The organism is Caldovatus sediminis, from assembly GCF_014644455.1.
Taxonomy (GTDB): Bacteria; Pseudomonadota; Alphaproteobacteria; order Acetobacterales; family Acetobacteraceae; genus Caldovatus; species Caldovatus sediminis.
On sequence record NZ_BMKS01000002.1, the window covers coordinates 1 to 225,939 of the forward strand.

Annotated in this window: 195 protein-coding genes and 3 tRNA genes (1 of these 198 only partly in view); 109 read left to right on the forward strand and 89 right to left on the reverse strand. The window is 75.2% G+C overall.

The annotated features are described in order from the left end of the window. The first annotated feature begins 247 nt into the window (after nt 1-247). Nucleotides 248-712 carry a GAF domain-containing protein gene (locus tag IEX99_RS22780; protein WP_188898304.1) on the forward strand — a complete coding sequence of 155 codons (465 nt, stop codon included), beginning with the start codon at nt 248-250 and terminating at the stop codon, nt 710-712. A 20-nt stretch (nt 713-732) separates the two neighbouring features. Here IEX99_RS22780 and IEX99_RS02860 read toward each other — a convergent pair whose 3' ends face one another. From IEX99_RS02860 to IEX99_RS02870, 3 genes are all read right to left on the reverse strand, one after another. Beyond that, nucleotides 733-2,187, reverse strand: coding sequence for an oligosaccharide flippase family protein (locus IEX99_RS02860; RefSeq protein ID WP_188898306.1), 1,455 nt, complete (start codon nt 2,185-2,187; stop codon nt 733-735). A 169-nt stretch (nt 2,188-2,356) separates the two neighbouring features. Next, on the reverse strand, nt 2,357-3,364 hold the full coding sequence (locus IEX99_RS02865) for a glycosyltransferase family 2 protein (RefSeq protein ID WP_188898308.1): 1,008 nt from the start codon (nt 3,362-3,364) through the stop codon (nt 2,357-2,359). After that, nucleotides 3,361-4,158 carry a PIG-L deacetylase family protein gene (locus tag IEX99_RS02870; RefSeq protein WP_229677767.1) on the reverse strand — a complete coding sequence of 266 codons (798 nt, stop codon included), beginning with the start codon at nt 4,156-4,158 and terminating at the stop codon, nt 3,361-3,363. The genes IEX99_RS02865 and IEX99_RS02870 overlap by 4 nt, the downstream gene beginning before the upstream one ends. A gap of 391 nt (nt 4,159-4,549) precedes the next feature. Between IEX99_RS02870 and IEX99_RS02875 the strand changes: the two genes are divergently transcribed. From IEX99_RS02875 to IEX99_RS02885, 3 genes are all read left to right on the forward strand, one after another. Continuing rightward, nucleotides 4,550-5,623 (forward strand): GNAT family N-acetyltransferase, encoded by a 1,074-nt coding sequence (locus IEX99_RS02875; protein WP_188898310.1) that lies wholly within the window; start codon nt 4,550-4,552, stop codon nt 5,621-5,623. 184 nt (nt 5,624-5,807) lie between these two features. Then, complete coding sequence (locus tag IEX99_RS02880) at nt 5,808-7,037, forward strand: carboxylate--amine ligase (protein WP_188898312.1); 1,230 nt, start codon at nt 5,808-5,810, stop codon at nt 7,035-7,037. Nucleotides 7,038-7,040: 3 nt separating this feature from the next. Then, nucleotides 7,041-7,892, forward strand: coding sequence for a metallophosphoesterase family protein (locus IEX99_RS02885; protein WP_188898314.1), 852 nt, complete (start codon nt 7,041-7,043; stop codon nt 7,890-7,892). Nucleotides 7,893-8,503: 611 nt separating this feature from the next. Here the strand turns inward: IEX99_RS02885 and IEX99_RS02890 are convergent. Together IEX99_RS02890 and IEX99_RS02895 are read right to left on the reverse strand one after the other, a co-directional pair. Next, nucleotides 8,504-8,926 carry a transposase gene (locus IEX99_RS02890; RefSeq protein WP_188898316.1) on the reverse strand — a complete coding sequence of 141 codons (423 nt, stop codon included), beginning with the start codon at nt 8,924-8,926 and terminating at the stop codon, nt 8,504-8,506. A gap of 99 nt (nt 8,927-9,025) precedes the next feature. Then, entirely contained in the window at nt 9,026-9,715 is a 690-nt protein-coding gene (locus IEX99_RS02895; protein ID WP_188898318.1) for an SRPBCC family protein, read from the reverse strand. A gap of 249 nt (nt 9,716-9,964) precedes the next feature. Between IEX99_RS02895 and IEX99_RS22295 the strand changes: the two genes are divergently transcribed. Together IEX99_RS22295 and IEX99_RS22300 are read left to right on the forward strand one after the other, a co-directional pair. Then, nucleotides 9,965-10,711: an SDR family NAD(P)-dependent oxidoreductase gene (locus IEX99_RS22295; protein ID WP_229677768.1), complete on the forward strand. Its 747-nt coding sequence runs from the start codon at nt 9,965-9,967 to the stop codon at nt 10,709-10,711. Next, nucleotides 10,708-11,451, forward strand: a complete 744-nt coding sequence (locus tag IEX99_RS22300; protein ID WP_229677769.1) for an SDR family NAD(P)-dependent oxidoreductase — start codon at nt 10,708-10,710, stop codon at nt 11,449-11,451. The genes IEX99_RS22295 and IEX99_RS22300 overlap by 4 nt, the downstream gene beginning before the upstream one ends. Before the next feature lie 430 nt (nt 11,452-11,881). On the opposite strand, the gene rsfS is transcribed toward IEX99_RS22300, so the two are convergent. The 11 genes from rsfS to atpH all read right to left on the reverse strand — a co-directional run bounded on the left by rsfS (nt 11,882) and on the right by atpH (nt 23,200). Then, nucleotides 11,882-12,292 carry a ribosome silencing factor gene (gene rsfS, locus IEX99_RS22305; protein ID WP_229677770.1) on the reverse strand — a complete coding sequence of 137 codons (411 nt, stop codon included), beginning with the start codon at nt 12,290-12,292 and terminating at the stop codon, nt 11,882-11,884. 840 nt (nt 12,293-13,132) lie between these two features. Next, complete coding sequence (locus IEX99_RS02910; protein ID WP_188898947.1) at nt 13,133-13,879, reverse strand: nicotinate-nucleotide adenylyltransferase; 747 nt, start codon at nt 13,877-13,879, stop codon at nt 13,133-13,135. 28 nt (nt 13,880-13,907) lie between these two features. After that, entirely contained in the window at nt 13,908-14,843 is a 936-nt protein-coding gene (locus tag IEX99_RS02915; protein WP_188898322.1) for a 2-keto-4-pentenoate hydratase, read from the reverse strand. A gap of 110 nt (nt 14,844-14,953) precedes the next feature. Then, nucleotides 14,954-16,222, reverse strand: a complete 1,269-nt coding sequence (locus IEX99_RS02920; protein WP_373285147.1) for a glutamate-5-semialdehyde dehydrogenase — start codon at nt 16,220-16,222, stop codon at nt 14,954-14,956. Nucleotides 16,223-16,394: 172 nt separating this feature from the next. Continuing rightward, nucleotides 16,395-17,162 (reverse strand): hypothetical protein, encoded by a 768-nt coding sequence (locus IEX99_RS02925; protein WP_188898326.1) that lies wholly within the window; start codon nt 17,160-17,162, stop codon nt 16,395-16,397. Between the two features lie 75 nt (nt 17,163-17,237). Continuing rightward, nucleotides 17,238-18,110 (reverse strand): ferritin-like domain-containing protein, encoded by an 873-nt coding sequence (locus IEX99_RS02930; RefSeq protein WP_188898328.1) that lies wholly within the window; start codon nt 18,108-18,110, stop codon nt 17,238-17,240. 166 nt (nt 18,111-18,276) lie between these two features. Next, nucleotides 18,277-18,696 carry an ATP synthase F1 subunit epsilon gene (gene atpC, locus IEX99_RS02935; RefSeq protein WP_188898329.1) on the reverse strand — a complete coding sequence of 140 codons (420 nt, stop codon included), beginning with the start codon at nt 18,694-18,696 and terminating at the stop codon, nt 18,277-18,279. Between the two features lies 1 nt (nt 18,697). Continuing rightward, complete coding sequence (gene atpD / locus IEX99_RS02940; protein ID WP_188898331.1) at nt 18,698-20,128, reverse strand: F0F1 ATP synthase subunit beta; 1,431 nt, start codon at nt 20,126-20,128, stop codon at nt 18,698-18,700. A 13-nt stretch (nt 20,129-20,141) separates the two neighbouring features. Next, a complete protein-coding gene (locus IEX99_RS02945) occupies nt 20,142-21,032 on the reverse strand; it encodes a F0F1 ATP synthase subunit gamma (RefSeq protein ID WP_188898333.1) in 891 nt (296 codons plus the stop codon). A 25-nt stretch (nt 21,033-21,057) separates the two neighbouring features. Beyond that, entirely contained in the window at nt 21,058-22,593 is a 1,536-nt protein-coding gene (gene atpA / locus IEX99_RS02950; protein WP_188898335.1) for a F0F1 ATP synthase subunit alpha, read from the reverse strand. A 1-nt stretch (nt 22,594) separates the two neighbouring features. Then, nucleotides 22,595-23,200, reverse strand: a complete 606-nt coding sequence (atpH, locus tag IEX99_RS02955) for an ATP synthase F1 subunit delta (RefSeq protein ID WP_229677771.1) — start codon at nt 23,198-23,200, stop codon at nt 22,595-22,597. A gap of 240 nt (nt 23,201-23,440) precedes the next feature. On the opposite strand from atpH, the gene IEX99_RS02960 reads away from it, so the two are divergent. Then, nucleotides 23,441-24,658 carry an MFS transporter gene (locus IEX99_RS02960; RefSeq protein ID WP_229677772.1) on the forward strand — a complete coding sequence of 406 codons (1,218 nt, stop codon included), beginning with the start codon at nt 23,441-23,443 and terminating at the stop codon, nt 24,656-24,658. Between the two features lie 42 nt (nt 24,659-24,700). Here the strand turns inward: IEX99_RS02960 and IEX99_RS02965 are convergent, their stop codons facing one another. From IEX99_RS02965 to IEX99_RS02980, 4 genes are all read right to left on the reverse strand, one after another. Further along, a complete protein-coding gene (locus IEX99_RS02965) occupies nt 24,701-25,192 on the reverse strand; it encodes a DUF29 family protein (protein ID WP_188898337.1) in 492 nt (163 codons plus the stop codon). Nucleotides 25,193-25,256: 64 nt separating this feature from the next. Next, on the reverse strand, nt 25,257-25,940 hold the full coding sequence (locus IEX99_RS02970) for a hypothetical protein (RefSeq protein ID WP_229677773.1): 684 nt from the start codon (nt 25,938-25,940) through the stop codon (nt 25,257-25,259). Between the two features lie 13 nt (nt 25,941-25,953). Continuing rightward, nucleotides 25,954-26,586 (reverse strand): hypothetical protein, encoded by a 633-nt coding sequence (locus tag IEX99_RS02975; RefSeq protein ID WP_188898341.1) that lies wholly within the window; start codon nt 26,584-26,586, stop codon nt 25,954-25,956. Between the two features lie 140 nt (nt 26,587-26,726). Then, nucleotides 26,727-28,967 carry a primosomal protein N' gene (locus IEX99_RS02980; protein ID WP_188898343.1) on the reverse strand — a complete coding sequence of 747 codons (2,241 nt, stop codon included), beginning with the start codon at nt 28,965-28,967 and terminating at the stop codon, nt 26,727-26,729. An 82-nt stretch (nt 28,968-29,049) separates the two neighbouring features. Here IEX99_RS02980 and fsa point away from each other — a divergent pair, with 82 nt between their 5' ends. The 3 genes from fsa to IEX99_RS02995 all read left to right on the forward strand — a co-directional run bounded on the left by fsa (nt 29,050) and on the right by IEX99_RS02995 (nt 31,448). After that, a complete protein-coding gene (gene fsa / locus IEX99_RS02985) occupies nt 29,050-29,706 on the forward strand; it encodes a fructose-6-phosphate aldolase (protein WP_188898345.1) in 657 nt (218 codons plus the stop codon). 2 nt (nt 29,707-29,708) lie between these two features. Then, a complete protein-coding gene (locus IEX99_RS02990) occupies nt 29,709-30,461 on the forward strand; it encodes a DUF484 family protein (protein WP_188898347.1) in 753 nt (250 codons plus the stop codon). A gap of 66 nt (nt 30,462-30,527) precedes the next feature. After that, nucleotides 30,528-31,448 carry a tyrosine recombinase XerC gene (locus IEX99_RS02995; protein ID WP_188898349.1) on the forward strand — a complete coding sequence of 307 codons (921 nt, stop codon included), beginning with the start codon at nt 30,528-30,530 and terminating at the stop codon, nt 31,446-31,448. Between the two features lie 64 nt (nt 31,449-31,512). Here the strand turns inward: IEX99_RS02995 and hpf are convergent, their stop codons facing one another. The 9 genes from hpf to hemN form a co-directional block, all read right to left on the reverse strand. After that, entirely contained in the window at nt 31,513-31,899 is a 387-nt protein-coding gene (gene hpf / locus IEX99_RS03000) for a ribosome hibernation-promoting factor, HPF/YfiA family (RefSeq protein WP_188898351.1), read from the reverse strand. Nucleotides 31,900-31,990: 91 nt separating this feature from the next. Continuing rightward, the gene (gene rpoN, locus IEX99_RS03005; protein ID WP_188898354.1) at nt 31,991-33,481 is read right to left on the reverse strand and encodes an RNA polymerase factor sigma-54; all 1,491 of its coding nucleotides are present in this window, start codon (nt 33,479-33,481) and stop codon (nt 31,991-31,993) included. A gap of 11 nt (nt 33,482-33,492) precedes the next feature. Further along, nucleotides 33,493-34,206, reverse strand: coding sequence for an LPS export ABC transporter ATP-binding protein (lptB, locus tag IEX99_RS03010; RefSeq protein WP_188898950.1), 714 nt, complete (start codon nt 34,204-34,206; stop codon nt 33,493-33,495). Nucleotides 34,207-34,286: 80 nt separating this feature from the next. Beyond that, nucleotides 34,287-35,267 (reverse strand): LptA/OstA family protein, encoded by a 981-nt coding sequence (locus IEX99_RS03015; protein WP_188898356.1) that lies wholly within the window; start codon nt 35,265-35,267, stop codon nt 34,287-34,289. After that, nucleotides 35,264-35,848, reverse strand: a complete 585-nt coding sequence (gene lptC, locus IEX99_RS03020) for an LPS export ABC transporter periplasmic protein LptC (protein WP_229677775.1) — start codon at nt 35,846-35,848, stop codon at nt 35,264-35,266. The genes IEX99_RS03015 and lptC overlap by 4 nt, the downstream gene beginning before the upstream one ends. A 143-nt stretch (nt 35,849-35,991) precedes the next feature. Beyond that, nucleotides 35,992-36,978 (reverse strand): KpsF/GutQ family sugar-phosphate isomerase, encoded by a 987-nt coding sequence (locus IEX99_RS03025; RefSeq protein WP_188898358.1) that lies wholly within the window; start codon nt 36,976-36,978, stop codon nt 35,992-35,994. Between the two features lie 117 nt (nt 36,979-37,095). Continuing rightward, nucleotides 37,096-37,749: a ribonuclease D gene (locus IEX99_RS03030; RefSeq protein WP_188898360.1), complete on the reverse strand. Its 654-nt coding sequence runs from the start codon at nt 37,747-37,749 to the stop codon at nt 37,096-37,098. Nucleotides 37,750-37,819: 70 nt separating this feature from the next. Continuing rightward, a tRNA-Leu gene (locus tag IEX99_RS03035) sits at nt 37,820-37,906 on the reverse strand. Nucleotides 37,907-38,016: 110 nt separating this feature from the next. Next, a complete protein-coding gene (gene hemN / locus IEX99_RS03040) occupies nt 38,017-39,399 on the reverse strand; it encodes an oxygen-independent coproporphyrinogen III oxidase (RefSeq protein ID WP_188898363.1) in 1,383 nt (460 codons plus the stop codon). 169 nt (nt 39,400-39,568) lie between these two features. On the opposite strand from hemN, the gene IEX99_RS03045 reads away from it, so the two are divergent. The 9 genes from IEX99_RS03045 to IEX99_RS03085 all read left to right on the forward strand — a co-directional run bounded on the left by IEX99_RS03045 (nt 39,569) and on the right by IEX99_RS03085 (nt 51,881). Continuing rightward, entirely contained in the window at nt 39,569-41,533 is a 1,965-nt protein-coding gene (locus IEX99_RS03045; RefSeq protein ID WP_188898365.1) for a type VI secretion system Vgr family protein, read from the forward strand. 9 nt (nt 41,534-41,542) lie between these two features. Beyond that, nucleotides 41,543-42,130, forward strand: a complete 588-nt coding sequence (locus IEX99_RS03050; protein WP_188898367.1) for a DUF6931 family protein — start codon at nt 41,543-41,545, stop codon at nt 42,128-42,130. A gap of 1 nt (nt 42,131) precedes the next feature. Then, nucleotides 42,132-42,422 carry a PAAR domain-containing protein gene (locus tag IEX99_RS03055; RefSeq protein WP_188898369.1) on the forward strand — a complete coding sequence of 97 codons (291 nt, stop codon included), beginning with the start codon at nt 42,132-42,134 and terminating at the stop codon, nt 42,420-42,422. Between the two features lie 4 nt (nt 42,423-42,426). Then, nucleotides 42,427-44,076 carry a type VI secretion system-associated FHA domain protein TagH gene (gene tagH / locus IEX99_RS03060; protein WP_188898371.1) on the forward strand — a complete coding sequence of 550 codons (1,650 nt, stop codon included), beginning with the start codon at nt 42,427-42,429 and terminating at the stop codon, nt 44,074-44,076. A gap of 22 nt (nt 44,077-44,098) precedes the next feature. Then, nucleotides 44,099-45,436: a type VI secretion system baseplate subunit TssK gene (gene tssK, locus IEX99_RS03065; RefSeq protein ID WP_188898373.1), complete on the forward strand. Its 1,338-nt coding sequence runs from the start codon at nt 44,099-44,101 to the stop codon at nt 45,434-45,436. After that, a complete protein-coding gene (gene tssL / locus IEX99_RS03070) occupies nt 45,433-46,920 on the forward strand; it encodes a type VI secretion system protein TssL, long form (protein ID WP_188898376.1) in 1,488 nt (495 codons plus the stop codon). The genes tssK and tssL overlap by 4 nt, the downstream gene beginning before the upstream one ends. Before the next feature lies 1 nt (nt 46,921). Beyond that, on the forward strand, nt 46,922-50,383 hold the full coding sequence (gene tssM, locus IEX99_RS03075) for a type VI secretion system membrane subunit TssM (protein WP_188898378.1): 3,462 nt from the start codon (nt 46,922-46,924) through the stop codon (nt 50,381-50,383). Further along, nucleotides 50,362-51,027, forward strand: coding sequence for a type VI secretion system-associated protein TagF (gene tagF, locus IEX99_RS03080; protein WP_229677776.1), 666 nt, complete (start codon nt 50,362-50,364; stop codon nt 51,025-51,027). The genes tssM and tagF overlap by 22 nt, the downstream gene beginning before the upstream one ends. A gap of 131 nt (nt 51,028-51,158) precedes the next feature. Then, the gene (locus IEX99_RS03085) at nt 51,159-51,881 is read left to right on the forward strand and encodes a PP2C family protein-serine/threonine phosphatase (protein ID WP_229677777.1); all 723 of its coding nucleotides are present in this window, start codon (nt 51,159-51,161) and stop codon (nt 51,879-51,881) included. A gap of 139 nt (nt 51,882-52,020) precedes the next feature. Here the strand turns inward: IEX99_RS03085 and IEX99_RS03090 are convergent, their stop codons facing one another. Next, the gene (locus IEX99_RS03090) at nt 52,021-52,506 is read right to left on the reverse strand and encodes an Hcp family type VI secretion system effector (RefSeq protein WP_188898380.1); all 486 of its coding nucleotides are present in this window, start codon (nt 52,504-52,506) and stop codon (nt 52,021-52,023) included. A gap of 50 nt (nt 52,507-52,556) precedes the next feature. Beyond that, on the reverse strand, nt 52,557-55,277 hold the full coding sequence (tssH, locus tag IEX99_RS03095) for a type VI secretion system ATPase TssH (protein WP_188898382.1): 2,721 nt from the start codon (nt 55,275-55,277) through the stop codon (nt 52,557-52,559). Between the two features lie 179 nt (nt 55,278-55,456). Between tssH and tssA the strand changes: the two genes are divergently transcribed. The 9 genes from tssA (at nt 55,457) to IEX99_RS03140 (ending at nt 66,406) form a co-directional block, all read left to right on the forward strand. Then, nucleotides 55,457-56,584, forward strand: coding sequence for a type VI secretion system protein TssA (gene tssA, locus IEX99_RS03100; protein WP_188898384.1), 1,128 nt, complete (start codon nt 55,457-55,459; stop codon nt 56,582-56,584). A gap of 182 nt (nt 56,585-56,766) precedes the next feature. Further along, the gene (gene tssB, locus IEX99_RS03105) at nt 56,767-57,279 is read left to right on the forward strand and encodes a type VI secretion system contractile sheath small subunit (protein WP_188898386.1); all 513 of its coding nucleotides are present in this window, start codon (nt 56,767-56,769) and stop codon (nt 57,277-57,279) included. A gap of 4 nt (nt 57,280-57,283) precedes the next feature. Beyond that, nucleotides 57,284-58,783, forward strand: a complete 1,500-nt coding sequence (gene tssC / locus IEX99_RS03110) for a type VI secretion system contractile sheath large subunit (RefSeq protein ID WP_188898388.1) — start codon at nt 57,284-57,286, stop codon at nt 58,781-58,783. Nucleotides 58,784-58,886: 103 nt separating this feature from the next. Then, on the forward strand, nt 58,887-60,425 hold the full coding sequence (gene tssC / locus IEX99_RS03115; protein ID WP_188898390.1) for a type VI secretion system contractile sheath large subunit: 1,539 nt from the start codon (nt 58,887-58,889) through the stop codon (nt 60,423-60,425). Beyond that, on the forward strand, nt 60,422-61,234 hold the full coding sequence (locus IEX99_RS03120) for a type VI secretion system accessory protein TagJ (RefSeq protein WP_188898391.1): 813 nt from the start codon (nt 60,422-60,424) through the stop codon (nt 61,232-61,234). The genes tssC (IEX99_RS03115) and IEX99_RS03120 overlap by 4 nt, the downstream gene beginning before the upstream one ends. A 28-nt stretch (nt 61,235-61,262) precedes the next feature. Beyond that, nucleotides 61,263-61,778, forward strand: a complete 516-nt coding sequence (gene tssE, locus IEX99_RS03125) for a type VI secretion system baseplate subunit TssE (RefSeq protein ID WP_188898393.1) — start codon at nt 61,263-61,265, stop codon at nt 61,776-61,778. A 14-nt stretch (nt 61,779-61,792) separates the two neighbouring features. Beyond that, the gene (gene tssF / locus IEX99_RS03130; RefSeq protein ID WP_188898395.1) at nt 61,793-63,628 is read left to right on the forward strand and encodes a type VI secretion system baseplate subunit TssF; all 1,836 of its coding nucleotides are present in this window, start codon (nt 61,793-61,795) and stop codon (nt 63,626-63,628) included. Continuing rightward, nucleotides 63,625-64,863 (forward strand): type VI secretion system baseplate subunit TssG, encoded by a 1,239-nt coding sequence (gene tssG, locus IEX99_RS03135; protein WP_188898397.1) that lies wholly within the window; start codon nt 63,625-63,627, stop codon nt 64,861-64,863. The genes tssF and tssG overlap by 4 nt, the downstream gene beginning before the upstream one ends. A gap of 28 nt (nt 64,864-64,891) precedes the next feature. Further along, nucleotides 64,892-66,406: a class I SAM-dependent methyltransferase gene (locus IEX99_RS03140; RefSeq protein WP_188898399.1), complete on the forward strand. Its 1,515-nt coding sequence runs from the start codon at nt 64,892-64,894 to the stop codon at nt 66,404-66,406. A gap of 35 nt (nt 66,407-66,441) precedes the next feature. Here the strand turns inward: IEX99_RS03140 and IEX99_RS03145 are convergent, their stop codons facing one another. Beyond that, nucleotides 66,442-67,206, reverse strand: a complete 765-nt coding sequence (locus tag IEX99_RS03145; protein ID WP_188898401.1) for an SDR family oxidoreductase — start codon at nt 67,204-67,206, stop codon at nt 66,442-66,444. A 198-nt stretch (nt 67,207-67,404) separates the two neighbouring features. Here IEX99_RS03145 and IEX99_RS03150 point away from each other — a divergent pair, with 198 nt between their 5' ends. Next, the gene (locus IEX99_RS03150) at nt 67,405-68,082 is read left to right on the forward strand and encodes a sulfite oxidase-like oxidoreductase (protein WP_188898403.1); all 678 of its coding nucleotides are present in this window, start codon (nt 67,405-67,407) and stop codon (nt 68,080-68,082) included. 48 nt (nt 68,083-68,130) lie between these two features. Here the strand turns inward: IEX99_RS03150 and IEX99_RS03155 are convergent, their stop codons facing one another. The 4 genes from IEX99_RS03155 to IEX99_RS03170 all read right to left on the reverse strand — a co-directional run bounded on the left by IEX99_RS03155 (nt 68,131) and on the right by IEX99_RS03170 (nt 72,550). Then, nucleotides 68,131-69,183 (reverse strand): glycosyltransferase family 2 protein, encoded by a 1,053-nt coding sequence (locus tag IEX99_RS03155; RefSeq protein ID WP_188898405.1) that lies wholly within the window; start codon nt 69,181-69,183, stop codon nt 68,131-68,133. Further along, nucleotides 69,180-70,103 carry a glycosyltransferase family 2 protein gene (locus IEX99_RS03160; RefSeq protein ID WP_188898407.1) on the reverse strand — a complete coding sequence of 308 codons (924 nt, stop codon included), beginning with the start codon at nt 70,101-70,103 and terminating at the stop codon, nt 69,180-69,182. The genes IEX99_RS03155 and IEX99_RS03160 overlap by 4 nt, the downstream gene beginning before the upstream one ends. Nucleotides 70,104-70,175: 72 nt before the next feature. Next, nucleotides 70,176-71,888 carry an exopolysaccharide biosynthesis polyprenyl glycosylphosphotransferase gene (locus IEX99_RS03165; RefSeq protein ID WP_188898409.1) on the reverse strand — a complete coding sequence of 571 codons (1,713 nt, stop codon included), beginning with the start codon at nt 71,886-71,888 and terminating at the stop codon, nt 70,176-70,178. A 212-nt stretch (nt 71,889-72,100) separates the two neighbouring features. Continuing rightward, nucleotides 72,101-72,550: a GtrA family protein gene (locus IEX99_RS03170; RefSeq protein ID WP_229677778.1), complete on the reverse strand. Its 450-nt coding sequence runs from the start codon at nt 72,548-72,550 to the stop codon at nt 72,101-72,103. Nucleotides 72,551-72,835: 285 nt separating this feature from the next. Between IEX99_RS03170 and IEX99_RS03175 the strand changes: the two genes are divergently transcribed. The 12 genes from IEX99_RS03175 (at nt 72,836) to IEX99_RS03230 (ending at nt 89,080) form a co-directional block, all read left to right on the forward strand. Beyond that, the gene (locus tag IEX99_RS03175; RefSeq protein WP_188898411.1) at nt 72,836-74,458 is read left to right on the forward strand and encodes an ABC transporter substrate-binding protein; all 1,623 of its coding nucleotides are present in this window, start codon (nt 72,836-72,838) and stop codon (nt 74,456-74,458) included. 134 nt (nt 74,459-74,592) lie between these two features. Next, the gene (locus IEX99_RS03180) at nt 74,593-76,185 is read left to right on the forward strand and encodes an ABC transporter substrate-binding protein (protein WP_188898413.1); all 1,593 of its coding nucleotides are present in this window, start codon (nt 74,593-74,595) and stop codon (nt 76,183-76,185) included. Continuing rightward, nucleotides 76,182-77,786, forward strand: coding sequence for an ABC transporter substrate-binding protein (locus IEX99_RS03185; RefSeq protein WP_188898415.1), 1,605 nt, complete (start codon nt 76,182-76,184; stop codon nt 77,784-77,786). Before IEX99_RS03180 ends, IEX99_RS03185 begins: the two co-directional genes overlap by 4 nt. A gap of 9 nt (nt 77,787-77,795) precedes the next feature. Beyond that, entirely contained in the window at nt 77,796-79,385 is a 1,590-nt protein-coding gene (locus IEX99_RS03190; protein ID WP_188898417.1) for an ABC transporter substrate-binding protein, read from the forward strand. A 204-nt stretch (nt 79,386-79,589) separates the two neighbouring features. Continuing rightward, on the forward strand, nt 79,590-81,194 hold the full coding sequence (locus tag IEX99_RS03195; RefSeq protein ID WP_188898419.1) for an ABC transporter substrate-binding protein: 1,605 nt from the start codon (nt 79,590-79,592) through the stop codon (nt 81,192-81,194). Nucleotides 81,195-81,216: 22 nt separating this feature from the next. Next, on the forward strand, nt 81,217-82,158 hold the full coding sequence (locus tag IEX99_RS03200) for an ABC transporter permease (RefSeq protein ID WP_188898421.1): 942 nt from the start codon (nt 81,217-81,219) through the stop codon (nt 82,156-82,158). Then, on the forward strand, nt 82,158-83,090 hold the full coding sequence (locus IEX99_RS03205) for an ABC transporter permease (RefSeq protein WP_229677779.1): 933 nt from the start codon (nt 82,158-82,160) through the stop codon (nt 83,088-83,090). The genes IEX99_RS03200 and IEX99_RS03205 overlap by 1 nt, the downstream gene beginning before the upstream one ends. Then, nucleotides 83,090-84,082: an ABC transporter ATP-binding protein gene (locus IEX99_RS03210; RefSeq protein WP_188898423.1), complete on the forward strand. Its 993-nt coding sequence runs from the start codon at nt 83,090-83,092 to the stop codon at nt 84,080-84,082. Before IEX99_RS03205 ends, IEX99_RS03210 begins: the two co-directional genes overlap by 1 nt. A gap of 8 nt (nt 84,083-84,090) precedes the next feature. Beyond that, on the forward strand, nt 84,091-85,128 hold the full coding sequence (locus IEX99_RS03215; RefSeq protein ID WP_188898426.1) for an ABC transporter ATP-binding protein: 1,038 nt from the start codon (nt 84,091-84,093) through the stop codon (nt 85,126-85,128). A gap of 176 nt (nt 85,129-85,304) precedes the next feature. Next, entirely contained in the window at nt 85,305-85,808 is a 504-nt protein-coding gene (locus IEX99_RS03220) for a (2Fe-2S)-binding protein (protein ID WP_188898428.1), read from the forward strand. A 58-nt stretch (nt 85,809-85,866) separates the two neighbouring features. Continuing rightward, nucleotides 85,867-88,260, forward strand: a complete 2,394-nt coding sequence (locus IEX99_RS03225) for a xanthine dehydrogenase family protein molybdopterin-binding subunit (protein WP_188898430.1) — start codon at nt 85,867-85,869, stop codon at nt 88,258-88,260. 25 nt (nt 88,261-88,285) lie between these two features. After that, entirely contained in the window at nt 88,286-89,080 is a 795-nt protein-coding gene (locus IEX99_RS03230) for an FAD binding domain-containing protein (protein WP_188898432.1), read from the forward strand. 17 nt (nt 89,081-89,097) lie between these two features. Here the strand turns inward: IEX99_RS03230 and IEX99_RS03235 are convergent, their stop codons facing one another. Further along, nucleotides 89,098-89,601 carry a hypothetical protein gene (locus tag IEX99_RS03235; RefSeq protein ID WP_188898434.1) on the reverse strand — a complete coding sequence of 168 codons (504 nt, stop codon included), beginning with the start codon at nt 89,599-89,601 and terminating at the stop codon, nt 89,098-89,100. Between the two features lie 889 nt (nt 89,602-90,490). On the opposite strand from IEX99_RS03235, the gene IEX99_RS22310 reads away from it, so the two are divergent. Both IEX99_RS22310 and IEX99_RS03245 read left to right on the forward strand, forming a co-directional pair. Continuing rightward, entirely contained in the window at nt 90,491-91,480 is a 990-nt protein-coding gene (locus tag IEX99_RS22310; RefSeq protein WP_229677780.1) for an OmpA family protein, read from the forward strand. Nucleotides 91,481-91,606: 126 nt separating this feature from the next. Next, nucleotides 91,607-92,647, forward strand: a complete 1,041-nt coding sequence (locus tag IEX99_RS03245; RefSeq protein WP_188898436.1) for a hypothetical protein — start codon at nt 91,607-91,609, stop codon at nt 92,645-92,647. Between the two features lie 411 nt (nt 92,648-93,058). Here IEX99_RS03245 and IEX99_RS03250 read toward each other — a convergent pair whose 3' ends face one another. The 5 genes from IEX99_RS03250 to IEX99_RS03270 form a co-directional block, all read right to left on the reverse strand. Beyond that, nucleotides 93,059-93,982: a fumarylacetoacetate hydrolase family protein gene (locus tag IEX99_RS03250; protein WP_188898438.1), complete on the reverse strand. Its 924-nt coding sequence runs from the start codon at nt 93,980-93,982 to the stop codon at nt 93,059-93,061. A 99-nt stretch (nt 93,983-94,081) separates the two neighbouring features. Beyond that, nucleotides 94,082-94,984: an esterase-like activity of phytase family protein gene (locus tag IEX99_RS03255; protein ID WP_188898439.1), complete on the reverse strand. Its 903-nt coding sequence runs from the start codon at nt 94,982-94,984 to the stop codon at nt 94,082-94,084. A gap of 128 nt (nt 94,985-95,112) precedes the next feature. After that, the gene (gene cobT, locus IEX99_RS03260) at nt 95,113-96,990 is read right to left on the reverse strand and encodes a cobaltochelatase subunit CobT (RefSeq protein ID WP_188898441.1); all 1,878 of its coding nucleotides are present in this window, start codon (nt 96,988-96,990) and stop codon (nt 95,113-95,115) included. 7 nt (nt 96,991-96,997) lie between these two features. Further along, on the reverse strand, nt 96,998-98,008 hold the full coding sequence (cobS, locus tag IEX99_RS03265; RefSeq protein ID WP_188898443.1) for a cobaltochelatase subunit CobS: 1,011 nt from the start codon (nt 98,006-98,008) through the stop codon (nt 96,998-97,000). A 92-nt stretch (nt 98,009-98,100) separates the two neighbouring features. Then, the gene (locus tag IEX99_RS03270) at nt 98,101-98,766 is read right to left on the reverse strand and encodes a J domain-containing protein (protein WP_188898445.1); all 666 of its coding nucleotides are present in this window, start codon (nt 98,764-98,766) and stop codon (nt 98,101-98,103) included. An 86-nt stretch (nt 98,767-98,852) separates the two neighbouring features. Here IEX99_RS03270 and IEX99_RS03275 point away from each other — a divergent pair, with 86 nt between their 5' ends. Then, complete coding sequence (locus IEX99_RS03275; protein ID WP_188898447.1) at nt 98,853-99,170, forward strand: BolA family protein; 318 nt, start codon at nt 98,853-98,855, stop codon at nt 99,168-99,170. Between the two features lie 47 nt (nt 99,171-99,217). Here the strand turns inward: IEX99_RS03275 and IEX99_RS03280 are convergent, their stop codons facing one another. After that, the gene (locus IEX99_RS03280; RefSeq protein ID WP_188898450.1) at nt 99,218-100,756 is read right to left on the reverse strand and encodes a polysaccharide pyruvyl transferase family protein; all 1,539 of its coding nucleotides are present in this window, start codon (nt 100,754-100,756) and stop codon (nt 99,218-99,220) included. A gap of 113 nt (nt 100,757-100,869) precedes the next feature. On the opposite strand from IEX99_RS03280, the gene IEX99_RS03285 reads away from it, so the two are divergent. The 4 genes from IEX99_RS03285 to IEX99_RS03300 are packed head-to-tail and all read left to right on the forward strand — an operon-like array spanning nt 100,870 to nt 104,520. Next, entirely contained in the window at nt 100,870-101,478 is a 609-nt protein-coding gene (locus tag IEX99_RS03285) for a TetR/AcrR family transcriptional regulator (protein WP_188898452.1), read from the forward strand. Then, complete coding sequence (locus IEX99_RS03290; protein WP_188898454.1) at nt 101,475-102,530, forward strand: efflux RND transporter periplasmic adaptor subunit; 1,056 nt, start codon at nt 101,475-101,477, stop codon at nt 102,528-102,530. The genes IEX99_RS03285 and IEX99_RS03290 overlap by 4 nt, the downstream gene beginning before the upstream one ends. Then, nucleotides 102,527-103,816: an ABC transporter permease DevC gene (devC, locus tag IEX99_RS03295; RefSeq protein WP_229677781.1), complete on the forward strand. Its 1,290-nt coding sequence runs from the start codon at nt 102,527-102,529 to the stop codon at nt 103,814-103,816. Before IEX99_RS03290 ends, devC begins: the two co-directional genes overlap by 4 nt. Beyond that, on the forward strand, nt 103,816-104,520 hold the full coding sequence (locus IEX99_RS03300; protein WP_188898456.1) for an ATP-binding cassette domain-containing protein: 705 nt from the start codon (nt 103,816-103,818) through the stop codon (nt 104,518-104,520). The genes devC and IEX99_RS03300 overlap by 1 nt, the downstream gene beginning before the upstream one ends. Nucleotides 104,521-104,619: 99 nt before the next feature. Here IEX99_RS03300 and IEX99_RS03305 read toward each other — a convergent pair whose 3' ends face one another. The 3 genes from IEX99_RS03305 to xseA all read right to left on the reverse strand — a co-directional run bounded on the left by IEX99_RS03305 (nt 104,620) and on the right by xseA (nt 107,772). Further along, nucleotides 104,620-105,390 (reverse strand): SDR family NAD(P)-dependent oxidoreductase, encoded by a 771-nt coding sequence (locus IEX99_RS03305; protein ID WP_188898458.1) that lies wholly within the window; start codon nt 105,388-105,390, stop codon nt 104,620-104,622. 73 nt (nt 105,391-105,463) lie between these two features. Continuing rightward, a complete protein-coding gene (locus IEX99_RS03310) occupies nt 105,464-106,288 on the reverse strand; it encodes a M23 family metallopeptidase (protein WP_188898460.1) in 825 nt (274 codons plus the stop codon). After that, nucleotides 106,285-107,772, reverse strand: a complete 1,488-nt coding sequence (xseA, locus tag IEX99_RS03315) for an exodeoxyribonuclease VII large subunit (protein WP_188898462.1) — start codon at nt 107,770-107,772, stop codon at nt 106,285-106,287. Before xseA ends, IEX99_RS03310 begins: the two co-directional genes overlap by 4 nt. 80 nt (nt 107,773-107,852) lie before the next feature. On the opposite strand from xseA, the gene purD reads away from it, so the two are divergent. The 5 genes from purD to IEX99_RS03340 all read left to right on the forward strand — a co-directional run bounded on the left by purD (nt 107,853) and on the right by IEX99_RS03340 (nt 113,338). Continuing rightward, nucleotides 107,853-109,121, forward strand: a complete 1,269-nt coding sequence (purD, locus tag IEX99_RS03320; protein WP_188898464.1) for a phosphoribosylamine--glycine ligase — start codon at nt 107,853-107,855, stop codon at nt 109,119-109,121. Between the two features lie 142 nt (nt 109,122-109,263). Beyond that, nucleotides 109,264-110,238 (forward strand): tripartite tricarboxylate transporter substrate binding protein, encoded by a 975-nt coding sequence (locus tag IEX99_RS03325; RefSeq protein WP_188898467.1) that lies wholly within the window; start codon nt 109,264-109,266, stop codon nt 110,236-110,238. 130 nt (nt 110,239-110,368) lie between these two features. Then, nucleotides 110,369-111,349 carry a tripartite tricarboxylate transporter substrate binding protein gene (locus IEX99_RS03330; protein ID WP_229677782.1) on the forward strand — a complete coding sequence of 327 codons (981 nt, stop codon included), beginning with the start codon at nt 110,369-110,371 and terminating at the stop codon, nt 111,347-111,349. Between the two features lie 197 nt (nt 111,350-111,546). Further along, complete coding sequence (locus tag IEX99_RS03335; protein WP_188898469.1) at nt 111,547-112,416, forward strand: alpha/beta fold hydrolase; 870 nt, start codon at nt 111,547-111,549, stop codon at nt 112,414-112,416. A 40-nt stretch (nt 112,417-112,456) separates the two neighbouring features. After that, the gene (locus IEX99_RS03340; protein ID WP_188898471.1) at nt 112,457-113,338 is read left to right on the forward strand and encodes an MBL fold metallo-hydrolase; all 882 of its coding nucleotides are present in this window, start codon (nt 112,457-112,459) and stop codon (nt 113,336-113,338) included. 15 nt (nt 113,339-113,353) lie between these two features. Here the strand turns inward: IEX99_RS03340 and IEX99_RS03345 are convergent, their stop codons facing one another. Next, entirely contained in the window at nt 113,354-114,412 is a 1,059-nt protein-coding gene (locus IEX99_RS03345; protein WP_188898473.1) for an amidohydrolase family protein, read from the reverse strand. Between the two features lie 142 nt (nt 114,413-114,554). Here IEX99_RS03345 and IEX99_RS03350 point away from each other — a divergent pair, with 142 nt between their 5' ends. Both IEX99_RS03350 and IEX99_RS03355 read left to right on the forward strand, forming a co-directional pair. After that, entirely contained in the window at nt 114,555-114,881 is a 327-nt protein-coding gene (locus IEX99_RS03350; protein ID WP_188898475.1) for an NIPSNAP family protein, read from the forward strand. Nucleotides 114,882-114,900: 19 nt separating this feature from the next. Continuing rightward, nucleotides 114,901-115,671: a tyrosine-protein phosphatase gene (locus IEX99_RS03355; RefSeq protein WP_188898477.1), complete on the forward strand. Its 771-nt coding sequence runs from the start codon at nt 114,901-114,903 to the stop codon at nt 115,669-115,671. 146 nt (nt 115,672-115,817) lie between these two features. Here IEX99_RS03355 and IEX99_RS03360 read toward each other — a convergent pair whose 3' ends face one another. From IEX99_RS03360 to IEX99_RS03370, 3 genes are all read right to left on the reverse strand, one after another. After that, complete coding sequence (locus tag IEX99_RS03360) at nt 115,818-116,936, reverse strand: NADH:flavin oxidoreductase/NADH oxidase (protein ID WP_188898479.1); 1,119 nt, start codon at nt 116,934-116,936, stop codon at nt 115,818-115,820. Beyond that, nucleotides 116,933-117,763, reverse strand: coding sequence for a DUF2272 domain-containing protein (locus IEX99_RS22320; protein ID WP_229677783.1), 831 nt, complete (start codon nt 117,761-117,763; stop codon nt 116,933-116,935). Before IEX99_RS22320 ends, IEX99_RS03360 begins: the two co-directional genes overlap by 4 nt. Nucleotides 117,764-118,308: 545 nt before the next feature. Further along, nucleotides 118,309-120,432: a hypothetical protein gene (locus IEX99_RS03370; RefSeq protein ID WP_188898483.1), complete on the reverse strand. Its 2,124-nt coding sequence runs from the start codon at nt 120,430-120,432 to the stop codon at nt 118,309-118,311. Between the two features lie 266 nt (nt 120,433-120,698). Here IEX99_RS03370 and IEX99_RS03375 point away from each other — a divergent pair, with 266 nt between their 5' ends. Then, nucleotides 120,699-121,223 (forward strand): hypothetical protein, encoded by a 525-nt coding sequence (locus IEX99_RS03375; RefSeq protein ID WP_188898485.1) that lies wholly within the window; start codon nt 120,699-120,701, stop codon nt 121,221-121,223. Between the two features lie 571 nt (nt 121,224-121,794). Here the strand turns inward: IEX99_RS03375 and IEX99_RS03380 are convergent. Then, complete coding sequence (locus IEX99_RS03380; protein WP_188898488.1) at nt 121,795-121,956, reverse strand: hypothetical protein; 162 nt, start codon at nt 121,954-121,956, stop codon at nt 121,795-121,797. A gap of 180 nt (nt 121,957-122,136) precedes the next feature. Here IEX99_RS03380 and IEX99_RS03385 point away from each other — a divergent pair, with 180 nt between their 5' ends. The 3 genes from IEX99_RS03385 to rimI all read left to right on the forward strand — a co-directional run bounded on the left by IEX99_RS03385 (nt 122,137) and on the right by rimI (nt 124,895). Continuing rightward, nucleotides 122,137-123,612, forward strand: a complete 1,476-nt coding sequence (locus tag IEX99_RS03385; RefSeq protein WP_188898490.1) for an FAD-dependent oxidoreductase — start codon at nt 122,137-122,139, stop codon at nt 123,610-123,612. Between the two features lie 108 nt (nt 123,613-123,720). After that, the gene (tsaB, locus tag IEX99_RS03390) at nt 123,721-124,407 is read left to right on the forward strand and encodes a tRNA (adenosine(37)-N6)-threonylcarbamoyltransferase complex dimerization subunit type 1 TsaB (protein WP_188898492.1); all 687 of its coding nucleotides are present in this window, start codon (nt 123,721-123,723) and stop codon (nt 124,405-124,407) included. Continuing rightward, entirely contained in the window at nt 124,404-124,895 is a 492-nt protein-coding gene (rimI, locus tag IEX99_RS03395) for a ribosomal protein S18-alanine N-acetyltransferase (protein ID WP_308421466.1), read from the forward strand. Before tsaB ends, rimI begins: the two co-directional genes overlap by 4 nt. Here the strand turns inward: rimI and IEX99_RS03400 are convergent. Further along, entirely contained in the window at nt 124,861-125,052 is a 192-nt protein-coding gene (locus IEX99_RS03400) for a sulfurtransferase TusA family protein (protein WP_456304518.1), read from the reverse strand. The two genes, rimI and IEX99_RS03400, sit on opposite strands and share 35 nt — an antisense overlap. Nucleotides 125,053-125,211: 159 nt before the next feature. Between IEX99_RS03400 and IEX99_RS03405 the strand changes: the two genes are divergently transcribed. From IEX99_RS03405 to IEX99_RS03430, 6 genes are all read left to right on the forward strand, one after another. Next, on the forward strand, nt 125,212-125,685 hold the full coding sequence (locus IEX99_RS03405) for a MucR family transcriptional regulator (protein WP_188898496.1): 474 nt from the start codon (nt 125,212-125,214) through the stop codon (nt 125,683-125,685). Nucleotides 125,686-125,947: 262 nt separating this feature from the next. Beyond that, on the forward strand, nt 125,948-126,562 hold the full coding sequence (locus IEX99_RS03410; RefSeq protein WP_188898498.1) for a Fur family transcriptional regulator: 615 nt from the start codon (nt 125,948-125,950) through the stop codon (nt 126,560-126,562). After that, nucleotides 126,559-127,413, forward strand: a complete 855-nt coding sequence (locus tag IEX99_RS03415) for a GNAT family N-acetyltransferase (protein ID WP_188898500.1) — start codon at nt 126,559-126,561, stop codon at nt 127,411-127,413. Before IEX99_RS03410 ends, IEX99_RS03415 begins: the two co-directional genes overlap by 4 nt. 77 nt (nt 127,414-127,490) lie before the next feature. Further along, entirely contained in the window at nt 127,491-128,660 is a 1,170-nt protein-coding gene (locus IEX99_RS03420) for an iron-containing alcohol dehydrogenase (protein ID WP_188898502.1), read from the forward strand. 17 nt (nt 128,661-128,677) lie between these two features. Further along, entirely contained in the window at nt 128,678-130,846 is a 2,169-nt protein-coding gene (locus IEX99_RS03425; RefSeq protein WP_188898504.1) for an acetate--CoA ligase family protein, read from the forward strand. Beyond that, complete coding sequence (locus tag IEX99_RS03430) at nt 130,843-131,844, forward strand: Bug family tripartite tricarboxylate transporter substrate binding protein (protein ID WP_188898506.1); 1,002 nt, start codon at nt 130,843-130,845, stop codon at nt 131,842-131,844. Before IEX99_RS03425 ends, IEX99_RS03430 begins: the two co-directional genes overlap by 4 nt. A 607-nt stretch (nt 131,845-132,451) precedes the next feature. Here IEX99_RS03430 and IEX99_RS03435 read toward each other — a convergent pair. The 5 genes from IEX99_RS03435 to IEX99_RS03455 form a co-directional block, all read right to left on the reverse strand. After that, nucleotides 132,452-133,204, reverse strand: coding sequence for a hypothetical protein (locus IEX99_RS03435; RefSeq protein ID WP_188898508.1), 753 nt, complete (start codon nt 133,202-133,204; stop codon nt 132,452-132,454). Nucleotides 133,205-133,224: 20 nt separating this feature from the next. Further along, the gene (locus IEX99_RS03440) at nt 133,225-134,640 is read right to left on the reverse strand and encodes a TRAP transporter large permease (RefSeq protein WP_188898510.1); all 1,416 of its coding nucleotides are present in this window, start codon (nt 134,638-134,640) and stop codon (nt 133,225-133,227) included. Beyond that, complete coding sequence (locus IEX99_RS03445; RefSeq protein ID WP_229677784.1) at nt 134,637-135,233, reverse strand: TRAP transporter small permease subunit; 597 nt, start codon at nt 135,231-135,233, stop codon at nt 134,637-134,639. Before IEX99_RS03445 ends, IEX99_RS03440 begins: the two co-directional genes overlap by 4 nt. 82 nt (nt 135,234-135,315) lie before the next feature. Further along, complete coding sequence (locus IEX99_RS03450; protein WP_188898512.1) at nt 135,316-136,437, reverse strand: TRAP transporter substrate-binding protein; 1,122 nt, start codon at nt 136,435-136,437, stop codon at nt 135,316-135,318. Between the two features lie 173 nt (nt 136,438-136,610). Beyond that, nucleotides 136,611-137,447, reverse strand: a complete 837-nt coding sequence (locus IEX99_RS03455) for a ferredoxin--NADP reductase (protein WP_188898514.1) — start codon at nt 137,445-137,447, stop codon at nt 136,611-136,613. 202 nt (nt 137,448-137,649) lie between these two features. Between IEX99_RS03455 and IEX99_RS03460 the strand changes: the two genes are divergently transcribed. The 3 genes from IEX99_RS03460 (at nt 137,650) to IEX99_RS03470 (ending at nt 140,634) form a co-directional block, all read left to right on the forward strand. Beyond that, the gene (locus IEX99_RS03460; RefSeq protein WP_188898516.1) at nt 137,650-138,333 is read left to right on the forward strand and encodes a GNAT family N-acetyltransferase; all 684 of its coding nucleotides are present in this window, start codon (nt 137,650-137,652) and stop codon (nt 138,331-138,333) included. Between the two features lie 505 nt (nt 138,334-138,838). Further along, nucleotides 138,839-140,026, forward strand: a complete 1,188-nt coding sequence (locus IEX99_RS03465; protein ID WP_188898518.1) for an amidase — start codon at nt 138,839-138,841, stop codon at nt 140,024-140,026. Between the two features lie 74 nt (nt 140,027-140,100). Continuing rightward, nucleotides 140,101-140,634 (forward strand): GNAT family N-acetyltransferase, encoded by a 534-nt coding sequence (locus tag IEX99_RS03470; protein WP_188898520.1) that lies wholly within the window; start codon nt 140,101-140,103, stop codon nt 140,632-140,634. Between the two features lie 217 nt (nt 140,635-140,851). Here the strand turns inward: IEX99_RS03470 and IEX99_RS03475 are convergent, their stop codons facing one another. Both IEX99_RS03475 and IEX99_RS03480 read right to left on the reverse strand, forming a co-directional pair. Next, nucleotides 140,852-141,310, reverse strand: coding sequence for a gamma-glutamylcyclotransferase family protein (locus IEX99_RS03475; protein ID WP_188898522.1), 459 nt, complete (start codon nt 141,308-141,310; stop codon nt 140,852-140,854). Between the two features lie 178 nt (nt 141,311-141,488). Next, nucleotides 141,489-141,851 carry a hypothetical protein gene (locus IEX99_RS03480; RefSeq protein ID WP_229677785.1) on the reverse strand — a complete coding sequence of 121 codons (363 nt, stop codon included), beginning with the start codon at nt 141,849-141,851 and terminating at the stop codon, nt 141,489-141,491. Between the two features lie 44 nt (nt 141,852-141,895). Between IEX99_RS03480 and IEX99_RS03485 the strand changes: the two genes are divergently transcribed. From IEX99_RS03485 to IEX99_RS03495, 3 genes are all read left to right on the forward strand, one after another. Continuing rightward, the gene (locus IEX99_RS03485; RefSeq protein ID WP_188898526.1) at nt 141,896-142,837 is read left to right on the forward strand and encodes an ArsR/SmtB family transcription factor; all 942 of its coding nucleotides are present in this window, start codon (nt 141,896-141,898) and stop codon (nt 142,835-142,837) included. 14 nt (nt 142,838-142,851) lie between these two features. Further along, nucleotides 142,852-146,343 carry a methionine synthase gene (gene metH / locus IEX99_RS03490; protein ID WP_188898528.1) on the forward strand — a complete coding sequence of 1,164 codons (3,492 nt, stop codon included), beginning with the start codon at nt 142,852-142,854 and terminating at the stop codon, nt 146,341-146,343. 120 nt (nt 146,344-146,463) lie between these two features. Further along, the gene (locus tag IEX99_RS03495; protein ID WP_188898530.1) at nt 146,464-146,844 is read left to right on the forward strand and encodes a hypothetical protein; all 381 of its coding nucleotides are present in this window, start codon (nt 146,464-146,466) and stop codon (nt 146,842-146,844) included. A 381-nt stretch (nt 146,845-147,225) separates the two neighbouring features. On the opposite strand, the gene IEX99_RS03500 is transcribed toward IEX99_RS03495, so the two are convergent. From IEX99_RS03500 to IEX99_RS03520, 5 genes are all read right to left on the reverse strand, one after another. Next, nucleotides 147,226-149,556 carry a PAS domain S-box protein gene (locus tag IEX99_RS03500; RefSeq protein ID WP_188898532.1) on the reverse strand — a complete coding sequence of 777 codons (2,331 nt, stop codon included), beginning with the start codon at nt 149,554-149,556 and terminating at the stop codon, nt 147,226-147,228. Nucleotides 149,557-149,837: 281 nt separating this feature from the next. Then, complete coding sequence (locus IEX99_RS03505) at nt 149,838-150,254, reverse strand: (R)-mandelonitrile lyase (protein ID WP_188898534.1); 417 nt, start codon at nt 150,252-150,254, stop codon at nt 149,838-149,840. Continuing rightward, nucleotides 150,251-152,617: a xanthine dehydrogenase family protein molybdopterin-binding subunit gene (locus IEX99_RS03510; RefSeq protein ID WP_188898536.1), complete on the reverse strand. Its 2,367-nt coding sequence runs from the start codon at nt 152,615-152,617 to the stop codon at nt 150,251-150,253. Before IEX99_RS03510 ends, IEX99_RS03505 begins: the two co-directional genes overlap by 4 nt. Next, on the reverse strand, nt 152,614-154,338 hold the full coding sequence (locus tag IEX99_RS03515; protein ID WP_188898538.1) for an N-acyl-D-amino-acid deacylase family protein: 1,725 nt from the start codon (nt 154,336-154,338) through the stop codon (nt 152,614-152,616). The genes IEX99_RS03510 and IEX99_RS03515 overlap by 4 nt, the downstream gene beginning before the upstream one ends. A gap of 117 nt (nt 154,339-154,455) precedes the next feature. Then, complete coding sequence (locus IEX99_RS03520) at nt 154,456-155,478, reverse strand: AI-2E family transporter (RefSeq protein ID WP_188898540.1); 1,023 nt, start codon at nt 155,476-155,478, stop codon at nt 154,456-154,458. 237 nt (nt 155,479-155,715) lie between these two features. Between IEX99_RS03520 and IEX99_RS03525 the strand changes: the two genes are divergently transcribed. After that, nucleotides 155,716-156,027: a hypothetical protein gene (locus IEX99_RS03525; protein WP_188898541.1), complete on the forward strand. Its 312-nt coding sequence runs from the start codon at nt 155,716-155,718 to the stop codon at nt 156,025-156,027. A gap of 165 nt (nt 156,028-156,192) precedes the next feature. Here the strand turns inward: IEX99_RS03525 and IEX99_RS03530 are convergent, their stop codons facing one another. The 3 genes from IEX99_RS03530 to IEX99_RS03540 all read right to left on the reverse strand — a co-directional run bounded on the left by IEX99_RS03530 (nt 156,193) and on the right by IEX99_RS03540 (nt 158,838). After that, nucleotides 156,193-156,561 (reverse strand): hypothetical protein, encoded by a 369-nt coding sequence (locus tag IEX99_RS03530; protein ID WP_188898543.1) that lies wholly within the window; start codon nt 156,559-156,561, stop codon nt 156,193-156,195. 1,210 nt (nt 156,562-157,771) lie between these two features. After that, on the reverse strand, nt 157,772-158,077 hold the full coding sequence (locus IEX99_RS03535; protein WP_188898545.1) for a DUF6295 family protein: 306 nt from the start codon (nt 158,075-158,077) through the stop codon (nt 157,772-157,774). 11 nt (nt 158,078-158,088) lie between these two features. Beyond that, nucleotides 158,089-158,838, reverse strand: coding sequence for a dienelactone hydrolase family protein (locus tag IEX99_RS03540; RefSeq protein ID WP_188898547.1), 750 nt, complete (start codon nt 158,836-158,838; stop codon nt 158,089-158,091). Nucleotides 158,839-159,158: 320 nt separating this feature from the next. Here IEX99_RS03540 and IEX99_RS03545 point away from each other — a divergent pair, with 320 nt between their 5' ends. After that, complete coding sequence (locus IEX99_RS03545; protein ID WP_188898549.1) at nt 159,159-159,980, forward strand: CheR family methyltransferase; 822 nt, start codon at nt 159,159-159,161, stop codon at nt 159,978-159,980. Between the two features lie 148 nt (nt 159,981-160,128). Here the strand turns inward: IEX99_RS03545 and IEX99_RS03550 are convergent. Then, nucleotides 160,129-160,204, reverse strand: a tRNA-Thr gene (locus tag IEX99_RS03550). 305 nt (nt 160,205-160,509) lie between these two features. Between IEX99_RS03550 and IEX99_RS03555 the strand changes: the two genes are divergently transcribed. From IEX99_RS03555 to IEX99_RS03570, 4 genes are all read left to right on the forward strand, one after another. Next, complete coding sequence (locus IEX99_RS03555; protein WP_188898551.1) at nt 160,510-161,505, forward strand: efflux RND transporter periplasmic adaptor subunit; 996 nt, start codon at nt 160,510-160,512, stop codon at nt 161,503-161,505. Beyond that, nucleotides 161,502-162,746, forward strand: coding sequence for an ABC transporter permease (locus IEX99_RS03560; RefSeq protein ID WP_229677786.1), 1,245 nt, complete (start codon nt 161,502-161,504; stop codon nt 162,744-162,746). The genes IEX99_RS03555 and IEX99_RS03560 overlap by 4 nt, the downstream gene beginning before the upstream one ends. Further along, nucleotides 162,743-163,447, forward strand: coding sequence for an ABC transporter ATP-binding protein (locus IEX99_RS03565; RefSeq protein WP_188898553.1), 705 nt, complete (start codon nt 162,743-162,745; stop codon nt 163,445-163,447). The genes IEX99_RS03560 and IEX99_RS03565 overlap by 4 nt, the downstream gene beginning before the upstream one ends. Before the next feature lie 87 nt (nt 163,448-163,534). Further along, nucleotides 163,535-164,614 carry an AMP-binding enzyme gene (locus IEX99_RS03570; protein ID WP_188898555.1) on the forward strand — a complete coding sequence of 360 codons (1,080 nt, stop codon included), beginning with the start codon at nt 163,535-163,537 and terminating at the stop codon, nt 164,612-164,614. A 43-nt stretch (nt 164,615-164,657) separates the two neighbouring features. Here IEX99_RS03570 and IEX99_RS03575 read toward each other — a convergent pair whose 3' ends face one another. After that, nucleotides 164,658-166,313, reverse strand: a complete 1,656-nt coding sequence (locus IEX99_RS03575) for a S10 family peptidase (protein WP_188898558.1) — start codon at nt 166,311-166,313, stop codon at nt 164,658-164,660. Between the two features lie 573 nt (nt 166,314-166,886). Between IEX99_RS03575 and IEX99_RS03580 the strand changes: the two genes are divergently transcribed. Genes IEX99_RS03580 through IEX99_RS03620 form a run of 9 tightly spaced genes read left to right on the forward strand, consistent with a single transcriptional unit; the run spans nt 166,887 to nt 175,247 of the window. Then, entirely contained in the window at nt 166,887-168,263 is a 1,377-nt protein-coding gene (locus IEX99_RS03580) for an oxidoreductase (protein ID WP_229677787.1), read from the forward strand. Then, nucleotides 168,247-169,455: an ABC transporter substrate-binding protein gene (locus IEX99_RS03585; RefSeq protein ID WP_188898562.1), complete on the forward strand. Its 1,209-nt coding sequence runs from the start codon at nt 168,247-168,249 to the stop codon at nt 169,453-169,455. The genes IEX99_RS03580 and IEX99_RS03585 overlap by 17 nt, the downstream gene beginning before the upstream one ends. A 7-nt stretch (nt 169,456-169,462) precedes the next feature. After that, the gene (locus tag IEX99_RS03590; RefSeq protein WP_188898564.1) at nt 169,463-169,927 is read left to right on the forward strand and encodes a MaoC family dehydratase; all 465 of its coding nucleotides are present in this window, start codon (nt 169,463-169,465) and stop codon (nt 169,925-169,927) included. Continuing rightward, on the forward strand, nt 169,924-171,567 hold the full coding sequence (locus IEX99_RS03595; protein WP_188898566.1) for an acyl-CoA synthetase: 1,644 nt from the start codon (nt 169,924-169,926) through the stop codon (nt 171,565-171,567). Before IEX99_RS03590 ends, IEX99_RS03595 begins: the two co-directional genes overlap by 4 nt. Further along, nucleotides 171,564-171,962, forward strand: a complete 399-nt coding sequence (locus IEX99_RS03600) for a RidA family protein (RefSeq protein ID WP_188898568.1) — start codon at nt 171,564-171,566, stop codon at nt 171,960-171,962. Before IEX99_RS03595 ends, IEX99_RS03600 begins: the two co-directional genes overlap by 4 nt. A gap of 9 nt (nt 171,963-171,971) precedes the next feature. After that, nucleotides 171,972-172,838 carry a branched-chain amino acid ABC transporter permease gene (locus IEX99_RS03605; RefSeq protein ID WP_188898570.1) on the forward strand — a complete coding sequence of 289 codons (867 nt, stop codon included), beginning with the start codon at nt 171,972-171,974 and terminating at the stop codon, nt 172,836-172,838. A 3-nt stretch (nt 172,839-172,841) separates the two neighbouring features. Next, nucleotides 172,842-173,780: a branched-chain amino acid ABC transporter permease gene (locus IEX99_RS03610; protein ID WP_188898572.1), complete on the forward strand. Its 939-nt coding sequence runs from the start codon at nt 172,842-172,844 to the stop codon at nt 173,778-173,780. After that, nucleotides 173,777-174,553, forward strand: coding sequence for an ABC transporter ATP-binding protein (locus tag IEX99_RS03615; RefSeq protein WP_188898573.1), 777 nt, complete (start codon nt 173,777-173,779; stop codon nt 174,551-174,553). The genes IEX99_RS03610 and IEX99_RS03615 overlap by 4 nt, the downstream gene beginning before the upstream one ends. Further along, nucleotides 174,543-175,247, forward strand: a complete 705-nt coding sequence (locus tag IEX99_RS03620) for an ABC transporter ATP-binding protein (RefSeq protein WP_188898575.1) — start codon at nt 174,543-174,545, stop codon at nt 175,245-175,247. Before IEX99_RS03615 ends, IEX99_RS03620 begins: the two co-directional genes overlap by 11 nt. A gap of 33 nt (nt 175,248-175,280) precedes the next feature. On the opposite strand, the gene IEX99_RS03625 is transcribed toward IEX99_RS03620, so the two are convergent. After that, on the reverse strand, nt 175,281-176,132 hold the full coding sequence (locus IEX99_RS03625) for a creatininase family protein (RefSeq protein WP_188898577.1): 852 nt from the start codon (nt 176,130-176,132) through the stop codon (nt 175,281-175,283). A 304-nt stretch (nt 176,133-176,436) separates the two neighbouring features. Between IEX99_RS03625 and IEX99_RS03630 the strand changes: the two genes are divergently transcribed. Continuing rightward, entirely contained in the window at nt 176,437-177,600 is a 1,164-nt protein-coding gene (locus IEX99_RS03630; RefSeq protein ID WP_188898579.1) for an LLM class flavin-dependent oxidoreductase, read from the forward strand. Nucleotides 177,601-177,882: 282 nt separating this feature from the next. Here the strand turns inward: IEX99_RS03630 and IEX99_RS03635 are convergent, their stop codons facing one another. Then, nucleotides 177,883-178,515: a YcbK family protein gene (locus tag IEX99_RS03635; protein ID WP_188898581.1), complete on the reverse strand. Its 633-nt coding sequence runs from the start codon at nt 178,513-178,515 to the stop codon at nt 177,883-177,885. A 585-nt stretch (nt 178,516-179,100) separates the two neighbouring features. On the opposite strand from IEX99_RS03635, the gene IEX99_RS03640 reads away from it, so the two are divergent. From IEX99_RS03640 to IEX99_RS03655, 4 genes are all read left to right on the forward strand, one after another. Then, entirely contained in the window at nt 179,101-179,808 is a 708-nt protein-coding gene (locus tag IEX99_RS03640) for an FHA domain-containing protein (protein WP_188898583.1), read from the forward strand. 179 nt (nt 179,809-179,987) lie between these two features. Further along, nucleotides 179,988-180,296, forward strand: a complete 309-nt coding sequence (locus IEX99_RS03645; protein ID WP_188898585.1) for a hypothetical protein — start codon at nt 179,988-179,990, stop codon at nt 180,294-180,296. A gap of 125 nt (nt 180,297-180,421) precedes the next feature. Next, on the forward strand, nt 180,422-182,386 hold the full coding sequence (locus tag IEX99_RS03650) for a molybdopterin-containing oxidoreductase family protein (protein ID WP_188898587.1): 1,965 nt from the start codon (nt 180,422-180,424) through the stop codon (nt 182,384-182,386). Nucleotides 182,387-182,676: 290 nt separating this feature from the next. Beyond that, a complete protein-coding gene (locus tag IEX99_RS03655; RefSeq protein WP_188898589.1) occupies nt 182,677-184,290 on the forward strand; it encodes an MFS transporter in 1,614 nt (537 codons plus the stop codon). A 164-nt stretch (nt 184,291-184,454) separates the two neighbouring features. Here IEX99_RS03655 and IEX99_RS03660 read toward each other — a convergent pair whose 3' ends face one another. Further along, a complete protein-coding gene (locus IEX99_RS03660; protein ID WP_188898591.1) occupies nt 184,455-185,444 on the reverse strand; it encodes an L-threonylcarbamoyladenylate synthase in 990 nt (329 codons plus the stop codon). Beyond that, the gene (gene cysQ, locus IEX99_RS03665; protein ID WP_188898593.1) at nt 185,441-186,247 is read right to left on the reverse strand and encodes a 3'(2'),5'-bisphosphate nucleotidase CysQ; all 807 of its coding nucleotides are present in this window, start codon (nt 186,245-186,247) and stop codon (nt 185,441-185,443) included. Before cysQ ends, IEX99_RS03660 begins: the two co-directional genes overlap by 4 nt. Before the next feature lie 173 nt (nt 186,248-186,420). Between cysQ and IEX99_RS03670 the strand changes: the two genes are divergently transcribed. The 6 genes from IEX99_RS03670 to IEX99_RS03695 all read left to right on the forward strand — a co-directional run bounded on the left by IEX99_RS03670 (nt 186,421) and on the right by IEX99_RS03695 (nt 193,174). Beyond that, entirely contained in the window at nt 186,421-187,950 is a 1,530-nt protein-coding gene (locus tag IEX99_RS03670) for a leucyl aminopeptidase (RefSeq protein WP_188898595.1), read from the forward strand. A gap of 71 nt (nt 187,951-188,021) precedes the next feature. Further along, the gene (locus IEX99_RS03675) at nt 188,022-189,467 is read left to right on the forward strand and encodes a leucyl aminopeptidase (RefSeq protein WP_188898597.1); all 1,446 of its coding nucleotides are present in this window, start codon (nt 188,022-188,024) and stop codon (nt 189,465-189,467) included. Nucleotides 189,468-189,669: 202 nt separating this feature from the next. Further along, nucleotides 189,670-190,119, forward strand: coding sequence for a DNA polymerase III subunit chi (locus IEX99_RS03680; protein ID WP_188898599.1), 450 nt, complete (start codon nt 189,670-189,672; stop codon nt 190,117-190,119). Nucleotides 190,120-190,612: 493 nt separating this feature from the next. Next, nucleotides 190,613-191,509 carry a cation diffusion facilitator family transporter gene (locus IEX99_RS03685; protein WP_188898601.1) on the forward strand — a complete coding sequence of 299 codons (897 nt, stop codon included), beginning with the start codon at nt 190,613-190,615 and terminating at the stop codon, nt 191,507-191,509. Nucleotides 191,510-192,246: 737 nt separating this feature from the next. Then, nucleotides 192,247-192,558 carry an energy transducer TonB gene (locus IEX99_RS03690; RefSeq protein ID WP_188898603.1) on the forward strand — a complete coding sequence of 104 codons (312 nt, stop codon included), beginning with the start codon at nt 192,247-192,249 and terminating at the stop codon, nt 192,556-192,558. Between the two features lie 19 nt (nt 192,559-192,577). Then, nucleotides 192,578-193,174: a cob(I)yrinic acid a,c-diamide adenosyltransferase gene (locus IEX99_RS03695; protein ID WP_188898605.1), complete on the forward strand. Its 597-nt coding sequence runs from the start codon at nt 192,578-192,580 to the stop codon at nt 193,172-193,174. A 22-nt stretch (nt 193,175-193,196) separates the two neighbouring features. On the opposite strand, the gene IEX99_RS03700 is transcribed toward IEX99_RS03695, so the two are convergent. The 7 genes from IEX99_RS03700 to IEX99_RS03730 all read right to left on the reverse strand — a co-directional run bounded on the left by IEX99_RS03700 (nt 193,197) and on the right by IEX99_RS03730 (nt 201,586). Then, nucleotides 193,197-195,146 carry a TonB-dependent receptor plug domain-containing protein gene (locus IEX99_RS03700; RefSeq protein WP_188898608.1) on the reverse strand — a complete coding sequence of 650 codons (1,950 nt, stop codon included), beginning with the start codon at nt 195,144-195,146 and terminating at the stop codon, nt 193,197-193,199. Between the two features lie 534 nt (nt 195,147-195,680). After that, a complete protein-coding gene (locus IEX99_RS03705; protein WP_188898609.1) occupies nt 195,681-196,157 on the reverse strand; it encodes a MaoC family dehydratase in 477 nt (158 codons plus the stop codon). A 22-nt stretch (nt 196,158-196,179) separates the two neighbouring features. Further along, complete coding sequence (locus IEX99_RS03710) at nt 196,180-196,845, reverse strand: exopolysaccharide biosynthesis protein (RefSeq protein ID WP_188898611.1); 666 nt, start codon at nt 196,843-196,845, stop codon at nt 196,180-196,182. Nucleotides 196,846-197,004: 159 nt separating this feature from the next. Beyond that, nucleotides 197,005-197,811 carry an enoyl-CoA hydratase gene (locus IEX99_RS03715; RefSeq protein ID WP_229677788.1) on the reverse strand — a complete coding sequence of 269 codons (807 nt, stop codon included), beginning with the start codon at nt 197,809-197,811 and terminating at the stop codon, nt 197,005-197,007. 2 nt (nt 197,812-197,813) lie between these two features. Beyond that, nucleotides 197,814-199,046, reverse strand: a complete 1,233-nt coding sequence (locus IEX99_RS03720; protein ID WP_188898615.1) for a CaiB/BaiF CoA transferase family protein — start codon at nt 199,044-199,046, stop codon at nt 197,814-197,816. Nucleotides 199,047-199,147: 101 nt separating this feature from the next. Further along, nucleotides 199,148-199,573, reverse strand: a complete 426-nt coding sequence (locus IEX99_RS03725) for a CBS domain-containing protein (protein ID WP_188898617.1) — start codon at nt 199,571-199,573, stop codon at nt 199,148-199,150. A gap of 102 nt (nt 199,574-199,675) precedes the next feature. Continuing rightward, nucleotides 199,676-201,586 (reverse strand): PHA/PHB synthase family protein, encoded by a 1,911-nt coding sequence (locus tag IEX99_RS03730; protein WP_188898619.1) that lies wholly within the window; start codon nt 201,584-201,586, stop codon nt 199,676-199,678. 205 nt (nt 201,587-201,791) lie between these two features. Here IEX99_RS03730 and IEX99_RS03735 point away from each other — a divergent pair, with 205 nt between their 5' ends. The 4 genes from IEX99_RS03735 (at nt 201,792) to ligD (ending at nt 204,858) form a co-directional block, all read left to right on the forward strand. Beyond that, the gene (locus IEX99_RS03735; RefSeq protein ID WP_229677789.1) at nt 201,792-202,406 is read left to right on the forward strand and encodes a DUF1194 domain-containing protein; all 615 of its coding nucleotides are present in this window, start codon (nt 201,792-201,794) and stop codon (nt 202,404-202,406) included. 54 nt (nt 202,407-202,460) lie between these two features. After that, a complete protein-coding gene (locus IEX99_RS03740) occupies nt 202,461-203,576 on the forward strand; it encodes a 2-aminoethylphosphonate--pyruvate transaminase (protein ID WP_188898620.1) in 1,116 nt (371 codons plus the stop codon). Between the two features lie 103 nt (nt 203,577-203,679). Beyond that, a complete protein-coding gene (locus IEX99_RS03745; protein ID WP_188898622.1) occupies nt 203,680-203,886 on the forward strand; it encodes a dodecin family protein in 207 nt (68 codons plus the stop codon). Between the two features lie 114 nt (nt 203,887-204,000). Continuing rightward, nucleotides 204,001-204,858 (forward strand): non-homologous end-joining DNA ligase, encoded by an 858-nt coding sequence (gene ligD, locus IEX99_RS03750; protein WP_188898963.1) that lies wholly within the window; start codon nt 204,001-204,003, stop codon nt 204,856-204,858. Between the two features lie 139 nt (nt 204,859-204,997). Here ligD and IEX99_RS03755 read toward each other — a convergent pair whose 3' ends face one another. The 6 genes from IEX99_RS03755 to IEX99_RS03780 form a co-directional block, all read right to left on the reverse strand. Further along, on the reverse strand, nt 204,998-206,488 hold the full coding sequence (locus IEX99_RS03755; protein ID WP_188898624.1) for an ATP-binding protein: 1,491 nt from the start codon (nt 206,486-206,488) through the stop codon (nt 204,998-205,000). A gap of 211 nt (nt 206,489-206,699) precedes the next feature. Further along, a complete protein-coding gene (locus tag IEX99_RS03760; RefSeq protein WP_188898626.1) occupies nt 206,700-207,404 on the reverse strand; it encodes an EthD domain-containing protein in 705 nt (234 codons plus the stop codon). A 182-nt stretch (nt 207,405-207,586) separates the two neighbouring features. Beyond that, nucleotides 207,587-209,746: a TRAP transporter permease gene (locus tag IEX99_RS03765; RefSeq protein WP_188898628.1), complete on the reverse strand. Its 2,160-nt coding sequence runs from the start codon at nt 209,744-209,746 to the stop codon at nt 207,587-207,589. 171 nt (nt 209,747-209,917) lie between these two features. After that, complete coding sequence (locus tag IEX99_RS03770) at nt 209,918-210,931, reverse strand: TAXI family TRAP transporter solute-binding subunit (protein WP_188898629.1); 1,014 nt, start codon at nt 210,929-210,931, stop codon at nt 209,918-209,920. 550 nt (nt 210,932-211,481) lie between these two features. Continuing rightward, nucleotides 211,482-211,571: transfer RNA gene (locus tag IEX99_RS03775), tRNA-Ser, on the reverse strand. Between the two features lie 20 nt (nt 211,572-211,591). Then, complete coding sequence (locus IEX99_RS03780) at nt 211,592-212,998, reverse strand: MmgE/PrpD family protein (RefSeq protein ID WP_188898632.1); 1,407 nt, start codon at nt 212,996-212,998, stop codon at nt 211,592-211,594. 196 nt (nt 212,999-213,194) lie between these two features. Between IEX99_RS03780 and IEX99_RS03785 the strand changes: the two genes are divergently transcribed. The 8 genes from IEX99_RS03785 to IEX99_RS03820 all read left to right on the forward strand — a co-directional run bounded on the left by IEX99_RS03785 (nt 213,195) and on the right by IEX99_RS03820 (nt 221,451). Next, complete coding sequence (locus IEX99_RS03785) at nt 213,195-214,241, forward strand: lytic murein transglycosylase (protein ID WP_188898634.1); 1,047 nt, start codon at nt 213,195-213,197, stop codon at nt 214,239-214,241. Beyond that, the gene (locus tag IEX99_RS03790) at nt 214,238-215,218 is read left to right on the forward strand and encodes an RlpA-like double-psi beta-barrel domain-containing protein (RefSeq protein WP_188898636.1); all 981 of its coding nucleotides are present in this window, start codon (nt 214,238-214,240) and stop codon (nt 215,216-215,218) included. The genes IEX99_RS03785 and IEX99_RS03790 overlap by 4 nt, the downstream gene beginning before the upstream one ends. 69 nt (nt 215,219-215,287) lie before the next feature. Then, a complete protein-coding gene (locus IEX99_RS03795; RefSeq protein WP_188898638.1) occupies nt 215,288-216,514 on the forward strand; it encodes a D-alanyl-D-alanine carboxypeptidase family protein in 1,227 nt (408 codons plus the stop codon). A 58-nt stretch (nt 216,515-216,572) separates the two neighbouring features. Further along, nucleotides 216,573-217,238, forward strand: a complete 666-nt coding sequence (gene tmk / locus IEX99_RS03800; protein WP_188898640.1) for a dTMP kinase — start codon at nt 216,573-216,575, stop codon at nt 217,236-217,238. Then, entirely contained in the window at nt 217,235-218,272 is a 1,038-nt protein-coding gene (locus tag IEX99_RS03805; protein ID WP_188898642.1) for a DNA polymerase III subunit delta', read from the forward strand. The genes tmk and IEX99_RS03805 overlap by 4 nt, the downstream gene beginning before the upstream one ends. A gap of 32 nt (nt 218,273-218,304) precedes the next feature. Then, the gene (gene metG / locus IEX99_RS03810; protein ID WP_188898644.1) at nt 218,305-219,849 is read left to right on the forward strand and encodes a methionine--tRNA ligase; all 1,545 of its coding nucleotides are present in this window, start codon (nt 218,305-218,307) and stop codon (nt 219,847-219,849) included. Nucleotides 219,850-219,857: 8 nt separating this feature from the next. After that, nucleotides 219,858-220,634 (forward strand): TatD family hydrolase, encoded by a 777-nt coding sequence (locus IEX99_RS03815; protein ID WP_188898646.1) that lies wholly within the window; start codon nt 219,858-219,860, stop codon nt 220,632-220,634. A 16-nt stretch (nt 220,635-220,650) separates the two neighbouring features. Next, the gene (locus IEX99_RS03820; protein WP_188898964.1) at nt 220,651-221,451 is read left to right on the forward strand and encodes an MBL fold metallo-hydrolase; all 801 of its coding nucleotides are present in this window, start codon (nt 220,651-220,653) and stop codon (nt 221,449-221,451) included. Here the strand turns inward: IEX99_RS03820 and IEX99_RS03825 are convergent. The 3 genes from IEX99_RS03825 to IEX99_RS03835 form a co-directional block, all read right to left on the reverse strand. Next, the gene (locus IEX99_RS03825) at nt 221,448-223,424 is read right to left on the reverse strand and encodes a PhoX family protein (RefSeq protein ID WP_188898647.1); all 1,977 of its coding nucleotides are present in this window, start codon (nt 223,422-223,424) and stop codon (nt 221,448-221,450) included. The two genes, IEX99_RS03820 and IEX99_RS03825, sit on opposite strands and share 4 nt — an antisense overlap. Nucleotides 223,425-223,639: 215 nt before the next feature. Beyond that, nucleotides 223,640-225,214, reverse strand: coding sequence for a PhoX family protein (locus IEX99_RS03830; protein ID WP_188898649.1), 1,575 nt, complete (start codon nt 225,212-225,214; stop codon nt 223,640-223,642). Further along, a protein-coding gene (locus IEX99_RS03835) for a molybdopterin-dependent oxidoreductase (protein ID WP_188898651.1) crosses the window boundary here: on the reverse strand, nt 225,211-225,939 show its 3' portion. Its footprint extends 1,590 nt past the window's final position; only the last 729 of its 2,319 coding nucleotides appear in the window; its start codon lies beyond the right edge, outside the window — the gene reads right to left on this strand; its stop codon occupies nt 225,211-225,213. The genes IEX99_RS03830 and IEX99_RS03835 overlap by 4 nt, the downstream gene beginning before the upstream one ends.

Consider the following 225,939-nt stretch of genomic DNA (forward strand, 5'->3'; position numbering starts at 1 on the left):
TCCTCAGCGAAGACAGCGAATCACCATCACAGCCAAGCCGGAATCCCCCACGAGCCAGACTCAGGTGCCGTGCGTATCAGCCCCGGAGGGACAACCTCCATAGCAGCGACAGCTAGAGCCGTTTCCGCTCGGCTGTGGCCGCAGCAACGGCTTCAGCTCGTTGTCTGCCGGGCCGATTCGCGCTTCCGGCCGTGCCCGGCCGTCCGCGATCTGCTCTACCCGTGCAACCCGCTCCGCACGATCCCCGATGTCGGCTACACGCCGGCCGCGCCCGAGCCAGGGCTCTGCCCCGCCACGGGCCGGCCGCCGGACATGGGCGATTGCCCCTGCGCGGCGTGTCGCGGTGCATGTCCGGTACCTGAAGACCATGGGCGTCGCCGTGTCCCTGTCGGCCTCCATCGTCCGCGACGGCGCGCTCTGGGGCCTCGTCGCCTGCCACCACCGGGTTCCCCGCGCCGTCCCTACGAGCTGCGCGAAGCCCGCAAGCACCTCGGCCAGATCCTGTCGCAGCGGATTGCGGCGCGGGACGAGGCCGAGGCGCACGCCGAGGCGCGCCGGCCCGCGCGGGCGTGGGATGGGCTCCTCGCCGCCCTGGCGCACGGCGGGGGACGGCGAGGCGCTGGCGGAGCGCGTGTCCGAGCCGCGCGCGGTCGTGTCGGCGGACGGCGCGGCGGAAGGGGAACCGGACGGGGCGCCGGGCCGGTCCCGGTGACGGTGCCCGCGCGGCGGCGCTCATTCGGCGGGCACCGGCCCCGCAGTGCCGCGCCGCAGCGCATGCGGCCAGCGGCGGCCGAGGGCGAGGAAGGCGAGCGGGAGGAAGACCGCCGCGCCGGCCGCCGCTGCGGCGAGCAGGCGCGGCAGCGGCAGCATGTCGGCCATCAGCCCCTGCTGCACCAGAAGCACGGCGACCGCCATCGCCCCGGTCGCCGCGGCGGCCGGCGCGACGCGCCTGGCGAGCCAGAGCGGGGACCGCCGCAGCTCGCGCAGCACCAGCCAGGCGAGGACCGGAGGCAGCACCAGGGACTGGATCGCCCAGGCCAGCGCCACCCCGGCGGGCGTGGCGGGGCGGACCACGAGGAGCGCCAGCAGCGGCACGCCGAGCGCCGCGAGCGAGGTGTAGAAGTTCCGCCGCGCCTTCCCCACCGCGACGAACAGGCTGGAGTGGTCGCCGTGGAGGAAGCCGAGCGCGGCGGCCAGCCCCGCGATGCGCGCCGCATCCGCCGTCTCCGCCCACTCCGGCCCGAGCAGCGCGTGCACCAGGTCGGGCGCGGTCAGCGCGACGCCGACGGCGAGCGGCAGGCCCATCAGCGCCTGCAGCTCCGCGAGCTCGCCATAGGCCTCGGCCAGCGCCGGCCGGTCGTGCTGCAGCCGACAGAGACGCGGCAGCGAGAGCCGCGAGACCGACTGCCAGACGGTGGCGAGGACCGCGTCGAGCATGCGGAAGGCGAAATGCGACAGCGCCACCGTCGCCTCCGTCACCACCAGGCCGAGGGCAAGCAGGAAGATCCGGTACTTCCCCACCATCACCACGACCGCCGCGATCTGCGGCCCGGCCACGGGCCAGAGCTCGCGCAGCGCGCCGAGGTCGAGCGCGGGGCGCAGCCGCAGCCGGCCGAAGGCGAGGACAAGGAGGAAGGTCGTTCCCGTGGCGACGACCTGCGCCGCCACCATCGCCCAGGGACCATGGCCCTCGCGCGCGACGAGCAGGCCGGCGACGAGCGCGAGCGGCAGGCCGACCAGCACGCGAAGCGCCAGCAGGCGGAAGCGCAGCTCGCGGAGCAGCAGCCCGGACGCGGCGCCGGAGAAGGCCGAGAGGGGCAGCAGCGGTCCGAGTGCCAGCGCGAGCCAGGCGACCTGCGGCATGCCCGTCCCGGCGGCGAGCAGCGGCCCGATCAGGGCGAGCGCGAGGCCCGTCCCGAGGCCCGCGAGCACCGCCGCGGTGGTCGCGCTGCGCGCGTGGCGGGCGGCGAGCGCCGGGTGCTGCACCAGGGCGTCGCTGAACAGCGATCCGGTGAGCACGTCGAGCAGCAGGAAGGCGGCGATCGCGACGGTGCCGACGCCGGCGGCCTCCGGTCCGATCGCGCGCCCGATGAGCAGCATCGAGAACAGCGAGAAGACCGCCGAGCCCAGGTTCTCGGCGAGAACCCAGGATGCCGAGCGGGGCCCGGGAAGGCGGAAGCTGCGCAATCGGGTCTCCCTCAGGGCGAGCTGCGGCGCGGCGGCGGCCCCGCCGGTGGGAACGGGGAAAGGGCGGCGCCTCGCGGCGGGAGCGGGGCGCCGTGCGGTGCCAGCCCGGTGGGGAGGGACGACCATGGCGGCACGGCGATCCGCTCCGGCCCCGCGACGGCGGCGGCGCTCAACCCCGGGCCGCGGTGGACACGCCCGGGGCGCCGCGCGACGCCCGGGCGCCCAGGCGGCGCCGCGCCGCACCGAGGGCGACGCGGGCATGGCGCAGCAGGCTGGCCGGGCCGGTGCAGTGGAGGTAGCGCAGCGCCGCGCCGAAATATCCCCGCTCCGCCAGCAGCGCGAAGCTGTCGAAGTCGATCAGCCGCTGCCGCCGCCGCAGCAGGGCGAGCAGCTCGCCGTCGCCGAGCGCGGCCGCGATGCGCAGCATGCGCCGGTTGGCGGCGCTGAGGCAGAGCGTCGCCGAGCGGCGGGTCGAGACGGAACCGGCGCGCAGCCGGTAGACATAGTGGGCCTCCGGCGTCAGGTGGAAACGGCCGCCGTGCGCCAGGCACTCGAAGTAGAGAAGGAAGTCCTCGCCCGCCTGCAGGTCCTCGGCGTAGCGGAGGCCGTGCCGGCGCAGGAAGTCGCGGCGGATGATCGGCTGGAGGAAGCCGAACCGGCCGCGGCACGCCGTGCCCGGCATGTCGCGCCGCACCGCCTCGATCAGGGGGACCGGCCCGTCGTGGCGCATTTCGGCGTCGGTGAAGCGCCGCCCGAGCGGCTTGCCGGTGACGAAGTCGGTCTCCAGCAGGTTGTCGGCGAGCAGGTCCGCCCCTCGCGCCTCGGCCTCGGCGATCATTCGCTCGAGCCGCTCCGGCAGGAAAAGGTCGTCGGCGTCGAGCACGGCGAGCCAGCGCCCGCGGGCGTGCCGGATCGCCAGGTTCCGCGCCGCCGAGGGGCCGGCGCGGCGCGGCTGGCGGAGCGGGAGGACGCGCGCGTCCCCACGCGCGCAGTCGAGGATCGCCCCCCAGGTGCCGTCGGTGGAGCCGTCGTCCACCGCCACCACCTCGATGTCCCGGCGGGTCTGCCCGAGGGCCGAGCGGATGGCGTCCTGCACGAAGGCGGCGGCCTCGTGGGCCGCGATGACGACCGACGCGGCCGGCGCCTGGCCGCGTCCGGGGGCGGCGGCATGGGTCATCGCGCGAACAGGAACGATTCGAAGGGACGGTCGAGCAGGGCGAGCAGCGTCTCCGGCAGGCGGAAGCCCGCCGGGCCGCCGGGGGCCACCCCCGTGGTCTGCGAGGCGTGCGCCGCGATCGCCCGGCGCTTCGCGGGCAGGTGGCGGGCGATGTCGAGGCGCGCGCCCGTCACCGTGCCGACCGGCAGGCGATGGCGCGGCGGCAGCATCCAGCCCCAGACGGGGTAGGAGACGAGGCGCGCATCGGCGAGGCGCGCCGCTTCCCGCGCGATGGCGTGCGCCGCCGCGTGGTCCGGGTGCGGGTCGTGCTCCCAGGTGGCGAGGATGGCGCTCGCGGCATGGTCCCGCGCGAGCCGCGCCAGCCGCTCCGCCGCCGCGCGCATGGCCAGTCCGTCGCGCGGCGCCTGCCCGTCGGGGAGGCCGAGGAAGTGGAGGCGGTCGGTGCCGAGGCCGAGGGCCGCCGCCGCCGCGCGCGTCTCCGTCTCCCGCAGCGCCTTCAGGCGGGACGGCGGGAAGTCGCGGGAGGTGGGGTGGGACAAGGTTCCGTCGGTCAGCACCGCGACGACGGGCGGGCGGCCCCGGGCGCAGGCCTCGGCGATCAGGCCGCCGCAGCCGAGACTCTCGTCGTCGGGGTGCGGCGCGAGCACGAGCGCGGTGCCGTCCCCGACGATCGCCTCGAGGCCGGCGAAGGGCAGGGCCTCCATCTCGCTCAGGACCCGACCGGCCCGAGCCGGACGCCACCGCTCGACCCGCCCGAGGCGGGGCAGGGCGCGAACCAACGGGCTGATGAACACGCCGGGCTGCTCCTCCGCGATCGTGAAAGGATAGGACTGATATCGCTTCTCGAACGCTCAGTTCGGCGCCATCGCCGATGGAATTCCTGCGATTGCGAATTCGGAACGATCGCGCCCGGCGGCCCGCGCGCGTCCCGGCCGTGATCCGGAAGCGTTGATCGCGCCGCGCCCGCGATCAACGGAATGGGACTCGTCCGCGCCCGTCGCGGCTGCGAAGGGATGGCGACGAAGCGCATCGCGCCGCCGGCACGGCGCCGCACGGGGGCTGTCCCGCACGCATGTTCCCGCAGGTCCCGCGAACACGAGCGCGCAAGGCGGAGGCCGGCGTGCGCCGCCGGCCGGTCTCCGGCCGTCCGCCCGGCCGGGGGGCCGCCGTTCCGGGAGCCGGCCCGTGCGGGTGAGCATCGTCGCGCCGCGGGAGCTCGGCGAGGCGGAGTTCGCGACCTGGCGACGTTTCCTGGCGGACGACCCGTCGCTCGCGAGCCCGTATCTGCGGCCGGAGTTCACGCGCCTCGTCGCGGAGGTGAGGAAGGACGTGCGCGTCGCCGTCGTCGAGGATGGCGGGGCGGTGCGCGCCTTCCTCCCCTTCCAGCGCCGCGGCCGCGTCGGCAGGCCCGTCGCCGGCGGCCTCTCCGACTGCCAGGCGCTGATTGCGGCGCCCGGGTGGGAGTGCGACGCGCGCGCCCTGGTGCGCGCCTCGGGCCTGGCGGTGTTCGACTTCACCCACATGCGGGCGGGGCAGCGCGCCTTCGCGCCCTTCCACCGCAGGGTCGCGGACTCGCACGTGATCGCGCTCGGGGCGGGCGGGTTCGAGGGCTATGCGCGCGAGCGGAAGGGCGCCGGGCACGCCGTCGTCGCCCAGACCCTGTCGCACGCGCGGCGCCTCGAGCGCCGGCTCGGGCCGCTGCGCTTCGTCCTGCACGACCCGGATCCGCGCACGCTGCACCGGCTGATCGCGTGGAAGCGGCGGCAGTACCGCGCAACGGGCGCGCTCGACGTGTTCGCCCATCCCTGGACGGTGGCGCTGCTCGAGCGCCTCCAGGCGACGCGGGCGGAGGGCTTCGCCGGCGTGCTCTCCACGCTGACGGCGGGGGACCGGCTGGTGGCGGCGCACATCGGCATGCGCTCGCCCACCGTCCTGCACTACTGGTTCCCGGCCTATGACGGCGAGCACGCGAAGTCCGCGCCGGGGCGGATCCTGCTGCTCGAGCTGATCCGCGCCTCGGCCGCGGCAGGCATCGGCGCGATCGAGCTCGGGGCGGGCGACGAGGACTACAAGCGCCGCTTCGCCAACGGCGCGGTGCCGGTGGCAGCGGGGTATGTGGGGTCGGCCTCGCTGCCGCTCTGGCTCCGGCGGCTGCGCCATCTGGCCGAGGCCGCGGCCCGTCGGCTGCCCGTCGGCCGCGCCGCGCGGTGGCCGGCCGCGCTGTTCTTCCGCCTCGAGTGGCAGCGGAACCATCGCTAGGGCGCGATCGCCCTCGGTGTGCACGCCGATCCCGCAGTCTTGAAGTGATCGCACATCCGATACGTTCGTTGGATGGCTCGAGTGTCCCAACATGCGCGGGCCCGACCTCAAGCCCGGCCCGTTCCGGACGAATGACGCAGTACCACCCGAGGACGGCGACGGACGCGCGCCGCGACAGCCCCGAATGAGCGAACGACGGCGCGACGCGGTGCCGCTGGCCTGCGTCCTCGGCGACATGGAGCTGGTGCGGCCGCTCGGCCTCGCCGGCATCCGCTGCGCGGTGGCGGCCGGGCCCGCCGGCGGTCCGGCCCTGCATTCGCGCTTCGCCAGGCCGGCGCTGCGCTGGGACGGGGCCGGGGGCGACGAGGAAGGCCTGCTCGGGGCCCTGATCGGCTTCGCGACGGCGCAGGCCGAGCCGCCCGTGCTGTTCTACCAGGAGGACTCGCATCTCCTGCTCGTCTCGCGCCATCGGGAGCGGCTGGCGGAGGCCTTCCGGTTCGTGGTGCCGGCCGCGGCGCTGGTCGAGGACCTGGTGGACAAGGGGCGCTTCCAGGCGCTGGCCGAGCGGCTCGGCCTGCCGGTCCCGGCGACGCGCCGCATCCGCCCCGGGGCGGGCACGCTGCCCGACGACCTCGGCCTGCGCTTCCCCGTGATCGTCAAGCCGCTGCGACGCGACGACGGCTGGTTTGCGGTCGGCGGCGCCGGCAAGGCGCTGCGGGCCGACGACCCGGCGGCGTTGCGCGCGCTGTGGCCGCGCCTGGCCGGGGCGGAGACCGACCTGCTGGTTCAGGAGATGGTCCCCGGCCCCGAGACGCGGATCGAGAGCTACCACGTCTATGTGGACGCGCAGGGCGGCATCGCCGCCGAGTTCACGGGACGGAAGATCCGCACCCTCCCGATCGAGCTCGGCCACAGCACGGCGCTGACGATCACGGCGGCGGACGACGTGGCCGGGCTCGGCCGCGACATCGTCCGGACGCTAGGCCTGCGGGGCGTCGCGAAGCTCGACTTCAAGCGCGCGCCGGACGGCGGTCTGCATCTGCTCGAGGTCAATCCGCGCTTCAATCTCTGGCATCACCTGGGGGCGGTGGCGGGGGTGAACCTGCCCGCGCTCGTCCACGCGGACCTCACGGGGCTGCCCCGGCCGGCGGTGCCGCCGCGCGCCCGGGCCGGCGTATCGTGGTGCCGCCCGGCGCAGGACTGGCGCGCGGCGAAGGCGTGCGGCCTGTCGCGCCTCGCCTGGCTGTCCTGGGCGCTCCGCTGCGAGGCGAAGGCGACGATGAGCTGGGACGACCCAATGCCCTGGCTGCGCGGCGTGGCGTGGCCGTATCTGCGCGGCCGGCTGGCGCAGCGGTTCCGCCGGCCCCGGGCGCGGGAGGAGCCGCCGCCGCACCGGGCGGAGGCGAAGGCCTGAGCCGTGCGGATCGCGCTCCTTTCCGACGTCCACGCGAACCTCGAGGCGCTGCGCGCGACGCTGCGGCGGATCGCGGCGCAGGGCGTGGACGGCGTCGTCTGCCTCGGCGACGTCGTCGGCTACAACGCCGACCCGGTGGCGTGCATCGCGCTCCTGCGCGAGGTCGGCGCGCTCTGCGTCGCCGGGAACCACGACAGGGCGGTGGCCGGACGGATCACGACCGCGGGCTTCAGCGCCGCCGCCGCCCGGGGCGTCCTCTGGACCCGCCGCCGGCTGCCCGACGGCGAGCGCGCGTTCCTGGCCGGGCTGCCGCTGCAGGCGTGCGTCGCGGACCGGCTCGTCGCAGTGCACGGGGCGCTGCTTCCCGGCGGAGTGGGGTGCGACATGACGCGGCTCGACAGCGACGAGCGGCGGCGCGCGTGCTTCGAGGCGCTGCGCGCGCATCCCTCGGGCGCGCGGATCTGCGCCTTCGGGCACACGCACCACCTCGGGATCTACGAGCTGCGCGGCGACGGAGCGGTACGCGCGTGCGCCGGGGACCGGGTCGTCCTCCGCGAGGATGCCTACTACCTCGTCAATCCCGGCACGGTCGGCCAGCCGCGGTCGGCCGACCGCCGCGCGAGCTTCCTCGTGCTCGACACGGAACGTGGGACGATCGCGGTGCATCGCACGCCGTACGACCACGGGACGGCCCTGGCGAAGGCGCGGCGGGCCGGGCTCGCGCCGGCACCCTCCGCACTGCCCGCGCCGGTCCGTGCGGCGCTGGAACGGGGACTGCGCAGCGTCGGGCTGTTCGCGCCCGCGCGGCGGGTAGTGCGCGCGCTGCGGACGAGGCGCGACCGCGTGGCCGGCTAGCAGCCTGTCGGATTTGCGTCTGCGGCCTGTGCATGGGGGCGTGGCCGAGGTCAGGCGGGGCGGAAGTCGTGGGGCCGGCGCGGCCGGGTGCGGCCGATGGCGACCGGGGCTCGATCGGCCGCGCCTCAAGGGCGACGCCGGCCCCGGCGGGAGCGAAGCGGGTGTCGGCGAGCGCCGTGCCCGCAGTCCAATGCCCTGTTCCATGCCGAGGTTGGTGGCGGCGAAGCCCGGCGCATCGGCCGCGTGGCGACGCCGCCTGCGGTGCCTGGGTCGCCGGATGCAAGCCCGTGCGGCGAGCGCCGCGGTTGGCAGCGGCTCGTTCCCGACCGCGGCGGGTGGTCCGAATCCGTGCCGTTCGATCCGCCGGGTGGTGCGGGTCTTGCGGAACGCGAGCGGCGCCGAGCGCGGCTCCTCGACGGTGTCGAAGGTCCGCAGCCGGGGCCGGTCCCCCGCAGGGAGCGGGGGCAGCGCTCGGCGCAGCCGTTGCCCTCCGGCGCCCGGACCAAGGCGGGCGGCCCCGCGATGCCGAGGGCGGCGATCGCCTTCCGGAAGGCATCCGCCATGTACCGGCTTCCGCGGTCGTGGCGGGCGGCGGGGCCCGCTGCGACGCCTCAGGCGAAGCCGCCGAAGTGGCGGCGCACGCCCTGGCGGATCGGCGCCAGCCCCCCGCCGCACAGCCGCCGCAGCACGGCTGCAACTTCCGCTGCCGCGACGTCCGCCCGCCGCGGCCCGCGGCTGCGCCGTCTCGTCCGTTGCCGTCGTCCATCCCTCCCGCGGATAACGCCCGCTTGCGAAGCGTCCCGATCGACCGTGGTGCAGGGGACCGTCCGCCATGGGCCGAAGTGCACCGGCAGCACCCGCCAGCCGCCCGCGCTCGGGGCCAGACAGCGGATCGCGTTCAACACTTCCCGCAGGCCAGCCGACGGCTTGCGGCCGCGCCGCGCAGGCTTCGCCATCAGCGGCTCGATCGGTACCCAATCCTCGTCTGTCAGGTCCGACGGATGGCGCCGCGTCTTCGGGCCAGGCTCGGCCATCCGGCCGCAGGTCTCTCGGGGCCACATCCCGGGCTCGGATCGCCCTGGACCGGGTCGCCACAAGCCTCTCCAAACGGTCAGCCGGGCTCATAACCGACCCTATGGCCGGCCGTCCTGCGGTTCCGGGCCGCCTTCCCCCGTGCCGCGGCCGGGGTCCGGCGGTCGGGGCTGCTCCGGAGCCAGGTCGTCCGGACGGGTCTCCGACGCCGCCTTCGCGTCGGCGATCCGCGCGAGGCCGCGGGGGTTCGCTTCGCGCCCGGCCTCCGTCCCCTCGCAGAGGCTGCGGATGGAGGCCAGGGTCTGGGCGATCGCCTCCTCGACGGTACGGCCGGCCTGGCCGCGCCCTTGCGCACGCATCCCGCTGGCGGCCGCCGCGGAGGCGGTCGGGCGCTGGCCGAGCCGCAGGCGAAGCTCCAGCCGGGACCGCACCGCGGCGCCGGCGGCCGCGTCGGTGCCGCCCAGCGGCACGACGCGCAGCGTTCCGGCGCAGCTCGGCTCGCTGCCTGGCGGCGTGCTCCACTCCATCGTCAGCGCCTCTCGGTCCACCCGCATCCATCCCTCGGCCCGGTAGCGCCGGCCGCCCTGCGCCCCTTCCACCGCCACCCGGCCGCCGTCCAGCGGCACCGCGCTCCGCATGCCCGACAGGAAGGCGGGGAGGTTGCGGACATCGGAGACGAAGGCGAACACCTCCTCGGCGTTGCGCGCGATCTCCACCTGGCCGGTCCGCTCGGGCGCCAACTCCCTGGCGTCGCTCTCCGGCACCTTGGCGCCGCCCTCGTCCTGATCCATCACCGCTTGCTCCTTCGCGGCTGTCGCGGGCACGCCCTTGCCGCCCGGCGTCTCGCGGGTTTCTCGAATTCCAACGCCTTGGAACGCGCCGCGTTCGGATCGGCACGGGCGCCGGGCATCCCCTCGCGCCCGCGTGTTGTCCGCGGCGCCGCCGGTTGCGCGTCCGAGCCATGGCGCGGAATCTGGTCACGGCGCGGAACGCCGGGGAGGCGCGGACGAGCGGACATGGCCGGGCAGGAAGGGAACGACGTGAGCGCGGGTCTCCCGCGGATCGCCGGGCTCGCCGGCAAGCGGGCGCTGGTCACCGGCCATCGCGGCGGCATCGGGCGCGCCATCGCGGCGGTGCTGGAGGCCTCGGGCGCCCGCGTCGCCGGGCTCGACCTGCCGGAGGTGGATCTCGCCGACCTCGCCGCGGTGCCGGCGGCGGTGGCCGGCGCCGTGGCCTCGCTCGGCGGCGGGCTCGAGATCGTGGTCAACAACGCCGGCGCCACCGCCCTCGGCTCGCTGCTCGACACGCCGATCGCCGAGGCGGAGCGGATCGTCCGCGTCAACCTCCTCGCCCCCTTCGCCGTGCTGCAGGCGGCGCTGCCGGCGATGATCGCGGGCGGGCGCGGCGGCGCGGTGGTGAACATCGCCTCCGACCAGGCGCTGATCGGCAAGCCGGTCTCCGCCGCCTACGGGGCGAGCAAGGCGGCGCTGGCGCAGCTGACGCGATCCGCCGCGCTCGACTTCGCGCACCACGGCATCCGCTTCAACTGCATCGCGCCGGGCAGCACGGACACGCCGATGCTGCGCCGGGTGATCGCCGAGCTCGCCGCACGCTATCCGGACCGCTACCGCGCCGGCAGCGAGGCGGCCTACGCCGCGGCCGTGCCGCTCGGGCGCTTCGCCCGGCCGGAGGAGATCGCGGCGGTCGTCGCCTTCCTCGCCTCGGACCATGCGAGCTTCGTCACCGGCATCGTCATGCCGGTGGACGGCGGGACGACGGCGGCGTGAGCGCGGGCGGCGGGCCGGGCGGGGCGGCGAGGCTCGCCGTCGTCACCGGCGGCACGCGCGGCATCGGCCGCGCCTGCGCCGCGCGCCTCGCGCGCGAGGGCTACGCCGTGATCGCCGCGGCCCGGCGCGAGCCGCGCGAGGCGCTGCCGCCGGGCGTCGCCTTCGCCGCCCTCGACGTCGCCGACCCCGCCGCGGTGCGGCGGCTGTTCGACGACCTCGCCGCGCGCTTCGGCGCGGTCCACGCCCTCGTCGCCGCCGCCGGCACCGCCGGCGCCGACCCGCCGGAGGAGGACCGGGCGGAGGCGCACTGGCGCGCCGTGCTCGGCTCCAACCTCGACGGCGCCTGGCGCTGCGCCCTGGCGGCCGCGCCGGCCATGCCGGACGGCGAGGGGCGGATCGTGACGATCGCCTCCGTGCTCGGGCTGCGCGCGGTGCCGGACCAGATCGCCTACACCGCCGCCAAGCACGGCGTCATCGGCCTGACCCGCGCGCTGGCGCTCCGGCTCGCGCCGCGGCGGATCACGGTGAACGCGCTCTGCCCCGGCTGGGTCGCGACGGAGATGGCGGCGGCGCGCTGGCGCGAGCTCGGCATGGACGCCGCGGCCGCCGCCGCCGCGACGCCGACCGGGCGCATCACCACCGCGGAGGAGGTCGCGGCGGCGCTGGCCTGGCTCGTCTCGCCCGCGGCGGGCAACGTCACCGGCCAGGCGATCGCGCTCGACGGCGGGGCTTCGCTGTGAGGGCCGAGGTCCGCGGTCCGGCGCACGGCCGCGGCGGCGCGATCGCCCCCGTTCCCGGTCCGCAGCCCTCGGGCGCCGCTGCCGGCGGTGCGGCGCGAGCGCGATGGCGGCCGGCCGGAGCCGGCCGGGAGTGTTGATCCGCTCGGCGGGCAAGGAGCGAGGGCCGCCGCGGCGGGATCGGCCGGAGCCGCCCGAGGCGCCTCGCCGAGCCGACGGACGGCCGCCCGTCGTCGCGGGGCCGATGGCTCGCTCCCGGGGGTCCTCGCCGCATCCGCATCGCCCGTTCGGGCGCTCGTCGCGCCTCCCGCCGGATCGGAAGGCGCACGGCCTGCGGCCGGCACGGCCGGCCGAACCCCGAACGGGCGCCGCCGCCGGTGCGGCGGGCCGCATTCGCGACCTCGGCGCCGGTCGGTGGCGGATTTCGCCCGCATCAAGCCTCGTCTGCGCCGGCGACCCCTCCGCCCGGCCGCGGCGGCGGGGCGGGCGCTTCCGCCGCCGGGCTGCCGGGGCCCCACATCCTCTCGAGCGCGTAGAGCGCCCGCGCCTCGGGACGGAACAGGTGCACCACCAGGTCGCCGGCGTCGATCAGCACCCAGTCCGGCGAGGACTGGATGCGGTCCCGCGTCAGGGGCAGCCCCGACTCCGCGAACCTCTCCTCCAGATGCTCGGCCATCGCGCGCAGTTGCCGCTCCGCCAGGCCGGTGGCGATGATCAGGCGATCCGCGTAGTCGGCGCGGCCGGTCACGTCGAGCACGACGATGTCCTCTGCCTTGTCCTCCTCGAGGCTCCGCCGTGCTGCCTCGACCAGCCGGTCGAGCTGCGCCGGAGCGACCTTCGGCACGCGCGCCGCGGCCGCGCGCGCGGGACGCGGCGGGGCGGGGCGGCTGACGGCCCGTGGCGGCGGTGTGCCGCTGGGCTCGCGAGATGGCGTCGCGGCGACCGGCGCAGGGCCGGGTCGCCGCCGGGCCGGCCCCGCCACCGTTGCACGCGGCGGGCGCGCATCCGGCGCAACGCCACGCCGTGCCCCGGCCGCCCGATCGGCGGCCGCGGGACGCGGGGATCGCGCGCCGGCCCCTGCGGCGACGCGCTGCGGCGAGGGCGCGACCCTCCGCCCGGCCGCTCGCATGCCCGCGGCGGCATTGCCGGTCTTGCGGGACGCGGTCGCGCCGGACGGCTTGCCCGCGGGCGATACTGTGGCCCGCGGCCGCCGTGCCGATGCCGGCGCCGTCGTCGCGCTCCGCCCCGTGGCCGTCTTCGCCTTCCGCTCGACGCCCTCGCGCGCCGCTGCCGGGCGCGCCGGTCCGGCGCCCGCCGCGGCCTTGCCGGCGCGGGGCTGCCGCGCGCCCAGCGCGCCTCGTCCCGGCGCCGCGGCCGGCGCGGGGGCGGGACCGGACGGCGCCTTGGCCGCCCTGCCTCGGCCCGCCGCGGCGCCAACGGGGGACCTCGCCGGGGCGGCACCTTTGCCGCCGGCCTTCCCGGTCGCATCAGCGGCCCGCGGGTGTCGCTTCGGCCGTTCTTGCGGGTTCTTGGGGGTGCGGGCGATGGCCGCCTCCTCTGTCCTTGGCGCGGTCGCGGGCCGGCTCGGGCGCCGCCCCCCGATGTTCCGCGCGCCGCCGCCGATGTCGAGCCCCGGCGCCGATCGGGGCGCGCTGCGGCAGCGGCCGCTGCGGCATGGATCGGCTCATGCGAAGCCGCGCCCCTCGGCCGCCGCCGCGCGGCGGATCGCGGTGGCCGATTCGCGGTTCTCCGCGGCCGGGACGAAGGCCCAGGGCGCATGGCGCCCGCCGGCGCCGCCATTCCGCGCCGCGCGTTCCGCCAGCACCAGCAACGCTCCGGGGCGCCGCCGGTGGCGTGCCAGCCGCCGCGCCGCCTGCCCGGCCAGCGCCCGGCGGGTCCAGCCAGGCCGGGGCAGCACCGCGATCGGCGTCCGTCGCGCCAGCTCCGTCCAGCGCCGCCAGCGGGGCAGCTGCACCAGGTTGTCGGCGCCCAGCAGCAGCACGAACCGGGCGCGCGGGAACCGCCGGTGCAGGACGGCCAGCGTGTCCACGGTGTAGCGCGTGCCGTTCCGCGCCTCCCAGTCGGTCGCGACGATCCGCCGGCCGTCGGCGATGCGCCGCGCGCTGGCGAGCCGATGCGCGAAGGGCGCCATGCCGGCCTGCGGCTTCAGCGGATTGCCCGGGGAGACGAGCAGCCACACCTCGTCGAGCCGGAGTGCCCGGAGCGCCGCTTCGGCCACGTGCCGGTGGCCGCCATGCGCCGGATTGAAGCTCCCACCGAGCAGTCCGATGCGCCGCCGCCGCCGGTCCCCCCAGCGTCCGGGCGGCGACCTGCCGGACGGACGCGCCGCGGCGCATCCGCATCGCGCCGCGCGTGGCGCCTCCCCGCCGGAGGCCGGGGGGGGGGGCTGGCGCGCCGAGGCCCGGCGCATCAGGGCGGGCATGTGGAGTGACGTGGCGTCACGGCGCCGGCGCGATCCGCACGCTCACGCTCACCGGCCGGTCGAGCAGGCCCTCGTAGCGCACGGTGTAGGTGCGGCCCGGCTCCGGCGTGACCAGCGGCGAGAACCCGGCGATGGAGAGGAGCTGCCCCGCCTCCAGCCGCCGCCCCTCCCGCCCGAGGTCCTCGATCAGGAAGGCCACGGCGTTGAGCGGGTGGCCGAGCACGGCGCTGCCCGGCAGCCGCGCGTGCTCGCGGCCGGTGTCGTCGGTCATGGTCACGATCATGGTCCCGAGGCGGCGGGCGAAGTCCTCGCTCGCCTCCACCGGGATCGGCTCGCCCAGCACGCCGAGCCGCGTGCCGGCGTTGACCGCGAGCAGGTTCGCCGCGTCCGGGGGGCCGCTGAGCGGCACGTCGGGCAGCTCGATGTAGGGAATCACTTGGTCGAGATGGCGCAGGATGGCGAGGTGGTCGCGGCCCGCGTTGTTGATGCCGTCGTCGCGCACCCGGACCAGGAAGTCGGATTCGACGATCGGCGCGGCGCCGAAGCGCGCCGGCACCTCGGCGCCGCTGCGCAGGCGCACCGTGTGCTCGAAGATCACGCCGCGGATCGGATGGCTGATGCCGAAGCGCTGCTGCACCGGCGCGCTGGTCAGCGCGACCTTGTAGCCGACCGGCCGCCCCCAGTGACGCTGCAGGACCCGGACGAGCTTGTGCTGCGCACAGAGCCCGTCCGCGAGCGAGGTCATGCCGGCGAAGGGCGGGGAGAGACGGTTGGCCAGCATCGCCTCCGCGAAGGCCGCCACGGCCTCGTCGGAGGGGCAGTTCGCCGTGGCGCGGGGCGCCGTCGCCTGCGGCCCGGCGGTCGGCTGGGCCGCCGCCGCGACCGGGATGGCGGCGGCGAGCAGCGCGGCGCAGGCGACGAGGGTCGGCGGCGGGGGGCGACGGCGCGTCATGGCGCGAATCCTGTCCGGTCCGGTGGCCGCGCCAGTCTAGCGCCGTCCGGCGCGGATCGGGGAGCCCGCCGCGCGCCGCGCGGCGGCCATCCGCGGCGCGGCCGGCGCGGTCAGGCCCGGACCTGTCCCGTCCCGATCACCTGGTAGCGATAGGTGCAGAGCTGCTCGAGCCCGACCGGCCCGCGGGCGTGCAGGCGGCCGGTGGCGATGCCGATCTCGGCGCCGAAGCCGAACTCGCCGCCGTCGCAGAACTGGGTCGAGGCGTTCCACATCCCCACCGCCGAATCGAGCCCGTCGAGGAATTCCCGCGCCGCCGCGGCGTCCTCGGTGACGATCGCCTCGGTGTGCTCGCTGCCGAAGCGGCGGATGTGGGCGAGGGCGTCGGCGACGCCGTCCACCACCTTCACCGACAGGATCGCGTCCAGCCACTCGGTGGCGAAGTCCTGCTCGGTGGCCGGCTTGAGGTCCGGCACGATGGCGCGCGCGCGCGGGCAGGCGCGGAAGTCGCAGCCGAGCGCGCGCAGGTCGGCGACCAGCAGCGGCAGCAGCGCCGGCGCGACCGCGACGTCGATCAGCAGCGTCTCCGTCGCGCCGCAGATGCCGGGGCGGCGCATCTTGGCGTTGGCGAGGATGCGCCGGGCCATGCCGGGATCGGCCGCGGCGTGGACATAGGTGTGGCAGAGCCCCTCGGCGTGGGCGAGGACCGGCACCCGCGCCTCCCGCATCACGCGCGTGACCAGCCCCTTGCCGCCGCGCGGCACGATCAGGTCGATCAGGCCCGCCGCGGCCAGCATGGCGCCGACGAAGGCGCGGTCGGCGGTCGGGGCGACCTGCACCGCGGCCTCCGGCAGGCCGGCGGCGCGCAGGCCCTCGGCGAGGCAGGCGTGGATCGCGCCGGCGCTGCGCAGGCTCTCCGACCCGCCGCGCAGGATCACCGCGTTGCCGGACTTCAGGCAGAGCGCGGCCGCGTCGGCGGTGACGTTGGGCCGGCTCTCGTAGATCATGCCGATCACCCCGATCGGCTGGGCGACGCGGCGGATGAGGAGGCCGTTCGGCCGCGTCCACTCGGCCAGCACGCGCCCGACCGGATCGGGGAGGGCGGCGACCTCCTCGAGGCCCTTGGCCATCGCCTCGACGCGCGCGGGGGTGAGGGTGAGGCGGTCGCGGAAGGCGGGCGTCAGGCTGCCCTCGGCCGCGGCGAGGTCGGCCTCGTTGGCGGCGAGGATCTCCGGCGCGCGGGCGCGCAGCGCCGCCGCGGCCGCGGCGAGGGCACGGTCCTTCGCCGGTCGCGGCGCCCGCGCCAGCGCGCCGGCCGCGGCCCTGGCGGCGCGCGCGGCGGTCTCGAGCTGCCGGGTCGTCTCGTCGGCGATGGCGTTCACGGCGGCGGATCCTCCTCCGGGCGCCATGCGTAGCGCGAGCGGGGCGACGGGAGAAGCACCCGGAAACGGGTCGCTGGCCGCCGCGCCATGCCGGACAGGCTGCGGGGCCGGCTGCGATGGGCCCGGGTCCCGACCGGTGCGCGCCCGCGCGGGCCGGCCGCGTCGCTGCCGGTCACCGACCGACGGCCGGCGGCCCGGTCCGTGCCTCCGTCTCGCCCCTGCGTCGCCAGAGCGGCGGGACGGGCGGGGACGGCGGAGCGGCCGCCGGCGCCCCGTGCCTGCGGCGCGGCATGGCGAAGGACAATAGCGCCACGCCGATGGCCAGCAGCAGCGCGAGCCAGACCGCGAGCGCCGCCCCCGGCTCTCCCGCCACCCGGTCGAGCGCCACCACCGCCAGGGTGGTGAGGGTGTTGAAGCCCATGTGGATCACGATCGCGAGCAGCAGGGCCAGCCCGCCGCGCCCGCCGCGGTCGGTCGCCGCCACGGCGACGAGCCCTCCCAGCGCGCCGTGCAGGAGCAGTGAGGTCAGCGCGCCGGCGATCCGGGCATGGAACGCGCCGCCGCCCGGCAGCGACAGCGTCGGCCCGCCGTCGGGCGCGCCGAGCAGCAGCGGCGCGAGCTTGAGCAACGCCTCCAGCGCGCCGAAGGTCAGGCCGAGCGCCCAGTAGGCGCGCCAGCCGCGGAGTGCGGGCCGCGCCGTCAGGCGGAAGGCGCCGTACTTGCATGCCTCCTCGACCACCGGGCCGACGATGCAGATCAGCACCGGCAGGACGACGACGAGCGGCAGCAGCGCCGCCAGCCCGGGCAGCGCGGCGAGGTTGATCAGCGCGAGCGCCGTCACGGCGGCGAGCAGGCCGGCGGCGACGCCGCGCCCCCAGCCGGCCGCGGCCGCCGGCCCCCGATCCGGCCCGTCGCCGGCAGCGCTCGCCTCGGTTCGCATGCGGCGCCACCCTGCCGGGGCGGACCGGGGAGGGCAAGGCCGCGCCCGTCCGCCGCGCGGCCCCGGGCGGACCGGTCAGGCCGCGGCGCGGAGCGCCTCGCGCGGCCTCGTCCGGCCCGCCTCAGCCGCCCGGGCCACCATCCGGCGGTAGCGGCCGGTGCGCCATTGCAGCAGGCGCCAAGCGCCCCGCGCGGCGAGGTCGGAGAGCCGGCCGCGCGGCGGCAGGCCGACGGCCTTGAAGATCATGCCCATGCCGCGCTCGACATGGCGGTAGCGGTAGCAGCCCATCGCGCGCGCCATGTAGGAGGCGATGCAGCGGTCGTGGTCGTAGCCGGCGCTCTCGGGCTCGTTGCCGCAGTGGTAGGCGTAGGCGAGCTCGTCGTCCTCCGACTCGCCGATGCGGCCGGCGGCGACGCGCAGGCGGCCGAGGAACGAGAGCCGCTCGCGCGCCAGGTAGCGCCGCATGTGGTCGTAGAAGAGCTTGAAGTGCCGGAACTCGTCGGCCGCGATCAGGCGGCAGATCTCCTTCAGCACCGGCTCCTCCGTCGCCTCGCCGAGGGCGGTGTAGTAGGAGGAGGTGCCGGTCTCGACCATGCAGCGCGCGATCAGCTCGCCGGTGCGGCTGCCGCGGATCGAGGCGTCGGCGTGGATGTCGATCTTGAATCCGTCGCGGTAGCGGCGGAAGGCGGCGTCGAAGTCCCAGGACGGATCGGCGAGCGTCGCCCAGCGGCCGAGCGCGTCGCCGTGCTGGATCTCCTCCCTCGCCCAGTGGTCGGCGGCCTGGCGGAAGTCCGGGTCGTCGTGGAACACGCCGTTCAGGTAGAGCGCGTAGTCGCCGCCGTTCTTCTCGACCATGGCGGCGGCCTTCACCAGCGGGACGATCTCGGGATCGACCTTGGAGGGGTCGAACCGGTCCCAGGCCACCTGTTCGATGCGCCAGTGCTTCATGACCGAGCCTGCCCTCGCTGCCGTCGCGGACGCGCGCGGACGGATGGCCGGAACGACGACGCCGCCCGCAGCGGCGACAATGTTCTGCGGACGGCGTTGCGTTTCAAGCCGCTCGGGAGGGCGAGCGCGCAACGGCGTTGCGCGCGTGCCACGCCCCGCGGGCGCGTCAGGCGGCCTCGGCCGACTCCAGCATGGCGCGGGCGGAGAGCAGGCGCGCCATCGCCGCCTCGCGCCGCTCCGGCGGCGAGTCGGCGGGAAGCTCGGCGAGCGCCGCCTCGGCCTCGCGCAGCCGCTCCTCGGCGGCGGAGCGCGAGAGGGTGGCGACCGGCGTCGCCTCGTCGGCGAGGACGGTGCAGCGCGTCGGCGTCACCTCGGCGAAGCCGCCGGCGACGAAGAGGCGCTCCGTCTCCTGCCCGTTCTCGCGCACGCGGATGACGCCGCCGCGCAGCGCGACGATCATCGGCGCGTGGCCGGGCAGCACGCCCATCTCGCCCTCGGCCGAGGGGATCACCGCCATCTCGACGGCGCGGCTGAGCAGCAGCCGCGCCGGCGAGACGAGCTCGAGCTGGAAGGTGCCCTCGGCCATCTCAGGCGGCCGCCTTCAGCGTCTCGCCCTTCTTCACGGCGTCCTCGATGGTGCCGACCATGTAGAAGGCGGCCTCCGGGAGGTGGTCGTACTCGCCGGCGACGATGCCCGCGAAGGAGCGGATCGTGTCCTCGAGCTTGACGAACACGCCGGGCGTGCCGGTGAAGACCTCGGCGACGTGGAAGGGCTGGGAGAGGAAGCGCTGGATCTTGCGCGCGCGCGCCACGATCAGCTTGTCCTCCTCCGACAGCTCGTCCATGCCGAGGATGGCGATGATGTCCTGCAGCGACTTGTAGGTCTGCAGGATGCGCTGCACCTCGCGCGCCACGCGGTAGTGCTCCTCGCCGACGATCCGCGGGTCGAGGGCGCGGGAGGTGGAGTCGAGCGGGTCCACCGCCGGGTAGATGCCGAGCTCGGCGATCTGGCGCGAGAGCACCGTGGTGGCGTCGAGGTGGGCGAAGGAGGTGGCCGGCGCCGGGTCGGTCAGGTCGTCGGCGGGGACGTAGATCGCCTGCACCGAGGTGATCGAGCCCTTCTTGGTCGAGGTGATCCGCTCCTGCAGCGCGCCCATGTCGGTCGCCAGCGTCGGCTGGTAGCCGACCGCCGAGGGGATACGGCCGAGCAGCGCCGACACCTCCGCGCCCGCCTGGGTGAAGCGGAAGATGTTGTCCACGAAGAACAGCACGTCCTGGCCCTGCTCGTCGCGGAAGTACTCGGCGAGCGAGAGGCCGGTGAGGCCGACGCGGGCGCGCGCGCCCGGCGGCTCGTTCATCTGGCCGTAGACGAGCGCCACCTTGGAGCCGTCGGTCGAGCCGTCGCCGTTGAGCTTGATGACGCCGGCGTCGATCATCTCGTGGTAGAGGTCGTTGCCCTCGCGCGTGCGCTCGCCGACGCCGGCGAAGACCGAGACGCCGCCGTGCGCCTTGGCGATGTTGTTGATCAGCTCCTGGATCAGCACCGTCTTGCCGACGCCGGCGCCGCCGAACAGGCCGATCTTGCCGCCCTTGAGGTAGGGGGCGAGCAGGTCCACGACCTTGATGCCGGTGACCAGGATCTCGGCGCTGGTCGCCTGCTCCTCGAAGGGCGGGGCCTCGCGGTGGATGGTATAGCGCTTGGCCGCGTTCACCGGCCCGCGCTCGTCGATCGGCTCGCCGATGACGTTGAGGATGCGCCCGAGCGTCTCGGGGCCGACCGGCACGGTGATGCCGGCGCCGGTGTCCACCACCTCCTGGCCCCGCACCAGGCCGTCGGTGGTGTCCATCGCGACGCAGCGCACCGTGCGCTCGCCGAGGTGCTGCGCCACCTCGAGCACGAGCGTGCGGTCGTCGATCCTGGTGTGCAGCGCGTTCAGGATGGACGGCAGCTCCGCGGGGAACTGCACGTCCACGACCGCGCCGAGCACCTGGGTGATCTTGCCGACGTTGTTCTTCATCTCCGCTGTCCCCTCAGACCGCCTCGGCCCCGGAGATGATCTCGATCAGCTCCTTGGTGATGTTGGCCTGGCGCGTGCGGTTGTAGTTGAGCGTGAGCCGGTCGATCATCTCGCCGGCGTTGCGCGTGGCGTTGTCCATCGCCGTCATCTGGCTGCCGTAGAAGCCCGCGGCGGACTCGAGCAGCGCGCGGTAGACCTGGATCGCCAGGTTGCGCGGCAGGAGCTGGTTGAGGATCTCCTCCTCGGCCGGCTCGTACTCGTACATCGCCTGCGGGCCGGCCGCGTCGAGACTCCGCCCGCCCGCCTCCTCGACCGTCGCCGGGATCAGCCGCTGCTCGGTCGGCACCTGGCTGATGACGCTGCGGAAGCGGTTGTAGATCAGCGCGCAGGAGTCGAAGCCGCCCTCGTCGAGCATCGCGGTGATGCGCGCGGCGATCTCCTCGGCGTCCGCGAACCCCACCGTCTTCTTGCCGAGCATGGTGATCTCGCCGACGAAGCGGCCGGCGAACTCGCGCCGGAGGAAGGCCGCGCCCTTGCGGCCGACCGTGAGCAGCTTCACCTGCTTGCCCTCCGCCTCGAGCGCGCGGACGCGCGCGCGGGCGAAGCGGGAGACGTTGCTGTTGAACGGGCCGGCGAGGCCGCGGTCGGCGGTGACGACGACGAGCAGGTGCACCTGGTCGCGCCCCGTCCCCACCAGCAGGCGCGGCGCGTTCGGGCTGCTCGCGACCGCCGCGCCGAGAGAGGACAGCATGCGCTGCATCCGCTCGGCGTAGGGGCGCGCGGCCTCGGCCTGCGCCTGGGCGCGGCGGAGCTTGGCCGCCGCGACCATCTTCATGGCCTGCGTGATCTTGCGCGTCGACTTCACGGAGTTGATGCGCGAGCGCAGGTCCTTCAGGCTGGGCATCGGTCGGCTTCCCCGGCTCCGCCGCTCAGGCCACGAAGGACTTGGCGAAGTCGTCGAGGAAGGAGACCAGCCTCGCCTCGGTCTCCTTGGAGATCTCCTTCTCGGTGCGGATCGCCTCCAGGATCTCCGGCGCGCGCGAGCGCATCTCGGAGAGCATGCGCCGCTCGAACTCGCCGACCTTCGTCGTCTCGATCCGGTCGAGGTAGCCGCGGGTGCCGGCGAAGATCGCCACCACCTGCTCCTCCACCGGCACCGGCCGGTACTGCGGCTGCTTCAGCAGCTCGGTCAGCCGCGCGCCGCGCGCGAGGAGGGCCTGGGTCGAGGCGTCGAGGTCGGAGGCGAACTGCGCGAAGGCCGCCATCTCGCGGTACTGCGCGAGCTCGAGCTTGATGCGCCCGGCGACCTGCTTCATCGCCTTGATCTGCGCCGCCGAGCCGACGCGGCTGACCGAGATGCCGACGTTCACCGCCGGGCGGATGCCGCGGTAGAACAGCTCCGTCTCGAGGAAGATCTGCCCGTCGGTGATCGAGATGACGTTGGTCGGGATGTAGGCCGAGACGTCGCCCGCCTGCGTCTCGATCACCGGCAGCGCGGTGAGCGAGCCGGCGCCGTTGTCGTCGTTCATCTTCGCCGCCCGCTCGAGCAGGCGCGAGTGCAGGTAGAACACGTCGCCGGGATAGGCCTCGCGCCCCGGCGGGCGGCGCAGCAGCAGCGACATCTGGCGGTAGGCGACGGCCTGCTTGGAGAGGTCGTCGTAGAAGATCACCGCGTGCATGCCGTTGTCGCGGAAGAACTCGCCCATCGTGCAGCCGGCGTAGGGGGCGAGGAACTGCATCGGCGCCGGGTCGGAGGCGGTGGCGGCGACGACGATGGAATAGTCCATCGCGCCGTTCTCCTCGAGCGTCTTGACGAGCTGCGCCACCGTCGAGCGCTTCTGCCCGACCGCGACGTAGATGCAGTAGAGCTTGGCCTTCTCGTCGCCCGAGGCGTTGACGCCCTTCTGGTTGATGATCGTGTCCACGATCACCGCGGTCTTGCCGGTCTGGCGGTCGCCGATGATCAGCTCGCGCTGGCCGCGGCCGATCGGGATCAGGGCGTCAATGGCCTTGATGCCGGTCTGCACCGGCTCGTGCACCGAGCGGCGGGGGATGATGCCCGGCGCCTTGACCTCGACGCGGCGGCGCTCGGTCGCCTGGATCGGGCCCTTGCCGTCGATCGGGTTGCCGAGCGCGTCCACGACGCGCCCGAGCAGCCCCTTGCCGACCGGGACGTCCACGATCGTCCCGGTGCGCTGCACCGTGTCGCCCTCGCGGATCGCCTTGTCGTCGCCGAAGATGACGACGCCGACGTTGTCCACCTCGAGGTTGAGCGCCATGCCGCGCAGCCCGGCGGCGGGGAACTCCACCATCTCGCCGGCCATGACGTTCTGCAGGCCGTAGCAGCGCGCGATGCCGTCGCCCACGGTCAGCACGGTGCCGACCTCCGCGACGTTCGCCTCGGTGTCGAAGCCGGCGATCTGCTGCTTCAGGATCTCCGAGATCTCGGCGGGACGGATCTCCATCTCAGGCGGCCCCCTTCATCGCGTACTGCAGGCGCTGCAGCTTGGACTTGATCGAGTTGTCGTAGAGGCGGGAGCCGATCCGCACGATCAGCCCGCCGAGGATGGACGGGTCCACGTGCTCCACCAGCTTCACCCCGGGGAAGCCCGCCTCGGTCAGCCGCGCGACGATCTGCGCGCGCTGGGTGTCCGAGAGCGGATGGGCGGAGGTGACCTCCGCGGTCTGCTGGCCGCGCCGCTCCGCGAGCAGCGCGCCGAAGGCCTGCGCCACCTGCGGCAGCGCCGCGAGGCGGCGGTTGTTGATCAGCACGCCGACCAGGTTCCGCACCTCGGTCCCGATGCCGGCGCGCTCGAGGATCGCGAAGGCGCCCCTGCGCTGCGCCGCGGCGTCGAGCCGCGGGTCCGCCACGAAGGCGCGGAAGGTCGGATCGTCGCGCCAGAGGGCGAACAGCCGCTCGAGGTCCTCGGCGATGCGGTCGGCGATGCCGGGCTCCTCGGCCCGCCGCTCGTCGGCGAGCGCGAGCAGCGCCAGCGCGTAGCGCGCGGCGAGGCCGGTCGGGTTGGGCAAGCGGGGCGAGGCGGAGGCGATGCTCTCTGCGGCGGAGGCCACGACGGGCGGTCCCGGTCCTGTTCGTTTCGGCGGCGCTCGAGGAAACGGTCGGGCCGCGCGAGGGCTGCGCGCGAGGGTCCCCCGGACGGCGGCGGCGCCTTACCATAGCGTTAGGTGCATCGCAACCGATGCTCCCCCTGCCGCCGGGTGCTTCGCGGATCGCCGAAGCACGCCTCCCCGCCGCTCGCTAGGTTGCCGGGGAGACTGGCGGGCGGGCGGTGGGGCGGCGGGGGGCAGGTCGTGCGCGTCTTCTTCGGCTGGAAGGTGGTCGCGGCGGCCTTCGTTCTCGCCGCGTTCGGCTGGGGCATCGGCTTCTACGGCCCCTCGGTCTTCCTGCACGCGCTGCACGCGGAGCGCGGCTGGCCGGTGGCGGTCGTCTCGGCCGCGATCACCTTGCACTACGTCTGCGGCGCGGCGGCGATCGCCCGGCTGCCGGCGGCCTATGCGCGCTTCGGCACGGCGACGGTGACGCGGGCCGGGGCGCTGGCCTGCGCGCTCGGCCTGCTCGGCTGGGCGCTCGCCGCCGCGCCCTGGCAGCTCTTCCTCGCCGCGCCGGTGACGGGAGCGGGATGGGCGGCGACCGGCGGGGTCGCGCTCAACGCCGTGGTCGCGCCCTGGTTCGACCGGCGCCGCCCGGCGGCGCTCGCGCTCGCCTACAACGGCGCGAGCGTGGGCGGCGTGCTGTTCACCCCCCTCTGGGCGGCGCTCATCGCGGGGTACGGCTTCCCTGCCGCGGCCGCCACGGTGGGCGTGCTGACGGTGCTGGTGCTGTGGCCCCTCGCCGGCCGGTTCTTCCGGCCGCAACCGGACGCGCTCGGCCTGCATCCGGACGGGGCCGAGGCCCCGCCTCCGCCGCGCCCGACCCTGGCCCCGCCGCGGGGCGGGGCGCTGGCGCGCGATGTGCGCTTCGTCACGCTGAGCCTGGCCTTCGCGGTCGCGCTCTTCGCCCAGGTCGGGCTGGTGGCGCAGATCTTCTCGCTGCTCGCGCCGGCGCTGGGCGAGACGGGGGCCGGCGGAGCGGTCAGCCTGCTGACGGTCTGCGGCGTGCTCGGGCGGACTGCCCTCGGCGCGGTGCTGCGGCCGGACGCGGCGCGGCTGGCCGCGGCGCTGAACCTGATGGTGCAGATCGGCGGGATGGCCGCCCTGCTGGCCGCCCTGCCGAGCGGATCGGTGCCGCTCCTGCTCCTGGGCTGCGCGCTGTTCGGGCTGGGCCTCGGCAACATCACCTCGCTCCCGCCGGTGATCGCGCAGGCGGAGTTCCCGCCGGCCCTCGTCGGCCGCGTGGTGGCGCTGGTGGTGGCGTCGAACCAGGCCTTCTACGCCTTCGCCCCGGGCGTGTTCGGGGCGCTGCGCGAGGCCTGGGGCGACGGCGCCGTGCCGGTGGCCGCCGCGGCGTGCCAGGCGGCGGCGGCGCTGGTCGTGCTGGCGGGGCGAGGAACGGGGAGGGGGTGGCGGTGAAAGGGGGGCGGCGGGGCGGTCGCTGCGTCGGCGAGGGCTGCCTCACACCCCGGGCACAGACGGTATCGCCGCGCGGATGCGGTCGAGCAGGTCGGCGGCGCCGAAATCCTCGTTCGCCAGGTCCTCGATGGACAAGTCGATCGTCTCGGGGAGCGGCAGAGGCGCCCGGCCGCTCATCGGGAGGCGCCGCACCTCCTTCAGCGCCCGCGCGTAGATCGCCGCGGTGTCGATGTGCTGCGCCATGCCGGGCTGAAAGCGGTCGCGTGCATTGCCGAGGAAGGTGGCGATCTCACCGCTCCAATGGTTGACCGCCTGATCGTCGGGCCAGGCGAGGACCTTGAAGGCGTGGAGCAGCGCATTGCGGAGATGCGAGCGGACCGAGTTCAGCTCCGAGTTCCCCACCTCCTCGATCTCCTCGATCACATGCTCCCAGTCCACGTCGTTAACCCGCTCGCCGGCCGCGACGCGGCGCAGCCGGTCGGCCTGGGCACGGGACCAGGCGAGGATGTCACGGTGGTAGAGGTCGTCGGGCATGGGGTGGCGATGCTCCGACGCGGAAGATAGGTGGCGTCGCTGTTGGGCGCCACCGGGAAGGGCGTCAGCGGATCGGCTGAGGTGGCCCCTCGGTGGGGTTCCAGGTGAAGCGCGTGACCTCGGGCGCCTCCATGAACGCGTCCGAGATATCGGCACCGGTATCCATCGAAAGCAGGGCCCAGACCGGGTCGAGCAGCAGCCGCTTCGCAGCGTCGAGGTGCTTCAGGTCGAGGAGCGGAACCACGTAGAACCACTCGGCCTCAACCGGTGGCTCCTTGAGCCATTCCTTTTCCTCTTCAGGATCGCCGATCCACACAAACACCCGTTCGGCAATCAGCGCGATCTCGTCGCGGCTCGGCGGCCACTTCCAGTTGCCATTCGTGTGGAAGTCCCAGCCCATGCCTTTTCCAGGCAGGCCCCAGGCCACGACCGCGCAAGGATAACCGAGGCTTTCCGCCAAGCTTTCCGGACGTCCGAAATCGAGCAGGATCGAAAGCTTCCCGACACGCCGCCTCGACCCCCTTCCGGCCCGGTTCTCGTATGCTGGGAACGTGATCCAGGTGCTATCGCAAACGTAGTCGCCGCTGTCGTACGTTCCGTCCCGCTCGCTCTCGCCGAAGGCAACCCGTCGGTCACCCGGCTTCCCGCCCAGCTCCTTCTCCAACGCTTCGAACAACGCGTTCGCCTCAACGCCGACTTCGCGGACGATCCGCACGGCTTCGAGCAGCACGAATTCCTCGCTGGACATGAACATCCCCCTCTCATCCCTGCCAGAAGATCGGCGCCCTGAACCGGGGACCCTTGCGCGGCCAGCGGAACTGCCGGCGTTGATCGAAGAACAGGTAGTCCTTGCAGATCGTCGCCAGCCGCCGACGCCACAGGACACTGAAGCCGTCGAATGGCACGTGCCCGACCCGGCGCAGCGCCGTGGCTACGTGCCGGCACCAACGCTCCGCCGGAGTCTGCCCGGCTGCTGCGTGCCGTGCGGCGCGCGCGGCCAGCTCCGACCACAGCAGCACCGAACGTCGCTCCGCCCATCCGGCAAGGTCGGGGTCGCCGGCGCGAGTCTCGTCGTCCTGATCCAGCGCCCGCTTCTGCCGTAGGTAATGGTCGGCGAGGATGACGTGCATCGTCTCCCACCCCGGACCGACGCGGCGGAAGTTCCGCCACTGCTCCGCCGCCTGACCGGAGCGCAGTGCGCCGCCGCCGCGCTTCACCTCGAGGATCAGCCGGAAGCGCGCGCCGTTCCTGCGGCCGTCGGCGATTAGGTCAGGGATGTTTCCCGCCTCCTCGTCGCGCGGCCAGAGCTGAAGGCGCTCCAGTTCGATCGCCGCATCCGCCTCGCGCTCAGGCAGAAGGAGCGCAAGGCAGCGTCCCGCCTCCTCGGGCGGCATGTAATCGAGTGGTTCGAACAGCAGGCCCGTCAGGACATCTTCATGCAGCTTGTTGGGCTTGCCGATGCGATGGACTCGCCGTGCCAGCGTCTGTGCTATTGACGAATCGTAACGGGGATCGGAAAATCAAGCAAGCGCCACTACAGGAACCCCACCGGGTCCACGTCCACCTGCACCCGCACGCCGCCCGGCACGTCCACGCGGGAGAGCCACTCGCGCAGGATCGGCTGCACCGCCACGTCGCGCCGCGTCCGGAGCAGCAGCCGCCGCCGGTGCCGGCCGCGCAGCAGCGCGAGCGGCGCCGGCGCCGGCCCCAGCACCTGCACCCCCTCGCCGCGCGGCGCCGCGAGGCCGAGGTCGCGCGCCGCGCGGTCCGCCTCGCGCTCGTCCTCGGCGCTCACGATCAGCGCCGCGAGGCGGCCGAAGGGCGGCCAGCCGCCGGGGCGCCGCGCCGCCGCCTCGGCGCGCATGAAGGCGTCGAGGTCGCCGCTCACCAGCGCCCGCATCACCGGATGCTCGGGCGAGAAGGTCTGCAGCAGCACGCGCCCTGGCCGCTCCTCCCGCCCGGCGCGGCCGGCGACCTGGTGCAGGAGCTGCACGGTGCGCTCGGCGGCGCGCAGGTCGCCGCCGGCGAGGCCGAGATCGGCGTCCACCACCCCGACCAGCGTCAGGTGCGGGAAGTGCCAGCCCTTGGCGACGATCTGCGTGCCGATGATCAGGTCCACCTCGCGGTCCCGGATCGCCTGCGCCGCCGCCGCGGCCGCCGCGGGGCCGGGGAGGGTGTCGCTCGCCATCACCAGCCGCCGCGCCTCGGGCCAGAGCGCGCTCGCCTCCTCGAGCACCCGTTCCACGCCCGGACCGATCGGCACCAGGGAGCCCGCCGTGCCGCATTCCGGGCAGGCGAGGGGCGGCGGCTCCGCGTGGCCGCAATGGTGGCACTGCAGCCGCCGCTGCGCCCGGTGCTCGACCAGCCAGGCGGAGCAGTTCGGGCAGCGCAGCCGGTGCCCGCAGGTGCGGCAGAGCGTCAGCGGCGCGTAGCCGCGGCGGTTGAGGAACAGCATCGCCTGCTCGCCGCGCGCCAGCGTCTCCGTCACCGCCGCGATCAGCGGCGGCGAGAGGAAGCGGCCGCGCTCCGGCGGATGCTTGCGCAGGTCCACCGCCTCGACCGCGGGCATCGAGGCCCCGCCATGCCGGTGGTCGAGATGCAGGCGCGCATAGCGCCCCTGCTCGGCGTTGGTCAGGGTCTCCAGCGACGGCGTGGCGGAGACCAGGACGCAGGCCGCCTCGGCCAGCCGCGCCCGCACCACCGCCATGTCGCGGGCGTGGTAGACGACGCCCTCCTCCTGCTTGAACGCGGTCTCGTGCTCCTCGTCCACCACGATCAGGCCGAGGTCGGGGAAGGGGAGGAACAGGGCGGAGCGCGCCCCGACCAGCACCGGCGCCTTGCCCTCCGCCACCGCGCGCCAGGTCTCGCGCCGCGTCTTCGCGGTCAGCTCGGAGTGCCACAGCGCCGGCGCCACGCCGAAGCGGCGGCGGAACCGCTCCAGCCACTGGGCGGAGAGGGCGATCTCCGGCAGCAGCACCAGGGCCTGGCGCCCCTGGCGCAGGCACTCCGCGACGGCATCGAGATAGACCTCGGTCTTGCCCGAGCCGGTGACGCCGGTGAGCAGCGTCACGCCGAACCGCCGCCGCGCCACCGCCTCGCGCAGCGCCCGCGCCGCCTCGGCCTGCCCGCCCTCGGCGAGCGGCTGGCCGGGATGCTCCGGGTCGGGCCGGGCGAAGGGCGAGGCGGCCTCCGGCAGCAGCGCCGGCACCAGGAAGCCGGCGTCCGCCAGGCCGCGCACCACGCCGGGCGAGACCGCGGCCGCCTCCGCCAGCGCCGCGCCCGCCCGCACCTCCCCCGGCGCGAGCAGGGCGAGCACCCGCCGGCGCTCCGCGGTCAGCCGCACCGCGCCCTCGGCCGGCGGCCGGGGGGCCAGGGTCCAGCCGACCTGCCGCGCCGGCGGGTCGAGCGCGGCGGGGACGCTCATCGCCATGCGCAGCACCGCGCCGGGCGGGCTCAGCGTGTAGCCGGCGACCCATTCGACGAAGCGCCGCAGGCTCGCCGTCATCGGCGGGACCTCGAGCGCCTCGATCACGTCCTTGAGCCGCGCCGCGGGCAGGTCGGGGTCGGGCGGGCCGTCCCAGACCACCCCGATCATCTCCCTGCGGTTGAGCGGGACGACGACGAACGTGCCCGGAGCGAGAGACATTCCGCGCGGGATACGGTAATCATAGGTGCCGGGTTCCAGTGGCAGCGGGAGAAGGACACGAACCCGTGGCGCGGCGGCAACACCTGGCGTGGCTTCCATGTCCCTGTGCTTTCGCCGGCCATCGCCCATGGGGTATGCTCGATCTAGAACAAAACCGCAACGATATTCGCTTCGCGGTTGAGGCCCCCAACGCCGAGGACTCCGCGCCGCCATGAAATTCTTCGTCGATACCGCCGATGTGGGCGAGATCCGCTCGCTCGCCGAGGCCGGGCTGGTGGATGGCGTCACCACCAACCCCAGCCTGGTGGCCAGGACCGGCCGCAGGATGGCCGAGGTGATCGCCGAGATCTGCTCGATCACCCCGGGTCCGGTCTCGGCCGAGGTCACGGCGACCGACCTCGAGGGCATGCTCGCCGAGGGGCGGCATCTGCGCGGCATCGCCCCCAATGTCGCGGTCAAGGTGCCGCTCACCGAGGCCGGGCTGCGCGCCTGCCGCACCCTGGCGGGGGAGGGCGCGCAGGTCAACGTCACCCTCTGCTTCTCCCCCGCCCAGGCGCTGCTCGCGGCGAAGGCCGGGGCGGCCTTCGTCTCGCCCTTCGTCGGCCGGCTCGACGATGTCGCCACCGACGGGATGCGGCTGATCGCCGACATCGTGACGATCTTCCGCAACTACCCCCATCTGCGGACCGAGGTGCTGGTCGCCTCGGTCCGGCATCCGATGCACCTGGTCGAGGCGGCCAGGCTCGGCGCCCATGTCGCCACCCTGCCGCCGGCGGTGATCCGCCAGCTCCTCAAGCACCCGCTGACCGACCGCGGGCTCGACGCCTTCCTGGCAGACTGGAAGAAGACGGGGCAGAGCATCCTGTGAAAGTGCGAAGCAGCACCACCGTCGCCGCCGCGAGCGCGGCGACCGCCTCCGCCTCCTCCGCCGGCCCGGCGAGGGGGCCGATCGCCGACCCCGAGCCGGAGGCGGTCGCCGCATACCTGCGCGCCCATCCGGAGTTCCTCGCCGAGCGTCCGGACCTCTACCGCGTCCTGCTGCCGCCGCGGCGCGTCCATGGCGAAGTGTTCGCCGACCACATGGCGGCGATGCTCGCCGCCGAGCGCAACCGGCTGCGCGCCATCGAGGCGGAGATGGGGGCGCTGCTCGCCGACGGGCGCGCCGGCACCGGCCTCGCCGTCCGCGTCCGCCTCGCCGTGCTGGCGCTGATCCGCTCCACCGACGTCGTCGAGACCGTCACCCAGGAGCTGCCCGCCCTGCTCGGCATCGAGACCTGCACCCTGGCGGCGGAGCCCGCCCCGTCGCCGTACCGCCACCGCCCGCCCGCCGCCCATGGCTGGCCGCGCTGGGGCGTGCTTCCGCTGCCGCGGGGCGCCGTCGCGCGCCTGATCGGGCCGGGGCGCGACGCCGTGGTGCGGTCCCAGCCGACCGACCGCGAGATGCTGCACGCCGAGGCGGCGCCCCTGGTCAGCCGCGACGCCCTGGCCCGCGTGCCGGTGTTCGGGGGCGGGCCCATGCTGCTGGCCCTCGGCGCCCGCGACGCCGCGGCCCTGCCGGCGCGCCAGGCGACCGCCACCATCGCCTTCCTCGGCCGCGCCGTCGCGGCGGCGCTGGCGCGCTAGGCGGGAGGGGCCCGCGTTGGGCGCCGCGGCGAGGGGCACGGCACCTCCCTCCCGCCGCGCCGCGCCATGACCGCGGCGGCGGACCTGCGGCTCTCCTATCTCGACTGGCTCGCGCGCGAGCGGCGCGCCAGCCCGCGCACGGTCGAGGCCTATGGGCGGGACCTCGCCGACCTGCTCGGCTTCCTCGCCCGCCACCGGGGCGGGGAGGAGCCGGATCTCGCCGCGCTGGCGGCGCTGCGTCCGGCCGACCTCAGGGGCTTCCTCGCCCATCGCGCGGCGGAGGGGGACGGGGTCTCGACGCGCGCGCGCAAGCTCGCCGCGGTGCGCGGGTTCCTGCGCTTCCTCGCCCGCCGGCACGGGATCGCGCCGGTCGCGCTCGCCGGCCTGCGCGGGCCGCGGCCGAAGCCCCCCGTCCCGCGCGCGCTCGGCGAGGCCGAGGCGCGCGCCGTGGCGCGCGAGATCGGCGAGGGCGCGCGCAGCGCCGCGCTCGCCGCGCGCGACCGGGCGCTGTTCACCCTGCTCTACGGCTGCGGGCTGCGCATCGGCGAGGCGCTGGCGCTCGACCTGCGCGACGCGCCGCGCGCCGGGACGGACGCGGCGCTGCGCGTGCGCGGCAAGGGCGGCAGGGAGCGGGTCGTCCCGGTGCTGCCGGCGGTGCGCGAGGCCGTCGAGGCCTGGCTCCGCCAGCATCCCGATCCGCGGCCCGACCGGCCGCTGTTCGTCGGCGCGCGCGGCGGGCGGCTCGACCCGGCGGTGGCGCAGCGGACGCTGCGCGCGTTCCGCCGGCTGAACGGCCTGCCGGAGCACGCGACGCCGCACGCGCTGCGCCACTCCTTCGCGACGCATCTCCTGGGCGGGGGCGCCGATCTGCGCGCGATCCAGGAGCTGCTCGGCCACGCCAGCCTCTCGACGACGCAGCGCTACACGGCGGTGGACGCCGCCGCGCTGCTCGCGACCTGGCGGAAGGCGCACCCGCGGGCGGATTGACGCGCCCCGGCGCGGCCTCGGCGGCGCGCCGGCCGGGCGCCCGCCCCGCCGCTCCTCGCGCCCGCTACGGGGCGGGGCGCGCCGGGGTTTCGGGCGTCGGCTCGAAGGCGGGCGGCGGCTGGCGCGCCTCGGCGAGGCTGCGGGCGTGCTCGTTGACCCGCCGGCGGTGGCGGCGCAGGCGCTTGGCGAGGTGCTCGGCCGCCTCGTCGAAGGCGCGGTGCGCGTCGGGGCCCTCCCCCTCGACGCGGATGAACAGGTTGCGGCCGGCCTTGAGGTTGATGTCGCAGGCGACGAAGGCGCCGACCCGTCCCTTGTGGTCGCGGCTGAAGGTGACGTTCGCCTCGAGCGCGTGGTCGTGGTACTTGCGCGCGATCTGCGCGAGGCTCTCCCGCACGCGGGTCTTCAGCGCCTCGCCGGTGTCCATCTGCTTGCCGGTCACGGTGACATGCATCAGCCGGTGTCCTCCTTCCGCGGGAAGGAGGGGCCGTCCGTGCCGGCACCGACCCCGGGGCCGCCGCGCGGCGGCCCGGGAAGGGTTCGGATCAGGCCGGGACGGCCTTCTCCTTCCGGCGCTGCAGCGACGAGGGGATGCGCAGCGCCTCGCGGTATTTCGCCACGGTCCGCCGGGCGATGTCCACGCCTTCCTGGCGCAATTTCTCGACAATCGCGTCGTCGGACAGCACGTCGTGCGGTTTCTCACTCGCGATGAGCGCGCGGATCCGCTGGCGCACCGCCTCCGCGCTGTGCGCCGCGCCGCCGGCGACGCCGGCGATCGCGTTGGTGAAGAAGAACTTCAGCTCGATGATGCCGCGCGGCGTGGCGATGCGCTTGTTCGCGGTGACGCGGCTGACGGTGCTCTCGTGCAGCCCGACCGCCTCGGCCACGTCGCGCAGGATCAGCGGGCGCAGGTGCTCGACGCCGTGGCGGAGGAAGCCGTCCTGGCGGCGCACGATCTCGGCGGCGACCTTGAGGATGGTGGTCGCGCGCTGCTCCAGGCTGCGCACCAGCCAGGTGGCGCTGGCGAAGCGCTCGGCGAGGAAGGTCCGCTCCTCCCGCGTCCGGGCGGCGACCAGCGCGCGGGCGTGGAAGCCGCGGTTGACCAGGACGCGGGGCAGCGTCTCGGGGTTCAGCTCCACCACCCACTCGCCGTCCGGCGCGCGGCGCAGCAGCAGGTCGGGGGCGACGGCGGGGGCGGGGACGAAGTCGAAGCGCGTGCCGGGCTTGGGGTCGAGCCGGCGCAGCTCGGCGATCATCTCCGCCAGGTCCTCGGCGTCCACGCCGCAGAGCCGCATCAGCGCCGCGTGCTCGCGCCGCGCCAGCAGGTCGAGGTGGTCGAGCAGCGTCGCCATCGCCGGGTCGAGCCGGTCGCGCTCGGCGAGCTGGACGGCGAGGCACTCGCGCAGGTCGCGGCAGAACAGCCCGACCGGGTCGAAGCGCTGCATGCGCCGCCGCACCGCCTCGATGCGCGTCGCGTCGCAGCCGAGCGCCGCGGCGAGCGCGGCCGGATCGGCGTCCAGCCGCCCGGCGGGATCGAGCAGCGCGATCAGCGCCGTCGCAATCAGCCGGTCCCGCGGATCGGCGAAGGCGAGCCGCGCCTGTCCGGCGAGGTGCTCGTGCAGCGGGCGCGGCCCGGCCGGCATCGCCTCGACGCCGGAGAGGTCGTCGTCGAGGTCCGCGGCGCCGCCGCGCCCCGCGACCGGCGCCGTCTCGGCGTCGTAGACGTTGTCCCACTCGGCGATGTCGAGCGGCGCCGCGCCCTCCGCCGGCAGCGCCTCGGACAGCGCGGCGGCGTGGGCGTCGGGCGGCGCCTCCGCCGCGGCGGGCGGCAGCGGATCGAGCCCGCGCCCCGCCTCCGGATCGGGCAGGTCGGGCCGCTCGTCGCGCTCGAGCAGCGGGTTGCGCTCGAGCTCCTCCTCGACGAAGGCGGCGACCTCGAGGTTGGAGGACTGCAGCAGCTTGATCGCCTGACGCAGCTGCGGCGTCATCACCAGCGACTGGGCCTGCCGGAGTTCGAGCCTCGGACCGAGCGCCATGGCGGGGCAGCCTAGAGGCTGAACCGTTCCCCGAGGTAAACGCGCCGCACCCCCTCGTGCGCGACGATGTCGCGCGGCGCACCCTCCATCAGCACCTGGCCGTCGTGCAGGATGTAGGCGCGGTCGATGATCTCCAGCGTCTCGCGCACGTTGTGGTCGGTGATCAGCACGCCGATGCCGCGGTCCTTGAGGTGCCGCACCAGGTCGCGGATCTCGCCGACCGCGATCGGGTCTATGCCGGCGAGCGGCTCGTCGAGCAGGATGTAGGAGGGGTGGGTGGCGAGGGCGCGGGCGATCTCGCAGCGCCGCCGCTCGCCGCCCGAGAGGGCGAGCGCCGGGGCGCGGCGCAGGTGGGCGATGCCGAACTCGGCGAGCAGCGCGTCCAGCATCTGCTCGCGCCGCTCGCGGATCGGCTCCACCACCTCGAGCGCGGCGCGGATGTTGTCCTCGACGTTGAGGCCGCGGAAGATCGAGGCCTCCTGCGGCAGGTAGCCGAGGCCGAGCCGGGCGCGGCGGTACATCGGCAGCAGCGTCACGTCGTGGCCGTCGAGGATCACCTCGCCCTCGTCGGGCTGGACGAGGCCGGTGATCATGTAGAAGGTCGTCGTCTTGCCGGCGCCGTTCGGCCCGAGCAGGCCGACCGCCTCGCCGCGGCGCAGGTGGATCGAGACGTTCCGCACCACCGGGCGCTTGTGGTAGCGCTTGCCGAGGCCGCGCGCGAACAGGCCCGAGGCGGCCGGCGCCGTCGCGGCGCCGCCGGGGACGAGGCGGAGCGAGGGCGCGGCGTGCCCCGGCTGGCGCTCGTTCACCGCACGCATCCGGCGCCCCCCTGCGCGGTCGGCGCGGCCCCGGCCCGCGCGCCGCCCTGCGGCGGCGGGTCCTGCTGCGGCACGATCAGCCCGCGCACCCGCTCGCCGAGGAGCCGCGCCGTGCCGGCGCGCAGGTCCACCAGCGCCTCCTGGCCCTCGACGTGGTTCTCGCCGCGGGTGATGCGCACGCGCCCGACCAGCCGGGCGCGGCCGTCCACCGGGCTGTAGACGCCGCGGTCGCCGCGCACGACCTCGGTCTCGGTGCGGATCTCGACGTTGCCGAAGGCCTCGACCTTCTCGAGCGTGCTGCCCTCCCCCGGCACCGCGGCCGCGCCGCCTGCCGCCCGGGACGCGGCGGCCGGGCGCGCGCCGCCGGGGGGCCGGTCCTCGACGAAATAGCCGACCAGCGTGTCGGCGGTGACGCAGCGCCCGTCGCTGCTCTCCACCCGCGCGCCGCCGCGGGCCACGGCCATGCGCCGCTGCGACCAGTATTCCAGCGAGTCGCGCGCGGTGATGGTCTGCTGCGGCGTGACGAGCCGCAGGCCGCGCCCCGAGAGCACCATCACCGCCTGGTCCATGTCGTAGACGGCGCGCTCGCCGGTGGCGCGGTCGGTGGCGGTGGTGATGCGAACGTTGCCCTCCGCCTCCAGCCGCCAGATCTCGTTGCCCTGCTGCGCCGCCGCCGCGCCCGGCTCCGCCGGGGGCGCGCCGCCCCCGCGCGGCCGGTAGCGCGCGATCAGCCGATCGGCCTCGACGGTGACGCCGCCGCGCACGGCGCGGGCGTCGCCGCGGGCGATCACGACCTGCTCCGCCTGGCGCCACTCGATGCCGTCGTTGGCCGTGACCTCGATCGGCCCGCCCTGGCTGAGGTCGAGGTTCTGCGCGCGCGCCGACGCGGCGGCGGCGCCCGCCGCGGCGAGCAGCAGGCAGCGCAGCGCCGTCGCGGCGAGCCGGGCGCGCACGGTCCGGATCCTCATCGCGGGCCGTCCGCTTCCAGCACGGCGCGGGCGCGGCCCGTCACCTCGATCACCGCGCCGCGCTCGCTCAGCCGGAAGCCCTCGCCGGTGAGGGTGCCGAACGGCCCCTGCGCCGCCACCGGCGCGTCGCCGCGCGCCGCGCCCTCGGCGAGGGCGATGGTCGCGCGCTCCGTCGTCAGCATGGTGCCGTTGTCGTGGTAGAGCGTCACCGCGCCGTCCAGCTCGAGGTGGCTGCGCGCCTTGGCGTAGCGTCCCTGCCGGGCCTCCAGCAGCACCCACCCGCCGTCCTCGAGCACGATGTCGGCGCGCGGCGCGTCGAGGGTGAGCAGGTCGTCCTCGCCGCCCTGGACCGCCACCTCGGCGGTGACGGTGAACGGCCGGTTCTTCTCGTCCACGCCCTGGTAGCGCGGATGGAGCACGCTCATCGCGTCGGGCCGGAGGCCGAGGTCGCGGACGCCGACGCGCAGCCGCTGCTCCTCGCGCGCGTACTCGGACCACAGGGCGATGGTGAGGAGCAGGGCGACGCCGAGCAGCGGCAGGATCCGCTTGGCCCAGCGCAGCAGGAAGGCGCGCCGCGCCATCTGCCTCCGCGTCGGCGCGCGGCGCTGGCGCGAGGGCGCGGGAATCGCCCGGCGCGGCGCGGCCGCCGGGACGGCGGGCTGCGCCCGGCCCGGCGGCCGCGGCGCCGCGCCGCCCGGATGCAGGCCGCCGCCGTCCGCCGCCATCACGCCACCCCCGCGCGCAACAGGTCGTGCACGTGCAGTATGCCGACCGGACGCCGGTCCTCGTCCACGACGAAGAGCACGGTGATGGCGCGCTCGTTCATCAGCCGCAGCGCCTCCGCGGCGAGCTGCTCCGGCGCGACGGTGCGCGGCGTGCGGGTCATCACCTCGCCGGCGGTGCGGCAGAGCAGCGCCGCGCCGTTGCCGGAATCGAGCGCGCGGCGCAGGTCGCCGTCGGTGATCACGCCGACCAGGCGGCCGTCCTCGCCGGTGATGCCGAGCACGCCGAAGCGCTTGGCGGTCATCGCCACGATCGCGGCGTCCATGCGCGTCTCCGGCGTGGCGAGGGGCATGTCCTCGCCGGCGTGCATCAGGTCGCGCACGCGCCGGAGCCGCATGCCGAGTCGCCCGCCGGGGTGGAAGACGCTGAAGTCCGCGGCGGTGAAGCCGCGCCGTGTCAGCAGCGCCACCGCCAGCGCGTCGCCGAGCGCCATCTGCATCGTCGTGCTCGTGGTCGGCGCGAGGCCCATCGGGCAGGCCTCGGGCACGGCCGGCAGCACCAGGGCGACGTCGGCCGCGCGGGCCAGCGCGCTCTCCGCCCGCCCGGTGACGCCGACGAGCGGCAGGCCGAAGCGCCGGGAGTGCTGGACGAGGTCGGCGAGCTCCGGCGTCTCGCCGGAGTTCGACAGCGCGAGCACGGCATCGCCCGGGACGATCATGCCGAGGTCGCCGTGCGAGGCCTCGGCCGGATGGACGAACAGCGCCGGCGTGCCGGTGGAGGCCAGGGTCGCGGCGATCTTGCGCGCCACGTGTCCCGACTTGCCCATGCCCGAGACCACCACGCGCCCGGTGGTGGCGCCGAGCAGGGCGACGGCGCAGGCGAAACGGTCGTCGAGCGTGGCGGCGAGGGCGGAGAGCGCCTCGGCCTCGGTGGCCAGGACGCGGCGCGCGGCCTCCAGGTCCGGATGCGGCGGGGTCGGGGCGTTCACGGGCCCTGTATGGGGTGATGGCGGCGGGGGGTCAACGCGCGGGCCGCGTCGCGCGACAAGAATCGTGCCACCTATGGCGCGGGGCGCACGCCGGTCCCGGCCCGGGCCGGCGCGACCTCAGTGCGCCAGGATGTCCGGGTCCTGGTAGCCGAGCAGGTCGAGCTCGGCGCGCGCCGGGAGGAAGCGGAACACCGCCTCGGCCAGTTCGCGCCGGCCCTCGCGCTCGAGCAGCCCCTCGAGCTTCGCCCAGAGCGCGTGCAGGTGGAGCACGTCGGCGGCGGCATAGGCGAGCTGGTCCGGCGTCAGCTCCGGCGCGCCCCAGTCGGAGCTCTGCTGCTGCTTGGACAGGTCCACGCCGAGCAGCTCCTTGCACAGGTCCTTCAGCCCGTGCCGGTCGGTGAAGGTGCGCGTCAGCCGCGCGGCGACCTTGGTGCAGCGCAGCGGCGCCGCCACCACGCCGAGCGCGTGGCGCAGCACCGCAAGGTCGAACCGCGCGAAGTGGAACAGCTTGAGGCGGTCCGGATCGGCCAGCAGGCGCTTGAGGTTCGGGCAGTCGTAGCCGCGCCCGCCGAGCGCCTCCGGCACCAGCTGGACCAGATGCGCCGTGCCGTCGCCGGCCGAGAGCTGGACGAGGCAGAGCCGGTCGCGGTAGGGGTTGAGGCCCATCGTCTCGGTGTCCACCGCGACGACGGGGCCGAGGTCGAGGTCCTCCGGCAGGTCGTGCCGGTGCAGCCGGATGGTCGCGTTCGCCACGAAGAGGGTGGTTCCCACGGGGACCTCCGCGCCGGCCGGCCCGCCCGGGCGCGCCGGTGCCGCGGCGCCGCGGTCAGCGGAAGGCGAATGGTGCCCAGGAGAAGACTCGAACTTCCACGGCCTTGCGGCCACAGGTACCTGAAACCTGCGCGTCTACCAATTCCGCCACCTGGGCACGTCTGGGCGGCAGGGCGCGCGATGTACTGGCGGGCGCTGCCGGCGTCAAGGATCTGGGATGCGGCCCGGCGCCCGCAAAGGGGGCGGCCCGGGGTGGCCGCCGCCCGCTCAGACGGCGGCGCTGTGGCGCCGCGGCGCCGCCGCCGTTCCGGCGAGGGCCGCGGGATCGAGCCGGGCGTCGAAGCAGGCGGCGACGTGGCGCAGGAAGCGGCGGCCGCGCTCGGTCACCCGCAGCCAGCGCCCGCCCCGCTCCAGCCGCACCAGCCCGTCGCCGGCGAGCGGCGCGAGCCGCGCCGCGGCCGTGGCCATCACCGCCTCCGAAACGCCGGCGAGATCGAGGGCAAGGTCGCACATCACCCGCTCGATCAGCCGCGCCCGCTCGAGGTCCTCGGCGGTGAGCGCGAGCCCGCGCGCGACCGGCAGCCGCCCCGCCCCGACCCGTTCGAGCCATTGCCGCTCGTCGCTCGCGTTCTGCGCGTAGAAGGCGGGCAGGCGGGAGATGGCGGAGGCGCCGAGGCCGAGCAGCACCGGCGCCGTGTCGGTGGTGTAGCCCTGGAAATTGCGCCGCAGCCGGCCGGCGCGCGCGGCCTCGGCCATCGGGTCGTCGGGCCGCGCGAAGTGGTCGAGGCCGATCGCGTCGTAGCCGGCGGCGCGCAGCGTCTCCGCGGCGGCCTCGGCCTGGTCGAGCCGGGCCAGGGCGCCGGGCAGCGCCGCCTCGGCGATCGCCCGCTGGTGCGGCTTCATCCAGGGCACATGGGCGTAGCCGAACACCGCCACCCGATCGGCGCCGAGCGCAGCGACGAAGGCGGCGCTGGCGGCGACGTGGGCGGCGGTCTGGCCGGGCAGGCCGTAGATCAGGTCGCAGTTGATCCGGGCGATGCCGGCGGCGCGCAGCCGGCGCACCGCGGCCTCGACCAGGGCGGCCGGCTGCTCGCGCCCGATGCGGGCCTGCACCTCGGGGGCGATGTCCTGCACGCCGAGGCTGGCGCGGCGGAACCCGGCGGCGGCGAGGGCCTCGGCGTCGGCGGCGTCCAGCAGGCGCGGGTCGAGCTCGATCGCGAGCTCGGCGTCGGGGGCGAAGCCGAGGCGGGCGCGCAGGTCGGCGACCAGCGCGACCAGGGCGGGGACGCCGATCGCCGTCGGCGTGCCGCCGCCGAAGTGCAGCGCGGCGACGGGGCCGCGCGCCTCCGGCAGCGCCTCGGCGAGGAGGGCGGCCTCGGCGCGCAGCGCGGCGGCGTAGCGGGCGAGGCGCAGCGGGCTCCGCGTCACCGCGGTGTGGCAGCCGCAGTACCAGCACAGCGCCTGGCAGAAGGGCACATGCACGTAGAGCGACAGCCGCTCGCCCGCGCCGACGCCGGCGAGCCGACGGCGCCACTCGGCCTCCTCCAGCGGGGCGAAATGCGGCGCGGTCGGATAGGAGGTGTAGCGCGGCAGGCTCGCCGCGGCGTAGCGCAGCAGGCGGTCCGGCGAGAGCGGCGGCGGGGCGTCCATGTCGCGCCTTGTCTAGGGAGCGGGCGGCGCCGGGGCCTTGCGGCAGATCAAGCGGCTGCGGCCCGCCGCCTGCCGGCGCGGAAGGGGCGGGGGCACGCCCGATATTCTATTTGCGGCAACGGAAGGGTATGCTGTGCGGGCCGGCGTCAGCAGGAGGGGTTCCGCGGCGGTGTCCTCGACTATCGACCAGGCGCCTCGCCTGCTCTCCATCGCCTCGCCGCTCGGCGCCGGGGTGCTGGTGCTGCGCCGGCTGACGGTGCACGAGGCGATCGGCCGCCCCTTCCTGATCGAGGCCGAGGCGATCTCGGAGAACGATTCGCTCGCCGTCGGCGACCTGATCGGCCAGCCGGTGACCTGCAAGGTCCAGCAGGGCGGGGGCGCGCCGCGCGCCTTCCACGGCATCGTCCGCGCCTTCGGCCGCGCCGGCAGCTTCGGCCGGGGCCTCACCGCCTACCGGATCGAGGCGGTGCCCGAGCTGTGGGCCCTCTCGCGCACCGCGGACTGCCGCATCTTCCAGGAGAAGTCGGTCAAGCAGATCGTCGAGACCGTGCTCGGCGACGCCGGCCTCGGCGCGACCTTCCTCGGCTCGCCGCCGACCACGCCGCGGCCCTACTGCGTGCAATACAACGAGACCGACCTCGACTTCGTCCAGCGCCTGCTCGACGAGGTCGGCTGCGGCTACTTCTTCGAGCACGCCGAGGGCAGCCACGCCCTGAAGATCACCTCGGCCAACGCCGACTTCCCGCTCGCCCCCTGCGGCGCCCTGGTCAACCGCCCGAACGGGGACACCTTCGATTCGGTCGTCACCTGGACGCCGCGCGGGGACCGCCGGCCCGGCAGCGTGCGGCTGAAGGACTACGACCAGGCGGCGCCGGCCTCGCTGCTGGAGGCCACGGCGAGCACGGTGCTGAAGGGCGCGCAGACCACCGGCGGCGAGGTGTTCCTCTGGCCCGGCGGCCAGGCGGTGCGCCCGGACGCCGACGTCGCCCGGCTGCTGATGGAGACCGAGGAGGCGCAGTCCAGCCTGGTCGAGGCGACGATCCGCGAGCCGCGGGTGTTCGCCGGCTCGCGCGTCAAGATCAAGCCGTCGGAGGACGGGGGCGAGGTCACCTGGCTCGTCACCGCGGCGCGGCACGAGGCGTTCGACGAGACGCAGCTCGCGGGCGGCGGCACCGCCGGATACAGCTGCGCGGTGACGCTGATGGACCCGGCCACGCCGTGGCGCAACCCCGCGCCGCGGCCGCGGCCGCGCATGCCCGGGCTGCAGAGCGCGATCGTCACCGGCCCGGCGGGCGAGGAGATCTACGTGGACAAGCAGGGACGCATCAAGGTGCAGTTCCTGTGGGACCGCGAGGGCAAGAACGACGAGAAGACGAGCTGCTGGATCCGGGTGATGCAGCCCTTCGCCGGCGCCTGGGGCGGCACCTGGTTCCTGCCGCGCATCGGCGACGAGGTGATCGTCGGCTACCTCGACGACGATCCCGACAAGCCGATCGTCGTCGGTTCCGCCTACCACGGCGAGGTGGTGCCGCCCTTCGGGGCGCTGCCGTCCAACATGAACAAGGGCGGCATCTCGACCCGCTCGACCAAGGGCGGCGGGGCGGACAACGCCAACATCCTCCGCTTCGACGACACCAAGGGGAGCGAGGAGCTCTACGTCCAGGCCGAGAAGGACATGAAGGTCCTGGTCAAGAACGACCGGACCGAGACGGTACAGGGCAAGCACGCCGAGACGGTCACCAAGGACCGCTCGGTCACGGTCGAAGAGGGCAACCAGAGCCTCGTCGTCTCCAAGGGCAACATGGACACCAAGATCGAGATGGGGAACCAGACCCTGGTGATCTCCATGGGCAACCAGGAGACCAAGCTCGACATGGGCAACGTCACGACCAAGCTGGCCATGGGCAACATGGACACCAAGCTCGACCTCGGCAAGGCGACGACCGAGGCGATGCAGAGCATCGAGCTCAAGGTGGGGGCCAGTTCGGTCAGGATCGACCAGACGGGCGTGACCATCAAGGGCCTGATGATCACCATCGAGGGCTCGGCGATGACCGAGGTGAAGTCGCCGATGACCCAGGTGAAGGGCGACGGGATGCTGATCCTCAAGGGCGGCATCACCATGATCAATTAGGGCGGACCGGTGAGCGCGACCCTCCCCAAGCTGGCCGTCCCGCTCCCGCCGCTGCTGCCGCGGTTGGAGCTGGACGCCGAGGGCGCCGCCCTGCTCGACGGCGCCGGCGACGCCGCGGAGGGCGTCGCGCGCCTGGCCGCCGCCCGGCGCATGCCGGAGGCGGTGCGCCTCGTCGCCCACGCGCTGCCGAAGCGCGAGGCGGTGTGGTGGGCGTGCATGTGCGCCCGCTCGGTGCCCGATCCCGGCCTGGCGCCGCCCGACCTCTCCGCCCTCGAGGCGGCGGAGCGCTGGGTGCGCCGGCCCGACGAGGCGAACCGCCGCGCCGCCGAGGCGGCGGCGCAGAAGACCCAGTTCCGCTCGCCGGAGGCCTGGGCGGCGATGGGCGCCTTCTGGTCCGGCGGCTCCATGGCGCCCGAGGGCCAGCCGGTGGTGCCCCCGGCCGAGCACCTGACCGGCGTCGCGGTCTCCGGCTCGGTGGTGCTGTCGGCGGTGCGCCTCAGGCCGGAGCGCCAGGACGCGCGCTTCGACCGCTTCCTCGCCGCGGCGCGCGACATCGCCGCCGGCGGGGCGGGCCGCATCCCGGTGGAGGAGGGCTGAGATGGGCCTGCCCGCGGCGCGCATCACCGACATGCACGTCTGCCCGATGTTCACCGGCCCGGTGCCGCATGTCGGCGGGCCGATCCTGCCCCCCGGCGGCGTCACCGTGCTGATCGGCGGGCTGCCGGCCGCCCGGGTGTCGGACATGGCGGTCTGCGCCGGCCCGCCCGACGTGATCGCGCTCGGCAGCTTCACGACGCTGATCGGCGGCCTGCCGGCGGCGCGGATGGGCGACCTGACCGCGCATGGCGGCACGATCGTGGTCGGCATGCCGACGGTCCTGATAGGCTGAACGGATGAGCCTCCTGCTCTCCGTGCTGCGCTGCCCCGACTTCGCCGTGCCGGAGCAGCGGCGCGTGCCCGGCGGCGACTACACGATCGGCCGCGGCGCCGACTGCGACTGGGTGCTGCCGGACCCGGAGGGGGTGCTGTCGCGCCGGCACTGCGTGCTGGAGTTCCGCTCCGGCGGCTGGCAGGTCCGCGACCTCTCGACCAACGGCACCTTCGTCAACCACGCCGCCGAGCCGATCGGGCGCGACCGGGTGCGGCCGATCGAGGACGGCGACCGGCTGCGCCTCGGCGGCTACGAGATCGAGCTGCGGATCGAGCAGGACGCCGCCGCCGATGCGGCGGCTGCCTGGGGCGGCGTCGGCGGCGCGGCGGCCGGGCCGGGCTGGGCGGCGCAGGACGCCGCGGCCGATCCGGGCTGGGACCCGCTCGCACCGCCGCGTCCCCCGGTCGGCGGCGCCCCGGCGGCGCTGCCGGACGACTTCGATCCCTTCGCCGAGGACGCCGCGCCGATGCCGGATCACCGGCCCTCGGTCGAGGACGTCTTCGTCCCGCCGCGGGTAGTCCCGGCGCCGCCGGGCGCCGGTGGAGGCGCCCCGGGGGCCGCGCCGGGGGGCGCCGGCCCCGGCGATGATTGGGACCTCGACCTGTCGCCGCCCGGCGGGGCGCCGGCGCCGCCCGGCGGGGGGCGCGCGCTCGACGAGTGGGACCTGTCGCCGCCGGCGGCGGGCGGCGCGCCGACCGCTGCGCCGGTGCCGGCGGCGGGCGTGGCGGGGCAGCGCGCGGCGCCGCCGCCGGTTCCGCCCGTCGCGTCGCCGGGACCCGCGGCGCCGGGGCACGAGGATTTCGACCCCTTCGCCGAGGAGGCGCCGCCGACGGTCGCGCCGGCGCCGGCGGCGCCCGGGCCGATGCCGGCGGCCCCCGCGGCTGCCCTGCATGCCGCGCCGCCGGCCGCCGCCCGCCTGCCGCCCGAGGCGGCGGCGATCGCCGCGCCCGCGGCCGCGCCTCACGGCCCCGGCGGGGCGGCGCCTGCCCAGCCGGCGCGCGCCGCCGCGCCGGCCGGAACGGCGGCGAGCGGCGACGGCCTCGCCGCCTTCCTCGCCGGCGCGGGCCTCTCGCCCGGCGCGCTGTCGGGGGCGGTCGCCGATCCGGATGCCGCGCTGCGCGGGCTCGGCGCCGCCTTCCGCTCGGTCGTCGCCGGGCTGCGCGCGCTGCTGATCGCCCGCGCCGACGTCAAGCGCGAGTTCCGCATCGAGCAGACCGTGCTGCGCGCGGCCGGCAACAACCCGGTGAAGTTCGCCGCCACCGACGACGCCGCGGTGCTCGCCCTCGCCGCCCAGGGCGCCCAGGGCGTCCGCGCGGTGGAGGAGACGATCGCCGACCTCACCGCCCACCAGGTCGCCACCCTCGCCGCCACCCAGGCGGCGGCGCGCGCGCTGCTCGAGCGGCTCGCGCCGGCGGGACTGGAGGCGGAGGTCAAGGGCGGCGGCAGCCTGTTCGGCGCGAGCCGCGAGAAGCTGCTCTGGGAGGCCTACCGGAAGCTCCACCGGCAGGTGGTCGAGCAGTTCGAGGACGATTTCGACAGCGCCTTCGGCAAGGCCTTCGCGCGCGCCTACGAGCAGGCGGCCCGGCGCGGCGACGGCGGCGGCGCGGGCTAGCGCGCGCGGCGCGGGGGGAGGGATGGTCTGGCACGACAAGGTGGTCTGGCAGGAAGGCATGTTCCTGCGGACCCAGCACTTCCAGCAGCAGGACCGGTATTTCGAGCACCGGCTGCAGGCGCGCGTCGCGCCGCTGCGCCCGCATCCCTGGGGCCTCGTCGAGCTCTCCCTCGACCGCGACCTGCTGGCGGCGGGGAAGTTCGCCGTCGCCTCCTGCAGCGGCGTGTTCGAGGACGGCACGCCCTTCGCCATCCCCGGCACCGCCGACCAGCCGACGCCGATCGACCTGCCCGAGGGCGCGCGCAACCAGGTGGTCTATCTCGCCATGCCGGTGCACCAGCCCGGCAGCCCCGAGGTGGCCTTCACCGAGGGCCCGGAGGCCGCCGCCGCGCGCTACGGCCTCAAGCGCTTCGAGGCCTTCGACACCCACTCCGACTCCACCCTGCCGGCGGAGCTGCTGGTCGGCCGCCCGCGGCTGCGCTTCCTGCTGGAGAGCGAGGAGCGCGCCGGCTTCACCTGCCTCGGCCTGACCCGCGTCGTCGAGGTGCACGCGGACAAGCGCGTCTCGGTGGACGAGCGCTTCATCCCGCCCTGCCTGCGCGTCTCGGCCTCGCCGGTGCTGACCAACTTCCTCGGCGAGCTGGTGGGGATGATCAACCAGCGCGCCACGGCGCTCGCCGGGCGGCTGAGCCAGCCGGGCAGCCGCGGCGTGGCGGACGTGGCGCAGTTCCTGATGCTGCAGGCGCTGAACCGCTGGCAGCCGCTGCTCGCCCACTACGCCGACGGCGGGAACCTGCACCCGGAGGCGCTCTATGCCGCGCTCTGCCAGCTCGCCGGCGAGCTCGCGACCTTCACCGACCCGAACCGCCGCGCCTCGACCTATCCGGGCTACCGGCACGACGACCTGCAGCGCAGCTTCGCGCCGGTGATCGCCGACCTGCGCCGGGCGCTCGCGACCGACCTCGACGCCAACGCGGTGCCGATCCCGCTGCAGGAGCGGCGGCACGGGCTGCGCGTCGGCCCGATCGCCGACCGCAGCCTGCTGCGCACGGCCAACTTCGTGCTCGCGGTGCAGGCCGACATGCCGACCGAGCAGCTCCGCCGCGCCTTCCCCAACCAGGTCAAGATCGGCGCGCTGGAGCACATCCGCGACCTGGTGATGACGCAGCTTCCCGGCATCGCCGTGCGGCCGCTGCCGGTCGCGCCGCGGCAGATCCCGTTCCACGCCGGCTCGGTGTACTTCGAGCTTGACCGCGGATCGCAGCACTGGGCGCAGATGCAGAACACCGGCGCCTTCGCGATCCACGTGCAGGAAGGCTTCCCGAACCTCCGCATGGAGCTGTGGGCGATCCGCGGATGAGCGACAACCCCTTCGCCGAACCCGAGGACTCCGACCGCACGGTGGTGCGCGGCCCGGGCGGGCCCCGTCCGGTGCAGCCGCGGCCCGCCGCGGGTGCGGGCGGGGCGCCGGCAGCGCCCGGCGGCCTGCCGTTCGGCCCGGCCGCGCCGGGCGGCGGGTTCGGCGCCGCGCCGCCGCCCTCGGCCGGCTCCGGCGTCGGCCCGGCGGGCCTCGGCGACGGCGGGGAGGCGGCGCCGCCCCTGCCCGGCGGGGCGGAGGCGATCCCGAAGGTCGGCCCCTCGCCGCTCGCCGCCGCCGCGGCGCCGCTGCTCGACCTGCTGGCGCGGCTCTCGACCGGCGGTGCGGCGGCGGTGCCCGACCCCGCGGAGCTGCACGAGCGCTGCCTGCGCGGCCTGCGCCAGTTCGAGGCCGATGCGCGCGAGGCCGGCGTGCCGGCCGAGCAGATCCGCGCCGCGCACTACGCGCTCTGCGCCGCGCTCGACGACGTGGTGCTGTCCACCCCCTGGGGCGCGCAGAGCGGCTGGGGCGCCCGCACCCTGGTCGCGAGCTTCCACAAGGAGGTGCGCTCCGGCGAGCGCTTCTTCGACCTGCTCGCGGGGATGCAGAAGGACCCGGGGCGCTACCTGCAGGCGCTCGAGGTGGCGTATCTCTGCCTCGCGCTCGGCTTCCAGGGGCGCTACCGGCTGGCGCCGCGCGGCGCCTCCGAGCTCGACCGGCACCGCGAGGGGCTCTACCAGCTCCTCGCCCAGATGCGCGGCAACTGGGAGCGCGAGCTGTCGCCGCGCTGGAAGGGCGTGGACGCGCCGCACCGGCCGGCGCGGCGCGGCGTGCCCGCCTGGGTCGGGCTGGCGGCCGCGGCCTCCGTGCTCGGCCTCGGCTGGGCGGGGCTGTCGGACCGGCTGAACGCCGCCTCGGACGACCTCTTCGCCCGCGTCATCGCGCTGCCGCCCGCCGAGCCGCCGGAGATCGTGCGCACCGCGCCGCCGCAGCCCCCGGCGCCGCCGCCTCCGCCGCCGCCCACGGCCGCGCCGCCGCGGCCGACCGCGCTCGACAAGCTGCGCCAGTTCCTCGCGCCGGAGATCCAGCAGGGGCTCGTCACCGTCACCGGCGACCAGCAGCGGGTGATGGTGCGCATCCGCAACCGCGGCATGTTCGCCTCCGGCTCCGCCACCGTGGACCAGCGCTTCGTCAGCCTGCTCCAGCGCATCGGCGAGGCGTTGCAGGACGAGCCGGGGCGGGTGCGGGTGATCGGGCATTCCGACAACCAGCCGATCCGCTCGGCGCGCTTCCCCTCGAACTATCACCTCTCGGCGGCGCGGGCCGAGGCGGCCAAGGCGATCATTATGCAGGCGGAGGGGCAGAACCCGACCCGCTTCCTCTCCGAAGGCCGCGGCGAGGCGGAGCCGATCGCCTCCAACGCCACCGCCGAGGGGCGCGAGGAGAACCGGCGCATCGAGGTGCTGCTGATGCGGGGGGCGTTCTGAGATGAGCGCGCTGCTCTCCACCTTCCGCTCGGTGGCGATGATCGCCGGGCTCGGCGGCGTGCTGCTGATCCTGCCGCTGATCTGGATCTTCGCGCCGCTGCTGCCGGTCGGCGGCGCCTACCCGTTCGAGTCGCCGCTCTGGCGCGCCGTGCTCTGCGCCGTCCCGGTGCTGCTCTACGTCGTCGTCGTGCTGGTCGCGGCGCGGCGGCGGCGGCAGCGCGACGCGGCGCTGGTCGAGGCCGCGGCGGCCGCCGATCCCGCCGCCGAACGCGCGGCGGAGGAGGAGGCGGAGATCCGCGAGCGGCTGCAGACCGCGCTCGCCAACCTGCGCAAGGCCACCGGCAAGAGGGGGCATCTCTACGAGCTTCCCTGGTACGTGCTGATCGGCCCGCCGGGCAGCGGCAAGACCACGGCGCTGGCGAATTCGGGCCTCGAATTCCCGCTCGCCGAGGGGGCGAAGCTCCAGGGCGTCGGCGGGACGCGCTTCTGCGAGTGGTGGCTCTCCGACCGCGCCGTGCTGATCGACACGGCGGGCCGCTACACGACGCAGGATTCCGACGCCGCGGCCGACAAGGCGGGCTGGGAGCGGTTCCTGCAGCTGCTGCGCCGGAACCGCCCGCGCATGCCGCTCAACGGCGTGATCGTCGCCTTCGGCGTGGACATGATCGGCCGCCTCGGCCCGGCGGAGCGCGAGGCGCACGCCCGCAGCGTGCGCCGCCGGATCAGGGAGCTGGAGACGACCCTCGCCCAGCGCCTGCCGGTCTATCTGCTGGTGAGCAAGGCCGACCTGCTGCCCGGCTTCGTCGAGTTCTTCGACGACCTCGACCGCGAGACGCGCAACCAGGTCTGGGGCGTGACCTTCCCGGTGCAGGCCGGGCCCGAGGGCTCGGCGGCGAAGTTCGGCGCCGAGTTCAAGGCGCTGCTGCAGCGCCTCGAGGACCGGCTGTTCGAGCGCCTGCAGGCCGAGCGCGGGCCCGAGCAGCGCGCGCGCATCGCCGGCTTCCCGGCGCAGTTCGCCTCGCTCGAGGAGCCGCTCGCCGCCTTCATCGGCGCCGCCTTCGGCGGCACGCGCCTCGACCCCGCGCCCTTCCTGCGCGGCGTCTACTTCACCTCCGGCACGCAGGAGGGGACGCCGCTCGACCGCCTCTCGGGGGCGCTGTCGCGCGCCTTCGGGCTCGACCCGCGCCGGCCGGCGGCGGTGATGGGGCAGAAGGGCCGCAGTTACTTCCTCGGCCGGCTGCTCAAGGACGTGGTGTTCAACGAGGCCCGGCTCGCCGCCCGCGACCGCGCCGCCGACCGGGGCAGGCGCATCGCGGCGCTTGCGGTCTGGATCGGCTCGCTGCTGCTGGTGGGCGGCGGCGCGTTCTGGGGCTGGACGGTCTGGCAGGCGGAGGAGCGCCGCGGCGCCGCCATGGCCGCCGCCGTCGCCAGGGCGGAGGAGGCGGCGCGGCCGCTGCCGCTCGCCCGCGTCGAGGAGACCGAGCCGACGCGGGTGATGCCCTATCTTGAGGCCACCCGCGCCCTGCCGGCCGCCGCGCGGTCGGAGGAGGAGAGCTGGCTCGGCCTGTCGCAGGCCGAGAAGCTCGCCGCCGGCGGCGAGGCGGCCTATCGGCGCGCGCTCGACCGCACCTTCCTGCCGCGGCTGCTGGCGCGGCTGGAGTTCCAGATCCGCGGCGGCTTCCAGCGCCCCGACTACCTCTACGAGGCGGTGCGGGTCTACCTGATGCTCGGCCGCGAGGGGCCGCTGGACGGGCCGCTGGTGCGCGAGTGGTTCCGCGACGACTGGGCGCGCAGCTATCCCGGCGCCACCAACCAGCCGCTGCGCGAGGCGCTGGCGCGGCATCTCGACGCGCTGCTCGAGACCGACTTCGAGAAGTATCCGCTCGACGGCGCGCTGGTGGACCAGGCGCGGCGCGTGTTCTCGCGCCTGCCCCTCGCCGGGCGGATCTACTCGCGCATCCGGCCGCTGGCGCAGAACGCGCCGAACGCGCCGGGCTGGAGGCCCGCGGACGCGATCGGGGCGGCTGGGGCGCGCTATTTCGTGCGCGCCTCCGGCCGGCCGCTGACCGAGGTCGCGGTGCCCGGCCTCTACACGGTCGAGGGGCTGTACCGGATCGTCCTGCCCAACCTGCCGCGCGCGGTGCGCGAGGCGGCGGCGGAGAGCTGGGTGCTCGGGCCGGAGGCGCGCGCCGCCGCGGTCGAGGACCCGGTGCGGCTGGAGGCCGCGGTCCTCGCGCTCTACGCAGAGGACTACGCCCGCGCCTGGCAGGCGGTGATGGACGACCTCCAGATCCCGCAGTTCCGCACGCTGCAGGAGGCGGCGGAGGGGCTCAACCTGCTCGGCGCGCCGAACTCGCCGATCCGCGACGTGATGCGCTCCCTCGCGCGGCAGCTCTCGGTCGGCACCTCGCCCGATCCGGCGCCGCAGCAGGGGCAGCAGCAGGGCCAGGCGCAGCAGCGCGTGCAGGCGGCGACCGGCGGGCCGGAGCCCTCCTCGGCCGAGCCGGTGGCGCGCATCGTCGAGACGCGCTTCCAGGCGCTGCGCGAGGCGGCGGGCCAGCCGACCGACGAGGCGCTGCGGATCGTCAACGACCTGTTCGCGCGCGTGGCGCAGCTCGTCAGCGCGCCGCCGGGCACGGTGCTGCCGCCGCCGGCGGGGCTCGATCCCGGCCAGCGGCTGATGGCGGAGGCGGCGCGGCAGCCGGAGCCGCTCGCGCGCTGGCTGCGCAACCTCGCCGTCTCCACCGCGGCGCAGCGCGGCGGCGGGGCGCGCGCGGCGATCGCCGCGGCCGGCAAGCCGGTGATGGACGCCTGCCGCGAGATGCTGGCGCGCTTCCCGTTCCGCCTCGACGGGCCGGACCCGCCGGTGGACGACTTCGCGCGGCTGTTCGGGCCGGGCGGCCAGCTCGACCAGTTCTTCACCCAGCACGTCCGGCCCTATGTGGACACGACGCAGAACCCGTGGCGGCCGATCGCGCCGGAGGGGATGCCGCCGGTGGTCAGCGCCGCCGACGCGCTGAACTTCCAGCGCGCGGCGCGGATCCGCGACGCCTTCTATCCCGGCGTCGGCGGCGGCGGGCTGCGCTTCGAGATCGTGCCGCGCGGCTTCGACCCGAACGCGCGCGGCATGATCCTCGAGGTCGAGGGCACCCGCACCGAGATCACGCGCGACGGCCCGTTCCGGCCGATCGCGCTGAGCTGGCCGGCGCGCGGCGGGCTCACCCTCACCTTCGAGCCGCCGGCCTCCGGCGGGGCGATCGCGTATGACGGCGGCTGGTCGGGGCTCCGCCTCGTCCTTCGCCCGCAGAGCCGGCTCACCGCGACGCGCCAGCCGGACCGGCTGAGCCTCACCGTCTCGCAGGGCGAGCGCACGGCGGAGTTCGAGCTGCGCACCGGCAGCGCGACGCACCCCTTCGGCATGAGCGAGCTGCGGGAGTTCCGATGCCCGACGCTGCCGCCCTGACCGCGATCGGCCTCTACGGCAAGCTGCCGGCGCACGGGGACTTCGTGCGCCGGGCGCTGCCGAAGAGCTTCGTGGATCCCTGGGACGCCTGGCTCCAGGCGGGCATGGCGGCGGCGCGGGCGGCGCTCGGAGAGGCCTGGGAGGATGCGTGGCGCGACGGCCCCGTCTGGCGCTTCGCCCTGCCCGCCGGCGCCTGCGGTCCGGAGGCGGTGGCCGGCGTGCTGGTGCCGAGCGTCGATTCGGTCGGCCGGCGCTTTCCGCTCACCCTCGCCGCGGTCTTCGCCGGCGGCGAGGGGCCGGCGCGGGTGGCGGAGGAGTGGTTCGAGGCGCTGGAGCGGCTGGCCCGGACCGGCCGCGCGGGCGGCACGGACGCGGACGGCCTGGCCGGTGCGCTTCCCCGACCCGTCGCCGCCGTCGCGGACCGGCTCCTGCGCGACGACGTCATGGCGCTCCTCGACGGCGCGGGGGAGGAGGACGGGCCGGGCGCGGCCGCGGGCGAGGGGGCGGAGGCGCCGGGCTTCCCCGAACGCCCGGCCGTCGGCTGGTGGACGCTCGGCGGAGCGCGGCTGCCGGCGATGGTCTGGGAGACCACGGCGCTGCCCGCGCCGGAGGAGTTCGCGATGCTGCTGGACGTGCCGACGTGAGCGGGTCCGGGGACCGGCCTCGCGATGCGGACGCGACGCTGAACGTCGGCCCGCCGCGTCCGGACGGCGCCGCCGGCGTGCCGGCGGCCCCGCAGCCGCCCGCGGCATCCCCGCGAGCGGCGGCGCGGGGGGTGGCGGCGGGCGCGGGCGGGCTGGTTTCCGCCGCGGTCACCCATCCGGGGGCGGTGCGCACCCGCAACGAGGACAGCTACGTGGACCGGCCCGACCTCGGCCTGTGGGCGGTGGCCGACGGCGCGGGCGGCCACGGCGCCGGCGACTACGCCTCGAACGCGATCCGCGAGGCGCTGGAATCCATTCCGGCCGGTCTCTCCGCGGCCGAGGTCCTGGCCCAGGTCCGGCTGCGGCTCGCCGCGGTCAACACGGCGCTGCGCGAGGAGGCGGAGCGACGCGGTCCGGGGCGGGTGATCGCCAGCACGGTGGTCGCCCTGCTCGTGCGCGGCGGCCACTTCGCCTGCCTGTGGGCGGGGGATTCGCGCGCCTACCTGCTGCGCGACGGCGCGCTGCAGCGGCTGAGCCGGGACCACAGCCTGGTGCAGGAGCTGGTGGACCAGGGCGCGATCAGCGAGGCCGAGGCGGAGGCCCACCCGCAGGGCAACGTCATCACCCGCGCCGTCGGCGCCGCCGCGACGCTCGAACTCGACAAGGTGACGGGCCGCGTGGTGCCGGGCGACCGCTTCCTGCTGTGCAGCGACGGCCTGATCCGCGTGGTGGAGGAGCCGGAGATCGCCGGGACGCTGGCCGGAGAGGACGCTGCCGGGCGACTGGTGCGCCTCGCCGTGGAGCGCGGCGCGCGCGACAACGTCACGGTGGTGACCCTCGTCCGCGGCGGCTGACGCGCGCCGCACCGCAACCGGCGCGGGCAGCGCCGACGCCGCGGCCCGGACGCGCGACGGGCGCGCCCCGATGGGCGCGCCCGTGCCGGCGATCGCGAGGGCGGGGCCTCGGAGGGTCCGAGCGGGGCTGGCCGGCCGCTCAGATCACCTTGGCCGCGCCGACGTCGTAGCCGACGCGCGGCGTCTCGGCCCCGGCGTTGTCCTTGTCCATCTCGATGAACGAGTAGACGATCTTGGTGAAGTTGATCGAGATGCTCTCCGAGGGCCGGTCGCCGCCCGAGCTCACCGAGTAGCCGCTGACCATCGCGCCCTCGAGCTCGTACTTCGCATAGACCTCGAGCTTGTCCTTGTCGGTCTTGCAGAAGTCGATCTCGACCTTTTGGCCTTCGCCGTGCAGCGCCTCGTCCAGCCACTTGTAGGACGACTTGTCCATCGGCTTGGTGACGACGATCTCGGAGACGCTCGGCGCCGAGGCCTCGCGGTCGTGCGACCCGCCGGTCGGCGAGGAGATGCCGCGGCCGACGCCCCACTGGAAGCTGTTGACCTCCACCCAGCCGTCGCTGCCCTTGTGCCCTTCGGCGGTCACGTCGCCCTTGATGTCGCCGTACTTGATGTAGATCGGCATGATCCTGCTCCTCGCTCCATCCCCCGGCGGTCTCGGCCCCGTGCCAGACCTTAACCGATATCGTAGCGGAACGCGCCGTCGTCGGCGACGCCGATGCGCACGCGCCCGATGTCCTGGCCATCCGCGAGCCGCGCCAGGATCCCCGCGGACAGCTCCGGCAGGACGGTGCGGTTCAGGATGGTCTCGATGTTGCGCGCGCCGGACTCCACCTCGCGGCAGCGCGCGACGATGTTGTCCGCGACGCCGTCCTCGACCTCGAGATCCACGCCGTAGGTCTCGCGCACGCGGCGGCGGATGCGGTTGAGCTGCAGCCCGACGATCTGGCGCAGGATCTCGTCCGGCAGCGGGTAGTAGACGACCACGTTGCAGCGGCCGAGGAAGGCCGGCTTGAATACCTTGAGCAGGTCCGGGCGCAGCGCCTCCGCGAGCTCCGCCGGACCCGGCGCCGTCTCGGGGTCGGCGCAGAGCTTGGCGATGGTGTCGGTGCCGGCGTTCGAGGTCATGATGATGACGGTGTTGCGGAAGTCGATGTCCCGCCCCTCGCCGTCCTTCATCTGGCCCTTGTCGAACACTTGGTAGAACACGTCCTGCACGCCGGGATGGGCCTTCTCCATCTCGTCGAGCAGGACGACGCTGTAGGGGCGCCGGCGCACCGCCTCGGTCAGCACCCCGCCCTCGCCGTAGCCGACATAGCCGGGGGGCGAGCCCATGAGGAGCGAGACCTTATGCTCCTCCTTGAACTCGCTCATGTTGATGACGGTCATGTTCTGCTCGCCGCCGTAGAGCAGGTCGGCGAGGGCGAGCGCCGTCTCGGTCTTGCCGACGCCGGAGGTGCCGGCCATCAGGAACACGCCGATCGGCTTGCGCGGATCGGTGAGGCCGGCGCGCGAGGTGCGGATCGCCTGGGCGATCGCCTCCAGCGCGTGGGACTGGCCGACGACCCGCTCCTCGAGCCTCTCCTTGAGGGTCAGGATGGTGCGGATCTCGTCGCCGACCATGCGGCCGACCGGGATGCCGGTCCAGGTGGCGACCACCTCGGCGATCGCCTGGCCGTCCACGACGGGGTGGACCAGCGGCTCCTCGCCCTGGAGCGCGTGCAGGGCGGAATTGGCTTCGGCCAGTTCCTGGCGCAGCGCGTCGGGGTCCTCCGCCGTGGCGGCCTCGGCGCCGGCGGCGGCCGGGGCCGCGGCGCCCGCGGGCACCGGGGCGGGCGCCGCGGCCGGCGCGGCGATCGCCGCCTCCAGCCGGGTCCGCAGGTCGCGGATCCGCGCCACCAGCGCCTGCTCCTCCTTCCAGCGGGCCTCCAGGCCGGTCAGCTCGAACTGCAGCCGGTCGCGCTCCTCGACCAGCGTGTTCTTGCGCGCGGCGTGGTCGGTGCCGGTGGCGACCTCGCGCTCGATGGCGGCGAGCTCGGTCGCGATCAGGTCGAGCCGCCGCCGGCGGTCCTCGATCGGCGCCGGGATCGCCGCCTGGCTCATCGCCACGCGCGCGCAGGCGGTGTCGAGCAGCGAGACGCCCTTGTCGGGCAACTGGCGCGCGGGGATGTAGCGGGCGGAGAGGCGCACCGCCTCCTCCACCGCCTCGTCGAGGATGCGCACGCCGTGGTGCTTCTCGAGCGTCGGCACCAGGCCGCGCAGCATGGCGCAGGCGAGGGGCTGCGAGGGCTCGTCCACCTTCACCACCTGGAAGCGGCGGGTCAGGGCGGCGTCCTTCTCGAAGTACTTCTTGTACTCGGCCCAGGTGGTGGCGGCGAGGCAGCGCAGCTCGCCGCGCGCGAGCGCCGGCTTGAGCAGGTTCGCCGCATCGGTGCCGCCGGCGGCGCCGCCGGCGCCGATCAGCGTGTGCGCCTCGTCGATGAACATGACGATCGGCTGGGGCGAGGCCTTCACCGCGTCGATCACGCCCTTGAGGCGGTTCTCGAACTCGCCCTTCACCCCGGCGCCGGCCTGCAGCAGGCCGAGGTCGAGCGACATCAGCCTCACCTTGCGCAGCGCCTCGGGCACGTCGCCGGCGGCGATGCGGAGCGCGAGGCCCTCCGCCACCGCGGTCTTGCCCACGCCCGGCTCGCCGGTGAGGATCGGGTTGTTCTGCCGCCGCCGGGTGAGGATGTCGATCACCTGGCGGATCTCGGAATCGCGGCCGAGGATCGGGTCTATCCGGCCGGCCCGCGCCTGCGCGGTGAGGTCGGTGCAGAACTGCTCGAGCGGCCCGCCGCCGCGCGGCGCATCGCCGCCGGGGGCGCCGGTCGGCACGCCCGCGGCGGCCTCGGCGGCGGCGGCCGCGGCCTCGGTCGCCTCCTCGCTGCCCTCGGCGAGGTCGGCGAGGTTGCGCCGGATCGCCTCGGCCGGCAGCCCGGCGAGGGTGGGGGAGGAGTCGCGCAGGGTGCGCGCCAGCGCCTCGTCCGACAGCGCGGCCGCGAGCAGGTGGCCCGAGCGGATCCTGCCCGCCCCGCCCTCGAGCGAGGCGATCAGCCACGCCTCCTTGATCAGCGCGACGATGTCGGGCGAGAGCGAGGGGGCGCGCGCGTTGCCCGTGCGCATCCGGTCGAGGGCGCGGGTCAGCTCGGCCGCGACCCGCCCGGCGTCCGCCCCCTGCCTGCGCAGGATGGCGGCGACGTCGGTGCCCGGCGCCTCGACCAGCTTGAGCAGCAGGTGCTCGAGCTCGACGTTGTAGTGGCTGCGGGAGAGGGTGAGGCCGGCCGCGGCTTCCAGTTGACGGCGGCAGAGCGGGTTGAGGCGGGCGACGAGGGATTTCAGGTCGATCGCCACCATGGTCCGCGCAACCTCCCGCCATGGGCGGCGAATCTGGCCGCCGCTCGCCGGGCAGGACGGTAAGGGCGGGCCGCCGCGCTGTCCAGCACTGCCGCGTTACGGTTGTGTCGCGCGTGTTTCGCCCGCATGTTGTGCGCGTTTCGTCCCGGTTTCGCGGGGCGAGGCCAGGGGGATGGGCGATGGCCGAGGACGTGCTGGATCTCGAGACGCTGCTGGCGCCGCTCGGAGGCGAGGGCGGCGCGGGGGAGGACCTGCGGACCGACTTCTCGCCGGCCTCGCCCTACCAGAAGCTGCGCGACGCGCGCGCCGAGGCGCGCGCCGAGGAGCGCCAGCAGGACGCCGAGGGCGGGGCGGAGGCGGCGGTGCCGACGGCCTGGCGCGAGGTGCGGCGCATCGGCCTCTCCTGCCTCGCCGAGAAGAGCAAGGACTTCGAGATCGCCGCCTGGACGGTGGAGGCGCTGGTGCGCCTCGACGGGCTCCAGGGCCTCGCCGCGGGCGCGAAGCTGATCACCGGCCTGCTGGAGAAGTACTGGGAGCCCGGATACCCGCGGCCGGACGAGGAGGGCCTCGAGGTCCGCGCCGCGCCGATCGGCGGCCTGGCGGGGGAGGGCGCCGACGGGACGCTGATGCAGCCGCTGCGGCGGCTGCCGCTGTTCCGCCGCGCCGACGGCTCCCCGGTCGGCCTGCACCTCTACCGCCAGGCCGAGGAGACGGAGGCGCTGGCCGACGCCAAGCGCAAGAAGGCGCGGCTCGACGCCGGGGTTCCCGAGATGGCGGCGCTCGAGGCGGAGGCGAAGCTGGACGCGGCGCACCTGCGCGCGGTCGGGCTTGCGGCGCGCGCCGCGGGCGAGGCCTGGGCGGCGATGGACGCGGCGCTGTCCGCCCGGTTCGGCGCCGAGGCCCCGGCCACCCGCCGCGTCGCCGAGGCGCTCGAGCAGATGGTCGCCATCGCCGAGCGCCTCCTCGGCCCCCTGCCGCGGGAGGTCGCCGCCGCGGATCCGGCGGGCGACGCCGAGGAGGCGGGCGATGCCGCCGCCGCGGCGGGAGGCGGCGCCCCGGCGGCCGGCGCGGGGGGCGGCGGCCCCCGCCCCGTGCGCACGCGCGAGGACGCGATCCGCCAGCTCGAGGAGCTCGCCGACTGGTTCCGCCGCACGGAGCCGCACTCGCCGCTCGCCTTCACCCTGGAGGACGCGGTGCGCCGCGCCCGGATGCCGCTGCTGGACCTGCTCTCCGAGGTGCTCCCGGACGCCAAGGCGCGCGCCGCCATGCTGACCATGCTCGGCATCCGTCCGCCGCCGAGCGAGTGACCGTGCGCGGGGGGCCGCCGCCGGGCGCCCCGGCTACCCCGGCGCGGGGGCGGCCGGAGTGGCGCCGGCCCGGGGGCATTCCCGCGCCGCGGTCGCAACTGCCGCGTTGACCGCGGTTCGCTCGCGCATCTATCTTCGCGTCAGAACGCGGGGCGACCAGGTTTCGGTCCGGGGAGGACGTGATGGCCAGCGTGCATGACAAGCTCGCTCGCGTGCGCAAGCCGCGGGTCCACATCACCTACGAGGTCGAGACCGAGGGCGCGACGGTGCAGCGCGAGCTGCCTTTCGTGGTCGGGGTGATGGGCGACTTCGCGGGGGACCCGGCGGAACCCCTGCGGCCGCTCGCCGAGCGCAAGTTCGTCAGCATCGACCGGGACAACTTCAACGACGTCATGGCGCGCATCGCGCCGGGCCTGAACATCAAGGTCAAGAACACGCTCGCGGGCGACGACTCCGAGATGGCGGTCGAGCTGAAGTTCCGCTCGATCGAGGACTTCGAGCCGGGCCGCGTCGCCGAGCAGGTGCCGGCGCTGAAGGCGCTGCTCGAGACCCGCGCCAAGCTGCGCGACCTGATGAGCAAGGCCGACCGCTCGGAGGAGCTGGAGGGCCTGCTCGAGCAGGTGCTGCAGGACAAGGAGAAGCTGGCCAGGCTTTCGAGCGAACTCGGCCTCGATGCGCCGAAGCAGGAGGGCTGACGCGATGAGCGCGAGCCAGACCGAGGCGGCGGGCGCCGCCGGTGCCGTCACGACCGAGGAAGCCGGGCTCGGCCTGCTCGAGCAGGTGATCGGCGCGACCAAGCAGACCGAGCGCGACCGCGCGCAGGAGCTGATCAAGGCGTTGACCGAGGAGGCGCTGAAGGGCACCGTCACCTTCAGCCGCAACCTCTCCATGACCTTCGAGCGGGCGATCGCCGCGCTCGACCGCAAGATCTCCGAGCAGCTCAACCAGGTGATGCACCACCCGCGCTTCCTCCAGCTGGAGGGCTCGTGGCGCGGGCTGCACTACCTGGTGATGAACTCGGAGACCGGCACCTCGCTCAAGCTGCGGCTGCTGCAGATCTCGAAGCGGGAGCTCTCGCGCGATCTCCAGCGCGCGACCGAGTTCGACCAGTCGCAGATGTTCAAGAAGATCTACGAGAACGAGTTCGGCACCCCGGGCGGCGAGCCCTACGGGGCGCTGATCGGCGACTACGAGTGGACCAACCACCCGGACGACGTCGAGACGCTGCGCCTGATGTCGAACGTCGCCGCAGCCGCCTTCGCGCCGTTCATCTCCGCGGTCGGGCCGGGCATGTTCGGCTTCCAGGACTGGCGCGAGCTGTCCAAGCCGCGGGACCTGGCCAAGATCTTCGAGGGTGCCGAGCACACCAAGTGGCGCAGCTACCGCGACACGGAGGACAGCCGCTTCGTCACCCTGGTGATGCCGCGGGCGCTGGCGCGCCTCCCCTACGGCTCCGCCACCACGCCGATCGAGGAGTTCGGCTACGAGGAGGCGCCCTTCGACGCCGCCGGCAACCCGAAGGCGATGGAGCACCACGACTACTGCTGGATGAACGCGGCCTACGTGATGGGGGCGCGCCTCACCGACGCCTTCGCCCAGCACGGCTTCTGCGTCGCCATCCGCGGCGCCGAGGGCGGCGGCAAGGTGTCGAACCTGCCGACCCACGTCTTCACCTCCGACGACGGCGACGCCGACACCAAGTGCCCGACCGAGATCGGCATCACCGACCGGCGCGAGTTCGAGCTCTCCAACCTCGGCTTCCTGCCGCTCTGCCACTACAAGAACACCGACTACGCGGTGTTCTTCGGCGCCCAGTCCACGCAGAAGCCGAAGAAGTACGACCGGCCGGAGGCGACGGCGAACGCCGCCATCTCCGCGCGCCTGCCCTACCTGATGGCGACCAGCCGCTTCGCGCACTTCCTCAAGGTGATGGCGCGCGACAAGATCGGCTCCTTCATGGAGGCGTCGGACTGCGAGGCCTGGCTGAACCGCTGGATCAAGAACTACGTCAACTCCAACCCGAACGCGGGCCAGGAGATGAAGGCGAAGTTCCCGCTGCGCGAGGCGCGGGTGGAGGTGAAGGAGATCCCGGGCAAGCCCGGCTCCTACAACGCGGTGGCCTACATGCGGCCGTGGCTGCAGATGGAGGAGCTCACCACCTCCATGCGCATGGTCGCGCGCATCCCGCAGAAGGCCTGACCGCGCCCGCCGTCGGCCGGCGCGCGGCGTTGCGGCGGGGCGGCTCGACGGCGGACCGGGGCGGGGAGCGTCCCCGCCCCGCGCAACGGGAAGGGGTGGCGGCATGAGCGGGGGCTTGCGGGCGACCGTCCTCTCCGGCCGCTTCCTGGGCAACAGGGGCGAGGGCGCGGCAGGCGCGGAGGAGCTCGCCGACTTCCTCGCCGAGCCCTCGGCGGCGATGGCGTTGCGCCGCTGGTACGGCGACGCGGCGCTCGGCCGCATCCTCGCGCACGACGGCAGCGCCGAGGGGCGCGCCGACGCCGTGGCCCGGCTCGAGGAGACGGTGGACCGCGACATCGCCGCGCTCGACCGGCTGATCGCCGCCCAGCTCGACGCGGTGCTGCACCACGACCGGCTGCGCCGGCTCGAGGGGTCCTGGCGCGGCCTGCACTGGCTCGCCGAGCGCGTGCCCTTCGGCGCGCGGGTCCGGCTCCGCCTGCTCACCGCGCGCTGGACCGAGATCTGCCGCGACCTCGACCGCGCGGTCGAGTTCGACCAGTCCATCCTGTTCCGCAAGATCTACGAGGAGGAGTTCGGCACCCCGGGCGGCGAGCCCTACGGCATGCTCTGCGCCGACTACGAGGTGCGCCACGCCCCGGCGCCGGGCCACCCGACCGACGACGTGGCGGCGCTCGACGCCCTGGCGGGCATCGCCGCCGCCGCCTTCGCGCCGCTCGCCATCGCCGCCGCGCCGCCGCTGCTCGGCCTGGACAGCTGGGCCGAGGCCGGCCCGGCCGCCGACCTCGCCAATGCGCTGCGCATGCCCGACCGGCAGCGCTGGCGCCGGCTGCAGGAGCGCGAGGACACGCGCTTCCTCGCCGTGCTGCTGCCGCGCACCCTGGCGCGTGCCCCCTGGCCGCTCGACGGCGCGCGGCCGGACGGCTTCTGCTACCGCGAGCACGCGCCCTCCGTCGCCGCCCGCGTCTGGACCAGCCCGGTCTATGCGCTGGCCGCCGTCGCGGTGCGCGCCTTCGCGCGCAACGGCTGGCCGGCCGAGATCCGCGGCGCGGCGATCGCCGAGGAGGCCGAGGGCGGCGTGGTGGACGAGATCGTCGAGGAGCGCTTCTCCTCCGACCCGCCGGGCCGGACCGCGCGCCCGCCGGTCGAGCTCGCCCTCACCGACGAACAGGAGCGGCTGGCGATCGAGGCCGGCCTGCTGCCCTTCATCGGGCTCGAGGGCCTGCCCGAGGGGACCTTCGCCGCCGCCCCCTCGCTGCACCGCCCGCCGCGCATGGCCGGCGAGGCGGCGGACGCCAACCAGCGGCTCTCGGCGCAGTTCAACGCGATGCTCTGCGTCAGCCGCTTCGCCCACTGCATCAAGCTGATGGGCCGCGACATGGTCGGCGCCTTCCGCACCGCCGAGGACATCCAGGGCCGCCTGCAGCGCTGGCTCGCCGAGTTCACCAACTCCTCCGGCAGCGCCGCGGGCGAGATGGGCGCGCGCTACCCGCTGCGCTCCGCCCGCGTCGAGGTGCGCGAGAAGCCGGGCAAGCCCGGCGTCTTCGGCTGCGTCATCCAGCTCCAGCCGCACTATCAGCTCGACGAGGTGGGCGCGGCCTTCCGCCTCGTCACCGACCTCCAGGCCGCGAGGGCTGCCGCATGAGCGCGATCCGAACCGCCTTCGAGGCCGGCGACCTCCAGGGGGCGGTCGCCGCCGCCAACGCCGCCGTCAAGTCCGCCCCGCGCGACTTCGGCGCGCGCTGGGTGCTCGCCGAGATGCTGCTCTTCGCGGGCGAGCTCGAGCGCGCCGACCGCATCCTCGACGCCGTGATCGCCGAGGAGCCGTCGCCGGCGGTGCTCGAGTTCCGCCGCCTGCTGCGCGCGGCGGAGCACCGCCGGCGCGTGTTCGGCAAGGAGGGCGCGGCGCCGAAGCTGCAGGGCGAGGAGGCGACGGCGGCGCAGACCGCCTGCCTGCGCGCCCTCGTCGAGCTGCGCGCGGGCAACCCGGAGGCCGCCGCCGCCGCCGCCGCCGAGGCCGAGGAGCGCCGCCCGCGCGTCCCCGGCACGCACAGGCCGGCCGGCCCGGGCGCCGCGCCGGTCGCCTTCGACGACCTGCGCGACGCCGACGACCTGTTCTCGCCCTTCCTCGAGGCCCTGACCATGGCCGGCGACTACATGTGGATCCCGCTCGAGCGCGTCCGCACCCTCGAGTTCGAGGCGCCGAAGCGGCCGCGCGACCTGTGCTGGCGCCGCGCCAGCATCGAGATGAAGGACGGGCAGGAGGGGGTGATCTACGTCCCCGCCATCTATCCCTGGGGCGATGGCGGCATGCCGGACGGGCTCCGGCTCGGCCGCACCACCGACTGGCTCGATTCCGGCGGCGGCCCGGTGCGCGGCCTCGGCCAGCGCGTGCTGCTGGCCGGCGAGGAGGCGCTGCCGCTGAACGAGGCCGGCGCGCTGCACTTCGCATGACCGGCCGCCGCCGCGGCCCCGCCGCGCCATGAGCGAGAGCAGGAAGGAGCAGCCGCGCGTCCGCCTGCCGCTGCTCGACCGGCTGCTCGACGCCGATCCGGACGCGCCGCGCGACCCGCCGCTCACCGCCGCCTACGCGCTCGACATGCTGCGCGCGGCGGTGCGGCGCGACCTCGAGGCGCTGCTCAACGCGCGCCGCCGCCGCCTGCCGCCGCCGGCCGGGCTCGCCGAGCTGCCGAGCTCGCCGATCGGCTACGGCGTGCCCGACCCGACGGCGGGCAGCTTCACCCAGGAGGAGCGGCGCAGCGCGCTCGCGCGCGAGGTCGAGATCGCGATCCGCCGCTTCGAGCCGCGGCTGACCCACGTCTCGGTGCAGCTCCGCCGGCTCGACCGCGAGCTGATCGACCGCTCGCTCCGCATCCGCATCGACGCCATCCTGCGCACCGACCCGGTGCCGGAGCAGGTGAGCTTCGAGACCGTCGTGCGCCCGACCACCCTCGACGTCACGGTGCGCGAGGGCGCGGGCGGCGGCAGCGGCGGCTGAGGGAGGGGCGGGAGGTGTCCGAGGCGCTGCTTCCCTACTACAACGCCGAGCTCGCGGCGCTGCGCAAGCTCGCCGGCGAGTTCGCCGAGACCTACCCGAAGGTCGCCGGCCGCCTGCGCCTGACGCGGGAGCAGGTGGACGACCCGCTGGTCGAGCGGCTGCTCGAAGGCGTCGCCTTCCTCGCCGCGCGGGTGCACCACCGGCTCGACGACGAGCTGCCGGAGCTCTCCGACGCGCTGCTGGAGATGCTCTCGCCGCACCTGCTCGCGCCGGTGCCGTCCATGACCACGATCCGCCTCGGCGCCGCCCCGGGCAACCCGGCGGTGCTGCGCGTCCCCCGCGGCCTGACGCTGGAGACCGAGCCGGTGCGCGGCGAGCCGATCCGCTTCCGCACCTGCCACGACGTCACGCTCTGGCCGCTCGCGATCGAGCAGGCGCGGCTCACCGGCCTGCCGCTGGTCGCCCCGGCCAACCCGCGCGCCCAGGGCGCGGTCGCCTGCCTGCGGCTGGTGCTGCGCAGCGCCGTGCCGGAGCTGCCGATGGCGAAGTACGCGCCGGACCGGCTGCGCCTCCACCTGCGGGGCGGCGGCACCGCGGCGGCGCAACTGCACGAGCTGCTCTGCACCTCCACCCTCTCGGTCGCGCTGGCCGACGGGCCGACCGACCCGAGGCCGACGATCCTGCCGGCCGAGGCGCTCGGCGCGGCGGGGTTCGAGGCGGAGGAGGCGGCGCTGCCCTGGCCGCGCCGCGCCTTCGCCGGCCACCGGCTGCTGACCGAGTACTTCGCCTTCCCGGAGAAGTTCCACTACGTCGACCTCTCCGGCCTGCAGGAGCGCACCGCGCGCCAGGAGAGCGACCGCCTCGAGGTCTTCGTCTACCTCTCGCGCGCGGCCGGCGAGCTGGAGCGCATCATAACGGCGGAGAACTTCGCCCTCGCCTGCACGCCGGCGATCAACCTCTTCCCGCAGCGCTGCGAGCCGATCGCGATGGACGGCACGCAGTCGGAGTGGCTGGTCCTGCCCGACGCGCGCCGGCCGAGCGCGCTCGAGGTCTACGCCATCGAGCGGGTGCGCGAGAGCCGCCCCGACGGCTCCCGGCGCGAGGTCCTGCCCTTCCACCGCCTCGGCCGCAGCGACGCCGCCGCGGCCGACGGCGACGCGCATTCCGATGTCCACTACCTGGCGCGGCGCGGGCCGGCCGCCTCGCCGCTGACCGGCACCCAGACCACGCTGATGCTGCGCGACGCCGCCTTCGACCCGGCGCGGCCCGCCGATGCCGTGCTGACGGTGGAGGCGCTGTGCTGCAACCGCGACCTGCCCGCCATGCTGCCCTTCGGCGGCGGACAGCCGCGGCTGCGCGTCGCCGAGGGCGGCTCGCCGGTGGCCCAGGCGGAGTGCCTGTCGCCGGCCACGCCGACGCTGCGCCCGCCGCTGCGCGAGCGCTCGGCCTGGCGGCTGATCTCGCACCTCGCGCTCAACCATCTCTCGATCGCCGGCGGCGAGCACGGCGCCCGGGCGCTGCGCGAGATCCTGCGCCTGCACGACCTGCGCGACAGCGCGGAGAGCCGTGCCGCGCTCTCGGCGCTGCTCGCGGTGGACGCGGCGCCGGGGGTGGCGCGGCTGCCGGGCGGCAGGCCGGGCGCCTTCGCGCGCGGGCTGGAGGTGACGCTGACCTTCGATCCGCAGGCCTGGCAGCCCGGCGGCCTCTACCTCATGGCGGCGGTGCTGGAGCGCTTCCTGGCGCTGCAGGCGACGGTGAACGCCTTCGTCCGCACGAGCGTGGCGCTGCGCGGCCGCCCCGGCCTGGTGGCGCGCTTCCCGCCGCGCAGCGGCACCCGGACGCTGCTGTGACCGACGAGACCATCATCGTCCGGCGGCCGGCGCCGCCGCCCGCTTCCGGATCGCCGAAGCCGCGGCCGGGAGAAGGCGCCGCGGCGGCGCCCGAGGCCGCCGGTCCGGCGCCGCCGGCGGAACGCCAGGCGCCGGACGCCGCGCCCTCGCTGCTCGAGGCCGCGCTCGAGGCGACGGAGGGCGCGGCGGCCGAGCGGGCGGCGGCGGCGCGCCACGCCACCGCGGCGGGACCGCCGGTGCCGGACGAGCCGGACGATCCGCCGCCCGCGCCGGTGCTGCGGGCGATGGCGCCGGCGCAGCGTCTGGCGCGCGAGCCGACCCGCTTCGCCCTCGACCAGGCGATCGCCGTCGCCGCGCGCGTCGCCCATGGCGCGGCGGGCGCCGACCCGCTGGAGCTGCGCTACCGGAGCTGGCCGCGCCTCGGCCTGCCGGCCGGCGAGGTGGTGCAGGCGCAGCCCGAGACGGGCGAGCTGACGGTCGCCGCCTTCGGCCTGATCGGCCCCGGCGGGGTGCTGCCGCGCCACGTCACCGCGACGGTGGGGGCGGAGCTGCGCAAGCGCTCGACCGCGCTGCACGCCTTCCTCGACATGAACGCCCGGCGCTTCGTCGGGCTCTACGCCAAGGCCGGCGCGAAGTACCGCCCGACGCGCAACCCGGTGCCGGCGGAGACGGTGCTGGCCGCGGCGATCGGCATGGCCACGCCCGGCCTGGAGGGGCGGATCGCGCCGCCCATGCCGACCCTGCTCTACCACGCCGGCAACCTCGCGGCCCGCACCCGCTCGGCGGAGCGGCTGCGGGCGATGCTGGAGGAGGAGACCGGCGGGCGCGTGGACATCGAGGAGTTCGCCGGCGGCTGGCTGCGCCTGCCGGAGGAGGAGCAGACGCGCCTCGGCGGCGGGCGCACCGGGCGGCACGCGGCGCTCGGCCAGGGCGCCGCGGCGGGCTCGCAGGTCTGGGACCCGCAGGCGCGCTTCGTCATCCGCATCGGCCCGCTGCGCCGCCCGGCCTTCGAGGCGCTGCTGCCGGGCACGCCGCGATACCGGACCCTCGTGGACCTGACTCGGCTGTTCGTCGGGCTCGATGTCGGCTTCGCGCTGAACCTGGTGCTGGCGAGGGAGGAGATCCCCCCGCTCGCGCTCGGCGGCGGGGTGGCGCGGCTCGGCCAGACCTCCTGGCTCTGCAGCGCCGCGCCGCGGTCGCGGGACGGGACGGAACCGATGTTCGACGCGCGCTAGGCGCGCACCGCCGGAAGGGATTCGTCGCGTGGGGCACCCGCACTGGTTCGACGGCTACACGGCCGACACCCCCTACACGGCCGGCTACCATCCGGCGCAGTCGCCGACCGTCATCGGCCTCGTCTGCGCGGTCTGCGACGTCGCCTGGGCGCCGCCGGACCGCGAGGCGCTGACCGTGATCGACCTCGGCTGCGGCCGGGGCGTCACCGCCTGCGCGCTGGCCGCGGCCAATCCCGGCTGGCGCGTCGTCGGCGTGGACTTCCACCCGGCGCACATCGGCGACGCGCGCGAGTTCGCCGCCGAGGCGGGCATCGAGAACGTCGCCTTCCTCGAACTCGACCTGACGCGGATGGACGAGGCGGCGGCGGCGCGGCTGCTGCCGCAGGCCGACGTCATCACCGCGCACGGCCTCTGGACCTGGGTCTCGGACGCGGTGCGGGCCGGGATCATCGCCGTGCTGCGCGCCTGCCTGGTCAACGGCGGCGCGGCGATGATCAGCTACAACGCTCTGCCGGGCTGGTCGCAGGGGCTCGTCGTGGCGCGGCTGATTCAGGCCGCCGCGGCGCAGCGCCTCGGGCCGAGCGACCAGCGCGCCGCCTCCGGCATCGAGGCGCTGAGGGCCTTCCACCAGGCCGAGGCCTACCACCTCCGCGACAACCCGACCGTGGAGCGGCTGCTCGTGGGCGGGATCGGCAACACCACCGCCTACGTCGCGCACGAGTACCTGCCGCAGCACTGGCGTCCGGCCTGGGCGGGCGATGTCCACCGCGACCTCGCGGAGGCGCGGCTCGACTTCGTCGGCAGCAGCGCCGTGGAGGAGAACTTCCCCACCCTGCTGCTGACCGAGAAGCAGCGCCAGGCGGTGGCCCTGATCCAGGGACCCGAGCGCGAGACCGCGATCGACGCCTGCATCCGCCGCGTCTTCCGCCAGGACGTGTTCGTGCGCGGCCGCCGCCGCGACTTCGGCGTGCCGCGGCTGAGCGGGCTCCGGCTCGCCCTCCTGGTGGCGCGCGAGAAGGTCAGGCCGGCGGTGCGCACCCATGTCGGCGAGGCCTCGCTGCCGCCGCATGTCGCGGACCCGGTGCTCGATGCCCTGGCGGAGCGGCCGCGCGCCATCGGCGAGCTCCTGACCCTGCCCGGGACCGAGAATACGACGGCGGCCGAGATCGTCGCCGTGCTGGTCGGCGGCGGCTGGGCCATGCCGCTGTGGCGCGACGTGCCGGCGCTCGACTCGGCGGCGGCGGCGCGGGCGCGGCGCTACAACCGTGCGGCGCTGCGCCGTTACGGGGCGGACGCGATGGCCGGCGGCGGACGGCTCGGCCTGGTGGTGCCGGCGGCGGGCTGCGCCTATCCCTGCCCGGCGGACGAGCTGGCCGCGGCGGTGATGCTGCAGTCCGCCTTCGAGGCCGGCGAGCCGCCACCGGACATCGAGACGATCCTCGGCCGCCTGATGCGCGCCGACGCCGCGGAGGAGGCGCGCGCGGGCTTCCGCGAGCGGCTCGCCGCCCGCCTGCCGGGATGGCGGGCGGCGGGAGTGCTCTGAAGGGTCGGGCCGCGGCGGTCCGGGACCGGCGGGCGTCAGCGTCCGCCCGCGACGTCGAGCGTGGTGCCCGTGATGTAGCTCGCCTCGTCGGAGGCGAGGAACAGCACCGCATCCGCGACCTCGCGCGGCCGGCCGACGCGGCGCATCGGGACCAGGCGGTTCGGGCTGAGCTCGAGCGTCCGTTCCATGCGCGCGAAGGCCGCGCGGGTGCGGTCGGTCTCGATCGGACCCGGCGCGACGGCGTTGATGCGCACGCCGAGGTGCGAGACCTCCATCGCCACGTCGCGGACGAAGCCGTGGATGCCCGCCTTGGCCGCGGAATAGGCGGCGGCCCCGGTGTCGGCCGCCGACCAGGGCGTGCCGTTGCGCGAGCCCGAGGACATGCAGACGATGCTGCCCCTCCGGCGCGCCATCATCGAGGGCAGCACCGCGCGGGTGCAGAGGAAGGCGGAGCGCAGGTTCAGCCGGATGGTGAAGTCCCAGTCCTCGGCCGACATCTCCCAGATGCGGGCGTTGCGCGCGCCGCCGACGTTGTTCACCAGGACGTCCACCGGGCCGCATTCCTCCGCGATGCGGGCGAAGGCGGCCTGCACGACGCCTTCCTCGGTGACGTCGCCGGCCTGGGCGAGGACCGCGACGCCCTGGCCGCGCAGTTCGGCCGCGGCGCGCTCCAGCCCGGCCGCGTCGAGGTCGAGCAGGGCGAGCCGCGCGCCCTCTCCGCCGAGGCGGCGCGCGATGGCGGCGCCGATGCCGTTCGCGGCTCCGGTCACGACGGCGAGGCGGTCCTGCAGGCGGCCCATGGTGCGCTCCTTGCGGCGGGGAGGGCAGGGCGGCGCGCGGCCGCTCCCGGTGCGCGCGAGTGTGCTGCGGGCGAGGGAGGGTGGCAAATCCCCCGCCGCGCCGGACGCGCGGGGGCCGCGGCGCGTCGCCCCCGGCCGCCGGCGGCCCCTTGCATCGCGCCTCTCCGCCGGCACCTATGCCGGGACGGAGGACGCGCGATGGCGGAGCACGAGACCGACGACATCCCCCTGGCCGGCCGGGTCCGCGAGAAGCTGGTCGAGCGCAAGCAGGACTGGGCGCGCGAGGGCCGGCTGCTGACCGGCACCACCGCCGATCCCTCGCGCCAGCGCCTGCCGCCGGGCCAGACCCTGGTGCGCGACTGGCCGGTGCTCGACCTCGGCGTGCAGCCGGACGTCGCGCGGGAGAAGTTCCGCCTGCGCGTCGAGGGGCTGGTGGAGAACCCGCTGCGCCTCGACTGGGAGGGCTTCCTGGCCCTGCCGCAGGAGGAGCAGGTCTGCGACATCCACTGCGTCACGCAGTGGTCGCGCTACGACAACCGCTTCGCCGGCGTGAAGGCGCGCGCGCTGCTCGCCCTCGCCCGGCCGAAGCCGGAGGCGCGATTCGTCGTCCTCCACGGCTACGACGGCTACACGACCAACCTGCCGCTCGGCGAGTTCGACGCGCCGGACGCGATGCTCGCCCATTCCTGGGAGGGCAGGCCGCTGACGCGCCAGCACGGCGGGCCGGTGCGGGTGGTGGTGCCGCGGCTCTACTTCTGGAAGAGCGCGAAGTGGGTCACGCGCATCGAGCTGCGCGCGGAGGACCAGCCCGGCTTCTGGGAGGTGCGCGGCTACCACAACCACGGCGACCCGTGGCTGGAGGAGCGCTACGGCTGACGGCTGGCGCCGCTGCCGCGCCGGCGCCGGCGGACGGACGCGGCGCCCTCAGCTCGCGGCCGTTCCCGCGCGCGCCGGCGGCAGCCGGGACAGCACCTCCGTCCTGACCCGCCGCGCCAGGCCGCCGCGATGCGCCGCGTCGTTGCGGGCGATGTAGGCGCGCGCCGCCTCGTCGAGGCGGTACAGCGCCTCCGTCCCCGGCGCGGGGCGGAAGGCGCGGGCCATGCGGACCGCCGCCGGCCCGGCGCGCAGCCCCTGCGCCAGCACGCCGTTGCGCGCGCCCTTCGCCTGGTAGGCCAGGAAGCGCGGCAGCAGCGCGAGCGGCGAGGCGCCGAACTTCATCTCGATGTAGAGCCGGTTGCGCACGTAGTGGAACCAGCGCGTGCCGGTCCAGGCGAAGCGCCGCTCCGGGCTCACCTTGTGGCGCACGGCGATGTCGCCGCGGTAGCGGATGCGCCGGCCGAGCGCGATGGCGCGCAGGCAGAAGTCGTACTCCTCCCAGCAGAAGAACAGCGCGTCGTCGTAGCCGCCGCAGCGCGCGAAGTCCGCGCGCCGGATCGCGTGCCCGGCGCCGACGAAGGTGACGGCGTCGAAGCCCTGCGCCGCGCGCGGCAGCAGCGCGGCGGGGTAGCCCCAGGAGGAGAGGTCGTCCTCGCCCGTCGCGTGCACCAGGATTCGGCATCCCACCGCCGCGAGGCCCGCATCCTCGTCGAGGGCGGCGACCGCGCGGGCGAGGGTGTCCGGGCCGTCGAACTCCGCGTCGTTGTCGAGGGCGAAGACCACCCGCCCGCGGCCGAGCGCCGTGGCGCGATTGCGGCCGCCGGCCACGCCCCAGTTGCGGTCGAGCCGGACCAGCGTCGCGTCCGGCGCGCCGCGCACCGCCTCGGCGAGGCGCTGCAGGCTCTCGGGCCTGCTGCCCTGGTCGGCGATCCAGACATGCTTGGTCACGCCGGCCTGGGCGCGGGCGGAGGCGATCGCCTCGATCGTCTCCTCCGCGCGGTCGAGCGCCAGGATGACCACGTCCGCCGCGTAGCTGCCGGCGGGCGGCGCCGGCGCGCCGGCGACGTGCCGGGGCGCGGGATAGGGCGGTGGCCAGGTCATTCCAGGCGGGCCTCCTCCGGCGGCGGCGGGATCGCGAGATAGGCGATGCGCTTCGCCTCGCGCCGCCCGCGCGTGACCGTGTCCAGCACCAGCCCGCAGGCGAGGGCGAGCAGCGCGGCGAGGGCGAGCGTCGCCGAGAGCACCGCCGTCGGCAGCCGCGGCACCAGGCCGGTGCGCAGGAACTCCTCGAGCACCGGGAGGAACAGCGCGATCGCGGCGGCGGAGAGCAGGGCGGCGATGGCGGCGAAGAAGGCGAGCGGCCGCTCGCGCTTCACCAGCCCGACGATCGCGCCGAGGATGCGCAGCCCGTCGCGCAGGGTGCTGAGCTTGCTCGCCGATCCCGGGCGGCGCTCGCGGTACGCCGTGCGGACCTCGCCGATCGGCAGGCCGAGCTCGAGGGCGTGCACGGTGAACTCCGTCTCCGTCTCGAAGCCGCCGGCGAGGGCGGGGAAGGACTTGACGAAGCGGCGCGAGAAGACGCGGTAGCCCGAGAGCATGTCGCTGATCCGGTCGCCGAAGACGAGCCGCACCATCCCGGTCAGCACCCGGTTGCCGAGCCGGTGCCCGGGGCGGTAGGCGGCGGCGCCGTCGGCCGCCACCCGCACCCCGGTCACCATGTCGAGCCGCCGGGCGAGCAGCATGCGCACCATCCCGGGCGCGGCGGAGGGGTCGTAGGTGTCGTCGCCGTCCACCAGCACGTAGGCGTCGGCCTCGACATCGGCGAACATGCGGCGGACGACGTGGCCCTTGCCCTGCAGGGCCTCCTCGCGGACCACGGCGCCGGCGGCCGCGGCGACCTCGCGCGTGCGGTCGCGCGAATTGTTGTCGTAGACGTAGATCCTGGCCTGCGGGAGGGCGGCGCGGAAGCCGGCGACGACGCGGCCGATCGCCACCTCCTCGTTGTAGCAGGGGATGAGCACGGCGATCCGCGGCGCGGCGCCGGGGGGATCGTGGGCGGGCAGGGCGGCCTCCTCATGCGCGGCGCCCGCGCGTCAGCAGGCATTGCGCATGCGGGCGACGGCGACGAGCGTGCGCAGGATGATGGCGACATCGAGCCAGGGAGACCAGTTCTCGATGTATTCGAGGTCGCTCTCCACCCGGCGGATCAGCTTCTCCTCGGTCTCGGTCGGGCCGCGCCAGCCGCGCACCTGGGCGAGGCCGGTGAGGCCCGGCTTGACCCGGTGCCGCGCGGCGTAGAGCGGCGTCACCTCCTCGAACGGCTTCTCGCCCGCCCGCGTGCCGGGCGCGTGGGGGCGGGGGCCGACGACGCTCATCTCGCCCCGCAGCACGTTGAAGATCTGCGGCAGCTCGTCGAGCGAGGTGCGCCGGAGCAGCGCGCCGACCGGGGTGATGCGCGGATCGCCCTCGCGCACCTGGCACCGCACCGTGGGGTCCGCCGCGTCGTGGTACATGGTGCGGAACTTCAGCACGTCGAACGGCCGCCCGTTGAGGCCGATGCGGCGCTGGCGGAACAGCACCGGCCCCGGGCTGTCGAGCCGGATCGCGAGCGCGATCAGCGCCATCGGCACCGCCGTCAGGGCGAGGGCGGCGAGGGCGAGCAGGTAGTCCTCCGCCGCCTTGAACAGCGCCGCCCAGCCCGCGATCGGACGGTCGGCGAGCGGCGTCAGTTCGACCTCGCCGCGCCCGTGCCAGGCGAGGAGGTCGGGGGCGAGGCGGATGTCCACCGCGTAGTCGCCGAGCCGCCGCAGCAGCGCCAGCCCGCGGGCCTCGGCGACCCAGGGCATGGCGAGGATCACCTGGTCTACCTCGCCCTCGCGGAGCATGGCGAGCAGCGTGTCCATCGGGCCGAGCAGCGGGGCGCGGGCGGCGATGCGCAGCGCGGCCGAGGCGCGCGGCGTCAGGCCGCCATCCACGATCCCGAGCAGGCGGACCGCCCGCCCGGCGGGCCCCGTCAGCAGCGCGACGAGGCGCTCCGCCTGCCGGCCGTCCCCGCCGGCGGCGAGGATCACCGCGCGCGGGGCGGCGGCCGCGCGGGCGCGCGGCGAGGAGCGCATCAGCGCCGTGAGCGCGCCGCGGCCGAGGACCAGCGCCAGCGCGGCGAGGGTCAGCGCCATCCCGCCCCAGCGCAGGTCGATCCCCTCGGCCGCGCCGAGGGCCGCCGCGGCGAAGGCGGTGAACCCGGCGGCGCCGAGCAGGGCGGGCAGCAGGGCCCGCATCTGGCGGCGGAGCGAGAACAGGGCGGCCGGCCGATACGCCCCGCGCGCCGCGGCGAGCACGAGGACGAGCGACGACGCGGCCGCGAGCGCGCCGCCGATTCCCGCCGGCGCATGGCTCCCGCCGATCTCCTCGCCGGCCGGAAACGGCACCGGCATCGGCCCGGCGAGCGGGTCGGCGAGGACCAGGGCGGCGAGAAGCCCGGCGACCGACAGGAGCGCGAGATCGAGCGCGCCGACCAGCAGGGCGAGGACCGGCGGCGGCAGCGGACCGCGGCGCGGGGCGGCGTCGCGCCGCCCCGCCGTCCGGCTTCCGGGGCCGGCCGCCTCCCAGCCGGGTGCCGCGGCAGCCCCGGCCGTCTCGGCCGGGCCCGCGCCGCCGATCGGCTGCCAGACGAGGTCGTCGCCCGGAGCGGAGCCGCCGAGCCCGGCGGCCACCGCCATCCCGGCGGCCTGCGGGGCCGCGGCAGGCTGGCGCGCGCGATGCCGCCGTGCCGCGGCCGTCGCCTCGGGGTCGGGGCGGCGGCTCATCGGACGCGCGCCCGCATCGCGGACGGGCCGCGGGTGGCGCCATCGGCCCGCCGGGAGCCGGAAGGCCGTCGCAGGGGATGGGGGCCGGTCCTGCCTGCGGCCGGTGCCGCTGCGGGCCACGACGCTTGCCGCTCGGCGGGGGCGCAAACCGGATCAGTGGTCGTCCATGCACGCATGCGCGACCGGGCGTCTCGCTCTTCGGGATAGGGACCTCAAGGATCGCGCCCAGGGCGCGCACCGAAGACGAAACGTCGCGAAAGAAAAAAGTTCCCGGCCATGCCCGCCAGAGCCCCCGCGGCAACGCCGACGACGGGATATCGCGCACAGAATGGTGACAGGGCGACCAGGGCGGCGTAGGTGCCGTAGTTGCTTCCGAAGCCGACGAGGTTGACGACCAGGAACGACGCCCACTGCCTGGCCGCCGACAGGGTGCTGCGGCGGTCCCGGAAGGTCCAGCGGCGGTTCAGCGCCCAGGTCGTCGTCGCCGCAGCGAGGTAGGAGAGGAGGCGCCCGCCATAGGGCCCGGCGCCGGCGAACCACAGCGCGGCGTAGAGCACGGCGGTGTCCACCGCGAAGCCGACCGTGCCGACCGCGCCGAAGCGGAGGAACTCCTGCGCCAGGACGAGCCTCTGCGGGCCGAGCAGGGCGGCGGCGTGGCGCAACGTGCGAATCGGGCCGGTCTCCTGTGTCGGGCGGCGACGGGCATAGCGCGGCGCCCCCCGGGGGCAAGCCTGCGCCGCGACCGCCGCCGACGGTCGGGCCGAAATGCCCAGCGGCGGCGACCCGCCGTCCGGGGGTGGCCCGGCGGCGACGGGCGCCGGCCGGCCGACGCGAACCGGCGCGAAGGTGCAGCGGGCGGCCCCGCCACGGCCGCAGGGCGCTTGCGTCCGGCGGAGCCGCTGTGTTTCCTCCCGGCCGAGGACCGATCCGTCATGGGGGACGCACCGATGCAACGACGCCAAATCCTGGCCGGCGCCGCCGCGGTGGCCGGCGCCGCCGCGGCCGGCGGCCTGCCGCGCCCCTCGCTCGGCCAGGGCACGTCGGTCGGCGCGGCCGGCGCGCGCACGCTGAAGTTCATCCCGCAGGCCGATCTCGCCGTGCTCGACCCGATCCTGACCACGGCCTACGTCACGCGCCACCACGGCTACATGGTCTGGGACACGCTCTACGGCTTCGATGGCGACTACAAGGCGCAGCCGCAGATGGTGGAGGGCCACGCCGTCGAGGACGGCGGCCGGCGCGTGACCATGCGGCTGCGCGAGGGCCTGAAGTTCCACGACGGCGAGCCGGTGCGGGCGCGGGACTGCGTCGCCTCGATCCGCCGCTGGGCGGCGCGCGACGCGCTCGGCCAGGTGCTGATGGCGACCACCGACGAGCTCGCCGCGCCCGACGACCGCACCATCGTCTTCCGCCTCAAGCGGCCCTTCCCGATGCTGTTCGAGGCGCTGGGCAAGCCCTCGACGCCGGTCTGCTTCATCATGCCGGAGCGTCTGGCGAGCCAGGACCCGAACCAGCCGCTGCGCGGCGAGCTGATCGGCAGCGGCCCCTTCCGCTTCAAGGCGGACGAGCGGGTGCCCGGCGCGCGCGTGGTCTACACGCGGTTCGAGGACTACGTGCCGCGCCCGGACGGCACGCCGAGCTGGACCGCGGGGCCGAAGCGCGTGCACTTCGACCGCATCGAGTGGCACGTCACGCCGGATCCGGCCACCGCCGCCGCGGCGCTGCAGAACGGGGAGGTGGACTGGTGGGAGCAGCCGACCGGCGACCTGCAGCCGGTGCTGCGGCGCAACCGCAACATCGTCCTCGAGATCCCGGACCCCACCGGGCTGATGGCGATCTGCCGCTTCAACCACCTGCACCCGCCCTTCGACAAGGCGGCGGTGCGTCGCGCCCTGCTCGGCGCGGTGAACCAGGCGGACTACATGACGGCGGTGATCGGCACCGACCGCAGCCTCTGGCGCGAGGGGGTCGGCTTCTTCCCGCCCGACACGCCGCTCGCCAACGACGCGGGCATGGAGGCGCTGACCAGCCCGCGCGACTACGAGAAGGTCAAGCGCGACCTCGCCGCCGCCGGCTACCGGGGCGAGAAGGTGGTGCTGATCGCCGCCACCGACTTCCCCTCGCTCAACGCCCTGGCGCAGGTCGGCCACGACATGTTCCGCAAGGCGGGGATGAACGTGGAGTTCGTCGCCACCGACTGGGGCACGGTGGTGCAGCGCCGGGCGAGCCGGGAGGCGCCGGAGCGCGGCGGCTGGAGCGTGTTCTTCACCTTCTGGGCCGGGGTGGACATGTTCAACCCCGGCGTCCACCAGTCGCTGCGCGGCCACGGCCAGCAGGCCTGGTTCGGCTGGCCGACCATCCCGCGCATCGAGGAGCTGCGCGCGCAGTGGTTCGAGGCCCCCGACCTCGAGGCGCAGAAGCGGATCGCCCGCGAGATCCAGAAGGTGGCCTTCGAGGAGGTGCCCTACCTGCCGCTCGGCCAATACTTCCAGGCGACCGCCTACCGCCGCGGCCTGACCGGGGTGCTGAAGGGGCTGCCGCTGTTCTGGAACGTGCAGCGGAACGGCTGAGCCGGCCGGGCCGCCGGGCGGGCTGGCCGGGCGCCGTCGCGAACCCCGCAGCGGCGCCGAATCAATTTTCGGCGTTGCGGCGGCGCGCGCGCGGTGGTCCCATCCGTCCCGGGAGACGATCGAAGGAGACGAAGATGCTCCGCCGCGACCTCATGCTCGGCGCCGCCGCCGCGGCCGCCTCGGCCGCCGCCCTGCCGCGGCCGTCCATCGCGCAATCCGCGCGCGGGCGCGTGCTGAAGTTCGTGCCGCAGGCCAACCTCACCAGCCTCGACCCGATCTGGACCACGGCCTACATCACCCGCAACCACGGCTTCATGGTCTGGGACACGCTCTACGGCATCGACCGGCAGTTCCGGCCGCAGCCGCAGATGGCCGAGGGCCATGGCTTCGAGGATGACGGGCGGGTCTGCACCATCACTCTGCGCCAGGGCCTGAAGTTCCACGACGGCGAGCCGGTGCGGGCGGCCGACTGCGTGGCCAGCCTGAACCGCTGGATGCGCCGCAGCCCGATGGGCCAGAAGCTCGCCACCGTCGTGGACGAGCTCTCCGCGCTTGACGACCGGCGGCTGCGCTTCCGCCTCAAGCGGCCGTTCCCGCTGCTGCTCAACGCGCTCGGCAGCGTCAACGCGCCGATTCCCTTCATCATGCCGGAGCGGCTCGCGCGCACCGATCCGTTCCAGCAGATCCGCGAGGCGGTCGGCAGCGGCCCCTTCCGCTTCAAGGCAGACGAGTTCAACTCGGGCAGCCTCGTCGTCTACGAGCGCAACCCGGACTACAGCCCGACGCCCGTCGGCCAGCGGGCGCTGATGGCCGGCCCGAAGGTCGTGAACTTCGACCGCGTCGAGTGGCACATCATCGTGGACGCGGCGACGGCGGCGAGCGCGCTGCAGACCGGCGAGATCGACTGGTACGAGCAGCCGACGCCGGAGATCCAGCAGCTTCTCCGCCGCAACCGCGCGATCCGGGTGGAGCCGATCGACCCGCTGCCCAACGGCGCGATCCTGCGCTTCAACCACCTGCACCCGCCCTTCAACGACAAGCGGATGCGCCAGGCGATCCTGCCGGCGGTGAGCCAGGAGGACCACCTGATCGCGATCGTCGGCACCGAGGCGGGGATGTACCAGGCCGGCGGCGTGTTCACGCCGGGCACGCCGCTCGCCAACGACGTCGGGCTCGAGCCGCTGAAGGGCCCGCGCAGCGTGGACCGCGCCAAGGCGCTGATGCGCGAGGCGGGGTACACGAACCAGCTCATCCGGCTGATCGGGCCGACCGACATCCTCGCCCCGGCGGCGCTGACCCAGGTCGGCGTGGACATGTTCCGCCGGCTCGGGGTGAACCTCGACCCGGTGATCACCGACTGGGGCACCGTGGTGCAGCGGCGCGCCAGCCGCGAGCCGCTCGACAAGGGCGGCTGGTCGGTCTTCTACACCGCCTTCGGCTCCTACGACTTCCTCGACCCCTCGGGGCACTTCCCGCTGCGCGGCAACGGCGCGGGCGCCTGGTTCGGCTGGCCGGACATCCCGAAGCTCGAGGAACTGCGCGACGCCTGGTTCGACGCTCCCGACCTCGAGGCGCAGCAGCGCATCGCCCGCGACATCCAGCGCGTGGCGATGGACGAGCTGCCCTACGTGCCGCTCGGCGCCTACATGTCCATGACGGCGCTGCGCGGCGACCTTGCGGACCGGGTGCAGGGCCCGGCCCTGTTCTGGGGAATCCGACGGACATGAGCGACACGACGATGCGCCGGCGCGGCATCCTGGCGGGCGGGGCGGCGGCCGCGGCGGCGGCGGGGCTGTCCCGCTTCGCCCTGGCGCAGGGCGCGGCGGCGCGCACCCTCAGGGTGATCCCGCAGGCCAACCTCACCAGCCTCGACCCGGTCTGGACCACGGCGGTGGTCACCCGCAACCACGCCTTCATGATCTACGACCAGATCTGCGCCCAGGACTCGCGGGGTGAGATCCGCCCGCAGATGGCCGAGGGCTGGACCACCGAGCCGGACGGCCTCGCCTGGACCTTCACCCTGCGCGAGGGCCTCGCCTTCCACGACGGCGAGAGGGTGCTGGCGAGGGACGCGGTCGCCTCGATCCTGCGCTGGGCCCGGCGCGATCCCTTCATGCAGGTGCTGTGGCCGAACGTCGCGGCGGTCGAGGCGCTGGACGACCGGCGCTTCCGCTTCCGCCTGCACAGGCCAGTGCCGCTCCTGCTCATGGCGCTCGGCCAGACGCAGTTCCCCTGCTTCGTCATGCCGGAGCGCGTGGCGCAGACCGACCCGTTCCAGCAGACCCGCGAGGCGGTCGGCAGCGGCCCCTTCCGCTTCCTGCGCGACGAGTGGAACCCGGGCCAGCGCGCCGTCTGGGCGCGCAACGAGCGCTACGTGCCGCGCCAGGAGCCGGTGGACGGCCTCGCCGGCGGCCGGGTGCCGAGGATCGAGCGCGTCGAGTGGACGATCATCACCGACCCGGCGACCAGCGCCGGGGCGATGCTGACGGGCGAGCAGGACTACTGGGAGTATCCGCTGCACGACCTGCTGCCCCAGCTCCGCCGCGCCCGCGAGGTGGTGGTGCAGCAGCGCCTGCTCGACGGCACCTACGGCATCTGCCGCTTCAACTGCCTGCATCCGCCCTTCAACAACCCGGCGATCCGCCGCGCCGTGGCGATGGCGGTGGACCAGCGCGACTACCTGCGCGCCGTCGCCGGCGAGGAGCCCGACGGCTGGGGCGTGTGCGAGGGCGTCTTCACCTGCGGCACGCCGCTCGCCAACGAGGCGGGGAGCGAGATCCTCAAGGTGCGCAGCGTCGAGCGCGCCCGCGCCGCGCTGCGCGAGGCCGGCTACAACAACGAGCGCGTGGTGCTGGTCGCGCCGGGCGACTACCCGCAGATCAACGCCCTCTCGCTGGTCACCGCCGACCTCCTGCGCCGGCTCGGCATGAACCTCGAACTGGTGGCGGCGGACTGGGGCACGCTGGTGCAGCGGCGCGCCAGCAAGGAGCCGGTCGAGCGCGGCGGCTGGAGCGTGTTCCACACCACCTCCTCCGGCCAGACCCTGGCGATCCCCGCGACCCACCTGTTCCTGCGCGCGAACGGCGAGCGCGCCTGGTTCGGCTGGCCGGACGACCCCGAGATCGAGCGCCTGCGCGCCGAGTGGATCGAGAAGGGCGCCGACCCGGCCGAGGGGCGGCGCGTCGCCGAGGCGCTGAACCGCCGCGCGATGGAGGTGATGTCCTACATCCCGCTCGGCTTCTACTGGCAGCCGAGCGCCTGGCGGCGCAACGTCACCGGGGTGTTCCGCGCACCGGCGACGGTGTTCTGGAACATCGGCAAGAGCTGAGGGGCCGCGATGACCCTGACGCGCCGCTCCGCCATCGCCATCGGCGCCGCCGCCGCGCTGGCGGCGCCGCGCGTCGCCCCGGCCCAGGCGCAGGCGCGCACCCTGCGCTTCGTGCCGCAGGCCAACCTCGCCAACATCGATCCGGTCTGGAGCACGGCCGTGGTGGTGCGCAACCACGGGCTGATGATCTACGACACGCTGTTCGGCCTCGGCGCCGACCTGCGCCCGCGCCCGCAGATGGCGGCCGGGCACGAGGTCTCGGCCGACGGGCTGCGCTGGACGATCGCGCTGCGGCCGGGCCTCAGGTTCCACGACGGCGAGAGGGTGCGGGCGCGGGACTGCGTCGCCTCGATCGCCCGCTGGGCGAAGCGCGACGTGCTCGGCCAGCGGCTGGATGCGCTGCTCGAGGAGATGCGCGCGCTCGACGACGACCGGTTCGAGATCCGGCTCAAGCGGCCCTGGCCGGGCCTCGCCTTCGCGCTCGGCAAGCCCTCGGCCAACATCTGCGCGATCATGCCGGAGCGCGTGGCGCGCACCGATCCCTTCCAGCAGATCCAGGACTACACGGGCAGCGGCCCGTTCCGCTTCCGCCAGGACCTGTTCCGCCCCGGCGACATCGTCGTCTACGAGCGCTTCGCCGACTACGTGCCGCGCGAGGAGCCGCCCGACCTGCTCGCCGGCGGCAAGCGGGTGCATTTCGACCGCGTGGAGTGGCGGGTGGTGCCCGACCCCTCCACCGCCGCCGCGGCGCTGCAGAACAACGAAGTGGACTGGTGGGAGACGCCGCTCGCCGATCTCCTGCCCGTGCTGCGCCGGCACCGCGACATCGTGGTGGAGCGGATCAACGACTTCGGCAATCTCGGCGTGCTGCGCTTCAACTTCCTCCACCCGCCCTTCGACAACCCGGCGGTGCGGCGGGCGCTGCTGCCGGCGATCGACCAGCGCGCCTTCATGCAGGCGGCGATGGGCACCGACGCGGCGCTGTGGCGCGTGCCGGCCGGGGTGTTCACGCCGGGCACGCCGCTCGCCAACGACGCCGGGATCGAGGTGCTGACCCGGCCGCGCGACCTCGAGGCGGCGCGGCGGATGCTGCGCGAGGCCGGCTACCGGGGCGAGCGGGTGGTGATGCTCTCGGCGACCGACCTCCCCGTGCTGCAGAGCCTGGCCGAGGTGGCGGCCGACCTGATGCGCCGGGTCGGGTTCAACGTGGACCTGCAGGCGATGGACTGGGGCACGCACATCCAGCGCCGCACCAACCGCGGCCCGGTGGACCAGGGCGGCTGGAGCGCCTTCTGCACCACCTGGGAGGGGCTCGACGTCTCCGTCCCCGGCAGCCACCAGCCGATCCGCGGCCACGGCGCCGCCGCCTGGGCCGGCTGGCCGACCATCCCGAAGCTCGAGGAGCTGCGCGAGGCCTGGTTCCAGGCCGCCGACATCGAGGCGGAGAAGCGCATCGCCGAGGAGATCCAGCGCGTGGTCTGGCAGGAGGTGCCGTTCATCCCGCTCGGCCAGGTGCTGCCGGTGCAGGCCTACCGGCGCAGCCTGACGGGGGTCCTGAAGGGCAGCTCCTCCATGTTCTGGGGCGTGCGGCGGGCGTGAGGCGCCCGGAAGGCGGGCCTTTGGCACGCGGCGTGCTTGCCGCAACGCCATGCCGGCGCGATGCTGCGGCGCAGCGTGACGCGGCGCGCGCGGGATCGCACATCGGAACCCTGGCGCAATGCCCAAGGCTCGGGCAGGGTGGCGCTCCACGAGGCGAAATCCGGGCGGCAAACCGCCCGCGGGAGAGAGAAGGGACGTCAGACCATGGACCGCAGGAGCTTCCTGAAGGCGACCGCCATGGGCGCGGCCGCGCTCGGTGGGGCGCGCGGGCTGTCCGCGCCGGCGCTGGCGCAGGGCGCCGCGGCGCGCACGCTGCGCTTCGTGCCGCAGGCCAACCTCGCCAATTTCGACCCGATCTGGGGCACGCAGTACGTGGTGCGCAACGCCTCGGCGCTGGTCTGGGACACGCTCTACGGGCTCGACGACAAGCTCGAGCCGCGCCGGCAGATGGTCGAGAGCGAGGAGCAGGCGGACGGCGGCAGGACCTGGACCTTCCGCCTGCGCCCGAACCTCCGCTTCCACGACGGCGAGCCGGTGCTCGCCCGGGACGTGGTGGCGAGCCTGACGCGCTGGATGGTGCGCGACGGCATGGGGCAGATGATCCGCGCCATCCAGGAGGAGCTGGTGGCGGTGGACGACCGCACCTTCCGCTGGCGCCTCCGGCAGCCCTACCCGAAGATGCTGCTCGCCCTCGGCAAGACCAACACGCCGATGGCCTTCATCATGCCGGAGCGGATCGCCAGGACCGATCCGTTCCAGCAGATCACCGAATACGTCGGCTCCGGCCCGATGCGCTTCGTGCGCAACGAATGGGTGCCGGGCGCCAAGGCGGTGTTCGCGAGGTTCGAGCAGTACGTGCCGCGCGACGAGCCGCCCTCCTGGCTCGCCGGCGGCAAGCGCATGCTGGTGGACCGGATCGAGTGGATCATCATGCCCGATCCCGCCACGGCCTCGGCCGCGCTGCAGAACGGCGAGGTGGACTGGTGGGAGACGCCGCTGACCGACCTGGTGCCGAGCCTGCGGCGCAACCGCAACCTCGTGGTGGACATCGCCGACCCGCTCGGCAACATCGGGTCCTTCCGCTTCAACCACCTGCACCCCCCCTTCAACGACGTGCGCGCGCGCCGCGCCATCGCCATGGCGCTGAGCCAGGAGGACTACATGCGCGCCGTGGCGGGCGACGACACCAACCTCTGGAAGGCCTCGGCCAGCTTCTTCACCCCCGGCACGCCGCTCTACACCGAGGCGGGGGGGGAGATCCTCAAGGGCCCGCGCGACATCGAGGGGGCGAAGCGCCTGCTGCGCGAGGCCGGCTACGGCGGCCAGCCGATCACCGTGCTGGTGGCGCAGGACCAGGCGCCGCTCAAGGCGATGGGCGAGGTGACGGACGCGCTGCTCAAGTCGCTCGGCATGACCGTGGACTTCGTGGCGACCGACTGGGGCACGGTCGGGCAGCGGCGCGCCTCCAAGGCGCCTCCCGGCCAGGGGGGGTGGCATGTCTTCCACACCTGGCACGCGGGGGCGGACTGCACCAACCCGGCGACGCAGATCCAGATCCGCGCCAACGGCGACGGCGCCTGGTTCGGCTGGCCGAAGGACGACGCGGTGGAGGCGGCGCGCGACAGGTGGTTCGAGGCGACCACGCTCGAGCAGGAGAAGGCCGCGGTCGAGCAGATGAACCGCGAGCTGTTCCGCCACGTCACCTACATCCCCACCGGCTTCTACCTGGGCTTCCAGGCCTGGCGCCGGAACGTTTCGGGGGTGGTGAAGGGGCCGATCCCCTTCTTCTGGGGTGTTGGCAAGAGCTGACCGGCCTGCTTAAGCGCACGCCATGTGGGCCTATGTCGTCCGTCGGGTGCTCGCGACCATCCCCGTGATGGCGGTGGTCGCGCTGTTCGTGTTCTCGCTCCTCTACATCGCCCCGGGCGACCCGGCGGCGGTGATCGCGGGCGACCAGGCCACGCCGGAGGACGTGGAGCGGATCCGCCAGAGCCTCGGCCTCGACCGGCCCTACCTGGTGCGGTTCGGGGCGTGGCTGTGGGACATCCTGCGGGGCGACCTCGGCGTCTCGATCTTCACCAACCTCCCCGTCAGCACGATGATCGCGCAGCGGATCGAGCCGACGCTGTCGCTGATGGTGGTCACGCTGGTCTTCGCCGTCTCGGTCGCGGTGCCGATGGGCGTGGTGGCGGCGTGGAAGCAGGGGACGCTGATCGACCGGGCGGTGATGGGCTTCGCGGTGCTCGGCTTCTCGGTTCCCGTCTTCGTGGTGGCCTATCTGCTGGCCTACATCTTCGCGCTGGAGCTCGACTGGTTCCCGGTGCAGGGCTACACCTCGTTCAGCGAGGGGTTTGGCCCCTGGCTCGAGAACCTGGTGCTGCCCGCGATCGCGCTGGGCAGTGTCTACATCGCCCTGATCGCGCGCATCACCCGCGCGACCATGCTCGAGGTGCTGCAGCAGGACTACATCCGCACGGCGCGGGCCAAGGGCGTGGGCCAGCGCGGCATCCTGTTCCTGCACGCGCTGAAGAACGCGGCGGTGCCGATCGTCACCGTGATCGGCATCGGCATCGCGCTGCTGATCGGCGGCGCGGTGGTGACGGAGAGCGTCTTCGCCATCCCGGGCCTCGGGCGCCTGACGGTGGACGCCATCCTGCGGCGCGACTATCCGGTCATCCAGGGCGTCGTGCTGCTGTTCAGCTTCGTCTATGTGCTGGTCAACCTGGCGATCGACCTGATCTACACCCTGTTCGACCCGAGGATCCGGTACTGATGGCCTCCGCGACCGTCCTCAGCCCCACCGCGCCGGCGCCGCCGCACGAGGTCGTCGCGGCGCCGCCGATGCCGGACATCATGCCGCCGGTGAAGGCGCGGCGCGGCGTGCTCGGCTTCCTCTGGCGCAATCCGACCATCGCCTTCGGCGGCGCGCTGCTCGGCCTCATGGTCTGCATCGCGGTGTTCGCGGACTTCCTCTGGACGGTGGACCCGACGGCGCTGGCGCCGGCGCGGCGGACCCGGGAGCCCTCCGCGGAGTACTGGTTCGGCACCGACATGCTCGGCCGCGACGTCTACTCCCGCGTGATCTACGGGGCGCGCGTCTCGCTGATCGTCGGCTTCGCGGTGGCGATCCTCTCCTCGGCGATCGGCCTCGCGATCGGCCTGGTGTCCGGCTTCATCCGCTGGGCCGACGGGATCATCATGCGGATCATGGACGGGATGATGTCGATCCCGCCGATCCTTCTCGCGATCGCGCTGATGGCGCTGACGCGCGGCTCGGTGCGCAACGTCATCATCGCCATCACCGTTGCGGAGATCCCGCGCGTCTCGCGCCTGGTGCGCGGCGTGGTGCTCAGCCTGCGCGAGCAGCCCTATGTGGAGGCGGCGATGGCGGCGGGCACCCGCACGCCGGTGATCATCTGGCGCCACATCCTCCCCAACACGATCGCACCGATCACCGTCCAGGCGACCTACATCTGCGCCTCGGCGATGATCATCGAGGCGATCCTCTCCTTCATCGGCGCCGGCACGCCCCCCATCGTCCCCTCCTGGGGGAACATCATGGCGGAGGGGCGGGCGCTCTGGCAGGTGAAGCCCTACATCGTCTTCTTCCCGGCCGTGTTCCTCTCGATCACGGTGCTGGCGGTCAACCTCCTCGGCGACGGGCTGCGCGACGCGCTCGACCCGCGCATGGCGAAGCGCATCTGATGGCCCTGCTCGAGATCGAGAACCTCCAGACCCACTTCCGCACCCCGGACGGGATCGTCCGCGCGGTGGACGGCGTCTCCTTCCAGGTCGAGGCCGGTGAGACGCTGGCGGTGGTGGGCGAGTCCGGCTGCGGCAAGTCGGTCACGGCGATGAGCGTGCTGCGCCTGATCCCGGAGCCGCCGGGCAAGATCGCGGGCTCGATCCGCTTCAACGGGCGGGAGCTGCTCGGCCTCTCGGAACGCGAGATGCGCGACATCCGGGGCAACGAGATCAGCATGATCTTCCAGGAGCCGATGACCTCGCTGAACCCCGTTCTCACGGTCGGCTGGCAGATCGGCGAGACGCTCCGCCTGCACCAGGGCCTCGACCGGCGCGCCGCCGAGGCGCGGGCGGTCGAGATGCTGCAGCTCGTCGGCATCCCGGAGGCGGCGCGGCGCGTGCGGGAGTATCCGCACCAGCTCTCGGGCGGCATGCGCCAGCGGGTGATGATCGCGATCGCGCTCGCCTGCAACCCGAAGCTGCTGATCGCCGACGAGCCGACCACCGCGCTCGACGTCACCATCCAGGCGCAGATCCTCGACCTGATGCGCGACCTCAAGCGCCGGGTCGGCGCCGCAATCGTGCTGATCACCCACGACCTCGGCGTGGTGGCGGAGGTCGCGGAGCGCGTGGTGGTGATGTACGCCGGGCGGAAGGTCGAGGAGGCCCCGGTCGGTCCGCTGTTCCGCAACCCGCGCCACCCCTACACCCAGGGGCTGCTCGGCTCGGTGCCGAAGCTCGGCTCCTCGCTCACCGGGACCGCGACGCGGCTGCAGGAGATCCCCGGCCTGGTGCCGAGCCTCAAGCAGCGCATCGAGGGGTGCGTCTTCGCCTCGCGCTGCCCCTACGCCACCGATCTCTGCCGCGAGGTGGCCCCGGCGCTGGAGGCCAAGGCGCCGGGCCACGCCGCCGCCTGCCACTATGCGCCGCGCGAGGGGGCGCTCGCCGCATGAACGCACCGATGACGGCCCGGACGCGCCCGCTGCTCGAGGTGCGCGACCTCAAGAAGCACTTCGCGATCCGCGGCGGCTTCCTCGGCGGCGTCACCGGCCACGTCTACGCGGTGGACGGCGTCTCCTTCCACATCGACAGGGGGGAGACGCTCGCCCTGGTGGGCGAATCGGGCTGCGGCAAGTCCACCGTCGGCAAGGCGATCCTCAAGCTGTTCGAGATCACCGCCGGCGAGGTGGTGCTCGACGGCCGGCGCATCGACAACCTCTCCGCCGGCAGGCTGCGGCCGATGCGCCGGCGCGTGCAGGTGGTGTTCCAGGACCCGTTCTCCTCGCTCAACCCGCGCATGCGGGTGCGCGACATCCTGGCCGAGCCGATCCGCAACTTCGGCCTCGCGAAGTCGCGCGCCGAGCTCGAGGAGCGGGTCGCTTCGCTGATGGACAAGGTGCGCCTGCCGCGCGACGCGGTGGACCGCTGGCCGCACGAATTCTCCGGCGGCCAGCGCCAGCGGATCGGCATCGCCCGCGCGCTCGCCGCCGAGCCGGAGCTGATCATCTGCGACGAGGCGGTGAGCGCGCTCGACGTCTCGGTCAAGGCCCAGATCATCAACCTGCTGCAGGACCTGCAGCAGGAGCTCGGCCTCGCCCTGCTGTTCATCAGCCACGACCTGGCGATCGTCGAGCACATGACGCATCGCGTGGCCGTGATGTACCTCGGCAAGATCGTCGAGGTGGCGCCGAAGCGCGAGCTCTTCGCCGCGCCGAAGCACCCCTACACGGAGGCGCTGCTTTCCGCCGTGCCGGTGCCGATGCCGGGGGCGCAACGGGAGCGGATCATCCTCAAGGGCGACGTGCCGAGCCCGATCAACCCGCCCAAGGGCTGCCGATTCCACACCCGCTGCCCCTACGCCTTCGACCGCTGCCGGGCGGAGGAGCCGCCGCTCCGCCAGACCGAGGCCGGCCATTGGGCGGCCTGCCACCTGCACGACCTGCCGGCCGGCGAGAACCCGCTGGCCGGGGCCAAGGGCGCGTCCGTCCTGGCGGCCTGACCCGGGGCCGCGGGCGGCCCGGCATCCTCGCCTTCGCGGCCCCCCCCGCACGGCGCGCGGTCCCGGCCGCACCGCCGCTTGACGACACGCCATGCGCCACGCGACGCTGCGCCCCCACCACGCGCGGCGCCCACCCCGGGTCGCCGCCCGACGCATTCGCGGGGGAGACGAGCGAGATGCCGCAGGTCACGCTGACGGTGAACGGCAAGAAGCACACGGTCGAGGTCGAGCCGCGCACGCTGCTCGTGGAACTCCTGCGCGAGAAGCTGCGCCTGACCGGCACCCATGTCGGCTGCGACACGAGCCAGTGCGGCGCCTGCGTCGTGCACATCAACGGCGACAGCGTGAAGTCCTGCACCACGCTCGCGGTGATGTGCGAGGGCGCCGAGGTCACCACGATCGAGGGCCTGGCCAGCCCCGACGGCACCCTGCACCCGATGCAGGAGGCGTTCCGCGAGTACCACGCCCTCCAGTGCGGCTTCTGCACGCCGGGCATGGTGATGAGCGCGATCGACCTGGTGCGGAAGAACCCGCAGGGGCTGTCCGAGGAGGAGATCCGCCACGGGCTCGAGGGCAATCTCTGCCGCTGCACGGGCTACCACAACATCGTCAAGGCGATCGCCGCCGCGCAGGAGGTGATGCACGGCCGGCGCAAGGAACTCGCGCGCGCGGCGGAATAGCGGGCGGCGCGCCTGCGGGCGCCCGGCATCCACGCAGCAGCGCATCGGGGAGGAAGAGATGAACGTCGTCACGCCGTTCGAGGGCATCGGCGCCAGCGTGCGCCGTAAGGAGGACCTCCGGTTCCTTTCCGGCCGCGGGCAGTACACCGACGACCTGAACCGGCAGGGCCAGACCTGGGCGCACATCCTGCGCAGCCCGCACCCGCACGCCCGCATCCGCGGCATCGACACCAGGGCCGCCTCCGCGATGCCGGGCGTGCTGGCGGTGTTCACCGGCAAGGACATGGCCGAGGCCGGCGTCGGCGGGCTGCCCTGCGGCTGGCTGATCCACAACAAGGACGGCTCGCCGATGGCCGAGCCGCCGCACCCGGTCCTCGCCGTGGACAAGGTGCGCCACGTCGGCGACCCGGTCGCCGTGGTGGTGGCCGAGACGCGCGCGCAGGCGCGCGACGCCGCCGAGGCGATCGCCGTGGACTACGAGGTGCTGCCGGCCGCGGCGACCATGGCGCAGGCCCTCGCGCCCGGCGCGCCGCAGTTGCACGAGGGCGCGCCCGGCAACCTCTGCTACGACTGGCACATCGGCGACAAGGCGGTGGTGGACGCGGCCTTCGCCAGGGCGCACAAGGTCGCGACGCTGGAGCTGGTCAACAACCGCCTCGTCCCCAACGCGATGGAGCCGCGCGCCGCGATCGGCGAGTACGACCGCGGCACCGGCGACTACACGCTCTGGACCACGAGCCAGAACCCGCACGTGATCCGCCTGCTGATGGGCGCCAACGTGCTGCACATCCCGGAGAGCCGGCTGCGCGTCATCGCGCCGGACGTCGGCGGCGGCTTCGGCTCCAAGATCTACCACTACGCCGAGGAGGCGATCGTCACCTGGGCCTCCGGCCGGGTGGAGCGGCCGGTGAAGTGGACGGCCGACCGCGTCGAATCCTTCATGTCCGACGCGCACGGGCGCGACCACGTGACCAAGGCCGAGCTGGCGCTGGACCAGGACGGGAAGATCCTCGCGCTCCGCGTCTCCACCCTCGCCAACATGGGCGCCTACCTCTCCACCTTCGCGCCCTGCATCCCGACCTATCTCTACGCCACGCTGCTCGCCGGCGTGTACACGACGCCCGCGATCTACTGCGAGGTGAAGGCCGTCTTCACCAACACGGTCCCGGTGGACGCCTATCGCGGCGCCGGCCGGCCGGAGGCGACCTACCTGCTCGAGCGGCTGATGGACGTGGCGGCGGCGGAGACCGGCATAGACCGGATCGAGCTGCGCCGGCGCAACTTCATCAGGCCGGACCAGTTCCCCTACCAGACGCCGGTGGCGCTGCAGTACGACAGCGGCAACTACCACGCCACGCTCGACCAGGCGCTGCAGGCCGCCGACTGGGCCGGGTTCGAGGCGCGCCGGGCGGAGGCGAAGCGGCGCGGCAGGCTGCGCGGCATCGGCGTCTCCACCTACATCGAGGCCTGCGGCATCGCGCCCTCGGCGGTGGTGGGCAGCCTCGGCGCGCGCGCCGGCCTCTACGAGGTCGGCACCATCCGCGTCCATCCCACCGGCAGCGTCACCGTGCTCACCGGCGCGCACAGCCACGGCCAGGGGCACGAGACCACCTTCGCCCAGCTCGTCGCCGACAAGCTCGGCGTGCCGGTGGCGCAGGTGGAGGTGGTGCACGGCGACACCGGCAAGGTGCCCTTCGGCATGGGCACCTACGGCTCGCGCTCGCTCGCCGTCGGCGGCAGCGCGATGATGAAGGCGATGGACAAGATCATCGCCAAGGGCAAGCGCATCGCCGCCCACCTGATGGAGGCCTCGGTCGAGGACATCGAGTTCGAGCGCGGCGAGTTCCGCGTCGCCGGCACGGACAAGAAGAAGACGCTCACCGAGATCAGCGTCGCCGCCTACGTGCCGCACAACTACCCGATCGAGGAGCTGGAGCCGGGCCTGGAGGAGACCGCCTTCTACGACCCGAAGAACTTCACCTTCCCCGCCGGCTGCCACGTCGCCGAGGTCGAGATCGACCCGGAGACCGGCCGGACGCAGGTGGTGAACTTCACCGCGGTGGACGACGTCGGGCGCGTGATCAACCCGATGATCGTCGAGGGCCAGGTGCAGGGCGGCGTCGCCCAGGGCATCGGCCAGGCGCTGCTCGAGCGCTGCGTCTACGACGAGAACGGGCAGCTCCTCAGCGGCTCGATGATGGACTACACCATGCCGCGGGCGGACGACCTGCCGCCCGTCGGCGTCGCGACCCACACCACGCTCTGCACCCACAACCCGCTCGGCGTGAAGGGCTGCGGCGAGGTGGGGGCGATCGGCTCGCCGCCGGCGGTGATCAACGCCGTGGTGGACGCGCTGAAGGAGTACGGCGTGCGGCATGTCGAGATGCCGGCCACGCCCGAGAGGATCTGGCAGATCATCAACGCCAACCGGCCCCGCATGGCGGCCGAGTAGGAACCAGGGGACGGAGAGCAGGACCATGTACGAGTTCGCCTACCACAAGCCGTCCAGCGTCGCGGACGCGGTGAAGCTCCTCTCCGCCGACCCCGAGGCGCGGCCCGTCGCCGGGGGCCACACGCTGCTGCCGGCGCTCAAGCACCGCCTCGCCCGCCCGACCGCGCTCGTGGACCTCAGCGGCATCGCCGAGCTGCGCGGCATCCGGCGCGAGGGCGACAAGGTCGTGGTCGGCGCGCTGGCGCGCCATGCCGAGGTCGCGAGCAGCGACGTCGTGAAGGGCGCGATCCCGGCGCTCGCGCGGCTCGCCGGCACCATCGGCGACGTCCAGGTGCGCAACCGCGGCACGATCGGCGGCAGCGTCGCGAACAACGACCCGGCGGCGGACTACCCGGCGGCGGTGCTCGGCCTCGGCGCCACCGTCGTCACCGACCGGCGGCGGATCGCGGCCGACGACTTCTTCACCGGCATGTTCACGACGGCGCTCGAACCGGGCGAGATCCTGGTCGCGATCGAGTTCCCGGTCCCCGAGAAGGCCGGCTACGCGAAGATGAAGAACCCGGCGAGCCGCTACGTGATGACCGGCGCCTTCGTCTCCAGGGGGCCGCAGGGCGTGCGCGTCGCGATCAACGGCGCCGGTCCCTGCGTGTTCCGCCAGGCGGAGATGGAGAAGGCGCTCGCCGCTAACTGGTCGCCCGACGCGGTGGCGAACATCCGGCAGTCGCCCGACGGGCTGAACAGCGACATCCACGGCAGCGCCGAGTATCGCGCGCACCTGGTCACCGTGATGGCGAAGCGCGCGGTGGCGGACGCCGGGTAGCGGCCCCCCCGGTCGGCTCAGCGGATCTGCGGCTGCGGCTCCGATTGGGACGACGCGCCCGACTGCGCCTGCGCGGGCGCGCTGTCCTCCATCGTGACGCCGTTCCCGAGCGCGTTGGCCCACTCCCGGGCGGCGCGGCGGAGGTCGTTGTCGCAGGTCGGGCGGAAGGCGGCGATGATGCGCGTCGCCGCCTCGTGCCAGGCGGCATACCAGACGGCGATCCGCACCAGGTCCTGGGGAGAGCGCCCGGCAATGATGCGATGATAGCCCATCAGCAGGGCGAAATGCGTGTCCCAGCCCATGCCGCAGTGCTGCAGCAGCCCGTTCAGCACGGCGAAGCGCCTGACGCGCAGGGCCTCCACCCGCCCGATGGACGTGTCGAGCGGCGTGCGGAGGATCTCCCGCGCGTCCGCGGCGCTCGGCCGTGGCAGCGGTTGCGCGGCCGCATCAGCCGGCGCGGCGAGGATCCACGCGAGCAGCAGGAGCGTGCGTGGAAGGCGCGGGGCGGCTCGGCGGCGCATTTCGCATACGGTTATGCGCTCGGAATGACCCTGCCGCAATCGGAAGCGCCTGCGAAACCCGGCGGAGCCCCTCTCACAGGCTGGCGAGAACCGCAATCACCCCTCCGATGCCGCGCCCGCCCTGCGCGCCGCCGAATCGCCGGGGCGGCGCCTGGCACGCGTCGCGGGCTTGGGGGCGCTCGCTCGGTCGCGACCTCGCGGATCCGCCCAGCATTTCGTCAATATTTCACCAAAAGATTGAACGTGTCACTCCGATAATCAGCGTCCGATCCCGGCTGCGCCGTGCCCCCGGCCTCCTGGACCCGCGCCGGGGGCCTCGCGCGGCCTGTGACGAGGCGCAGCCGGCGGCGGGTCCGTCCCTCGGCCGCGACCGCCGGCCAACAGTCCCCGACCAGGCGCGGCGCACCCGCCCGACCCGGCAGGCCCTGCGGTTGAGACCGGGCAGCCGACGCGGGTTCACGCAGCGCCCATCCCGGCCCGTCTGGCCGGTCAGCCTGGGCCGGGTGAGGCCAAGCCCCGGCATCCCCTCGCGCCGCCGCCGATGACGCAATGGGCGCTTGGTATGGCGTCCGAGAAGCTCCGGGGCTCGGATCCGGGAGTCGCCGATTCGGCCCGGCACGTGAAGTGGCAGGGTTCGCGACCAGGTCGAGGCCGAGCTCGCGCACCGGCGCGAAGTTCCGCGCGCCAGCGCCGATGGGAGCCGCATGCGGCGAGCTGGTCGCGTCGCGGCCTGCCGCCCTTGATCTCGGGGTGTCGTCCCCGATGCCGGTGGCGAAGAGGAAGGCCGGGCGGCGACGCGGGCCGGAAGGGGCGGCCGGCCGGGGCGACGAGGCGGTTCGGGTCGAGCAAGTCGCGCAGGCGGTGCGATCCTGTCTCGAAAGCTTTCTGCATGCGGTTCCTGTATGCGAAATTGTCCGTCCGCTCCCTCAAAAGTGATCCGCTCGCCGCACGGCGCGAAGCCGGCGTGAAACAATCCGAAGCCGAAACCTCGGCGCCGCGCGCTAGGATGCGGCGCCGGACCGGTCCGGCCGCCGGCGCGACGAACGGCGCATCGGCACCGGATGCCGTCCGGCCTGGCGTGACGCGCGCCGCCGTTCCGATCGCGTTTCCGGCCCGCTGCGCAGGTATGATACGTTCTCGCGTCTCTTCCCGGCCCAGGAGTTCCGCCATGCCCCGAAGCCTCGTCGTCGCCGGCGCCGCCGCGGCAGGCCTGTTCCTCGGCACCGCGACGTTCGGCACCATGATGTTGCTGTGGGCGGCGCCGGCTCGGGCCCAGTCCGATCCGGCCGCGCTGCAGCTGATCGAGCGGCTGCGCCCGCCCGACGGCGCGCCGCAGACCCGCGGCATCCGGGTCCCGGGCGCGCCGGCGGCCACGCCTCAGGACGCCGCACCGGCGGCGGCGCCGGCTGTCGGCGCGCCTTCCGCGTCGCCGGCCGGGCGGAAGGACGAGCCGGCGGGCGCGCCGGTGATCGCCGCTCCGGCGCGCCCGTCCGCGCCACAGTGGGCCGACACCACCGCGCCGGCCGGTGTCCCGGCCGTCTCCATCACCGTCACCTTCGCGACCGGCTCGGCGAGACTGACCCCCGCGGCGGAGGCTGCGCTCGCCCCGTTGGGCCGCGCCCTCAACTCGCCCGACCTGGCGCCCTATCGCTTCCGCATCGAGGGGCATACCGACACGGTCGGCAGCCCCGCCATGAACCAGGCGCTTTCCGAGCGCCGCGCCAACGCGGTGCGCGACTACCTGATCCAGCGCTTCAACGTGGATCCGGCGCGGCTGGAGGCGGTGGGCCTCGGCCAGACCCAGCTCCTCGTCCCCACCGGCGACAACGTGCCGGAGGCGCGGAACCGCCGCGTTCAGGTGCTGAACCTCGGCAGCTGACCGGCCTGCCGGGCGGCAGGGGCGCGGGCGGGGCGCGAGGGGATGGCTACGGATCCGGACGCGACCGTGCGGCTGAACGGCGCGGCGGCGTCCGGGCCGAACGCTAGGCGGCCGCGGTCCCCGCTGGTGACGCCGGCTCCCGCCGGGGCCAGGGGCGGCCTGCCCGGCGCGGGCGAGGCGCGTGGCGGCATGGCGCGGCTCGTCGCCGCGGCAGCGGCGGCGGGCCTGGCGGTCGGTGCGGCCGCCCTGTGGTTCGGATGGCGAGATCCGGCGCCGGCGGTCTCGCCGACCGAGGCGCCGGCCCGGGCCCAGGGGACGCCGCTTCCGGCGCCGCCGGAAGCCGGGGCGCCGCCGGCCCTGCCGCGCATCGCCGTCCTGTCCCCGCCGCCGTTGCCTGTCCCGGCCGACCCGACGGCCGAACCGCGCCCGCCACTGCTGGACGAGGCAGCGATCCTCGCCCATCGCGCGGTGGCGCCGACCCTCTTGCAGCTCGCCTCGAACCCGCGCGTCTTCGTGCTCGACTTTCCGGACCTCGCCAGCCAGGGCGCCGCGCTCAACCGCGTCGCCGCGCTGATCGAGAAGGCCGGGCTGCCCCGCGACCGGCTGCTGACCGACGTCGAGCTCGTCGCCGCCATCGCGCGCAGCCGCGAAACGCCGGAGACCTGGTACTACGGCCACGACTACCGCGGTACCGACCTGGCGCGCTTCTTCGCCCTGGCCGAGCGCGACGGCATCGCGCTCAACCCTCTCGAGGCATGGGTCCGGGCGCAGCTCGCGCGGGCCCTGCGGTTCGCGCCGGAGGGCGGGGAGATCGCGCTGATCTCCGTCGCCGCGCCCGGGCCGCGGCTGACCGAGGCGATGCGCGCCGCGATCCTGCGCCATGAGATCGGCCATGGCCACTACTTCACCCTTCCGGCCTATGCGGCCCATGTGCGCCGCGTCTGGCGCGAGGCCTTCACCGAGGCCGAACGCGCCGCCTTCCGCCGCTTCCTCGGCGCCGAGGGCTACGACACCTCGGACGAGGACCTGATGATGAACGAGGCGCAGGCCTACCTGATCCACACGCCGGACCCGCAGTTCTTCAGCGCCGCGCATCTCGGCCTGCCGGACGCCCAGGTCGAGCGCATGCGGGAGCTGATGCGGGCCGGGGCGCCGCTGCCGCGCTAACGGCCTGTCGGATTCCCGAGCGGCCTGAAATCGGTGATGTTGCGTGGCATGGCGCGGCTCAGGCCGCGACCGGGCCTTCCTGCTGTCCCCGGACGCGGGGGCTGGCCGCCGGCGGAGGGCGTGGCGCATTGCGTGGTGGCGACGGTGGGGCGGGTACCGGCCGGCGCCGTCGCGGTGGGGCGATCCCCGGCGGCAAGGCGCAGGACCGCCCGCGGCGGCCGCTGGCGCTGCCGATCTCCCGCCGCGCCAGCGGCATCTTCTCCTCGCGCCGGATCGAGCGGGCGACGCGCCGCGACCTCGGCATGCGCTGCGGGGCGGCAAACCCGCTCCCCGACCACGACACGCTTGCCGCCTTCCGCCACACCCGGCCGCGCCGGCGGCCCGCGTGAGCCGCCCGACGCCGGGTGCCGTTCAGGCCGCGGCGCCGGCGATGCTGTTGCGCAGGCGACCGATGCCCTCGATCTCCAGCTCCATCACGTCGCCGGGCTTGAGGGTCTGCGGCGGCTGCATCGCGTAGCCCACGCCCTCCGGCGTGCCGGTCAGGATCACGTCGCCCGGCCTCAGGGTGAAGCCGGCGGAGAGCTGGTGGATGATCTCCTTCACGTCGAAGATCATCTTGCTCGTCCGGCTGTCCTGCCGCTTCTCGCCATTGATCCAGAGCCGGATGCCGAGATCGGAGGCGTCGAGGTCCGCCGCCGCCACGATGCAGGGGCCGAGCGGACAGGAGCGGTCGAGCGACTTGCCCTTGAACCACTGGCCGTGCCGCCGCTGCAGGTCGCGGCCCGTCACGTCGTTGCCGATCGTGTAGCCGAAGACGTGCTCGAGCGCGCGCTCCTTCGGGATGTCGCTGCCTTCCCTGCCGATCACGACGGCCAGCTCGACCTCGTAGTCGAGCCACTTCGTCGCTTCCGCGTGCGCCGGCACCGTCTCCTCCGGGCCGATCACGCACTCCGGGGCCTTGGTGAAGAACTGCGGGTACTTGGGGAGCTCGCTCTGGGTGATGCCGCGGGTGCGGTCGCCCTCCGCGACGTGCTCCATGTAGTTGCGCCCGACGCAGAACACGTTGCGCCGCGGGCGCGGGATCGGCGCCTTGAGCGTCACCGCCGCGCGGTCGAGCAGGAAGGCCGCCGGCGCGTCGACGAGCAGCGCCTTCGCGGCGGCGAGGGCCGGCGGTCCGGCCTCGATCAGCGCCAGCATGTCCTGCGCGCAGGAGGCGTGGACGCCGCCGGCCCAGGCGGCGGCCAGGTCGAGGACCTTGTCCTCCCCGATCAGGGCGCCGACGCGCGCGCCCTTCCGGTCGGCGAAGGTGATCAGCTTGAGCGCAGCGGCGGCCATGGCGGTTCCCCCGAGGATGCGGTGTGGTCGGTCGGGCATCGGCGCGAGCAGAGCAGCGCGGACCCGCGCGCCTTGCAAGACCCTCGGCGCGGGAGGGCGTCACTCGCCGTCCAGCTCGAACAGCAGCAGCAGCGTCCGCTGCAGCGGGTTCTCGTTGTCGTCGCTGACGAGGGCGACGAGGGTCCGGCCGCCGACCCGCGCCGTCGCCACCCCTTCCCAATTGTCGGCGGGCCAGGGCGGTTCGAGGCGGAGCAGCGTCTCGCCCTCCAGGACATGGCCCGGGCCCGTCGCGGCCAGCGCGCCCGGGGGGATGCGCGCGAGGCGCCCGCGGAAGCCGCCGAACAGCGAGAAGCTGCGCTCCAGCACCAGCGCCCCGCCATCGGGCAGGGGGGCGGCGTCGGAGGGATCGAGCTCCGGTGCCCCGGGACGGTAGCCGATCGGCACCCACCGGCCCGGGCCGCCGATCCAGGCGTGACGCAGCCCGGGCGATCCCGCGGGGACGAAGCGCTCGGCGACGGCGAGCCAGCGCCCGTCCGCCAGCACCGCCAGCGCCTCCAGCCCGCCGTTGAGCGGCGCGCGTTCCAGGCCGGGCGGCGCCGCGACGTAGGCGGCCGGCCCGTCGAGTCGCCGATAGGCGCGGATCCGGTGCCAGCGCTCGAAGGCGACGAGCCAGGTGCCGTCCGGAAGCCGGGCGAGCGCCTCCGCATCCGCGGCGTAGCCGCGCGGCAGGGGAGCGCCCCGGCCGTCGCGCAGCCTGCCGGTGCGGAGCCCGGCGAGGTCTGCGGGCGCGCCGTCGCTCTCCCGCAGCACCAGCCGCGCGGTGAGGAAGCCGCCGAGGTCGCTGACTGCGGTGAGCCGCAGCGCCTCGTCCAGGTGCAGGCCCGAGAGCCCGCCGAACCCGATCGCCGCGGTGTCGAGCCCGAGACCGCCGAGCGGGCGCAGCGTCGCGCCGGCGGCGTCCCTTCGCGGCGCGGCATCCGGCAGCGCGAATGGCGTGGCCACGCGCCGCCCCGCGCGCGGCGCCTCGGCCGCGCCGGCGGACGGGAGGGCGAGGGCGGCGGCGAGGGAGAGGCAGAAGGTCCGCCGGCCGGGACCGGAAGGCGGCCGGCCGCCGCCCCGACCGCGCGGCGTCAGGCGACCAGCGGCGCGCGTTCGGCCGCGGCGCGGTGCCAGGCCTCCGCCGCGTCCTCGTCGAACAGCTCGGCGAGCTTCTTCATCATCGTCCCGCCGAGCTCCTCGGCGTCCACGATGGTGACGGCGCGGCGGTAGTAGCGGGTCACGTCGTGGCCGATGCCGATGGCGATCAGCTCGACCTGGCCGCGGCTCTCGATGTCGTGGATCACCTTGCGCAGGTGCCGCTCGAGGTAGTTGCCCGGGTTGACGCTGAGCGTCGAATCGTCCACCGGCGCGCCGTCGGAGATCACCATCAGGATGCGCCGGTGCTCCGGCCGGACGAGCAGGCGGCGGTAGGCCCACTCCAGCGCCTCGCCGTCGATGTTCTCCTTGAGCAGCCCCTCGCGCAGCATCAGGCCGAGGTTCCTGCGGGCGCGGCGCCAGGGCGCGTCGGCCGCCTTGTAGACGACGTGGCGCAGGTCGTTCAGCCGCCCCGGATTGCGCGGCTTGCCGTCGTGGACCCACTTCTCGCGGCTCTGCCCGCCCTTCCAGGCGCGGGTGGTGAAGCCGAGGATCTCCACCTTCACCCCGCAGCGCTCCAGCGTGCGCGCGAGGATGTCGGAGCACATCGCCGCCACCGTGATCGGCCGGCCGCGCATGGAGCCCGAATTGTCGATCAGCAGGGTCACGACGGTGTCGCGGAAGTCGGCCTCCCGCTCGCGCTTGTAGGAGAGCGAGTGGAGCGGGTTCGCCACCACCCGGGCGAGCCGCGCGACGTCGAGCAGCCCCTCCTCCAGGTCGAACTCCCAGGCCCGCTGCTGCTGCGCCAGCAGCCGGCGCTGCAGGCGGTTGGCGAGCTTCGAGACCACGCCCTGGAGGTGCGAGAGCTGCTGGTCGAGCTGCTGGCGCAGCCGGGCGAGCTCCTCCGGGTCGCAGAGGTCGTCGGCGGCGACCTCCTCGTCGAACTGGTGGGTGTAGGCGCGGTAGAGGGTGGAATCGTCCACCTGCGGCACCTCGCGGCGCTGCTGCGGGCCGCCGGGGCGCTCGTCGCCGTCGGCGGCGGCGCCCTCCTCCTCGCCCTCCTGCGCCTCGTCCTCGGCCGCCTCGCCCTGCATTGCCTCGGGCTGGGCGCCGAGCATCTGCTCGCTGTCCTGGGCGCGGCTCTCGCCCTCGGCGGACTGGTCCTGCTGGGGGGAGGACTCGTCGCCCTCCTCGCCCTCCTCCTGCTCCTCCGCCTCGGCCTCCACCTCGGCCTCCGCGAGATCGAGCGCGGCGAGCAGCCTGCGGGCGGCGCGCGCGTAGCGCTCCTGGTCGTCCTGGCTGCGCGCCATGTCCTCGAGCGCCGCCTCGGCCTCCTCGCCGAGCGTGTCGCGCCAGAGGTCGAGCACGCGGTGCGCCGATTCGGGCGCCGGCTCGCCGGAGAGCCGCTCGCGCGCGAGCAGGGCCAGCGCCGCGGGCAGCGGGAGCTGGTCCTTGCGCGTCATGCGGTCGTAGCCCTCGGCCTCGCACTCCTCGGCGAGGCGGGCGCGGAGGTTGGCGGCGACGCCGGCCATGTGCCGCGCGCCGACGGTCTCGACGCGCACCTGCTCGAGCGCGTCGAAGACCTCCCGGGCCTCGCGGCGCTGGGGGGTGCGGGTGGCGTGCAGCGCCTCGTCGTGGTGGCGCAGGCGGAGCGCGGCGGCGTCGGCGGCGCCGCGGAGCTTGGCGACCTCGGCGGGCGGCAGGGCGCGCGTCGGCAGGGGCAGGCGCACGCGCTTGCCGGCGACGCCGGCGGGGCCCGGCTGGAAGGCCACCTGCACGTCCGGGCCGGCATGCGCGATGGCGCGCAGCACGCCGGCGGTGGCGCGCTTGAACTCCTCCTGGCGGGTGAGCTGTTCCTTGGCCGAGCCGCTCATGGCGTGGCTAGCCCGCCTTGCGCAGCAGCGACCCCGTGGGCAGCTCCTCGTTGAAGCAGCGCTGGTAGTACTCCGCCACGGTCTGCCGCTCCGCCTCGTCGCACTTGTTGAGGAAGGTGAGGCGGAAGGCGAATCCGACGTCGCCGAAGATGCGCGCGTTCTCCGCCCAGGTGATCACGGTGCGGGGCGACATCACCGTGCTGATGTCCCCGGCGATGAATCCCGCCCGCGTCAGGTCGGCGAGCGCCACCATCGCCTCGATCCGCTTGCGCTGCTTCGCGTCGCCCGGCTCGATGCCGAGCTTCGCCATCACGATGTCCACCTCCTGCTTGTGCGGCAGGTAGTTGAGCGTGGCGACGATGTTCCAGCGGTCCATCTGGCCCTGGTTGATCTGCTGCGTGCCGTGGTAGAGGCCCGTGGTGTCGCCGAGGCCCACCGTGTTCGCGGTGGAGAACAGCCGGAAGGCCGGGTGCGGCCGGATCACGCGGTTCTGGTCGAGCAGCGTCAGCTTGCCCTCGACCTCCAGCACGCGCTGGATGACGAACATCACGTCCGGGCGGCCGGCGTCGTACTCGTCGAACACCAGCGCGCAGGGGTGCTGCAGCGCCCAGGGCAGGATGCCCTCGCGGAACTCCGTGACCTGCTTGCCTTCCTTGAGGACGATCGCGTCCTTGCCGATCAGGTCTATGCGCGAGATGTGGCTGTCGAGGTTGACCCGGATGCAGGGCCAGTTCAGCCGCGCCGCCACCTGCTCGATGTGGGTGGACTTGCCGGTGCCGTGGTAGCCCTGGATCATCACGCGCCGGTTGAAGGCGAAGCCGGCGAGGATGGCGAGGGTGGTCTCGCGGTCGAAGCGGTAGGCGTCGTCAATGTCGGGCACGTGCTCGGTGCGGGTGGAGAAGGCCGGCACCTCCATGTCCGTGTCGAGGCCGAACACCTCGCGTGCCTTCACCCGGAGGTCCGGCAAGTCGATTGCCGAGGTCGGGCGGACATCGGCGAGGGCGGTGACCTTGTTCATCGTGCGTCCGTCGGGTCCTGCTGCTGTCTATTTGAGTCTAGGGCGGGACGGCCATGTCGGCTAGCCGCCCGTGTCGCGCGCGCCGGCCCGCGCTAGGCGGCGGGGGCGCCCTGGGCGGCGGACGGCCGGGCCGCGGCGCTGCCGGGGGCGGTCCCCGCGGCGGCGCCCTGCACCGGGCGCGGGGCGATGCGGGTGCGCAACAGGCTGTAGGCGCGGTTGATGTCCTTCAGCCGCTCCTCGGCCTCGCGGTCGCCGCCGTTCGAGTCCGGATGGTAGCGCTTGGCCAGCTCCTTGTACCGCGCCCGGAGCTCGTCCGCCGCGAGCGGCCAGCCGAGGTTGAGAACGCCGAGCGCGGCGCGCAGTTCGGGCGGCGCCTCCTCGGTCCGCCGGCTCCGCGGCGCGGGCTTCGCCCTGCCTCCGAGCACGCCGAGCGGATCGCGCAGGAACTCCGCCGGATCCAGCGCGGAGCGGCCGAGCCGGCCAAGCGGCCAGGTCGGGCGCTGCCAGCCGGCGTCCTCGCGCAGGTGGCGCTCGATGTCCTCCGGGCTCATGCCGCGGAAATAGTCCCAAGCCGCATTGTACTCCCGCACGTGCGGGAGGCAGAACCAGTAGTAATCGCGGAGCCGGCTGCGGTCGCGCGGCGCCCGGTACTCACCGGCCGCCGCGCAGCCCGGCGCGTCGCACGCGCGCGCGGCGGCGGGCGGTTCGGGATGGGACAGCGTGATGCGGGGGCGCTGCGGCGCGCCACGGCGGGCCATTGCTGCGTTATGGGCGTGCTCGGGCCGATCCGCAAGCCGGACAGACCCCTTGCAAACGCGCGGCGCGGGCCGGAATTGCGCATGCCATGAGCACGCCGCCCCGCCCCTCGCGCGCCGATCGCATCCGCGCCGCGCTTGCCGCCGCCTTTCCGGGCGCCGAGATCGCCATCGTGGACGACAGCGGCCGGCACATCGGCCATGCCGGCGCGCGGCCGGAGGGCGAGACGCACTACTCGGTGCGGATCGTCGCGCCGGGCTTCGCCGGCCTCTCGCGCGTCGAGCGCAGCCGCCGCGTCCACGCCGCACTCGGGGCGGAGTTCGGGACCGGCCTGCACGCCCTGTCGCTGCACCTGCTGACGCCGGAGGAGGCGGTGGGCCGAGGGGGCCGAGGCATCGGGCCGTAGAACTCCGCCCGGCCGCGGACAGCCCGCCCGGGCTGGACCCGGCCGGATCACGCCTCCGGGGCGGCGCCGACGGCGGCGCGGCCGGTCGCGGCGTCCAGCGCCCGGGCAATCCGCCGCATCCCGGCATCGGCCAGCATGCGCAGCCCCTCCAGCACCTCCGGGGCGACCGTGGCCGGCAGCGGCGCGTCGGGCGCGAGGCGCGCGGCGAGCCCGGCCGCCTCCGGCAGGGCGTTGGCCGGGCAGCCGAGCGCGGCGAGAAAGGTCCGCACCTTGCCCGCGGTGCCGCCGAGCGTCGGCACCCCGGCCAGCACGCCGGCGATCGCGCCATGATAGCGCATGGACACCACGCGCCGCGCCGCCGCGCAGTGGGCGACCAGGGCGGCGAAATCGCGCACCGCCGCGACGCCGCCCGGGAACAGGCCGGCGAGGGCGCGCTCGTCCTTGCGCGGCTCCACCACCACCGCGCGCACCGCGCCCTCCGGCGCGGCGCGGGCGGCCTCGGCCGCGGCGGCGAGGAAGGCCTCCTCCGCCGCGTGCCCGGGGGCCGGCGCCTTCACGATCATCAGCGTGTCCACCGGGGAGGGCAGCGCGGCGGGAGCACCTGGCGCCGGGGGCGGGCGGCCGAGCAGCAGCCAGGCGGCGAGCACCGGGTCCGGCAGATCGAACCAGCCCTCGCACAGCCCCTCCACCGCGGCGACGCTCCACGGATCGCGCACGGCGACGAAGGCGGCGCCGCGCAGCAGCGCCTCGATCGAGGGCCGCAGCGCTCGGGCCCGGGTGACCCCGCGGCTCGCGCCCATTCCGGCGAAGCCGTAGGGGATGCCGGCGCGCAGCATGGCGCGGATCCACTCGGGCCGGTGCAGCGGGAAATGCGGCGGACCGAGCACGCCGCCGCCGCCGATCACCACCGCGTCGAAGCCGGCGAGCTTCTCGCCGTCGAGCAGCAGGTCGGGCGCGCGGCGGCGGGCCGGCCGGGGATCGTAGGTCTCGTGGTCGAGCCAGGAGGTGGCGGCGCACTGCACCGGGCCGGTGCAATAGGCGCCGAGCAGGCGCGCCAGCGCCCCGGCCTGCGCCGCGTCGCCGAGATTGCCGTTGCCGTAGGCGCCGAAGAGGAGCAGCCGCAGCGGCCTCGGCGCTGCGGCGGCCGGCGGTGCGCCGGCGGCGGGCGGCGGCCGGCCGCGCCGCGGCGGCGGGTGGCGGCGCAGCATCGCGATCGCCGCCTCCTCCCGCATGCGGGTGCCGTACTCCTCCGACCCGGCGATCTCCTGCATCAGTTCGACCGCCGTGCGGCCGGCCGCGCGCGACCGCGCGGCCACCTCGGGCGACTCGGGTTCGCGCCCGAGCAGGGCACGATAGATCGCCGCGACCTCGGCCTCGGTGACGACGCCGCCGGTCGGCGGGTCCGGCAGGCAGGCGCGGGCGATCGGGCGGAATTCCGCCGAGGCGAGCAGGGTGGCGCGCAGCGCCTCGAGGCTCTCGTGGCGGGCGAGCTGGGCCTCGATCACGGCCTCGCTCTCCGGCTCGCGGCCGAGAAGGAGGCGGTAGGCGGCGATCACGCCGGCGCGATCGAGGGGGAGGTGCGGCATCGCCCTCCGCATCTCCCGCGTTGACCGGCGCCCGGCAAGGCCCGGCGCGCGGGTCGGGGCTGTACCGTCCGGACGGTCTTGTGGAGACCGTCCGGACGGTATAGCTGAAGCCCATGCACCCCTCCGCCCCCCCGCTGGCCGCCGCCGTCCCGCCGCCGGCCGCCGACGCCCGCACCCGCATCCTCGACGCCGCCGAGGCGATCGTGCAGGCCCGCGGCGTGCCCGCGCTCACGCTCGAGGCCGCGGCGCGCGAGGCCGGCGTCTCCAAGGGCGGGCTGCTCTACCACTTCGCCTCCAAGGAGGCGCTGCTGGCCGCCATGCTGGCCCGCCTCTCCGACTGGTTCCGCGCCGAGTTCGAGACCTGCGTCGCCGCCCAGGCGCCGGGCCCGGGCCGCATCGCCCGCGCCATGCTCGCCTGGTCGCTCGGCGAGGACGAGCACGCCTGCAACGAGCGCCACGAGCGCGCCGCCGCCGTCTTCCTCGCCGTGTTCCACCACGACCCGGGGATGCTCGACCCGGTCCGCGCCGTGGTGGCGGAGATCAAGCGCGCGGTGGCGGCCGACGGCCTGCCGGAGGGCCACGGCCACGCCATCATGGCGGCCTGCGACGGCCTGTTCTTCTACCGCATCTTCGGCCTCGTCCGCTTCGACGAGGCCGAGCGCGCGGCGATGCGCGCCGCCCTCGGACGCCTGGCCGCGGCGCCGGGAGGCGCCGCGCCGTGACCCCGCGCCGCCCCCTGCGCGCGGCGCTGCTCGGCGCCGCGGCGCTCGCGCTCGCCGCCGGGGCCTTCGCGCTGGCCGGCCGGGGCGAGGCGGAGCGGGCGGGCGCGCCGCAGGCCGCCGCGGCCGCGGCGCCGGCGCCCGCGGGCGTCGGCGCGCTCGGCCGCGTCGAGCCCGCCTCGCGCATCCGCCGGCTGAGCCAGCCGGGCGGCATGGCCGTCACCCGCCTCGCCGCGCTGTTCGTCGAGGAGGGGGACCAGGTCGCCGCCGGCCAGCTCCTCGCCGAGTTCGCCGACGCGGCGCAGAAGGACGCCGCGGTGGGGCAGGCCGAGGCGGCGCTCGCCGAGGCCCGCGCCCAGCTCGCCAGGACCCGCGCCGGCGGCCGGCCGAGCGAGATCGCCGCGCAGCGCGCGCGCATCGAGAGCCTCGCCGCGGCCGAGGAGATCGCCCGCCGCGACGCGGCGCGGACCGAGCGCCTCGTCCCCTCCGGCGCCGGCGCCGAGGCGGTGGCGGAGCGCAACCGCTTCGCCGCCCGCCGCGCCGCCGCCGAGCGCGCCGAGGCCGAGGCGCAGCTCGAGACCCTGCTGCGCCCGCGCCCCGAGGACGTGGCGCTGGCCGAGGCGCAGGTCGCGCGCGCCGAGGCGACGCTCGCCCGCGCCCGCGCCGATGCGGCGCTCGCCCGCGTGCACGCGCCCGTCGCCGGCACGGTGCTGCGCATCCACGCGCGCCCCGGCGACCAGGTCGGCCCCGACGGACTGCTGGAGCTCGCCGACCTCGGCCGCCTCGACGTCGTGGCCGAGGTCTACGAGACCGACCTGCCGCGGGTGCGGATCGGCGCGCCCGCCGAGATCGTCGTGCCGGGCGAGGCGCGCCGCTTCGGCGCGACGGTGCGCGAGATCGGCTGGGTGGTGCGCCGCACCGTCCAGGCCGGCACCGATCCGGTCGCCGCGGTGGACGCGCGCACGGTCGAGGTGCGGCTCGCGCTCGACGCCGAGGGAACGGCGGCGCTCGCGCGGCGCTCCAACATGCAGGTCCAGGTGGCGATCCGGCCATGAACGAGATGGCGGCCGCGCCGAAGCTGCTGCCCTGGGCGCCGGAGCGGACGGGGGAGGGGACCGCGCCCCCTCCGTACGGACCCGGCGGGGGCGGGGAGGCGCCGCGCCCGGGCCGGGGGCGCCGCCTGCTCCTCCCCCTCCGCCTCGCCTGGCGGCAGCTCCGCGCCGAGCGCGCACGGCTGTTCTCCGCCCTCGCCGGCGTGATGTTCGCCTGCGTGCTGGTGTTCATGCAGCTCGGCTTCCGCGCCGCGCTGTTCGAGAGCGCGACCTCGCTCCTCTCCGCCATGCGCGCCGAGCTGTTCCTGATGCACCCGCTGACCACGGCGAGCTTCCGCCCGGAGCCGCTGCCGCGCGCCCGCGCCTTCCAGACCCTCGCCCTGCCCGAGGTGGCGCAGGCGGTGCCGGTGTACATGGCGCAGGTCTCCTGGCGGAACCCGGAGACCGGCGCGCGGCGCATGATCCAGCTCGTCGGCTTCGACATGGAGGCCGGCGCCATGCGCTTCCCCGGCCTCGAAGCGGTCGCGGAGGCGCTGAAGCGGCCCGACACCGTCGCCTTCGACATCCGCTCCCGCCCCGAATTCGGCGACGTCGCCGGGCTCCTTGCCCGCGCGGGCGGCGCGCCGCTCAAGGTCGAGGCGGGCAACCGCGAGGTCGAGGTGGTCGGCCTCGTCGAGATCGGCGCGAGCTTCGGCGCCGACGGCAACATGATCACGAACGAGGTGAATTTCCGCCGCCTCGTCCCGCAGCGCCGGGCGAGCAACACCGACCTGGTCGCGCTGCGCCTCGTCCCCGGCGCCGACCCGCGCGCGGTGCAGGCCAGGCTGCGCGAGATCCTGCCGCGCGACGTCGTGGTGCTGACCCACGAGGAGCTGGTCGCGCACGAGCGCCGCTACTGGGAGGAGGCGACGCCGATCGGCTTCATCTTCGGCTTCGGCAGCGCGATGGGGCTGATCGTCGGCATGGTGATCGTCTATCAGATCCTGTTCAGCGACATCGCCGCCCACCTGCGCGAGTACGCGACGCTGAAGGCGATGGGCTATTCGGACGGCTACCTCGCGCGGGTGGTGATGGGCGCGGCGCTGATCCTGGCGGGGCTCGGCTTCGTCCCGGGCGCGGCGCTCTCCGCGGCGCTCTACGAGCTGGTCGGCGCGGCGACCTACCTGCCGCTCGGCATGACGCCCGGGCGCGCCGTGCTGGTCTTCGGCCTGATCTTCGCGATGTGCGCGGCGGCCGGCCTGCTCGCGGTGCGCAAGCTGCGCGACGCCAACCCGGCGGACATGTTCTGATGCGCGAGGAGCCCCCCGTCCTCCTGCGCGGCGTGAGCTACGCCTACGGCGAGGGCGCGCTGCGCCGGCCCGTGCTGCGCGCGGTGGACCTCACGGTCGGCCCCGGCGAGATCGTGCTGCTGACCGGCCCCTCGGGCAGCGGCAAGACCACGCTGCTGACGCTGATCGGCGCGCTGCGGGCGATGCAGGAGGGCAGCGCCGTGGTGCTCGGGCAGGAGCTGAACGGCGCCGGGGAGGCGCGGCGGATGGCGCTGCGCCGGCGCATCGGCTTCATCTTCCAGCACCACAACCTGCTCGGCTTCCTCACCGCGCGGCAGAACGTGGCGATGGCGCTGGAACTCGACCCGGCGCTGGACGAGCGCGCCCGGCTCGGGCGCGCGGGCGCGATGCTGGAGGCGGTGGGCCTCGGCGGGCACGCGGACCACGTGCCGGCGCAGCTCTCCGGCGGGCAGCGCCAGCGCGTCGCCGTGGCCCGCGCGCTGGCGGGGTCGCCGGGCCTGGTGCTGGCCGACGAGCCGACCGCCGCGCTCGACCGCGCGAGCGGCGGCGAGGTGGTGCGGCTGCTGCGCGACCTCGCCCGCTCGCGCGGCGTGCCGATCCTGATGGTCACGCACGACCCCCGCATCCTCGACATCGCCGACCGGATCGTGGCGATGGAGGACGGGCGGATCGTGGAGGCGCCGGCCGGGGCGGCGGCCGACTAGAGCCGTTTTCGCTCGGCTGTGCGCGCTGCAACGGCTCTCGCTCGTTGTCTGCCGAGCAGATTCACGCTCCCGGCTGATTCCAGCCGTCCGCGATCTGCTCTAGACCGCGCCGCCGTCCACGATGAACTGCTGCGCCGTCACCATCCGGCTGTCGTCGGCGGCGAGCCAGAGCACCATGCGCGCGACGTCGGGCGGATGGAGGCGCCCCTTCAGGCACTGCCGCGCCATGGTCTCGGCCACGGCCTCCGGCGTCGCCCAGAGGGCGAGCTGGCGCTCGGTGAAGACCCAGCCGGGCACCACCTCGTTCACGCGGATGCCGAACGGGCCGAGGTCGCGCGCCAGGCCGCGCGTCAGCCCGCGCACCGCCGACTTCGCCGTGGTGTAGGCGGGCATGCCGCCCTCCGCCTTCATCCAGCTCACCGAGCCCATGTTGACGATCGAGCCCGCGCGCGCCGCCTTCATGTCCGGCGCGACGGCCTGGATGCAGAAGAACTGGTGGCGCAGGTTGGTGTGCATGCGCTCGTCCCAGTAGTCCGGCTCGACGGTCTCCCAGGCGTGCCGGTCGTCGCGCGCGGCGTTGTTGACGAGCACGTTGACCGGGCCGAGTTCCCGCCTCGCGGCCGCGACCGCGGCGCGCAGGGCGGCGATGTCGCGCAGGTCGCAGAAGAGGAAGCGCGCGCCGGTGCGCCGCGCGACCTCCTCGCCGGCGGCACGGTCGAAATCGAGGAAGGCGACGCGCGACCCCTGCTCGGCGAGGTGCTCGACGACGCTGGCGCCGATGCCGGTGGCGCCGCCGGTGACGAGCACGACCTTGCCGGCGAGGCTCGGGTAGCGGGCGAAGGCGGGCTGCTGCTGCGGATCGTCGGGCATGGCGGCGTCCCCTGGCTGGTGCCGGTCGGCGCGGTGCCAACGCGCCGCGCCGGGGGCGCGTTGCGGAGCCGACTCAGGCCGGCGGCAGCACCGGCTGCGGGTCGAGGAAGGTCTGGTACCAGGACAGGCCGAAATGCAGGTGCGGGCCGGTGACGCGCCCGGTGGCGCCGATCGCGCCGATGCGCTCGCCCTGCTCGACCTCCGCCCCCTCGGGCACGACGGCCTCGCTCAGATGGGCGTAGAGCGTGTTCACCCCATGGCCGTGGTCCACCACCAGCAGGCGGCCGAAGAAGAAGAACTCGCCCGCCAGCGTCACCCGCCCGGAGGCGGCGGCGAGCACCGGCGTCCCGACCGGGGCGGCGATGTCGAAGCCGAGATGCGGCTGGCGCGGCTCCCCGTTGAGGATGCGCTGGCTGCCGTACACGCCGCTGATCCGCCCCCGCGCCGGCCAGCCGAAGCCGCGCGCGAAGTCGGTGCGCGCGCTGTCGGTGGCGCGCGCCGCGGCGAGCCGCTCGCGCTCGGCGCGGATGCGCGCGAGCGCCGCCGCGTCCGGCGTCACCTGCGCCGGCGGCAGGCCGGTGATGCGCTGCACCGGCCATTGCCGCCGCGCGACGAGGATCCGGCGGACCTCCCGCCGCCCGTCGGGATCGGTGACGGCGAGCGTCGCCTCCGCGCCGTGATCGCGGCCGAAGCCGAAGGCGAAGGCGCCGTCCGCGCCGACGCGCACCGCGCGGCCATCGAGCGCGAGCCGCGTCCCCGGCGCCGCCCGCCCGACGATCAGCGCCCCTTGCGCCGGCGCGCCCTGCCACTCGACCGCGCCGGCGGGGCGGGGCGCCGCGAGCAGGGCGAGGGCGCCACCGAGCGCGGCGCGGCGGGCGAGGACGGGCGCCTCCCTCACAGCAGCGCCCCCTGCCGCGGCTCGCGCGGCGAGGAGGTCGCGCGCCGGTCGCGCAGCGGCCGCGGCGCCCCGCCGGCCGCCACGGCGTCCACCGTGCCGTCGGCGAAGCCGAGGGCGAGGCGCTGCCCCGCCGCCACCTGCGCCGCGCGCGTCACCGGCTCCCCCGCCTCGCCGCGCACCAGCGCGAAGCCGCGCGCGAGCACCGCCTGGTAGGAGACGCCCTCGAGCCGCGCCGCCATGCCGGCCAGCGCGGTGCGCCTCTCGCGGATCAGCGCCCGGACCGGCGCGTCGGAGAAGCTGACCAGCGCGCGCTCGCATTTCCAGGCCTCGTGCCGCCGCCTCCAGGCGGCCTCGATGCGCGTGCGCAGCAGGCCGAGGGCGGCGCGGCGCGCGGCGATGGCCTCGCGCGGGTGCGGCACGCGCAAGGGCGCCAGGGTCTCGCGCCGCGCGCGCAGCAGCGCCGCCGCCGCGCGGTCCAGGCGCTCCGCCCGGTCGTCGAGGCGCTGGCGCGCCTGCTGCACCCGGCCCGGCACGTCGGGCAGGCGGCGCTCGGCGCCGAGCAGGCGCAGCCTGGCCCCGTTCAGCGCGTGCGCCGCGGCCTGCTGCAGCCGCGCCGCGGTGTGGGCGAGGTCGGCGAGGAGGTCGGCGCGCGCCGGCACCGCCATCTCCGCCGCCGCGGTCGGCGTCGGCGCGCGGCGGTCGGCGGCGAAGTCGAGCAGCGTCGTGTCGGTCTCGTGCCCGACGGCGGAGATCAGCGGGATCGAGCACGCCGCCGCGGCGCGGACCACCACCTCCTCGTTGAAGGCCATCAGGTCCTCGAGGCTGCCGCCGCCGCGCGCGACGATCAGCACGTCCGGGCGCGGGATGGGGCCGCCCGCCGGCAGCGCGTCCATGCCGCGGATCGCCGCGGCGATCTGCTCCGCCGCGCCCGCACCCTGCACCGCGACGGGCCAGAGCAGGATGCGGCGCGGGAAGCGGCGCGCGATGGTGGTGCGGATGTCCTGGATCACCGCGCCCTGCGGCGAGGTGACGACGCCGATCACCTCCGGCAGGCGGGGCAGGGGCACCTTGCGCGCCTCGTCGAACAGCCCCTCGGCGAGCAGCCTCTGGCGCAGCTTCTCGATCCGGGCGAGCAGCGCCCCGGTGCCCGCGTACTCCATCCGCTCGACGACGAGCTGGTAGCGGGAACGGTCCGGATAGGTGCTGATCCGCCCGGTCGCTATCACCTCGAGGCCGTTCTCCGGCACGAGGCCGAGCTGCGGCACGCGGGTCTTCCACACCACGGCCTCGAGCCTGGCCCATTCGTCCTTGAGCGAGAGATAGACGTGGCCCGAGTGGTAGCGCTTCAGCTCGGTGATCTCGCCGCGCACGCGCACGCGGCCGAAGGCGCCCTCGAGCGTTCGCTTGATGGCGCCGGCGATCTCGGAGACCGCGTATTCGGGCGTGTTCGTCGGCGGGTGCGACTCGCGGGGCAGGCTGTCCATGCGCGGACACTATGCTAAGGGCCCGGCGCTGCGGAACGTTCCGTGATGTTCGTGGTTTGTTCTGGAAAGGCGGGGGCAGGATGAAGGTCCTGGTGGTAGGGGGCGGCGGACGGGAACACGCGCTGTGCTGGTCGCTCGCATCCTCGCCGCTGCTGACGAGGCTGTGGTGCGCCCCGGGCAACGCGGGGATCGCGGAGGTCGCGGAATGCGTGCCGATCGGCGCGGAGGACGTGCCCGCGCTGGTCCGCTTCGCGCGCGACAACGCGGCCGATCTGGTCGTCGCCGGGCCGGAGGCGCCGCTGACCCTCGGCCTCGCCGACGCCTGCGCCGCCGCCGGGCTGCGCTGCTTCGGGCCGAGCGCCGCGGCGGCCCGGCTCGAGGGCAGCAAGGCCTTCGCCCGCGAGGTCTGCGCGGCCGCCGGCGTCCCCGGCCCCCGCTGGCGCCGCTTCGACGACCCGGCCGCGGCGCGCGCCCACATCCGCGCCGAGGGCGCGCCGATCGTGGTCAAGGCGGACGGGCTCGCCGCCGGCAAGGGCGTCGTCGTCGCCGCCACCGTCGAGGAGGCGGAGGCGGCCGTCGCCGACCTCATGGAGCGCCGCGTGCACGGCGCGGCCGGCGCGACCGTGCTGGTCGAGGAATGCCTGGCGGGCGAGGAGGTCTCCTTCTTCGCCCTCTGCGACGGCACCCATGCCGTGCCGCTCGCCGCCGCGCAGGACCACAAGCGCGTGGGCGAGGGCGACACCGGCCCCAACACCGGCGGCATGGGCGCCTATTCCCCGCCGCCCGTCTTCACCGAGGCGCTGCGCGACGAGGTCATGGCCCGCATCGTCCGCCCGACCCTCGCCGAGATGGCGCGGCGCGGCGCGCCCTTCCGCGGCGTGCTGTTCGTCGGGCTGATGCTGACCGCCGAGGGCCCGCGGCTGGTCGAGTTCAACGTCCGCTTCGGCGACCCCGAATGCCAGGCGCTGATGGTGCGGCTGCGCTCCGACCTGCTGGCGGCGCTGCTCGCCGCCTGCGACGGCGAGCTCGCGGATTTCGACCTGCGGTGGGCGCCGCTGCATTCCCTCGTCGTGGTCATGGCCGCGAGGGGCTATCCGGGCGCCTACGCCAGGGGCAGCGAGATCCGCGGCCTCGACCGCGCGGCGCGGGTCCCCGGCGTGCAGGTCTTCCATGCCGGGACGGCGCGCCGCGCGGACGGTGCCCTGATCGCGGCCGGCGGGCGCGTGCTCGGCGTTGCCGCGACGGGCGCGACGCTGCGCGAAGCCCGCGACGCCGCCTACGCGGCGGTGGACGCGATCGACTGGCCGGAGGGCTTCTGCCGCCGCGACATCGGCTGGCGCGCGCTGTAGCGCCGCCCCCGCGGCGGCCGGCCGGCGGCGCCCCCCGCACGGAACGCTGGACTTTGTGCTGCCCCCTCCGGCCATAGTCCCGGGTCATCAAGGCGCGCCGGCCACGCATGCCGGCCGCCATCCACAGGGAGACCCGATCGCCATGGCCCCGCTGCCTCTCGCCCGCCGCACCGCCCTCGCCCTCGCCGGCGCCGGTGCGCTCGCCCGCCCGGCGCGCGCGCAGGGCCGCTTCCCGGAGCGGCCGATCCGCATGATCTGCCCGTGGCCGCCGGGCGGCTCGACCGACGTGCAGATGCGCTCGATCTGCGAGATCGCCGCCCGCCACCTCGGCCAGCCGGTGGTCATCGACAACCGTCCCGGGGTCTCCGGCACGCTCGGCGCACAGGCGGTCAAGGACGCGCGGCCGGACGGCTACACGCTGACGCAGATGCCGATCACGGTGTTCCGGATCCCGCAGATGATGGAGCGGCCAAGCTTCGACCCGCTTCGGGACTTCACCTACGTGATCCACGTCACCGGCTACCTGTTCGGCGTGGTGGTGCGCTCCGACCGGCCCTGGCGCACCTGGCAGGACTTCATCGCCCATGCCAGGGCCAATCCCGGCAAGGTCACCTACGGCACGCCGGGGGTCGGCTCCTCGCTGCACATCACCATGGAGCGGATCGGCCAGGCCCTCGGCATCGACTGGATCCACGTGCCCTTCCGCGGCGGGGCGGAGAACATCCGCTCGACGCTCGGCGGCACCATCGACGCCTCCGCCGAGGGCTCGAGCTGGGCGCCGCTCGTGCAGGAGGGGAAGCTGCGCCTGCTCGTCGTGTGGTCGGCCGAGCGGGTGAGGAACTTCCCCGAGGTGCCGACGCTGCGCGAGGTCGGGATCGACATCGTCTCCGAGTCCCCGTACGGCTTCGCCGGGCCGAAGGGCATGGATCCGGGCGTGGTGCGGGTGCTGCACGACGCCTTCAAGGAGGCGCTGTTCGACCCCGTGCACCTGCAGGTGCTCGACCGCCTCGACATGAGGCCCCGCTACATGAACGGCGAGGACTACGCCGCGTTCGTGCAGCGGCTCTACCGCGAGGAGGGCGAGATGGTCCGCCGCCTCGGCCTGCGGATGAGCTGACGCGCGGCCGCCGGCGCCGCGGCGGGCCGGCTGGACGCCGGCCGGCGCGCCCGGCTATGGCACGCGCGTGAACGATCAGAAGGGGCCGGCCGCAGAGGCCGGCCCCGGGTTCCGGAAGGACCGACCCGCCGTGACGATTCCGACCCTGGCTCTGACCCGCCGCACCGCCCTCGCCCTCGCCGGCGCCGGTGCGCTCGCCCGCCCGGCGCGCGCGCAGGGCCGCTTCCCGGAGCGGCCGATCCGCATGATCTGCCCGTGGCCGCCGGGCGGCTCGACCGACGTGCAGATGCGCTCGATGTTTGAGATCGCCGCCCGCCACCTCGGCCAGCCGGTGGTCATCGACAACCGTCCCGGGGTCTCCGGCACGCTCGGCGCGCAGGCGGTCAAGGACGCGCGGCCGGACGGCTACACGCTGACGCAGATGCCGATCACGGTGTTCCGCCTGCCGCACATGATGAGCCGGCCGAACTTCGATCCGCTCAACGACTTCACCTACATCATCCACACCACCGGCTACCTGTTCGGCGTGGTGGTGCGCTCCGACCGGCCCTGGCGCACCTGGCAGGACTTCATCGCCCATGCCAGGGCCAATCCCGGCAAGGTCACCTACGGCACGCCGGGGGTCGGCTCCTCGCTGCACATCACCATGGAGCGGATCGGCCAGGCCCTCGGCATCGACTGGGTCCACGTGCCCTTCCGCGGCGGGGCGGAGAACCAGCAGGCCACGCTCGCCGGAACCATCGATGCGACGGCCGACTCCACCGGCTGGGCGCCGCTGGTCGAGGCCGGGCAGCTGCGCCTGCTCGTCGTGTGGTCGGCCGAGCGCTCGAAGCGCTTCCCCGAGGTGCCGACGCTGCGCGAGGTGGGGATCGACATCGTCTCCGAGTCCCCGTACGGCTTCGCCGGGCCGAAGGGCATGGATCCGGGCGTGGTGCGGGTGCTGCACGACGCCTTCAAGGAGGCGCTGTTCGACCCCGCGCACCTGCAGGTGCTCGAGCGGCTCGGCATGACACCTTCCTACCTGAACAGCGCGGACTACGCGGCCCTCGCCGAGCGGACCTATCGCGAGGAGGGCGAGATGGTCCGCCGCCTCGGCCTCCGGCTCAACTGAGCGGGGGCCCGCCGGCGCCGGCCGTCTCCACGCCCGATCCGGTCCGCCATGGTCCCGCCCGGGGCGCGGCGGACCGGACCGCGCCTCCGTGCGGCGGACGCGCGCCCTCGACAGACGGCGCCAAGGACCGCAGCATCCGCCGGTGCGGCGTCGGCCCCCGTCCGGCCGGCGCGGCCCAGGGAGACGAACGTCCGCACATGGCCACGCCCGATCCGCTGCCATTCGCGACCGCCGCCGGCCCCGTCCCGCACGCCCGCGGCTGGGTGGTCCGCCCGGATTGCCGCCTCTACTACGAGGTCACCGGCCGCGACGACGCGCCGGCGCTGATCTTCGCCCACGGCCTGGGCGGCAACTACCTCTCCTGGTGGCAGCAGGTCGCGGCCTTCGCCGGGCGCTACCGGTGCGTCACCTTCAGCCACCGCGGCTTCGCGCCCTCCGACATGCCGCCAGGCGGTCCGCGGCCGGAGGACTTCGCCGACGACCTCGCCGCCCTGATCGCCGAACTCGACCTCGCCGAGTATCGGATCGTCGCGCAGTCCATGGGCGGCTGGACGGCGCTCGGCCACGCCCTGCGCCGCCCGCCGGGGCTGAAGGCGCTGGTGCTCGCCGCGACGGCGGGGCCCTTCGACCCGCGCCTCGCCGACCCCAGCGGTGGGACGCGCCTCGCCGCATGGCGCGCGCAGGCGGAGGCGGCGCGCCTCGACGGCCTCCGCCTCGGCTTCGTGCCTGCGATCGGCGCCCGCGCCGCGGGCGAGCAGCCGGCGCTGCACTTCCTCTACCGCGCCATCGGCGAGATGAACACCGCGATCGACCGCGAGGACGTCCGCGCCCGGCTGCACGCGGCCCGCACCCGCGCGCCGGCCGAAATCGCCGCGGTCGCCGTGCCGACCCTCTGGATCACCGGCGGCGAGGACATCGTGTTCCCCTCCTTCGTCGCGCCGGAACTCGCGCGCGCGATGCCGCGCGCGCGCCACGTCGAGATCCCGGACGCCGGACATTCCGCCTATTTCGAGCACGCCCCGGCCTTCAACAGCATCCTCGCCGAGTTCCTTGCCGAGATCGACTGACCCGCGACCGACCGCCACCCTCCAGAGGAGCGCCCGCACCGTGACCACCCGCTTCGCCGTCGGCGACGTCACCGTCCACCGCATCGTCGAGCAGGAGCAGCCGCTCTTCGACCCGCTGACCTTCTTCCCCGGCCTCACCAGGGAGCGGCTGGAGGAGAACCGCGCCTGGCTGGAGGCCGCCCGCGCCCTCGACCCGGCGAGCGGCAACCTCGTCCTCTGCATCCAGTCCTACGTGCTGCGCACGCCGCGCCACACCATCCTGATCGACACCTGCGTCGGCAACCACAAGGAGCGCCCGGCCCGGCCCTTCTGGCACAGGAAGACCGACGACACCTACATGCGCGCGCTGGCCGCCGAGGGCCTCTCGGTCGAGGACATCGACTACGTGATGTGCACCCACCTGCACGTGGACCATGTCGGCTGGAACACGCGGCTGGAGAACGGCCGCTGGGTCCCGACCTTCCCGAAGGCGCGCTACGTCTTCGCGAAGAAGGAGTACGACTTCTGGGTGCAGGAGCACGCGCGGGAGCCGCAGGGCCCGATCGCCGATTCCGTCCTGCCGATCGTCGAGGCCGGCCGCGCCGAGCTGGTGGACCACGGCTTCACGCTCGACGACCACATCAGCCTGGAGCCGACGCCGGGCCACACGCCGGACCACGTCGCGGTGCGGCTCGGCCGCTCCGCGGCGCGGCCCGACGCGGTGTTCACCGGCGACCTGATCCACTCGCCGCTGCAGGCGCGCTATCCGGAGCAGTCCATGCGCGCCGACTTCGACCCGCAGCAGGCCGCGCGCACGCGCCGCGCCTTCCTCGAGCGCTACTGCGACACCGGCACGCTCTGCTGCATGGCGCACTTCCCCTCGCCCTCGGCCGGGCGCATCACCCGCTGGGGCGAGGGGTTCCGCTGCGACCCCGCCGTCTGACGCGCCGCACCGCCCTCAGCCGCCGAGGTCGAGCCGGTAGAACCGCGCCGCGGTGCCGGCGAAGAGGTCCGCCTTCTCCGCCGCGCTCGCCCCGGCGGCGAGGCGCTTGAACGCGTTCCAGCACGCCGCGTAGCCGTAGCTGCCCTTGTCCACCGGGAAGTTGCTCTCGAACATGCAGCGCGCGGCGCCGAAGGCCTCGATGCAGGTCTCGACGTAGGGGCGCCAGGCGGCGGCGAGCTGCTCGGAGGAGGGCGGCGCCTCCTGCGTCTCGAAGCCGAAGCCGTTGACCCGCATGCCGAGGCCGCCGAGCTTCACGTGCACGTTCGGGCACCTGGCGAGGTCGCGGATCGCCGCCGCCCAGGCCGCGAACACCTCCTCCCGCCTGCCGGCGAAGCGCCGGATGCCGACCGGCCCGCCGACGTGGTCGAGGACGATGCGAGTCTCCGGGAAGGCGCGGGCGAGCGCCGCGAGCTCGCCGATCTGCGGGTGCAGCAGCCAGGCGTCGAAGCTGAGGCCGAGCGGCGCGAGCTGGGCGAACCCCTCGCGGAACTGGGCGCTGCCGAGCATCCCCTGCGGCGGGTTGTAGGCCGGGTTCATCAGCACCGGGTCCTCGTCCCAGACCGAGATGTGGCGGATGCCGCGGAACCGGCCGCCGCCGGCCTGGATGTGCGCCTCCAGCACCTCGCGCACCCGCGCGCCGAGCATCAGGTCGGCGTGGCCGACGATGCCGGCGCAGATCTTCGCCGGGCCGTAGCGGCCGCTCGCGCTCATCGCCGCGACGCCGTTGACGAACTCGGTCTCGCCGACCGGGCGCATCGCCTCCGGCCCCTCGGCGCGGTGGAAGGCGCGGCACTGCACGAAGACGGTGGCGACGACCCTGTGCCCGGCGTTCAGGTCGGCGAGCAGCTCGGGCAGCAGGTAGCGCCAGTTCGGCCGGTCCCACAGGTGGTGGTGCGGATCCACGATCGGCAGCGCCGGCTCCAGGATCGGCTCGCTGTGGCGCGCCAGCCAGTCCTCGCGCACGGGGACGTAGTGGTCGTGCGTCGCGGCCGCGGTGGTGGTGCTGCTGCTCATGCCGGTCTCCCCCGTGGGCGGTCCGATGCGCGCACCGTCGTCCCGGTCCGGCGCCGGCGTCAACCCGCCCGTCCTCGGTTGCCGCACCGGCGCGCGCCGCCTAGGCTTGCGCCGCCACCGCACCGGGGGAGGGAGCCCGTCCATGATCCACGAGCTGCGAATCTACCACTGCGTCCCTGGCCGCCTGCCGGCGCTGCTCAGGCGCTTCGAGACGATCACGCTGAAGATCTGGGAGCGCCACGGCATCCGCCAGGCCGGCTTCTGGACCGTGGGCATCGGCGAGTCGAACCAGGTCCTCTACTACCTGCTCGCCTGGGAATCGCTCGCCGAGCGCGAGCGCAAGTGGAACGCCTTCCAGGCCGATCCGGAGTGGATCGCCAAGCGCGCCGAGACGGAGAAGGACGGCGCGATCGTCGCCAAGGTGACGAACGAGATCCTGATCCCCACCGCCTTCTCCGCGGTGAAGTGACGGCGACGGCAGCGGCGGCATGACGGCCGAGGGGATCGGGGAGCACGACCTCCCGCGCCGGATCGCGCTCGAGGGCTGCACCAACCTGCGCGACCTCGGCGGCTACCGCGCGGCGGACGGGCGGCGCGTGCGCTTCGGGCGCGTCTTCCGCTCCGCCTCGCTGGCGCGGCTGACCGAGGGCGACCTCGACATCCTCTGCACGCTCGGCATCCGCACCATCTGCGACCTGCGCGGCAGGGAGGAGAGCGCCGCCGCGCCCTCGCGCCTGCCGCCGCGCGATCCGCCCGCGCTGCACGCCCTCTCGATCGAGCCGACGGTCGGCGCCTCGCTCGCCGACATGCTCGCGCGCGGGCAGGCGACGGGCGAGGACGTGCTCGGCCTGCTCCGCCGCGCCTACGAGGCCTACGCGACGGAGCACCTGCACCGCTACCGCGCCATGTTCGCGCTGCTCGAGGACGCGGCGCGCGTGCCGCTGCTGTTCCACTGCTCGGCGGGCAAGGACCGCACCGGCTTCGGCGCGGCGCTGGTGCTGACCGCGCTCGGCGTGCCGCGGGAGACGGTGATCGCCGACTACCTCGCCACCGCGCGGTTCTGGAAGCGGGAGTTCGCCCTGCCGCCGGGCGCCGACCCCTCCGCCGCCGCGGCGCTGCTCGGCGTGCACCGGCCGCTGATCGAGCGCGCGCTGGACGTGGCGCTCGGCCCCTACGACTCCGAGGAGGCCTTCTTCGAACGGGCGCTCGGCTTCGGTCCCGCCCGGCTGGCGCGGCTGCGCGACGCGCTGCTGGAATGACGCCGGGCGGCGGCCGCGACCGCCGCCCGTGCCGCGCGATGCCTTGGAGCCGTTTTCGCTCGGCTGCGCTCGCGGCAACGGCTCTCGCGCGTTGTCTGCCGAGCCGATCCACGCTCCCGGCTGTTGCCGGTCGTCCGCGATCGGCCCTAGCCGAGCGGCCGCATCGGCCGGGCGATCGCGCGCTCCATCCTCGTCCTGCCCAGCGTGTTCCAGCCGCGGTCGTACTGCGGCGGGGTGCGCAGCGCCTCCATCCGCCCGAGCGCCGCCGCCGCGCGCAGCGGCCAGTAGGGCTCCCGCAGCATCGCGCGGCCGAGCAGGATCAGGTCGGCCTTGCCCTCGGCGAGGATCGCCTGCGCCTGCTCGGGCTCGGTGATCATCCCGACCGCGGCGACCGGGATGCCGGCGCCGCGCCGCACCGCCTCCGCCCCCGGCACCTGGTAGCCGGGGCCGAGCGGGATCTGCTGCTGCGGCGACACGCCGCCGGAGGAGACGTCGATCAGGTCCACCCCCTCGCGCTTCAGCAGGCGGGAGAGCTCCACCGTCTGCGCCGTGTCCCAGCCGCCCTCCACCCAGTCGGTGTGCGAGACGCGCACGCCGAGCGCCGCCTCCTCCGGCAAGGCGGCGCGCACCGCGCGCGCGGTCTCCACCACGATCCGCGTGCGCCCCTCGAAGCCGCCGCCCCAGCGGTCGGTGCGCGCGTTGGCGAGCGGCGAGCAGAAGCTGTGCAGCAGGTAGCCGTGCGCGGCGTGGACCTCGACATAGCGGTAGCCGGCGGCGACGGCGCGCCGCGCCGCGGCGGCGAAGGCGGCGATGACGCCCTCGATCTCCGCCTCGGTCATGGCGCGCGGCGGGTCGAAATGGTCGAAGGCGAGGGCGCTCGGCCCGAGCGCGGTCCACTGGTTGCGCTTCTCGCGCCCCTCCTCCCAGGGCGCGTAGCGCCCGCCCTTGCGCCCGGCATGGGCGAGCTGGATCCCCGGCACCGCCCCGACCGCCGCGATCGCCGCGGCGAGGCGCGCATGCGCCGCGAGCTGCGCCTCCTCCCACAGCCCGACGTCGCCGGGGGAGATGCGGCCCTCCGGCGCCACCGCCGTCGCCTCGACGCAGACGAGGCCGGCGCCGCCCTGGGCGCGGGAGACGAGGTGCGCCAGGTGCCACTCGGTCGGCCTCCCGTCGGGCCCGCAGCAGTACTGGCACATCGGCGAGACGCCGATCCGGTTCGGGAAGGTGACCCCGCGCAGGGTCAGCGGCGAGAAGAGATCGGTCACGAGGCGGGACTCCCGGTGGGCAGGGGCGCCGCCGGCCGGTCGTGGCCGGCGACGGCGGCGGGACGGTCGGGGCCCCAGGGCGGCAGGCGGCCCAGCCGGTTCTCGAACACGGCGAACCACACCGGCGCCCCGGGCGGCCGCGGCAATAGAACGCCCCGCGCGTCGGTTGGGAAGCGGGTGAGGGTGACGGCGTCGCGGACGTTGCCGCCGATCGCCTCCACCGCGCCGGGCGCCGCGCCCACCACGATGTCGCAATGCATGGGTCGGAACCGCCCCTGGTCGCCGGCACGGTCGCGCCAATGCCGGAGCGGCGAGGGCGAGCGGTCGGCGCAGACGAGGTCGCCCGGCCGCGGCGCGTAGGCCTCGGGCGCGTGCGGCAGGAAGGGCGCGAGCGCGGGGAAGGCCTCGGCGTCCGCGATCAGCGCGTCGATGTAGGTCGCGTGGGCGGCGGCGGGCGGGAACTCGCGTCGGTCCACGCCGGCGGTGCGCATCACGAAGCTGATGAAGGCGGCGGACCAGGGCGGCTCGGCCCAGGGGCGCGACGGGTCCGACCGCGGCGGGGCCGCGGCGCCCCCGGCGGGCAGGAGGAGGCCACGTTCCGCCGCAAGGGCCGCGCGGTAGCGCTCGCGGTTGCGGGCCACGGCGCCCTCGTCCTCGGGCACCGCTCGCCAGTAGGCGACCAGCCGGGGGAAGTGCAGCGGCGCCGATTCCGCGCTGCGCATCGCGGCGCCGTCGCCTGCCGTCTCCTTGCCGGCCTCGTCCGGCGCCGCGGCATCGGCACGCTGCCGGCCCCATTCGATCCATTCGCTGACGGCGATGCGCAGCATCCGCTCCCGCACCGAGGGCGGATAGGAGAGGGGCGGCTCCGCAGGCGGCGGTCCGGCGCATCCGGCGAGGCCGAGCAGCGCCAGCGCCGCCGCGACGACCCAGGGCCGCGCCAGGTCCGCCGGGATGCGGGGGGCTCGCCATGCCGCGCACGGGGTGGGCCCGGCGCCATCCGGTCCGGGTCCCCGGCCGGCACACCGGCGCCCCGACGGCAGCCGGGCGCCTCCCTCCTGCCGGTCGGCGCGCCGTCCCCGGCGGCGCCCCGATCGTTCTCGGATGTCGCGGACCACGGCCGTCCTATGCCATCGCCTCGGCGGTCCCGCACCCCTCCGGGATCCGGCGGAGACCCGGGGGCGGTGCGCGCCCGCACCCCGGGGCCGGGGCGATCGGCCCGCGGTCGTGGCTTCCTCGTGCCGGCGGCCAGCGGTGTGACCCGCCGACCGCCCTCTCGGGGGCGGGCGCAGCCTCCGGTTCGCCCGGCCTCGTCGCATGGGCCGCCGGCCGCGTGCGCGGCCCCCGCATCGGTCCGCGACCACTGTCGCCGCGATCAGGCGGCGGCGTCCATCGCCGCCTTCCCGGTCGCCTCGCCCGGCGCCGCATGGCCGGCCGCCGCCAGCCCCGGGGCGGTGCGGGCGATCGGCGCATCGGTCGGCATCAGCGCGAGGACGGTCCAGACCTGGGTCTCCGCGCTGGTCGCCTCGGTCAGCGGCCCCGGCCGCACCTCGAGGGCATCGCCCTCGAGCCGGATGCGGTCGCGCAGCAGGTCCAGGCAGAGCGTGGCAAGGAAGCCGAGTCGGGCCGTCTCCGTCCCTTCCAGCGCGATCGCGCCGGCCGCGGCGGCGGCCTGCACCGCGCGCAGGGCGCGCAGGGTGAGAGCGAGCTTGTAGCTCCAGACGCCGATGTCCTCGGCCCAGCCGCCTTCCGGCTCCCGGCTGCGCACCGCCACGCTGTCGAACACCACCCGGCGCGCGCCCTCCCGCGCCGTGCCGGTGGCCAGGCGGATCGCCGCGAGCGCCCGGCGCAGCGCCGGTCCGAGGCGCGGATCGTCGCGATGCAGCGCCACCCGGGCGAGAGCGAGCACCGCCGCGGCATGGCAGTCGAGATAGGCGACGGTCGACCAGGCGTCGCGGAACGCCGCCTCGGCCGGCGGCAGGGCGGGATCCTCCTCGGCGTCGCGCAGCAGGCCGAGCAGCAGGTCCACCGCCTGGCCCAGCCGGGCGCGGTGGCGCCGCTCCCCGGTGAGCCGCCAGAGGCAGTCGAGCGCCAGGGCGACGAAGGCCAGCTCCCGCGAATAGACGCGAGCCGTCGCGCCCGGCCGCTCCGGCGCCAGGGCCGCGAAATAGGCCTCGATCCGACCCTCGCACCAGGCGCGCAGCCGCGCCTGGCGCTCCGGCGGCGGCGGGCGGCGGTAGTGCCCGCCGGCGGCGAGCAGCAGGTGCGTCGCCACCGCGTTCAGCACCGCCCCCTGGTCGAGGCAGAGGCTGAGATCCGTCCCCGGCGGGGCCGAGCCGGCGAGGGCGATCAGCGCCGCGCGCGCCGCAGGGTCGGCATGCAGGCCGCCGCCGACCAGCAGCCGGTCCTCGCGGGCGGTCAGGCTCTCCTGCTCCTCCAGCGTCTCCGCCGCGTAGCGGGTGAGCACCCAGTGCAGGCGGCCGCGCCGCTGCACCGCCGCCTTGACGCTGAGCATGCGCTCCGGATCGAGCGGGCGGATGTAAAGGCCGTGGGCGAAACCCGGTGGCCGCCCCTCCTGCGCGAGGCAGACCAGCCCCGCGGCGCCTTCGGCCACCGTGCTGGTGCCCGGCGGCAGATCGGCATGGCGCCGGGACGGGCTGCGGGCGGGCTCCGGCGCGTCCACGTGCACCGCCTCGAAGGCCTGGCTGCCGTCCAGGCTGAGGTCGTCGCAGGCGGTGGTGACGCGCAGCCGCGAGATCTCGGCCGCCATGCCGGGAGCCGGGGTGAAGCGCACGGTGAGGCGCAGCAGGGCGGGACGGTCCGGCGCGATCTCGTACTCGTAGCGCAGGGTGCCGAAGCGCAGCGCGTTGCCGAAGCGCCCGGCCCGGGCGACGACCGGGCCGGCATGGTGGAGCCGCACGCCGCCCGCCGCGGTGCGCTCGATCCCGTACTCGGCGATCGCGTCCTCGACGTCGAGGCAGTAGCGGCGGCCGCGATGCGTCAGCTCGAACAGGTTGCCGGTGTGGCGGATCGCCGCCCCGCCGGGGCCGGCCGAGCGCACGGACTGCACCACCAGGCCGCGCGCCAGGTCGCCCGCATACTCGTGCATCGGGGTGCGGACGGCGAAGTCGCGCGGATTCTCCGAGAGGACGAGGATCGGCGCGGCGCCTGCCCCCGGCGGCGGCGCCCCGGCCGGTCCGGGCGGCGGCACCACCACGCGGCGGAGCAGCGGCGCCGCGGCGGGCGCGTCGGATCCGCCCGGGCCGCCGCCCATCGCCAGCACGAAGTCGAGCAGGCCCGCGGCGAACTCCGGATCCTCGTTCCACAGCGCGGGATGGACGAGAAGCTCGGCCGCCTTCGCGTTGCTGTCGGCGCAGAAGGTGTGGCCCTCGCCGGGCGCCGCCGCCGCGGTCTCAGCGAGCGCCGTGAAAACCGTACCGCCCAGAGGGATGCGGCGCGCCAGGCGCGCCTTCAGGAATCGGACGAGACGTCCGCGCACTGCGTCCTGCAGACAATCGTGCATGGAATGAAAGCATAGCGCGAATGTCGCGCGAGCCGTAGCGTGAATCGAGGATCGCGCGACGAGACGATCGAAATTGGACGGCAGGAAGGCATTGGACGGCAGGGAGGCGATCCCGTGGGGGAGCGGTGCGCGCCCGCGTGCCGTGGCCCAGGGGACACAGCCTGGCGTCGCGAGGACCCCCGGCCGTTGTGACTTCGCCGACAGTCGTCTAAGGTTTTGTCCGCTGGTGCATGGGGGTGAGCATGTCCAGTAATCTCCTCGCCCTGCTTCGGACCGAGGAGCGGCAGCTCCTTGTCGAACTGCGGGCGACGCCGACCTTCCAGAAGCTCGAGGCGGTCCGCCGCGTGATCGGGCTGTACAGCGGCGGCGGCCCCGACGCGGAGCCGCCGACCGAGGAACTGCTGCTCGGCCGCGTCGAGGCCCCCGGCCCTGCGCACGACCCGGCGGCGGCACGCGACTCCGGGCCGCCGCCGCGGAACGGCGCGGCCACCGCGGGCGACGCGCGCGTCGCCGCGCCGCCGCCCTCCATCGCCGGGGCCGGTCCGGGGGAGGCCCGCCTCGCGCCCTCGGCGATGGGGCTGCCGGCGCGCGCCGCGCCGGCGATGGTGACGGGCGCGACGCCCCCTGCGCCGCCGGCCAATGCCTCGGACGGCGTGCCGGGATTGTCGCGCGCTGCGGTTGCGGAGCCTTCCAGCGACCAGGCGTTCCGCGACGGAAGCAAGGCAGTCTCCGCCGTTCGTGCGGCGCTGCTCGCCGTCACCCGCTGACGCGCGGCGGGCCGGACGTTTCGCCGCGCTCGGGCGGCGGGCGGCGTCGCCGGCCCGGGCGGTGCCGCTTGGCGCCGCCCGTTCCGTCCGGCGGGGCCTTCGCCGCGGACCGGCGCCGGTCGGCTCCGCGTGGACTTGCCGGGTGACGGTGCGGCGGCGTTGCGGTTTCCCCGCGGGCCAGGGGGATCTCCGCAGGGCGGGGACACGCGATGCCCGCGCGCCGGGTCAGCGGGCTGCGGCCCGCCCTGCCTTTCGCGGCAGCGGCGACGCGCCGGGGGGGCGCGCCCGGCGCCGAGGACGATGTGGCGCGCGCATCCGCGCGATCCCGCCGCGGTCCGCAAGCGAGGGCATCCATCCGCGTGCCGCACGCGCCGAAGGCGAACCTCGCCGCGCGGGCCTGCCGGCGCATCCCCTATCTCACCTGCGACCGCCCCTCGGGCGCGATCACCGCGCCCGCTACCACGCCGACAAGCGCGCGAGCTTCCCGCCCGGCATCGAGCGCAAGCCGGGCGCCCAGTACCGGTTCCGGGTCTGAGCCGCGAGCCGGTCCCGCCGGTCCGGGCGGTGCCGCTCAGTTCTCGCTGCGCGTGGCCTCGCAGTGCATCATCAGCAGCGTGCCGAGCACCATGAAGGCGAAGGCGGCATACTGGGGCAGGCCCACCAGGTAGAGGAGGATCGCGACGACCGCGGAGATCGCGGCGGCGAGAAGGGTGTTCCTCCAGATCCAGTCCATGCGACGGTCCTCTTGGTTCCCTGGCGGTCGGCCGGGGTGGCGGCACGGGCGATGCGCGGGCCCCGCCGCGGCAGCGCGCGGGCCGGGGCACCCACCTTGTCGCGCAAGGCGCGGCGGCGTGCAATGGCGGGACGCCCGGCCCCGCCGGCCGGCGCCCCGTGAGGAGGCTCCCGGTCCCGCATGACCAGCGATCCCGTGACCCCGCCCGGCCCCGCCGAGGGCGGGCGCCTGTTCTTCCAGTCGGAGGTGTTCGAGGCCGGTACCGCCGCCGCGCGCCGGGCCGCGGGGCGCCCCGCCCCCGCCCGGCGTAGCATCGCCGAGCCGGCGCGCGAGGTGCCGGTGCACGCGGAATGCGACGTGCTTGTGGTGGGCGGCGGACCGGCCGGCACCGCGGCGGCGGTCGCGGCGGCCCGGCTCGGCGCGCGCACCATCCTGCTCGAGCGCCACAACCATCTCGGCGGCCTCTCGACGGGCGGCCTCGTCATCTGGATCGACCGGATGACGGACTGGGACGGCCGGCTGGTGATCCGCGGCTTCGCCGAGGAGCTGCTCGACCGCCTGCCGAAGGGCGCGCTGGCGGGCCCGCCGCGCGCCGACTGGGGCTCGCGCGACGCGGCGACGGCCGCCTGGTGGCAGCTCCGCACCGCCGCCTTCCACGGCATCGTCACCCATTCGCCGACCTGCGACCCGGAATGGCTGAAGGCGGCGAGCCTCGACCTGCTGCTCGAATCCGGCGCCCACCCGGTCTTCCACGCCTGGGGCGCGCAGCCGGTGATCGGCGGGTCCGGCGCGGTGGAGGGCGCTATCTTCGAGAGCAAGCAGGGCCGCCGCGCCGTGCTCGCCCGCGTGACGGTGGACGCGACGGGCGACGGCGACCTGTTCGCCCGCGCCGGCGCCGCCTTCGCCGACGACATAGATGCGCGCGACATCCACCACTGCATCAACACCGCCTGGCTGTTCGGCGGCGTGGACATGCCGCGCTACCTGCGCTGGCGCGCCGAGGCCCCGGCCGAGTTCGCCGAGTTCATGCGCCGCGGCAAGGAGGCGGTCGGGTTCTTCGACAAGGCCTTCGTCTCCTGGCGCGACGACGTGGCGCTGTTCATGGGCCCGCGCCTCGCCGGCTATTCGGCGCTCGACGTCGAGGACCTCTCCGAGGTGGAGGTGCGCAGCCACCGCCTGATGGTCGAGCACCTGCGCTTCTACCGCGCGCACTGCCCGGGCTTCGAGAACGCGTTCCTGATGCTCTCCGCGCCGCAGCTCGGCGTGCGCCATGCGCGGCGGCTGCGCGGCGTGGCGAGCGTGACGCGCGCGTGCTGGGACGGGCGGGTGGCGGCGGACGAGATCGGCGTCTCGCCCTCGCTGTCGCCGAAATTCCCGAACGTCAGCGTGCCCTACGGCGCGCTGGTGCCGGAGCGGCTGGACGGGCTGCTCGCGCCCGGGCGGCATCTGTCCTGCGACGCGACCTCGCACTCCTTCCTGCGCGAGATCCCGCAGTGCTGGCTGACCGGCCAGGCGGCGGGCGTGGCGGCGGCGATCGCGGCGGCGCGCGGCGTGCCGCCGCGGGCGGTGGAGGTGCGCGAGGTGCGGGCGGCGCTGCGCAGGCAGGGCGCGCACCTGACCGAGGGTGCGGAGACGCCGCCCGCCGCGGTCGCATAGGGCCGATCGCGGCGGGCTGAGACAGCCGGGCGGCACGGTGGAGCCGTTTTCGCCCGGCTGTCGCCCTCGGCGCGCGCGCCCTATATCCCCGGCCTCACGGGAACAGCCATGCCGATCCTCGCGCTCGACGGTTCGCTCGCCCGCTGTTCGGCCGCCGTGCTGGACGCGGAGGGGAGGGTCCTGGCCGCGGCCGCCGCCCAGGCCGAGCGCGGCCACGCCGCGCTGCTGCCCCCCCTCGCGGCGCGCGTGCTGGAGGAGGCGGGACTGGCGGCGCCGGCGTTGCGCGCCGTCGCGGTCGGGGTCGGGCCCGGCGGCTTCACCGGCCTGCGCGCGGCGCTTGCCCTGGCGCAGGGCATCGCCTTCGGCGCCGGCGGGCTGCCGGTGGTCGGCGTGACCACCGGCGAGGCCTTGGTCGCCGCGCTGACCGAGGAGGAGCGACGCGGCCGCGCGGTCTGGGCCGCGCTCGACACCAGGCGCGGCCGGATCATGCTCGAACGCTTCGCCCCTGGCGCCGCGCTGCCGGAAGGGCTGCCCGCGGCTTTCGCCGAGCGCGACCTGCCGATGCCGGCCGGCCCCGTCGCGGTGGCGGGGGATGCCGCGCCGGGGGTCGCCGCGCGGCTGCTCGCGCGCGGCGCCGACGCGCTGCTCAGCGAGGCGCGGCTGCCCGACGCGGTGCCGCTCGGGCGCGTCGCGCTGCGCCGGCTCGCCGGCGCCCTGCCGCCGCGCGCGGCGGAGGAGCCGCTCTATGGCGAGCCGCCCGCCCTGCGCGCGCCGCGGCCCGCGCCCGCGGCGTGATCTCGCGCACCTCGGGGCCGGTGGCGGTGATGCCGGCCGGCGCCGGATCGGCGCCGCTGCTCGCCGAGCTGCACCGCCTGGCCTTCCCCGCCGGCGAGGCCTGGGGCCCCGAGGCGATCGCGGTGATGCTGGCGCTGCCCGGCAGCTTCGCGCTCTGCGCCGCCGCGGATGGCGGCGCGGACCCGGCCGGATTCGTGCTTGTCCGCGTCGTGGCGGAGGAGGCCGAGATCCTCACCCTCGCCGTGCCGCCCGAGCGGCGGCGACAGGGGATCGGCGCGGCGCTGCTTCGCGGTGCGATCGGCGAGGCCGCGGCGCGCGGCGCCCGCACCCTGTTCCTCGAGGTCTCCGAGGCCAATCGGGCGGCGCGCGCCCTCTACGCCGCCGCGGGCTTCGCCGGGCGCGGCCGGCGCCGCCGCTACTACGCCGACGGCAGCGACGCGCTGGTGCTCGCGCTCAGCCTGCCTTCTTGCGGATCAGCAGCCGGGTGATGCCGTCCTCGCCGTCGCGCAGCGACAGCACCTCGTGGCCCTGCTCGGCCGCGGTGCGGGGCACGTTCCCCCGGGGTTCGGCGCCGCGCAGCAGCACCAGGAGGGTGTTGCCGGGCTGCATCCGATCCAGCTCCAACCGGGTTCGGACGAAGGTCATCGGGCAAGTCTCTCCGGTGATGTCGAGCCGACGGTCGGCTGCGAGTTCTTCCGGGTTCAATGCCGGCGGAACCTTCGAAATCATGACTGGGGCGCCATTGCGGAACTTCTGCGTCCGTGCATATGGTGTGGCGCGCGGGGAGGCGAAGAGGAATCGAACATGTCTGACACTGGCACCAGGGCTGACCTGCTTGGACTGACGGCGGAGATCGTCGCCGCCCATGTCTCGAACAATTCGGTGGCTCTCGCGGATCTGCCCAACCTGATCCAGGACGTTTATCGTACGCTTTCGAATGTCGGCCAGCCCCAGCCGCAGCAGCCCGAGCGTCCGCAGCCGGCCGTGCCGATCAAGAAGTCGGTCACGCCCGACTATCTGGTCTGCCTCGAGGACGGCAAGAAGCTGAAGATGCTGAAGCGGCACCTCAAGACAGCCTACAATATGACGCCGGAGCAGTATCGGGAGCGCTGGGGTCTGCCGCCCGACTACCCGATGGTCGCGCCGAATTACGCCAAGCACCGCTCCGTCCTGGCCAAGAAGATCGGCCTCGGCACCAAGCCGCGGGCCGCCGCGGGCCGCCCTGCCGGGCGCGGGGGGCGGAGCAAGGCCGCTGCGGCGCCCTCGGCCGCGGGCTGAGGCCGGCCGGACGCCGCGTCGCGGCGCGGACCCCGGCCGGCGAACGCGCGACGGCAGGCACGGCGTGGCCCGCACCGGGACCGGGTCGGTGCGGCGGGCAGCCGGGCGCTGCCGGTGGCCGATCCGGCGCCGGGCGTCTATGGTCGGGTCGCGCCCGCAGTGCAGGCCACGGGTGGGGAGCGCGCCGGCGACGCGCCGGCCGGCGGCTCCCGGCCCGCAGAGCGGCCGCACGCGCGCTTCAGAAGGGACCCCCGGCATCGGCATGGACACGCGCCCCGAGCCTCCGAAGCCCGCCGCGACCGCGGCGCGCTCCGCCCGCGCGGCCCGCGCCGCGTCGGCGCCCGCACATCCGCCTGCTCCGGAGCCGTCGCGCATCGAGCGCCTCTGCGTCGCGCGCGGCCTGAAGATGACGGGGCAGCGGCGGGTGATCGCGCAGGTGCTCTCCGACTCCAGCGACCATCCGGACGTCGAGGAGCTCTACCGCCGCGCCCGCGCGCGCGACGCGCGGATCTCGATCGCCACCGTCTATCGCACCGTGCGGCTGCTGGAGGAGGTCGGCATCCTCGAGCGTCACGACTTCGGCGGCGGCCGCGCGCGCTACGAGCCGACCGAGCACGGCCACCACCTGCACCTCATCGACGTCGACACCGGCCGGGTGATCGAGTTCGAGGCCGCCGCGCACACCTCGCTGGCGCGGGAGATCGCCGCGCGGCTCGGCTTCGAGCTGGTCGGCCACCGCGTCGAGCTGTTCGGCCGGCGGCGCGCCGCCGACGCCGCCCCGCCGGCGCCGCAGGACGCCGCCGCGCGGGCCGATGCCGCGGCGGCCGCGCGGGACCCGCGCCGCGCCGGCGGCGGACGGGGCGGCCACCGCGCATGACCCGGCCCCTTGGCCCCGGCCTTGCCGACGAGGCCTTCCGCTCGCCCGGCTTCGGCGAGCTGCGCGCCGGCAACCTCGGCGTGCGCATCGCGGCGACCGAGGCCGAGCTCGACGCCGCCCTGGCGCTGCGCTATCGTGTCTTCTACGAGGAGCGCGGCGCGCGTCCCGACGCGACGACCGCCGCCACGCGCCGCGACCGCGACGAGTACGATTCGGTCGCCGACCACCTGCTGGTCGTGGACCACGACCGCGGCGCGGGGCCGGAGGGCGTGGTCGGCACCTACCGCCTGATCCGCCGCCCCGCGGCGGCGCGCATCGGCCGTTTCTACTCCGCCGCCGAGTACGACATCGCGCGGATCGAGGCCTATCCGGGCAACATCCTCGAGCTCGGCCGCTCCTGCGTGGATGCGGCCTACCGCACCCGCGCGGCGCTGCAGCTCCTGTGGCGCGGCATCGCGGCCTACGTGTTCATGCACCGCATCGACCTGATGTTCGGCTGCGCCTCGCTGCCGGGCACCGACCTCGACGCGCTGGCCGCGCAGCTCACCTACCTGCACGCGAACCACCTGGCACCGGAGGCGCTGCGCCCGCGGGCGCTGCCCGAGCGCTACGTGGAGATGCGCCGGCTCGATCCTGCGGCGATCGACGCGCGCGCCGCACTGGGCGCGCTGCCGCCGCTCGTCAAGGGCTATCTGCGGCTGGGCGGCTTCGTCGGCGAGGGGGCGGTGCTGGACCACCAGTTCAACACCACCGACGTCTCCGTCGTCGTGAAGACGGACCTGGTCACCGACAAGTACTACCGCCACTACGAGCGGGTCGCCGGCGGCCGCGACGCGGAGGCGGCGCAGTAGGCGGCGCCCGGCCGGCGTGTGACAATCCGGCCGCGCCTGCGTAGCCTCCTCTGCCGGCGCAAGGAGGGGCAGGAGCGATGCAGACCGGGACCTACCGCTATCCGCCGATGGAGTGCGTGACCTACGGCCGGCCCTTCGCGGAGGTGCTGGCCGAGGAGGCGGAGCGCCTCGGCGCCCGTGCCGCGTTCCTGATGGCGGGCGGCACGCTGTCGCGCGAGACCGACGTCGTGCGCCGGGCGCAGGAGGCGCTCGGCGCGCGGCTGGCCGGCGTCTGGACGCGCATGGGCGCGCACTCGCCGCGCACCGACGTCGTCGCCGCCGCCAACGCGGCGCGCGAGGCGAAGGCCGACCTGATCGTCACCCTCGGCGGCGGCTCGGTGACCGACGGGGCGAAGATGGTCGGGTTCTGCCTCGGCAACGACGTGACCGACCCGGCGCAGCTCGACGCCTTCGCCGCGCGGATGGAGCCGGGCGGCACGCTGGTCCGCCCGCCGGCGAGGCCCTCGCCGCTGCGCGCGGTCGCGATCCCGACCACGCTCTCGGCCGGCGAGTTCTCTGCCACCGCGGGCTGCACCGACACGGCGCGGCAGGTGAAGCAGAGCTACGCCCATCCGACGATGATGCCGCGCGCCGTCATCCTCGACCCGGCGGTGACGGTGCACACGCCGCAATGGCTGTTCCTCTCCACCGGCATCCGCGCCGTGGACCATGCGGTGGAGGACCTCTGCTCCGTCAACGCGCAGCCCTTCTCGGACGGCGCCTCGCTGCACGCGCTCCGGCTGCTCGCGCGCGGGCTGCCGGCGGTGCGGGAGGACCCGGCGGACCTCGCGGCGCGCCTCGACTGCCAGCTCGGCGCCTGGATGTCCATGGTCGGATCGCAGGCGGGCGTGGCGAAGGGGGCGAGCCACGGCATCGGGCACGTGCTCGGCGGCACCGCGGGCGTGCCGCACGGCTACACCTCCTGCGTCATGCTGCCGCACGTGCTGCGCTTCAACGCGCCGGCGAACGCCGCGCGCCAGGCGCTGGTGAGCGAGGCGCTGGGCCGGCCCGGCATGCCTGCCGGCGATGCTGTGGCGGAGTTGATCGCGCGGCTCGGCCTGCCGCGGCGCCTGCGCGACGTCGGCGTGCCGGCGGAGCTGCTCGACCGCATCGCGGCGGAGTCCATGCACGACCGCTACATCCCCGCCAATCCGCGGCCGATCGCGAGCGCGACGGTGGTCCGCCACCTGCTCGACCTGGCCTGGTAGGCCGCCGCGGGGGCGCCATGACCGCGAACGCACCGCCGCCGGACCGCATCCCGCTCGCGCGCATCGTCAGCCCGCGCTCGGTCGCCGTGGTCGGCGCCTCGGACGACGTCGGCAAGTTCGGCGGCCGGGTATTCCACTACCTCATCAAGCACGGCTATCCGGGGCGGCTCCTGCCGATCAACCCGAACCGCCCGGCGATCCGCGGGCTCCCCGCCTTCCCCCGCCTCGCCGCCGCGCCCGGCCCGGTGGACGTCGCGATCCTCGCCGTGCCCGTGGCGCATCTCGAGGCGCAGATCGCGGAGGCCGCCGGGGCGGGGGTCGGCGCCTGCATCGTCATCACCGCCAAGCTCGCGGAAGCCGGCCCGGACGGGGCGACGCTGCAGGAGCGCATCGTCGGCATCGCGCGCGGCGCGGGGATGCGCCTCCTCGGCCCGAACTGCCTCGGCATCTTCAACCCGGTGGACCGGGCGATGCTGAGCTCGAGCCTCGCGCTCGAGGCCGACGCCTTCGCCCCGGGCGGCATCGGCGTGGTCAGCCAGTCCGGCGCGCTGATGGGCACGCTGGTCTCGCTCGCCCACGACTACGGGGCGCGGTTCAGCCGCTGCGTCTCGGTCGGCAACCAGGCCGACCTCGAGCTCTGCGACTTCCTCGACTACCTGATCGCGGACGAGGCGACGCGCGTGATCGCCCTCTACGTCGAGGGCCTGCGCAGCCCCGCCCGGTTCCGCGCGCTGCTGCACCAGGCGCGCGCGGCGGGCAAGCCGGTGCTCGTCGTCAAGGCCGGGCGCAGCGCGGCGGGGGTGCAGGCCGCGCGCTCGCACACCGCGAGCCTTGCCGGCTCCTACGAGGCCTTCGCGGCGGTCTGCCGCGACGCCGGCGCGGTGCTGCTCGACGACTGGGTGCCGATGGTCCTCGCCGCCGACGCGCTCGACCGCCTGCCGCGCCTCCGCGCGCCGGGGCGGGGCGTGGCGGTGATGGCGGGCTCGGGCGGCAGCACCGCGATCCTGGTGGACCAGCTTCCCGAGGCGGGCCTGCGCCTCGCCGCGATCTCGGACGCGACGAAGGCGGCGCTGGCGCAGTGGCTGCCGCCCTCGCACCTGCATCTCCCGGTGGACACGGGCAATTTCCGGGACGGCACCTCGGAGGCCGGCATCGGCGCCGTGCTGCGCGCCTTCATGGCCGATCCCGACATCGGCGCGATCGTCGTGCCGATGACCACCGGCCCGCGCATGGCCGCGAACGCCGCGCTGCTGCCGCCGCTGGCGCGCGAGGGGGACATGCCGCTGCTCTACGTGATGGGCGCCGGCGCGGTGGGCGACGAGGCGCGCGCCGCGATGCGCGCGGCGGACTTCCCGTACTACGACCGCGCCGCCGACGCCCTCGCCGTGCTGCGCGCGCTGGAGGCCGAGGCGGAGGGCCGCGCCCGCGCCGGCCTGCCGCCGCCCGCCCGCCCCGCGGGCGCCGGGCCGCTCCCCGCGCCGGCGGGCCTGCCCGGCGGCATGCTGACGGAGGCCGAGGCCAAGCGCCTGCTCGCCGCCTACGGCATCCCGACGACGCGCGAGCGCCTTGCCGCCGACGCCGACGCGGCGGTGCGGGCGGCCGAGGCGATCGGCTACCCCGTGGCGCTGAAGGGCGTCAGCCGCGCCGTGGTGCACAAGAGCGACCTCGGCCTGGTGCGCCTCGGCCTCGCCGACGCCGCCGCCGTGCGCGCCGCCTTCGCCGGGGTCGCCGCCGCGCTGGAGCGCGCCGCGCCGGGCACCATGGAAGGCTGCCTGGTGCAGGAGATGGCGCGGGGCGGCATCGCCGAGCTGATCCTCGGCGCGCGCCACGACCCCGACTTCGGCCCCATGGTGATGGTCGGCCTCGGCGGCGTGCTGGTCGAGCTGCTGCGCGACGTGCAGCTCGCCCCGGCGCCGCTGTCGCCGGCGGACGCGGAGGCGATGCTGCGCCGCCTGCGCCTCTGGCCCGTGCTCGCGGGCGCGCGCGGGCGGCCCCCGGCCGACGCCGCCGCGGCGGCGGAGGCGCTGGTGCGGCTGTCCTGGCTCGCCGCCGATCTCGGACCGCGCCTCGCCGAGCTCGACGTCAACCCGCTCGTCCTGCGGGCGGGCGGAGAGGGAGGAATCGCCGTGGACGCGCGCGCCGTGCTAAGGAGCCAGGCAAACCAAGGGAGGGAGACGTCACGATGACGCACGACAAGCCCGTCGGCCGCCGGACGCTTGCGGCCCTGGCCGGTGGCGGCGCGCTCGCGGCCGCGGGCCTCGGCCCGGTCGCGGCGCGCGCGCAGCAGCAGCCGGGCTGGCCGACGCGGACGATCACGCTGGTCGCGCCCTATCCGCCGGGCGGCACCACCGACCTCTCGGCGCGGCCGGTGGCGCAGAAGCTCACCGAGATCCTCGGCCAGACCGTGGTGGTGGAGAACCGCCCCGGCGCCGGCGGCAGCATCGGCGCCGCGCACGTCGCGCGCTCCGCGCCCGACGGCTACACGCTGCTGCTGTTCCCGACGGCGATCCTGACCATCAGCCCGCACGTCATGAGCCTGCCCTACGACCCGGCGAAGGACCTGATGCCGGTCGCCATGGTCAGCGTCGCCTACGGCGTGGTCGCCGCGCATCCCTCGGTGCCGTTCCGCGACGTCCAGGGGCTGATCGCCTATGCCCGGGCGAATCCGGGCCGGCTGCGTTTCGGCTCGGCGGGCAACGGCACCATCACCCAGCTCTCCGGCGAGCTGTTCGCGGACGCGACCGGCATCCAGATCGAGCACGTCCCCTATCGCGGCTCGGCGCCGTCGCTGACCGACCTCCTGGCGAACCGCGTGCAGCTCCTGTTCGACTCCATCGCCATCCCGGCGATCCGCGAAGGGCGGCTGATCGCGCTCGCGACCAACGCGCCGACGCGCAACCCGCTGCTTCCCGACGTCCCGACGATGCGCGAGCTGGGGCTGGAGCGCGCGGAGGCGATCCCCTGGTTCGGCATCGCCGCGCCGGCCGGCCTGCCGCAGCCGGTGCTGGCGCGGCTGACCTCGGCGCTGGAGCAGGCGCTGGCCGCGCCCGAGGTCGCAAGGACGATGGAGCCGATGGGTCTCACGCCGACCTTCGAGGCCGGCGAGGCGTTCGCCGAACGCGTGCGCCGCGAGCGCGAGCGGTGGGGCGATCTGGTGCGCCGGATCGGCGTGCGGGCGGGCTAGAGCAGATCACGGACGGCCGGGAACAGCCGGGAGCGTGAATCGGCTCGGCAGACAACGAGCGGGAGCCGTTTTCGTTCGGCCGGCCCCCGGAGGATGGAGACCCGCCTCATGAAATCCTGACCGAACGGAGGCAGGGAAAGCCGGTCGGAGATGCGATGCCTCCCGGCTCTGCGGGTATGCGGTTCCGGGCGTCGCAGCCGCCGTTGGTGATGGCGTCGGGGTCGCGGAACGGCAGGGGGACAGGAACCGCTCCCGAGCCGGGGCCGGAGGCGCCCGGCCGGGTCCAAAGCGGGGTGTGGGGCGGCCCGGCCTTGCCTTCTGCCGGCGCAGGTTCGGCGGCTCCGCCGCCGCGGCGCCGCGTCTGCCGGTCCGTTCCGGCGGCCCGCGCCGCGGCCTCCCGGCCCATCCCGTCCAGCACATCGGCCAAGCGAGCAGCCGCCCCGCAACCCGGCGGTTCGCCTTCCGCCTCGCAGGCGGCGCATTCCCGCCGCCTCGACATCCGCCCGGATCAGCACCACCGCGCCCGCGCATCGGCCGCCAGGCTTCCGGGCGTTTCATCAGGCGAGCAGCAGCGTGTCCCGGCATGGTTCACGCGGATGACGCGCCCTCAGCCCGCCTCGAAGCGCACCCGCACCCGTCCGAGCGTACCGAAACCCGCGCGCAGGGCGAGGCCGGGCTGCGGCGCCAGGGGCGGCGCGGTCAGGCCGGCGGCGACCAGCAGCGCGCCCGCCGGCAGTCCGCCGAGCCGCCGCGCCGCCGCCGCCACGGGACGGAGCGCGGCATGCAGGTCCACGGGCACCGCGCCGGCACCGCGCCGGCGCCGCTCCCCCGCCGGGCCGAGCGTGACCGGGATCGGCGCGACGGGCGGCGAGGCGAAGGCGCGTCCGACCACGAGAAAGCCGAGCCCGCCGAGATCCGCCGCCACCAGCGCCGGCGTCTCCGGCGGCTCGCGGAACCGGCTGGCGGCGATGTCGATCGCCGGGTGCAGCGCCGCGAACGCCGGCGGCTCTTTGTCCTCCGTCCCGCCCGGCAGGTCGCGGCCGAGTACCGCCACCACCGCGGCGGAGACGGCGCCGTGGCGCAGCGCCGGCAGGGCGATGGCGGCGTTGTCCGGCAGCAGGCGGCCCTCGATCACGGGGCCGGCGAGCGACCGCGCGGCGCCGCCCTCGCCCGGCCCTGGCGCCAGCCGCAGCCCGCAGGCAGCGAGTCCCAGCTCCTCGAGCACGGCGAGCGCGACGCGCTCCCCCTCCCCGACCGAGCCGGGGGCGAGCTCCGGCGACAGGGGCGCGAGCGGATGCCCCGTTTCCACCGCCTCGGCCAGCCAGCGCGCCGCGTCCTCCGGACGCCAGTCCTGCCGCACCCGTCTCCCTCCCTCTTCGCTCAGTTCAGCGGCGGCAGGCTCGGCATCTCGTCGTCCACCCGGAAGCCGCCCTCGGGGATCTCCAGCACGTTCTCGCCCGCCACGCCCGGTGCGTGGTCGTAGAGGTAGGCGGGCAGCCAGGTGGCCAGCTCCGGGAAGACGTAGAGCAGCGCCATCGAGAGGATGACGATGCCGACGAAGGGGAGGGTGCCGGCGAAGATCTGGCTCAGCCTCACCTCCGGCGGCGCGACGCCCTTCAGGTAGTAGGCCGCCATGGCCACCGGCGGCGTCAGGAAGCTGGTCTGCAGGTTCAGCGCGACGAGGACGCCGAAGAACACCGGGTCGATCCCGAAGGTCGGCAGCAGCGGCAGGAAGATCGGCACGAAGATCAGCACGATCTCGGACCACTCCAGCGGCCAGCCGAGCAGGAAGATGATGATCTGGGTGAGGATCAGGAACGTCACCGGCGATAGGTTGAGCTGCTCGACGAAGATCTGCTCGATCACGTGGTGGCCGCCGAGGTAGCCGAAGACGGAGGTGAAGATGTAGGCGCCGACGAACAGCCAGCACACCATGGCGGTGGTGCGGGCGGTGAGGAACACGCTCTCCTTCAGCTTCTCGAAGCTCAGCGCGCGGTAGAGGGCGGCGAGCAGGACGGCGCCGAGCGCGCCCATCGCCGCCGCCTCCGAGGGGGTGGCGAGGCCGAGCAGGATCGCCCCCAGCACCGCCATGATCAGCGCCGCGAGCGGCATGAAGGAGGTGGCGAGCGCGAGCAGGACGGCGCCGAACGGCACCCGGCGCTCCTCCGGCGGCAGCCGCGGCGCCGTCGCGGGGCGCATGACCGCGAGCCCCAGCACGTAGAGCATATAGAGCAGCGCCAGCCCGATCCCCGGCACGAACGCCGCGGCGTAGAGCCGGACCACCGACTCCCCCGCCGTCGCGCCGTAGAGGATCAGCATGATCGAGGGCGGGATCAGGATGCCGAGGCAGCCGCCCGCGCAGGTCACGCCGGCCGCGATCCTCGTGTCGTAGCCGGCGCGCAGCATGGCCGGGAAGGCGAGCAGGCCCATCAGCGTGACCACCGCACCGACGATGCCGGTCGCGGTCGCGAACAGGGCGCAGGTGGCGAGGGTGGCGATCGCGAGCGAGCCGGGCAGTCCGCCGGAGGCCAGCTGCAGGCTGCGGAACAGCCGGTCGAGGATGTTCGCCCGCTCGATCACGTAGCCCATGAAGATGAACAGCGGCACCGAGATGAGCACGTCGTTCGCCATCACCGCGTAGGTGCGCTGGACGAGCAGGTCGAAGACGCGCTCGTGCATGCTGAGGTAGCCGAAGCCGAGGCCCATCGCCATCAGCGTGAAGGCGACCGGGAAGCCGAGCAGGATGACGAAAATGAAGCTTCCCAGCATCACCATGCCGAGGACGGGGTCGCTCACGGCTGCGCATCCCCCTCGGCGCGCAGCATGGCGGCGCGCTTCACGGCAAGGGCTTCCATCTCCTCGACGTCGGAGAGCTTGGGCGGCCACTGGCCCCGCCCGAGGCAGATCGCGCACCGCGCCGCCTCGGCCGCGCCCTGCAGCAGCATCAGCACGCCGACGGCGGGAATGACGAACTTGAGGGGCCAGATGATCGGACCCTCCGGGCTGAAGGCGGAGCGCTCGTTCTGCCAGTAGGACTGGATGAAGAAGTCCCAGCCGTAGCGGACCAGCGCCAGCATGGCCGGGAAGAAGAAGAGGAGGTAGAGGGCGAGGTCGAGGGCGGCCTGCCGCCGCGGCGGCATGAGGCGGTAGAGGAAGTCCGCCCGCACGTGTCCCCCGCGCGAGAGGGTGTAGGCGCCGGCGCACATGAACAGCGTGCCGTACAGCATGTACGACACGTCGAAGGCCCAGGCCGTGGGCGCGCGGAACAGGTAGCGCGCGAAGACCTCGTAGCAGATCGCGCCGGTGAGCACGACGATCAGCCAGGCGAACAGCTTGCCGACGGAGGCGCTGATCCTGTCCACGGTCAGCAGCAGCGGCTGCAGGCGCATGCGGGGCGGGCCTCTCGGGCCGGATGGACACGGCAGCGCCCGCCCCGGACCGGCGGGGCGGGCGCCCTCCGCGCCGGGCGGCTCAGCCCTGGCGCGCGAAGAAGTGGTTGTAGGCCAGCGCCGGGCTGGCGCTGAAGCGCAGGTAGAAGGCGCCGACGCGGCGGCACCATTCGCGCTGGCTGTCGCAGACCTTCTTGAAGAACGGCTCGCTCTCCAGGTTGCGCACCACCTGGTCCCAGGCGCGGAGCTGCGCCTCGAGGATCGGCCGCGGCGTGGTGTGCACCTGCACGCCCTGGCGCTGCACCATCTCCTGCAGGTCCTTCGAGTAGCGGTCCTGCTGCTTCCAGGACATGTCGGCCGAGGCGGCCTCCGCCGCGATCCGGAGGATCGCCTGCAGCTCCTCCGGCAGGCTCTCGTAGCGGGTCTTGTTGAACAGGATCTCGAAGGTCTCGGTGTTCTGGTGGTAGCTTTGGATCATGTAGATCTTGGCCACGTCCGGGAAGCCGAGCACGCGGTCCGAGGAGGGATTGTTGAACTCCGCCCCGTCGATCACCCCGCGCTCGAGCGCCGGCACGATCTCGCCGCCCGGCAGCGCCGTGACCGCGGCGCCGAGCACGTTGAACAGGTCGGTCGCGAGGCCGACCGTGCGGAACTTCAGGCCGCGCAGCTGCTCGACCCTCTCGATGCGGGTCTTGAACCAGCCGAGCGGCTGGGTCGGCATCGGCCCGGTCTGGAAGCCGACCACGTTGACGCGGAGGACCTCGCCGATCAGCTCGTTGTAGAGCTCGCGCCCGCCGCCGTAGTGGAACCAGCCGAGGTACTGGTGCGCGTCGCCGAACCAGGCCGGCGGCGTGCCGAACAGGCTGAACGCCTTGTGCTTCCCGAACCAGTAGGCGGAGACGCCGTGGCCGCCGTCGAGCGTCCCGGCCGAGACCGCGTCGAGGAGCTGGAAGGCGCCGACCACGGCGCCGGCCGGCAGCAGCTCGAGGCGCAGCCGCCCGCCCGCCATCTGGTTCACGCGGCTCACGTAGTCCTGCGCGAACTCGTGGAAGATGTCCCGCTGCGGCCAGGTGGACTGGAAGCGCAGCGTCGTCGTCTGCGCCCGGCTCACATTCGGCTTCGCGAGCACGGCCGCGCCGACCGCGCTGACGGCGGCGGCCCGCAGCAGCCCGCGACGCCCGGGGGTTGCGTTCTTGTCAGCCATTCGCGTCCTCTCCCATCCCGGCAAAGGAAACGGGCACCATCGGCGGCCCGTGCGCCAAAGACTGGCGCAAGCTGCCGTATCGGAGATCGCGGGAAAAAACAACATGAAGACCGCCTCGGCCGCGGGCGCCGCCGGGCCGGCCGCGGGCGCCGGCAGCCCGCCGGCCGGCGGGCCTACTTCTCCACGAAGGCGCGCTCGATCACGTAGTGCCCCGGCGCACTGCCCGAGCCCTCGACGAAGCCCTGTCCCTCCAGGAGGCCGCGCGCGTCGGCGAGCAGCGCCGGGCTGCCGCAGAGCATCACCCGGTCCTCCTCGATCCGGAAGGGCGGCAGGCCGAGGTCCGCGAACAGCCTGCCGGAGCGGATCAGGTCGGTGATCCGCCCCCGGGTGTGGAAGGCCTCCCGCGTCACCGAGGGGTAGTAGAGCAGCTTCTCGCGCACCATCCCGCCGAGGAACTCGTGCTGCGGCAGCTCGCGCGTGAGGTAATCGTGGTAGGCGAGCTCGGCGACCTCGCGCACCGTGTGGGTCAGCACCACCCGCTCGAAGCGGTCGTAGACCTCCGGCTCCTTCACCAGGCTCATGAACGGGGCGAGGCCGGTGCCGGTGCCGAGCATCCAGAGCGTCCGGCCGGGCAGCAGGTTGTCCACGACCAGCGTGCCGGTGGCCTTGCGCCCGACCAGCACCTCGTCGCCCGGCCGGATGTGCTGCAGGCGCGAGGTGAGGGGGCCGTTGGGCACCTTGATCGAGAGGAACTCGAGGTGCTCCTCGTAGGGCGCGCTGACCATGGAGTAGGCGCGCAGCAGCGGCCTGCCCTCGACCATCAGGCCGATCATGGCGAACTGGCCGGCCTGGAAGCGGAAGGCGGGGTCGCGGGTGCAGGTGAAGGAGAACAGCGACTCCGTCCAGTGATGGACCGTCAGCACCCGCTCCCGGAACAGCGCGGCCGGGGGGGGCGCGGCCGGCTGGGCGATGCGGGCGGTGGCGGCGGTGGCGGCGGCGGGGCTGGTCATGGCGCCCGCATATGCTGCGGCGCGCAAGCCGGCGCAACCGCGGAGTTGGCGGCGGCGCCCCGGGTCCGGCGCATGCTGTGTCCGCCGGGCCGGCCGGCGCCGGGCCCGGGGCGCCGCGGCAACGCGGGCGCGCCCCGCATGCGCTGGCATTCGGCGCTGCCCCGGTCCATCGTTGCGCGCCAGAGTTTCGGAGCCCGGCGCGATGACCACCTCTCCCGACCTTCCCCTCGGCGAGCCAGTGGACCCCACCCCGCGTCCGCTGCCGGCGCGCGTCCCCCACCACGGCGCGAGCGTGACGCTGGAGCCGCTCGGCCTCGCCCATCTCGACGAGCTTTGGCAGGCCGCGCAGGGCGCCGACGCGAGCTGGACCTATCTCGGCTACGGCCCGTTCGCGACCAAGGCGGCGTTCCGCGCCCACCTCGCCGCCTTCTCCACCCAGCACGACCCGATGGCCTGGGCCGTCCGCCCGCACGCGACCGGCACCGCGGACGGCTGGCTCACGCTGATGGACATCCAGCCCGCCAACGCCGCGATCGAGATCGGGAACATCTGGTTCCCGCCGCGGCTGCAGCGCACCCGCGCGGCGACCGAGGCGATGTTCATCCTGATGCGCCACGCCATGGACGAGCTCGGCTACCGGCGCCTGCTGTGGAAGTGCAACGCGCTGAACGCGCCCTCCCGCCGCGCCGCGGACCGGCTGGGCTTCATCTACGAGGGCACGCTGCGCGCCCACCTGGTGGTCAAGGGCCGGCGCCGGGACACCGCGATGTTCTCGATCCTGGCGGACGAGTGGCCGGCGCGGCGCGACGCCATCCTCGCCTGGCTCGACGACTCCAACTTCGACGCCTCGGGCCGCGCGCTCCGACCCCTGGCGCGCCGGGGGTGAGGCAGGTCGCCGCTCACCGCGCCGCGGCGCCGGCGCCCCGGCCGCCGCGCATGTAGTGCCTCTCGGGGCGGTAGCGCGCCTGGCGGACGGCGCGCCGCACCCGTTCCAGGATGGCCCGGGCGAGGGATGCGGGGCCCGGCAGGGGCCATGCGCGGCTCCGCGCCGATCCAGGAGGCCAGTCGGCGGCGATCGGGCCGGGGATCGGCCCTGCCGCCCTCCCGCAGGAATCGCGGCCGGCGGCAGCGAAGCGAAGGATGGGGCGGCGGCGCATCGCGGGGCTCCCTCCGGTCGGCCCGCGCGCCTCGCGCTTCCGGGCCCGGCGCGAGCCTATCCGCCGTGCGTTGCCAGACGGTTTCGCGCGGACGGGCAAGCGGTTTCCTCCGTTTCGCGCAGGTGTCGCCCGTCGCGGCGCCACGGTCGGGACGGGCGTTGTCTTCGCCTCCCGACTCGCGCAACGTTGCGGCCCGCCCGCCGGACCGCCCGCCACCCGGAGGATCGACGCCCCATGATCGCAGACGCCTTCGGAGCCTTCCTGCCGGGCCCGCCCGTCGAGATCGCCGGCGCCGCCGGTGGCCCGCTCGCCGGACTCACCTTCGCCGTGAAGGACCTCTACGACGTCGCCGGCCAGGTCACCGGCTACGGCAACCCGGACTGGGCCCGCACCCATCCGCCGGCGGCCGGGCACGCCACCGTGGTGCGCCAGCTCCTCGACGCCGGGGCCGACCTCCGCGGCAAGACCAAGACGGTCGAGCTGGCCTACGGCATGACCGGGGAGAACGTCTGGTACGGCACGCCGGTCAACCCGGCGGCGCCGGACCGCTTCCCCGGCGGCTCCTCCTGCGGCTCGGCCGTGGCGGTGGCGGCGGGCCTCGTGGACCTGGCGATGGGCTCGGACACCGCGGGTTCGGTGCGCATCCCGGCGAGCTACTGCGGCGTCTACGGCATCCGACCCACCTGGGGGGCGGTGAGCCTGGTCGGCGCCTGCCCCCTCGCGCCGAGCTACGACACCGCCGGCTGGTTCGCCGCCCGCGCCTCGGTCCTGCGCCGCGCCGGCGAGGTGCTGCTGCCGCCCGGTCCCGAGGCCGCGCTCGGCCCGCTGCTGAAGGTGCAGGAGGCCTGGGTGAACGCGCTGCCGGCCACCGCCGCCGCGCTCGCCCCGGCGCTGTCGGCGGCGGAGCGCGTCCTTGGCCCCGCGCTCGCGGTCAAGGTCGCGCCGGAGGGGCTCGATGCCTTCTACGAGGCCTACCGCTGCTCCATGGCGGAGGAGGCCTGGACCACCCTCGGCCCCTGGATCACGGCGACCGAGCCGCGGCTCGGCCCCGGCGTCGCCGAGCGCTTCGCCCTGGCGCGGGCGATGGACCCGGCGAAGGCGGCCGCTGGCCGCGCCTTCCGCCGCGTGGCGCAGGCGCGGCTGCAGTCGCTCCTCGCCGGCGGCGCGGTGCTGGTCTATCCGACCTCGCCCATTCCCGCGCCGAGGCTCGGCATCGGACTGCCGGAGCAGAACGCGGTGCGCGAGCGGACCATCGGCGTGACCGCGATCGCCGGCCTCGCCGGCCTGTGCGAGGTGACGCTGCCCGCGGGCCGGGCGGAGGGCGCGCCGGTCGGGCTGTCCCTCACCGCGGCGCCGGGCCGCGACCGTGCGCTGCTCGCCCTGGCGGAGCGCGTGGCGGAGGCGCTCGGCCTGCCGGTCTGAGGCGCGGCGCGCCGCGCTGCTTGCCGCGGCGTCGCGCCCGCCCTAAGCGGGGCGCAGCAGGAGCCCGCCGATCCATGCGCATCCGCGACGCGAACGCCGCCGCGCCCGGCGACATCGCCGCCATCACCGCGATCTACGCCCACCACGTCCGCACCGGCACCGGCACCTTCGAGGAGGCGGAGCCCGATGCCGCGGAGATGGCCGCGCGCCTCGCCCGCGTGCAGGGCGCGGGCTGCGCCTGGCTGGTCGCCGAGAACGAGGCCGGCGAGGTGGTCGGCTTCGCCTACTACACCCGGATCCGCGACCGCTCCGCCTACCGCTTCACCGCCGAGGACTCGGTCTATGTGCGCGAGGACCAGCGCGGCCAGGGGGTGGGCAAGGCGCTGGTCGCGGCGCTGATCGAGCGCGCCGAGGCGCAGGGCTTCCGCCAGATGGTCGCGGTGATCGGCGATTCGGAGAATGCGGGCTCGATCGGGCTGCACCTCTCGCTCGGCTTCCGCCGCGTCGGGGTGCTGAGGTCGGCCGGGCTGAAGTTCGGCCGCTGGCTCGACGTGGTGTACATGCAGCGGCCGCTCGGCGCCGGGGACCGGACGCTGCCGCCGGAGTGACCGCGGCGGCGTCGCGCGCCCCGCTGCCGCGGCGGCCGCGGCGCGACCGCCTCTCGCGCCGGGAGGCCGCGCGGGCGGGCCCCATGTGCGCGCGGCTGCGTGCGGGGAAGCCCCCTTTCCGCTGGTGCCGCCCCTCCGCGATCCGCTCCCCGGCGCGCCGTGCGGGGGCGCGGCGGCGGTACGGGGGGCGGTGCGCGCCCGACGCTGCCGCGCCCCGTCAGGCGGCGCCGAAGCCCGCGCGGGCGAGCGCCTCCTCGAGCGGCGCGGGATCGAAGCCGAAGAAGCGGTAGCCGCGTCGCAGCCGGGCGACGTACTCCTCGGACGGGGGGCCGTCGCGGCGCGTGTTTTCGATGTAGATCCGGGCCTTGCGGCCGTCGGGCAGAGCGATCTTCTTCCGCTCGTAGGCCGGTTCTTTCCGCCGCTTGGCACCCTCATCGGGGTTGGCGCCTTCGAAGCGATCGAGCGCCGCAAGGCAGGCGGCGGTGATGCGCCAAAGCCCGACCGGGCAGAAGGCTCCCGGGGCGGGTTCGATGGACGCGAAGCGCCCGATCCTCAGGCGCCAGCCGGGCAGGAGGAGGCTGCCCGCCACCTCGGCCTGCGGGCAGCGGCGGAGCATCTGCTCTGGGCAGAGGTTGCTGCCATAGGCCGCATAAGGTTCGGGAAGGAAATCCGCCAACCCCGTCCTCCCGCCGGTGAGCCCGACCAGGATAACCGCCGCGGTGGCAATGTCATCGGCAACCCCCCTCTTCCCGCCCCCTCTCGTCGGGCGCCGCCGATCGCCGTCCTTGCGGCCCGGCAGGCCGAAGTCGCGGCAGGCCGGACCCGGCTTGCCGGGCCGCGCGCGGCAAACGGCTTCAGGCCGCCCGGAAGCGCGCCCGGGCGAGCGGATCGCCGGCGAGGGCGGCGCGGATCGCCGCGGCGCCCCTCTCGCTGCGGGCGATCGCGGCCACTTCCGCGAAGAACGCCGTCTCGCCGCGCACCCGCATCAGGAACAGCCGGTCGAGCGCCACCGCCGCCGGGTTGCGCGGCGCGCAGCAGGCGCAGCCGAGCGCGTGGCCCGAGGCGGGCAGGTCGAACCGCGCCACCGGCCGGCCATCCGGCGGCAGGGGAGGGGGCTCGCCCTCGGCGAGCACGGCCGCGCCCGCCGGCGGCGGCTCGCCGGGGGCGAGCAGGCGGACGGGGATGCGGGGGTCGGGCGGGAGGGGGCCGGCGGTCATCCGACTGGACATAAAGATATGTTTATGCGACACGCAACCCGCCGATGCAGGATCTCCTCGCCCAGCTCCGCGCCGCCGCCGAGCCCACCCGGCTCCGCCTGCTCGCCCTCTGCGCCCGCGGCGCCTGGCGCGTCTCCGACCTCTGCGCCCTGCTCGGCCAGTCCCAGCCCCGCCTCTCCCGCCACCTGAAGCTCCTGGTCGAGGCCGGGCTGCTCGAGCGCACGCCGGAGGGCGCCAACGCCTGGTTCCAGGTGCCCGCCCAGGGCGACCTCGCCCGCGCCATCCTCGCCCGGCTGCCGGAGGACGACCCCCTGCTCGCCGCCGACCGCCGCGCCGCCGTGCGCCTCGCCGCCGAGCGGGCGCGCGAGGCCTCCGAGGCCTTCCGCCGCCAGGGCGCCGAGTGGGACGAGACCCGCGCCCTCGACCTCCCCGCCGCGGCGATCGAGGAGGCGCTGCTCGCCGCCCTGCCGCCGCGCGTCGGCAAGCTGCTCGACATCGGCACCGGCACCGGCCGGCTGCTGGAGCTGGTGGCGCCGCGCGTCGAGAGCGCCCTCGGCGTGGACGCGAGCCGCGAGATGCTGGCGCTGGCGCGCGCCCGCCTGGCCGAGCGGCACCTCTCCCACTGCGCCGTCCGCCAGGCCGACATGTACCGCCTGCCGCTGCCCGACGCCGCCTTCGACGCGGTGACGCTGCAGATGGTGCTGCACTACGCCGAGGACCCGGCGGCCGCGCTCGCCGAGGCTGCGCGGGTCGCCGTGCCGGGCGGCCTGCTGCTCGTCGTGGACCTCGCGCCGCACGGGCGCACCGACATGATGGGCCGCTTCGCCCACCGCTGGCCCGGCTTCGACGACGCCGCCCTCGCCGGCTGGCTCGGCGCCGCGGGCTGCGTGCCGGCCGCGACCGTCGCCATCGAGGGCGGCCCGATCCCGGTGCGCCTGTGGTCGGCGCGGCGCCGGCGCGGGCCCGTCTCCGTGCTCGCCTTCTGAAGGGGCGCCGCCGCATGGCTCGACCGCATCTCCTCGACGCCCTCCGCGACCGCGTGCTGCTCTGCGACGGCGGCATGGGCAGCCGCGTGCAGGCCATGGCGCTCGACATCGAGAAGGACTTCTGGGGCAAGGAGAACTGCACCGAGGTCCTGAACCTCTCCCGCCCCGACCTGGTGCGCGCGATCCACCGCGGCTACTTCGAGGCCGGCGCCGACATGGTGCTGACCAACAGCTTCGGCGGCTCCCCCGTCACCCTCGCCGAGTTCGGCCTCGCCGAGCGCGCCTTCGAGATCAACCGGATCGCCGTCGAGCTGGCGCGCGAGGCGGCGGAGGGCTTCGCCGACGGGCGCGACCGCTGGGTGATCGGCGACATCGGCCCGGGGACCAAGCTGCCGAGCCTCGGCCACATCGCCTACGACGCGCTGGAGGCGGCGCTGACCGAGCAGTGCCGCGGCCTGATCGCCGGCGGCGCCGACGCGCTGCTGACCGAGACCAACCAGGACACGCTCTACATCAAGGCCGCGGTGAACGCGGCGAAGGCGGCGCGGGCCGAGGCGGGGCGCGACGTCCCGATCCTCGTGCAGGTGACGGTGGAGACGACGGGGACGCTGCTCGTCGGCCCCGACATCGCCGCCGCGGCGACGGTCGCGCACGCCCTCGACGTGCCGCTGATCGGCCTCAACTGCGCGACCGGGCCGCAGGAGATGGCCGAGCACGTGCGCTGGCTGTCGCAGAACTGGCCGGGCCTGATCTCCGTGCAGCCCAATGCCGGCCTGCCGGAGCTGGTGGACGGGAGGACGCACTACCCGCTCGGCGCCGAGGAGATGGCCGTCTGGATGGAGCGCTTCGTGCGCGAGGACGGCGTCAACCTGATCGGCGGCTGCTGCGGCACCTCGACGCCGCACATCGCGGCGCTGGACGCGATGCTGCGGAGGCTCGGCCAGCCGCGCCCGGCGCCGGCGGCGCGCAAGGCGGTGTGGGTGCCCTCCGTCGCCTCCCTCTACGGCGCCGTCGCGCTGCGCCAGGAGAACAGCTACTTCTCCATCGGCGAGCGCTGCAACGCCAACGGCTCCAAGGCCTGGCGCGAGCGCCAGGCGGCGCACGACTGGGACGGCTGCGTGGCGATGGGGCGCGAGCAGGTGGCGGAGGGCTCCAACGCCCTCGACCTCTGCACCGCCTTCGTCGGCCGCGACGAGCTCGGCGAGATGGTGGAGGTGGTGAAGCGCTTCACCAGCAGCGTCAACGCGCCGCTGGTGATCGACTCCACCGAGACGCCGGTGATCGAGGCGGCGCTGAAGCTGCACGGCGGCAAGCCGATCATCAACTCGATCAACTTCGAGGACGGCGAGCGGCACGCGCACGACCGCATGGTGCTGGCGCGGAAGTTCGGCGCCGCGGTGATCGCGCTGACCATCGACGAGCAGGGCATGGCGAAGACGGCGGAGGACAAGCTCCGCATCGCCCGCCGCCTGGTGGACTTCGCCTGCGGCCGCCACGGCCTGCCGCCGTCCGACCTGCTGCTCGACCCGCTCACCTTCACCATCGCCACCGGCAACGAGGACGACCGCAGGCTCGGCCTCTGGACGCTCGAGGGCATCCGCATGATCCGGGAGGAGTTCCCGGACGTCCAGATCATCCTCGGCCTCTCCAACATCTCCTTCGGCCTCAACCCGGCCGCGCGCCACGTGCTGAACAGCGTCTTCCTCGACCACGCCGTGCGCGCGGGGATGACGGGCGCAATCGTCCACGTGAGCAAGATCCGACCCCTGCACCAGATCGCGCCGGAGGAGGTGCAGGTCGCCGAGGACCTGATCTTCGACCGCAGGCGCGAGGGCTACGACCCGCTCGCCCGCATGCTGGAGATGTTCGCCGGCCGCAAGGCCGCCGACGCCGCCGCGCGCAAGCGCGCCGACACCGTCGAGCAGCGCCTCAAGGACCGCATCGTGGACGGCGACCGCAAGGGGCTGGAGGCCGACCTCGACGAGGCGCTGAGGCGCTACCCGCCGCTCGACATCATCAACACCATCCTGCTCGACGGCATGAAGACGGTGGGCGAGCTGTTCGGCGCGGGCAGGATGCAGCTCCCCTTCGTGCTGCAGTCGGCCGAGACGATGAAGGCCGCCGTCGCCCACCTCGAGCCCTTCATGGAGCGCGTCGCCGGCCAGGAGAAGGGCACGATCGTGCTCGCCACGGTCAAGGGCGACGTGCACGACATCGGCAAGAACCTGGTGGACATCATCCTCACCAACAACGGCTACCGGGTGGTCAACCTCGGCATCAAGGTGCCGCTCGCCGACATGATCGCCGCGGCGAAGGAGCACCGGGCGCACGCCATCGGCATGTCCGGCCTGCTGGTGAAGTCCACCGTGGTGATGCGCGAGAACCTCGAGGAGATGTCGCGCCAGGACCTCGACATCCCCGTCCTGCTCGGCGGCGCCGCGCTGACCCGCAACTACGTCGAGGAGGACTGCGTCCGCGCCTACGCCTGCGGCCGCGTCGCCTATGCCCGCGACGCCTTCGACGGCCTGCACCTGATGGACAAGGTGGTCGGCAACGGCTTCGACGACTACCTCGCCGCCGTGCAGGCCAGGCGCCGCGGCAAGGCGCGCAACGAGAAGCGCACCCTCGGCCTCGCCGACCCGCGCGGCTTCGCCCCGGTGGACCTCGGCTACGCCCAGGCGCGCCGCCGCCGCCTCACGGCGGGGGAGCCGGTGCCGGTGCCGCCCTTCTGGGGCCCGCGCATCCTCTCCGCCGCGCCGCGCGCCATCGTGCCCTTCATCAACGAGCGCAGCCTCTACCAATTCCAGTGGGGCTTCCGGAAGCAGGGCCGCTCGCTGGAGGACTTCCTCGGCTGGGCGAAGCAGGAGCTGCGCCCGGTGCTCCGGCGCATGCTCGCGCTCTGCGAGGAGCAGGACATCCTCCGCCCCCAGGCCGTCTACGGCCACTGGAAGTGCGCCGGCCAGGGCAACGACCTGGTCCTGTTCGAGCCGGACGGCGTGACCGAGGTCGCGCGCTTCACCCTGCCGCGCCAGCCCAAGCCGGACGGCGAGTGCATCGCCGACTTCGTGCGCGACATCGAGGACGGGCCGGAGAACCGCGACGTCATCGGCCTGCAGGTCGTCACCGTCGGCCAGAAGGCCTCCGAGGTGGCGCGCCGGTGGTTCGAGGAGAACCGCTACCAGGACTACCTCTACCTGCACGGCCTCGGCGTCGAGATGGCCGAGGGCCTGGCCGAATACGTCCACAAGCGCATCCGCGCCGAATGGGGCTTCGCCGCGGAGGACGACCGCGACATGGAGCGGATGCTGAGCCAGGGCTACCGCGGCGGCCGCTACTCCTTCGGCTACCCCGCCTGCCCGCGGCTGGAGGACCAGGCGCCGCTGCTGCGGCTGCTCGGCGCGGAGCGGATCGGCGTCACCCTCTCGGACGAATGGCAGCTCCATCCGGAGCAGTCCACGAGCGCGATCGTGCTGCACCATCCGCGCGCGAAGTACTTCACGGTCTGACCGGGGGGCGGCCGTTGCGCGGCCGCACGGGATCGTGACTTGTCCCGCCGCGGTCGTTTCCCGTCCGATCGTTTCCCCTTGCCCCGCCGGGGGCGACGAGAAGGCGGCCGAGACCTTCCCATGGCGTCACACATCTTCACCCGCGACCACGGGTCGTTCTCCTCGATGCGCCAGCCCGACTGGCTGCCCGAGGCGATCGAGACGGCGGCGAACGACCGGGAGGCGCCGCCCTTCGCCGTCGCCGTCCGCACCGCGGCGGGCGTGGAGGCAGGCGCGAGCCTGCTCTGCCTGCCGCAGAACCGCGGCTACGCCGTCCTGCTCGTCACGGCCGAGGGCGCGCGGCGGACGGTGATGTTCCAGAACGAGGGCGCGGCGCTCGCCTTCTTCCTCGAGCAGGGCGTGGCCTTCGCCCGGACCGTCGCCGAGACGTTGCGCGCCGCGGCGCCTGCCGCCGCCGATCCTGCCGCGGCGGCCCGGCGGGCCGCCGCCAGCGCGGACTGATGCCGGCCGGCCTCAATCCCGACATTCAATCCCGACATGTCGCACGTGGGGGGGCGACGAGCGAGCCGAGGCGCTGGAGGCGAGCGCGTTCCAGGCAGAGCGGCGTGTCGCGCCGACCCGGTCGTAGTCGCCGAGGAGCCGGTGGCCGAGGTGTCGCTCGCGCAGCCGGCGCCAGGCGCGCTTGGGCGGGTTCCACTCGGGCGCGCAGGGCGGCAGCGGGGCGAGGGGATGGTCTCTGGCACTTGCCGCCGCCCCCCGCGGCCATCGCCTCCGCCCGCCCAGATCGGACGCGGCCCGAATCGGGGTCCGCGGCGCCGCCCTCTTCGACCTCGGCGACCGCCGAGAGGCGGGGTGGCCGATCCCGCTCCGGTCCGTCCCTGCCTACCCGCGGCCCCGCGAGAGCTTCGCGACCGCGCGCAGCAGCTCGGCCTCCGAGTATGGCTTGTGCACCACCGGCAGCTCCCGCGCCGCCGCGCCCGCGTAGGACCCGGCGTAGCCGGAGGCGAGGAGTACCGGCAGCAGCGGCCATCGCGCGCGGATCGCGCGCGCCAGGTCGAGGCCGCTGATCCCGCCCGGCATCAGCACGTCGGTGAACACCAGGTCGAAGTCCGCGCCGCGGCTCCGCTCCAGCAGCTCGAGCGCCGCCCGCGCGTCGGGCACCGCGGTCGCCCTGTGGCCCGCCCCCTCCAGCAGCTCCGCCGCGAGCCGGGCCACGGTCGGGTCGTCGTCCACCACCAGCACCCGGACGGGCGCCGCCGGGCCGGAGTCCTGCGGCCCGGCCGCGGCGGCGTCGCGCTGCGTGCGGGAGACCGGGGACCGCTTCGTGGCCGGCAGGCGGAAGGTCACCGTGGTGCCCCGGCCGACCTCGCTCTCGATGCCGAGCGCCCCTCCCGACTGCCTGGCGAATCCGAATGCCTGGCTGAGGCCGAGGCCGGTACCCTTGCCCGGCGGCTTGGTGGTGAAGAACGGCTCCAGCACCCTGCCGAGGAGCTCCCTCGGGATGCCGGTCCCCGTGTCGCCGACGCGGATCACGACGCAATCGCCCTCGAGGCCTTCCCCGGGCGCGTGCAGGGTGGCGTTCTCGGCCGCGATCCGCAGCACGCCGCCCCGCGGCATGGCGTCCCGCGCGTTGATCGCGACGTTCAGCAGCGCGAGCTCGAACTGCGCCGGGTCCACCTCGATCGGCCACAGCCCGTCCGGGATGTCGGTCTCGATGCGGATGTCGCCGCGCAGCGAGCGCGCCGCCAGTGCGGCGATCTCGCGCAGCCGCGCGGCAGTGTCCACGACCTCGGCGCGCAGCGGCAGGCGGCGCGCGAAGGCGAGCAGCTGGCGCGTCAGGCTCGCGCCGCGCGCCGTCGCCTGCCGCATGCTCGCGATTATCTCCGTCGCCTTTCCCGCCTCCTTCGGGAAGCGCCTCTCCAGCAGCCGCAGGCCGCCGTCGATCACCTGCAGCAGGTTGTTGAAGTCGTGCGCCACGCCGCCGGTGAGCTGGCCGACCGCCTCCAGCCGCAGGGCCTGCGAGAGCTGCTCGCGCATCTCCTCGAGCGCGCGCTGCGCCTCGCGCCGCTCGCTGATGTCGCGGGTGACCTTGGCGAAGCCGATCAGCCGGCCCGCCTCGTCGCGCACCGGCTCGATCACCACGCTCGCCCAGAAGCGGCTGCCGTCCTTGCGGACGCGCCAGCCCTCGGCCTCGAACCGCCCCTCGCCCGCGGCGAGGACGAGGCCGCGGGCCGGCATCCCCGCGGCGCGGTCCTCCTCGGTGTGGAAGCGGGAGACGTGCTCGCCGATGATCTCTCCGGCGGCGTAGCCGGTGATCCGGCGCGCGCCCTCGTTCCAGCTCGTCACCCGCCCGCTCAGGTCGAGCATGAAGATCGCGTAGTCCGTCACGCTCTGCACCAGCAGGCGGAAGTGCCGCTCGCTCTCCTCCAGCCTGCGCTGCGCCTCGCGCGTTTCGGTGACGTCGCGGGTGATCTTGGCGAAGCCGATCAGCCGGCCTTCCTCGTCGCGGATCGCGTCGATCACCACGCTCGCCCAGAAGCGGCTGCCGTCCTTGCGGACGCGCCAGCCCTCGGTCTCGAAGCGGCCCGTGCGCGCGGCGGTGGCGAGGGCGCGCGTCGGCCGGTCCGCCGCCCGGTCCTCCGGGGTGTAGAAGCGCGAGAAGTGGGTGCCGACCGCCTCCTCCGCGGTGTAGCCCTTGATCCGCTCGGCACCCGGGTTCCAGTTGGTCACCCGGCCGTCGGTGTCGAGCATGAAGATCGCGTAGTCGGTGACGCCCTCGACGAGGATGCGGAAGCGACGCTCGCTGTCGGTCAGGCGAAGCTCCGCCTCGCGCCGGGCGGAGACGTCGCGCGTGAGTTCGGCGAAGCCCGTGACCCGGCCCGCTTCGTCGCGCGCCGCCACCAGCACGGAGGCGGCCCAGAAGCGGGAGCCGTCCCGCCGCGTCCGCCAGCCTTCGGTCTCGTGCCGCCCCGACTCGGCCGCCGCCGCGAGCGCCGCCGCCGCCTGCCGCTCCCCGGCATGGACGCGTGTGAATGGCTGGCCGATCGCCTCGGCGGCCGAGAAGCCGAGCAGACGCTCCGCGCCGGGGTTCCAGCTCTCGATCCGCCCCTGGGGGTCGAGCGTGCAGATCGCGAGATCGGTCAGCGCCTCCGCGAGGACCCGATATCGCCGGTCTGCGGCGGCAGGCTTCAGCTCGATCACCTTGTTCTGCATGGCGGCTTCCGGAGCGGCGGCCGGTCCTGGAGCTCCTCCGCCGGTCGCGCGGAGCCGGGCCGGACGGGGTGTCGGCGGCGGATCCTGTGGCACCGCGCACGACGCCGCGAATCAACTCGGCCGGAACGACGGTGCGGTCCGCGGACCGGTACGGTCGCGGCGCCCGGGCGCATGCCCGACGCCGCGGCCGCACTGCGGGCGGATCGTGGCGCGCTCCGATCCCATCCGCCTGCGCGGTCCGCATCCTCCCGGATGCGCGGGTGGCCGCTCGCCGCCGGCGCCTATCCCGCCGGCGCCGGGGGCTTCGCGTAGTCCGCGTCCGAGACGTGCTCGAACCACGCCGTGCCCTGGCCCTTGTCGTCGTTCTCCGACATGGCGAGGTGGGAGAAGATCCGGTCCGGCGCCGCGCCGTGCCAGTGGCGGACGTTCGGCGGGATCAGCACGGTGTCGCCGGGGCGCAGCTCCTGCACCGGCTCGCCCTCGCGCTGGTAGCGCCCGATGCCGGACAGGCAGTAGAGCGTCTGCCCGACCGGATGCGCGTGCCAGGCGGTGCGCGCGCCGGGCGTGAAGGTGACGACGCTCGCGCGCAGGCGCGAGGGCGGGGTCACCGACAGGACCTCGTCCTGGTAGACGACGCCGGTGAAGCTGCTCGCCGGGGCCTGCCTGGTCGGCCGTGCCGAGGCGCGGACGACGGTCATGCTGTCCTCCATTGCTCCAGGGTGACGGGGGCGCCGCGGATCGCGGCCCAGACGCGCTCCGGCGTCGCCGGCAGGTCGAGGTGCCGCACGCCGAGCGGGCGCAGCGCGTCCACCACCGCGCCGAGCAGCGCCGGCAGCGCGCCGACCGTGCCGGCCTCGCCCGCGCCCTTGACGCCGAGCGGGTTGGTCGCGGTCGGCACCGGGTTGCTCAGCACCGTCAGGGCGCAGAGCGCGTCGGCGCGCGGCATGGCGTAGTCGAGGAAGCTCGCGGTCAGGAGCTGGCCGCTCCCCGGCGCGTAGCGGATGCACTCGCCGAACACCTGGCCGAAGCCCTGGGCGATGCCGCCGTGGATCTGGCCCTTGAGCAGCAGCGGGTTGATCACCGTGCCGACGTCGTCCACGACGACGTAGGAGAGCAGCGCGGTCTCGCCCGTCTCCGGGTCCACCTCCACCTCGCAGACATGGCAGCCGTTCGGGAAGGTGGCGTCGCCGGGGCGGGTGACGAGCAGCGCCGAGAGGCCGAGCTCCTCGCCCGGCGGCAGCGCGCCGGGGACGTAGCTGAGGCGCGCCAGCTCCTCGATGCCGATGGCGCGGTCGGTGCCGGCGACGCGGAAGGCGCCCTCGGCGAATTCGATGTCGGCCTCGTCGGCCTCCAGCAGGTGCGCGGCGATCCGCCGGCCGCGGGCGATGATCTTCTCCGCCGCGCCGACCAGCGCGCCGCCCGCCGCCATCATCGAGCGCGAGCCGATGGTGCCGCGGCCGTGCGTGACCAGGTCGGTGTCGCCGCAGACGACGCGGATGCGCTCCGGCGCGACGCCGAGGCGGGAGGCAGCGATCTGGCGGAACACCGTCTCGTGCCCCTGGCCGTGGTTGTGGCTTCCCATCAGCAGCGTCACCGAGCCGCCGGAGTCGAAGCGGATCTCCGCCGCCTCCTCCATCGGGTTGCGGTGCGGGCCGCCGGCGCTCTCGATGGCGTTGGCGAGGCCGATGCCGCGCAGCCGGCCGCGCCGCCGCGCCTCCTCGCGCCGCGCGGGGAATCCCGCCCAGTCGGCGGCCTTGAGCGCCATCTCCATGTTCCGCGCGAAGTCGCCGGTGTCGTAGGTGTAGTCGAGGCCGGTGCGGAACGGCATGGCCTCGCGCGGGATCAGGTTGCGCCGGCGCAACTCGATCCGGTCGAGGCCCATCTCGTCGGCGGCGAGGTCTATGACGCGCTCGATCGCGTAGATCGCCTCCGGCCGCCCGGCGCCGCGGTAGGGCGCTGTCGGCTGGGTGTGGGTGAGGATCCCGCGCACCTCGGTGCAGATGTGCGGCGTGCGGTAGACGCCGGCGAGGCCGCCGACGTTGTTGGTCGAGGAGACCGGCCCCTGCCAGGCCAGGTAGGCGCCGAGGTTGCACAGCGTGCGCACGCGCAGCGCCAGGAAGGTGCCGTCCGCGTCCAGCGCCAGCTCGGCGGTGGAGACGTTGTCGCGCGCATGGGTGTCGGAGAGGAAGCTCTCCGTCCGCGTCGCGGTCCAGCGCACCGGCCGGCCGAGGCGCTTCGCCGCGTGCAGCGCCAGCACGTATTCCTGGAACGGGCTCTCCTTCATCCCGAAGCCGCCGCCGACATCGGGCGAGACGACGCGCAGCCGGCTGGTCGGCACCCCCAGCGCGTGGAGCGCGATCTCGTTGCGCATCACGTGCGGGAGCTGCGTGCCGGCGACGAGGGTGTAGCGGTCCTCGGCCGGGTCGTGGGTCGCGAGCGCGTTGCGCGGCTCCATCGGGTTGGCGGAGACGCGGGTGATGCGGAAGTCGAGCCGCGCGATGTGCGCGGCGCGGGCGAAGGCCGCCTCGACCGCGGCGAAGTCGCCGAGGCGGAAGACGAAGCTCTCGTTGTCCGGCGCGATGTCGGGCCAGACCGCCGGCGCGCCCGGCCGCACCGCCTCCGCCGCGTCGGTCACGCAGGGGAGCGGGTCGTACTCGACGACGATGCGCTCGGCCGCGTCCTGCGCCGCCTCGCGCGTCTCGGCCACCACCGCGGCCACCGCGTCGCCGACGTAGCGCACCTGGCCGTGCGCCAGCATCCGCCAGGGCGTCTGCGCGATGGGGGAGCCGTCGCGCCGGTGGCGCGGCGTCACGCAGCGCAGCACGCCGAGCTCGCCGATCTCCCCGGGCGTCAGCACCAGCAGCACGCCGGGCGCCGCGCGCGCCGCCTCGGCACGGATCGCCAGGATGCGCGCCGCGGCGTGCGGCGAGCGCAGCACCACGAGATGCGCCGCGTCGCGCGCCGCGGCGGCGATGTCGTCCACGAAGCGCCCGGCGCCGCGCAGGAAGCGCGCGTCCTCGACGCGCCGGACCGCCGCGCCGATGCCGAACGCGGCGCTCACGCCCCGGCCGCCGCCCGCACCAGCCGGCCGGGCCGCGCGCCCGTCTCCTCGCCCCGCTCGAAGACCGGGGTGCCGGAGACGAGCGTCATGTCGTAGCCGTCCACGCGCTGCACCAGGCGCTTCCCGCCGGCGGGCAGGTCGTAGACCATCTCCGGGTGGTGCAGGCGCAGGCGGTCGAAGTCGATCACGTTCACGTCGGCCTTGCGGCCCGGCTCCAGCCGGCCGCGGTCGTGGAAGCCGAAGAAGTCCGCGGTCTCGCTGGTCAGGCGCCGGACCACGAACTCCAGCGGCAGGCGCTCGCCCCGCGTCCGGTCGCGCACCCAGTGGGTCAGCATGAAGCTCGGCAGCGAGCCGTCGCAGATCAGCCCGCAATGCGCCCCGCCGTCGGAGAGGCCGAGCAGGGTGTCGGGATCGGTGATCATCTCGCGCACCACGCCGTGGTCGCCGTGCACGTAGTTGGTCACGGGGTAGAACAGCATGCGGCCGCCGTCCTCGCCGGTGAGGTAGTCGTAGAGGAACGCGGCCGGCGGCTGCCCGGCGCGCGCCGCCATGGCGGCGATGCTGCGCTCCTGCGGCGGCTCGTAGTCCGGCGGGTCGCCGAGGACGTACATGCGGTCGTAGCGCTCGGCGATCGGCCGCTGCAGCGGCGGCAGGATGGCGAGCAGCGCCTCCGACGGCTCCTCGGCCAGGATCGCCGCCCGCACCGCCGGGTCGCGCAGCCGCCGCAGCCGCTCCTCCCACGGCAGCTTCGTGAGCGCCGCGAAGCTCGGCCGCGGCGCGAAGGGGGTGAGCGAGGTGGTGAGGCCGAGGATCAGCCCCACCGGGCGCCCGGCGACCTGGGCGGTGATCGCCGCGCCCTCCCGCCGCGCCGCGCGCACGCCCTCCATCAGCCGCCGCCAGCGCGCGGGATCGTAGGAGCGGTCGGTGAGCAGGAACCAGAGCGGGCGGCCGGTGGCGCGCGCGAATTCGCGCATCCAGCGGAACTCGGCGGCCTCGTCCTCGAAGTCGCTCAGCATCCCGAAGGCGCCGCGGCCGGCGCGGCCGAGCGCGGTGCCGATGCCGAGCAGCTCCTGCTCCTCCGCGTAGCGGCCCGGCACCAGGTCGCCCGAGGGCGTCTTGTGCTGGTCCGTGCGCGAGGTGGTGAAGCCGAAGGCGCCGGCGCGCAGCGCCTCCTCGGTCAGCCTCGTCATCGCCGCGATGTCGTCGGCGGTCGCCTTCTCGCGCCGGATCGCGCGCTCGCCCATCACGTAGACGCGCAGCGGGTGGTGCGCGACCTGCGCGGCGACGTCGATGGTGCGCGGCAGCCGCGCCAGCGCGTCGAGGTAGTCGGGGAAGCTCTCCCAGTCCCAGCGCAGCCCCTCGGCGAGGGCGATGCCGGGGATGTCCTCCACGCCCTCCATCAGGTCGATCAGCGCCTGGTGGTCGCGCCTGCGGACCGGGGCGAAGCCGACGCCGCAATTGCCCATCAGGATCGTCGTCACGCCATGCCAGGAGGAGGGCGCGAGCACCGGGTCCCAGGTCGCCTGCCCGTCGTAGTGCGTGTGCACGTCCACCCAGCCCGGCGTCACCAGCCGCCCCTCGGCCTTCACCTCGCGCCGCGCCGGCCCGGCCTTGCCGCCGACCTGCACGAGGCGGTCGCCCTCGATCGCGACGTCGCCCGCGAAGGCCGGCCGGCCGGTGCCGTCCACGATCGTGCCGCCGCGTATGACGATGTCGTGCATCGCGTTCCCTCCTCGCGGGTCTGCCCCGGTCCCGCTCTCCGCTGGCGGAGAGGATGGACGCCCGGCGGGGCGAGGGCAACCGGTCCCGCGTCCTCGCGCGCCCGGCCGGGGCCGGCCTCACGCCGGGCCCGCCGCCCGGTCGCCGAGCGTGTCCTCCACATAGAGCATCCGCACCAGGATCATGACCACGAGCAGCAGCGGCGTGGCGAGCAGCACGCCGTAGAGGCCGAACAGCGAGCCGAGGCCGACGATGGCGAGGATGCCAAGCGCCGGCGGGATGGACACCGCACGCCGCTGCAGCATCGGCGTCAGCACATAGCCCTCCAGGTTCTGGATGAAGACGAAGAGCAGCAGCGTGTAGAGGGCGTCGGCCGGGCTCTGGGCGAAGGCGATCAGGACCGCCGGCGCCCCGGAGAGGATCGGCCCGAGATAGGGGATGACGTTGAGCAGGCCGGCCAGGATGCCGAGGGCGAGGGCGAGCGGGATGCCGAGCAGCGTCAGCCCCGCCGCCGTGATCATGCCCACGGCGAGCATGGCGATGGACTGGCCGAGGATCCAGCGCCAGAGGCCGCTGCCCAGCGCGTCCAGCACCTCGGCGGCGCGCGCCCGCCGGGCGGGGGGCACGAGCCGGAGCAGGCCGCCGCAGTAGGGCGCCGGGTCGGCGGCCAGGAACAGCGCCAGCACGATGACGAGGATCACATCCGTGAGGGCGGTGAACACCGTTCCGAGCAGCCCGCTCGCCATGCTGAGCAGCGCGCCCGGATGCGGCGTCCCCCCCGCCGCCAGGAGATCGCGCCCCCACTCGTACTGCGCGACGAAGTCCCTGAACCGCTGCAGCGCCCGCGGCAGGGCGCGCCAGAGCTGCTCGAACTGCACCGCCACCTGCGGTCCGACCGAGAGGACAAAGAGGACCCCGAGCAGGACGATCGCCAGGACCACGGCGGCGAGGGCGGCGCCGACGGGCAGCCGCGCCCAGCGGCTCAGCTTCGCCGCCAGATGGCGGAGCAGCACGGCGACCAGCACGCCGCCGAAGGCGACGAGGAGGACGTTGACGAGTCGCCAGGCCAGAAGGGCAAGGCCGGTCACGAGCAGCGCGACGAGCAGCGGATGGAGGCGGCCGTCGCCGGCGGTCAGGGGCATCGGATTCCTCATGGGCGGCCGCGGCGGCGCGACCGCGGCGCAGGTGGGATGGGTATCACGATCTCCGGTCGCCGGCGCCGCGCGGCCGCGCATCGTGCGGCGGCTGCCCGCAACCATCCGCGGCGGGCGGCCGTTCTCCAGGCGGCACCCCCGCGCGAGACACGCGGGCGGAGCGCGCCGGGCGAGCGGTGCGCGGCCTTGCCGGGGCCGCGCTCGCGACCGGGCAAGGAGGGCATCGTGATCGGACGGGGCGGCGGCAGGCGCTTGGCCATCGGCATCGTCGGCGGCGCCATGGTGGTCGCGGCCGTGGCGGCGGTCGCCGTGGCGGCGATCCGGGCGGGCCGCGGCGGCCTGGGGCGGGCGGCCGGACGCCGGCGCCCGTCGCCGCCGACCGGGGCGGCCGGGCACGGGCCCTTCGGCGAGATCCGCCCCGCGGGGCCGGAGGCGATGCGCAGCCCGCCGCAGCCGCCCTGGGACAAGGTGGACGAGGCTTCGGACGAATCGTTCCCGGCGAGCGACCCGCCCGGATACTACGCGCTCAGGGCCTGACGGGCGGGCCGCGCGGTTCGGGCGACGGCGCGGCGGGCGGAAAGAACCCTTCGGCGAGGCACTGCGCCGGCGGACGGAGCGCGCGCGGCGCAGGCCGGACCGGCCCGCGCGTTGTGCGGCGGCGGGGAGGGCGGCGTCCACCGCCTCCCCGCCCGGGACATCGCATCAGCCCCAGACCGAATCGTTCGGATACGACAGGCCGGTCCCGGCTTGCTGCTCGACCGCGAACTCGTTGTCGGCCTTCTGCTCGGCCTCCTGCCCGGCCGTCTGCTGCTGGCTGGTCTCGCTGGCGTTGTTCTGGGTGACCGAGACGGTGCTGTGGACGAAGATGTAGTCGGGGCCGTTGCCGGTCTTGGTGTTGTAGCTGAACAGGACGGCGGTGTTGGTCTGGCTGGTCTCGGCCTTCTGCTCCTGCCCGATGTCCTGCCTGGCCTCCTGTTCGATGTCCTGCTTGACGTCCTTGACCAGGTTCTCGGCGTCGCCGCGCTTCCTGCCCCAGGCGTAGGCCCAACCGTTCCAAGGGAATTTCGGCATGGGAATTCTCCTGTCGAATGCCGTCGGGCTGAGATCCGGCTCGAGCGCTGGAACGCAGCGCTCGAAGCGGAACCGATTGTGGGCGAGTTTCGATCTATATCTATCTCAATCCGTATGCATTACGGATCTGAAATCCACGAATGCGTTCCTTTTGATCTCCTCTATGCTCGGATGACACGGCTTATTACGGGGAATCCGCGTGGAAATATCAACAATTTTCGTATCTGTGTGATTTCATATATTCCGAAAATATTTTATAAAAATCAAATAATGAAAATTATCTAAAGTTTAAATTGATCGTTCTGCGTCGCCGCGGGCGACAGAAGAACAATGAATGGTTTCCGCTGGCAGGTTTTCATTCGTGTTTCATGTATTCATTTTTGGGTGTAGTTCGATGGTTTGAACGGAACGGATGAAGAGGCGGTCGGAATTTCCGAAAGGTACACAATCAGGTGAGCCGCGCCGCCCCTTTGGCATCGGCCGTGTTCCGCCGCACCTGCTCCCTCGCCCTCGGCCGGATGCCCCCTTCGAATGACCGCGGCCCGGCCGGCGCGGGCGGTCCTGTCCGCCCTCCCACGGCCGGGTGATGCTCGTGCGTCCCCGCCCAGGCGAGACCCCGGAGATGATGTCCGGCGCGCGGGCGCGGGCGGCCGGTCGGGTCCGGACCTGTGCCGAGCGGTCGTGCTGCGCTACGACCCGCCTGCTGGCGGGCCCCCTCGCCGCTTCGCTCTGGTCCGGCGGGCCGCCGGCCCCTGGCCTGCGCGCCGGTGCCTACCGGAGGAGCCCGGCCCGCCGGCGCCGGGGATGGCGACGACGGATCGGAGACATCCTCGCCGCCATGCGGAACGGCAGGGCTGCCGGCGGTCGGCGCCGCCCGCGCCGCGGCGCCGCGCGAGCACCCCCCTCCGCCGCTCTGGCGCCGACCATGCCGGCGCCGCAGCGCCGGCCCCCGCCGCCGGCGACGATCCTCGCTCCGAGGCGCCGCAGGCGCCCGGGCTCGCCTCGCCGATCACGCGGCGCCATGCGCCGCCTTCGCGGATGCCGCGACACGCCGCCAACCGGCCAGCTCGTGACCGCGAGCCTCCGGCGCCCGGGTCCCCCGACCGCCGAAGCGGGGCGCCTCCCCGCATGCCCGCGCCATCCGGAATACCCCGGCGGCCGCGCGATGCGCGCCGTTCCGGCGCACCCGCGCACGGGTCTCATCGGTGGGTCACGCGATCCGGGCGAGGCTGAGGGCGGCGCCCTTGCCCCTGACTTCCGCTTCCTCGAACTCGGCGGCGGCGATCGCCCGGTCGAGCGCGGCGCGAAGCGCCCGCGCGCTCTCCAGTGTCATCTCGATCCCGGCCCGCGCCTCGGGGCCGAGCCCGGTGTTGAGGAAGTCCAGGGTGATCACGTCGCCGAGCGGCGCGTGGCGCGCGTGATCGTAGGCGACCACCGCCAGCGACAGCGGGAACCACTCGTCCCCGCGCTTCGCCATGCCCTCGGCGCGCACGATCTCGACGATGGAGGTGCACATGGCCGGACCGCCTACTTCGCCAGGTGCTTGCCGAGGAAGGCGAACACCTTGCTCCACCCGTCCATCGCCTGCTCGGGCCGGTAGAGCGGCCGGTGCCAGTAGAAGATGCCGTGGCCGGCCCCGTCGTAGCGATAGAACTCGTAGGTCTTGCCGTGCTTCTTCAGCTCCGCCTCGTGCTGGTCCACCTGCTCGGGACTCGGCGCGCGATCCTCGTTGCCGAAGATGCCGAGGAGCGGACAGCCGAGGTCCTTGGTCATCTCGATCGGCGCGACCGGCGTCTTGGCGTTGAGCTCCTCCGGGCCCATCACCACGCGGCCGCCCCAGAGGTCGACGCAGGCGTCGACGTCCTTCCGCTGGCAGGCGTAGATGAAGGCGTGCCGCCCGCCGGAGCAGGAGCCGAAGATGCCGACCTTGCCGTTCAGGTTCGGTTGCGCGCGCATCCACGCCACGGCGGCCGCGGTGTCGCCGACCATCTGGGCGTCGGCGATGCCGCCCTCGGCGCGCACCTTGGCGGCGACGTCGTCCGGGTTGCCCTGGCCCGCCCGTTCGTAGAGGTTGGCGCAGATCGCGAGATAGCCGTGGTGTGCGAAGCGGCGCGTCGTCTCGATGTAGAACTCGCTCCAGCCCGGCAGGTGGTGGACCAGCACGACGCCCGGAAAACGCCCGGGGCCGGAAGGCTTCGCCACATAGGCGGTGATCGGGGTGCCTTCGTGGCCCGTGAGGGTCACGTTCTCGCAGGTCATGCCTCGGTAGAAGGACATCGATCTTCCTCTATGCGCGTGGGTCTCGGGCCTCGGCCGGGCCATCGGGGCGCCGCGCCATCATCGGCCAACGGGTCGAGCCCGCTCCGCCGCCGGAGAGCGTCGCCGCGCCAGTATTCGGCGATCGCAAACCGGACGCAACAAGAGCCGGGCGTCGGACGCCGCGGCACGCGCCCCGGCGGGGGCGTCCTCGGGCGGGCGTCCGCGCGTGATCGCCGTCGTCGTGCGTGCGCGAGGGACAGCGGCGGCGCCGGGGGCGGGCGGGCGGGCGCCGCCCCGACCGCCTTCGACGCATGGCGGAGGTGACCTCGTACGGCGGGATGAGGGACGCGGACTGCGCGGCTTTCCTGCAGTGGTGCCTGCCCCGGCTCGGGCTGCGCTGGGCGGGGTTCCGCAGGGTGCGCGGCACGGTCTGCAAGCGGATCGCGAGGCGCATCCGCGCCCTCGGCCTGGCGGATCTCGAGGCGTACCGCGCCCGGCTCGAGGCCGATGACGACGAGTGGCAGAGGCTCGACGCCCTGTGCCGGATCCCGATCTCGCGGTTCTGGCGCGATCGGCGCGTCTTCGACAGCCTCGCCCACGACGTGCTGCCCGCGCTCGCCGCGGCGGCGCGGGACCGCGGCGATCGGAGCCTTTCCATCTGGAGCGCCGGCTGCGCCTCGGGGGAGGAACCCTACAGCCTGCGCCTCGCCTGGCGCGTGGATGCGGAGGCGGCCTTCCCGTCCCTCGGCATCACGATCGTGGCGACCGACGTCGACGAGACGTTGCTCGCCCGCGCCAGGGCGGGGCTCTACCGGCGCGGCTCGCTGCGGGACCTGCCCCCGCGCCTGGTCGGTCTCGCGTTCGAGGTGTCGGACGGCCTCTACCGGGTCCGCGAGTGGTTGCGGCGCGACGTGACCTTCCTTCGGCAGGACATCCGTCGGGATCTCCCCGACGGGCCGTTCGACCTGATCCTGTGCCGCAACCTGGTCTTTACCTACTTCGACGGCGTCCTCCAGACGGAACTGCTCGATCGGGTCTGCCGGCGACTGCGGCCGGGAGGGGCGCTCGTGATCGGCGTGCACGAGTTCCTGCCGGCATCCGGATCGCCCCTCGCGCGATGGGGCGTGTCCGGCCCGATCTACCGGTTCTTGCCGTCCTGATCCGTCGGCGGGCCCGCACGATCGGGCCGGCCATCGCGGTCGCCCCGGCGGCCCCTCCGACGCCGGGGGCGAACCTGCGGTTCGCCCGGCTTCGCCGCATGGGCGGTGGGCCGCCGCCATGCCGCGGGACGATCCCGGATGCGCCGGGTGGTGCTGGCGCCCGGACTCGAACCGGGGACCGCTCGATTACGAATCGAGTGCTCTACCAACTGAGCTACGCCAGCATCCGGCCCCCGCCCCGGGGCGCGCCGTCCAAGCCGCTGATTCCGCAGCGCTTATATCGGGACACGGTGCGGTGACGCAACATGTCCCGGCCTGCCCGGCGGGCCCAGCGGCCGGCGCCCTGCCCGGCCCGCGAGATCCGCCCGCGGAGCGGCGGTCCGGGCGCCGAAGCGTGTCGGCGCGCGTTCCGGCTTGATAGCCGCGTCGCGCCGCCCGGGCAACGCCCCGCGGCCTCGGCTTCCGTCCGCCCCGCGATCCATCCGCCGCCCTCGCGTGCTACACCCTGCCGCCACCACGGTCCGGCCCGATGCGTCGCCTGCTCCTCGTCCTGCCGATCCTCGCCCTCGCCGTTGCCGGCCTCGCCTGGTGGCGCGCCCTGCCGCCGGCCGTGGCGATCGCGCTCGCCACCACCGGCCCGGCCGTGGAGGCGGTCTATGCCACCGGAAGCGTCGAACCGGTGCAGTGGGCCAGGGTCGGCCCGGTCCTGCGCGGCCGCGTCGTCGCCGTGCTCGTCGAGGAGGGCGAGCGCGTCGCGCCCGGCCAGGTCTTGGCCCGCCTCGACGACCGCGAGGCCCGCGCCCGCGCGGACGAGGCCGAGGTCCGCGCCGCCCTGGCCGCCGAGGAGCTCGCCCGCGTCCGCCCCCTGGTCGCGAGCGGCGCCGTCTCCCGCGCCGAGTTCGACCGCCGCGAGAGCGAGGCGCGCGCCGCCCGCGCCATCGCCGAGGCGGCCGCCCGCCGGCTCGACGACTACGTGGTGCGCGCCCCCGCCGCCGGCGTCGTGCTCCGCCGCGACGCCGAGGTGGGCGAGGTGGTGGACACCACGGCCGCCCCGTTCTGGGTCGGCGAGACCCGCCCGCTGCGCGTCACCGCCGAGGTGGACGAGGAGGACATCGTCCGCGTCGCCGTCGGCCAGCGCGCCCTGCTGCGCGCCGACGCCTTCCCCGGCCGGGTGATGGAGGCGGAGGTGGCGCAGATCACGCCGATGGGCGACACCGCGCGCAAGTCCTACCGCGTCCGCCTCGCCCTGCCCGACGACACGCCGCTGCGCATCGGCATGACCGTCGAGGCCAACATCGTGCTGCGCGAGGACCCCGAGGCCGTGCTGGTGCCGCCGCGCGCCGTGGTCGAGGGCGGGCGCGTCTTCGTCGTCGAGAAGGAGATCGCCCGTGCCCGTCGCGTCGAGCCCGGCGTGCAGGGCCCGCACGCGACCGAGATCCGCCGCGGCCTCGCCGCCGGCGAGGCCGTGGTGCTCGACCCGCCGCCGCGGCTGCGCGACGGCCAGCCCGTCCGGCTGACGCCGTGAGGCTGCTGCTCGACCTCGCCCGCGGCATGCTGGCGCGGCGGCGGCGCCAGACGCTGGTCTCGGTACTCGGCGTGGCGCTCGGCGTCGCCTTCTTCATCGCCACCGCGGCGCTGATGCGGGGCTTCCAGACCTACTTCATCAGCCAGATCATCGACGTCGCGCCGCACGTCACGATCAAGGACGAGATGCGCGACCCGCCGCCCCAGGCCGCCACGCTGGCGCATCCGGAGGGTGCGGTCGCCATCGCCGGCGTGCGGCCGCAGGACCGCGTGCGCGGCATCCGCGCCGCCGGCGACAAGCTCGCCATGCTCGAGGCGATGGAGGGGGTGGCCGCGGCGCCGGTGCTGACCGGCCAGGCGCTGCTGCGCTACGGCTCGCGCGACGTCTCGGTCAGCATCGTCGGCATAGACCCGGCGCGGCACGCGCGCGTGTCGAACATCCAGAAGGACATGACGCAGGGCCGGCTCGACGACCTGCGCGCCACCGCCAACGGCCTGGTCATCGGCGAGGCGCTGGCGCGGCGCCTCGGCGTCGGCGTGGGCGACACCATCGCCGCGATCTCGCCGCGCGGCGTGGCCCTTTCCATGAAGGTCGTCGGCCTGTTCCGCACCGGCATCCAGACGCTCGACCAGCAGCAGGGCTACGCGCTGCTCAAGGTCAACCAGGTCCTGCAGGACCGGCCGAACGTGGTCAACCAGATCCAGCTCCGCCTGCGCGACGTGACGCGCGCCGAGCCGCTGGCGCGCGAGATCGAGGCGCGCTTCGGCGACCGCACCGAGAGCTGGGAGGAGCAGAACCAGAACTTCCTGACCGTCTTCGTCATCCAGAACGCGGTCATGTACAGCGTGACCGGCGCGATCCTGCTGGTCGCGGCCTTCGGCATCTACAACATCATCTCGACCGTGGTGTACGAGAAGACGCGCGACATCGCGATCCTCAAGTCGCTCGGCTTCACCGAGCGCGACATCCAGCTCCTGTTCCTGGTGCAGGGGATGGTGGCGGGCCTGCTCGGCGCGGTCCTCGGCTGCGTGCTCGGCGCCGCGATGATCGAGGGGCTGGCGCAGGTGCGCTTCGGGGTCGAGGCGCCCTCCGGCACCGACCGCTTCATCCTGGCGCGCGACTGGCGGGTCTATGTCCTGGCCTCGGCCTTCGCGGTGCTCGCCGCCGGGACCGCGGCGGTGATCCCGGCGCGGCGGGCCTCGCGGCTCGACCCGGTGCAGGTGGTGCGCGGGGCGGCGTGAGCGACGGCCCGGCGGAGGCGCCGCTCCTCGCGGCCGAGCGGGTGACGCGCACGCTGCCGGAGGGCGTGACGCTGGTCGCCGACATCTCGCTCCGCCTCGCGCGCGGCGAGTTCGTCGCGATCACCGGCCCCTCGGGCTCGGGCAAGTCGAGCCTGCTCTACCTGCTCGGGCTGCTCGACCGGCCGACCGAGGGGCGCGTGCTGCTCGAGGGCCGCGACACCGCGGAGCTGGATGCGGAGGAGCTGGCCGCGCTTCGCCTCTCGCGCCTCGGCTTCGTCTTCCAGTTCCACTTCCTGCTGCCGGAGTTCAGCACCCTCGACAACGTGCTGATCCCGATCCGCCGCCTCGGCCGCCTCGGCGCCGCGGCGGCGCGGGCGCGGGCGATGGACCTCCTCGCCGCCCTCGGCCTCGACGCGGCGGCGGCGAAGCTGCCGGAGCAGCTCTCGGGCGGCATGCGCCAGCGCGCGGCGATCGCCCGCGCGCTCGCCAACGACCCGGCGCTGATCCTCGCCGACGAGCCGACCGGCAACCTCGACACGAGGAACGCCGCCGCGGTGTTCGACATCTTCGAGCGCCTGGTGCGCGAGGAGGGGCGCACCGTCGTCGTCGTCACCCACGACTCCGACCTGGCGCGGCGGACCTTCCGGCGCGTGCACCTGGTGGACGGGCGCGTGGTGCGCGACGGCCCGACCACCGGCTGAAGGATGGTCACGGGCCGTACGCCCTTGGCCACGGGGGCCTGTTCCTGCTAGCTGGCGGCGATGCCCGGAACGACCCGCCACGGGACCATGTCCGCCGCGCCGCCCCTCTTCGAGCGCGCCGCCGTGCTCAAGTCCGACGTCTTCTCGACGGTCGAGCGCGGCGTGGCGGTGACCGCCACCGGCGAGCGCCTGCCCGCGATCCGCCGCGACCTCTCGACCGCGCGCTGGTGGGCCTGGCCGCTCGCCCGGCACTTCGCCGCGCGCGAGGCGCGGGCGCTGCGCCGCGCCGCCGGCATCCCCGGCGTCCCCCCGCTGATCCACGCCGACCGGCGCACCGTCATCCGCGGCTTCGTGGACGGGCTGCCGATGCAGGCGGCGCGGCCGCGGGGCGACGCCGCCTTCTTCCGCTCCGCCCGCCGCCTGCTGCGCCGCCTGCGCCGCGCCGGCATCGCCCACAACGACCTGGCGAAGGAGCCCAACTGGCTGGTCACGCCGCAGGGCGAGGCGGCGGTGGTGGACCTCCAGCTCGCCAGCCTGCACCGGCCCGGGCGCAGCCGGCTGCTGCGCGTCCTCGCCTACGAGGACCTGCGCCACCTGCTCAAGCACAAGCGCAAGTACCACCCGGAGGGGCTGACCGCGACGGAGCGGCGCATCCTGGCGCGCAAGAGCCTGTTCGCGCGGCTCTGGATGCGGACCGGCAAGCCGCTCTACCGGCTCGTCACCCACCGCCTGCTCGGCATGCGCGACCGCGAGGGCGGCGGGCTGCGCCTGCTCGCCGACGGGCCGCGGATCGAGGCGGCGGCGCGGAGCCACCCGGCGGTGCGCGAGATCGCGGTCGTCGCCTTCCCCTTCCGCCGCGACGGCATCGGCCTGCATGCCTTCGTCGTCGCCGACCCGGCCGCGGCGCTCGACGCGGCGGCGCTGCGCGCCCACCTGCGTGCGCGCCTGCCGCCCGGCGTCGCGCCGCCGGAGCGCATCCGCCGCGTCCCGGCCCTGCCGCGCGACGCCGCGGGCGCGATCGCGCGGCCGATCCTGACGCTGATCGCCACCGGCCAGACCGACCAGCTCGCGCCGCTGATCGGCGGCGACGCGCCGTGCCGCGCCGCGGTGGAGGCGATCCTCGCGGCGCCGGACGAGGAGGCGGCGGAGCGGGCAGGCGGCGCCTGAGCCTCCGCCCGCCCGAACCTCCGCCGCGGACCGCCTGCGGCGCTCAGCGTCCCGCCGCGACGAGCGCCCGTGCCTCGGCGCGGAGCGCCGCCCGGGAGCCGTCGAGCGAATAGAACATGTGGCCGCCCGGGTAGGCCACGAGGCGGACGCGATCCCCGCCGGAGCGCTCCGGGATCTGGTCGAGCAGCAGCCGGGAGGCGAAGTAGGGCGTCACCAGGTCGAACAGCCCGTGCGCGACGACGACGCGCAGCCGCGGGTCCAGTGCGAGCGCGGTGCGCAGGCTGCTCATCGCCTCCGGCCGCGGGCCGCGCCCGCCGCCCCAGTCCCACTCCCGGGCGACCCGTCGGTTGAGCAGCCGGTACTGCCGCCCTTCCGGGCGCCATCCCAGGCGCTCGGCGTAGAGTCCGAGCATCGCCCCGGTGAGGGGCGCGAGCATCCCGTCCAGCACCGGATCGGGCCGCGGGCGCGCCTCCGCCGGAACCTCGGGGAAGGGGTCGAGGACCGTCACGCTGGCGTCATAGGGGCTGGCGACGCGGTCCCCGGCGCCGCCGATCGCGTGCAGGAACTCGGCCATGCCGACGCGCCCGCGGCGGCGGCGCACCAGCTCCGGGTCGAGCCCGGTGAGCGCGGCGACCCGCTCGCCGAGCCGCGCGGCCGCCTCGGCGTCGCGCTCGGCGCGCAGGAGGTCCAGCAGATAGTCGCCGGCCGCGTAACGCTCCGCCTCGGCGAGCGTCGCCCGGTCCACCTCCCCGCCCGCGGCGGCGCGGGCGGCGGCGGCCATGCTCGGCAGCCGCGCGACCCAGAGCAGGGGATCGAGGGCGGCGCTGCGCCCGCCGAAGTCGAGCGCCGGCGAGATCAGCACGAGGCCGTTCACGCCGATCCCCTGCTCCGACTGCAGCACCCGCGCCATCCGCGGCACGCGGAAGCCGCCGTAGCTCTCGCCGACCAGGAATTTGGGCGAGGCCAGGCGGCCGTGCTCCTCCAGCCAGCGCCGCACCACTTCCGCCAGCGATTGCACGTCGCCGTCCACGGACCAGAGCCGCCGCCGCGCCGCCTCCCCCGCGCCGGGGGCGAAGTCGCTGTAGCCGGCGCCGACGGGGTCGAGGAACACGAGGTCGGTGAAGTCGAGCCAGGTCTCGGCGTTGGGAACGGGCTCCGGCGCGGCGGAGGGCAGGGCCGCGTCGCCGGCGAGCGGCAGGCGCCAGGGACCGAGCGCCCCGAGCTGCAGCCACGCCGAGGAGGCGCCGGGGCCGCCGTTCAGCACGAAGCTCACCGGCCGCGTCCGCGGCGCGGCGCCTTCCAGCGCGTAGGCCAGGTAGGCGACGTCGGCCTGCGGCGTCCGCCCGTCGCGCGGATCGAAGAGGCGCAGGCTGCCGGCGGTCGCGGTGAAGGCGAGGGTGCGGCCGTCCGGGAGCTCGAGGACGTGGCGCGTCGTCGCATCCGCAGGCAGCCCGCCGCGGCGCCCGTTCTCGGCCGCGGCGCCGGCGGTCGCCGCCCGTTCCGGCGACGTCTCCGCGGGCGCCGGCCGCGCGCCGGGGCCCCGGGCGGCATCCGCGGACGGCTCCGGCGGCGGCAATACCTGCGCGGCCGCGGTGGCGGCGAGCGCGAGGGCGGCGAGCGTGGCGAGCCAGGCGGCGCGGAACCATCGCCCGGGGGCGGTCCGGTTCCGGCGGGTCTTCGGGTCGGGCGCGTCCGGCATCGGGCGATGCAAGGCGGCGGCGCGGTCCGCGGCAAGCCGCGTGTCGCCGCCGGAAGGACCGGCGCAAGCGGGCCGTGCGGGCGGGGGCGCGGGCCGAGGCGGGCCGTTCCGCGCTGCAGCCCTTGCCCGGGAGGCGCCGCGCGCGCGGGCGCGTCCGCCCGATTCCCGTCGCGACGCGGCCGCGCGCCAAAAGGGTGGGGGCGGAGCCGGCATCCATGCGCGGCGTGGTGCCGATGGCGGCCGCGTCCGGAACCGCCGCCATCGTGCGCTCGCGCCCGCGGCGCCGGGTTGGCCGCATGCGAGGGCGAGAGACGCGGATACGCGCGCGGCGACCCCGCGGCCGGCCCGGGCGGTCGTGGCCCTTCCAGTGCCACCGGCATCGGCTGCCACCGGAATCGGCGCCGGCCCGCCGTCGAGCCTCCGCGTGCCGTACGGCCACCCCCTTTACAGGAGGGGCCGCGCAGTCGTGGAATGCGGGCACAGCGCGGATGGAGCCGGGACGCGGATGCCCACCGTGGTCGGAAGGCTGCCGGGCCGGCGGAGCGTCGCGGCGGCGACGCGCGGCCGGGGGTGGTGACCATCAGCTATCTCGCACTGGTCGAGCGCGCCAGGCGCGATGGCTGCACGGCGCGCCTGCCCGACTTCCCGGATCTCGTCGTCACGGCAGCGGATCTGGACGCCTTGCCGGCCGCGGCCCGTGCCGCGCTCGAACAGTGGCTGCGGCAATGCGGCGGGGCGCCTCCTCCTCCAGGAGTCCACGCCGGGGCGGCGCGCGCGGCAGCGGCGCTGCGCGTCCCGGTCGAGGTGGCGGAGCGGCCGCGGCCGCGTTGCCTCTCGCCCTACGCGCTGCGCGGCATGCGCCTGGTCAACCGCCTCGTCGTCTCGCCCATGGCGCAGTACATGGCCGAGGACGGCGTGCCGGGCGACTGGCACGCGGTGCATCTCGGCGGCCTCGCGCTCGGCGGCGCCGGCCTGGTGGTCGCGGAGATGACCTGCGTCTCGCCGGAGGCGCGCATCACGCCGGGCTGCCCGGGGCTGTGGAACGATGCGCAGGAAGCGGCCTGGCGGCGCATCGTGGCCTTCGTCCACGCGCGCACCGAGGCGCGCATCGGCCTCCAGCTCGGCCATGCCGGGCGCAAGGGCTCGACGCGCCCGCTCTGGGAGGGCTTCTCCAGGCCGCTCGCCGAAGGCAACTGGCCGCTGCTCGCGCCCTCGCCCATCGCCTGGGCGGAGGGCAGCCAGGTCCCCCGCGCCGCGACCGAGGAGGACCTCGCCGGCATCGCCGCGCAGCACGCCGAGAGCGCACGGCGCGCCGCCGCCGCGGGCTTCGACCTGGTCGAGCTGCACTTCGCCCACGGCTATCTCGCCTCCTCCTTCCTCTCGCCGCTGTCCAACCGCCGCGCGGACCGCTTCGGCGGCAGCCTGGAGAACCGGCTGCGCTTCCCGCTGATGGTCCTCGGCGCCGTGCGCCGCGCCGTGCCGGAGGCGATGCCGGTGACGGTGCGCCTCTCCTGCACCGACTGGATCGAGGGCGGCTTCACGCCGGAGGAGGCGGTGCAGGCCGCGATCGCCTTCCGCGACGCCGGCTGCGACATGGTCGTCGCCTCCTCCGGGCAGACGGACCCGCGCTCGCGCCCGCCGGCCGGCCCGATGTGGCAGGTGCCCTTCGCGCGCCGCATCCGCGCCGAGGCGGCGATGCCGACCATGGCCGTAGGCGGCATCACCGAGCCCGAGCAGGCGGAGCAGGTGATCGCGGAGGGCGCGGCCGATCTCGTCGCGGTCGGGCGCGCCGCGCTCTACGATCCCTGGTGGGCCCGGCACTGGTCGCATGCGCTGCGCGCGCCGATGCCCTGGCCGCCGCCCTACGCCTACGGCGGGCACTTCGCGCGCCGCCACGTCCTCGATCCGCAGACCGTCGAAGGGAGGAAGCCCCATGATCACGCGTCGTGACCTCGCGGCGGGCGTGGCCGCCGCAACGGTGGTCGCCGGCGGGGCGCGCTCCGCCGCGGCGCAGGACCGCACCGGCGTCACCGACAGCGCCGTCCGGATCGGCGTGCTCGGCAGCCTCACCGGCGTGCAGGCGGTCTTCGGGCAGGGGAACCTCAGCGGCGCCCAGATCGTCTTCGACGAGGTCAACGCCGCCGGCGGCATCAACGGCCGGCGGATCGAGATCGTCTCGGTGGACGACGAGAGCAACCCCGCGCGCAGCATCGCCGGCTTCCGCCGCCTGGTGGACGACGAGCGGGTCTTCGCCGTGCTCGGTCCGTCCGCCAGCGCGATCGGCGCGGCGATGGAGCCGACGCTGCGCGCCGCCGCGCAGGTGCCGGTCTTCGTCTCGATCTTCTCCAGCCCCGTGGCCACCGAGCCGTTCAAGCGCAACGTGTTCCGCACGGGCCCGCTGAACGACCGGCTGCAGGGCATCGCGCTCGGCGACTTCGTGCTGGACGAGCTGCGCGGCACCAGGGTGGCGCTGGCGCAGCAGACCGACGAGTACGGCCGCCGCGGCGGGCAGAGCCTGACCGAGCGCCTGCGCGAGCGCGGCAGGCCGCTGGTCTCGACCGAGGTGTTCAACCTCACCGACACCGACTTCACCGCGCAGCTCCTGCGCATGCGCCAGGCCGAGCCGGACGTGATCGTGATCTACGGCTTCCCGGCGCCGGCCGCGACGATCACCCGCCAGGCGCGCCAGCTCGGCCTGACGGGGAAGATCATCGGCTCGAACGCGACCTCGAACCGCACCTATCCGCAGACCGTCGGGCCCGCCGCCGTCGGCGTGATGAACGTCATCACCCTCGCCGACCTGCCGGAGCGCGCCGACGATCCGCGCATGGCGGAGTACGTGCGCAAGTTCACCGCACGCTTCCCCGACCTCGCGCGGCAGAACCGGCCCGACCTCGGCGACTGCCTCGGCTACAACGGCGCGCTGGTGTTCGCCGAGGGCCTGCGCCGCGCCGGGCGCGAGCTGACGCGCGAGGGCTTCATCCGGGCGCTCGAGACCATCGAGAACTTCGAGACCGGCGTCGGCCTGCCCACCACCTTCGGGCCGGAGCGGCGCGAGGGGAACCTCCAGGCGCGCGTCCTCGAGTTCCAGCCCGATCTCTCGCGCAAGCTGATCGCGCCGCGCGTCGTGGCGCGGCTCTGAGGCCGCCATGGCCGAGGCGCCGCCGCAGCTCTGGTTCGAGGACTTCGCGCCGGGACAGTCCTTCCCCGGCGCGACCTCGGCCTGCACCGCCGAGGACTTCCTCGCCTTCGCGCGCATCACCGGCGACGCGCATCCGATCCACTACGACGCCGCCTACGCGGCGGGGACCCGCTTCGGCAGGCCGCTCGCGCACGGGCTGCTGGTCGCGGGCTACAGCGCCCTCGGCGCCACCCCGCTGTCGCGGCGGCTGGAGGAGAGCATGGTGGCGATGCTCGAGGTCGCCTTCCGCTTCCGCCGCCCCGTCTTCGCCGGCGACGTGCTGACCAGCCACTTCGAGGTGGCGGAGACGCGCCGCGACCCGGGGAAGGATTCCGGCGTGGTGCGCTTCCACGTCCGCCTGACCAACGCCAAGGGCGAGACGGTGATGGAGGGCAGCCACGCCTACCTGATCCGCGCGCGGGGCGCGGCATGAGCGAGGCGGCGGTGTGGGCCGAGGTCGTCGCGGCGCTCGGCTGGGCCGGGCGGGCGGAGGTGAACCTCGCCGTGACGCTGGCCGACCGCCACGCCGCCTCGGGCCGCACCGCGCTGCGCTGGGAGGGGCGCGACGGCGCGCGGCGCAGCCTGACCTTCGCCGAGCTGGCGGAGGCCTCGGCGCGCCACGCCAACCTGCTGCGCGGCCTCGGCGTCAGCCCCGGCGATCGCGTCGCCTGCATCCTGCCGCGGGTGCCGGAGGCGATCGTCGCCCTGCTCGGCGCCTTCCGGCTCGGCGCGATCCACCTGCCGATCTTCTCGGGCTTCGGCGCCGAGGCGATCGGCCGGCGCATCGCCGACGCCGGGGCGCGCGTCGTCGTCACCCACGCCGATGTGCGGGACCGGCTGCCGCCGCGCTGGGCGCATCCGGTCGCGGTGGTGACGGTGCCGCGCCCCGGCGGCGGCGGCGTCCCCCCGGGCGACGTGGACCACCGCGAGGCCATGGCCGCCGCCGCGCCGCATTGCGCGCCCGTGCCGCGCCGGCGCGACGACCCCGCGGTGCTGCTCTACACCTCGGGCTCGACCGGACCGCCCAAGGCGGTCGCCATCGCCACCAACTTCCCCGCCGCGGTCTGGCCGGCGCTGCGCCATGCCGGCGACCTGCGCGCCGACGACGCGTTCTGGCCGACCGGCGATCCGGGCTGGGGCTACGGCCTCGTCTGCTACGGCACCGCGCTCGCGCTCGGCTGCGGCGCGCACATGTGGGAGGCGAACCCGGCGCCGGAGGCGACGCTCGGCTTCCTCGCCCGCCACCGCATCACCAACCTGGCCACCGTGCCGACGCTGCTGCGCGGCCTGATGGCGCTCGGCGAGGACGCCGTGCGGCGCCCCGGCATCGCCGTGCGCAGCATCATGAGCTGCGGCGAGCCGCTGAACGCCGAGGTCGTCGCCTTCTTCCGCCGCGCCTGGGGCGTGACGCCGCTCGACCAGTTCGGCTCCTCCGAGCACGGCCTGCCGATCGGCAACCGCTTCGATGCGCGTGACGCGGTGCGTCCCGGCTCCATGGGCAGGCCGCTGCCGGGCCAGCGCATCGCCATCGTGGACGAGACCGGCGCGCCGGTGCCGCGCGGCGGCGTCGGCCTGATCGCCACCAGGCCGCCGCCCGACGGGCTCTACGCGCTCGGCTACTGGAACAACCCCGAGGCGGAGCGCGGCCTGCGCCGCCAGGGCTGGATCGTCACCGGCGACCTCGGGCGCGAGGACGGGGACGGCTACCTGTGGTTCGAGGGCCGCGCCGACGACGTCATCAAGAGCGCCGCCTACCGCATCGGCCCCTTCGAGGTGGAGAGCGCGCTGCTCACCCACCCCGCCGTCGCCGAGGCCGCGGCCATCGGCAAGCCCGATCCGGCGCGCGGCCAGATCGTCAAGGCCTTCGTCGTGCTGCGCCCCGGCTTCGCCGACAGCGCGGCGCTGCGCGAGGAGATGGCCGCCGCCGCGCGGCGCGCGCTCGGCGACCACGCCTACCCGCGCGAGATCGAGATCGTCGCCGAGCTTCCCAAGACCACCACCGGCAAGATCCAGCGCTACGTGCTGCGCCAGCGCGAAGCCGCGCGCCACGGAACAGGAACCCCCGAACCATGACCCGCTGCGAGGCCATCGTCCCCGGCCGCTGGTCGGACCGGCTGACCTTCTCGCCGGCGATCCGCGTCGGCAACCTGCTCTTCATCTCCGGCACCACGGCGACCGACGAGAACCTGCGGATCGTCGGCGTCGGCGACATCGCCGAGCAGACGCGCCAGATCTTCCGCAAGTGGGAGCCGATCCTGAAGGCCGCCGGCGCCGGCTTCGACAACATCGTCGAGACGACCGACTACTACGTCACGCTCGAGGGCTACGCCAGGACCGCCGAGGTCCGGCGCGAGTTCTTCCGCCCGCCCTACCCGGCGGCGACCGGCGTGCAGGTCGCCGGGCTGATCCGCAAGGACGCGCTGATCGAGATCAAGGGCATCGCGGTGCTCGACGCGGTGCGCGGCTAGGGCGGGATCGTGCTGGCGCAGATCCTCGTCTCGGGCGTCACGGCGGGCGCGGTCTACGCGCTCGTCGCGCTCGGCTTCGTCGTGCTGCATCGGGGCACGCGGGTGGTGCATTTCGGCCTCGGCGACCAGCTCACGCTGAGCGCCTACATCGTCGTGATCGGCCAGGTCTTCCTGGGCCTGCCCTTCGCCGCCGCCATCCTGCTCTCGCTCCTCCTTTCCGCCGGCTTCGGCGTGCTGATCGAGCGCGGCGTCATGCGCCCGCTGCGTGGCTCGCCGCTCCTCGTGATGATCATCGCGACGCTGGCGATCGGCGCCGCGGTCCGCGAGGGCCTGCGCGCCAGCATGGGGCCGCTGCCCTGGCCCGTGCCCTTCCTGCTGAGCCCGGCGCCCTTCACCCTGGGCGGCCTCGTCCTGGTGCCGGCGAACCTCGCCGTGGTCGGCGTCGCGCTCGCGGTGATGCTCGCGCTGTTCGCCATGCTGCGCTGGACGCGCTTCGGCCGCGCCATCGTCGCCGTGTACGAGAACCCGACGGGGGCCGCCATCGTCGGCATCTCCGTGCCGGGGGTGCATGCGCGCCTGTGGGGGCTCTCCTCCGTGCTCGCCGCCGTCGCGGGGATCCTGATGGCGCCGCTGATCACCCTCTCGCCCGACATGGGCACGATCGGCATCAAGGGCTTCGCCGCGGCGATCCTGGGCGGCTTCAACAGCCTGCCCGGCGCGATCGCGGGCGGCTTCCTGCTCGGCATCGTCGAGACCGGCGCCGGCGTCTACGTCTCGACGGCGATGAAGGACATCGTCTCCTACGCCCTGCTGATCGGCTGCGTGCTGCTGCTGCCGCGGGGGTTGTTCGGCACGGCCGAGGCGCGGAAGGTCTGAGGCATGGCGGCGCGGCTGCTCCTGCTCCTGCTCGCCGCCGGCCTGGTCGCGGTGCCCTTCGTCGCGCCGTCGCACCTCGTCTTCCTGGTGGCGACGATCGGCTCCACCGCGATCATGGTGGCGGGGCTCTCGATCGTGATCGGCATGGCGGGGCAGATCTCGATCGCGCAGGCGGCCTTCGCGGCGCTCGGCGCCTACGGCACCGCGCAGCTCGCCGCGCTGGGCGGCGTGCCGCACTGGATCGGGCTGCCGGCCGTCGCCGTCGCGACCGCCGGCCTCGGCTACCTCTTCGGCCTGCTCTCGCTGCGCGTCGCGGACCACTACCTGGCCCTGGCGACGATGGCCTTCGGCGCCATCGTGCAGCTCCTGCTGATCCACCTCGAGGACTGGACCGGCGGCGCGGTCGGCCTGCCCGTGCCGCCGCTAACGCTCGGCGGGCGCAGCCTGACGCGGCCGATCGAGCTCTACGCCGTCATCATGCCCTGCGCGGCGCTGACCGTGTGGTTCCTGCACGCGCTGATGACCTCGCGCACCGGCCGCGCCTTCTCCGCCCTGCGCATGAGCGAGGTCGGCGCGGCGGCGGTCGGCGTTCCCGTGCTGCACCACAAGGCCATGGCCTTCGCCCTCTCCGCCTTCTTCGGCGCGCTGGGCGGCGGCCTCTACGGGCTGCAGACCAGCTACCTCGATCCCGCGCAGTTCGGCATCCTCGAATCCGTGCGCCTGATCGCCATCGCCGTGATCGGGGGGCTGCTCAACCCCTTCGGCCCGGTCATCGGCGCGACGGTCTTCGTGCTGCTGCCGGAGACCATGGGCGCGCTCGGGCGCTACATGTCGCTCGTCTTCTCGCTGCTGCTGCTGGCCTTCATCATCGTCTCGCCGCGGGGCATCGCCGGCCTCGCCCCGCGCCTCCGCCCCCGCCCCGGAAGGAGGCGCGGGGGATGAGCGCGAGCCTGGTCGTCGAGGATCTCGGCATCCGGTTCGGCGGCCTCGTCGCGCTGGACGCCGTCTCGATGCGCGTCGCGCCCGGCTCGATCCACGCCGTGATCGGGCCGAACGGGGCGGGCAAGACCACCCTGCTCAACCTGGTGACCGGGCTCTACCGCCCGACCACCGGCCGCGTCGCGCTGGGCGAGGAGACGATCACCGGCCTGCCGCCGCACCGGATCGCCGCCCGCGGCGTCGCGCGCACCTTCCAGAACACCGAGCTCTTCGCCGAGCTCTCCGCGCGCGAGAACGTCCTCGTCGGCCTGCACCGCCATCTGCGCTACGGCATCGCCGCCGCGACGCTCCGCCTGCCCGGCTACCGGCGCGCCGAGCGCGAGGCGGCGCGGCGGGCGGAGCGGCTGCTGGCGCTCGTCGGCCTGCGGGAGCAGGCGGAGACGGCGGCCGGCGACCTCGCCCTCGGCCAGCAGCGGCGGCTCGAGCTGGCCCGCGCCCTCGCCACGCGCCCGCGCCTGCTGATGCTCGACGAGCCCGCCGCCGGCCTGCGCGCGTCGGAGGCCGACGAGCTGATCGGCGTGCTGCGGCGCCTGCGCGACGAGCTCGGCCTGACGCTGGTGCTGATCGACCACGTGATGCGCGTGGTGATGGGCGTCTCGGAGCGCATCACCGTGCTCAACCACGGGCGCAAGCTCGCCGAGGGCACGCCGGAGGAGGTGCGCCGGAACCCCGCGGTCGTCGCCGCCTATCTCGGGGGTGCGCCGCATGACGCTTGAGCTCGCCGGGATCGAGGCCGGCTACGGCGGGGCGCGGGTGGTGCAGGGCGTCAGCCTCGCCGTGCCGCCCGGGCGCATCGTCGCGCTGCTCGGCCCGAACGGGGCGGGGAAGTCCACGACGCTGCGCGTCGTCGCCGGCCTCCTGCGGCCGCGCGGCGGCGAGGTGCGGCTCGACGGCGAGCGGATCGCCGGCCTGCCGCCCGACGCGGTGCTGCGCCGCGGCCTCGCGCTCGTGCCCGAGCGGCGCGAGCTGTTCCCTTCGCTCTCCGTCGCCGAGAACCTCGACCTCGGCGCCTATGCGCGGCGCGACCGCGCCGGGATCGCGGCCGACCTGGAGATGGTCTTCGCCCTGTTCCCGCGCCTGCGCGAGCGCCGGACCCAGCCCGCGCGCACCCTCTCGGGCGGCGAGCAGCAGATGCTCGCCATCGCGCGCGGGCTGATGTCGCGGCCGCGCTACCTGCTGCTCGACGAGCCCTCGCTCGGCCTGGCGCCGCTGCTGATCGAGGAGATCTTCCGCAAGCTGGTCGAGATCCGCGCGCACGGCACGGCGATCCTGCTCGTCGAGCAGAACGCGGCCGCCGCGCTGCGGGTGGCGGATCACGGCTACGTGCTCGAGACCGGGATCATCCGGCTCGAGGGCAGCGCCGCCGCGCTCGCCGCCGACGACGCGGTGCGCGATGCCTATCTGCGCTGAGGCCCGGCGGGCGTCCGCGCCGCCCGCCCCGCGTCAGCCCACCACCGGCGGCATGCGCAGCTCGGCCACCGGCATGGCGCGGACCTCGGCGATGACCTCGGCGAGGCGCCCGGCGATCGCCGCCACCATCGCCCGCCCCTTCTCGGCCGTCGCGCGCGAGGCGTCGCCGGCCACGCCGTGGCGCGCCTCGGTGCGGGCGCGGAACTCCTCCGGCAGGTGGGGCAGCAGCACGCTGTCCCCGTCGAGGCGCGGGTCGAGCGAGAGGTGTCCGTGCCGCACGCGCCCGCTCTCGGCCGGCGTCGCCGCGGCCGTGAAGCCGCCGGCGTCGCGCGCCATGTCCACGAGGTGCGGGTAGTAGGCGAGGGCCATCGCGGTCTCCGATTCGCCGGCGTGGCCGAGCGTTCCCGGCCCTCCCTCGGCCAGCCCGCCGACGGCGCTGCGTGCCAGCAGCCCGGTGTCGGCGACGCCCGTCACCGCGCCGGTGCCGAGCCGCAGCTTCACCGCGGCGATCTCGAGCGGCGCCAGGTTGGCGACGCGGTTGCCGTTGACGAAGAGGACGCGCCGGAAGCCGTGCCGGACAAGGCACTCGCCGACGTCGATCGCGACCGCGGTGAGCGTCTCGGCGCGCAGGCCGATCGTGCCCGGGAAGGCCATGTGGCCGTGCGACCAGCCGTAGTGCAGCGGCGGGGCGACCAGGCAGCCGGCGAGTTCCGCCGCCGCCTGCGCCACCGTAACGGCCCAGCCGGTGTCGAGGAGCAGCGGGGCGTGGCGGCCGTGCTGCTCGGTCGCGCCGATCGGCACCAGCGCGACGTCGTCGCCGCGCAGGTGCTCCTCCACCTCGTCCCAGGAAAGTTCGTGGATCCAGACGCTGGGACGGCCGGGCATGCGCGCAATCCTCCGAATCGCCGGGACGCGCCGGGCGCCATGGCCGCATCGCGGGGGCGCCGCGGACGCGCCGGGCGGCGGTCCGGCGAGACTGCGTCCGCTCCGTCCGGATTGTAAAGACGGCGCCCCGGTGGCGGGTGCGGAGCGCGCTGCACGCCCCGCCGAGCGGGGACGGGCGCGTTGACCGTGCGCCACCCGTGGCGGAAGCTGCGCGGCCTCCGAGGAGCGCCGGCCCGCGACCGGGCGCCCTTCCTGCCGCCGGGCGGCACGGCCGCGGGCACGCACGATGACGGGAGAGAGCGCCTTGAAAGCTTCCCTCTTCTACCTGCCGAGCATCGGGAGCCGCGCGGAGATCGAGGCCGGCATGGCCGGCATGCGCGGCGACCTCTACCAGCGCATGCTGCGCGAGCTGTCGGAGCAGATCCGGCTCGCCGACGAGCTCGGCTACGATTCCGTCAGCTTCACCGAGCACCACTTCCACATCGAGGGCTTCGAGGTCTCCAACAACCCGGTGCTGCTCGACCTCTACTTCGCGATGCAGACGAAGCGCATCCGGGTCGGGCAGCTCGGCATCGTCCTGCCGGCGGCGAACCCGATCCGGGTCGCCGAGGACATCGCGATGCTCGACCACATGACGGGCGGCCGCGCCTGCGCCGGCTTCGCCCGCGGCTACCAGCGCCGCTGGGTGGACATCATGGCGCAGCAGGCGCACGGCATCCACGGCGCGCTGCCGAACCAGCACGACGAGATCGACGCGGCCAACCGCGCCGCCTTCGAGGAGAACTTCCGCATCGTCAAGAAGTGCTGGACCGAGGAGATGCTGACCCATGAGGGCAAGTTCTGGCGCATCCCCGCCGGCCCGACTCCGTGGGCGCTCGACACCACCGAGAAGTGGGGCAAGGGGGTCGAGGGCGGCATCCTGAAGGCGGTGGGCGTCGTCCCGAAACCGCTGCAGAAGCCCCACCCGCCGCTGTTCCAGCCCTTCGCGAGCTCCGAGAGCACGATCCGCTTCTGCGCCAAGGAGGACGTGACGCCGATCCTGCCCGCGATGCATCCGGTGCACGAGGAGAAGCTCTACAGCGTCTACGCCGAGGTGTCGGGCAGGCCGAAGGGCGCGGGGATGGGCGTCCTGCGCGACGTCATCATCGCCGACACCGACGAGCAGGCCATGGCGCTCTGGCGCGATTCCGGGCAGTTCGCCGGCCGCGCCTGGTTCGAGCCCTTCGGGTTCCGCAAGGGCCTCGCCGACCCCGCGACCGGGCGCTATCCGACGCCCGAGGAGATCATCGCGCAGGGCTACGCCTATGTCGGCACCGTGGACACGGTGCTGCGCGCGATGGAGGCCTCGCAGCGGCGGCAGCCGGTCGACTGGACCTTCTGCTACACCTACAACGCGCTGGTGCCGCACGACATCCTGATGCGCTCGATCGAGGCGTTCTGGACGAAGGTCATGCCGCGCTTCCAGTAGGCGCGCCGGACGGCCGAGCGGCGGCTCCGCCGGCCGGCCCGCGCCGCGAAGCGGTGGTCCCGAGGCGCGGCCGGGGGCCGCCCCGGGCTGCCCTCGGGTCTGCCGCACGCCATGCGCCGGCGGCGGAGCCCGACCGAGCCCCGGCGGGCCGTCGCGGCGTCGGTCCGCCGGGCGCCGCGACCGGGGCCGCGCGGCCCCGACGACTTCCGGTCGAGGATTTCGGGCTGCGGAGGAGCGTGCGGCGCCCCCGGGCCTCCTCGCGGCAGCCTGCCCGCCCCCGCGTCAGCGGCTCCGGCTGGCCTGGGCCCATGCCTCGGCGATGCGTCCGACGCGGTCGGTGGAAGGGGTGCCGCGCCGGCCGCCGCCGGCGGGACCTGACGGACCCCAGCGGCGCACCGGCCCGCTGTCGATGTGGACGAAGCCCTGCGAGGGATAGAGGCCGACCCCGCCCCGACCGAGGGCGGCCGCCGCCTCGCCGAAGGACGCCAGCCGCGCGGTGGGCACCTGCACGTCGAGCGCCCTCGCCTGCAGGTGCAGACTGTCCCCGGCGCCGCCGACCGCGACATTGGTGGCGGCGGTGCGGTATCCGGAGAGGATCACGAACTCGTCCATCCGCTCGCGCTGGCCGAGTTCCCAGAGGATGTCGATCGCCGCCGGATCGAAGGGGCGCCACCGCCCGCTGTGATGGTCGGCCAGCACGATGGAGAGCTCGCGCATCGCCGCCGGGTCGGTGGCGCGCCCGTCGTGGTAGGGTCCCGAGAACGCGGCTCCCGTCGCCGCGTGGCGGACGCGGAGCCGCCGGCCGGCGCCGGGCGGGGGACGCCGCAGGACCGAGCCGCCTGCGGCGGGACGGGGCGCGGCGAGGAGGAGCGGTGCGGGCAGGACCGCCGCGAGGAGGATCGATCGGCGCAGCATGCGATCCTCGCAAGCGCTGCCCGGCGCCGCCGGATGCGGAACTCGCGCGATTGCGACGTCGCCCCGCGACGCCCTGGCGGATTTGTGAGCCGGCGGCGCGCATCCCCCGGCCTTCCGCCGCCGACGGCGGGACCGCCCCGGTCAGAGGATGGCGCTCTCGCTGTCCGGGTGGAGCGGCGGGCCCCCGTTGGCGAGCCCGGATGGCGGCGCACCGCGGGCGTCGAAATGGCCCGCCTCCTCCGGCCTGGCGGCGCCCAGCCCGGGCCCTGGCGGCGCCGGTCCGGCCGATGGGTCGGCGTCGTCCGGCGAGCCCGGTGGCCCGACATTGTCGCGGATCGCGCGAGCCCGTCTCACCGCCTGCACGTCCCGCGCGGCGTCCGCCCCGCGGTCACGGCCCGGCTTCAGGACCTAGGCCCTGCGCCGGTGGGGCGGTCTCCTCGGGAACCGCCGCCCGATCGCGGCGTCGCGCCTGGTGCCGCCGATGGGGGGACGGCTTGCCGCAGGCCCGTATTTCGTGATGGTTCTCCGTTCGCTCCCCCAGGTATTGTGGTCCGCCCGACGACTTCTTCACGCGAGACCACCGCGATGACGGACGCCGACGCCGCGGCCCCGGATCCGGCCCCAGGCCGTCTGCCCTGGGAACTGCACCCCGCGCTCACCGCCGAGCGGCTGCGCATCTGCGCCCGCCTGCTGGCGAATGCGCGGCGCGACGCGCTCGCCATGGCCTCGCACGAGCTCGGCGACGACGCATGGAGCGTCGGCTGCCGCGCCTACGCCTTCAGCCGCCACCGCCTGCGTCGCACCGCCGAGGCCGGGCACCACGCCTGGCTCGGCGTGCTCGACGGCAGCCACCACTTCGTCTTCCTGATCGAGGACGTGCCGGTGCGCTTCTACCGCGGCCCCGCCGACGATCCGACGGAGCGCACGCTGCGGCGGCACGAGATCGAGTCGCAGCAGCTCTCGCTCGCGCTCGGCGAGCGGGCCGGGACGGACGGGCTGGTCTTCCGCTTCGCCGTCGAGACCGACGAGCGCGGACGGGTCGGGCGCGTCGTGTTCCTCGCCCTGCGCGGCGAGGAGGCGACCGAATGCGCCTGGCCGGTGCCGCTCGACAATCCCCTGCCGGCGTCGGAGGAGGGCAGCCGGCTGCCCGCGCAGCCGCGCCTGATCGCCGACGAGGGGCGGGACGCGCCGGCCGCGCCGGAGCGGGGCCCCCTTAACGGCGGCAGCCGGTTCCCCCTGCCGCGGCCGCGCCGGTCGGGCCGCCCGGGGCGGCGGCGCTCCGGCCTGCCGTAGGCGGAGCCGGGCGCCGCGCCGCCGGCGCGGACGGACGGGCCGAGACCTGATCGCGCCTTCCTGACGGCCGGTCGCTCCCTTGCGTCCTGCTTCGCCCGGCGGACCGCGCCAGGCTCTCGGGCGGACGATCCGTTCGGGCGGGCTGCGATGTTCCTCGCCCGCCTCTCGTCTCGTACGACGTGCTGCCGGTCAACCGCCAGCGCGCCATCGGCTTCATCCGCCGCGGAGGCGAGGCGGCGCGGGCCGCCGGCCTCGACAACCGGCTGCTCGTGCCGCTGACGCGCGGCCATGGCGGCGCGGCGCTACAGTTCGAGGTCGAGCCGGCCAGCCTCGACCAGCTCGAACCGGTGCGCCACCACGGCGGCGGTCCGGGCGGCGAGGACATCGGCGCGCGGATGCACGCCTTCAGCGAGATCCTTCTCGCTCCGCCCGCCGTCGAGATCCGGCGCATGGACCGGACGCCGGGGGCCCGGCCCGGCGGCTCCTGACGAGAGCGTGACCTCGGGCCCGGGGGCGCGGTTCCCCGGCGCTTTCCCTTGGCGCTGCCCGGGACCCCGGGAGTAGCGTCCCCCTCCCCGGATGGCCGCGCGCCGATGCGGGGGGAGGATGCGCCATGGGCGAGATCCGGCACGTCAAGGGCTGCTGTCCGCTCGACTGCCAGGACACCTGCGCCTGGGTCGCCGAGGTCGAGGACGGGCGCGCGACCGCCGTGCGCGGCGCCAGGGACCACCCGTTCACCCGCGGGGTCCTCTGCGCGAAGGTCAACGACTACCCGGCGCGCACCTACGCGCCCGACCGCCTGCTGCACCCGCTGCGGCGCGCCGGCCCCAAGGGCTCCGGCCGCTTCGAGCGGGTCTCCTGGGACCAGGCGATCGGCCTGATCGCCGACCGCTTCGGCGGGATCGCCGCGAGGCACGGCCCGGAGGCGCTGCTGCCGCACCGCTATCTCGGCTCCATGGGCGTCGTGCAGCGGCGCGCGCCGATGCGGATCTTCCACGCCCTCGGCGCGAGCCGGCTCGCCGGCGGCATCTGCAGCGTCGCGGCCCAGGCGGTGGCCGGGGAGGGCTTCCCGCTCGGCTTCGATCCCGAGGACATGGCCGAGAGCCGCCTGGTGCTGCTCTGGGGCCTCAACCTCCTCTCCACCTGCCATCACCACTGGCACTTCGTGCAGGAGGCGCGGCGCCGCCACGGCGCGCGGGTGGTCTGCCTCGACCCGATCCGCACCCGCACCGCGCGCCGCTGCGACGAGCACGTCCCGCTCCGGCCCGGCACCGACGCCGTGCTCGCCGCCGGCATGGCGCGGATCATGCTGGAGGAGGGGCTGGCCGACCTCGACTTCGCGCGCGGCGCCTGCGCCGACCTCGACGCCCTCGCCGCCGAGGTCGCGCCCTGGACGCCGGGGCGCGTGGCGACGGTCTGCGGCATCGCGCCGGAGACCGTGGCGCGCCTCGCGCGCGAATTCGCCGCCGCGCGGCCGGCGGTGATCCGCGCCGGCGTCGGGCCGCAGCAGAGCGCGCAGGGCGAGGCCTTCGTCCGCGCGGTGCACATGCTCGCCATCCTCGGCGGCCACTGGCGCCATCGCGGCGGCGGCGCCCTCGTCATGGCCACGCCGGGGCTCGAGGACATGCGGGCCGACCGCGCCGACCTGATCCCCGCCGGCGCCGCGCCCCGCGCCCTCGACATGGCGCGGCTCGGCGAGACCCTGACGGACCCCGCCCTCGACCCGCCGGTGAAGGGACTGATGGTCTGGGGCACGAACCCGGCCGTGGTGCAGCCCGACGCCGGGCGGGTGCGGCAGGGCCTGGCGCGCGAGGACCTGTTCACCGTCGTCCTCGAGCATGTCCTGACCGACACGGCGCGCTACGCCGACGTCGTGCTGCCCTCGACGACGCAGCTCGAGCACTTCGACGTGCTCGGCGCCTGGGGGCACCAGTACATCACCGTCAACCTGCCGGCGATCGCGCCGCTCGGCGAGGCGAAGTCGCACGGCGAGATCATGCGGCTGCTGGCCCGGCGGCTGGGCCTCGACCACCCGGCGATGCGCGAGAGCGACGAGGCGATCGCCGCCTCCGCGCTGCCGCCGGGCGTGAGCCTCGAGGCGCTGAAGGAGGCGGGCTGGGTGAAGATGCGGAAGCCCCCGCCGCGGCTCGAGGGCGCGGGGCTGCGGCTCGCGCGCGGCGTGTCCCTGCCGTCCGCGCCGCCGGAGGGGATGCTGCGCCTGCTGACGCCCAAGGCGCACTTCTTCCTCAATTCGAGCTTCGTGAACCAGCCGCGCCAGCGCCGGGCCGAGGGCCGGCCGACGCTCGACATGGCCCCGGCCGACGCCGCGGCGCGCGGCCTGCGCGACGGGGAGGGAGTGCGGCTGCGCAACGCCCGCGGCGCGATCCCGGCGACGCTGCGGGTCACCGACGCGGTGCCGCCGGGCGTCGTCGCCCTGCCGGGCAAGTGGTGGAGCCTGCCCGAGGAGGAGGGCGCGGTCGCGAATCTGCTCAGCCCGTCCGCCTGGTCGCCCGGCGGGCAGCCGGCCTTCAACGACACCTTCGTCGAGGTGGTCGGCGCCGGCGCGGCGGGGCGGTGAGCGGAGCGGTTGGCAGCGGCGCGGGCCGAAACGCCCGGGACAGCTCGGAAAGCGCCGGCGATGGCCGCGGAAAGCCGTGCCCGGCAGGTCCGGGCCCTCGGCGTGGCCCTGCGCCGGGCCGTGCGCTACAGCTTGGGGCCCGTCGCCGGCGATGGCATCGGCAGTCGGTGCCGGGCGTCCTCCGCCATGCGGGCGCCGCCACGCGGCCGACAACGACAGCGGCATTCGGGGTGACGGCGACGCGATCCGGCGCGCGCGGCGAGGAATGGCTGTGCCGGGGGGGGAAACGGGTGGACCGCAGGACCAATCCGGAGGAGGCGCCGGAGGCGGCGCCGCGCCGCGGGCCGCTCGCGCCGCTCGCGATGCTGAGCCGGCGCACCGCGCCGCCGCTGCTGATCTACCTCGTCGCGGGCATGAGCGGCTTCGCGACGATCGCCGAGACCTTCTGGGTGCGACGCAGCCTCGACCTCTCCCCGGCGGACCTGCTCGCCCTCTCCGCCTGGCTCACCGTGCCCTGGACGCTGAAGATGGTGTTCGGGCACCTCGTGGACACCGTGCCGATCCTCGGCTCGCGCCGGCGCGCCTATGTGCTGGTCGGCGCGCTGCTGCAGATCGCCGCCCTGCTCGGCCTCGCCGCGGCGGCGGCGGGCGTCACGGCCGGGGTGCCGGCCGAGACCGTCTATGTCGCGGCCTCGCTCGTCGCGGTCGTCGGCCTCGTCGTGCAGGACAACGTGGCGGACGCGCTGACGACGGAGGTGGTGGACCGGGTCGCGCCGGACGGCACGCCGCGCGACCCGGAGGTGGTGAAGGCCGAGCTCGGCGACGTGCAGGTGCTCGGGCGCGTCGCGATGATGGGTGGCGCCTTCGCGGTGGCCGGCGCCGGCGGCTGGGTGGCGCAGGTGCTGCCGGCGGCGGCCGTGTTCCTGATCGCCGCCGCCCTGCCGCTGCCCTCGCTGATCGCCGCCGCGATGCTGCGCGAGCCGCCCGCCGCCGGGCCCGGCATGGAGCCGCTCGAGCCGCCCGACCCGCGCATCCTGTTCGGCGGGCTGGCCTTCGGGGCGGCGATGCTCGGCCTCGGGCTCGGGGCGCCGCCCTTCGCGCAGGAGATCGCCTTCCTCCTCACCCTCGGCGTGCTGGTCTGGCTGCTGCGGGTGACGGTGGCCGAGGTGCCGCCGGAGACGAAGCGCGCCATGGCCGCCGCGGCGGTGGTGATCTTCGCCTATCGCGCCGCGCCGCCGGCGGGGCCGGCGCTGCAGTGGTGGCAGATCGACGTCCTCGGCTTCGACGAGGGCTTCTTCGGCACCCTGGCGCAGATCGGCACCGGGCTTTCGATCCTCGGCGCGCTGCTGCTCGGCGGGCGGATCGTGCGCTGGCCGCTCGCCGCGGTGCTCGCCGGGCTCGCCGTGCTCGGCGCGCTGTTCGCGCTGCCGACCATCGGCATGCTGTTCGGGCTGCACCACTGGACGGAGCGGATGTTCGGCTTCGGCGCGCGGACCCTCGGCCTGGTGGACACCGCGCTCTCCGCCCCGCTCGCGCAGCTCGGCATGATCCCGATGCTGACGCTGATCGCGATGCACGCGCCGCCGGGACGCCGCGCGACCTGGTTCGCGCTGATGGCCTCGCTGATGAACCTCGCGCTGCAGGCGGGGGCGATCCTCTCGCGCGGGCTGAACGCGGTGTTCGTGGTGGGGCGCGGCGACTACGCGGCGCTGCCGGAGCTGGTGATCGCGGCGACGCTGGTCGGCCTCGCCCTGCCGCTCGTGGCGATCGCGCTGCTCGGGCACCGGCTGCGCGCGAAGGCGATGCCGCCGCCGGCGGGGGTGCCGGCTGCGCATGCGGCGGCGGGGGGCTGGTCCGGCCGGGCTGCTGAAGCCCCGGCCGGCGGTGCCGCCCGCGCCGAGTGACAAGCAGGGGCGCGGCAGGGTCGGCCAGGGGGCATGCGTCACCCGTCTGGCCCCCCTCCCGAGAGGGCCATCGGCACGGAGCGACGGCCGCGTTCCGACCGGAGGAGAACACGATGCGCCGACGCGCCCGTCCCCGGCGACGGGCGCGACTGCGGCGCCTCCCGTCAGGGTCGCGCCGCGTCCGGCCGTGGCGCTGCGGCCCGCGCCAGGCGGTCGTTGATGGCGAGGCCCAGCCCGTGCGCGGGCACCGGCATCGCGGCGATGCGCCGGAGCCCGCGCCGCGCGCCCTCCGTGTCCAGCCAGCGCAGCCCGGCGAACAGCCGCGCCGCCGCCTCGCGCAGGTCGCCCGACTCGCTCAGCGACCACACCAGGCCGGCCCCGGGCAGCGGCCGGCCGAACGCGAGCAGCGCCTCGTCCGGCGCCACGGAGGTCGCGTTCAGCCGCAGCGGCAGCGAGGGGGCGTAGTGCGAGGCCAGCAGCCCGGGCGAGCGCGGCGTCGCGGCCTCCGCCGCGCTCCCGCTCGGCCGGTCGCGCCCGACCGGCCCGATCACCGCCTCGATCGCCTCCGGCGGGACGCCGCCCGGGCGGAGCAGGACGACGCCGCGCCCGCTCAGGTCGAGCACCGTCGATTCCAGCCCGACAGGGCATGGCCCGCCGTCCAGCACCGCCGCGATCCGCCCGCCGAGTTCCTCGAGCACGTCCTGCGCCGTGGTCGGGCTCACCCGGCCGGAGCGGTTGGCCGAGGGCGCCGCCACCGGCCGGTCCACGCGCCGCAGCAGGTCGAGCGCCAGCGGATGTGCCGGCACGCGCACCGCGAGCGTGTCGAGCCCGGCGCTGGCGAGCAGGTCCACGCGGCATCCCGCGCGGCGCGGCAGGACCAGGCTGAGCGGCCCCGGCCAGAACGCCGCCGCCAGCGCGCGCGCGCGGGCGTCGGGCCGGACGTCGGCGAAGGCGGCGTCGGCGCTCGCGTAATGGCAGATCAGCGGGTTGAAGCGCGGGCGCCCCTTGGCCTCGAACACCGCCGCCACCGCCCGGCCGTTGCAGGCGTCGGCGCCGAGGCCATAGACCGTCTCGGTGGGGAAGGCGACCAGCGCGCCCGCGCGGAGCAGCGCGGCGGCGCGCGCGATCTCCTCGGGGCCGAGCCGCTCGGTCATCGCGCCGCCGCCGGATCGGCGCCGGTGCAGACGAAGGCCGGATTCTCCCAGCCGGGCTTGCCGTAGAGCAGGGGGCCGCCCGCGGCCTCCAGCCGCCGCACCGTGCCGCCCGCCGCCTCCAGCACCGCCTGCGGCGCCGCGGTGTCCCATTCGCTGGTCGGGCCGAAGCGCGGATAGAGGTCGGCCGCGCCCTCGGCGATGCGGCAGAACTTCACCGCCGAGCCGATGTGCACCACGCGCGCCACCCGCCGGCCGGCGAGGAAGGCGGGAAGGCGCGGGTCGTCGGCGTAGTGCCGGCTCGCCATCACGGTCAGGCCCTCGGGCGGCGGGGAGCGCACCGCGATCGGGCGGCGCGGGCCGCCCGCCTCCTCCTTCCAGGCGCCGCGGCCGACGATGCCGCCGAACAGCTCGCCCGTCGCCGGCACCGCCACCGCGCCGAGCACGGCGCGGCGCGCCGCGACGAGGCCGATGTTGACGGTGAAGGCCTCGCGCCCGGCGGCGAATTCGCGCGTGCCGTCGAGCGGGTCCACGAGCCAGAGGCGCGCCGCCGCATCGGGGGTGGGCGCGGTGCCGGCCTCGACCTCCTCCTCCGCGACCACGGGGATGTCCGGCGTGGCGGCGCGCAGGCCCTCGACGATCAGGGCCTCGGCGATGCGGTCGGCCTCGGTGACGGGGCTGCGGTCGGCCTTGCGCGCGACGGCGAAGCCGGCGGCGCGCACGGCCATGATCGCGGCCGCCGCGCGCCGGGCGAGATCGGCGGCGAGTTCGAGCAGGGCGGCGTCGGCGTCGGCGGGCGCGGTCATGGCGCGACGCTCTTGGCCGGGACTGCGCCGCGCGGCAAGGCCGGGCGCCGGGGTGGCGCGCGCGATCGCGCGATCGCGCGGCTGGCGCGGGGCCGGCGGGCCGCCGCTAGCCGCCCGCGCGCGGCCTGATACAGTGCGGCGCGTCCCCATCCGGTCCGCCGCACGGAGCCCGCATGCTCGAGATCGCCTTCGTCAAGCCCGACGCCCTGCCGCGCGCGGGGGCGCTCGTCCTTCTCGCGGCGGAGGTGGAGAGCGCCGCCGCGGCGGCCCCGCCGCAGGGACTGGGCCAGCGCGCCGACGAGGCGACCGGCGGCGCCATCGGGCGCGCGCTGCAGGCCGCCGGGTTCAAGGGCCGCAAGGGCCAGTCGGCCACGGTCTGGGCGCCCGGCGCCGGGCTCACCAAGGTCGTCGCCGTCGGCCTCGGCAAGGCGGCGGAGCTGTCGCCGGAGGCGGCGGAGGCCGCCGGCGCGACGCTGCTGCCGGCCGTCTCCTCCGACGCCGAGGCGACGGTCTCGGCCGAGCACCTGCCGCCCGCGCTCGCCGTCGCGCTGGCGATGGGCGCGGTGCTGCGCGCCTACCGCTTCGACCGCTACCGGACGAAGGAGAAGGAGGAGGACAAGCCGAAGCTCCAGCGCCTGACGGTCGTGACCGGCGAGCCCGACGCCGCCCGCTCGGCCTGGGCGGCGCAGGAGGCGGTGGCGAAGGGCGTCTACCTGGCCCGCGACCTGGTCACCGAGCCGCCGAACGTGCTCAACCCCGCCGAGATGGCGGAGCGCTGCCGGCAGCTCGAGGCGCTCGGCGTCGAGGTCGAGATCCTCGGGCCGAAGGAGATGCGGAAGCTCGGCTTCGGCGCGCTGCTTGGCGTCGCCCAGGGCTCGGAGAACGAGCCGCGCACGGTGGTGATGCGCTGGATGGGCCGGTCCGGCGGGGGTGGCGGCAAGGGCAGGAGGAACAGCGAGGCCGCCGCAGCCACGCGGCCGCTCGCCTTCCTCGGCAAGGGCGTCACCTTCGACACCGGCGGCATCTCCATCAAGCCCGCGCAGGGCATGGAGGAGATGAAGTGGGACATGGCCGGCGCGGCCACCGTCGTCGGCCTGATGGCCGCGCTCGCCGGGCGCAAGGCGAAGGCGGACGCGGTCGGCCTGGTCGGCCTGGTCGAGAACATGCCCTCCGGCAAGGCCCAGCGCCCGGGCGACGTGGTGAAGAGCTACTCCGGCCAGACCATCGAGGTGATCAACACCGACGCCGAGGGCCGGCTCGTGCTCGCCGACCTGCTCTGGTACTGCCAGGAGAAGTACGACCCGCGCTTCATGGTGGACCTCGCGACGCTGACCGGCGCGATCATCATCTCGCTCGGCCACGAGCACGCGGGGCTGTTCAGCAACGACGACGAGCTGGCGCAGCGCCTCCTCGCCGCCGGCCTGGCGGTGGGCGAGAAGTGCTGGCGCATGCCGCTCGGCGAGGCGTACGACAAGCAGCTCAAGTCCGACATCGCCGACATGAAGAACGTGGGCGGGCGGCCCGGCGGCTCGATCACCGCGGCGCAGTTCCTGCAGCGCTTCACCAACGGCAAGCCCTGGGCGCATCTCGACATCGCCGGCACCGCCTGGGCGAGCAAGGACCAGGGCAGCACGCCGAAGGGCGCGACCGCGTTCGGCGTGCGGCTGCTCGACCGGCTGGTGGCCGAGCACTACGAGGGATGAGGCGCGGCGCGGCGGCCGCGCGTGCCGGATGACGGCGCGGCGCGGCGGCGAGGGGCGCCACGGCGCGCGGCATGCTGAAGGTCCGCCTGCATCGCGAGGCGCGGGATCCCGGGGCGGTTCGCGCGCTGCCGCTCGCCGAGGGCGCCGCGCCGCCCGCGCCCCTGCGCGCCGCCGCCGCCGCGGCGCGCTTCACGGGGAAGGCCGGGCAGGTCGTCGAGAGCCTCGTCCCCGCGCCGCGCACCCTGCTGGTCGGCGCCGGCCCGGGCGCCGCCCCGCTCGACTGGGAGCGCGCGGGCGGCGAGGCGGCCGCGCATGCGGGCGAGGGGACGCGCGTCCTCGCGCTCGACGCCCGGGGCCTGCCGCCCGGGGCGGCGGCCGCCCTCGCCGCCGGCGCCTGCCTGCGCGCTTGGCGCTTCGAGCGCCACCGCACCAGGGACGTGAAGCCGGGCCTCGAGCGGCTGGAGCTGATCGTGGACCGGCCGCGCGACGTCGCACCGTTCTGGCAGCGCGCCGCCGCAGCGGTGCGCGGCTGCCTGCTCGCGCGCGACCTGGTGGCGGAGCCGGCGAACCGCCTCTCCCCCGCCGCTTTCGCGGAGCGGATGGAGGGCCTCGCCGCGCACGGCCTCGCGGTCGAGGTGCTCGGCCCGAAGCGCCTGGCGCGGCTCGGCTTCGGCGCGCTGCTCGCGGTGGGCGGCGGCTCGGCGAACCCGCCGCACCTCGTGGTGCTGCGCTGGAAGGGGACGACCGGGGCGGCGCCGGTCGTCTTCGTCGGCAAGGGGATCACCTTCGACACCGGCGGCGTCTCGATCAAGCCCGCCGCGGGGATGGAGGAGATGCGCGCCGACATGGCCGGCGCGGCGGCCTGCGCCGGCGCGATGCTGGCGCTGGCGCTGCGCGGCTCGCCGGCGCCGGCGGCGGCGGTGCTGGCGCTGGCGGAGAACGCGGTGGGCGCGGCGAGCTACCGGCCGGGCGACGTGCTGCGCACCCTCTCCGGCCGCACGGTGGAGGTGCTGGACACCGACGCCGAGGGGCGGCTCGTGCTCGCGGATGCGCTGCACTACGCGGCGACGCGGCTGAGGCCGCGGGCGATCGTGGACGTGGCGACGCTGACCGGCGCGATCGTCACCGCGCTCGGCCACCACCGCGCCGGGCTGTTCGCCACCGACGCCGCGCTGGCCGCGCAGCTCGCCGCCGCCGGCGAGGCGGTGGGGGAGCCGGTCTGGCCGATGCCGATCGGCGAGCGCCACCGCGAGGACCTGCGGAGCGACATCGCCGACCTGCGGCAATGCGCGCCGCACGGCAGCGGCGTCTGGGGCGGGCGCTTCCTGCCCGATGCGTGCCACGCCGCCGCCTTCCTGCGCGAGTTCGCGGAGGGCGTGCCCTGGGCGCATCTCGACATCGCCGGGGTCGAGCTGCGGCGCGAGGCCGATGCGCTCGGCATCAAGGGCGCGAGCGGCTTCGGCGCGCGGCTGCTGGACGCGCTGGTGGCGATGCGCTTCGAGGAGGCGGAAGGCTGACGCCAGGGCCGGCCCGCTGGTATCCTCGCCCGGCCTCCACGACGCACGGGTCCCCGATGCGCGCCAGCCTAGCCCCTGCCATCGCCGCCGGCGGCCGCGCGCCGGCCGCTGCCGTCCAGGCGGGCGCCGCCTGCGCCCGGTCCGGGCGCGGTGCGCCCGGACGCGCGATGCGGCTCGTCGCCGTCCCGCGCCGCACGCGGCGATGACCGAGATCGGCTTCTACCACCTGACCCGCACCACCCTCGAGCAGGCGCTGCCGAGGCTGCTTGGCCGCGTGCTCGCCGCGGGCGGGCGCGCGGTGGTGCTGTGCGGGGAGGAGGAGCGGCTGCGCGCGCTCGACGCCGCGCTCTGGCTCAGCGCCGATCCCGACTGGCTGCCGCACGGGACGCGGGCGACGGGGCATGCCGAGCTCCAGCCGATCTGGCTGACCACGGAGGACGAGCCGGCGCCGAACGGCGCGCGCTTCCTGTTCCTGGTGGACGGCGCGGAGAGCGCGCGGCTCGGCGAGTACGACCGCGTGCTGGACCTGTTCGACGGCACGGACGGGGCGGCGGTGGCCGCCGCGCGGCGGCGCTGGGCGGCGGCGAAGGCCGCCGGGCACGCGCTGACCTACTGGCAGCAGGGGCCCGGGGGCTGGACGAAGAAGGCCTGAGAAGGCCTGCGCGCGGCCGAGTCCGGACGCGCGGCTTCCGCGGATTTCGAGCCGCGCCGGTTTCACGGACGGCTCGGGGCTCGCGACGGAGGTGGCCGGGATGCCGGACTCCCGGCTTCCCCATCGGCCGGAATTCGGGCGGCCGATGGCGGATCCGGTCCGGTCGGGCGGAATGCCCGGCGGTGTTTGCCGGGCGTTCGCGCCGACGGCGCCTGCCCGCCTCCCGCCCCGTCAGCCGGCGCAACGCCGCCGGAAGCGTGGTCCGGATCGGCAGGCCCGGCGCTGCCATCGCGTCCGCCCCGTCCGGTTCGGACGCAATCCGAACCAGAGCCCGCCCCGTCGCCACGACGCTCGCCAAGGCGGCGCCGGCTCCGGCCGGTGAGAGGCGCCCCGGCTCGGGTCGCCGCCGTGGCGCGCCGGGCCTCGCCCGGGCGCGGGCGGTGCCTGTCCTCTCTGGCCTTCACGCCGCGCCCCGCCTATTCCAGCGGGCGAGATGACCAGCCCCGCCGAGCGGACCGCCGTTGCCAGCGTGGCCGTCGCGCTGGCGGTGCTGGCGCTGAAGGCCGCGGCCTGGTGGCTGACGGGCAGCGTCGCGCTCTTCGCCGACGCGCTGGAGAGCGTGGTGAACGTCGCCGCCGCGCTCGCGGCCCTTGCGGCCGTGCGCTACTCGCACCGCCCGGCCGACGCCAACCACCCCTACGGCCATGCCAAGGCGGAGTACTTCTCCGCCGTGCTGGAGGGCGCGCTGATCGTCGCGGCGGCGCTCGTCATCCTCCAGGAGGCGTGGGGCGCCTGGCAGCAGGCCCGCGCGCCGGTGTACTCGCCGGTCGCCCTGGCCGTCGCCGGCCTCGCCATGGCGGCCAACGCCGCCTGGGCGACCGTGCTGACGCGCCGCGGCCGGGCGCTCCGCTCCCCGGCCCTGCTCGCCGACGCCCGGCATCTCTGGGCCGATGTCGTCACCTCGGGCGGCGTGCTGGTCGGGGTCGGCCTCGTCTTCCTCACCGGGATCCTCTGGCTCGACCCGCTCCTCGCGGCGCTGACCGCGGGGAACATCCTCGTTTCCGGCTGGCGGCTGGTGCGCGAATCGGTCGGCGGGCTGATGGACGAGTCGGTGCCGGAGGCGCTGCTGACGCGCATCCGCGCCGTCGTCTCCGCCAACGCGGAAGGCGCGCTGGAGGCCCATGACCTGCGCACCCGCCACGCCGGCCGGCTCACCTTCATCGAGTTCCACCTGGTGGTCCCCGGCGAGATGAGGGTGGTGGACGCGCACGCCATCTGCGACCGCATCGAGGCGGCGCTGCGGCAGGAGCTGGAGCTGGAGAACGCCGTCATCACCATCCATGTCGAGCCGGAAGGCAAGGCCAAGGCGCAGGGGGTGCCGGTGCTGTGACGGGGGTGGCCCGGGTGGCCGCGGCGGGGGAGGGGCGCCGGCCCCTCGTGGGCGCTCCGGCGCCGGCGTCGCCTGGCGGGCGCGGTCCTCCCGCCGGGGGCCGTGCCTGGCCGGCCGCGCTGTCCGTTCTGCTGCATGCGGGCGCGCTGGCAGGGGTCCTGTTCCTGCTCGACCGCGCCGGCCCGCGGGCGCCCGAGCAGGAACGCGGCGTCGCGCTGATCTGGGCGGAGGTGGCGGACGAGGCGGTCGGCTACGGCGCGCGCGGCGGCGCCGCGTCCGAGGCGGCGGATGCGCCGCCGGAGCCGGCCGCCCCGGCGGCACCGCCGGCAGTGGCGGCACCGGGCGGGCCGGCGGGCCCGCCGCCTGCCCCCGCGCCGCCGCCCGAACCGGTGCCGCCGCCGCCTGCACCGGCACAGATGGCGGCCGCACCGCAGCCGCCGCCCCCGCCCGCGGCGCCGCCCGTCCCGGCCGCGCCGCCCTCTTCTCCGCCGGATGCGCCCGCCGTACCGGTCGGTGCCCCGCCGGCACCGCCCGCGCCGCAGCCGCCGGCGCCAGCCCCGGTCGGGCCCGTGCCGCCCACCGCCGCGGCTCCCGTCCCTCCGCCGCCGGCGGCCGCGCGCCCGGCGCGACCGCCGCCGCGTCCGGCGTCGGAGCCGCGCTCCGCGCAGACGGTCGCAGGCGATGCGCCGAGGGCGACCGCGCCCTCGGCCAACCCTTTCGCCGGGCTGGACCCCGACGTGCTCGTGCTCGGGCCCGGCCGGGCCGAGGGCGCGGTCACCCGCAGCGCCACGCCGCTCGCCCAGCCCCGCTTCGTCTATCCGCCGGAGAGCGAGCGGCGCGGCGAGCAGGGCACGGTCGTCCTGCTGCTCCACGTGGACGCGCAGGGCCAGGTGGCCGAGGTGACGCTGCTGAGCAGCTCCGGCTACCCCGCGCTCGACCGCGCCGCCATCGCGGCGGCGCGCCAGTGGCGCTTCCGCCCCGCCCTGCGCGACGGGCGGCCGGTCGGCAGCACCGTGCGCGCGCCCGTCACCTTCCGTCTGCAGGGCTGAACCGCGAAGGAGGTCCCGCATGGTGCGGCTCGACCGGATCACCACCCGCGGCGGCGATGCCGGCGAGACCTCGCTCGGCGAGGGCAGCCGCGTGCGCAAGGACACGGCGCGCATCGAGGCGATCGGCGCGGTGGACGAGGCGAACGCGGCGCTCGGCCTGCTGCGCGCGCAGATCGCCGCCGCCGGCGCGGATGCGGAGGCGGACGCGATGCTCGCGCGCATCCAGAACGACCTGTTCGACCTCGGCGCCGATCTCTGCGTGCCGGGCGCGGAGGCGACGGATGCGCGGACCGGCCGCACCCGCCTGCGCGTGAGCGACGCCCAGTCCGCACGGCTGGAGGCGGAGATCGCGGCGATGAACGCCGCGCTGCCGCCCCTCGCGAGCTTCGTCCTGCCCGGCGGCAGCCTGGCCGCGGCGCAGGCGCATGTGGCGCGCGCCGTGGTGCGGCGGGCGGAGCGCCGGGCGGTGCGCCTCGCCGCGGAGGAGACGGTGAACCCGGCCGTGATCCGCTACCTGAACCGGCTCTCCGACCACCTGTTCGTGCTGGCGCGGCGGCTGAACCGGAACGGCGCGGGCGAGGCGCTGTGGGTGCCGGGCGGGGCGCGCCAGGGCTGACGCCCGCCCGGCCTCCCGCGCGTCACAGCCCGAGCCGCACCCCGAGGAGCAGGCTCCGCCCCGGCACGACGAAGCCGTTGGCCGGCTCGAAGCGGCTGTTGCCGAGGTTCCGCCCCTCGACGAACAGCGTCGCCGCGTCGCTCCAGCGCCAGCTCGCCGTCAGGTTCGCCACCACGCCCGCCGGGTTGCTGCGCGCGGTCGGGAACGGCGTGCCGTCGTCGGCGTAGCTCGCGAAGGGCGCCTCGCGCGAGCGGCCGGTGAGGAGGATCTCCGGCGCGATGACGAGGCGCGGCAGCGGCGCGATCCGCGCGGTCACGCCCACCACGTGCTCGGGCCGGCGCGGCAGGCGCTCGCCGGTCGCCGCGTCGCGCGCGTCGGTGATGGCCCAGGCGAGCGTGGCCGAGAGCCACGGCGCCGGGCTCAGGGTCAGGCCGAGCTCCGCGCCGCGGATGCGCGCGCGGTCCACGTTCTCCAGCGTGCGGAAGGCGGCGTCGAAATTGATCAGGTCGCGGACCCGGCTCTCGAAGTAGAGCGCCGAGACGGTGGCGAAGCCGTCGAGCAGGTCGGTCTCCGCGCCCGCCTCCCAGGCGAGGGAGCGCTCCGGCCGCAGGTCGGGATTGCCGCGGAAGAAGGTGCCGATGACGCCGAAGCGCTGGAACAGCGAGGGCGCCTTGAACGCGGTCCCGGCCGAGGCGCGCAGGCGCGTGGCGATCTCCGGCAGGGCGAGCACGCCGCCGACCTGCCAGCTCGTCGCGCCGTCGAACCCCTCCGGCGCGTCGTGGCGCAGCCCGGCGGAGAGGTCGAGCCGGTCGAAGAGACGGAATTGCAGCCCGCCATGCCCGGCCAGGCTGCGCTGCGAGGCGTTGACCGTGGTGCGGAAGAAAGGGCTGCCGGAGGCGCTGTCCACCCGCTCGCGCTCCTCCGCCACGCCGAAGGCCAGCAGCGCGTCCGACACCGGCCCGAAGCCGCCGAGGCGGACGGTGTTGGCCCAGTCGAGCACGACCCGCTCGCCGCGGTAGAGGTCGTAGGTGCTGGCGGGGCTGCCGGCGTCGGGCAGGTTGACGTAGCGCCTGCGGTCGTGGGTGGCGGCGAGGCGCAGCCCGGTGGTCCAGCGCCCGTCGAGGAGGCGCGTCTCGCCGCGCATCCAGCCGATCCAGCGGCGGTCCGAGCCGCTGTAGTTCGGGTCGTCGCGCGGCACGTCGTCGAGCCCGAAGACGTTCTCCCGCCAGCGCAGCAGCGCCTCGAAGCGCGTGCCCTCGATGGGCGTCGCGCCGAGCCGCGCCGTGAAGGCCGCCGCGTGCAGCCCGTCGCGCTCGCCGAGCGAGGAGAGGAAGCGCGGCGCCGTGGCGTTGAAGCCGCGCGTCGAGAGCGCCTGGCCGGCGAGCATCCAGTCGAGCCCGCCGGACTCGCCCGCGGCGCCGACCGTGCCGCGCAGGGTGCGCTGCGTGCCGCCGGCGATCTCGCCGAACGGGGCGAAGGCGCGCCCGGGCGGGGCGCGGCGGGTGATCAGGTTCACCACCCCGCCGATCGCGCCCGAGCCGTAGAGGGCGGAGGCGGGGCCGCGCACCACCTCGATGCGCTCGATGTCGCCGAGGAGGTCGTTGCCGAAATTGAACGCGCCGTTCGGGTCGGAGGGATCCTCGATCGGCACGCCGTCGAGCAGCACGCGCACATGCCGCGAGGCGGCGCCGCGCAGGAAGGCGCTGGCCTGCTGCCCGAGCCCGCCGACCTGCACCAGGTGCAGGCCGGGCGCCGCGGCGAGCGCCTCGGCGAGCGACTGGTAGCCGCGCTCATCGATGTCCTGGCGCGTGATCACGGTGACGGCGGCGGGGATGCGCGCCGCCGCGAGCGGCGCGCGGGTGCCGGTGACGACGGTCTCCGGCAGGGTCGGCGCGGCGGGCGCCTCCTGCGCCCGGGCCGCGGCGGGCGCGGCGAGGAGGGAGAGGGTGACCAACGGGAACAGGCGGCGCATCGGGCCTCCGGCGGACGAGCATTGCGACACGCGCCCGACCCCCTCGCGGCGGCCGGGCAGGCTTGCGTCGTCACCGCTGGCGGAACCGCCGGCGCGATCCGCGCCGCGCCCTCCGGGCGCGGCGCCGCGATGGCACCGGACTGCCGACGCGGCCGCGCGCGCGGCGCCCGGGGGCGCAGCGCGCGGCCCGCATCGCTCCGTTGCGCCGGTGCACCCCGCCCGACGCGCGCGGCACGGCTCTGCGCCGGCCGGTCTCCTGGCTCGCGGCTGTCGGGCGAGGCGGAGGATCCCGCCTCGCCCGGCGTCCGGGCCCCGCCTTCTCGCGCCGCAGGGGGCGGCGCAATGGCACAGGGTGGGGCCGGACTCGCCGCCTACAGTTGCGGGGGCAGCCGCGGACTCGCGGCGGTCGTGCCCGGGGCGATCGGCGCGGCGCGCCACCTGGCGCAGCCCCGCGCGGACCGCGCGCGGGCCGTCACCGCCGCTTCGCGCGTTCCCGTTTCAGCCCTTGCGGGCCACCGGCGCATGCGCGCGAGGCTAGCAGGACGTTCCGGAGTCGGGAACCCGGCTCGGCACGATCAGCCGCGTCACCAGCACCTGCACCGGCTCGTCGCGCTGGTTCAGCGTGGTGACGCGCAGCCGCGCCCAGCCCCGGTCGGGGCGGGAGCGCGAGCGGCCGGTCTCCAGCACCTCCGCCTCCACCCGCAGCGTGTCGCCCGGGCGCACCGGCCGCGGCCAGGCGATCTCGCCGCCGCCGCCCACCACGCCCCAGGCGAGCGGCAGCGCCTCCGTGACCATGCGCATGGTGAGCGAGGCGGTGTGCCAGCCGCTCGCGGAATGCCCGCCGAGCACCGGATGCGCCGTCGTCGCGGGATCGGTGTGGAAGGGCTGCGGGTCGAAGCGCGCGGCGTAGGCGAGCACCTCCTCGAGCGTCACGGCTTCCGGCCCGGCCGCGAAGCGCCGGCCGATGGCCAGGTCCTCGAGGAACAGCTTTTCCCCTGCCGCGTCCGCCATCCCGCTCGCGCCCGCCCCGCGCTCAAAGCATCCAGCGCACCGCCTCGAAGCCGAACCAGGCGATCAGCACCAGCACGGCGGTGGCGAAGGCGCAGCCCAGCACCGTGAGCGCCACGCCGATGCCGACCACCCGGCTGTCGTGCTCGACGAGGCCGAGCGCCATGACGATGTTGCCGAAGGCGGGCGGCCCGTTCGTGCCGGGACCGGGCAGGATCAGCATGAGCGCCACATAGGCGCTGAGCCAGCCGACCAGCCGGTCCCCGAAGGGCGAGACGAACATCCCGGGCCGCGGCCTCACGTAGCGCTCGATCCGCCGGAGCCACGACGACGAGACGTTGGTGAGCATCAGGAGGTCGCTGCGGCGGATGGTCATGCGGCGGATGAAGCCCGGCAGCCGCGGCACCCGCATGCCGATGCCCATCTGGATCCCGAGGATCAGGATCGGCGTGCCGAACACCGAGGCGAGGCCGGGCAGCAGCGCCGGCAGGAGGAGCAGCAGGATGAGCAGGCCGAAGGCGCGGTCGCCGAACGCCTCCGCCATCTCGCCGAGGCTGATCCGCTCGCCCGGGCATTGTGTCGCGACCTCGGCGACGATGCGCGAGATCGGAGCGCACTCCGCGTCGGCGCCGCGCACCAGCGCGGCCGGCGACACGAGGGGCGCCGGAACCTTCAGATCGCTGCCGTCCATGCTCGGTGCCCGAGCCCTCCCTTCGCCCCTCGGCGTGGTGAAGCCTTGTTGCCGCGAACGGCCCGACCGGCGACGCAGACGTTCACGGAAGAGTGAGGCATGATAGCGGGTCGCCTTCCCGCCCGGAAGGGCGCGGCCGGGGGAGCGCCTTGCGGAGGATCAGCGTCCGGCGAAGGCGGGCTTCCGCTTCTCCATGAAGGCCCGGCGGCCCTCCCGGTAGTCGGCGGAGTCGAAGCAGGCGGCGTAGGCGGCCCGCACCGCCTCCATGTCCCGCTCCGCCGGGTCGCGCAGCACGGTCCGCACCGTGAGCTTGTTCGCCACCAGCGAGAGCGGGGCGTTCGCCGCCATGGTCGCGGCGAGCCTGGCGACCGTGGCCTCGAGCTGGTCCACCGGCACCACCTTGTTGACGAGGCCCATGCGCTCCGCCTCGCGCGCGTCGAAGCGCTCGCCGGTCATCAGGATCATGTGCGCGTGCGCCGGCCCGACCAGGGCGACGAGGTTGCGCACCATGTCGAAGCCGTAGGCGATGCCGAGCTTCGCCGCCGGGATGCCGAACTGGGAATCCTCCGAGGCGATGCGGATGTCCGCCGACATGGCGATGCCGAGGCCGCCGCCCATGCAGAAGCCGCGGATCTGGGCGATGATCGGCTTGCGGAAGGCGGCGAGCCTGGCCCGCCCGCCGGAGGTCAGGCGGTCGTACTCCTTCTGCGCGTCGGCATCCGCCCGGCGCTGCTCGAACTGGCTGATGTCGGCGCCGGAGACGAAGGCCTTGTCGCCCGCGCCCTGCAGCACCACGCAGCGCACCCCGTCGTCGGCGGCGAAGGCGTCGAGGGCGGCGCCCATGCCCTCCCACATCTCGACCGACATGGCGTTGCGCTTCTCGGGCTGGTTGAAGACGATCCGCCCGAAGCCCTCCTCGCGCCGCGCGAGGATCTTGCCGTTCGCGTACTCCATGCTCTCCGCCATCGTCATGCCGCTCCGAGCGCGCCCGAGGCGCGCAGGTCCCTGATCTCGTCCGCCGTGAAGCCGGCCTCGGCGAGGATCTCGTCCGCGTGCTCGCCGAGCTCCGGCACGTCGCGGTAGACGCCCGTCTCCAGCCCCTCGATGTTGATCGCGCTGGCGACCACCTGTATGTCGCCGCGCCGGCGGTGGCGCATCGGCATCGCCATGCCGAGGTGCCGGACCTGCGGGTCCTCGAACACCTCCTTGATGTTGTTGATCGGCCCGCAGGGGATGCCGACCTCCTCGAGCCTGGCGATCCAGTACTCCGAGGGCTTCGTCCGCGTCACCTCGGCCACCGTCGCGTTCACCCGCGCGCGGTCCTTGCTGCGCCCCTGAGGGGTCTTCCACTCCGGCACCTCGAGCCATTCCGGCCTCTCGAGCGCCCTGCAGAACACCTCCCACAGCTTCGGCGAGGAGGCGGCGATGTTGATCGGCTTGTCGGCGGTGGGGAACACGCCCATCGGGATGTTCACCGGATGGTCGTTGCCGGCCTGGCCGGCGATGTGCCCGTCCATCAGCCAGCGCGTCGCCTGGAAGTCGAGCATGAACACCTGCGCCTCGAGCAGCGAGGTGTGCACGTAGCGCCCGAGGCCGGTCCGCTCCCGCTCGTAGAGCGCGAGCAGGATGCCGAGGGCGAGGAGGTTGCCGGCGGTGAGGTCGTCGATCGGGATGCCGACGCGCATCGGGCCGCGCCCGGGCTCGCCGGTGATGCTCATCAGCCCGCCCATGCCCTGGGCGATCTGGTCCACGCCGCCGCGCGTCGCGTACGGCCCGGTCTGCCCGAAGCCCGAGATCGAGGCGTAGATCAGCCGCGGATTGAGCGGCCGGAGGTGCTCGTCGGCGATCTTCAGCCGGTGCTTGACCTGCACCCGCATGTTCTCGACCAGGATGTCGGCCGTCCGGGCGAGGCGGAGGAAGGCCGCGTGCCCGGCCGGGTTCTTCAGGTCGAGCGCGATGGCGCGCTTGTTGCGGTGCAGGTTGACGAAGTCGAACCCGTCGCGCGGCCCGCCGAGGGCGTCGTTGGCGCCCGGCGGCTCGACCCGGATGACGTCGGCGCCCCAGTCGGCGAGGTGCCGCACGCAGGTCGGCCCGGCGCGGGCGAGGGTGAGGTCGAGGACGCGCAGGCCGGCGAGCGGCAGGCGGCTCGCCGCCGGGCTCGCGCCGGGCGCCGGCTTCGGATCGACGGGGCTCTCGGGCATGCGCCGCGGTCTCCTCCCGGAAGTCGGGGCGAGACTAGGGCCCGGCGCGGCGGAGGGCTAGACGGGAACGGCGGCCCGCGCCGCCGCCCCGCCGCCGGTCGTCAGCGCAGGACCTCGAAGAAGCCCGTCTCCTCGTCCATCCGCGCGTGCTCCTTGGCGCGGAAGTCGTAGCGCGAGACGATGCCGCGCACCCGCCGGTCCTCCGTGCAGATCGGCAGGTGGCGGAAGCCGCAGTCGGAGAGCAGGCGCAGCGCGTCCATCGCGTGCGCCTCCGGCGGCAGCGTCACCGGGTCGCGCGTCATCACCTGGCGGAGCCTGGTGTGCTTGGCGTCGCAGCCCTCCGCGAGGCAGCGGACGGCGTCGCGGCCGGTGAAGATGCCGACCAGCCGGTCCTCGTCCTCCACCACCAGCACCGCGCCGACGCGGCGCTTGTGCATGGCGGCGCAGGCCTGGGCGACGGTGGCGTTGGGCCCCATCATCAGCGGACGCTGGTCGCGGACGATCTCGCCCATGCTGCGTTCGTGCATGCCCTGTCTCCCCGCTGCTCGCGGCGCCGGCCGCAACCGGACGCCCTCCGCGCGGCCCGCGCCTTGATGCAGCGCAAGGGCGCCGCCGGGCCGCGGCCGGCTTCACGGCATGTGAACATAGGTGCCCGGCGCCGCCTCGAGCGGCGCCAGGTTGTGCTCCGGCGCGCCCATCGGCGGCGGCGCGGTCCGCTCGCCGGAGCCGGCCGCGACCAGCCAGTCCTCCCAGGCGGCCCACCAGGAGCCCTCGTGCCGCGGCGCGACGGTGGCCCAGGTATCGGGGTCCATGTAGCGCTCGCCGTGCCGGCGGGTCATCAGCTGGTAGCCGCTGCCCGGCCGGCCCGGCGGCGGGTTGACGATGCCGACATTGTGCCCGCCCGAGACCAGGGCGAAGGTGACGTCGGTGTCGGTGAACAGGCTCACCTTGTAGACCGAGCGCCAGGGAGCGATGTGGTCGCGCACCGTGCCGACGGCGAAGGTCGGGGCGCGGATGTCGCGCAGCGCGATCACCCGCCCCTCCACCGCGAAGCGCCCGGCGGTGAGGCGGTTCTCCAGGAACAGCCCGCGCAGGTACTCGCTGTGCATGCGCGCCGGCATCCGCGTCTGGTCGGCGTTCCAGGCCGTCAGGTCGGTCATCGCGTCGCGCTCGCCGAGCACGTAGTTGCGGATGATCCGCGACCACACCAGGTCGTTCGAGCGCAGCATCTGGAACGCGCCGGCCATCTGGTGGGTGTCGAGATAGCCCTGGTCCCACATCAGGTCCTCGAGCCAGCCGACCTGGTTCTCGTCGATGAACATCATCAGCTCGCCCGCCTCGGCGAAGTCGGTCTGCGCCGCGAGCAGGCTCATGGAGGCCAGCCGGTCGTCGTGGTCGCGCGCCATGGTCGCCGCGGCGATGGCGAGGATCGTGCCCCCCAGGCAGTAGCCGCAGGCGTGGATCTTCCGCCCCGGCACGATCGCGCTCACCGCGTCGAGCGCCGCCATCACGCCCCGCTGGCGGTAGTCGTCGAGCCGCGTCTCGCGGTCGCGCGCGTCGGGGTTCTTCCACGAGATCATGAACACCGTGTGCCCGCGCCCGACCAGCCAGCGGACCAGCGAGTTCTCCGGGCTCAGGTCGAGGATGTAGTACTTCATGATCCAGGCCGGCACGATCAGCACCGGCTCGGCGTGCACCTGCGCGGTCGCCGGCGCGTACTGGATCAGCTCCATCAGGTCGTTGCGCAGCACCACGCGCCCGGGCGTGACCGCGATGTTCCCCCCGACGACGAAGCGCTCCGCCCCGACCGGAGGCTTGCCGGCGAGCTGGCGGTCGAGATCCTCGATCCAGTTCTGCAGCCCGCGCAGCAGGTTCATCCCGCCTTCCTGCGCCGTGCGCATGACGATCGCCGGATTGAGCCAGGGCTGGTTGCTGGGCGCCAGGACGTCGAGGACCTGGCGCATGAGGAATCCGAGCTGCTCCTCGTGGCGCCGGGTGACGCCGGGCACGCGCCGCGCCGCCTCCAGCCACCAGGACGCGGCGAGAAGGTAGCCCTGCGCGACGGCGCTGAAGGGGAACAGGCCCCAGCTCGGGTCGGCGAAGCGGGTATCGCCCGGCTCCGGCGCGGCAACCGGCTCGACCTCCCCGCCCGCCGCGGAGCGGGCGAGCCAGAGGGCGTAGCGGGCCGCCAGCACCTGCGCGCGCAGCGCCAGCGCCGTCCGCTTGCCCGGCGCGCTCGCCAGGTGGAACGCCCAGTCCAGCAGGGGCGCGGCGACGGCGGCCGGCGAGATCCCCTGCGTCGCCCGCGCCTGCGCCGCGCGCAGGCTGCGGTCGAAGGTCTCGAAGCCGGGCAGCGGCGCGGCCGCGGCGGGCCCGGCCGGCGCCGCGCCGGACGGCCCGCCCCTTGCCGGCGCGTCGCCCGCGCCGGCCGCGCGAGGCCCGGCGCCCGCTTCCGGCCCGGACGGCGACCGCGGCGGCCGGTTCGCGTCCGCCGCCTCGCGCGCTGCCGCCGCCGCTCGATCGGCCTTGTCCACGTCCATGGGCTGGGTCCTGCGATGCCGTGCAGCGCCCCGCTTGCCGCAGCGCCGCGCGGCGCGCATTGCGCTTGCTCAACCGGCAACGAGGCGGGCGGTTCACCCGTTCGCCGGCCGGTCGGCCGCCCTCGCGGTCGGCGGGCGCGGTCCGCCGCGCCCCGGGCCGTGGCGCGCCGCCGCGCGAGGCCCTATCTCGGCCAGCGTGCAGCCCGTGGACCTCGCCCTCTGTCTCGCCGTGGATGCCTCCGCCTCGGTGGACCACGACGAATTCGGGCTGATGCTCGGCGGCTACGCCGCGGCGTTCCGCGACCCCGACATCGCCGCCGCCTGCGCCTCCGGGCCGCGCCGCGCCGTCGCGGTGGCGATGCTGCTGTGGTCCGGCATCGGCGCCCAGGAGCTGGCCGTGCCCTGGACCCGGGTGGAGGACGAGGCGTCCGCCGCCGCCCTCGCCGAGGCCATCGAGGCCTCGCCGCGCCTCGTCCGCCCCGGCGCCACCGCGCTGGGCGAGGGCATGGCGGCCGGCCTCGCCGTGCTCGGCCGCTTTCCCGCCGAGGCGGAGCGGCTGGTGCTCGACGTCTCGGGCGACGGGCGGCACAACCAGGGCCGCGCGCCCGGCCCCGTGCGCGACATCGGCGTCGCCGCCGGCGTCACGATCAACGCGCTGGCGGTGCTGAACGAGGAAGGGCCGGAGCTGCTCGCCCACTACCGCGACCAGGTGATCGGCGGCCCCGGCGCCTTCGTCATGCACTGCCCCGACTACGCCGCCTTCGCCGAGGCGATCCGCGAGAAGCTGTGGCGCGAGATCGGCGGGGTTCCCGTCGCCTGAGCGGCGTGCCATCACGCGCGCCGCCGTCGCCCCCTCCGGTTCCGCGCCCGAACGATGCTCCTGCTCATCCCCGGCCCCGTGCAGACCCGCCCCGAGGTGCGCGCCGCCATGGCGGTGGACATCGCGCCCTGGGACGACGACACCCAGGCCGAGCTCGCGGCGCTGCGCGAGCGCCTCCTCGCGATCGCCGGCGGGGTGCCGGGCGAGCACGCGGTGCTGCCGGTGACCGGCGCGGGCCATGCCGTCGTCGAGGCCTGCCTGCGCAGCTTCGTCCCGCCCGGCGGCAAGGTGCTGATCCCGCTCAACGGCGCCTACGCGCAACGCATGGCCCGGCTGGCGCGCGAGGCCGGGCGCGCCGTGGTGGCGCTCGAGGTCCCGGACACCCGCCCCGTGGGCGCCGCGGAGGTCGCTGCCGCGCTCGCCGCAGACCCGGCGATCGGCCATGTCGGGATGGTGTACAGCGAAACCGGCAGCGGCATCGTCAACGATCCGGAGGCGGTCGGCGCCGCGGTCCGCGCGGCGGGGCGGCGGCTGGTCCTCGACGCCGTCTCGGCCTTCGGCGCGTTGCCCTTCCGGATGGACGCGCACCCGGAATGCGACGCGCTCGCCTTCACCACCGGCAAGTGCCTGGAGGGCATGCCGGGCATCGGCATGGCCGTCGCCCGCACCGACCGGCTCCTCGCCTGCGCCGGCCGCGCGGGGTCCTGGGTGCTCGACCTCGCCGCGATCCACGACCACGCGCTGCGCAACGGCTGGGGCAGCCACCGCTTCACGCCGGCGGTGCAGGTGCTGCATGCCCTCGGGGCGGCGCTCGACCTCTACGATCGGGAGGGCGGCCAGCCGGCGCGCCTCGCGCGCTACGCGGAGAACGCGCGGGTGCTGTACGAGGGCGCGCTCGCCCTCGGGCTGACGCCCTATCTCGAACGGCGCCACCAGGGGCCGATCGTCGTCACCGTGCACCAGCCGCCCGATCCGGCCTTCGCCCTGCGGGGCTTCGTCGCGGCCCTGAAGGCGCGCGGGGTGCTGATAAGCAACTTCTTCAGCACCGCGACGCCGACCTTCCGTGTGGGCTGCATCGGCGCGGTGACGCCCGGGGAGATGGGCGCGGCGGTGGCAGCGATGCGCGACGCCCTCGACAGCCTGGGCGTGCGCCGCCGCGCCGCGGCCTGAGCGCCCGCAGCGGCCGCGGCGCCGCGCCGGACCGGTGCACGCAACCCGCACCGCCGCCTCCCGTTCGGGAAGCGCCCATCACGGGCGCTTCGCGGAGGACGCCATGTCAGTGGTGAAGGTCATCGAGCTGCTCGCCGAATCGGAGCAGAGCTGGGAGGATGCGACCCGCAAGGCGGTGGCCGAGGCGGCCAGGAGCGTGCGGGGCATCCGCTCAGTCTACATCAAGGAGATGCAGGCCACGGTGGACAACGACCAGGTCCGCACCTATCGGATCAACGCGAAGATCTCCTTCGTCGTCGAGAACACCTGAGGCCGGCGGCCGGGCGGGGCGCGCCGCCACCGGCGCGTCCCCCTCGCGCCGGTCGCGGGCGGCCGGAAACGGCGGCCTCGCCCGCGGCGGCGGCCGGCGGCGCGCGGCCCGCGGCTGCCCCATCCGGACCGACTGCTCTGGCCCGAGGCCGGCATCACCAGGCGGGCCCTCGCCGAGTATCTCGCCGCCGCCGCGCCGCGGCTGGTGCCGCATCTCGCCGGGCGCCCGGTGACGCTGCTGCGGGCGCCGGGCGGGATCCACGGGCCGCGGTTCTTCCAGCGCCATCCGGGCGGCGGGCTCGGGCCCGCGATCCGGCGCATCGTCCTGCCGGGCGAGGCGAAGCCGCTGATCGGCGTGGATTCGGCCGAGGGCCTCGCGGCGCTCGCCCAGGCCGGGGCGCTCGAGGTCCACCCCTGGGGGGCGCGCCTCGAGGACATCGAGCGGCCGGACCGCCCGGTCTTCGACATCGACCCCGCCGAGGACCTGTCCTTCGCCGCCGCCGTCCGCGCCGCCCACGAGCTGCGCGAGCGGCTCGAGGGGCACGGCCTCGCCGCGTTCTGCAAGACCACGGGCGCCAAGGGCCTGCACGTCGTCGTACCGCTGCGCCCGCGCGCCGCCTGGCCGGAGGCCAGGGCCTTCGCACGGGCGATGTCCGAGGCGATGGCGTGCGCCACGCCCGAACGCCACACCACGGTCCTCGCGAAGCGGGCACGGCCGGGCCGGGTCCTGCTCGACTACCTGCGCAACGACCGCGGATCGTCGGCGGTGGCGCCCTGGTCGCCGCGCGCGCGGCCGGCGGCCACCGTGTCCACGCCGCTCGCCTGGAGCGAGGTGACGGAGGCGCTCGACCCGCTCGCCTTCACCATCGGCACGGAAGCGGCCCGTCTCGCGGTCCCCGATCCCGGGGGCGGCTTCGCGACGGCGGCACGGCCGCTGCCCGAGGGCGCGCCGTGGCGCGCGGGCGGTGGCTAGCGCCGTTTTCGCTCGGCTGTGCTCGCTGCAACGGCTCCCGCTCGCTGTTTGCCGAGCCGATTCACGCTCCCGGCTGTTCCCGGCCATCCGTGATCGGCTCTAGGCCGCCCCGCGCGCGGCCGGGGGCGTCGGCCGGCGCTCAGGCGCCCGCTGCGATGCGCAGGTTCGGCGTGCCCCGGCGCGCGACGGTCATGCCGTAGCCGGGGCTGTCCTTGGTGAACAGGTTGCCGATCGCGAAGTCGAGCATGTCCTTGTGGAACTGCGCCCGGATCCCGCGGAACTTGCAGGAGGCCACCACCTGCCGGACGATGAACTCGGGCTGGTAGGCGGCGAGCGGGAAGTCGTTGCGCTCGGTCAGTTCGGCCAGGACGTAGTTGATCACCTCGTCGGTGGCCTCGAGCCCGTTGCGGCGCGCCGCGCTGCGGAAGATCGCCCGGTACTCGTCGCGGCTCGGCGCGCCGACCTCGATCTTGTAGGGCAGGCGCCGCAGGAAGGCGCCGTCCATGAGCTGGCTCGGCGGCATGTTGGTGGAGAAGATCACGAGCTGGTCGAAGGGCAGCGCGAAGCTCTTGCCGGTGTGCAGCTTGAGGTAGTCCACCCGGCTCTCGAGCGGCACGATCCAGCGGTTCAGCAGCGTCTCCGGCGCGACGAGCTGGCGGCCGAAGTCGTCGATCAGGAAGGTGCCGTTCATCGCCTTCACGTGAAGCGGCGCCTCGTAGAACTTCGCCAGCTCGTTGAAGCGGAGGTCGAGCATTTCCAGCGTCAGCTCGCCGCCGGTCACGACGAAGGGGCGCCGGCAGAGCACCCAGCGCCGGTCGAAGCCGGTCGCGCGGATGCTGTTGCTGTTCGCCCCGTCGTCGAGCTGCACCTCCTTGTGGATGTCGGGGTCGAACACCTTCACGATCTGCCCGCCGACCTCGAAGCAGTGCGGCACGCAGATCATGGTGTCGAAGATCGAGCCGATGCGCTCGGCGATGGAGGTCTTGCCGTTGCCCGGCGGGCCGTAGAGCAGCATCGGCCGGCCGGAGTTGATCGCCGGCCCGACCTGGCTGATCAGGGCGTCGGCGATGGTGAGGCCGCCCAGCGCGCCCGCCACCGCCTCCGGCGCCACGCGCTCGTCGCCGATCGCCTGCCGCTGGATGCGGGAGACGTAGTCGGCGAGCGGCACCGGGGCGGGGCCGACATAGCTGCTCTGCTCGAAGGCCTGCATCGCCCATTCGCGGCCGCGCGCCGAGAGGCCGTAGCGCGGATGGGCGCCGGTGAGGGTCTTCACCGCGCCGATCGCCTCGATCAGCTTGGCCGCGTTCGCCTCCTCGAGCAGCAGGTGCACGACGCGCTGCGGGAGCTTCAGCACCTCGGCGAGCTTGGTGGCGGTGTCGACCGAGCCGCCGTGCATCGCCTTCGTCAGCAGGTTGAGCAGGTCGTTCAGCGAGAGTCCCGTCTCCTCGATGGACAGCGGGGCGGCGGGGACGCTGTGCAGGACGCGCTGGAGGTCGCGCTCGGTGATCCTGCCCATCGCGATCAGGATATCGCCGAGGCGCCCGCCGTGCTGCCGCTGCCGGCGGAGGGCCTCGGCGGCATCCTGCGCGGTGATGAGACCGTTCGCGACCAGCAGTTCGCCAAGAAGCATGCCATCCCCCTCCGGTGACGCGGCGGTCCGCAGGCGACCCGACGCGCCGTCCGACGCCCCGTCGGGCGGCCTCGCCGCGGCAGCGGAGCGCGAGGCCGTCCCGGCGAAATCCTTATACTGTTTTTAATCCGACTTCACAAGATCGTGAGGTCCGGCGACCGCCCGTCCCCTCCGCCCAGGCCCCTGCCGCGGCGCGCGCCGGATCCCGGGCTCAGCCGGGCGGCGGCACCATCACGCGCTCGGCGAGCACCACCGTCTTCACCCGGCCGAGGAAGGCGGCGCCGTCGGCGAACCAGCGTCGCGCCTCCGGGGAGGCGACCATCCGCGCCCGCGCCTCGAGGCTGCCGAACCAGCTCTCGGCAAAGCCGTCGATCGGGCCTGCCATCGGGAAGGGCGCGATGTCGGGGCGGAACTGCTCCTCGACGATCCCCGAGAGGACGAACCCGCGGAGTTCCGGCACCTCCCGCGCCATCGCGGCGTGGACCACGCGCCAGTGGTGGTGGAAGGCCCCGGGGGTCGAGTCCGGCCGGCGCTGGATCACCGTCAGCGCCTTGAGGGGAGGCCGGCGGTCGCCGTCCGCCACGGGCAGCACCACCTGCTCCTCGGTCACGAAGGTGCGGATGCCGCCGATGATGCTGGCGCCGTCGGCGTGCCAGCGCCGGCCGGCGGGGGAGGCAGCGGCACGCGCCCGCGCCTCGAGGTCGTCGAACCAGAGCTGCGCGACGCCGTCGAAGGGCGCCATCTCGAGCGCCGCGACGTCGTCGCGGACGTGCTCCTGCACCGGCAGGCAGAGGACGTAGCCGCGCAGGCCCGGCACGTCGCGGTACATCGGCGCGTGCACCTCGGTCCAGTGCCTCAGGAAGGCCTCGCGGGAGATCTCCGGCCGACGGACGAGGAAGGAGAAGGACTTGATCATGCGTCACCCCCGAGGTGCGGACCGGGCGCCGCCGGCGCCGCCAGGCCGACCGCCCGCGCGCAGCATAGCCGCCCGGGCGGGGAGGGCGAGCCGGCGGGGGCGGCGGCGCGCGCCGGAAGGCTCGCCCCGCCGCGATCCGCGCGCCGCGCCGGCGCGCCCGGGATCCGGACGCGATCCGGTCGTCAGGCCCCCTGCGGCGCCGCGGGCGCCGCGCGCGCCGCATCCAGGCGGCGCGAGGCCGCGAGGTTGAAGGCGAAGTAGACCGCGAGCACCGCCAGGCCCGCGAGATGCGCCAGCCGCTCGTTCGGCCACATCATGGCGACGCCGGCCGCGAACATCACGGCGCGCATCGGCCAGCTCACCGGCGCCTCCATGTGGCCGTCGATCGCCCCGGCGATCGCGTAGATGGCGAAGAAGGCGAAGAAGCAGACCTCCAGGTCGTACCAGAGGCTGCCGCCGAGGAGCGGCGTGTAGGCGAACAGGAAGGGCACGATGTAGAGGCCCTTCGCCACCTTCCAGGCGACCAGGCCGGTCGCCATCGGCGGGGTGCGCGCGATCGCGGCCGCCGCGAAGGCCGTCAGGCAGACCGGCGGCGTCACCCCCGAGTCCTGGCTCAGCCAGAAGATGATCATGTGCGCCGACAGCAGCGCGACCGTCAGCACCTCCGGGGACAGCGCGTGCTCCTTGAAGGTCCGCAGGAAGTCGGGGGGGACCAGCGCGACCAGCTCGCGCGCGGCCTCCGTGCTCATCGGCTGGCCGATCGCCGCGATCCGGTCGGGCGCCACCAGCATGAGGATCGCCTTGGCCTGGTCGCCGATCTGGCCGGAGGCGACCGCCTCGATCAGGCTCGACTGCGCGATCATGTCGGCGAGCGCCGGCGCCGAGAGCGTGGCGAGCACCACGTAGGAGGCGGTGACCGGCAGGCCCATGCCGAGCACCAGCGACGCCAGCGCGACCAGGATCAGCGCGACCAGCAGGCTGCCGCCGGCCCACTGGTTGATCATCAGCGAAAAGGTGTTGCCGATGCCGGTGGTGGCGATCGCGTTGATCACGACGCCGACGCCGACCAGCAGCACGGCGGTCGGGATCATGTCGAAGGCGCCCTTGCCGAGGGCCTCGAAGATCGCCCGCGGCCCCATGGCGCGGTCCTTGCGCAGCCAGGAGACGGCGATCAGCGCCAGCATGGCCGCGCCGGCGCAGTAGGTCGGCGTGAACCCCGCCATGAGGAGGCCCATCAGGACGCCGATCGGCAGGAAGAACTGCAGCCCGCCGCGCCGCATCACGGCGCCGACCGACGGCGCGTCCTCATCCGCCACCGCGATGTGGTGGCGCTTGGCCTCGATGCGGATGTAGCAGGCGACCGACCAGAAGTAGAGCAGCGCCGGCAGCAGCGCGACCGAAACGATGGTGAGGTAGGGGATGCCCGTGTAGGACGCCATCACGAAGGCGCCTGCCCCCATGATCGGCGGCATGATCTGGCCGCCGGTGGAGGCGGCCGCCTCGGTCGCCGCGGCGAACTTCGGCCGGAATCCGGCGCGCTTCATCATCGGGATGGTGATCACCCCGGTCGCGGCCACGTTGGCCACGGTGGAGCCGGAGATCGTGCCCATCAGCGCCGAGGCGATCACCGCGACGTAGCCGGGGCCGCCGATCAGGCGCCTGGCCAGCGCCCGCGCCAGGTCGATGATGAACTCGCCGGCGCCGGAGCGGTTCAGGAACGCCCCGAACAGCACGAACATGAATACGTAGGTCGCCGAGATCGAGGCGATGTTCCCGAGCATCCCGTCGTCCGTGTAGAACGTCCGGTAGAGCATCGTCTCGAGCGACAGGCCCGGGAAGGTCAGCATGCCCGGCACGTATCGGCCCCACACCACGACGTAGCTGAAGGCCGCGACCATCAGCGCCGGGATCAGCAGGCCGGTGGTGCGGCGCACGAACTCCAGCACCAGCAGCGGCGCGAGGGCGGTGAACAGCCAGTCGTACCAGAGGAAGCGGGCGTTGCGCGCGAAGAAGCTCTCCTCGCCGAGGATCATGTAGGCGATGACGGCCAGTGCGAGCAGGGCGAGGACGACGTCGACCAGGAGCGCGAGGCGGGCCCCGGCGCGCGTGCGCGCGCGGAAGGCCGGATAGACCAGGGCGCAGATCGCCCCGAACCCGCCGAAATGGACGACGTTCACCCAGGTCTCGGACCAGGTGCCGAGCGTGTTGAAGTAGATGTGGAGGACGGCGAGGAGCGCGCCGCCGACGAGCGCGACCCGGCCCGCGACGGTGTCGGGCCCGCGCAGGATCGCGCCGGTGTCGGGATCCGCCGCGCCAGGGGCGGCGTTGGGGGATGGGGACATGGGCGTGTTCGCTGACCCGAACCGGTCCCGTTCGCGCGCTCTCGTCCCGCGGGACGGAACCGCCCGCCCGCGGCGCCTTCCGGGCGCCCGGGCGGCCGGCGCCGCCCCGGCAACGCGGGCCGGCCGGGACCGAGGCCCCGGCCCGCCGTCGCGGTCACGGGAGCCGGCAGCTCACGCGGGGATCAGCGCTGCCGGGACGTCCATCCCGGCTTCCCGGTAGTAGCGGATCGCGCCGGGGTGCAGCGGGAAGGGATAGCCGCCCAGCGACTGCCTGAGGTCGATCTCCCGCGTCGCGCCGTGGATGTTGTTCAGGAACGGCAGATTCTCGAAGATCGTCTTGGTGACGAGGTAGACGTCCTCCTCCGGTACGGCGGCGTTGACCGCGAGGTAGTTGGGCAGCCGCGCCGTGCGCAGGGCGTTCGGCTGGTTCGGATAGGTGTTCGCCGGGATCGTGGCCTGGGAGAGCAGCGTGGTGTTGCCGTTCGCCTTCGCGACGTCCTCCTCGGTGAACTCGAGGATCTGCAGGCGGTCGCCGGCGGCCGCCATCGCCTGGGTCAGGCTGCCGGTCGGCAGCCCGGCCTCGAAGTTGCCGCCCTGGATGGTGCCGTTCTGCAGGGCCTCGGCGGTCGGTCCGTAGCCCAGATAGACCAGGTCGAACTTCTCGTACTCGATGCCCAGGTTCGGGAAGATCCAGCGGTGCATCGTCTCGAGGCCCGAGCCGCGCGCGCCCATCGAGTACTTCCTGCCGTAGAGGTTCTTCAGGTCGCCGATGCGCCCGGTGGTGACCAGCCGCTTGTCGATGACGAACTGTTCGTAATTATACCAGAGCGGCATGATGCCGCGCAGGTTGGCCTGCGCGCCGTCGTTCGCGAAGGCGCCGGTTCCCGTGGCCGCGAACTGCGCGACCAGGCCCTGCAGGATGGCGAACTGCGCCTGGTTCTCGCGCAGGAGCTTCACGTTCTCGGTCGAGCCGGCCGAGCTGATCGCGCTCATGTCGATGTTCTTCTGGGCCTGCAGCCTGACCTTGATCAGCGTCGCGATGGCGACGCCCACCGGGTAGTAGGTGCCCCCGGTGGTCGCGGTCGTGAGGACGTAGGAACGGCCGCGCTGCGCCGCCGCGGGGGCCGTCCCGAGCGCCGCGGCCGCCACGCCCATCCCGAATGTCCTGCGGGTGATGCAGTTCATGGGTCACGTCTCCCTTCGAGCGCCTGCTTTCCACCCGGCTCTGTGGCACGGGTTGGTCGTTTCACGGACGCGGGATCTTCCTTGGCGTGGCGGCCGCGGTCAACCGCATCGCCGCATCCCGCCGGCAGGCCGCGACGTGCCGCGCGCCCGCGGTGCGGGCGATCCGCGTGCGCCTGCGGCGATCGCCCGCGAATCGCGCGTCGCCTGGCGCGAGGGCTCGTCCGGCCGCGCCACACGGGGGCGTGGCGCCCGCGGCGCCATCGCCGAGGGCGCCCCGGGGGGATGCGCCACGTCGCATGAGCCCATCGCCGCCATCGGCTCGATCGCGGGCAGCCGCGCAAGCTTGGGGCCCCTGGAGCGTTTCGGCGCGCGGATGCCCGGCACGCTCACGCGCGTGCGGCGCCGCGGCGCAGGCTGCCGCGACGGTCGGCGCAAGGCATCCGGGGCCGTCTCCGGTCCGGCCGACTCCGCTCCCATCCGCGAAAGCCGCGAGAGGGGGCCGAGGCCGGGGGACGTCTCCGAAGGGGCCCTGCCGTCGCGGCGGGCGGCCTGGCGGATGGGGTGGGATTCGAACCCACGGTGGGCTCGCGCCCACGCCGGTTTTCAAGACCGGTGCCTTAGACCGCTCGGCCACCCATCCGCGGAAGCTGCCGCGCGCCGCTACTCCCCCGCCAGCCGCGCCGCCATCAGCGGCGCGCCGAGGCGCATCATCCCGTGCACGTCCGCCGCCCGCTCCAGCCCCAGCACCGCGTCGGCGAGCTGCGCCGCGCGCTCCTTCCCCAGCACCGCGTCGCACAGCCCGTGGAACTTCGCCCGCAGCTCCGCCTCGGTGAGGAAATTGGCCGGCTCGCCCTTCGGCACCACCACCTTGCGGACGAACTCCTTCCCGCGCGCGCGCAGCGTCACCTTGCCGGACATGTTCGCCGGGAATTCCGCCTCGATCTCCGGGTCCTGCTCGCAGACCGTCAGCGCCATGATCCGGCGGATGTCGGCGTCCTGCAGCCAGGCGTAGCTGTCCCAGCCGAAATGCCCGCGGGCGAGGGCGCAGGCGACGACGAACGGCCCGCTGAACTGTCCGTCCACCACGTTCCGCGGATTGCGCTTGTAGTCGAGCGGCGCGCCGATCAGCAGCATCCCCTTGGCGGGCAGGCCGATGGTCACGGCCTCGATCTCCTCGGCCTTCAGCCCGTGCTCGGCGCGCAGGGCGAGCGCCGCGTCCACGCTCGCATGCCCGTAGCGGCAGGAGGGGTAGGGCTTCACCGCCGTGTTCATCAGCTCCCACTCGGCGCCGAGCGCCTGCAGCGCGCGCTCCGGCACCGGGTTCGGCGCGTAGGCGCGCAGGAACCCGGCCTTGCCCTCCAGCGCCTCGGCCGCGCCGCGGAAGCCCTCGCGCGCCAGCGTCGCGGCGACGAGGCCGTTGGTCGCGCTCCAGCCCACCTGGAAGCGCTTGGTCCAGGCGCCGTTGGCGAGGAACTGCAGCGAGCCTGCCGCCTGCGACAGCGCGATGCCGAAGGCGTGCGCCACCCGCTCCGCGTCCAGCCCGAACACCCGCGCCGCCGCCGCGGCCGCGCCGAAGGCGCCGCAGGTCGCGGTCGGGTGGTAGCCGCGGTCGTAGTGGTCGCCCGCCGGCAGCGCGAGCGCGAGGCGGCAGGTCACCTCGTAGCCGGCGACGATCGCGGCGAGCACCGTCCGCCCGTCCGCCCCCGCCATCTCCGCCGCGGCGAGCGCCGCCGGGATCACCGGCGCGCCGGGATGCAGGCTGCCCGCGGCGTGGGTGTCGTCGAAGTCGAGGCTGTGCGCCAGCGCGCCGTTCAGCAGCGCCGCCCCCGCCGGCGTATAGCGCGCCGAATCGCCGAACACCGCCGACGATCCCGCGCCGAAGCCGAGCGCGCGCGCCGCGGCCAGCAGCGGCGGCGTGCTCTCCGCGTCGTGGCGCCCGCGCACGATGTTCCCGACCAGGTCGAGCAGCAGGAAGCGCGTGCGCTCGCGCAGCCCGGCCGGCAGCCGGTCGCACTGCAGGCCGGCGACGAAGGCGGCGAGCTCTTGGGTGACGGGGGTGGCGGCCATGGCGGACATTCCTCCGGGAGCGTGGCCCGAAGATTACCACCCGGTCGCCGGGGCGGAAGCCGGGCGCGGCGGAACGCGGCGCCCCGGGCCCGGCCGGTCGGCCCGCCGGCGCCTCTCTCCCGCCCGGCCGCCGCGCGGGCGGAACGACCTCCACTTCGCGTTGCGGTTGCCGAGGCCTCGTGGCACCTGTTGCGTCATGCCGACTCGGCGATTCCTCGTCCTTGCCGGCGTCAGCGGCCTCGCTTCGGGCTGCGGCGCCGCAGCCAGCCCCGTCGCCAACCCGGCGCCCGCCGCGCCCGCGCCGGCGGCGCCGTCCCTCGCGCCCGAACCCGTCTCCGCGGAGAGCTTCGACCGCTTCCTCGCCGGCGTGCGGGCGGAGGCGCGCCGCGCCGGCATCTCGCAGGCGACGCTCGATCGTGCCCTCGCCGGGCTCCGCCCCAATCCCCGCGTGATCGAGCTGGACCGGCGCCAGGTGGACGCCGTGCTGAGCTGGGAGGAGTACCGCGACCGCATCATGCTCACCCCGGCGCGCGTCCAGAACGGCCGCCGGCACTACGCGGAGAACGCCGCCCTGCTGCGCCGCATCGGCGCGCGCTACGAGGTGGATCCCCCGGTCATCGTCGCGATCTGGGGCATCGAGACCAACTACGGCGCCAACACCGGCGGCTTCGGGGTGATCGAGTCGCTCGCCACCCTCGCCTGGGAGGGCCGCCGCGCCAGCTATTTCCGCACCGAACTGCTCGCCGCGCTCCGCATCCTCGACGAGGGGCACATCGCGCCGGCGCGCATGCGGGGCTCCTGGGCCGGGGCGATGGGCCAGCCGCAGTTCATGCCTTCGAACTTCGAGCGCCTGGCGGTGGACTTCGACGGCGACGGGCGGCGCGACATCTGGGACAGCCGGGCCGATGCCCTTGCCTCCATCGCCCACTATTTCCGCCGCCACGGCTGGCGCGAGGGCGAGCCCTGGGGCCACGAGGTCGTCCCGCCGCCCGGCTTCGCGCCGGAGCGGGCCGACACCGAGAGCCGCCGCCCGCTGCGCGACTTCGCCCGCCTCGGCTTCCGCCGCGCCGACGGCGCGCCGCTGGCGCCCGCCGAACTCGAGGCCGCGGTCGTCCTGCCCAACCGCGGCAACGGCCAGGTCTTCCTCGGCCACCACAACCTGCGCGTCATCCGCCGCTACAATCCGCCGGTGAACTACGGCCTCGCGGTCGGTCTCCTCGCGGACCGCATCGCCCGGGCATGACGTCGGCCGGAGCGCCGCGGGCGGACCGCGCCGCGCGGCGGGCGCGGCGGAGCGCGGCGGTGGTCGCGCTGCTGCTCTTCGCCGCGACGGGCTGCGCGGCGCCCGCGCCGGCGCCCCGCTACGTGGTGGGCCCGCCCTACCCGCTCGGCGGCGAGTGGCACTATCCGCGCGAGGACTTCGCCCTGGTCGAGACCGGCCTCGCCGTCGTCGCGCCCGACGCGCGCCCCGGGCGCGTCACCGCGAATGGCGAGCGGCACGATCCCGGCCGCCCCTCGGCCGCCCACCGCACGCTCCAGCTCCCGGCCGCGCTGCGCGTGACCAATCTCGAGAACGGGCGCGCCCTGCTGCTGCGCGTGAACGACCGCGGCCCGGCGCATATCGGGCGTGTGGTCGAGCTGTCGCGCCGCGCCGCCGAGCTGCTCGGCATCCCGCCCGGCGGGACGGCGCGGGTGCGCATCGCCGTGGCGCCCGAGGAGAGCCGCGCGCTCGCCGCCTCGCTGCGCGCCTCGGGCGGCGCCGACCCGGCCGACCCGGCGGCCTCGCCGGCGCCGATCCTCGTGGCCGCCGCCCCCCGCGCCGCCGTCGCCGCGGAGGCGCTGCCGCCCCCGCCCGGTGCGCGCGCCGCCGCGACCGATGCGGCACGCCCGGCCGCCATGCCCGCGCAGGCGGCCGCGCCGTCTCGCTCCGCGCCGCCCCCGCCCGCCTTTCCGGAGCGGGTGGAACAGGAGGCGCCGGCTCCCGGCCATCTCCTCGTTGAGACCGGAACCTTCTCCCGCCGCGACTCCGCCGCGCAGCAGGCGCTTCGCCTCGCCGCGCTCGGCGCCCGGCTCGAACCCGTCGGCGGTGGCCGCCAGCGGCAGTTCCGGGTCCGCATCGGCCCGCTCGCGACCGTCGCGGAGGCCGATCGAGTTCTTGAGCGGGTGCGCGCCTCTGGCGTATCCGGGGCACGCATCCTGGTGGACGACGCCGTCCGGTAGGCGGGAACGCGGGGGGACCGCGCCGCCGCCGGGCTCGGCCGGCGTCCTGGAGATGAGGGGGACTCCGCCATGTTTGCCCGCCGCTTGCTGCTCGGCGGCGGTGCCGCGGCGCTCGCCGCGGCCGCCGCCGCGCTCCCGCCCGCCGATGCCGTCGCGCAGGCGCAGCGTCGCCAGGGCGGCCGCGGCGGGGCGGCGCCCGGGCCGCAGCCCACGCCGGCGGCGACCCCGCTCGGCGGCATCGACGTGCTGGCGCGCCAGGCGATCCTCGTGGACTTCGACACCGGTGCCGTGCTGCTCGAGAAGAACGCCGACGAGCCGATGCCGCCGAGCTCGATGTCGAAGCTGATGACCATGTACGTGGTCTTCGACCTGCTGAAGCAGGGCCGCCTGCGTCTCGACCAGGAGCTGCCGGTCAGCGAGCGCGCCTGGCGCATGGGCGGCTCGAAGATGTTCGTCGAGGTCGGCAGCCAGGTGAAGGTCGAGGATCTGGTGCGCGGCGTCGTCGTGCAGTCCGGCAACGACGCCTGCGTCGTCTTCGCCGAGGCGATCAGCGGCTCGGAGGAGCAGTTCGCGGCGCTGCTCAACGAATACGGCCGCCGCATGGGCCTGCGGGGCAGCACCTTCCGCAATGCCAGCGGCTGGCCGGACCCGGAGCACCGGATGACGGCGCGCGACCTCACCATGGTGGCGCGCCGCATCATCACCGACTTCCCCGAATACTTCCACTACTACAACGAGCGCAGCTTCACCTACAACGGCATCAGCCAGCAGAACCGCAACCCGCTGCTCGCCCGCGTCGCCGGCGCCGACGGCCTCAAGACCGGCCACACCGAGGAGGCGGGCTACGGCCTCACCGGCACGGCGAGGCGCGGCGGGCGCCGGCTGATCCTCGTCGTCAACGGCCTGCCCTCCATGCGCGCCCGCACCGAGGAGACCGAGCGGCTGATGGAATGGGGGTTCCGCGAGTTCGAGAACGTCGTGCTGTTCCGCGCCTCCGACACGGTGGAGGAGGTGCCGGTCTGGCTCGGCGAGCGCCGGACCGTGCCGCTCGTCGGCGGCCGCGACATGGTGCTGACCCTGCCGCGCCAGTGGCGGCGCAGCCTGCAGGTGCGGGTGAGCTACGCCGCGCCGGTGCCGGCGCCGGTGGCGCGAGGGCAGGAGCTCGGCCGCATGGAGGTCTCGGGCCAGGGCGTGCCGCCGATGGCGCTGCCGCTGTTCGCCGGGGCGGACGTGCCGCGCCTCGGCATCGTCCCGCGCATTCCGGCGGTGATCGGGCGCTGGATGTTCGGGGCATGAGCCGCCGCGCGGCCCGGCCGCGTGGCGGCGGGGCCGCGCCGGCGGTAGTTTCGCGCCGGTGAGCGAATCCGCACCCGAACTCCGCACGCCGCGCGCGCGCTTCGTCACCCTCGAGGGCGGCGAGGGCGCCGGCAAGTCCACCCAGGCCCGCCGCCTCGCCGCCGCGCTCGCCGCCGCCGGCCTCCCGGTGCTGCGCACGCGCGAGCCCGGCGGCGCGCCCGGCGCCGAGGCGATCCGCGCCCTGCTCCTCCACGGCGGCACGGCCTGGGACCCGGTCGCCGAGGCCATGCTGCACTTCGCCGCCCGCCGCGAGCACCTGGTGCGCACCATCCGCCCCGCGCTCGCCGCCGGCATGTGGGTCGTGTGCGACCGCTTCGCCGATTCCACCCTCGCCTACCAGGGCTTCGGCCAGGGCCTCCCGCGCGCCGTGTTCGACGCGCTGGCGGCGCTGACGCTCGATGGCCTCGCCCCCGATCTCACCCTGATCCTCGACCTGCCGCCCGAGGCCGGCATGGCCCGCGCCTCCGGCCGCGGCGAGGCGCCGACCCGCTACGAGCGCCTCGGCCCCGAATTCCACGCCCGCATCCGCGCCGGCTTCCGCGCGATCGCCGAGGCCGAGCCGGCCCGCTGCGTCCTGGTGGACGCCGCCCGCCCGGCGGAGGCGGTCGCCGCCGACCTCCGCGCCCTGGTCCGCGCCCGCCTCGGCGCCCCGCTGCCGCCATGAGCGACCTGCCGCCCGAGCCGCGCGCCAATCCCGACCTCGCCGGCCACGACCACGCCGCGCGCGCGCTGGAGCAGGCGGCGCGCTCCGGCCGCCTGCACCACGCCTGGCTGCTCGCCGGGCCGCCGGGGGTGGGGAAGGCGACGCTCGCCTACCGCTTCGCCCGCTGGCTGCTCGCCGGCCCGCCGCCCGGCGAGGGCGCCGCCCCGCTCGCCCTCGACCCGCGCCATCCCGTGTTCCGCCGCGTCGCCGCCGGCGCCCATGCCGACCTGCTCGCCATCGAGCCCGGCACCCTCCAGGGCAGCCGCAAGCGCGCCGATGTGATCAACGTGGACGCGGCGCGGCTGATCCCCGCCTTCATGGCGCTCACCGCCGCCGAGGGCGGCTGGCGCGTGGTGGTGATCGACGGCGCCGAGACCATGGCCGCCCCCGCCGCCAACGCCCTGCTCAAGATCCTGGAGGAGCCGCCGCCGCGCGCCGTCCTGCTGGTCCTCACCGCCGCGCCCGGCCGCCTGCTGCCCACCATCCGCAGCCGCTGCCGCCGGCTTGACCTGTTCCCGCTGGCGGACGCCGAGCTGCTGCCGCTGCTCGCGCGCTGGCTGCCGGACATGGCCCCCGGCGAGCGGCAGGCGCTCGCCTGCCTCGCCGGCGGCTCCCCCGGCCGCGCCCTGGCCCTCGCCGAGGAGGGCGGGCTCGCGCTCCAGGCCCTGGTGGAGGAGGTGCTCGCCGGCCTCGCCCGGCGCCCCGACCCGCGCCAGGCCCACGCGGTCGCCGACCGCCTCGCCGCGGGCGGCGACGCCGCCGCCTTCCTCACCTTCTTCGCCCTGCTCCGCCAGGCGATCGCCGCCGCGATCCGCCTCGCCGCGCGCGACGCCGCCGCGGCGCCCGCCTGGGTCGCCCGCCGTCCGCTTGCCGAGTGGTCGGCGCTGTGGGATAGGCTCGGCCGCCTTGCGGCGGAGACGGACGCGCTCAACCTCGACCGCAGGCAGGCGGTCCTGACCGGGCTGGGCTGGCTTTCCGCGCCCGGCCGCGACTGAGGGCGACCGCAAGCGAACGAAGGGCGAGACCGATGGCCGAGGGCGAGGCCCGGCGCATCTACCTGACGACGCCGATCTATTACGTGAACGACCGGCCGCACATCGGCCACGCCTACACGAGCCTCGCCACCGACGTGCTGGCGCGCTGGCACCGGCTCGACGGGCACGAGGTGTTCTTCCTCACCGGCACCGACGAGCACGGGCAGAAGGTCGAGAAGGCGGCGCGGGACGCGGGGATGGACCCGCAGGCCTTCACCGACCAGGTGAGCGAGCACTTCCGCGAGCTCGCCCGGCGGATGAACTTCTCCAACGACGACTTCATCCGCACCACGGAGGAGCGCCACAGGCGCGCCTGCACGGCGCTGTGGGAGGAGCTGGCGCGCCGCGGCGAGATCTACCTCGGCCACTACGAGGGCTGGTACGCGGTGCGCGACGAGGCCTTCTACGGCCCGGACGAGATCACCGAGCGCGACGGGCAGCGCTTCGCCCCCTCCGGCGCGCCGGTGGAGTGGGTGCGGGAGCCCTCCTACTTCTTCCGCCTCTCCGCCTGGCGCGAGCGGCTGCTGCAGTTCTACGAGGACAACCCCGACTTCATCCTGCCGCCCGGCCGCCGCAACGAGGTGATCAGCTTCGTCAGGGCGGGGCTGCAGGACCTCTCGATCAGCCGCACCAGCTTCCGCTGGGGCGTGCCGGTGCCGGGCGACCCGGCGCACGTGATGTACGTCTGGCTCGACGCGCTGACCAACTACATCACCGCCGTCGGCTACCCGGACACGGGCGCGCCGCGCTGGCGCTTCTGGCCGGCGGACGTGCATTTCGTCGGCAAGGACATCCTGCGCTTCCACGCCATCTACTGGCCGGCCTTCCTGATGGCGGCGGGCATCGCCCCGCCGCGGCGCGTCTTCGCCCACGGCTGGTGGACCAACGAGGGGCAGAAGATCTCGAAGTCGCTCGGCAACGTCATCGATCCGCTGGCGCTGATCGGGACCTACGGCCTCGACCCGGTGCGCTACTTCCTGCTGCGCGAGGTGCCGTTCGGGCAGGACGGCGACTTCTCCCGCCGCGCCCTGATCGCGCGCCTGAACAACGAGCTGGCGAACGACCTCGGCAACCTCGCCCAGCGCACGCTGAGCCTGATCCAGCGCAATTGCGACGCCCGCCTGCCGCAACGCGCGCCGCCGACGGAGTCCGACCGCGAGCTGCTCGATGCCGCCGCCGCGCTGCCCGGCCGGCTGCGTGCCCTGTTCGACCGCCAGGCCTTCCACGAGGCGCTGGAGCAGGTCTGGAGTGTGGTGCGCCTCGGCAACGCCTGGATAGACCGCGAGAAGCCCTGGGCGCTGCGCAGGACCGACCCCGCGCGGATGGCCGCCGTGCTGCGCAGCCTGCACGACGCCATGCGCGTGATCGCCACCGTGTTGCAGCCCTTCATGCCCGACACCATGTCGCGGATGCTCGACCAGCTCGGCGTCCCGCCGGGGGAGCGGACCCTCGCCGCGCTCCGCACGCCGCTCCCCGGCGGCATCGCCCTGCCGCCGCCGACGCCGCTGTTCCAGAAGATCCAGGACGCGCCCCTCTAGGCCATCGCATGCTGATCGACAGCCATTGCCACCTCGACTACTACGCCGAGGCGGAGATCGAGGACGTCATCGCCCGCGCCCGCGAGGCCGGCGTGGCCGGGATGGTCACCATCGGCACCCGCATCCCCCAGGCCGCGAAGGTCAAGGCGCTCGCCGAGCGCTTCCCCTGCGTCTGGGGCACGGTCGGCATCCATCCGCACAACGCGGCCGAGCACGAGCCCCTGCCGACGCCGGAGGAGATCGCCGCCCTCGCCGACCACCCGCGCATCGTCGGCATCGGCGAGAGCGGGCTCGACTACTTCTACGACAAGTCCCCGCGCCCGGTGCAGCAGGAGAGCTTCCGCCGCCACATCCGCGCCGCGCGCCTCGCCGGCCTGCCGCTCGCCATCCACGCCCGCGACGCCGACGCCGACATCCTCCGCATCCTGCGCGAGGAGCGCGAGGAGGGCGGCGCCTTCGACTTCCTCCTCCACTGCTTCAGCTCGACGCGCCGACTCGCCGAGGAGGCGGTGGCGATGGGCGCCTATGTCTCCTTCTCCGGCATCCTCACCTTCCCGAAGAGCGAGGAGATCCGCGCCATCGCCCGCGACCTTCCCGCCGAGCGCCTGCTGGTCGAGACCGACGCGCCCTACCTCGCCCCCGTGCCGCTGCGCGGCAAGCGCTGCGAGCCCGCGCATGTCGTCCACACCGCCCGGGTGCTGGCCACGGTGCGGGGCATGGAGAGCGCCGCGCTCGCCGAGCTGACGACGCGCAACTTCCGGCGCCTGTTCAGGAAGGCGGTGTGAGGCGGCCTTGCGGCGCCTGAAGGTCACGCTCCTCGGCTGCGGCTCCTCCGGCGGCGTGCCGGCGATCGGCGGGCCGGACGGGCGCGGCGACTGGGGCGCCTGCGACCCGGCCGAGCCCGCCAACCGCCGCACGCGTTCGAGCGCCCTGATCGAGGGCCCGGAGGGCGGGCGCCTGCTCGTGGATGCCGGCCCCGACCTGCGCGCCCAGCTCCTCGCCGCCGGCGTCGGCCGCGTGGACGCGGTTCTGTTCACCCATGCCCATGCCGACCACATCATGGGCATCGACGAGCTGCGCGCGATCAACCGCGCCACCGGCAGGCCGCTCCCCGCCTACGCCACGCCGCAGACGCTCGAGATCCTGCGCCGGCGCTTCGACTACGCCTTCCTCCCCGCCACCCCCGGCTTCTACCGCCCCGCCCTCGAGCCGATCCCGGTGCAGCCCGGCGAGACGCCGACCATCGCCGGCATCGCGCTGCGCCTGCTGCGCCTCGACCACGAGGTGATGGAGACGCTCGGCCTGCGCGCCGGCGGCTTCGCCTACTGCACCGACGTGATCCGCATCCCGCCCGAGACGCTGGATGCGCTGCACGGCCTCGACGCCTGGATCGTCGGCTGCTTCCAGCGCCGCCCGCACAAGGTGCACGCCGACCTCCCCACGGTCCTCGGCTGGGTCGAGGCGCTGCGCCCGCGCCGCACCGTGCTCACCCACATGAGCCCCGATCTCGACTACGCCGCGCTGCGCCGGACGCTGCCGCCGGGCGTGGAGCCCGGCCGCGACGGACTGGTGCTGGAGATCGGCGAGGCGGGCGGAGCCTAGCTCCCGATCACCCCGCCGTCCTTCTTCACGATCGCGATCACGCTCGGCCGCGGCGGCACGCCGTCGCGGAAATCGGGCCAGCGGGTGGAGGGGCGTTCGAAGGTGCTGCCCGGGTCCTCCCCCGGATGCTGGATGGCGAGGAACAGCGTGCGCTCGTCGGGCGTGAAGGCGAGGCCGCACACCTCCGCCCCCGTCGGCGCCTGGTAGAACAGCCGCGTCAGCGCGCGGCCGTAGCCCGTGGTGTCGGCGGCGTAGAGCCCGTCCGCCACGCCCGCCGCGGCCGGCGCGCCGTCGGTCGAGATCCAGATCCGGCCCCTGCTGTCGAAGGCGCAGTTGTCCGGGCAGGAGAGCCAGCCGTTCGCGCTCGTGGCCCGGTGGTAGCGCGCGCCCGGATCGATCCCCGGCGCGCCGGCGAGGAGGAACAGGCCCCAGCGCGCCTCGGTCGCCGCGTGGTCCGGCCGCTCCCCGGCCATCGGCGGGATGATCTCCACCACGTGCCCGTGGAGGTTGTTCGCGCGCGGATTCGCCCCGCGCGCCTGCTCCGCCGTGCGGCGCGTGTTGTTGGTCAGCATCGCGTAGACGCGCCCGGTCACCGGGTTCGCCTCGACGTCCTCCGGCCGGTCCATCGGCGTGGCGCCGAGCAGGTCGGCGGCGCGCCGCGCCTCGATCAGCACGTCGGCCTGGCTGGCGAAGCCGTTCGCCGCCGTCAGCGGTCCCTCGCCGTGCACCAGCGGCAGCCACGCCACCCTGCCGTCCTCGTCGAAGCGCGCGACGTAGAGCGTCCCCTCGTCGAGCAGGTCGCGGTTCGCCGCGCGGTCGGCCGGGTTCCACGGGCGCGCGGTGACGAACTTGTAGATGTACTCGAAGCGCTCGTCGTCGCCGCTGTAGAAGGCGACGCGGCCGTCCGGGCACAGCGCCATGGTGCAGCATTCGTGCTTGAAGCGGCCGAGCGCGGTGCGCTTCACCGGAACGCTCGCCGGGTCGTAGGGGTCAACCTCGACGATCCAGCCGAAGCGGTTCGGCTCGTTCGGCTCCTTGTCGAGGTTGAAGCGGTCCACGTGCCGTCCCCAGCCGTAGACCGCCTCGCGCACGATGCCGTAGCGGCGGTAGTGCTCGCGCTGCGGGCCGTTCGCGGCGGCCTCGCCGCCGAAGTAGAAGTTGAAGTTCTCCTCCGCCGTCAGCAGGGTGCCCCAGGGCGTGCGGCCGCCGGCGCAGTTGTTGAGCGTGCCGAGCACCCGCGTCCCGGTCGGGTCGGCGTTGGTGCGCAGGCGCGGGTGCCCCGCGGCGGGGCCGGAGAGGCGCATCGGCGTCTCCGCCGTGATGCGGCGGTTGAAGCGGCCGCCCGCCACGTAGCGCCAGCGCCCGTCCGCCTCGCGCCGCACCTCGACGACGCTGCCGCCGTGCGCGGCGATCTCCACCGCGACCTGCGCGGCGCTGGTGCGGGACCGCGCGGCGCGGCCCGCGCCGAGGCCGGGGAACATCAGGTTCGTGTTGGTGTATTCGTGGTTGGACCAGAGCAGCCCGTGATCGGCGCTGCGCGAGCCCTGCGGCAGCGGGAAGAAGTCGAGGTAGTCGCAGTTGTAGCCGAACTGCCGCGCCTGCCCCTCGGCGGTCAGCCGCGCGATGTCGAATTCCGGCGCGTCGGCGAGGATCGGGTCGCCCCAGCGGATCACGAGCTGGATCTCGTAGCCCTCCGCCACCGCGTCGCCCTGGGCGAGCTGGTGGCGCAGCTCGGGGAAGGTGAGGGTGGAGGGGCCGCCATCCGGCGTGTTGCCGCTGCTGTGCGCCGGCACGGCTGCCGCCGCGGCGCCGGCGACCGCGAGCGCCGCCGCCGCCGCGCCGCCGCCGAGCAGCCCGCGGCGGCCGTAGCGCGCGGCGGCCACCTCGCCGAACGGGCGGGTCGGGGCAGGATTGCTGCCGATGTCCTCGATCTCGATGTCGTCGGCGTCGTGCGGCGCGATCGGCTCCGGCATGGCCTGGTGCGGTCCCTCGGTCGCGGTTGCGGGGCGGGACGGAGTCTAGACCGCGGCGAGCGACGGAATCATCAGCAGGGCGTGACGGTTCCGTGAAACCGCGCCCGTCCGCCTAGCGCCGATCGCGGACGGCTGGAAACAGCCGGGAGCGCGAATCGGCTCGGCAAACGACGAGCGGGAGCCGTCGCAGCGGGCACGGCCGAGCGGAAACGGCGCTAGCCGCCAACCGTGCCGCCGCCGCGCCGCGTCAGCGCCAGGAGCGCGGTGCGCGGCGGCAGCGCGGGATCGAAGGCCGGCCAGCGCGTGCCCGGCTGCCCGAAGCTGGCGCCCGGCTCCGCGCCCGGGCGCCGCGCCACGGTGAACAGCGCCGTCCCGTCGGGGCTCACCGCCGCGCCGCCGACCGCCGCCGCGCGCGGCGCCCCGTAGATCGGCACCGCCTCGCCGCGCGACGGCCCCTCGATCTCGCAGGCGTAGAGGCCGTCCGCCTGGCGTCCGACCACCCCGCCATGGTCGGTGCCGATCCAGAGCCGCCGGCCGGAGGGATCCATCGCCAGCGTGTCCGGCATGGCCGGCTGGGCAGGCGGCGGGGGCTCCGGCGGCGGGGCGCCGCGCACGGACCGAGGCGGCGGGGGCGGGGGCGGCGGCTCGCGGCCGACCAGCAGGGTCAGCACCACGCCCGTCTCCGCCGCGTGGTCGCCGGCCGCCGGCACGATCTCGAGCACGCTGCCGGCGGGGCCGCCCGGCGCCGCCTGGGCGCCGCGGCAGGCGACGAACAGCCGCGCCCGCCGCGGGTCCGCGGCGAGCCCGGAGGGCGTGTCGAACGGGCTCGCGCCAAGCCGGCCCGCCACCGCCACCGGATCGCGCCAGGTCGCGGCCTCCGCCGGCAGCGGCAGCCAGCGCAGCCCGCCCGCCGGCTCAAGGCGCGCGACGAAGAGGGTGCCGCGATCGAGCGCGTCCGGCTCGGTCGCCGCGGCGTCGGAGACGAAGCGGAACAGGAAGCCGCCCGGCCGGCGGTCGCTGAGATAGACCACCGCTCGCCCGTCGCGGGCGAGCGCCGCCGCCGCGTCGCCCTGGGCGAAGCGGCCGAGCGCGCTGCGCTTCGCCGGCACCGCCAGCGGGTCGAGCGGGTCGAGCTCCGCCACCCAGCCGTAGCGCGCGGGGTCGCGCCCGCCGCCGAGCCGCGCCAGCCAGGCCGCGGCCTCACCCTCGCACAGCAGCAGCGTGCCCCAGGGAGTGGCGGCGCCGCCGGTGATGCCGAACAGGCCGGTGACGGGCGTCCCAAGCGGCCCGAGGCCCTCGGCGAGCGGGCCGCTCAGCCGGCACAGCGTGCGCCCGGTGAGGCGGCGCATCTGGTAGCCGCCCTCGACCACCAGCCAGCGCCCGTTCTGGCGCATCACGTTGATGAGGCTCGCGCCCTGCATGGCGGCCGCCACTTCCGGCCGGTCGCGCCCGTCCGGGAAGGCCATGCGCGGCTCCACCGTCGGATGGGCGACGGCGAGCACGGCGCGAGGGATGCCGTCGGTCGCGGGCGGCGGCTCGATCAGCGCGGCGATGCGCGCGTCCCAGCCGAATTGCGCCTCCGCCGCCTCGGCGCTCGGGCGGTAGGGGTCCCAGGGCGGCGCGTCGTAGGCGACGCGGTCGCCCCAGGCGAGCATCAGCAGCCGCTCGTGCGGGCCGAGCACCGTGTCGCCCGGCATCACCGGGAGCGGCGCCGGGGCGAGCTGCGCCCGCGCCGGCGCCGCCGCAGCGAGGGCGGCGACCCCGGCGAGGGCGGCGCGGCGGCCGATCACGGCAGCGTCTCCTCCTCCGCGACCGGCGGCGGGAGGTGCACCTTCACCGGCGGCAGCGGCCCTTCCCAGCGCTCCACCTGCACCAGGCAGGACTGCGCGCTCGGCCCCTGGCCGAGGCGCGAGGTGCCGATGTCCGGCGTCAGCACGTTCGGGTTGCCGTGCACGCAGAGCGAGCCCGGCACGCCCGGCTCCAGCGGGTCGAACCAGGCGCCGGTCGCCATCGCCGCCACGCCGCGCAGCAGCCCGGGATCGAGCCTGAGCCCCGCGAGGCACGCCCCGCGCGCGTTGAACACGCGCACCACCTCGCCCTCGCGCAGGCCGCGCGCCGCCGCATCCTCCGGGTGCATCCGGATCGGCTGCCGCCCCTGGATCTTGTCGGCCGCGGCGACGCGCCCGGGATCGAGCTGCCCGTGCAGCCGCGTCGCCGGCTGGTCGGACAGCAGGTGCAGCGGATACGCCGCCGCCGCCTGCGCCCCGAGCCACTCGCGCGGCGCGATCCACACCGGGTGCCCCGGGCAGTCGGCATAGCCCATCGCCGCGATGGTCTCGCTGAACAGCTCCACCTTCCCCGAGGGCGTGTCGAGCGGATGCCCCGCCGGGTCGGCCGCGAACTCGGCGAACTGGGTGTAGGCCTCCTCCGGTTCCGGCGGCGGCACCTCGACATGCCCTTCCGCCCAGAACCGCTCGAAGTCCGGCGCCTCGAACCCCATCCGCGCGCAGGCCTG

Bases quoted from the DNA above. Each gene is read 5' to 3' on its own strand.
- tagF (WP_229677776.1), top strand. From the start codon at position 50,362: ATGCCCGACGCTGCCGCCCTGACCGCGATCGGCCTCTACGGCAAGCTG.
- IEX99_RS03450 (WP_188898512.1), bottom strand. From the start codon at position 136,437: ATGGCTGACAAGAACGCAACCCCCGGGCGTCGCGGGCTGCTGCGGGCC.
- IEX99_RS03705 (WP_188898609.1), bottom strand. From the start codon at position 196,157: ATGGCGGACGCGGCAGGGGAAAAGCTGTTCCTCGAGGACCTGGCCATC.
- xseA (WP_188898462.1), bottom strand. From the start codon at position 107,772: ATGGACAGCCTGCCCCGCGAGTCGCACCCGCCGACGAACACGCCCGAA.
- IEX99_RS02880 (WP_188898312.1), top strand. From the start codon at position 5,808: ATGAGCGAACGACGGCGCGACGCGGTGCCGCTGGCCTGCGTCCTCGGC.
- IEX99_RS02925 (WP_188898326.1), bottom strand. From the start codon at position 17,162: ATGCGAACCGAGGCGAGCGCTGCCGGCGACGGGCCGGATCGGGGGCCG.
- IEX99_RS03540 (WP_188898547.1), bottom strand. From the start codon at position 158,838: ATGTCCTTCTACCGAGGCATGACCTGCGAGAACGTGACCCTCACGGGC.
- IEX99_RS03250 (WP_188898438.1), bottom strand. From the start codon at position 93,982: ATGGCCGCCGCTGCGCTCAAGCTGATCACCTTCGCCGACCGGAAGGGC.
- IEX99_RS03380 (WP_188898488.1), bottom strand. From the start codon at position 121,956: ATGGACTGGATCTGGAGGAACACCCTTCTCGCCGCCGCGATCTCCGCG.
- tssA (WP_188898384.1), top strand. From the start codon at position 55,457: ATGGCCGAGGACGTGCTGGATCTCGAGACGCTGCTGGCGCCGCTCGGA.
- IEX99_RS03585 (WP_188898562.1), top strand. From the start codon at position 168,247: ATGATCACGCGTCGTGACCTCGCGGCGGGCGTGGCCGCCGCAACGGTG.
- IEX99_RS03275 (WP_188898447.1), top strand. From the start codon at position 98,853: ATGAGCACGCCGCCCCGCCCCTCGCGCGCCGATCGCATCCGCGCCGCG.
- IEX99_RS03725 (WP_188898617.1), bottom strand. From the start codon at position 199,573: ATGCACGAACGCAGCATGGGCGAGATCGTCCGCGACCAGCGTCCGCTG.
- IEX99_RS03305 (WP_188898458.1), bottom strand. From the start codon at position 105,390: ATGCCCGACGATCCGCAGCAGCAGCCCGCCTTCGCCCGCTACCCGAGC.
- IEX99_RS02995 (WP_188898349.1), top strand. From the start codon at position 30,528: ATGACCGCGGCGGCGGACCTGCGGCTCTCCTATCTCGACTGGCTCGCG.
- IEX99_RS03720 (WP_188898615.1), bottom strand. From the start codon at position 199,046: ATGCCCGAGAGCCCCGTCGATCCGAAGCCGGCGCCCGGCGCGAGCCCG.
- IEX99_RS03700 (WP_188898608.1), bottom strand. From the start codon at position 195,146: ATGCGCCGCCTGTTCCCGTTGGTCACCCTCTCCCTCCTCGCCGCGCCC.
- tssC (WP_188898388.1), top strand. From the start codon at position 57,284: ATGAGCGCGAGCCAGACCGAGGCGGCGGGCGCCGCCGGTGCCGTCACG.
- IEX99_RS03495 (WP_188898530.1), top strand. From the start codon at position 146,464: ATGGCGTCACACATCTTCACCCGCGACCACGGGTCGTTCTCCTCGATG.
- cobT (WP_188898441.1), bottom strand. From the start codon at position 96,990: ATGAGCGGCTCGGCCAAGGAACAGCTCACCCGCCAGGAGGAGTTCAAG.
- IEX99_RS03460 (WP_188898516.1), top strand. From the start codon at position 137,650: ATGACCACCTCTCCCGACCTTCCCCTCGGCGAGCCAGTGGACCCCACC.
- atpA (WP_188898335.1), bottom strand. From the start codon at position 22,593: ATGGAGATCCGTCCCGCCGAGATCTCGGAGATCCTGAAGCAGCAGATC.
- cysQ (WP_188898593.1), bottom strand. From the start codon at position 186,247: ATGACCGCGCCCGCCGACGCCGACGCCGCCCTGCTCGAACTCGCCGCC.
- IEX99_RS03625 (WP_188898577.1), bottom strand. From the start codon at position 176,132: ATGCCCGGCCGTCCCAGCGTCTGGATCCACGAACTTTCCTGGGACGAG.
- IEX99_RS03155 (WP_188898405.1), bottom strand. From the start codon at position 69,183: ATGACCTGGCCACCGCCCTATCCCGCGCCCCGGCACGTCGCCGGCGCG.
- hpf (WP_188898351.1), bottom strand. From the start codon at position 31,899: ATGCATGTCACCGTGACCGGCAAGCAGATGGACACCGGCGAGGCGCTG.
- IEX99_RS03825 (WP_188898647.1), bottom strand. From the start codon at position 223,424: ATGCCGGAGCCGATCGCGCCGCACGACGCCGACGACATCGAGATCGAG.
- IEX99_RS03575 (WP_188898558.1), bottom strand. From the start codon at position 166,313: ATGCCGGACGCGCCCGACCCGAAGACCCGCCGGAACCGGACCGCCCCC.
- metG (WP_188898644.1), top strand. From the start codon at position 218,305: ATGGCCGAGGGCGAGGCCCGGCGCATCTACCTGACGACGCCGATCTAT.
- IEX99_RS22780 (WP_188898304.1), top strand. From the start codon at position 248: ATGTCGGCTACACGCCGGCCGCGCCCGAGCCAGGGCTCTGCCCCGCCA.
- IEX99_RS03405 (WP_188898496.1), top strand. From the start codon at position 125,212: ATGTCTGACACTGGCACCAGGGCTGACCTGCTTGGACTGACGGCGGAG.
- IEX99_RS03615 (WP_188898573.1), top strand. From the start codon at position 173,777: ATGAGCGCGAGCCTGGTCGTCGAGGATCTCGGCATCCGGTTCGGCGGC.
- IEX99_RS03680 (WP_188898599.1), top strand. From the start codon at position 189,670: ATGACCGAGATCGGCTTCTACCACCTGACCCGCACCACCCTCGAGCAG.
- tssH (WP_188898382.1), bottom strand. From the start codon at position 55,277: ATGGTGGCGATCGACCTGAAATCCCTCGTCGCCCGCCTCAACCCGCTC.
- IEX99_RS03400 (WP_456304518.1), bottom strand. From the start codon at position 125,052: ATGACCTTCGTCCGAACCCGGTTGGAGCTGGATCGGATGCAGCCCGGC.
- IEX99_RS03385 (WP_188898490.1), top strand. From the start codon at position 122,137: ATGACCAGCGATCCCGTGACCCCGCCCGGCCCCGCCGAGGGCGGGCGC.
- lptC (WP_229677775.1), bottom strand. From the start codon at position 35,848: ATGGCGCGGCGCGCCTTCCTGCTGCGCTGGGCCAAGCGGATCCTGCCG.
- IEX99_RS03220 (WP_188898428.1), top strand. From the start codon at position 85,305: ATGCCGCAGGTCACGCTGACGGTGAACGGCAAGAAGCACACGGTCGAG.
- IEX99_RS03165 (WP_188898409.1), bottom strand. From the start codon at position 71,888: ATGAGCCGCCGCCCCGACCCCGAGGCGACGGCCGCGGCACGGCGGCAT.
- IEX99_RS03345 (WP_188898473.1), bottom strand. From the start codon at position 114,412: ATGAGCAGCAGCACCACCACCGCGGCCGCGACGCACGACCACTACGTC.
- IEX99_RS03740 (WP_188898620.1), top strand. From the start codon at position 202,461: ATGCTCCTGCTCATCCCCGGCCCCGTGCAGACCCGCCCCGAGGTGCGC.
- IEX99_RS03520 (WP_188898540.1), bottom strand. From the start codon at position 155,478: ATGCCCCTGACCGCCGGCGACGGCCGCCTCCATCCGCTGCTCGTCGCG.
- IEX99_RS02910 (WP_188898947.1), bottom strand. From the start codon at position 13,879: ATGCGCCGGGCCTCGGCGCGCCAGCCCCCCCCCCCGGCCTCCGGCGGG.
- IEX99_RS02865 (WP_188898308.1), bottom strand. From the start codon at position 3,364: ATGACCCATGCCGCCGCCCCCGGACGCGGCCAGGCGCCGGCCGCGTCG.
- IEX99_RS03270 (WP_188898445.1), bottom strand. From the start codon at position 98,766: ATGGCCCGCCGTGGCGCGCCGCAGCGCCCCCGCATCACGCTGTCCCAT.
- tssB (WP_188898386.1), top strand. From the start codon at position 56,767: ATGGCCAGCGTGCATGACAAGCTCGCTCGCGTGCGCAAGCCGCGGGTC.
- IEX99_RS03175 (WP_188898411.1), top strand. From the start codon at position 72,836: ATGCAACGACGCCAAATCCTGGCCGGCGCCGCCGCGGTGGCCGGCGCC.
- IEX99_RS02965 (WP_188898337.1), bottom strand. From the start codon at position 25,192: ATGCCCGACGACCTCTACCACCGTGACATCCTCGCCTGGTCCCGTGCC.
- IEX99_RS03210 (WP_188898423.1), top strand. From the start codon at position 83,090: ATGGCCCTGCTCGAGATCGAGAACCTCCAGACCCACTTCCGCACCCCG.
- IEX99_RS03650 (WP_188898587.1), top strand. From the start codon at position 180,422: ATGGGCGAGATCCGGCACGTCAAGGGCTGCTGTCCGCTCGACTGCCAG.
- IEX99_RS03760 (WP_188898626.1), bottom strand. From the start codon at position 207,404: ATGATCAAGTCCTTCTCCTTCCTCGTCCGTCGGCCGGAGATCTCCCGC.
- IEX99_RS03180 (WP_188898413.1), top strand. From the start codon at position 74,593: ATGCTCCGCCGCGACCTCATGCTCGGCGCCGCCGCCGCGGCCGCCTCG.
- IEX99_RS03055 (WP_188898369.1), top strand. From the start codon at position 42,132: ATGGGCCTGCCCGCGGCGCGCATCACCGACATGCACGTCTGCCCGATG.
- IEX99_RS03685 (WP_188898601.1), top strand. From the start codon at position 190,613: ATGACCAGCCCCGCCGAGCGGACCGCCGTTGCCAGCGTGGCCGTCGCG.
- IEX99_RS03205 (WP_229677779.1), top strand. From the start codon at position 82,158: ATGGCCTCCGCGACCGTCCTCAGCCCCACCGCGCCGGCGCCGCCGCAC.
- IEX99_RS03515 (WP_188898538.1), bottom strand. From the start codon at position 154,338: ATGCACGACATCGTCATACGCGGCGGCACGATCGTGGACGGCACCGGC.
- IEX99_RS03595 (WP_188898566.1), top strand. From the start codon at position 169,924: ATGAGCGAGGCGGCGGTGTGGGCCGAGGTCGTCGCGGCGCTCGGCTGG.
- IEX99_RS03470 (WP_188898520.1), top strand. From the start codon at position 140,101: ATGCGCATCCGCGACGCGAACGCCGCCGCGCCCGGCGACATCGCCGCC.
- IEX99_RS03670 (WP_188898595.1), top strand. From the start codon at position 186,421: ATGCTCGAGATCGCCTTCGTCAAGCCCGACGCCCTGCCGCGCGCGGGG.
- IEX99_RS03805 (WP_188898642.1), top strand. From the start codon at position 217,235: ATGAGCGACCTGCCGCCCGAGCCGCGCGCCAATCCCGACCTCGCCGGC.
- atpC (WP_188898329.1), bottom strand. From the start codon at position 18,696: ATGGCCGAGGGCACCTTCCAGCTCGAGCTCGTCTCGCCGGCGCGGCTG.
- devC (WP_229677781.1), top strand. From the start codon at position 102,527: ATGAACGAGATGGCGGCCGCGCCGAAGCTGCTGCCCTGGGCGCCGGAG.
- IEX99_RS03185 (WP_188898415.1), top strand. From the start codon at position 76,182: ATGAGCGACACGACGATGCGCCGGCGCGGCATCCTGGCGGGCGGGGCG.
- IEX99_RS02930 (WP_188898328.1), bottom strand. From the start codon at position 18,110: ATGAAGCACTGGCGCATCGAACAGGTGGCCTGGGACCGGTTCGACCCC.
- tagH (WP_188898371.1), top strand. From the start codon at position 42,427: ATGAGCCTCCTGCTCTCCGTGCTGCGCTGCCCCGACTTCGCCGTGCCG.
- IEX99_RS03235 (WP_188898434.1), bottom strand. From the start codon at position 89,601: ATGCGCCGCCGAGCCGCCCCGCGCCTTCCACGCACGCTCCTGCTGCTC.
- fsa (WP_188898345.1), top strand. From the start codon at position 29,050: ATGAAATTCTTCGTCGATACCGCCGATGTGGGCGAGATCCGCTCGCTC.
- IEX99_RS03375 (WP_188898485.1), top strand. From the start codon at position 120,699: ATGTCCAGTAATCTCCTCGCCCTGCTTCGGACCGAGGAGCGGCAGCTC.
- IEX99_RS03770 (WP_188898629.1), bottom strand. From the start codon at position 210,931: ATGAACTGCATCACCCGCAGGACATTCGGGATGGGCGTGGCGGCCGCG.
- metH (WP_188898528.1), top strand. From the start codon at position 142,852: ATGGCTCGACCGCATCTCCTCGACGCCCTCCGCGACCGCGTGCTGCTC.
- IEX99_RS22310 (WP_229677780.1), top strand. From the start codon at position 90,491: ATGCGGTTCCTGTATGCGAAATTGTCCGTCCGCTCCCTCAAAAGTGAT.
- IEX99_RS03755 (WP_188898624.1), bottom strand. From the start codon at position 206,488: ATGCTTCTTGGCGAACTGCTGGTCGCGAACGGTCTCATCACCGCGCAG.
- IEX99_RS03280 (WP_188898450.1), bottom strand. From the start codon at position 100,756: ATGCCGCACCTCCCCCTCGATCGCGCCGGCGTGATCGCCGCCTACCGC.
- IEX99_RS03730 (WP_188898619.1), bottom strand. From the start codon at position 201,586: ATGGACGTGGACAAGGCCGATCGAGCGGCGGCGGCAGCGCGCGAGGCG.
- IEX99_RS03600 (WP_188898568.1), top strand. From the start codon at position 171,564: ATGACCCGCTGCGAGGCCATCGTCCCCGGCCGCTGGTCGGACCGGCTG.
- IEX99_RS03555 (WP_188898551.1), top strand. From the start codon at position 160,510: ATGCGTCGCCTGCTCCTCGTCCTGCCGATCCTCGCCCTCGCCGTTGCC.
- IEX99_RS02975 (WP_188898341.1), bottom strand. From the start codon at position 26,586: ATGCCGCCCGAGGAGGCGGGACGCTGCCTTGCGCTCCTTCTGCCTGAG.
- IEX99_RS03485 (WP_188898526.1), top strand. From the start codon at position 141,896: ATGCAGGATCTCCTCGCCCAGCTCCGCGCCGCCGCCGAGCCCACCCGG.
- IEX99_RS03815 (WP_188898646.1), top strand. From the start codon at position 219,858: ATGCTGATCGACAGCCATTGCCACCTCGACTACTACGCCGAGGCGGAG.
- IEX99_RS03570 (WP_188898555.1), top strand. From the start codon at position 163,535: ATGTCCGCCGCGCCGCCCCTCTTCGAGCGCGCCGCCGTGCTCAAGTCC.
- IEX99_RS03785 (WP_188898634.1), top strand. From the start codon at position 213,195: ATGCCGACTCGGCGATTCCTCGTCCTTGCCGGCGTCAGCGGCCTCGCT.
- IEX99_RS03230 (WP_188898432.1), top strand. From the start codon at position 88,286: ATGTACGAGTTCGCCTACCACAAGCCGTCCAGCGTCGCGGACGCGGTG.
- IEX99_RS03535 (WP_188898545.1), bottom strand. From the start codon at position 158,077: ATGTGCACCTCCATCGTCGAGATCGTGCGCGCCGAGGGCATGGCGAAG.
- IEX99_RS03425 (WP_188898504.1), top strand. From the start codon at position 128,678: ATGACCGCGAACGCACCGCCGCCGGACCGCATCCCGCTCGCGCGCATC.
- IEX99_RS03635 (WP_188898581.1), bottom strand. From the start codon at position 178,515: ATGCTGCGCCGATCGATCCTCCTCGCGGCGGTCCTGCCCGCACCGCTC.
- IEX99_RS03780 (WP_188898632.1), bottom strand. From the start codon at position 212,998: ATGGCCGCCACCCCCGTCACCCAAGAGCTCGCCGCCTTCGTCGCCGGC.
- IEX99_RS03195 (WP_188898419.1), top strand. From the start codon at position 79,590: ATGGACCGCAGGAGCTTCCTGAAGGCGACCGCCATGGGCGCGGCCGCG.
- IEX99_RS02945 (WP_188898333.1), bottom strand. From the start codon at position 21,032: ATGCCCAGCCTGAAGGACCTGCGCTCGCGCATCAACTCCGTGAAGTCG.
- IEX99_RS03745 (WP_188898622.1), top strand. From the start codon at position 203,680: ATGTCAGTGGTGAAGGTCATCGAGCTGCTCGCCGAATCGGAGCAGAGC.
- IEX99_RS03640 (WP_188898583.1), top strand. From the start codon at position 179,101: ATGACGGACGCCGACGCCGCGGCCCCGGATCCGGCCCCAGGCCGTCTG.
- IEX99_RS03715 (WP_229677788.1), bottom strand. From the start codon at position 197,811: ATGGCGGAGAGCATGGAGTACGCGAACGGCAAGATCCTCGCGCGGCGC.
- IEX99_RS03285 (WP_188898452.1), top strand. From the start codon at position 100,870: ATGCACCCCTCCGCCCCCCCGCTGGCCGCCGCCGTCCCGCCGCCGGCC.
- rpoN (WP_188898354.1), bottom strand. From the start codon at position 33,481: ATGGCGCTCGGTCCGAGGCTCGAACTCCGGCAGGCCCAGTCGCTGGTG.
- tssM (WP_188898378.1), top strand. From the start codon at position 46,922: ATGAGCGCGCTGCTCTCCACCTTCCGCTCGGTGGCGATGATCGCCGGG.
- IEX99_RS03660 (WP_188898591.1), bottom strand. From the start codon at position 185,444: ATGACCGAGCGGCTCGGCCCCGAGGAGATCGCGCGCGCCGCCGCGCTG.
- cobS (WP_188898443.1), bottom strand. From the start codon at position 98,008: ATGAACAAGGTCACCGCCCTCGCCGATGTCCGCCCGACCTCGGCAATC.
- IEX99_RS03545 (WP_188898549.1), top strand. From the start codon at position 159,159: ATGAGGGACGCGGACTGCGCGGCTTTCCTGCAGTGGTGCCTGCCCCGG.
- tssL (WP_188898376.1), top strand. From the start codon at position 45,433: ATGAGCGACAACCCCTTCGCCGAACCCGAGGACTCCGACCGCACGGTG.
- IEX99_RS03200 (WP_188898421.1), top strand. From the start codon at position 81,217: ATGTGGGCCTATGTCGTCCGTCGGGTGCTCGCGACCATCCCCGTGATG.
- IEX99_RS03710 (WP_188898611.1), bottom strand. From the start codon at position 196,845: ATGGACGGCAGCGATCTGAAGGTTCCGGCGCCCCTCGTGTCGCCGGCC.
- purD (WP_188898464.1), top strand. From the start codon at position 107,853: ATGAAGGTCCTGGTGGTAGGGGGCGGCGGACGGGAACACGCGCTGTGC.
- atpD (WP_188898331.1), bottom strand. From the start codon at position 20,128: ATGAAGAACAACGTCGGCAAGATCACCCAGGTGCTCGGCGCGGTCGTG.
- IEX99_RS03620 (WP_188898575.1), top strand. From the start codon at position 174,543: ATGACGCTTGAGCTCGCCGGGATCGAGGCCGGCTACGGCGGGGCGCGG.
- IEX99_RS02970 (WP_229677773.1), bottom strand. From the start codon at position 25,940: ATGTCCAGCGAGGAATTCGTGCTGCTCGAAGCCGTGCGGATCGTCCGC.
- IEX99_RS03190 (WP_188898417.1), top strand. From the start codon at position 77,796: ATGACCCTGACGCGCCGCTCCGCCATCGCCATCGGCGCCGCCGCCGCG.
- IEX99_RS03215 (WP_188898426.1), top strand. From the start codon at position 84,091: ATGACGGCCCGGACGCGCCCGCTGCTCGAGGTGCGCGACCTCAAGAAG.
- IEX99_RS03335 (WP_188898469.1), top strand. From the start codon at position 111,547: ATGGCCACGCCCGATCCGCTGCCATTCGCGACCGCCGCCGGCCCCGTC.
- IEX99_RS02895 (WP_188898318.1), bottom strand. From the start codon at position 9,715: ATGGATCAGGACGAGGGCGGCGCCAAGGTGCCGGAGAGCGACGCCAGG.
- tssE (WP_188898393.1), top strand. From the start codon at position 61,263: ATGAGCGAGAGCAGGAAGGAGCAGCCGCGCGTCCGCCTGCCGCTGCTC.
- IEX99_RS03590 (WP_188898564.1), top strand. From the start codon at position 169,463: ATGGCCGAGGCGCCGCCGCAGCTCTGGTTCGAGGACTTCGCGCCGGGA.
- IEX99_RS03695 (WP_188898605.1), top strand. From the start codon at position 192,578: ATGGTGCGGCTCGACCGGATCACCACCCGCGGCGGCGATGCCGGCGAG.
- IEX99_RS03300 (WP_188898456.1), top strand. From the start codon at position 103,816: ATGCGCGAGGAGCCCCCCGTCCTCCTGCGCGGCGTGAGCTACGCCTAC.
- IEX99_RS03765 (WP_188898628.1), bottom strand. From the start codon at position 209,746: ATGTCCCCATCCCCCAACGCCGCCCCTGGCGCGGCGGATCCCGACACC.
- IEX99_RS03430 (WP_188898506.1), top strand. From the start codon at position 130,843: ATGACGCACGACAAGCCCGTCGGCCGCCGGACGCTTGCGGCCCTGGCC.
- IEX99_RS03500 (WP_188898532.1), bottom strand. From the start codon at position 149,556: ATGCAGAACAAGGTGATCGAGCTGAAGCCTGCCGCCGCAGACCGGCGA.
- tssC (WP_188898390.1), top strand. From the start codon at position 58,887: ATGAGCGGGGGCTTGCGGGCGACCGTCCTCTCCGGCCGCTTCCTGGGC.
- IEX99_RS03410 (WP_188898498.1), top strand. From the start codon at position 125,948: ATGGACACGCGCCCCGAGCCTCCGAAGCCCGCCGCGACCGCGGCGCGC.
- IEX99_RS22320 (WP_229677783.1), bottom strand. From the start codon at position 117,763: ATGCTGCGCATCGCCGTCAGCGAATGGATCGAATGGGGCCGGCAGCGT.
- hemN (WP_188898363.1), bottom strand. From the start codon at position 39,399: ATGGACGCCCCGCCGCCGCTCTCGCCGGACCGCCTGCTGCGCTACGCC.
- IEX99_RS03090 (WP_188898380.1), bottom strand. From the start codon at position 52,506: ATGCCGATCTACATCAAGTACGGCGACATCAAGGGCGACGTGACCGCC.
- IEX99_RS03420 (WP_188898502.1), top strand. From the start codon at position 127,491: ATGCAGACCGGGACCTACCGCTATCCGCCGATGGAGTGCGTGACCTAC.
- IEX99_RS03120 (WP_188898391.1), top strand. From the start codon at position 60,422: ATGAGCGCGATCCGAACCGCCTTCGAGGCCGGCGACCTCCAGGGGGCG.
- tsaB (WP_188898492.1), top strand. From the start codon at position 123,721: ATGCCGATCCTCGCGCTCGACGGTTCGCTCGCCCGCTGTTCGGCCGCC.
- IEX99_RS03350 (WP_188898475.1), top strand. From the start codon at position 114,555: ATGATCCACGAGCTGCGAATCTACCACTGCGTCCCTGGCCGCCTGCCG.
- IEX99_RS03015 (WP_188898356.1), bottom strand. From the start codon at position 35,267: ATGAGGATCCGGACCGTGCGCGCCCGGCTCGCCGCGACGGCGCTGCGC.
- IEX99_RS03505 (WP_188898534.1), bottom strand. From the start codon at position 150,254: ATGACCGTCGTCCGCGCCTCGGCACGGCCGACCAGGCAGGCCCCGGCG.
- IEX99_RS03325 (WP_188898467.1), top strand. From the start codon at position 109,264: ATGGCCCCGCTGCCTCTCGCCCGCCGCACCGCCCTCGCCCTCGCCGGC.
- IEX99_RS02890 (WP_188898316.1), bottom strand. From the start codon at position 8,926: ATGGCCGAGCCTGGCCCGAAGACGCGGCGCCATCCGTCGGACCTGACA.
- IEX99_RS03465 (WP_188898518.1), top strand. From the start codon at position 138,839: ATGATCGCAGACGCCTTCGGAGCCTTCCTGCCGGGCCCGCCCGTCGAG.
- IEX99_RS03415 (WP_188898500.1), top strand. From the start codon at position 126,559: ATGACCCGGCCCCTTGGCCCCGGCCTTGCCGACGAGGCCTTCCGCTCG.
- IEX99_RS03795 (WP_188898638.1), top strand. From the start codon at position 215,288: ATGTTTGCCCGCCGCTTGCTGCTCGGCGGCGGTGCCGCGGCGCTCGCC.
- IEX99_RS03480 (WP_229677785.1), bottom strand. From the start codon at position 141,851: ATGACCGCCGGCCCCCTCCCGCCCGACCCCCGCATCCCCGTCCGCCTG.
- IEX99_RS03150 (WP_188898403.1), top strand. From the start codon at position 67,405: ATGGCGGAGCACGAGACCGACGACATCCCCCTGGCCGGCCGGGTCCGC.
- IEX99_RS02915 (WP_188898322.1), bottom strand. From the start codon at position 14,843: ATGACGCGCCGTCGCCCCCCGCCGCCGACCCTCGTCGCCTGCGCCGCG.
- IEX99_RS03145 (WP_188898401.1), bottom strand. From the start codon at position 67,206: ATGGGCCGCCTGCAGGACCGCCTCGCCGTCGTGACCGGAGCCGCGAAC.
- tssK (WP_188898373.1), top strand. From the start codon at position 44,099: ATGGTCTGGCACGACAAGGTGGTCTGGCAGGAAGGCATGTTCCTGCGG.
- IEX99_RS03675 (WP_188898597.1), top strand. From the start codon at position 188,022: ATGCTGAAGGTCCGCCTGCATCGCGAGGCGCGGGATCCCGGGGCGGTT.
- IEX99_RS03610 (WP_188898572.1), top strand. From the start codon at position 172,842: ATGGCGGCGCGGCTGCTCCTGCTCCTGCTCGCCGCCGGCCTGGTCGCG.
- IEX99_RS03790 (WP_188898636.1), top strand. From the start codon at position 214,238: ATGACGTCGGCCGGAGCGCCGCGGGCGGACCGCGCCGCGCGGCGGGCG.
- IEX99_RS03225 (WP_188898430.1), top strand. From the start codon at position 85,867: ATGAACGTCGTCACGCCGTTCGAGGGCATCGGCGCCAGCGTGCGCCGT.
- IEX99_RS03445 (WP_229677784.1), bottom strand. From the start codon at position 135,233: ATGCGCCTGCAGCCGCTGCTGCTGACCGTGGACAGGATCAGCGCCTCC.
- IEX99_RS02980 (WP_188898343.1), bottom strand. From the start codon at position 28,967: ATGGGCGATGGCCGGCGAAAGCACAGGGACATGGAAGCCACGCCAGGT.
- IEX99_RS03530 (WP_188898543.1), bottom strand. From the start codon at position 156,561: ATGCCGAAATTCCCTTGGAACGGTTGGGCCTACGCCTGGGGCAGGAAG.
- IEX99_RS03455 (WP_188898514.1), bottom strand. From the start codon at position 137,447: ATGACCAGCCCCGCCGCCGCCACCGCCGCCACCGCCCGCATCGCCCAG.
- IEX99_RS03355 (WP_188898477.1), top strand. From the start codon at position 114,901: ATGACGGCCGAGGGGATCGGGGAGCACGACCTCCCGCGCCGGATCGCG.